Raw genomic sequence first — 230686 nt, 5'->3', positions numbered from 1 at the left:
TTTGGTTTGGCACCTATGCCAATCCCATTTATACCCTGTTGAACGAGCAGGACTTCTCAGGTAAGACCGTTGTTCCTTTCTGTACCTTTGGCACCAGTGGCCTCGAGACCTCAACCGATGCGTTGCGAAAAGCCCTTCCAAAGGCAACGGTTGTCGATGGCTTTGGCTTGCGCAAAGCACGTATTGCTGAGGCCGAGAAAGAAGTCGGCCAGTTCCTGAAGACGAAAAAATATAAGAAAGATTAGAGTTTCACGCTCGATATATCTACCAGTCCGTTGACAATGGCATAGATGGTAAGTCCCGCTGGCGAGTGAATCTGCAGTTTGCGGGCAATGTTGCGTCGATGCGTGATAACCGTATTAACTGAAATAAATAGCCTGTCGGCTATCTCCTTATTCTGTAGGCCCTGCACCACACCGATGATGACCTCCCTCTCTCGGTCGGACAGGGCCTCATTATTGTCTTGTCCTCCCTTAAATACCATTGACGAGATGTTTCTCGACACATCATCCTTCCTCACCAGTCGTTCCAGTCGTTTGATGGCGGGTGTAAAGATGTGGTCCTCCACCTCGGCATGCTGTTTCAGCCACTCCTCGTTGTTATAGATATCATAGAGCGTTGCCGTGAGTTGGTTGTTGTGCAGGTTGTCGGCAGGCAGGTACTTGATAATCATGAGCTTCAACTCGCGCAGCGTCTTGTCCGTTTGGTCATGATGCTTTGAGAACATCTCAACGTTATAGTCGTTCAGCGGACGTCCCTCCAGCAATGACTCCACGTAGGGGAAGAGCGTCTTCTCTTCATATTTCATGTGCCGGCGAATTTCTTGGGCATACTCATTGTATATCTTCATGATAAGCATGCCCAGCGGATCGTTCTCACTGATGCTTTCTTGCAACTCGCGGCGGATAAAGGGCAATTGGAAATCCAAATAATAGGTATGACTGGCTTTCAGATAATGCAGCAGGGTGGGCACACTAATCTGCTCATCATCCTCAAAGTTGGCATAATCGTTAATGGTGAAGTTTACCACCGCCAGAAAGGTGTAGGTATCTACACCATTCATCTCGCAGGTTTCACTGACAGTCTTGTCACCGAAGCCAAGGTTAATGCCAAAAGCGCCCAGTGCCTGCAGCACACTGTAGTTGTCCTTAATCAGCGTTATCATCTTGTCGCTGGGCTCATACATCTTCATGTTCTTCATTGTGCTTACCTATTTATTGTGGTTTAGAACGCTGCAAAAGTACTCGTTTTTCATGAAACGCACAAGAGTCTGCGTGCTATTTCATCATTTTTAGGTATATGTAATACCTACTTTATATGAGTCCTGCTTCCTCACCGAAACACCGCTTGAACTCACTTTCAAAGTTGGGCGTCAGTATGTCCTTGCCCATGGCCTCACGTATCTCTGCCATCGTCCAGAATCGTCCGCCGTCCAATTCCTCCGTCGATGGCCTTACTGGTCCGTCGTATATTGTGCGGTTCACATATACCAACTCGCGCTCGCGCTTACTGTCAAACACATATTTTCCGATGAATTCCGGCGTAAAGTCGGTGATGCCCAACTCCTCGCGCACCTCGCGTCTAAGAGCCTCTTCGGGTGTCTCGCCATAGTCCATATGACCACCAACGGCGGTGTCCCATTTGCCAGGTTGTATATCCTTCCATTCTGGGCGTTTCTGCAGATAGATATCACCAGCCGTATTAAACACGTGCAAGTGTACCACGGGGTGCAGCAGTCTGGAGCCATTATGGCATTCACCTCGTGTGGCAGAGCCAACCACACATCCCTCCTCGTCAACAATCGGGAATTTCTCTTTAAGGTTGTCCATATCGCTTAGTTCATCTTAGTCATATGATACCCCATGCGCTTCAGTTGCACGGCTGCTCCCATCAGGTAGAGCTGATGCAGACAGCTCACAAATCCATTGAAGGCGTCCTTGGTGCCAGGTTCAAAGTGTTGGCGCATCAAGGCGTTATACACACGTGAGGCGCATTCACCTGTCAACTTTTCTAATACGGTATAGTCGATACCCTCCAGTAAAAGCACCTCTTCACGTATATATTCGTCCATGGCATCATAGCCTCGCTTGTCGCGCATATAGCCATAGAGATCTTCAATCTTCGAATAGATCTCCCACTCCGTATCCCACATCTTAGCCACGGCCATGCCCAGATACATCATCCAGCCCAGTGAGGCCGAAGGAAAGTCCTGAAACTCGCGGATGCCGTCGGGAATATAAGCTTTGGCCACCGCCTCCCATTTTTCCTCCACATCAGGACATTCGGGCAGTCGTTCGTCCACCTCTTTGATGCTCTGCAGAAACTGGTGCAGGTCGTGGCGCAGTGTGTCTTCAAAATTCTCCATATTACAAATCTTATTAAATCTACCTGCAAAAGTACTGAAAAACCGAGAATTATTACTATCTTTGCAGCCAATATTACAAAAAAATAAAAAATATCTGGTATGCGAGTAAAGATTGAAACCATGTTGGGTGATATCGTCGTACGTCTTTACGACGAGACCCCTATTCACCGTGATAACTTCTTGAAACTGGCCAAGGAAGGCTATTATGACGGCACCCTGTTCCATCGTGTCATCAAGGATTTTATGATTCAGGGCGGTGATCCTGATTCAAAAGGTGCTCCTGCTGGTAAGATGCTGGGTGTCGGTGGCCCCGACTACACGCTCGAGGCCGAGATCAAGGATGGCATCTTCCATAAGCGCGGCGCCTTGGCTGCTGCCCGTCAGGGTGATGAGGTGAACCCCGAACGTCGCAGTAGTGGCTCACAGTTCTATATCGTTTGGGGACAGGTGTATAACGAAGGTCAGTTACGTCAGTTCTCCAAGCAGTTGCGCATGCAGAAGGTTCAGGATGCGTTCAATACGCTTGCTGCTGCCCATCGTGAAGAGATTATGCAGATGCGTCGCAACAGAAACCGTGAGGGCTTGCAGACTTTGCAGGACAAACTGGTTGCTGAGGCTGAAAATAAGGTTGGTAAGGACGGTCTTTCCGAAGAGCAGTTGACGCTCTATTCCACCATTGGCGGTACACCTCATTTGGATGGCCAGTACACTGTGTTTGGCGAGGTGGAAGAAGGTCTTGATGTGGTAGAGATGATTCAGGGCACAGCTACGGGTCGTGCCGATCGTCCTGTCGACGATATTGAAATGCGAATGACAGTTATTGAATAAGCTATGAAAAAGATATTTGTTTTTGTGCTCTTTGTCGCCTTGCTTTCGTTGTCTGCTCATGCGCAGACCGCTTTAAAGAAGGTCTATAACGAGGAAATCAATCCCATGACACAGATTGATGAGGCTCTGGCTCAAGCCAAGAGTAGTGGCAAGTTTGTGGTCTGTCAGGTGGGAGGCAACTGGTGTCCTTGGTGTCTTCGCTTTGCCGACTTTGTCACCAAAGATACCACCATCAGTCAGGTCATCGACCAGAACTTCGTATATATTCATGTGAACTATAACCCCCGCAAGTCGCAAGATGCCGAGAAGACTGCTCAGACGCAGTCCATGCTTAAGCGCCTCGACAATCCCGCCCGTTTCGGTTTCCCCGTCTTTGTCGTCCTCGATGGTCAGGGAAAAGTTCTTCATATCCAGGACTCCAGTTTCCTGGAGGAAGGCAAGAGCTATAATCAAGCCAAGGTGCTTCGTTTCTTAAAGAACTGGACACCCCAGGCCGTTAAGAAACACTAAGGCCTTATCCCTTCACAAACCCTTTATCATGCCATTTTTTTTCTACAGTGAGTCATCTGTTTCGCGGCAGATGGTTACTCACAGTACCAAGCTTTGGTAGGCACAGTACCAAGCTTTGGTAGGCACGCTACCAGGCTTTGGTAGCCACACTACCAAGCGTTGGTAGTCAGGCTACCAAGCCGTGGTAGCATGGATACTTATTTCCCAATCACATACGTATTAAACGAGTGAGGTTGGGCCGTGATGTTCAGGTACTTGCCTTTGATGTTCACACACAAGTCTGCTTTTTCGTTGGTTAGATTGCCTGCAGTGACGATGAGGCGCTGACCATCGCGGAACACCACCACGGGCGTCTTGCTGAGACTTCTGCCACCATAGGCGATGATCTGGGTGCCAGGACCAACGAACTGACAGAAATGCTTATAGGCATAGTATTCTGCGGTGTAGCGCTTCAGGCGCGTCTTGCTGTCCACCTGGATGAGGGCATTCTGGGTCCATCCCCATGTGGACTGTCCGTTGTCGGTGAGGATGAAGTTCCAGTTGTAATATTCGTCGCAGCCATTGCCCAGGTTGTCGCTGAGCAGGAAGAACGTGTGCTCGCCGGCACGCCAGTCCATGGAGCCGTTGCCACACTCGCTCTCGCTCATCATGAGGCGCAACTTCGGATAGCGCTCTTTGAGTTGTGGCAGGTTCTCGCGGCATTCCCATTGGGTGGCAATGCCTTTGACGTTGGATTGTAGGGTGGGGTCGTCGATGATCTTCTGCACATAGTCCAATCGGTTGGTGTTGAAGGTGCCTATCCACAGTTCTACCTCAGGATGCTGCTGGCGAAGGGTGGGGGCCAGGTATTGATTGTTGAAGCGCAGGGTGCCTTCTGCTGTCCAGGCACAACCGGGGTAGGGGGTATAGCTGTAGGCCTCGTTCTGATACATGACCTTGGTGATGGGCAGGCCCTGTTCGGCATAGAGGTCGATGAAGCGACAGAACATGTTGGCATAGCTCTGCAGATAGCGTGGATCCTGAATGAAGTAGTCTTGTGTGGCCAAACGACGTGGAAAGACACCGTTGCGGTCGCCCATGAGCTTCATCTCGTCGGGGTCCACAGCACCGTCATAGAGCAGATAGTCTTTCTCCTTGGGCTGTTTGTTATACGGACTGCTCAGCACGCAGTAGTCTTGGTTGATCTTCATCCATGCTGGCGGACTCCACGGACTCATGAATAACTGCAGCTGCGGACAGTATTTCTGGGCTGCGCGAGCCAGTGGAATGATATTCTGTTTGTCGCGTTCGATATTGAAGTGCTTCAGACTGAGGTCGCCCACCACATCGTCGCACTGATACCACGAGCGGGCATAGTCGTTGGCGTTCATGGACACGCGGCCATGCGTAAAGTGCAGGTCGCCATCGGGGGCAAAGAGGTTGCGCATCACCTCGTCCTGATCGTCGCGGCTCAGCAGGTTGAAGGCATCCCAGTCCAGCTCGTTGAACGTGGTGCCCCAGGCACGGAACGTGGTTCCGGCTTCGTCGCCGCTGATGGTGGCTACCAATGTGCCGTTGGCCTTCGATGCTAATGTGGCCTTCGACTTTTGCCATGTGGTTTTCTCAGTGGTGGTGTACTTCGTTACGCTTTGTGCTTGAAGTGCCAATGAGCCTGACAGGAGAAAGGATAGAATGATGGTTTGTTTCATGTTTTTTGTTATTGTCGCATTAAATACTCTTAAATCAGTGCACAAAGATACGTAAATTCCTTTTATTTTTAGTACTTTTGCAGAGATTATTTTGATTGTTTATGGAGAATCACTCTTTTGAGACCAATAACGAGATGCTCACCGCATGGGATTTCGTTGAAAACACAGGGCGCAGCATCTTTCTCACAGGTAAGGCTGGAACGGGTAAAACCACCTTTCTAAAGGCTGTCATGGCACAGTCGCGCAAGCGTCCCATTGTAGTGGCGCCTACGGGTGTGGCTGCCATCAATGCCGGTGGTGTCACCATCCATTCGTTCTTTCAGTTGCCTTTCTCGCCCTATGTGCCTGGTGCCAAGATGGAGAGTAAGTTCGACTTCAGTCGTGAGAAGCGAAAGATTATTGCTTCTATTGACCTGCTGATTATCGACGAGATATCCATGGTGCGTGCCGACCTCCTTGATGCGATCGATGCCGTGTTGCGTCGTTTTCGTGACCATAGTCAGCCCTTTGGCGGGGTGCAGTTGATGATGATTGGCGACCTGGCACAGTTGACACCGGTGATGACACCCGAGGACGAACGCATGCTGAAGCCTTATTACGATACGCCCTATTTCTTTGGCTCAAAAGCACTGCAACAGATTGACTATGTAACCATCCAACTGGAACATGTGTATCGCCAGCAGGATGCCTCCTTTATCCAGATCCTGAACGAGGTGCGCGAGGGGCATCCCTCCACGCAGGCTTTGTCGCAGTTGAATGCACGTTGTAAGCCCGCGTTCATTCCCAGTCCCGAGGAACCTTATATCCGCTTGACCACCCACAACAACCTGGCCAACTTCTATAACGAGTCGGAATTGGGGAAACTGCCTGGGCATGCCTTTCGCTATCATGCCGAGGTGCGCGGCACTTTCCCGGATTATGCCTATCCCACGGCCGAGACGCTGGTGCTGAAGAAAGGCGCTCAGGTGATGTTTGTGAAGAACGACCCCTCGGGCAATCACCGTTATTATAATGGTCGCATCGGACGGGTGATGGAGGCTGCCGACGATCGCCTCACAGTGTATTGTGAAGGTGATGATGAGGCGATTGAGGTGGAGCCTCTGGAATGGGAAAACACACGTTATTCGCTGAACGAGAAGACCCGTGAGATAGAAGCCGAGGTGCAGGGCACCTTTAAGCAATTGCCTCTGCGATTGGCGTGGGCTATCACCATCCACAAAAGTCAAGGTCTGACGTTCGACCGTGCCATCATCGATGCTAACCAGAGCTTTGCCCCGGGTCAGGTATATGTGGCTCTGAGTCGCTGTCGTTCGTTAGAGGGGTTGGTGCTGGCCACACCTTTGGAAGAGCGTGCCATCATCAACGACGAGCGTGTGGATAGCTATATTGCCCAGCAGGAGTATGAGGCCGAGCGTAGCATCTGTCAACTGCCGGTGCTGAAACAGGAGTACGAGCGCTATCTGCTCTTCCAACTCTTTGATTTCCGTACGATCTTTGCCCTTCAGGAATCACTGGTACGACTCTTTGCAGAGTTTTTCTATCATAGTCATGCCTCGCTGAAACAGTTGCACGACCAGACCCTGCTGGACTTGCAACAGCGCGTCGTTGCCGTGTCGGCCAAGTGGCAACAGAAAATCCAGTCTATGTCTTTCGAGGACCTGCATGATGTCGACTTCTTGGAACGTGTGAAGCGCAGTGCCGAGTATTTTGCCGACCAACTGCGTGATATTCTGACCAAACCGATTGAACTCACCGCTAAGGTGGAAACAAACAATAAACAGGCTGGCCGTCGTCTCGCGACACTTTTGCCCGACCTACGCCAGGCATGGCTCTCGCGCCGCTATCTGCTCACGAAGATGATGGAACAAGAATTCTCAGTTAGTGCTTATCTGCACGAGAAGCAGATGTCGATGCTGGATGCGCTGGATGAGGATGCGCTGAAAACGAAGCGTGCAAGGAAACCCAAGGCACCGAAGCCCGCCAAGGAACCTAAGCCAAAAACTTGGGAGATTTCTTTGTCTCTATATAAGCAGGGAAAGACCCCAGAGAATATCGCCGCCGAACGCGGTTTAACATTGGGTACGGTGTTTGGTCATCTGAGTCGTTATCTTAAAACAGGTGAGGTGTCGTTGGATGCACTTGTCTTACCAGAACATCAGCAGCTTATCCTGAAAGCCATTCGAAAAATGGGAGTGGACTGTGGTGCCACTCCCATTAAAAATGCCTGTCCGGCTGAGATTACTTTTGATGAGATTCGTTTGATGATGACTGTCTATTGAGCACCGTCAAAATCCCAATCTTCGTAATTTTCATTATCATCAAATTTTCCTTTTAATGGACTACCAGCCAGCAAATAACTTGGATACTTAATCGGCACCACGCACATGGTGGGTTTCTTATATGATTTCTTCATTGCTGTGTCCTCCTATTTGTTAATGATTATTTTTCCATGATGGATATAAATACCCTTCTTTGGTCTGGAGTCGAGTAGGCGACCGTTCATGTCGTAGTAGTGCTCTGTGCCGTCGGCATCGATGGTGCGGATGACAGCGTCGATAGTAGTCGCCTCACCGTCGTCTATGACCATGTTAAGAGCGCGGGCGCCACTATTTGTAGTAGCTTGGAAGTAAGCACGGAAGGGACCAATGTAAGCCTTCGGCTGGTTCTGAGGCACCTTGTGCCACTTGCCGTCGCTTTGCAGCAGGTAGGCGTTAGCATCGTAGAGCGAGCTGTTAGGTATCTCCACCGTGGTGCCCTTGAACTGGAAGCCGCTGATAGCCCCAGGATCACTCGTTGGCGGAGTGGCAATTACAGTTGCTTCGCTAATGCTGAAGTCAAGATCGCGCTCTTCCTTCATCACGACATAATAAGGTGTGTAGGCTGACATCTGCTTGTTGGCCATCTCGGTAAAGGTAACGGTGGTGGTGCCCGACTCTTCATCTATCGTTGAGGGCTCATAGACCTTGGCATTCTCATTGCTTAACGTGAAAGCGTACGGCAGACAGACGGTAATACCCTTAGCGGAATATTCCTCGTCTTCCGTTTGTGCAGTATAGTTGATATAACGCTCGTATCTTACGCCATTGGTAGCTGTTACAGGAACTTTTGGATTAAAGTCAAAACCATCCTCCAAGAAAATGTGGTTGGCGGTGGCGGCAGTCTTAGCTTCGTTCATGATAAACACGTTAGGCTCGTAGGCTTCAGCGGTGTTATCATCTAGCAGATAAATGATGGTATGGTCACTGAGTCCGTAGAATGGGTTGTCAGGGTCGCCACGGTCAACGTTCAAAGGGAGTAGTGTCACATTGCTATCACTTTCCTTGAATAATAAAGTGTTTCGAAAATCTACATATTTAAGGTTGCAGGCTCCGTCAAATAAAGCTTTACCCATATGTGGAGTCAAGAAATTAGAGGAGGTGATACTGGTCAGTCCATTGCAAGATGCGAAACATTTAGGCAATAGATAAACATCACCGTTTATAGCGCTCGCTAAAGGTAACTCTTTTATGACGTAGTTTTCAGGTAACCTATAGTCGCCTGTCTTGCCTGGAGCACAGGCTACAATATAACTGCTATTGTCAACATCCTGTATCAAGACGTTGTCCAAACTCTTGTACCCATTGGTATTCCCGTCTGCCACGGCAATAGTAGTCAGTTTAGGACAATAGGTCAGGAAGTTGCCCTTATGGTTCTTAAACTCCTTGCCGACTTGGAAGCTGGCAAGATTGTCGCAATAGGCAAAGGCATCCTCACCTACAGTTGTCACCGCGGAGGTCATGCTGAAGCTGGTCAGACCATCGCAGTCGTAGAAAGCCTTGTCGCCGATAGTCACTAAGCCAGGAATGTAAACACTGGTCAGGGCGTCGCAGTTCTCGAAGGCACTGTTACCAATGGTTTGAAGGAAGAAACCTGCACTACTGATTGATGTCAACGTGGCATTGTCCTTAAATACTCCTGATACAATACCTATGACCGGTTTTGAATTATAATATTCAGGAATAGTGACTGCCGTGCTACTACCCGTATATCCCACGACTTCACAATTACTATTATCTGCGCCAGCAGGACGATAAACGATACCGTTGCCGTCAATCTCGTCAACGCAATTGGCAAGATACATGTCCTTCAGCGTAGCAGGTATGGGGTAGTCGACGTAGTTGTCGGTGAAGTAGTACCAGTTGTCCGTACCCAGCACGTTTTTCATATTGTCTTGCTTCATGTCATCCGCAAGATAGCCTTGGTTTCCAGACTCTTCCAATGTACCAGATCCTTCTTGAGTACCTATCAGATCTGTACCACCAGAAGCACTCCAATAGCCACAATTTGTGATAGTGCTTTGAGTATTATACTTTGTCTTTCCTACTATATGGCCCTTAATATGAACATTGTTGTTATCCAGAAGATTGGTCTTTGCATAGCAGCGATTGACAGTAACGCTACCTGCACCGCCGACAATACCTCCCATCGTTGAGGACTCTTGTTTACTGTTCCATAGCGACGCAGGATAGGGAGGTGTAAGGGCAGCGCAATCGGTGATGGTTACGTTGTTATCAACATTGCCGACAATACCTCCTATCCATCCCGTGCTTTGTGCCTGTCCATAGAACATACAGCGCTCAATGGTTGCATCTTGTGCGTGTCCGACAATACCACCGACGCTGCCCGAACCGGCAGCAAGATAGTCAGTTCCCGTAACAAGAATATCGCTGAGGTGCGTGTTTGAGTTTGCATAACCAAGCACAGTACCCTGATAGTCTGAACCTGACACAGAAGGATTCTTCAGATGCATGTTATAGATGGTAGCGTTTTGGGCATAGCCAAACAGGCCATTGTACAATTCAGCCCTGTCCACCTTGAGGTTCTTGATGACATGACCACCACCATCGAAGACGCCGTCGAAAGGATGTTCCTTAGTGCCGATAGGCGTCCACTTATCAATGCTTGACATGTCGAGGTCTGCCGTCAGTGTCACCATCTTGTTGTTGCTGCCTTTATACTGGGTGTCACTGTTAACGGCATCGCGGAAATCTTTCAAGTCCTGCAGCGAGGTAATCTCCTGCGGATTATCATTCATTTCGTAGATGCGGGTGAAGGCATCAGACCACCCCACTCGCTCCTGAAATTTGTATGAGGTGTAGTTGCTGGCATAGCCTGTAGGCACATAGAGTATCCTTGTCTTTGCTTCTTTGGCCATGCTTGTCGCCGTGCCTTCATAAGAGAATACATCATCGCGCGACCACACTGGGGCAGTAGTGCTCTTACACACTAAATAGGTCAGGTTGGACAGACCGACAAAAGCACCACGCCCTACCCGCTCCAAGGAAGCAGGCAGTTCGATGGACGTGACTCCGCTACAGCCGATGAAGGCATAATCCTCAATGGCTGTGATGCCCTCTTCGACAACAATCTTCGTAATGCCTGTGCAGAAGCGGAAGGCAAACTTGCCGACAACATTCTTGTCACTATTGGCGTTGGTGACTCTCGGGATGGTCAGCGTGCCTGCCTCATATTGGGGAATTGAGGCATTCTGGCCGTTGCCTATGGTGTAGGTCGTTCCCGACTCTCTGACGGGAACCGTAAATTGCTTACTCCCCACCGTGACATCGTATGCCAAAGCCTGCAATGTTGCGAGGAGGAAAATCTGTATTGCAAATATAACTCGTTTCATCGTTGTTGCTGTTTTCATCATTAATTATTGTATGGCGAATACTGATTGTTTCCATAGTTGAAGAGAGTACGTATGAACTTGATGTCAGGAGAGGTACCCCAAGCATTAAACATAAAGTCTGTACAAGCATCTATATGGTCACTATTGGTACTTCTGTCATCCAGATAAAACGTGACTTTATTGTTGAAGGCATCTCTGGCACTGACACAATTATCATAGGGCACCACCGTGTCATGTAAAGAATGGAACAAACATACAGGATTCTGGGGAATCCAGCCTTTTGTCAGGTTGTTACTCTCCAAGGCACTGATCAGGTCGTTCATTTCCTCATAATCGGGTAATTCTTTGTATTCCGCCAGCTTAGTCATATAATCCCAGCCTCTGGGCGTAAGAACATATTCCAGCTTAGCCCTGCCATCCGACGTAAGCATATCTTTGTATTTTTCATTCTTAGACAAATTCTCAAGGTGCTCTTTCACATCGTCGGTGGTCATCTCTAACGAAGGATATTGCTTGTCGGCAATTATAGTGAGGATACCCGTATCGAGAAACAGCTGCGAGAAGAAGTCGGTGGGCTTATACTTCATCATCAGCGGATTGGTGTCGAGCATGCCCTTGATAATCAGCGCAATGGCAACAGGCATGGTTAATTCGCCAGCTTCGTGACCGGAAACTTTCGACTCTCTCATATAATACCTCAGCGTGGCAACGGGATCGTAGGGGCCATCAGCGCAGACGGAGCCTTTAAAAGGTAACTCTTCGGTAAGGTTGTTCTGCTCGATGAAGCGCTGGACAGCCATCGCTACAGAGCCGCCCTGCGAAGCACCTACAGAAAAATACTTGCCATAGCGGAAAGCATCGGAACGCTGCGCCCACTGGGGTGAAACGCTCTCTTTCTTACCAGTAAACCTGCCCTGCTTAAACAAGGCAATGCCATAGCGGACACCATCTATTACCTGACGGGCGGTAAGTTCCTGATAGAGGTAAGGATGCGGACGATCTTTGGTAACGCCGTAGCCCTCGTAGTCGGGCATGATAAGCACGTTGTAGTATGCGGGGTCATCCTTATCCTTCCTGACTCCCTTACCCCATGAGGCATAATACTGCATCATGTTGACATCCGATTTGAAGAAGCCGTCTTCAGGGTACAAACTCGGACACTCCTTGTTGCTGGTGATGGTGCAATGGCAACCAATGACAATGTTGTTGAAGCGATAGCCATCATTCCAGTTGCTTTCTGTGAAATAGGGAAATGCCATCAGCGACGAGAGTATAATCCTGTTGCCATGCTTGTCGATGGATGGGTAGTTAAAGGTGTAGAGATAGTAGGCCACGCCACTGTAGTAGTCGCCAAAGTCCAGCGAGCTGGAGGCATTGGCACGGTGCATCGCCGAACGACGGGCAACCTTGGCGGCCTCTATCGCCTCCTCAGGCTTGCTACCCAGTTCGTCAACAGGCACGTCTAAGTAATCGACAACGACAGGCGTCTTTTCCATCTGTCCTGTCTCTGAATTCATCATGAGCGAGTCGCGCAGTACTTGGGTGCGCAGCACACCACCTGTTACCACGGCATCGTTAACATTCACGGGCTGATGCAAATCGGCTGTCTCCACATTCTGTGCACTGACAGCTAACATCACAAGCAGTCCCATTGCTGCTAAATTAAATCTTTTCATTTCGATTTCTAAGTATTTGGGTTTTCTATCTGTTTACTTCACTTATGAATCATAGGGGGATACCCGTCATATCAGAGACCTGGTCTCTGATATATTCTTCAGCCTTGTCGATGGCATCCTTTATTGCCTGCTCCCTGGTAGCATCTTTGTCGGGCATGCAGTCTTCCATTAAGAGAATGGTCTTGCCGATGTGCTGGAAGAGTCCGTAGTCTACGTGGTTGCCCCAGTCGCCAAACTCGGTTTCGACGTTGCAGCCGTGACCCTTCAGGTAGTTGGCCATTTCCTCGCCCACATGCCAGTCCATGTATTTGTCGCCGGCAGAGTGCATAATATAGTACTTGGTCTTGGTGCTGGGCTGCCAGTTCTGTCCCTCGCCGCAGAGTGAGTTTTCGCGGAGCTTCTGGGCCAGTTTCTTGCCAACGACAGACTGAGGATTGAGCGCATCGGGCGTCAGAATAAGGTTGACGGGGCAGTCCTTGGCCTTTGCTTCATCACCACCGGCAATGAGCTTGTTGATGTCCCATGTGCCGTAGTCTTTGGAGAGTATCCACTTCTGGATGTTGCTGGCAAGAGGCTCTACAAACACGTCCTTGTAGTCAAAGTCCATGTGGTAAGTCTCCTTGTAAGCCACCACCACGAGTGGGAAAGAACAAGCATAACCAGAGGTGGGGCTGGTAATGTTGCTGATATAAACGCTATGCAAGTCGAAGGGAGCAGCACCTCCCGAGGTCAGGTTCCAATGGAGGTCGGGACGCTTCTCGTCGCAGTAGCGCTGAACGGCGAGTGCCGAGAAACCGCCACTGCTATAGCCCACATTGAAGGTGGGCAGGCCGCTGATGGCATAGCCCTCGTCTTTCAGAATCTGCATGGCGGCATCCCAAGCATCGATGGTCTCAACGCTGGTAATCTCCGGACAGCAGTAGGCCTGTGGCTTGTCCTCGGTGAGTGTCCAGCCATAGAGGTCGGCAGAAACCATAATGAGATTCTGGTATTTGTTCATGTATAGACCGATGTCGTCAAGCTCGTTCTGAGAAGTACGCTCACCATGCTTGGCACATGTAAACTCATTGTAGAGCATCAGACCACGTGGAGCCACATCTTTATTATATACGGCGGGATTCATTGAAATGACGCCTGTCAGTCGCACAGGTGTCTTCAAGTCGGGACCGACGCTGGTATATTCGAACACGATTTGACGGAACTTCAAGTTCAGCGCATCATTGGCAATCATTTTCAATGCGTGACACTCCCGACGATTAACTACTTTCTGGTCTAAGTGGTATGTTCGCCCCGAAATGTGGTCAATATATTCTGAACTGTTATCATTGTTTGAACATGATACTAGAATAAGACAACAGGTGAGGATGGTTGTCAGCATCCTTGCGTTATTTTTGGTCATTGTTAATAGATTATTATAGATTTTTTACAAAATTACATAAAAAATAGGTTGAATGTTTAGATTTTGTGTTAAATGATGTTAAGGCTGTGTGTTATTATATACTACGTATTCTATTCAGTGAGTATTTAATCAGATATTGGTGTTATATTAGTGAGTTAAAAAAGTGAAAATTAACACTCAAAAATTTGGTAGTTTCAGAAAAACTCCGTACCTTTGCACCCGCATTCGACGAAGACGTCAGTGCTAAGCTTTAAGGATCGGGATTTAGCGCAGTTGGTAGCGCACACGTCTGGGGGGCGCGAGGTCGCTGGTTCGAGTCCAGTAATCCCGACCAATTCAAAAAAGACTGAGAGTCATTTGATTCTCAGTCTTTTTTTTGTTTCTTCTTTTATTGTCCTATCAGATCCGTGATTTCTTTTTCTTAGAACGTTAGCGATACGCCGTAGCGGATGCCCCAGTGGGGTGCTGTTGGTAGGTTCTTGTAGGTGAGGCGTTTCACCCATTCCACACGGAAAAACTTGAAGATGTTATGGATACCCACCACCACCTCGGCATAGGGGTGGTTGAAGGTCATCAGGTTGACACCGTCTGGGAAGTACATGAGGCGTGGATTGCCCATGTTCTGGGGCAGGTATGGGTTATTCTTGTCTGACAACTCGCCCCAGAGCATGCGTAGTCCCAGGTACTCGCGCCAGTATAGTTTTTTTGCCAAGGGAATACGGTTAAGGATTTTACCGTTCATGTCCCATGCCAGCATCAGCGACGCATAGCGGTCGTTCAAAAACTCCATGGTGTTGATGAGGCTGAAGGTGCGTGGCTGTTGGATGTACGATGGGTTGGCTGCCGGCATGATCAATAGTGGATAGGGCACCTGGTCCCACTGGATGCCACCCTTGATGTCCACGTCAAACTTACCCCAGCTGTTTAGCCAGAAACGCTTGAAGATATGTGCCTCGGTCAGGTGGAAGTTATAGTCGCCACCCAATACGCCGTTGAAACCTATGGTATGGCGGATGCTGAATACTGGTGCATCGAGGTTGATGACACGGCGGCGCAACTTATTGTTGATATAGGTCTCGCCTGGTGCATAGCGTAGGAAGATAGAAGCCTCGGTGGTGCGCATAAACTCGCCATTGCCAGTCTTGTTGAAAGTGGGCGTATAGGGCTTGTCCATGGTCTGGAACGACATGTTTCCGAAAGCTTCGTTCTCTTCTATCTTTCCGCTGGCAATGACCTTCAGACCCCAGTCCGTCTCGTATTCAAAGGCCGCCTGCTGACGGTTGTACGACATCATCTTGTTTGTCTCGGCCCATTTCATGGCCACGAAGATATTGTCCTTGTCCGACTCCATAAAACGATCGCCCGGCGAGCAGATGTCCTGTGTGGACTGCAAGGTGAGCGTTCGGCGTGGGAACTCGTGAGGCAGATACTTCTTGGCGTTGAGCGAATAGGTCATCTCAGCATTGTAATAGTGGCGATGACTGCTCCATCCGTGGGCGTAATAGCCCGAGAGGAACAGGTGCTTGTTCAGGTTGGCCGTGGTCTTGGCACTGAGTCGGGTGCGCCATCCGTCCACGTAGTTGCGGGTGATGAGGGTGTTTATAGGACAGATGTCCACATAGTTGGGATTACCCGTCTCCATGGAGTTCTCGAGTAATGTCTTGAAACCATAGATAATATATTTAAATCCCTTCATGTTCTCGATGTTGTGCATGAACTTGTTCATGGACCCTTCGCTCTTGCTCAGTTCCACCTGTCGGTATTCGTCCCAGAACTTCTTGTCACGCATCTGTGCGTCGGCCTCAGTGACCTCCGTCTTCTTTCCCTTGAAAATCTTGTTCGGCACCTCGTCGAAGGCGTATTCCGAGAAACGGGTGATACGTGTCACCAGAGCGCTGGCACTGAGAAACTCAAAGAGTTTCAACTCGGTAATCATGTCATCCTGCGTCAGCACCCACTGGCCGTCGGGCAATTTCTCATACTCCTGCATCACCTGCAGGTTCTCCACGAAGTTCACGTTGCTCTGCTTGGGGATGGTCAACTGACAGCGACGCAGGTGGAGTGTCGAGTCCTTGAGGAAATAGAGGTCGCCACGAAATCCCATGTCCTGCATATTGTTGGGCACAAAGGTCAGGTGGATGCAACTGTCCATGCCTATGGCCAGTGTGTCTTCTATATAAAAGCGGTAGAAGCCGATGCCTGCTTCCGACATGGGCGAGGTGAATGGACGCTGAAGGATGCGCACATCATCCTGATAAAGGTCCACGTTAGTGAAGATATCCTTTACCACGATATTGATGATATCACCCGTTTGGAAATAATCGTTAAGTCCCGTTGAGGTCTGTCCTTGTATCACGTTCTTCTCGTCGTGTGGTGAGCGGCGGTAGAACTTCTGCGAGACGGTCTCGTCCACGCTCACTGGCAATACAAGTTTGTTCGTATATGGACTCACTTCCACATGGTCCAGCAGCCAGGGCTTGGTCGAGAAAGGAGGTCTTTCCATTTGGTCGGGCGTCAGGTCGTTCACGGCAACGGTCAGACGCTCGTATTTATTATAGCGGTAATAGTCGTTGTTAGCCAAGTCTGTCTTCTTCTTCGCTGCCACCACACGCCGCATCAGCTCCACCGCAGGGTTCTCCTTTCGGCTGTATCTGCTGCGGCTCGACTTGATGGTGACACCCTCCAGTTGCTTGGTATCTGGCTTCAGTGCGATGTCTAGGTGGCGGCGCGTCCTGCTGTTGATGGCGATGATGCGCGTCTTATATCCCAAAGCACTCACCGTGATGTTCCACCCCTCGTGGCGATCGATGGCATATTTGCCCCACACATCCGCCACAGCTGAGATGTTATGTCCCTTATAGACGATGCTGGCAAAAGAAATAGAATCGCCCGTCTCATCATCAATCACAGCGCCACTGATTTGTGGCTGTTGTGCGCTGACTGTCAAGCAAGCCATCAGCGTGATGATCAGAAGGGCGAATCTTTTAGCCATAAGCCTTGGCTATTATTATGAGGTTACTACTCTAATCTTCGTCATATTCGAAGACACCTCCCAAGTCGGGGTTGTCGCCAAAGTAATCTTCGTCGTCACCTCCGTTGGTGTTCACGTTGTTGTTAATGGCAGGAGCGTTATACTCCTTTCTCATCGGGCCCACACGAAGCAGGAAGTCGTTGAATGAGACCGTGGGAATTACCATGCCGAAGATGCCGATGGCACAGCGTACACCCTCCACGCGGAAGTTGTTGTACAGGCGCATCGTTGAGAACAGCGTGTGGTCGTAGTACTCCATTCTGTTGTACTTGTCGAAGGCAGCCATCATCTCGGCGTCGTTGAAGGCCGTATCGGCCGACGAGAAGATGTAGCTGATGTTGTTCAGCGTCTCGTCAATGCCATCAATATGCAGACTGTCGCTTGCTTGGATACACTGACGGATGTTGTCTCGTGTCTCCTCATACATAGTCTCCTCCGAGGGACAGGTGATGACACCAATGATAAACAAGAAGGCGAGGAACACCAAGCCGATGACGGTGCGTCCCAGGCAACTGTTGACAAACTCAGTAAAAATGGATTCCTTTTTGCGGTATGAGCCGCGGTCTGCTTGATTCATTGTGACTGTGTTTTTAATTAGATTCCGTGAGAAATGAGGTTCATAAACTCTTGGCGCGTTTTGGCCTGCTCAAAGGCACCGCTAAACTCGCTGGTGGTGGTGATGGAGTTTTGTTTCTCTACACCACGCATCTGCATACACATGTGCTTAGCCTCGACCACAACCATCACACCCAGGGGATGGAGTGTCTCTTCTATGCATTGGCGAATCTGCATGGTCATGCGCTCCTGCACCTGCAGGCGATGGCTGAAGATGTCTACCACACGGGCAATCTTCGACAGACCAGTGATGTAGCCATTAGGGATATATGCCACATGTACCTTACCGTACATTGGCAGCAGGTGATGCTCACAGAGTGAGAAGAAGTCAATGTCCTTCACAATCACCATGTGGTTGTAGTCCTCTCTGAAGAGGGCGCCTGTAAGCACCTCGTGTGCATCCATCTCGTAACCGCGTGTAAGCACCTGCATGGCCTTGGCCACGCGCATGGGCGTCTTCTGCAGTCCTTCGCGTTCTGGGTCCTCGCCCAGCAGCTCCAGCACACGCTTATAATGTGAGGCCAACTCGTCGAGGCCTTCTCTGTATTCGGGTTCTGTTGTCATTCTATAATTATTGTGATAGTGTGATTTTTCCTTTGACGATGGTGGCCGCGTCGTAGCCCATCTTGCGCACTTCGAGCATCTTCTCGTGAGCCTCCTCGTAGGTGCGGTAGTTGCCCAGACGGCAGATCCAGCGGGGCGAATAGAAATGCACGTAAACCTCCTCGCCAGGGAACAACTGACGGAGGGCGTTGCCTGCCTGCTCGGCACGCTGGCGGTCGCGACGTGTGTTGCCACCCGCAAAGACCTGAACGCGGTAGCCTGTTGTCTTAATTGTATGCTTAGGCGCCTGACTCACTGAGTCGGGCGTTGTTTCTTTCTGCTCTATGGCAACAGGATGCTGCTTGACCTCATTGCTTGTCTGCTTCACCTCTGTCTTCTGTTGCTTGTCGTCAGCTTTCTGTTGTGGCTGAACGGTCTTCTTTGGTTGTGGCTTTGCCACGGGCTTTACGTCCCTCTTCGTTGTTGTCTCAGGATTACCGTTAACCAGTTCCTCAATAGTCTTGTCCTGATGAATGGTAACGGTGCCTTGTCCCTGCACAGTCTTCTGGATGCGCTGGGTAAAAGTCTGTGCGTCGGCACTGAAAATAATGCCGACACACAGAATAAGGATAGTGATGAAGTGCTTCATCATAAATGCGTTTTTGTTTCTTTATTTGAAGGCGTCGATGATGCCCTTGAAGTCAGCAGCCTTCAGTGAAGCGCCACCAATCAGACCACCGTCGATGTCGGGCTTTGCAAACAGCTCAGGAGCGTTTGAAGCCTTGCAAGAACCACCATAGAGGATAGTGGTATCGTCGGCTACAGCCTGACCATACTTCTCAGCGATGATTGAGCGGATATAAGCGTGGATCTCCTCAGCCTGCTCAGCGGTAGCGGTCTTACCAGTACCGATAGCCCAGATAGGCTCGTAGGCGATAACAATCTTGCGGAAGTCTTCCTCGCTCAGGTTGAATACTGAACCCTCGAGCTCGGCCTTTACAACCTCGTTCTGCTTGCCAGCCTCGCGCTCCTCGAGTGACTCACCGATGCAGAAGATAACCTTCAGATCGTTCTTCTGAGCCAGCAGCACCTTCTCCTTCAGGATCTCTGGAGTCTCCTTGTAGTACTCACGACGCTCAGAGTGACCCAGGATGACATACTGAGCACCAGTGCTCTTTACCATCTCGGCAGAAACCTCACCGGTGAAAGCACCCTTCTCCTTGTCAGCGCAGTTCTCAGCACCCAGACCGATGATGTTCTGGTCGAGGAACTGTGCGATAGAAGCGAGGTGGATGAATGGTGTGCAGATCACTACACCACAGTTAGGCTTCTCAGCCTTCAAAGTCTCATTCAGCTCCTTTGCCAGAGCGATACCATCCTGGAGATTCATGTTCATCTTCCAGTTACCTGCAACAATTTTCTTTCTCATTTTTACTTCTTTTTTGTTGATATAACTAATTAGTTTCTTATGTCTTCTAATCCATTTTGTCCATGCCCACAAACGGTCGGCAATCGTTAGGAGCATCAATGGCAGGACAAACCACAGCAGAATGCGGACGATGCGCTTGCCCACGGTGTCGTCGGGCATCTTGCCCAGTGTCGACTCTTCCAAGGGCTTTTCCAGTTCCTGTTCGTTGGGCAGCAGGTTATGACTCCATTTCTGAATCACCACGCCGTCTTTCAGCAGGATGAGACCGGGGTTGCTGCGGATAACCGTCTTCAACGTTGTTCCGTCGGTCTGACAGAAGGGGTAATCCGCACCCGTGAGGTCGCGCCACAGGTTGATGGCCTTCTCACCGCTGGCGGTAAGTCCGTAGAACGGATAGTCATATTCCTGTGCATACTCATACACCTGGTTAATCAAGTCCAGTTGCGAGTCGTCTGCCTGCTCCAGATAGGGTGCCACCAGCAGGAACGTATATCCTTCGTTGTTCAGCACCTCTTCGGTAATGTCCTCGCCGTTGTCCATCCGTTCGATGAAGAAATCGGCATAGGGCGATTCCTGTCCTTCCATCATCTGCATCCATCCAGTTCTCAGGTCGGTGCCCACATGGTACGGCCGGAAGTCAAACTGTGGTCTGTCGTAGAGACTCCATGCCGAGATGACCAGAGTGAATATCAACGAGTAGTTGACGACAATCCATTGATTCGACTCGCTGACAAATCGCACCATCTTTGTTGGCCATTTCATCACCACGATGGCAGCTGCGAGCAGCACCACGTTCTTCCAGAAAGTCTGCCAGTTGGTCAGTACCACCGCATCGCCAAAGCAACCGCAGTCGCTAATGGGGTTGGTCAGTGCTAACCAGAGTGTCAACGGTGTCATCAGCGCCATGATAATCACCGCAAGATGAGAACAGAGTCTGCGCCTGATGGCGAACAGTAGGAAGATGCCGATGCAGAACTCCGTTGCCGAGATGACCACCGATAGGATCAGTGCGCCAGCGTCGGGCAGCCAGGCTCCCAGGTTCATCGCCTGCAGATAGTCCTCAATCTTGTATTGCGTGCCTATAGGGTCGACAGCCTTGACGAATCCAGAGAGGATAAAGACCGTCGCCAGCACCAGGCGACACAAATTGACGATAGTTTTTTTCATTCTTTCAACTTGATCAGTCCGAAGACTGCGTAGTTGATGATGTCCATATAATTGGCGTCAATACCCTCACTGATAAGGGTCTGTCCGCTCAGATTCTCAATCTCCTTGATACGCTCTATCTTGGTAAGGATGAGGTCGGTATAACTGCTCACACGCATGCCGCGCCACGCCTCGTCATAGTCGTGGTTCTTGCGTTTCATCAGTTCCAGGGCCTCGTGGGCATAGTGGTCGTACAGCGCCATGGCGGCGTCGTTGTCCATATCCACCGTATCGGCAAAGCCCTTTTCCAGTTGTATCAGTCCTACGATGCCGTAGTTGATAAGGGCCACGAACTCAGGGCGGATACCTTCGCCCACCAGCGACTCCTGCTTGATTTCCAGCGAGCGGATGCGCTTGGCCTTGATGAAGAGTTGGTCGGTCAGCGAGGCAGGACGCAAGATGCGCCACGATGCTCCATAGTCGTGCAGTTTCTTTGAGAAAATGTCACGACATTCGGCGATGGCGGCCTCAAACTCAGCATTTGTCTTTTCAAACTTATCCATAATCGGGTGCAAAGTTACGACTTTTTAAGGAGTTAACAGGTTAGGGTGGTGTTAAAAGGAGTTAAAGCTACTGCTCCAACTCCTTTTGTTTCTGACGTATGTACTTGATTTTGGCGCCCAACAAATCCCATTGCACTTTCAGAGAGTCGCGCTTCATGCGTAGCAAGGTCAGGTCGGTCAGTTCCTGCTCTGTGGCCTGCAGTGCTGCTTTATGGGCATCCACCTCTGCCTGTTTTTGCTGGAATTCGACCTTGACGGCCTCTAGTGTTGAGTCAACGATGGCCAGTTCCTGCTGGGCTGCCAGCAGACTGGAATCCTGTTTCTGTTTCAGTGCCGCTTTACGAGCATCAATCTCGTCTCGGCGTGAGTTGCCGCAGGCTGCGGTGAACAGTGTGGCAACTATCAGTGAACTAACAATAAAATATCTTTTCATCCTTTAGAAATTAACTGCAAACGAAGCACCGATGGTGAAGAAGCTCACGTTCTTTTCCTTCTTGTAAACGATGGGATCCATGGGCGCACCGAGCATGTCAAACAGAGAACTGATGTTAGGTGTACCAACCTTGAGGTAGCGCAGTGGGTCGGCCGTCAGTGTATACTCCTTCTTTGAGAAGTCATAGTCGCAGAACAGTCGCCACGAGAAGTTCGACTTATAGCGATAGGTCAGTGACAGACCAGTGCCGAAATTCGTCGAGTTATTACCTCCCAGGGTCAGGTAGTCCCATTCTATGTCATAAGGATTGTTTGTTGAATAGAAGTCCTTGACAATCAGCGACATGTCGTTCTTGTCTGGATCGGCATAACCATCCGAGATATTCATATCGTATGCCATGTTCTTGGTGTCGCCCTGATAGTGAGCATTAATATCCAATTCCTGTGTCATTGATCGTCCGATAAGCAGCTTCGAACCCAGCGCGAAGCGACTGCTCAGTGGCAGATTGAAATACAGACCTACATTGGCCGAGAACTCCGTCAGGTGGTCACTCTCAATGGAATATTCCTCCAGGGTGGTTAGGTTCTGCATCTCGTTCTTGATGGTTTGTGTGGGCATGCTCGAAGCCATGTCAATAATGTCTGCCAGACTGCTTTCCAAGTCTTTGCGATCGCTCTTGGCATCCTCAATGAAGTTACTCCATCCTTTGGCAGTCATGGCACGTACGCGCAGACGACCGCCTATACCCACATATTTGTTAAGGAAGTAAGCACCTTCAATATCCACAACCGAGGCTGTGTGGAAATCCACGTTAAATGCCTCAGAGTCCTCGTCAAAATCGTTATCCCCTGCATATTGCTCGTCGCTGTCATGGAAGGTCAGGTTTTTCAGACCATAGCTCATGCCCATTGAAATGGCAAAGAACGATGGTCTGTCGCTCACACCCTCCAGGTCGCCTCGCAGCAGTCCTTTGTTCTTAAACAGCACGTCGCTCAGCGCGTAGCCCAACTCGGTTGACATGATACCGATGCCGGCGCCCGACATCACATCGCTGATCCAGTGACGGTTGTTCAGAATACGCATGATACCCGTGGCGGTGGCCACACCATAGCCAGCCACAGAATACCAGGGAGAACGGGTCAGTCCATACTCCTTATGCAGCAGGGTAGCACCCACAAACGAGGTGGCTGTATGGCCTGATGGCCATGAGTTGGCTGTCGAACCATCAGGGCGCATCTCCTTGGCAGTGTATTTGATGCCGTTCACAAAGCCGGCCATGATGCCGTATGACATGACTGCCGATGCAAACAAGCGGGGCCAGTCGCTACGACCTTCCACACCACCCAGTTTCAGGCCCACGGTCATGGCTGGACCGAAGAACTGCGTGTAGTCGTCAATGCGTGTCTTAAAGCTGGTGAGCAGTCGGGTGTTGGCATGTGCGTTGCCATAGTCCTGACGGAAGTTTGCTTTATCGCCTTTGATGGCAATGCCAGCCAGGAAGAGGGGCACGCCTGCAAACGACAAATCGTCCATTACCTTATTTGCTTTCACGTTGGGATTTGTCTTCGATGTAAAGAAGTCGAAGTCCATCTTAGTGCTAACAGTCGTATTGTTCAGTTGATAGTCCAGTGGTGTTTTGGTCACTTTCACCAATTCAGGTTTCAGTTCTGGTACTTGCAGTTTCAGTGGCTCTTGGTTCAGGTAGTTTTCTGCACTTCCGCTCACCACGGAAGCGATGAAAGCAATGATTAAAGCTAGATTTTTCATTCCGATAGATTATTATATTTTGGTGGCAAAGATACTAAAAAAAATTAAATAGACGTCGAAGATGCTGTTTTTTTTGTAATTTTGCAGTCCAAATAAGAAGAAAAACAAAGAATGAAGTTATTTTCTGACGAAGAACTGGCCGAGATTCTTGACCAGGATATATTCCACCAGATTAGCGAGGCTGCCGACCGCTTAGGCCTGGAGTGCTATGTTGTGGGCGGTTTCGTTCGCGACATTTTTCTGGAGCGCCCATCCAACGATATCGATGTCGTGGTGGTGGGTAGCGGCATCAGTGTGGCCAAGGAACTCAAACAGATGCTGGGGCGCAAGGCCCACCTCTCTGTATTTAAGAACTTTGGCACTGCTCAGGTGAAATACGTGAGTAGGGCAGCCGACGGTTCCAAGAAAGAAGTCGAGGTGGAGTTCGTTGGCGCCCGCAAGGAGAGTTATAGTCACGACTCGCGCAAGCCCATCGTCGAGAATGGTACGTTGGAAGATGACCAGAACCGTCGCGATTTCACCATTAATGCCATGGCTATCTGTCTGAACAAGGAACGCTTTGGTGAACTGGTCGATCCCTTTAATGGCTTGGCCGACCTTGAGGATGGCATCATTGCCACTCCCTTGGAACCAGGCATCACCTTCAGCGACGACCCCCTGCGCATGATGCGCTGTGTGCGCTTTGCCACCCAGTTGAACTTCCAAATTGAGGACGAGACCTTCGAAGCCCTCGAGCGCATGGCCTCGCGTATCAAGATTGTCAGTGGCGAGCGTATCGAGGTGGAACTCAATAAGATTATCATGTCTCCCCATCCCAGCAAGGGTTTCGTCGACCTTCAGCGCTGTGGCCTGCTCAATATCATCCTGCCAGAGTTGGCAGCCCTTGATATTGTTGAACAGAAGAATGGGCGTGCCCATAAGAACAACTTCTATCATACGCTGGAGGTGTTGGAGAATGTGGTGAAGAGTCAGAAGCAGAAAGGCAACTTCCCACCCTCAGCCTTCAACTCTCAACTCTACCTCCGTTGGGCGGCTTTGCTCCACGATGTAGGTAAGACCAAAACCAAGCGCTGGGACCCTGCCATAGGCTGGACCTTTCACAATCATAATTATGTAGGTGCCAGAATGGTGCAAGACATCTTCCGCCGACTGAAGTTGCCTCTGGGTCCTGAGATGAAGTACGTGCAGAAACTGGTCGATCTCCACATGCGTCCGCAGGTCATTGCCGACAGCGAGGTGACCGACAGTGCCGTGCGCCGTCTGCTGAACGATGCTGGCGATGATATCGACGACCTGATGACCCTTTGCGAGGCCGATATCACCTCGAAGAACGAGACACGCAAAAAGATGTTCCTCGAGAATTTCCGCATGGTCCGCGAAAAATTGGCCGACCTGCAGGAGAAAGACTACAAGCGACTGCTGCAGCCTGTAATCGATGGTAACGAGATTATGGAGCTGTTCCATCTGAAGCCCTCACGCGAGGTGGGCACCCTGAAGCAATGTCTGAAGGATGCCGTGCTCGACAATAAGGTGGAGAACGAGCGTGAGCCCCTGATGCAATTGCTCATGGCCAAGGCCCGTGAGATGGGACTTATTTAATCAGCCGTTTGCGTCGGTTGATAATCACCAATCCTTTATAATGACTGTCCACGTGCTGTCCGTTCAGGTTATAGCGCGTGTTGTCACGATTGGGCATCGGTTTTATGTCCGTCGTATGAATAGTGATAATGTCCGTTGATGTCGTATCCGTCTGGGTCGTATCATCGGGCACTATTTTTTTCATAAAGTCGAACGATGCCAGTCCGTTGTCCACCGCCATGTTGGTGATGGGCTTCGACATCAGATATGTCGAGTCCGTGTTCATGTTGTTCAATTTGGCGGCAGGGGCCGATGTGTTGGTCAGCGCGTTGTTTCCTGCTGCCGAGGGGTAGGGCCATCCCGCCAGGAATGTTGATATATATGTCTGCGGGTTGTTGTTGGCCGCAAAGATAGTGTAGCGCTGGCGCGATGTGGTGTTCACCCAATCGTATAGGAACACCCTTTTGTTGTAGTCCACATGGAAGATGACGATGCCATTGCCAGGCACCTTACTGTCCCATTTTGTCTGCTGACGGTTCTCAATAATGTAATACTCATCCTGATGGCCGTCGTTGCGCACCATATAGGCCATGGGCTCGTCGTTGAGGGCCGGCATGTCGGTGATAGTTGTGTCGGCAGTCAGTTCCTCGGGCGTCAGCCATCCCATGTACATGCGTTCAAAAGCCGAGTAGCCTGTAGGAACGAATCCTTTGCCATTGTAGTTGCCACAGTCCATCAGGTCCCATTCTCCCACATATTTCGCACGGCCATTGTAAAAGTCGGGCAGTCCAAAACAGTGGCTGTATTCATGACAGATAGTGCCGAAGGTACTGCCGTTGACATCGTTCGATAGCTCGTTAACGCAACAGTAGGAATCCACCAGATAGGTCTTGTCGTTATACGAAATACTGATGGGACCGCAGTTCTCGTGCATGCTCATCCACCACTGGTGTGGCCAGATGGAGTTCGTTCCGCCACCGTCATTCAAGCCTTTGCCGGCATAGATGATGAGCAGTTGGTTCATATAGCCATCTCCGTTCCAGTCGTACAGACTCCAGTCAATATCCATTTTCTTCAGACTGTCCATGATGTCCTGTACCAAGTATTTCGAGTTCTCGTCGTCTCTGGCCGTACTGCGATATTTGCTAGCTTTATCCACAGTGATGTAGTGCACGTCGAAGTTGAGGTTCAACTGCCCGTAGCTCTGGTCGCGGAAGTAATCGTGTACAGACCCTTGGAAAGGCTCTTCCTCAAAGTCCTCGGCATTCAACACCTTTTCCCAGTGTTCTATGGTCTCAGCTTCATTGGCAGAAAAAACCGTGTCGCTGAAGGCAGCCAATACCACCAGTTGGTGTCTGTTGCCAATATAGGTGGTGTCTTTCGTCTGTTCATCATCGCTTCCCTCCAAGGCGGCTCGTCGCGTCTCGCTCACATATGCCGGCACACCCTTACTCATCAGTTGTGGGCGGCATCCTCTCTGTGCCATAGCTTGTTGTGCGATGCCCATAAGTAGCAGGCACATCATCCATATTCTTGTACATCGTTTCATTATCATCTGTGTTTTCTCGATGGCAAAGTTACATATTTTTGTTGAGAAACGACCCTCTGTGTATAAAAAATATGGTCGCTCATGCCGATTCGTTGAATAAATCGGGGTGTTGGTTGAAAAAATTAGGCCAATGCCCCGTTTTTTTCTATCTTTGCGCCAAACAAACGAAACGATATAACTTATTATACTACAAAAATTGTTGATGGTGAAGAGGTTATTTTTATTATTGTTGACGATGGTAGGTGGGTTGTCTGTGCAAGCAGGCAACTACACCTACCTCACTTTTCAGACCACCGATGGTGCCAAGGTTTCAGTGCCTGTTGCTTCGCTTGCGATAACCATCAGTGGCAACGCCCTGACAGCTGGAACGCAAACGTTTGTGCTTACCAATCTGAAAACCATGTATTTCTCTGCTGCCAACGAAACCACGGCTATCCAGCAGGTCACTCGTGAGACCTTGGACGAGGCTGTGGCTATTTATGACCTTCAGGGTCATCAGGTGGAGAAGGCACAGATGAAGTCGGGTGTTTATATTGTGAAGACCAAACAGAAAAGCTTTAAGATGATTGTAAAATGAAGAAAAGGTTATATTTAGTTATCGCAACCCTGATGCTGGTGAGCATCGCTATGGGTCAGACGCTCCATGTACGTATGGGCAGCGTCACTTATCTGTTTCCAGCCGACAAGACGGGCGAGATGTCCTATGCCGACGGCCGGACGCTGAGTGTAATGGGCAAGACCTTCGACCTCAGCACCATAAGTACTATGACGGTTGACGATGCGACAGTGAAAGACAATGCCGTTAGTATCACCTTTAGTGGTACTACGGCCACTGTCGTTATTAGCGGTAATATTGCGCCTTATGTCACAGCCACTGTTAATGGCGCCCATGTCAGTATCGAGCAAACCAACACCGACGCCGTTGATGGCGACGAGATTACCTATACCCTGAGTGGCGAGACCGCCAACGGCTCGTTCTCACTCGCAGGTTCCTATAAATGTAGTATCGCGCTCGATGGCCTCACGCTGACCAACTCCAGTGGGGCGGCCATCAGCATTACCAACGGCAAGCGCATCCAGATCAGTGCCAAGAAGAACACGGTCAACACCCTGACCGATGGCTCTAACGGCACGCAAACCGGCTGTATCTATAGCAAAGGACAGATCCAGTTGCAGGGCAATGGCACGCTGAACGTGACAGGTAACACCAAGCATGCCATCAAGAGTGGCGATTATGTGCGTGTAAAAAACCTCACGCTCAACATCACCAAGGCAGTGAAAGACGGCATCTCGTGCAACGAGTACTTCCTCATGGAGAGTGGCATGGTGACCATCAGCGGTGTGGGCGACGAGGGTGTCCAGTGCGAGCTCGACGGCACCACCTCGACAGGTCAGACCACCGACCACGAAGATGAGGACAGTGGTAATATCTATATCGAGGGCGGCACCCTCCAGGTGACCAGCACCAAAGGTGAGGGCATCGAGAGTAAGGGCGAGTTGACCATCAGTGGCGGCAATGTCTGCGTCAATGCCAAGGACGATGCCATCAATGCTGCCAGTCACCTCACCATCACGGACGGCATTGTCTATGCCTGTTCTACAGGCAACGATGGTATTGATGCCAACGGCAACTGTTATATAAAAGGTGGTACCATCTTTGCCATTGGTGCCCGTCAGCCCGAGGTGGCCATTGATGCTAATACTGAGCGCAACTTCAAACTCTATGTCAGTGGCGGCACCATCATTGCCATTGGCGGACTCGAGCGTGGCAGCAGTCTCACGCAGTCGTGCTATCAGGCCTCGTCGTGGAGCAGCAACCGTTGGTATGCGCTGACAGTCGGCTCTCAGACCATTGCCTTCAAGACACCCTCGAGTGGTGGCAGCGGTCTGGTGGTGAGCGGCGCCTCGCAGCCCACGCTGAAGCAGGGCATCACGGTGAGCGATGGTACCCAGATTTTTGGTAGCAATGGCTATGTCGATGCCACTGTCACTGGCGGTTCTAATGTCACACTCTCGGCCTATTCCAATCAGGGCGGTGGTCCTGGCGGTGGCGGCGGCCCTTGGTGGTAAGTGAGTGGTTATGAAATATAATAAAACAGATTCTGTCACGTTATTGATGATGAATAAGCGCATGAATTTGATGAAGCAGTCGCGACAGGAAAATCTGATTTATCTCGCGGTGTGGGGCCTGCTCTTTGCTGCTCCACTCCTCAGTCTCTATGTGCGGACGGTCAGTGATGCCAATGTGGTGTTCAACTGGGCGGAGGTGTTCTTGGTGTGGCGTATGCTGGCCATCTTTCTGCTGCTCTTCCTATTACATAATTTTTTGTTGGCCCCTTTGTTGATTCACGGCCATCGACGCGTGACCTACTTCTCCATTGTAACAATGGTGTTGGCAGCGTTCATCGTTTATCAGTGCAGCACGAAGCCCGACAGACGCATGCCTCTGGGGCATCGCCCACCGCCTCGCATGGAGATGGCTGGCAAGCCTCGTCCGCCGCTCAATCCACGCCATCATAAGGGCTTCCGACGCCAGCTGCCGCCTCCTCTTGTGAACGAGCGCGACATCCTGAGTGTGGTGGTGCTGGTGCTGATGTTTGGTGCCAACCTGGGCATCAAGGGCTATTTCCGCAGTCGCGACGACCGTAAACGACTGGTTGAGCTCGAACACCAGAACCTGGAACAGCAGCTGGCCTATCTGCGCTATCAAGTCAGTCCCCACTTCTTTATGAACACGCTCAACAATATCCACGCCCTGGTGGATATCGACCCAGCTAAGGCGCAGGAAACCATCGTCGAACTGTCAAAGATGATGCGCTATGTGCTCTACGAGGGCGAGAAGACGAACGTGCCCCTGACCAAGGAGATGGCCTTCCTTCGCACCTATATCACCCTGATGCAGTTGCGCTATACCAACAAGGTGAGCATCTCGCTCGACCTGCCTTCCCAGGTGCCCGACCGCTCGTTGCCGCCCCTGCTGCTCATCTCGTTTGTCGAGAATGCGTTTAAGCATGGCGTCAGCTATCAGCGCGAGTCGTTCATCGAGGTCAAGGTCGCCATCGTGAACGATGTGCTCATGTTCTCTTGTCGCAACTCGAAGGCCGACGTGCCCAACGACGAAAAGGGTGGGGTGGGCCTGACCAATGTGCGCAAGCGCCTCAACCTGCTTTATGACCACGACTATTCGCTGAGCATCCGCGACGATGCCGATGTCTATACCGTTGAACTTAATATCCCCCTGTCATGATACGCTGTCTTGCCATCGACGACGAGCCCCTGGCTCTTGGCCAGTTGGTCACCTATATCAGTAAGGTGCCTTTCCTTGAGTTGGCTGCCCAATGCCAGAGTGCCCTGGAGGCGCGCGCCTTCCTCGAGCACGACACGGTGGATGCCATCTTCTGCGACATCAACATGCCCGACCTCAACGGTATGGACTTTGTGAAGTCGCTCACGTGTCCGCCGCTCATCGTCTTCACCACGGCCTATTCCGAATATGCTGTCGAGGGGTTCAAGGTCAATGCCGTCGACTATCTGCTCAAGCCTTTCGGACTGCAGGACTTCCAGCGTTCGGCCAGCCGACTGAAGGAGCGCATCGAGGGTGCCTCCATGGTGAATGAACAAGCGGATGTCATCTATCTCAAGACCGACTATCGCGTGGTCACTGTCCATATTGCTGATATACGCTATATCGAGGGCATGAGCGAGTATCTTAAGGTGTGGGTCGAGGGCGAGCCCAAGCCCATCATCACCCTGCTTTCTATGAAGAAGATGGAGGAGCGCCTGCCGTCGTCGTTCATGCGCATCCATCGCTCTTATATTGTTAACCTCACTAAGATCCAGGAGGTCAACAAGAACCGTGTCATCCTCGATGCCAACACCTATCTTCCTGTTGGCGACCTTTATAAAGAAGCCTTCCAGTCTTATCTCCAGAGTCGCTTCATCCGATAAGACCTTTAGGTCATATCCCCTTAAACGGATATTTTTAGGCATTTCTCTTGCAAATTCACGGAAAGTTTGTATCTTTGCAGCAGATACCTTTATAAATGTTCGATGAAATGAACATCGATACATATATTTATATACTACCCTAAAAACAATAATGTTCGAACAGCTAACGATAGATATCATCCTGTTACTGATGCTGTACTCCGTAGGGGCGACGGCGTCGGCAGGGGCTTGCGTTTACCTGCTATTCAGACGGGGCAATGCGTTCGCACCGAAGGTAAAATCGCCCAGACGACTGCGCCGCTGGACGGCCGCGTTCTTCGGCATCGTGGCGGCGGGCCATTTCTGGTACCTGCCGGCGGACATGGTGGCCGATGACAAGGCGGCCACACTGTGGATGCTCATCGGCGGACTGCTCGACTGTCTGCTCACCCTTCCCGTGGCCATCATCATGCTGCTGTGCATGCTGCAGGACAGGAGGCGGCCGCTCTGGCCCGTTTGGGTGGCTGTGGCGCCGCTGGTGATACTGATGGCGGTGAGCGTGGGCATGCGTAGCTATGCGCTGTTGCCGTGGATGCGTGGCTATCTGCTGCTGATGGGCATCTGTTTCACGGTTTATATGACGCGCGCCGTATGTCAGTACGGCCACTGGCTGCGCGACAACTTTGCCGACCTGGAGCACAAAGAGGTGTGGCAGAGTTTCGTGGTGCTGGCCGTGGTGGTGCTCATGTTTGGCATCTATGCCAGCGGCGATGGTGGCATGGTCTACGAGCTCGTCATCCAGGTGTGCGCCCTGATGATGGTGGCCTACCTCTTGTGGCGTGTTGAGACACTGCAGAGCCTCGAGCAGGATGTTCCCCTGTCCCTCTCGGTGAGCGAGAGGAGTGATGGCCTTGCCAGCGAGACTGTCGATAAAATTGAGTGCTTGCTGCGCGACCACTGCGAGGCCACGCAGCTCTACCTGCAACGTGATCTCACCGTGAGTCAGCTGGCGCAGGTCCTGGGCATCAACCGCTTCTACCTCAGCCAGTATTTTTCGCGCAAGAACACTACCTACAATACCTACATCAACACGCTGCGCATCGCCCACTTCGAGCACCTCTACCACGAGGCCGTCGCTGCCCACCGTCCCGTCTCTGCCAAGTTCCTGGCCGCCCGCTGCGGCTACCGCAGTTACAGCACCTTCAGCTTGGCTTTCAAGCAGCGTACCGGCCAGAGCGTCACGTCGTGGATGCGCCAGATGGGGCGCACCGAGTAGTTTTTGTCGCACCGAGTAGTTTTTGTCGCACCGAGTAGTTTTGGTCGCACAGATTTCACAGATATTGATTCGCCAGCGAATCATGTTTTGCGCAGCTAAATGGTCTGAATAATTTTTCTTCAGAATGAAAAATCTGTGTCATCTGCGTAATCAGTGCGACCTTATATTTTTTTCCGTGTGGCCTCACTGATAGTTTATTTGTCGCTCAGATATCACAGATAACACAGATAATTCTCCTGAAGGAGAAATGTTTGTGGCGGTAGCGTGCCAGAAACCTGTGATATAGACTTCTCCATTCATTATTCGCCTGCGAAAAAAATAATCTGTGTCATCTGCGTAATCAGTGCGACCATTATATTCCCGTGCGGCCTCACTGATTATTTATTTGTCGCACAGATATCACAGATAACACAGATAATTCTCCTGAAGGAGAAATGTTTGTGGCGGTAGCGTGCCAGAGACCTGTGATATAGACTTCTCCATTCATTATTCGCCTGCGAATAAAAAAATCTGTGTAATCTGCGTAATCTGTGCGACATAATTTCTCCGTGTGTAAGAATCAGTTAATCAGGCGAACGATGCCTTCCCGAATGTTGGCGGATGAGAAGTTGACTAACAACCCCACACGCTTATCCATCAGTTTAAGATAGGTAAGCAACTGTTTTGCGTATACCGGTTTCATCTCCTCGACGGACTTCAACTCGACAATCACTTGATTCTCGATGAGTAGATCCAAACGGAGAGCCGTTTTAAGTATATTCCCCTTGTAATGGATGGGTACTTCCATTTGCCGTTCAACTTTCAGACCACGCTGTCGGAGTTCAAAGACCAATGCTTCTTCATATACGGATTCCAAAAGTCCAGGACCTAACGTGTTATAGACATCAAAGATAGCTCCTCGTATCTGATACGTCAATTCATTATCTGTCATATATATGTCTTAGAAGATTCTTTGTAACACTTTACATGTAATAACGTAGAGGCCCTTGTTATATTATTCGCCTGCGAAAAAAATAATCTGTGTCATCTGCGTAATCAGTGCGACCTTATATTTTTTTTCGTGCGGCCTCACTGATTATTTATTTGTCGCACAGATATCACAGATAACACAGATAATTCTCCTGAAGGAGAAGTGTTTGTGGCGGTAGCGTGCCAGAGACCTGTGATATAGACTTCTCCATTCATTATTCGCCTGCGAAAAAAATAATCTGTGTCATCTGCGTAATCAGTGCGACCTTATATTTTTTTCCGTGCGGCCTCACTGATTATTTATTTGTCGCACAGATATCACAGATATCACAGATAATTCTCCTGAAGGAGAAATGTTTGTGGCAGTAGCGTTCCAGAGACCTGAGATACGTGCTGTGACAACCCTTATTCGCCTGCGAATAAAGAAATCTGTGTCATCTGTGAAATCTGTGCGACATAATTTCTCCGTGCGCCATGAGCTCCGCTGAAGACTTTCGAATTTGTCTCATTTCGTGCCACCCCACTTTTGTATTTGTCTCATTTGCTCCCTCCGACTCTCAAAATCTGCAAAAACAGTTTCAAAATCAGCAATACTTTCGCCGGCGTACGAAAAGCTATTGCACGATTGATGAATTCTTTGTAAATTTGCAGCATAACATAATCTAATACCTCAATGTAATCTAATACCTGATGAATATGACAATCATTATGATTTACACATTAGTAGGGGTGGTGACATTGCTCACCATCCTCTGCTGTTGTTTGTATTATGCCCTTAGCAGCCGAGACAACCGGCTGAAGCGCCTCTCGGACGAGAACCGCGATCTGCACGAGGTGATTAACGACATGGAGTCGGAAGATTGAGACCGCAGTCGTTAGATATTTAAGAAAAACGGACTGGACGACATACATATATACGAACCTAATTAATAACATTTTAAAACTTAAAACTTATGAAACAAAAGCGATTACTACTTCTGCTCGTGCTGCTCGCAGCAGTAGCGACGGGCGCAGTGGCGCAGACAGGTATGATAAATGGCTTGTTCTCCGTCAGTCCAACCAAGAGAGTTTATTTCTCGAAGGGCAACTTGCAGTATGATGGTACAAATTGGAAGTTTGCCGAGAATCAGTGGGAAGTTCTTGGTGCAAATGGCACAGGAGCTACCGGAACGGCTACCAACTATCCTATGGACTTCTTCACATGGGGTAACATAGACAGCCCAACTTATAATGGAACTACTTATTACACTGGAAACGCCGACTTGAGCGGCATTACCGACTGGGGCAGCCGCATGGGCTCTGGTTGGTACACACTGAGCAAGGATGAGTGGCTCTATCTCTTCGGAATGGAATCGAGTAATACTGACAAGAGTGGTCATGCCCGTTACCGCAAGTATTTCCGTGCGACGGTGAACGGCCTTCCGGGTATAGTCCTTCTTCCAGATGACCTCAGCGGTATCAGCGACATTCCTGCAGAGTCGAACCGTGGTACGGCATCAAATTTCGCTAAAACTTACACTACTGATGCTTGGTCTGCTATGGAGTCTGCGGGCTGTGTTTTCCTGCCGACTGCCGGCTTCCGGAAAACTGACGCTTCGGTGAGCCATGTCGGTTGGAGCGGCTTCTACTGGGCGAGTACGGCCTATGACGCGGGCAAAGCGTACACCTGGGGCTTCGATAATACCTTTGTAGATCCCGCGGGCAACTTCGATCGGACCTTCGGGTTCGCGGTGCGCCTGGTTATTGATCAGTACTACCTGACGCTGGCCGACGGCACGAAGGATGCCGACAAGTGGACGGTGAAGGTTGGCGAGGGCGAGGCCCAGGCGCTGCCCGTGGGAGGACTCAGCGAGGGCGACGCCGTGACGCTGAAGTACAACGGACGGCTGAAGGTGAAGAAAGTAACCGCCACTACCGACGTGTTGGTGCCCACCGACCTCTCAAAGTTGACAGCTGCCTATACAGCGCAGAATGGCGAGATTCTGACTGGAACGACCAGTCAGGAGATATCGATTGCCGCCGGTGCCACAGTGACGCTGAAGAATGCGACTATCAATTATCGAATCAAATGTTTAGGCACTGCCACCATCATCCTGGCAGATGGTTCTACGAATGCGGTGAATGCGTCTGACACCTATAATGCTGGTATAGTTATTGGTGGTGAAGGCACAACGCTCACCATCGATGCTGAAACCGTCGGTGATGGTAAACTCACCGTTCAGGGTGGATATTATTCTGCCGGTATCGGAACTGGTACTGCATCTACATCCGCTGTGACTGGTGGAAATATTTTGATTAACGGTGGTACGATAACCGCTAATGCCGGCTCATCTTATGGTGCTGGTATTGGCACAGGCTATGCTGACAAAAATAACACATGTGGCGCTATCGCGATTAATGGCGGTACGGTAACCGCTATTGGTGGCGGTTGGGGTCCCGGTATTGGAACGGGATTTGTTAATAAAGCAAACAATACATGTGGCGCTATCACGATTACTGGCGGTACGGTGACCGCTACTGGTGGCAGTCTTGCTGCCGGTATTGGAACGGGACAGGTTCAATATGCAGGTGGAAGCTGTATTTGTGGTAACATCACGATTACTAAGGGTGTTAAAAGCGTTACTGCAAACAAAGGTACTGGCAATGGCACTTTTTATAGTATCGGTATAGGAAAAGTAGCCAGCGGCACTAATTCCTGCGGCACGATTACCATCGGCGGTCAGCAGAAAGATCAGAGTGAGTTTACAGGTGCTACTTACACCTATCCTCCCTCGAACTAACTCGCGCCCCTCTCGCGCATATATAATATATAAGGTATAAACAATATAAAGAATACAATTATGCAAAACATAAAGAAATATTTTATGACGCTCGCACTGCTACTCACGGCAGTCACGGGCGCCTGGGCCGAGGAGAAAATGGTGACAATAAATTATAGCACCATGTCCTCGGGAGCGGTTACAGCTACAGGATTCAATATATTAGAAAATTTTTTATATATAAGTAAAAATCCTGCAACCATCACAACTAGTGAAGGTGTTATCACCAAACTGGTTATCAAGAAATACGACGGTTCATTTGGAGATGCATTCACTGAAGCCAACGTAGGCGTGACGCCAGGCACCATTACCTACGGCTCCGACGAGATTACCGTCACGGACATCAATGCTGAGAGTGTGACACTGTCGAGAAAGGGAACTGATAACTGGTCTACATCCTCTGTTGATGTTTACTACGGCGCTCCCGCCGCTTTCCCCTTCCCCATCACTTGGGACGCTACGAATAAGACGACGGGCTTCAATCAGCCTGCGGGAAATGTGACCATGAACGTGGAGTACTACCCAGTGGCTGAGCTCACCAAGGCTCCTGCGGCAAAGAGCGACATTAAGGCTGCTACTGCCGACGCCATCGTTACTGCTGGCACCGTGGCTATGATTGGCCAGACCGAGAACGCTCAGGGCACGCTGATGTACTACGCTGTGCAGAGCGAGACGGCTCCCGAAGCCCCCGACTACGACAACAAGGGCTGGAGCGACAAAGTACCTACGGCTGCCGACTTCAACCAGGGCAACGTCTATGTATGGTACTACGTGAAGGGTAATGACGGCGACGCTGAATCAACCTTCAACGACGGCGCTATCACGAAGCTTGGCGAGAGTGGCTACGTAACGCTGGCAGCTCCTCCCATCTACGCCATCACGCTGGCCGAGGGCACTGAGGATGTCGGCGAGTGGGTCATCTCGCCCGCCGAGGCCACCAAGGGCCAGACCGTCACCGTCACCTACACCGGCTCACGCAAGGTGAAGAGCGTCAAGGCTGTGAAGAAGGGCGGCGCACCTGACCCGAAGCTCGCTACTCCCCTGACCATCGAGGCTATAACCGCCGGATTTATTAGCGTTTCGAGTCCGAAGGAGGGCATGCAGTTCTCGCTGGACGGCGGTGCCACCAAGAATGCTGTCACCACGGGTCAGATTGTGTTAGCTGCAGGCGACAAGGTGCAGTTCTACGGCAACGGCACCAGCATCACCAGTTATTACGGCACCAAAATTACCGGCAGTGGCAACGGCTTCACCTGCAAGGTGTATGGCAACATCATGAGTCTGGTGGACGAAACGGGATTTGCCACCGCCACGACACTATCGGAGAGTGTAACTTTCTATGGATTATTCTACGGAAACACTACGCTGACCGACGCCAGCGGCCTGCTGCTGCCCGCCACGGAGCTGACACCGGAGTGCTACAATCAGATGTTCAGGAGCTGCACCAGCCTGACCGCTGCGCCCGAGCTGCCCGCCACTGAGCTGGCCGGCCACTGCTACCGCTCTATGTTCATGGGCTGCACCGCCCTGACCACTGCGCCCGTGCTGCCCGCCACGGAGCTGGTCGAGAGGTGCTACTATCAGATGTTCATTAACTGCTCGAAGCTCGCCACCGTTACCTGTCTGGCTACGTCGGGCATCAACGATAATTCCAGCACCACTAACTGGCTTAAAAGCGCCGGCTCGCAAGTTGAGGGTACTAAGACCGTCTATACTGTCAGCACGGCTAACTGGCCAGAAGGAGACACCAGCGGCATCCCCACCGGCTGGACGCGCGTGAAAGTGGACAACTAAAGGACCAAAACGCGCCCCTCTCGCGCGTATATAATATAAAAGGTATAAACAATATAAAGAATACAATTATGCAAAACATAAAGAAATATTTTATGACGCTCGCACTGCTACTGACGGCAGTCACGGGCGCATGGGCACAAAGTTCGCTCAACGTAGTAGAATTCGAGGTGCCCGCAGCGTGGGCAAACGACAATAGCCCAGTGACCGCTGGCGACCTGCCAGGATTCAAGGCCTCAACCTTGGCTGAGGCCGAGAAATGGAAGGGCGCACCCAAAACAGGTAATGCTATGCTCATCTATGCATTCGATGGTAATACAATTAATTTGGTTCAATTCTCAAATGAAGCACCTATTGTTGGTGGATCAAAAGCTGAATGGACGAAAAAACAAGTCTTTGGCTTGAAATTAAATTATAAGTTTTTCATCACCACCGAAATTACCGAGTGGCCCCTGACATCGCAGGACGGCAAGCTGTGGACACTCGCCAAGATGCCCGCCAACGACATCGAGCTGCAGGTGGAGTACTTCGCCGAGAGCAACATCTTCTTAGGTAAGGAGGCTCTGGCCGACAAGGCAAACATCGTCGTGACCGCTGGCGAATTAGGCGTACAGTTCGACGAGGACGGCAAGTCTGCCAACACCGTCACCGAGGGCAGCACCGTTACCACCAAGTACAACGGCACGAAGAAAATCCTCGGCATGAAGGTGGAGAAGAAGGCGAAGGGCAACATCGTTGACCTCTCGACATATTCGGGAACCTCTTATGAGGTGACTGAAGATGTGACTTTCACGGGTACGACAAATAATGAGATATCTATCCTGTACAAAGGCGAGGGCTATGAGGTAACGCTCGACAATGTAAACGCCCCAAAGTGTTTTATAGCCGCTCAGGATGATAATTATACTGTGAATGTAAAGCTGAAGGGCACGAGCAGATTGGCAGGTATATATGATCAAAACGCGGATATAATCATCGGCGAGGCAGCAGCTGGCGGCACTGTGATTTTATTTGATGAATCTCCCCTCGGCGGAAATGGAACAACAATCACTATCAACGGAGGCACGGTGAAGGCTAAAGCCTCTGCTTCTTCTGCTGTATATGACATGCTCGAGGTAAACGGCGGTGCTGTGTATATTGAAGCAGCCGAAGATAGTAAAGCCGTTTCCATCGATGCATCGGGCAGCGTCACCTTATACGGCTGGAACGGCAGCGCATGGGAAACTTATAAAGACCATCGCTACCTGTCGACGGACAACAGCAAGGCTCCAACAGAATGGACTTGGTAACCTCTAGCGCGTATATAATATAAAAGGTATAAACAACATAAAGAAATACAATATATGAAAACAATATCAAGATATATAATGACGCTCGCACTGCTACTCACGGCAGTCACGGGCGCGTGGGCAATCACGGACCCCAACTCCGTCTATTGGGACAAACAAACCTGGTCCGGATGGGAAGAAAACGTAACCACACACACCGTGGGCGACATCACCATCACCGCCACTGGCTCGGGCAAAGTGTATCAAAGTACGACTAGCGGCGAGCCGCTGGCCCTGCAGGCTGGCAACAACGACGCCATCACCTTCACCAGCAATGGCAAGCCCTTCGCCAGCATCGCAATCATAACTGACGACGAACTCAATGTTGCTGGCTGGACTTACAACAGCTCGACAGAGTCATACGAGTGGAGCGGTGGGCCCACCACCAGCGTCACGCTGAGCGGTTGCGACATCAAGGCCGATGTGATTACATTCACCTTCGGCACCGCCGAAGCCCCCATCACCGTCGAGTGGAACGCCTCGACCAAGACCGGCTCCTTCGAGATGCCCGCCTACGACGTGGAGATAGCTCCCATCTACGCCCCTGTGGCTCAGTGGGCCAAAGTCGAGAATGTGGATCAGCTGCCGACAGCCATTGAGGGCATCTTCGCCGGAACTACCGACGCCATCGTCAAGGCCGGTACCGTAGCCATGATGGGCAAGACCGAGAACCCGCAGGGCATCGTGATGTACGCCGTGACGAGCACCAACCAGGCCACGGCTCCCGAGCTCAGCGCCTTCAGTGCCACCGTGCCCACAGCCGAGAACATTGCTGATGAGGGTGCAGACGTCCTGATATGGTACTACATCCAGGGTGCCAACACTCCCGACGGCCAGGAGGCCACTGCCGAGAACACTTTCAACGACTCGGAGATCTGCGCTGAGCCCATCAAGGTCACCGTACTCCCCAACAAGTTCGACATCACCTTCAACGCCGCCAACGCCAACACCATCGAGGCCGGCAAGGCTACCGTGAAAGTGGGTGATGCCGCCGCCACCGTCACCGAGGGCAAGCTCGAGGGCGTGAAGATGGGAACGAAAGTCACCATCAACGCTAAGCAGGGCTACAAGTTCCGCAAGGTGGAGGCGAAGAAGGGAGCGGCGACTCCTTCGCTCAACATCACCAACCCCGAAGTGGGACAGGTCATCGGCAGCGACGGCAAGAACTACGCCTACGCCAGCCTACCCACGGGCGTGACCGCCGTGGCCAAGATTTGCTACGTCAGCGGCAGCAACGGCCTGGCACTGGCGCTGACCGATGAGGGCCAGATGAACTACAGCACGGCCCAGACAACCTGCGCCGCCCACACGCCGGCCTTCACCGGCGGCACGTGGAAGCTGGCCAGCGAGGACGAGTGGAACAGCATGATTTCCGCTGCCGGCAGCTACTCCTCCCTGCGCAAAGGCTTCAGCAGCGTCGGCGGAACGAATATGCAGCGGGAACTCTACTGGTCGTCTACGGAGTACAGTTCCGACCGCATGTGCGTCTACGACTTCAGCGACGGCAATTGGTACGACGACCGTAGGGACCGCGAACGCTACGTTCGCGCCTGCCTCGCGTTCTAACCCCTCTCGCGCGTATATAATATAAAAGGTATAAACAACATAAAGAAATACAATATATGAAAACAATATCAAGATATCTAATGACGCTCGCACTGCTCATCACGGCAGTCGGCGGAGCATGGGCCGAAGAGGTGACCGTCACGTTTACTCAGGCTGACCTCAATGGCTATAGCACTGTTGCCAAGGACGGCGTTACCCTTACGCCAGGCAACGACAGGGTCCATAACTATGATAACTTGTATAACGACGGCAGCACCACCTTCTCTGTTGATAAAGGCAAGTTCACGAAGATTGAAATCGTCAATTGCACCTATGGAGACATTAGTGGTTGGCAAAAGATACAGACCGGTAGCTATCAGCCATATCCAGATATAGATCCTGACTGTTGGGAAGGCATTTATACGCTGACATGGACTGGCGAGGCAGAAAGCGTCGCCTTCACGGCTAGTGTTTACGGTATCCAAAGCATCGTCTTCACCATCGATAAACCCGACGTCGACGTGACCCTCAACGAGGCTAAGACCGAGGCATCGTTCGAGATGCAGACCTTCGACGTGGACGTGGACTACGAGCTGGTACGCGACATGGCTATCAGCATGACCACCAAGGTGGGCGACGGCAACGACGGCTACCGCATCCGACTGAAGAAGAGCGAGCAGAATCCCGGTAAGTTTGAGCCTGCCGATACTGACGTTGCAGGTATGATCGCTATGATTAAGGTGCACGACGCCATTGAGAACCAGGACCTCATGTTCCTCAACCTCGGCGGGTCCGTTGACTGCACCGTCAGCATCTATGCCATCGATGACAATGACCAGCCCGTAGGCAACCCCGTCGCCTTCCAGGACCTCGTGCCCGGACGCTACATTGCCAAGGCTACTGCTGCCACTGGCTCTACCTACGATGGCGAGACCGCCAATTCTAACATCTTCGTGCTCTTCCAGGGATATCCTGTTGAGGTGCCTGCCGGCGAGTTCGCCACCTTCTATAAGGATGAACCGCTCTATGCTGATCCTATTTCTTCTGCCGATGCCGAGCTCTACACTATCAGTAGCATCAACAACGACAAGGCTGTGCTGAGCAGTGCCATCGAGACCGCTCCAAGCAACACGCCGCTGCTGGTCTATAACAACAGTGACGAGGCCAAGACCTTCCTGCTGATTCCTGCCGATGCCGAGCCTAACCTGTCTCTCGACGTCTATGACGGCTTCATCGGCACGCTGACTGCCACCACCATCGCCGCCAGCGATGAGGATCAGACCAACTACGCCTTCAATGGCAAGGCCTTCGTCTATGTGAAGTATGCCATCCCCGTGGCTGCCAACAAGGCATGGCTGAACATCAGCAACTTGAATGCACGTGTTATCAACATCGTCTTCGACGAGACCACGGGCATAACAAATGCTGATCGTACGAAGTCAACGGATGATAGCTGGTACACCATCGATGGCCGCAAGGTTAATGCTCCTACGAAGAAGGGTGTTTACATCCTGAATGGACAAAAGGTGGTTGTTAAGTGAGAATGAAATGAGTTTTTTGAAGGAAAACAATAAGCAACAATGGGTAAGAATTATATCCAACAATGAGAAAAAATAATATCTAATAATGGGAAAGAATAATATTTATTTCTAATTCTTGGGATTAATTATTTCTTATTGTTTCAAATTGTTTTCCAGAAAAAACAAAGAATTCGTTTCCAAGCAGAAAAACAAAATTTAAAGAAACTATGAATATGAAACAAAAGATATTTTCACTGCTCGCGCTACTCACGATTGTGGTGAGTATGAGCGCCATGCAGATTTTCGTCAAGACGCTGACGGGCAAGACCATCACACTCGACGTGGAACCTTCGAACACTATCTTGCAGGTGAAGGGACTGATCAATAATAAGGAAGGTATGCCTGTGGCCGACCAAAGACTTATCTTTGCCGGCAAAGAGCTGGATAACGAAAAAACTCTGGCCGACTACAACATCCAGAAAGAGTCGACACTCCACCTGGTAATGAAAATAACCAGTGGATTCAATCTCAGCGTGAACGATAATGCTCACGGTACTGTAACTTTCAAGGTGGACGATAATGCCGTAACGACTGCCGACGAAGGCGACTTGGTGACAATGACCATCACGCCCAACGAGAACTGGGTTGTGGGTAAAGTTACGGGCGAGTGGATTGCCACTCAGGCACGCGCACCACAACGCCGCACTTCAGGCCTTGGTCTGCTACAGGATGTTGACCTGACCTTTGTTTCTGAGGATGCCGTGACTCGCGCCCAGACCTACACCTTCGAGATGCAGCGCGCCAAGGCCGAGTTTGCAGTGAAGTACAAGAAGATGCTGACCCACGAGGACATCACCATCACGGTGGACGATGCTGTTTACACAGGTCATGCTCTGAATCCTGATGTCGAGGTGAAGGACGGCGAGACCGTTCTGGTGAAAGACAAGGACTATACTGTGACCTTCTTGGGCAACACCGATGCCGGCACTGGCACCGCCACCTTCAAGGGCATCGGCGATAACTATGCTGGCGAGAAGAAGGTAGAGTTTAAGGTGATCAAGGCCGAGGGTCTGGTGCTGTTCTATCCTTCTGAGGTCGAGAAGACCTATGGCGATGCTAACTTCACACTGAAACCCAACACCCGTGGCGACGGCGTGCTGACGTTCGCGTCGGACAAGCCCGAGATTGCTGCTGTTGATGCTGCCACTGGCGAGGTGACCATCAAGAGCGCTGGCAAGGTGACCATTCGTGCCACTATGACCGAGGGCGATAACTACTTTGGCGATACCGACTGGTGCGAGCTGATCATCGCACCCAAGGCGCTGGCCGATGGCATGTTTACCCAGATTTCTTCGCCCGTCTATACGGGTGAGCCTCTCGTGCCCAATGTGGTGATGAAGGATGGCGAGACCCTGATGAAGATGGGCACCGACTATACCCTGGACTTTGAGGACAACGTGAATGCTGGCACTGCTAAGGTGACTGCCACTGGCGTGGGCAACTATCAGGGCACGGCCACGACGACGTTTACCATTGCTCAGGCTGCACTGACGGCTGTTACACTGGAGGCCACCAACTTTGTTTACAACCAGCAGGAGCACGAGGCTAAGGTGACCAGCGTGAAGGCTGGCAACCTGGATGTGCCTGAGGATAGCTACGAGGTAACGGGCAACAAGGCCACGAATGTGGGCACCTATACCGTCACCGTCACTGGTAAGGGCAACTTCAAGGGTACGGCACAGGCACAGTGGAGCATCGTTCCTGATGCTGAGGCTGTGTTCGCACTGACACTCGATCCCACTGAGTTTGTGTACGACGGCACTGAGAAGAAGCCTGCTGTCACTGTGAAGGATGGCGACGCTGTGCTGGTTGAGGGCACCGACTATACCCTGGCTTATGCCAACAACGTGAACGCTGGCACGGCTACCGTGACGGCCACTGGTAAGGGCAACTATAACTGCACCAAGACTGTGGAGTTTTCCATCAAGAAGGCCGACGTCACCATGACGGCGCCTACGGTGAAGTTAGGCTTGATCTACACGGCTCAGGCTCAGACACTGGTTGCTGCCGGCACTGTGCAGGGCGGCGAGATGCAGTATGCACTTGACGGCGAGAACTTTGCTACGGCTCTGCCTCAGGGCACCGATGCCAAGGACTATACCGTATCTTATAAGGTGGTGGGCGACCAGAACCACAACGATGTGGAGGCTCAGACCATCGATGTGACCATTATTCCGGCCACACTGACGGCTGCCACTCTGGTGGAGACTAACCTGGTGTACAACCAGTTGGAGCAGGTGGCTCAGGTGGCCAGCGTAAGTGCAGGCACGCTTACTGTTCCTGAGGGCAGCTACGAGGTGACTGGCAACAAGGCCACGAACGTGGGCAACTACACGGCTATCATCACTGGTAAGGGCAACTTCAAGGGCAGCGTAACGGCTCAGTTCAGCATCGTGGCCGACCAGTCGGTATTGTTCGACCTGACGCTGAATCCTACGGAGTATGTGTACGACGGCACGGAGAAGAGGCCTGAGGTTATTGTGAAGGATGGCGAGACCGTATTGGTTGAGAATACCGACTACACCCTGGCTTATGCCAACAACGTGAACGCTGGTACGGCCACTGTGACCGCTACTGGTAAGGGCAACTACGTGGGCACCAAGACGGCTGAGTTTACCATTAAGAAGGCCGACGTCACCATGACGGCGCCTACGGTGAAGTTGGGCTTGATCTACACGGCTCAGGCTCAGACCCTGATTGCTGCCGGCTCGGCAGAGGGCGGCGAGATGCAGTATGCACTCGACGATGTGAACTATTCGACCACGCTGCCTCAGGGCACTGATGCCAAGGAGTATAGCGTTTACTTCAAGGTGGTGGGCGATCAGAACCACAACGACGTGGAGGCTCAGATCCTGAAGGTGACCATCGCCCAGGCTGAGATTACTGCTGCCACATTGGTGGAGACTAGTCTGGTGTACAACCAGCAGGAGCAGACGGTACAGGTGGCCAGCGTGATGGCCGGCAACCTGGTGGTGCCTGCCGACGGTTACGAGGTAACGGGCAACAAGGCTACGAACGTGGGCTTCTATACGGCTACCATCACTGGTAAGGGCAACTTCAAGGGTGAGGTGACGGCTCAGTATGGCATCGTTCCTGATGCTGAGGCTGTGTTCGCACTGACCCTCGATCCCGCTGAGTTTGTGTACGACGGCACTGAGAAGAAGCCTGCTGTCACTGTGAAGGTGGGCGAGACGGTGCTCGTGGAAGATACTGACTATACACTCGCCTTCGAGAACAACGTGAACGCTGGTACGGCTAAGGTGACTGCTACTGGTAAGGGCAACTACGTGGGCACCAAGACGGCTGAGTTTACCATCAAGAAGGCCGACGTCACCATGACGGCGCCTACGGTGAAGTTAGGCTTGATCTACACGGCTCAGGCTCAGACCCTGATTGCTGCCGGCTCGGCAGAGGGCGGCGAGATGCAGTATGCACTCGACGATGTGAACTATTCGACCACGCTGCCTCAGGGCACTGATGCCAAGGAGTATAGCGTTTACTTCAAGGTGATGGGCGATCAGAACCACAACGATGTGGAGGCTCAGATCCTGAAGGTGACCATCGCCCAGGCTGAGATTACTGCCTTCGAGTTGGCTGCCACTAAGTTCGTTTACAACCAGCAGGAGCAGACGGCTCAGGTGGTAAGCGTGAGCGCTGGCACACTGGTTGTTCCTGAGGAAGGCTATGAGGTAAGTGGCAACAAGGCTACTGAGGTGGGCACCTATACCGTCACCGTGACTGGTAAGGGCAACTTCAAGGGTGAGCTGAAGGCTCAGTTCACCATCGTGGCCGACAAGACTGCACTCGACGCTGCCATCACGGATGCTGCTGACTACTATGAGAGCATCAAGGCCGACTATGCCGACGTTGCTGCCACACTGCTCGAGGTGATCAATGCCGCCAAGGGTGTGCAGGCCGATGAGGCTGCCACACAGAAGGCCGTAGACGATGCTGTCGAGGCACTGAAGAAGGCTGTTCAGGATGCAAAGGATGCTGTTGAGGTGATCACGGGCATTAACAGTGCCAAGGTTGACGCCAACAGCGTATGGTACGACATGAAGGGCCGCAAACTGGAAGGCAAACCCACGAAGAAGGGTGTCTATGTGGTCAACGGTCGTAAGGTTGTAATTAAGTAGAATCCCTGGTACCAAGGGGTTGGTACTCACAGTACCAACCCCTCTGGTATTTTCAGTACCAACCCCTCTGGTACTCTCAGTACCAAGCCTTGGTACTGTCAGTACCAAACCTCGGTAGCCTGGCTACCAAGCTTTGGTAGCGTGCCTACCAAAGGTCGGTAGTGTGGATACCAAAAGGCGGTAGCCTGAATACCAAACGTTGGTAATCAGGCTACCGCTTCTTTGTAACAAAACAATAGTTGTTCAGACGATGCTTAAACCTCTGAGAAATCTATGGCGTCTTTGTAGTGCTCAAACGCCAGATCCTCTTTCTTATAACCATAGCTGTCAAAGAGGTTCAGAATCCATTGCTGCTGTTCGGGCGTGAGCAGTTTATCGCCGCTGTTGTAGCGGTAGAAGGTGCCGTGTCCGCCCAAATAATCCTTTATCTGGTCGCGCAGCGGTGTGTAGTCTTTCTGTTTTACTTCGCTAAACAATGACTTAAAACCATAGGCACCGTTGATTACGCGAATCTCCTTGTAAAGTTTGCACTGGCTGCCCTTCTTGGCCGTGGGATACACAGCATTGCCCCACACCACATCGTCGGGTATGGTCAGTCCTGTCTGGAATCGCAGGCAGTTGTCACGTTTCTCACAATTCTCGTTGAAACAATGATGCCAAGAAAGTGGCGCATCGTCGTAATTTAGTATTAATCCGTTTTTGGTCTTCATATCGACTGCAAAGGTACGAATTTTTCTTTGAATACGCAATTATTTTACCACTGTTTTACGACCATTAATAATATAAAGGCCTGGCTTCAGCTGTTTGTTGGCCACGCGACGGCCGCTGAGGTCGTAGATGCGGGTGGGGGCAGGGCTGTTCGACTTGGTGACATCGGTGATGCCAGTGGTGTCGAAGCTCATGGCCTGGATGTTGATGGTGCCCACCACGAAGTCGGCATTGCGGGCGGCATCGGCATAGAAGGCGATGACGTAGTAGCCCGACTTGGTGATGTCGAACTCGAACGACTGGAGGGTGACGCCTGTAAACTTGTTGGCCACGTTGTTGCCAATGTTGACGTTGGGCGTATAGGTGGTTGAGGCTGTTTCCTCACCCTCGGCTGTTTCGATGGCCACGGTGATGGGCGAGAACGAGGGGCGGTTCCAGTTGCACACCTTATACCTTATTATATAATGGCCGGCATGCAGATAGAGAGAGGAGCGACCTTCGCTGGTGCCAAACTTGGCCCATGCAGCTTTCTCCTTGCCAGTGGCGTTTTGGACGAGCAGGCCATACTGGAAGGCACGTGTGCTGTTTGTGAAACGCAGAAGTCGGGGGCCGCTGGTGGCTGGCAGTCCGCCACCAATGCGCTTGGTGGAGCCATCGCTGGCATACCAGTCTTGTGGCACGGAACCCTCGGTCTTGAAGCGCTGCACCAGCGAGTAGGAGGTCTGTGTGAGGACGTTGTTCACCAGGCAAGAGGAACTGCCAGTACGGCCCTTGCTGTCGGTCACCTCGGCAATGAGGTTGTGCTTGCCACTCTTGGGCTGAATGACTGATGCCTGATAGGGAGCGGCCGTCAGTGAGTCGAGGAACGTCTTGCCATCGTAGAAGGTCACCTTCTTGACGGTGGCGCTCCTAGCCTTGGCCGTGGCAGCGATGCTGATGTCAGGGAATGTGGCTTTGTCCTTGGGTGCCATGCAGAGGTTGGTGGTTTCGCCGGCAGGCTGGGTGAAGTGCGCGTTGGGCTGGTTCAGCGTGAAGCGCTTGCAGAAGTTCCAGATGAGGTGGCGGTTCAGGTCCATGGGCCAGTGGCCGCCATTATTATAAGAATAGAGCCACACCTCGCCACCATTGGGGCCGCCCGTCCATTTCTCCAGGTCGCCGTCGTACCAGGAGCTGCTGATGGGCTTATAGCCTGTGGTCTTTGAGTAGCTGGTATGCTTGTCGTGCTTGGCATAGTTCTCGATATAGGCGTGGATGCCATATTTCTCGTAGCCAAACACATCGTCGCCGTAGGCAATACATTCCAGCAGGTTGACGGGCTTTGAGCAGTTGTTCCAGGGCGACTCAGAGAACTGGATGCCGCTGGTGGGGGCAAAGGCTGCAATCTTGTTCTGCATGTTGGCAATGCAATGGTGAATGAGCATGGAACCCATGGAGAAGCCCGACCAGTAGACACGGTCCTTGTTGATCTCATAGCGTGTGTACATCTCGTCGATGGTCTTGCTCACAAAGAGCTGGTCGCCCGTGCCGCCAGTGTCCCAAGTGCTGCCGTTGCTGCGCAGATAGGCAATGACAAACTTGGCCGTGTCGATCATCTCGTACATCTTGTCGGAGCCATACTGGTATTCCGGGTCCTGGTTCATGCCGTGCGTCACAATGAAGAGAGGTGAGTTGGCGGGCAGACTGTTGGGGGTGAATACCACCATGTTTCTACTCTTGCCGTTGACGGTAATGTCTATGGACTGTTTCTTGTAGGCGCTGACGTGCAACGCAGTTAGGATAACGATAAGTGATAGTAATAATCGTTTCATTGGTAAAAAATAATTTTTTATGGATGAATAACTTGCTTGCTCGCAAAGAGCGAGCGCAAAGGTACGAAAAAAAATTGACTGACCAAAGAAAATGGAAGAGATTATCAACGAAAGACTGTAATTGTAACAGGATTGTAATATCAACGTAATGGGGACGTAACAAGATTGTGATACCTTTGCAGCAAAAATACAAAGGAATGGAATTGATTATTAACATTTTCTCGCTTGTTGGTTCTCTGGCGTTGTTCCTCTTTGGAATGAAGACAATGTCGGAAGGACTTGAAAAGTTTGCAGGCGACCGCCTGCGTAGCATTCTGGCGGCTATGACCAAGAACCGCGTGATGGGTGTGCTGACGGGTATCCTGATTACGGCACTCATCCAGTCGTCGAGTGCCACAACCGTGATGGTTGTAAGTTTTGTGAATGCAGGGTTGATGACGCTGGCACAGTCTATTGGCGTCATCATGGGTGCAAACATCGGAACAACAGTTACAGCATGGATTATATCAGCTGTTGGCTTTAAGGTGAACATCGCTGCCTTTGCTATCCCCTTGTTGGCTATCGGTATGCCATTGATATTCAGTGGCAAGGGTAACCGCAAGAGCATTGGCGAATTCATCTTCGGCTTCTCGTTCCTGTTCATGGGACTTTCATTTCTGCAAGATGCAGCCACAGAGATGAACATCGGCGATATGGTGGCTGGCATGCTGGCGCACGTGCCGCAGGATTCGTTCTTCACCATCATATTGTTTGTGATCGTGGGTGCTTTGGTGACTATGATTGTACAAGCTTCAGCAGCTACGATGGCTATTACTTTGATGCTATTTGGTATGAATATTCCCGGCTTTGGATTTGAACAGGCTGCCGCCTTGGCAATGGGGCAGAATATCGGTACAACCATTACGGCATTTATGGCTTCGCTCACCGCTAACACACAGGCACGCCGTGCCGCACTGGCCCACATGTTCTTCAATGTCTTTGGTGTCGTGGTGTTCCTTATCGTATTCTATCCTGCCTGTAACGCCGTCAGTTGGTTTGTTGATAGCGTGATGGGCGGCGGAAACGATCTCTATAAACTTTCAACCTTCCACACAGCCTTTAATATCATTAATACTCTGTTGCTCATTGGCTTTGTTCATCAGATAGAGTTACTTGTGTGTCGCGTACTGCCGATGAAGGAACAGGACGAGGATTATCGTCTGAAGTTCATTTCTGGTGGTCTGCTCTCTACAGCAGAACTCAGCATTATGGAGGCTCAGAAGGAGATTCAGAATTTTGCCGAACGCTGTCACAGAATGTTTGGTTTTGTTACAGATCTGATGCAGACGGAGGATGAAGTGGTATTCAATAAAACTTTTTCTCGCATTGAGAAATACGAGAATATCACCGATTCGATGGAGATGGAGATAGCGGCCTACCTGAACAAGGTGAGTGAGGGTAGATTGTCGGATGCCTCGAAAGCGCAGATACAAAAGATGTTGCGCCAGATATCCGAACTGGAGAGTATCGGCGACTCGGTGTATAACCTCGGTCGCACTCTGAATCGCCATCGCCTGAATTGTCACGATGATTTTACCGACACCCAACTGCAACATATGCAGACGATGTTGGGGCTTGTAGATGGGGCTCTCACTGAAATGCAGAAGCGTATTGCAGCACCCATTTCCCGTCCGACCACCTCGTACAACATCGAAAACGAGATTAATAACTATCGTACGCAGCTGAAAAATCAGAACCTGCACGATGTTAACTCAGGGCTCTATAGTTATCAGCTCGGCGTTTTCTACGTAGATTTCATCTCGGAATGTGAGAAACTGGGCGACTATGTAATAAACGTTGTTCAGGCAGGAAAAGGACTGAATAACGACTTTGAAGACAGACCTTACAATGGGCAAGGCTAAAACCTTGCGAGTGTAAACCTGATGGTGAGCCCTCCGCCTGGAGTAAGTTGTGCTGTTGTTGTTCCGCCGTGAACAGCAACAGCATTTTTAACGATGGCGAGGCCGAGGCCTGTGCCGCCGAGTTTCCTGCTGCGCCCTTTGTCGATACGGTAGAAACGCTCAAAAAGGTGTTCCAGATGTTTTGGTTCTACGCCTGGGCCGTCGTCGCTCACTTGGAACTCATAGAAATGGCGCCCTTCGTGCTCCACCTCGTTGCAGATGATTGCGATGCGCGAGGCTCCTGTGGCGTAGGCGATAGCGTTGTCAATCAGATTGCGGAAGATACTGTAGATGAGGCTTGCGTCGCCCTGCACTTCCACATGGTTGGGCATCTGTATGGATGGCGTGATGTGCTTTTCGTTCAGTTGCAGCGATGTGTCTTCGAGCACATTCTGTACGATGGCACCGACGTTAACTTGCAGATATGCGCTTCGGCTGTCTGTACGACTGTCGTCCATCTCGTCGAGCTTGGTGAGTGCACTCATGTCAAGCAGTAGTTTGGTCATGCGTTCACTCTGGGCATAGCAGCGTTCCAGAAAGTGTTTTTTCTTGTCTTCGGGCATGTCGGGATGATCCAGAATGCTCTCCAGATAACCGTGAATGCTGGCGGCAGGCGTCTTCAGTTCATGGGCAGCATTCTGAGTGAGTTGGCGCTTGATGCGTACCTTTTCTTCCTCAGAATGACGGAGTTTCCAATAAAGCATAATGATGGTATGACTGATGTCGCCTAATTCGTCGTCAGGCAAACGTCGCTCCAGTTCGTGGTCAAGCTGTTGGCCCTCTTCGGCTTTCATGGCAAACTCTCGCAGATAGCCGATATGGCGACTGATGCGATGGGTGATGTAATAGAGGGCTACACCCAGCAGCAGCGTCAGCACAATGGCATAATACATATAGGTGCTGTCGGCCTGTAACGAGCGTGTCAGCTCGGCAGAGTAGGGCACAGCAGTACGCACGATGACATTGCCGAAGCGGGTAGCAGAGTAAAAGTAGGTTTCGTGGGTGGATTGCGACAGGCGCTTGATGTCGTAGCCGTTGCCATGATGCAATGCCTGCTGTATCTCTGTTCGCTGAAGATGGTTGCCCAGCGAATCCACCTGGGTCTCGTAGCTATCCAGGATTACCAGTCCGTCCTTATCTATGATTGACACACGAAGTCCTTCCATGCTATGCCGTTCTACATAGTCGCGAAACAAACGATTATTAGTTAGACTGTCTTCACCAAGTGTCTGTACCATTTCATAGTTGTACATCTGAAGACGTGAGTGAAGAATGTCAATCTTGTACTCCTTCTCACGCTGGTATTGATACACACTAAAGCAAACAGCAAAGAGCAGGAAAACACCACCGATACTGAACAGCAGATTGCGCTGAAAGGATTTACTTTTCGCCTCCGGCGCAAAATGCTCACGCTCGGCAGAGCTCAAACGAGTTTGGTTCTGCTCTCGCTTAATCTCATCTTTCAAAGCAGTAGCCATAACCTACACGTGTTTTTATTTGTTTGCCATAACGGCCTATCTTCTTACGCAGTCTTGTGATGTTCACGTCTACCGTGCGGTCAAGAACCAGCACATCCTGTGGCCAACAATACTTCAATAAGTCTTCCCGAGAAAACACCTTGTTAGGATGTTGGAGAAAGAAAGATAATAATTCAAATTCCAGCTTAGTGAAATCCAGTTCCTTCCCGTCACATACAACGGTCTTGGCATTCAGATTAATCGTAATTCCTTCGTAAGTCATCGTATTATCTGCAGCAGCAGGAACGGTTTGCTGCAATTGAGTACGTCTGAGCACAGCCTTCACCCTGGCTTTCACTTCCTTCATACTCAGTGGCTTAGCGATATAGTCGTCAGCACCGATATTGAGTCCTTTTACCAGATTGTCCTCACTGTCCAGTGCCGTAATGAAGATAATGGGAATCTGTGTCGTAGCGGGATCGTTCTTTAGTCTGCGCGCCATCTGGAACCCCGACATTTCTCCCATCATAACATCTAGCAGAATAAGCGAATAATCTTGTAGGGGTAGTTCCAGAGCCTCCTCTGCTGAATTGGCTGTAACCACCTCAAAACCTTCATTCTCGAGGTTATATTGCAGTATTTCACAGATATCCTGCTCATCATCTACAACAAGTATCTTCATAATTCTTCTGAATTTCAAGACGCAAAGTTATATACTTTTTCCGAAAAATAGAAAGGATTTATATTACAATGTTATTAAATCTCAACATCGTAGGTGTTTTAACATGATAATTATTGGATTTTTCTCTAATTATGCAAATTCATAATTGCTTCTAAGCATTTTCTAAAAAATAATGGCTAACTTTGCAGGCAGAATGAAACAGAAGCGCAGTTTTATTTGGCTTTGGATAGCACTATTAGCTGTATGCTTGACAGTCTTGCAGAACTGGCAAGAACAAAAAACTGTGTATTCGCAAAGCTTGCCAGAGCGTGCTGAGTCATCGGTCATAACTCCTCAGCAACATCACCATCATGAAGCCACGCTGACTGATGCCTCACAGCTCTATCGTGTCTGCAGTTCACGCCCTCAGCGCATCCTGCCCTCACAAGGCTCTAAAACAGAAAGAACCATCACGCCGCTCGGTAGCTTTGCCCTGCGGCAACATATTGTCAAACAGCTTAATTTCTTTTACGACAGCAGGTGCCGCCAGGAGACGGCTCCATTCTGCATGTCGGCCTCGTGCGACTACTATGTCATCGCACTGAGGCACATCATTCGTTGACGTAGTTGTCTGATTTCACAAGGACACACAAAATCAATTCACTTTATTAATTTATAATTTGTAACAACTATGTCAAGTATCAAACACTTGGAGATGGCTGCTGCCCTTTCCGCATATACGCATATCGAGATTAAGAAATCATTGTTTTCAACCAAGGCCATCTATACGCCTACTCAGAGCCAGGTTAAGGCCTACATACTGGAATATAGCCCCTCTGAGGGAGAGCGTTTGGAGCGCCTGCTGGAGATGCCCTTTGACAAGATGGCTGTTGACATCGTGCAGAAGGGCAAACCCGTGGTTGGAGTTAACGGCAACTTCCGCCTGGAACTCTGTCTGAGCGACGATCATCAGTTCTGTGGCCTTCAGTTGTTCCGCTTTGGCGATTTCAAATACAATCCCGTCTTTGAACCTCGTTTCTATGAAGGCAAGCATGTGCAAATCATTGCACAACTGATTTAGTTTGTGACATACACACAGGATTCAGCAAGTGGGGGCTATCGCTTCAGCGACCCCACTTTGCTGGTTTTTGTAAAATGTAACACAAATGTAATACTTAAAAAAACGTAAATAGATAACCAAAATTTGTTCAGATGGAAAAGAAAAAGGAGTTAGATTTCTCTAACTCCCTTTAGGCGCTTCAGGATGGGCTTGAACCAACGACCCCCTGATTAACAGTCAGGTGCTCTAACCAACTGAGCTACTGAAGCAGTGTGCGTGTCATTTCTGATTTGCGGGTGCAAAGGTACGGCGAAAAATTGAATTACGCAAACTTTTTCGAGAAAAATTTTAGAAAAAAGTGATTTTTTTATAAAAAGTAGGGAAAAAGGATGTGTTTTTGGGGAGAATACGCTAAATTTGCAGTCAAAATAACGAATGGCCGCCAATTTGCGGTGTTTACTAACAAAGACGTATATGAACAGACGTATAAAAACAATATTGATGATGGTGGCCATGCTACCCATGACCCTTTCGGCCCAAGAGAACCACCAGTTGGAGGTAGGCAAGAACCTGGATATCTTCAACTCGCTATACAGTAATCTCGACCTCTTTTATGTGGATACGCTGAACCCCAAGCAGACGATGACGGCAGCCATCAACGGCATGCTGCGCTCGCTGGACCCCTATACCGAGTATTTCCCTGAGGAGGAGACGAAGAACCTGCAGATGATGCTCACGGGTAAGTATGCAGGCATAGGCGCATTAATAAAGTATCACACACGCCTGAAGCATGCCGTGATCGACGAGCCCTATGAGGGCATGCCTGCTGCCGAGGTGGGACTGCACAAGGGCGACATCATCCTGAGCATCGACGATACGACGATGACCGACAAGAACGTGAGCTATGTGAGCTCGCACCTGCGTGGCGATGCCGGCACCAGTTTTGTGCTGAAGGTGAAACGCCCCTCGACAGGCAAGGAAATGAAGTTCAAGATTACGCGCCGCAATATCCAGTTGCCCGTGCTGCCCTACTACGGTATGCGCCCAGGCAACATTGGCTATATCAACCTGAATCAGTTTACTGAGGGATGCGCCAAAGAGGTGCGCCGCGCCTTTATCGACCTGAAGAACCAAGGTGCCAAGGCCCTGATCTTCGACCTGCGCAGCAATGGCGGCGGCAGCGAGATGGAGGCCGTGGATATTGTGAACCTGTGGGTGCCGCAGGAGCAGACGGTGGTAGAGAACAAGGGTAAGGTGCGTCAGGCCAACCGTGTGTATAAGACCCGACTGGAGCCTGTGGACACCGTGATGCCCATGGTGGTGCTGGTGAACGGCGAGACCGCCTCGGCCTCGGAGATTACCAGTGGCGCCCTGCAGGACCTGGATCGTGCAGTTATCTTAGGTACGCGCACGTATGGCAAGGGCTTGGTGCAGGTGCCTATGGACCTGCCCTATAACACGAACGTGAAGATCACTACGGCCCACTATTATATTCCCAGTGGGCGCTGCATCCAGGCTATCAACTATAAGCGCAATGGCAAAGAACGCATTGCCGACTCGCTGACCACGGTGTTTCACACCCGTGGCGGACGTGAGGTGCGCGACGGCGGCGGCATCATGCCCGATGTGGAGGTGAAGAGTGATACGATGCCTAATATCGCCTACTATCTGTCGGCCAGTGGCGTCGACTCGACTGAGGTGATGTTCGACTATGTGGTGGACTATCTGGACCATCATCCCACGATTGCGCCAGCCAAGGACTTCCACCTGACTGAGGCCGACTGGCAGGCGTTCCGTCAGCGTGTCATCGACAGTGGGTTTACTTACGACCCCGTGTCGCAGAAGCAGTTTGACGAGCTGGTGAAGACAGCGAAGTTTGAGGGCTACTATGACGACGCCAAGGAGGCTTTCGACGCACTGGAGAAGAAACTGAAACATAATGTGGCCAGCGACCTGGACAAGCATCGCAAGACCATTCAGCAGGTGCTGGAGTTGGACATCATCGCTGCCTACTACTATCAGAAGGGTTCGCTGGAGGCTGGACTGAACTACGACGGTCAGCTCAGAGAGGCCGAGCGCATACTCAACGACCCTGCTGAATACCAGCGCATTCTTCAACCCGTAAAGCAAAAGAAGTAAACCCCAAGATATGGCAAATGTTCCACAGGAGTTTAACTCCCTCTACTTGAAAGATGTGTCGTTCGTCAACCTGATGACGCGACGCATCTTCAACGTTCTTATAGTGGCCAACCCCTATGATGCGTTTATGCTCGAGGACGACGGTCGCGTGGACGAGAAAATCTTTGATGAGTATACCGAACTGGGCATGCGCTTTCCTCCTATCTTCACCCAGGTGAGTACCATTGAGGAGGCGCGCCGCGTGCTGGACGAGACGAACATCGACCTGGTGATTTGTATGCCTGGTACGGCCGATAACGACGCCTTTACTGTGGCACGCGAGGTGAAGAGCATACAGCCATCGGTGCCCTGCGTGGTGCTGACACCTTTCAGTCATGGTATCACCAAGCGCATGCAGAACGAGGATATGAGTATCTTCGACTATGTGTTCTGCTGGCTGGGCAACACGAACCTTATCCTGTCGATCATTAAGTTGATTGAGGATAAGATGAACATTGAACATGATATTGAGGAGGCTGGCGTGCAGATGATTCTGCTGGTGGAGGATAATATCCGCTTCTACTCGAGTGTGCTGCCTAACCTCTATAATTATATTCTGCAGCAGTCGAAGAATTTTTCGACGGAGGCCCTGAACCCCCATGCTGCCGCCCAGCGTAAGCGTGGACGCCCCAAGGTGGTGCTGGCCACGAACTATGAGGAGGCGATGCAGATTTACGAGAAGTATGCAGAGAATACGCTGGGTGTGATCAGTGATACACGTTTCCCGATGCAGACGCCTGTTGGCCGACTGAGTCATGTGGAGGAGGGCGACCCTGAGGCAGGACTGAAGTTGCTGCGCGCCATCCGTCAGCATGATGAGTATGTGCCCCTGATACTGGAGAGCAGTGAGGTGCAGAACCGCGAGAAGGCGTGGGCCGAGGGTTTTGACTTCCTGGACAAGAACTCGAAGAAGTTTAATGTGGACCTGCGCAAGATGATTGAGGAGCACCTGGGCTTTGGCGACTTCGTGTTCCGTGACCCAGAGACCCACGAGGAGGTGGCACGCGTGAAAACACTGAAGGAACTGCAGGATAATATCTTCAAGATTCCTCACAACTCGCTGATGCACCACATCCGTCGTAACCATATGAGTCGCTGGCTCTGTGCACGAGCCATCTTCCCTGTGTCGCAGTTTCTGAAGCATGTCACATGGCATAAGCTGCAGGATGTGGATGCCCACCGACAGATTATCTTCGACGCTATCGTGCAGTATCGTAGGATGAAGAACATTGGCGTGGTGGCTGTGTTCGACCGACTGAAGTTCGACCGCTATGCCCACTTTGCCCGCATCGGCGAGGGCTCGCTGGGCGGCAAGGGCCGTGGCCTGGCGTTCCTCGATAATATCATCAAGCGCCATCCGGAACTGAACCAGTTTGAGAACGCCACCGTGCAGATTCCTAAGACGGTGGTGCTGTGTACCGACTTCTTCGACCGCTTTATGGACGACAATAACCTGTGGTCGATAGCCTTGAGCGATGCGCCTGACGAGGTGATTCTGCAGCACTTCCTCAAGGCGCAGTTGCCCGATGATCTCATTGAGGACTTCTTCATTTTCTTCGACGCCATCAAGACACCTATCGCCGTGCGCTCGAGCTCGCTGCTGGAGGACTCGCACTATCAGCCGTTTGCGGGTATCTATTCAACCTATATGATTCCCTGGCTCGACGATAAGTACGAGATGCTGCGCATGCTGGCCTGTGCTATCAAGAGTGTGTATGCCAGCGTCTATTATCGCGACTCGAAGGCTTACATGACGGCCACGCAGAACGTTATCGACCAGGAGAAGATGGCGGTGATACTGCAAGAGGTGGTGGGTCATCGCTATGGCGACCTCTACTATCCTACGTTCTCGGGTGTGCTGCGCTCGTTGAACTACTATCCCATTGGCGACGAGACGGCCGAGGAGGGTATTGCCTCGCTGGCTCTGGGACTTGGAAAATATATCGTGGACGGCGGACAGACGCTGCGCGTGAGTCCTTATCACCCACATCAGGTGCTGCAGACCAGCGAGATGGAGACGGCGCTGCGCGATACGCAGACGCGCTTCTATGCACTGGATATGAGTCATGTGGGCGACGACTTCCAGGTGGACGACGGCTTCAACATCAAGAAGATGCGAGTGCGCCAGGCTGATGAGGATGGCTCGCTGACGTATATCGCCTCGACCTACGACCCCATGGACCAGGTGATTCGTGACGGTATCTACGAGGGCGGACGAAAGATTATCTCGTTCTGTGGTGTGCTGCAGCAGGGTGTCTTTCCTTTGCCTGAGCTTCTCCAGATGTCGCAGAAGTTCGGCTCGGACGAGATGCGCCGGCCTGTGGAGATTGAGTTTGCCTGCAACCTGAACGACGACCGTACGGGCGAGTTCTACCTGTTGCAGATCCGTCCTATCGTGGACTCGAAGCAGGTGCTGGACGAAGACCTGCAGCAGATTCCTGACGAGCAGTGTCTGCTGCGCTCGAATAACTCGCTGGGTCATGGTATCTCGGAGGATGTGTTCGATGTGGTGTATGTGAAGACCGACGAGAACTTTACGGCGGCCAACAACCCGATGATTGCCGATGAGATTGAGACCATCAACCGTAAGTTCCTGAACGAGGATAAGAACTATATCCTGATTGGACCAGGACGCTGGGGCTCGAGCGACTACTGGCTGGGTATCCCTGTGAAATGGCCGCATATCTCGGCGGCACGCGTCATCGTGGAGGCTGGACTGAAGAACTATCACGTGGACCCCTCGCAGGGCACGCACTTCTTCCAGAACCTTACCTCGTTTGGTGTGGGCTACTTCACCATCAATACCTATACGGGCGACGGTGTGATGCAAAAAGAAATCCTCGACAGCATGCCTGCTATCGAGGAGACTGAACATGTGCGCCATGTGCGCTTCGAGCGTCCGCTCAAGGTGATGATGGACGGCAAGAAGCAGACGGGCGTGGTGCTATTGCCTACGACTGAGGCGGAATAGGTGTTTACTGTCCGCCGAGTCGTGAGAAATACTCAATGATATCTTCCCACGTCTTGAACGTGTCGGAACCATACTCTAAGAGGGTGGCCATCGTGTCGCCCTCTTTTCTTTTACTGATCAGGTAGTCGCCATAGAGCAGGTCGCGACGATGGGTATAGACGGTGTGGCGCCAGGCGGGCACGTTGATATACTCCTCCAGCCACTGTCCCCATCGGTTTTCTGTTGGGTAGCTGTCTTCGCAAACAAAATACACCTGATAGTGCTCGATGAGGAGTCGGATGGCTTTCTGACTGCTGCTGTTGGGCTTGTTGTAGGCATCGACGAGGGTCTCTATACCTATATATATAATAGGGCGCTGACGGTTCTCCTGTTGGTCGTCGATCCAGCGGATGACGGGTACGACGGCATGCATGAAGGAGCGGTCGTCCATGCGGTGCTCTCCATGGAAATGGGCGGCCTTGGGGTAGCACTCGCGAAACATGTCGAAGGTATCTACCAGATCGTCCTTGTCGCCAAAGAGACCATAGACGCGGTTCTTCTCTTTCTCCAGTTCCTCGTCGCTGAGGCCTTCGAGTCCTGAAAAGCGCTGTTCGCTCACCTGTCGGTATTCCTTTACCAGGGCCTTGTCGACATAGAACTGCTGCACGCCGTCCAGACGTGGGTTCTGAAAGGTCTGCGTGCCTGTCATGCCATGTTGCTGCATGGTGTCGGACAGGCAGAGGGCCGGGTTCATGCAGATGCGGTCGTAGCCGTACAGCTGTTCGGTATACATGCCACCCATCGATGTGCCCAGAATGAGATGGGGCTGCTCTTTGGCGCAAAGTTCTTTCAACAGAGCCTGTGCCTCAGTGGGATGGATGGGAAGGTCGGGTGCAATGACGTTGGCGTTGGGCAGGATGGTGCGCAGGCGTGTCACCGTGCCACTCTGTCCGCTGCTGCCGAATCCGTGAAGATACATCACGGTTTTTCCCTTCATCAACTCAGGGAATTGTTTGACGTATTGGTTTGTTTGTTCCATAATTGACGGCAAAGTTACTTTTTTTTTGCTTCCGGTGCAACAATTAACGTGTTTTTTGCGTCTAACGGATAAAGTAAATAACTAAAAAAGTATGATTATGAAGAAAGTTACTGTTTTGACACTCTGTTCTGTGTTCTTGTTTTGCATGTCGTGTGTGGATATTAAGATGACGAAAGGCAAGTTGCTTGAGGCGAGTAAGACGATTACCGAAAAGGAACTGACGATGTCGTCTTTTGATAAGGTGGACATCGATGTGGTGGGTCATGTGAAGGTGGTGCAGAGTGTGGCTGGCGACTATCGCGTGGTGCTGTCGGCTCCTGAGAACTATATGGATTTCTTTGAATGTGAGGTGAACGACCAGGAGTTGGAGGTGGAATATGATAGTCATATGCCTAACTTCACACTTGAGGATCGTGACATTCATATCACCATCTATACCCCCTCGCTGCGCGAGCTGGAGAACTCAGGCGTTGCCACGGTGGTGGTGGACAGCTTGAAGAGCAGACTGCTGAAGGTGGAAAACTCGGGTGTAGGTGGCATCAAGATGCGTGGTCTGCACACAGAGAAGTTGGCAGTGGACTGCTCTGGCGTGGGTGGCATCACCCTGCATGGCGTGACCACATGGCTTAACCTGGAGTGCTCGGGCGTGGGCAGCATTGATGCCAGCGGCATGAAGGCCCGTCGTGTGAAAGGCGAGGTGAGTGGCGTGGGTGGTATTGAGTGCTATGCGTCTGATACTCTGAAGGCTACGGTGAGCGGTGTTGGCTCACTGAAATATGCTGGTAATCCTAGCGTAAAGAAGCTTAACGAGAGTGGTGTGGGAAAAATTTCTGAGCTATGATGAATATATTTATGCAAAGTGTATAGGTAGTTTTTACACCTAAGGGTGTTTGTTTTAACTTGATATAAATCAATTATTGTTCGAATTATAAGAAAAACGAGCAAAAAAGTTTGTAACTGTAAGCAAAACACCCTATCTTTGCATCGTGTTTTTCATAGTATTAGATTTAAGGTTAACAAAGGTTGGGTCACAGCGGTGACCCTTTTTTATTATCTTTTTTTGTGTTTTTTTAATTTTGGAGTTAGCTTTATATTCAAGAAAACTTCTTAACTTTGCACCAGTTTTATTAAGAATAATATGAGAAAGTATGTAATATTCGTGTTTGTGGCGTTGATGGCATCGGCTGTTTCGGCTCAGAAGAAATGGACGCTTCAGGATTGTCTGGATCATGCCATGCAGAACAATATCACGTTGCAAAAGGCCCGGCTGCAGCAACAATCGGCGGCTGAGGATGTGAAAGGTGCCAAGGGCAATTTGTTGCCCTCGGTCAGTGCGTCGGCTAATCAGAGTCTGGGCTATCGCCCCTGGCAGGATGCTGGAACGACAACGGTGACCAATGGCACAGTGAACACGAAGGTGGACAAGACCTATCACAATGGGTCGTATAACCTGAATGCGCAGTGGACGGTTTGGAATGGTAACAAGAACTACAACAGCCTGAAACTGAATAAGTTGTCTGAGAAACAGGCTGAGTTGCAGGTGGACGAGACGGCCAACAATATCATGGAGCGCATTGCTCAGATCTATGTGCAGATACTCTATCTGGACGAGAGTATCAAGGTAAGTAAGGCCAGCTTGGAAACGAGTAAGAAGAACGAGGAGCGTGGACGCGAGATGCTCGAGGTGGGTAAGATGTCGAAGGCCGACCTGGCCCAGCTCACGGCCCAGCGTGCCACCGATGAATATAATGTGGTGGATGCACAGGCGCAGTTGGCCAACTATAAGTTGCAGCTGAAGCAGTTGCTGGAACTCACTGGCGATGAGTCGTTCGACGTGGTAATCCCTGAGACTACCGATGCGCAGGCACTGAGTGATATTCCCGTGCTTCAGGATGTGTATCAGCAGGCGCTCATCACCCGTCCGGAGATTGAGAGTTCGCGACTGGCCATTGAGAGTAGCGGCCTGAACCTGAAGATATCGAAGGCAGGCTACCTGCCCACGCTTAATATGACTGGCGGCGTCTCTACCAGTACCAACTCTCTGTCGGCCAATGGCTGGGGCAATCAGATGAAGACCAACGTGAACACACAGGCTGGACTGACACTGAGTATTCCCATCTTTGATGCCCGTCAGACGAAGACATCGGTGAACAAGGCGAAAATTCAGCAGCAGCAGGCTCAGTTGGACCTGCAGGATCAGCAGAAGACGCTCTATCAGACCATCGAGGGCTTCTGGCAGGATGCCAACACCAATCAGCAGCGTTTCCGTGCTGCCCTGACCACCGTGGAGAGTGAGCAGATGAGTTATGACTTGCTGGAGGAGAAGTTTAACTTGGGTCTTACGAATATCATTGAACTGATGAACGGCAAGGATAAGTTGCTCAATGCCCAGCAGAACAAACTGCAGTCTAAATATCAGACCATCCTGAACCAGCAGTTGCTGAAGTTCTATCAGGGTGATTTCAAGAAGTAAATAAAAAAGCAAGAGATATGAAAAATAAGAAGATTTGGATTATCGTGGCAGTCGTTGCTGTCATTGGTATCGTCGCTTATCAGTTCCTTTCGGGCGGCAAGAAGGAACAGAAGGTAGAGTTTGAGACCGCCCAGGTGACTAAGGGTAACATACAGACCACCATCACCGCCACCGGCACCATCGAACCTGTGACCAGCGTTACCGTGGGTACGCAGGTCAGCGGTATCGTGTCGAAACTCTATGTGGACTATAACTCGGTGGTGAAGAAGGGACAGGTGATTGCCGAGCTCGACAAGACAAACCTGACCAGTGAGCTGAAGACGGCGCAGGCTAACCTGTCGTCGGCACAGAGTACGCTGAACTACGAACAGACCAACTTTAACCGCTATCAGACCCTATATAATAAAGGTTTGGTGAGTGCTGATGAATATGAGACGGCAAAGCTGTCGTACCTCAAGGCCAAGGAGCAGGTGGTTACCTCTACACAGAGTGTGCAGAAGGCACAGACCAACCTGGGCTATGCCACTATCACCAGTCCTATCGATGGCGTGGTGCTGTCGAAAGCAGTGGAGGAGGGACAGACCGTGGCTGCTTCGTTTAACACCCCTGAGCTCTTTACCATTGCACAGGATTTGACCGACATGCGTGTGATTGCTGATATCGACGAGGCTGACATTGGTGGTGTGAAGGAGGGTCAGCGTGTGACCTTCACTGTGGATGCCTTCCCTGATGATCAGTTTGAGGGACAGGTGACTCAGGTGCGTCAGCAGGCAACCACCGAGAGTAATGTGGTGACCTACGAGGTGGTTATCTCGGCTCCCAACAACGAGCTGAAGTTGAAGCCAGGTCTCACGGCCAACGTCACCATCTTTACACTCGAGAAGAACGATGTGCTCACGGCTCCTGCCAAGGCGTTGCGCTTTATGCCTAACGAGGCTCTGCTTCACGAGGGACAGACGATTGAGGATGTGGAGGCTCCCGTCAAGGTGTGGACCCTCGAGGGTAATGTCTTTAAGGCCCATGCTGTGGAGACAGGAACCACTAATGGTGTTCTCACCGAGATTGTCAGTGGCATCAAGGAGGGTACCGAGGTGTTGGTGGACTTCACCATCAGCGGTGGTGAGGAACCTGCAGGACAGCAGCAGGCACAGAATCCCTTCATGCCGCGTCCACGACAGAACAACCGTCAGCAGCAAGGCGGTGCTAGTCAGCAACCTAAGAAGTAACAGACTCTCCCCCAACCCCTCCCTGCGAGGGAGGGGAGTAGAAAGAAACAACAATATGAATGAAGATAAGAAAGTAGTTATTGAATTGGATAACGTCAAGCGCTATTTCAAGGTGGGCAGCGAGACGGTGAAGGCCCTCCGTGGCGTTTCGTTCAAGATCTACGAGGGCGAGTTCGTTACCATCCAGGGTACCTCTGGCTCGGGTAAGTCGACCCTGCTCAACCAGTTGGGCTGCCTCGATACCCCCACCAGTGGTGAGTATTATCTGGATGGTATCTCTGTGCGTGAGATGTCGAAGACACAGCGCGCCCGTTTGCGTAACCGCAAGATTGGTTTCGTGTTTCAGAACTATAACCTGCTGGCTAAGACCACAGCCATCGAGAACGTGGAGCTGCCTCTGATGTACAACTCGGAGGTGTCGGCTACGGAGCGTCGTGAGCGTGCCATCAAGGCGCTGCAGGACGTAGGCTTGGGCGATCGTCTCTATCATAAGTCGAATCAGATGTCGGGTGGTCAGATGCAGCGCGTGGCTATTGCCCGTGCACTGGTCAACGATCCTGCTGTACTCTTGGCCGATGAGGCCACGGGTAACCTCGACACGCGTACTTCGTTCGAGATGCTGGTGCTCTTCCAGGAACTCTATCGCAAGGGTCACACTATCATCTTCGTGACCCACAACCCTGAGATTGCCGAGTATGCCAGTAGGAACATCAACCTGCGCGACGGTAAGATTCGTGAGGACACGTACAATGAGAATATTAAGTCGGCAGCGGAGGCTTTGGCCGCGCTGCCTGTGCTGAATGATGACTGAGAAGTCTGATGTAAGATGTAAGAAGTAAGAAGATGAATATATTAAACTTATTCAAAGTGAGCCTGAAGGCCGTGGCCAACAATAAGATGCGCTCGTTCCTCTCGATGCTGGGCATCATCATCGGTGTGGCTGCGGTGATCATCATGATGAGCATTGGTCAGGGCTCCAAGGAGAGCATTCGTACTGAGCTGTCTACCATGGGTACCAACTTGCTGACCATCCGTCCTGGTGCTGATATGCGTGGCGGTGTACGTCAGGATCCGTCGGCTATGCAGACCCTGAAGATGGCCGACTATCAGCGCATCATCCGCGAGAAGAAGTTTGTGACGAAGGTGTCACCCGAGGTCACTGCCAGTGGTCAGGCTATCTATGGCAATAACAACACTAACACGTCGATGTATGGCGAGTCTATCGACTACCTCGACATCAAGCAGTGGCCCGTGGAGGAAGGCGATTGCTTCACCGAGGAAGATATTAAGAAGGCTGCCAAGGTGTGTGTGGTGGGTGCCACGGTCGTCAAGGAACTCTTTGGCGAGAGTGTAGACCCTGTGGGCAAGACCATCCGCTTTAAAAGTATTCCCATGCGTATTGTGGGTGTGCTGAAGTCGAAGGGCTACAACTCATGGGGCATGGACCAGGATAACGTCATCGTGGCCCCTTATACCACGGTGATGAAGCGTATTGCTGCCCAGACCTATTTCTCGAGTATCGTGTGCTCGGCCATCACTGAGGAACTGTCGGATGCTGCCATTGAGGAACTTACCCAGATGCTGCGCGATAATCATAAGTTGAAGGCTGAGGCCGTGGATGACTTCACCATCCGTTCTCAGGCCGAGATGATGGAGACCATGTCGTCGACGATGGACACCGTGACCATCATCCTCGTGGTGGCAGCAGCTTTCTCGTTGTTGGTGGCTGGTATCGGCATCATGAACATCATGCTGGTGAGTGTCACTGAGCGTACCAAGGAGATTGGTCTGCGTATGGCCGTAGGTGCCACAGGTCCCGTTATCTCGCTCCAGTTCCTCATTGAGTCGGTGATGATCTCCGTCACGGGTGGTCTCATCGGCGTGATTGTGGGTGTTGGAGCCAGCGAATTCGTGTCGGCCTTCGGCATGCCCAGCAGTGTGCCCGCCTGGTCTATCTATGTGTCGTTCCTGGTGTGCGTGTTCATTGGCGTGCTCTTCGGCTATATCCCTGCCCAGAAAGCAGCCAATATGGACCCCATCGAGGCCATTCGTCACGAGTAATTAATGCAAAGTGTGTTTTGCAAAATCAGATGATGAGTGCGTTGCCATTGCAAATAAACATGAAAAAACGGTAGGGTGGGAGCAATTTCTTCATGCTTCGCTCTTCACTCTTCGCTTTTTTTTGTAACTTTGCGCGCAGTAAAAAACAAACGTTAAATATTTAACTTATAATTATTATGGTAAACTACAAGGATTTGGGTCTCGTAAATACTCGCGAGATGTTTAAGAGAGCAGTAGCCGGTGGCTATGCTATCCCCGCTTTCAACTTCAACACTATGGAGCAGATGCAGGCTATCGTACAGGCTGCCGTTGAGACAAAGTCTCCAGTTATCATGCAGGTTTCTAAGGGCGCTCGCAACTATGCTAACGCTACTATCCTGCGCTACATGGCTGAGGGTGCTGTAGCTTATGCTAAGGAGCTCGGCTGTGAGCATCCTGAGATTGTTCTGCACCTTGACCACGGTGACACCTTCGAGCTCTGTAAGGATTGTATCGACATGGGCTTCTCAAGCGTTATGATTGACGGTTCTTCACTGCCCTACGAGGAGAACATCGCCCTGACCAAGAAGGTTGTTGACTACGCTCACCAGTACGATGTAACTGTTGAGGCTGAGCTCGGTGTGCTCGCTGGTGTTGAGGATGAGGTTGTAGCTGAGGAGTCTCACTACACCAAGCCTGAGGAGGTTATCGACTTCGCTACACGCACAGGTTGCGACTCTCTGGCCATCTCTATCGGTACTTCACACGGTGCTTACAAATTCAAGCCCGAGCAGTGCACACGTGACCCCAAGACTGGTAAGCTCGTTCCTCCCCCACTCGCATTCGACGTTCTGCACGAGATCGAGAAGAAACTTCCTGGATTCCCCATCGTTCTGCACGGATCATCTTCAGTTCCTCAGGACGAGGTTGACACCATCAACAAGTTCGGTGGTAACCTGCCCGACGCTGTAGGTATCCCCGAGGAGCAGCTCCGCGAGGCTTCTAAGAGCGCTGTTTGCAAGATCAACATCGACTCTGACTCTCGTCTGGCTATGACTGCTGCTATCCGTCAGTACCTGGCTGAGCACCCCGATCACTTCGATCCTCGCCAGTACCTGAAGCCCGCTCGTGAGAACATGAAGAAGATGTACATCCACAAGATTGTGAATGTGCTCGGTTCTGACGGCAAACTCGCTCAGTGCTAATTCGTTAGAAAACGATTATAAAAAAATCCCTGCCAATCGGCAGGGATTTTTTTTTGTGTGTTTATCTTTACTTCGTTGGTTGCTCGCAATCTAAGCGGTCGACAGCTCCGGTGATGGGATTCAGCCAGAGATGTGTGGTGTAACGCTTGTTGAAGAGTTCGCCGCTGAGAAGCTCGACGTTGCCGAACTGCGCTGCAGGTTGCTCTGTGGTGAGGATGTTGTTGATGCCCTGGAAGAGCGAGATACGCATGCGGCCTGGGACGTTGACATAGACACCTGCTTCGAATGCCTTCTTCTTGGTCTTGGCAGCAGCCTCCTCGTCGACAGGGGGTACGGTGTTCAGGTCCTCAACGGTGACATAGAAGGGCGCGCCCGAGAGGTCATCGGCGTCTACCAGACCATTGACCTGTGAGAGGCGAAACAGCAACTGACGGTTAAATGGGCCGTCGGGGCAGATGGTGAGTGTATGCTCGGTAGTGTCGCAGTCGTAAGTGCCCTTGAACATGCTTGTCAGGGCTGCGTCCTGCTCGTTCAATTGGTTAAGCATCAGTTGGAGTTGTGCGCCGTCCTTTGGCATGAAGTCGGCCTGTCCCTTGATGAGTAGGTTGCGGTTTTCACGAATGTCATAGATTTCGCGTGCTGTGAGTTCTGCCATCTTGGCTGTGCTGCCAGCAGAGAGGATATCTTGATTCATCAGCTGGCGCGGCTCCATGCGTTTTTTCTTTTTCTGGGGTACAAAGGGCATGGTGGGCTGCTCGGCTTTGGGATCGGCATTGATGGCCAGAAGTCGACCATCTTCTGCCAGCGCCACATTGGCTGCCACTGTCTTCGGGTTGAATTTCAGCGCATAGGCCTTGGTTGAGTCGGCCACACCAACAGGCATCAGTTTGATGTTGATGATGCGGTATTGGGTATTGGCCTCCTGACTAACATTGTTCAAGCGCATGTAGCGTTGGGCATAGGCCGAGAAATCGCCGGGCTTATAAGTGGTCTTCTCTACCAGCAGATTAATGCGGATGGCTGTCTTTGGTAGGAAATAGACGGCTCCCTCAGGGGTAACTCCTGGTTGATATTCTGTAAGTTGCGTCTGGGCGTTTGTTGTTCCGCATAACGCCATGCTAATCAGCATGAAAAATAACTTTCTCATCTTTTATTCGTTACTTTTTTATTTTTTTACCTTTAAAAATGCCTTGGGCAGGAAGCGGATGATGTCGCTGGCAATGAGACTCTCTTCGCCCAACTCGCGTGCAGCCAGGTCGCCTGCCAAGCCATGCAGATAGACTCCTAACAGACATGCCTCGCGCTGCTGATAGCCACGTGCCAGAAGACCAGTGAGAATGCCTGTGAGTACGTCGCCGCTACCGGCTGTGGCCATGCCTGCATTACCAGTGGTGTTGAACGCTACATGGCCATCGGGCATGCAGATGGCTGTGTAATGACCCTTGAGGATGATGTAACCCTGCAGTTTCTCGGCCAGTTGGCGCGCTTTGGTCAGTCGCTCGTAACTGTCGAGGCTTTGTCCCTCCATGCGGTCGAGTTCCTTGGGGTGGGGCGTTAGGATGATGCCTTTGGGCAGTTGCTGCATCCAGGCGTGACGTGTGCCCAGGATGTTAAGTGCGTCGGCATCGGCCACCACTGGACATTGTGCGCGGCGTATCTGCGCAATCATGGCGATGCTGGTCTGCTCGGTGGTGCCAAGACCAGGGCCGATACCCAGTGCCTGATAATCGTCAGTAGCCATAGCTTCTGAGAAGAACGTCTCCTCGCGGTCGGTATGGAGGATGGCCTCAGGTGTTGTCGTCTGCAGAATCTGAACATTGCGCTTGGGTGTGTGTACCGTCACCTTACCTGCTCCTGAACGTATGCAGGCCTGAGTGGCCAAGACGGCTGCGCCAGCCATGCCATAGCTGCCTGCCACCAAAAGTGCATGTCCCATTGTGCCTTTGTGGGCAAAGGGATCGCGTGGCTTGAGAATGGGGTAGATGTCCTTGTCCTCGATGGTGGTGTATTGCGCTTCTATCTTCTCGATGCCCTCCTTACTCAGTCGAATATCGAGTATTTTCAGTTCACCAATGAACTGTTGGTTTTCGGCAAATAGAAACGAGAGTTTTCTTTGTTGTAATGTTAGTGTCAGGGTGGCTTTGATGATGTTGGCACGCACGTTATACGTGTTGTCCTCTGTCATCAAACCCGAAGGAACGTCAATGCTAACTACCTGAGCATTAGACGAGTTGATGTATTTTACCAAAGAAGCAAAACCTCCTGCCAATGGCTTGTTGAGTCCTGATCCAAATAGACCGTCGACCACCAGCATGCCCTTCTCAAGACGGGGCGGATCAAACTCTTGTGTGACCTCAGTGAACAGGGCATTGCCCCTTGTGCTGCAGAGGCGTTCCTTGTTGGCTGCGCAGCCCTCGGACAGATGCCCAGTGATGTTGAAGAGATAGGTCTGTACCTGATAGTTTTGGTCTATGAGCATGCGTGCCACGGCCAAAGCATCGCCACCGTTGTTTCCCGGTCCTGCAAAGACGACCACGGGCACATTGGGTGTCCATCTGTCTGTGATGGCATTCGTGATGGCACGGGATGCTCTCTCCATGAGATCGATAGACTTGATTGGCTCGTGCTCAATGGTATAATTATCGAGTTCTTGTATCTGTGTACGGGTGAAAATTTTCATAACGATGCAAAAATACGAAATAATTGGTAATCTATAGCCTTTTTTGGGATTTTTTTTGTAATTTTGCATCAAAATATCATAATTGTCTATGAGTAGAGTTAAAATACTGGACAAGACGTTTGAGACGTCGATGCCAGAGGCACAAATTAAAGCTCGCGTTAAGGAACTGGCTCAGCAGATTTCTAAAGATATGGAGGGAAAGAATCCCCTGTTCTTGGCAGTACTTAACGGCGCTTTCATCTTCGCTGCCGACTTGATGCGCGAGATGACCATCCCCTGTGAAATTTCATTTGTTAAACTGGCCTCTTATCAGGGCACTATGTCTACTGGTAAGATTAAGGAGGTGCTGGGTATTAACGAGAGTTTGACTGGACGTACGGTAATTATTCTTGAGGATATTGTGGAGAGTGGACTCACTATCCGACAGATGATTGACTCGCTGGGCACCCGCAATCCTGCCTCGGTGCATGTGTGTACACTGTTCTTCAAACCTGAGAAGTTGAAAGAGGATATCAAGTTGGACTATGTGGCCTTCGAGATTCCTAATGACTTCATCCTGGGCTATGGCTTGGACTACGATCAGCAGGGACGTGGACTAAAAGACCTGTATACGCTGGTGGAAGAATGATGAAAGGGGTCCTGATATTAGGAGCGTTTCGAGACAAAAATAAGGAAAAGAGATTAAGGATAACCAAATAAAAATAACTGGATTAAAAATGAAGAATATTGTGATTTTCGGTGCTCCCGGCTCAGGCAAGGGAACCCAGAGCGACAAGTTGATTGAAAAGTATGGACTGAACCATATCTCGACCGGTGACGTGCTGCGTGCAGAGATTAAGAACGGCACTGAGCTGGGTAAGACAGCTAAGCAGTTTATTGACAACGGTCAGCTGATTCCCGATGAGTTGATGGTAAGCATTCTGGCTTCGGTCTATGACTCTTTCGGTCGTGAACATAAGGGTGTCATCTTTGATGGCTTTCCTCGCACCATTCCACAGGCAGAGGCCCTGAAGGCTATGCTCAACGAGCGTGGCGATAAGGTGGCTGCCATGATTGAACTTGATGTGCCTGAGGATGAGCTGATGAAGCGCCTGATCCTGCGTGGACAGCAGAGCGGTCGTGCCGATGATAACGAAGAGACCATCAAGAAACGCCTGGTGGTTTATCACTCTCAGACACAGCCCCTCATTGAGTGGTATGCTAAGGAAGGCTTGCATCATCATATTGACGGCTTGGGTGAACTGGACCGTATCTTTGGTGATATTTGCAACGTAGTAGATAATATCTAGGATATCCTAGGCAACTCTAGGTAGTCCTGGCAAAAATTAAGTATGGAAAGTAACTTCGTAGATTACGTCAAGATTATGTGCCGCTCGGGTAAGGGCGGTAAGGGTAGCATGCATCTGCGTCATGTGAAGTATAACCCTAATGGCGGCCCAGACGGTGGTGACGGAGGAAAGGGTGGTAGCATCATCCTGCGTGGTAACCACAACTACTGGACACTGCTGCATTTGAAATATGAGCGCCATATTTTTGCAGAGCATGGCGGCAACGGTGGACGCGATAAGTGCCACGGTACCGATGGCAAGGACATCTATATCGATGTGCCCTGCGGTACGGTGGTGTATAATGCCGAGACTGGTAAGTATGTGTGTGACGTGACCTACGATGGACAAGAAGTACTATTGCTGAAAGGCGGACGAGGCGGACTGGGTAACTTCCAGTTCCGCTCGGCCACCAATCAGGCACCACGCTATGCGCAGCCAGGCGAGCCTATGCAGGAGATGACCATCATCCTGGAGCTGAAATTGCTGGCCGACGTTGGTTTGGTGGGATTCCCTAATGCTGGTAAATCAACGCTGGTGAGTGCGCTGAGCAACGCCCGTCCGAAGATTGCCAACTATCCCTTTACCACAATGGAGCCTTCGTTGGGCATTGTGGGCTATAGAGATGGAAAGTCGTTTGTGATGGCCGATATCCCCGGTATCATCGAGGGCGCCTCGGAAGGTAAGGGCCTGGGTCTGCGCTTCCTGCGTCATATCGAACGCAACTCGCTGCTGTTGTTCATGGTGCCTGGTGACACTGATGACATCAAACGCGAATATGAGATACTGCTGAATGAGCTGAAGCAGTTTAACCCCGAGATGCTTGACAAACATCGTGTGCTGGCAGTGACGAAGTGTGACTTGCTGGACGAGGAACTCATTGAGATGCTCAAGGAAACATTGCCTAAGGACTTGCCCGTGGTGTTTATCTCGGCAGTGACGGGCTTTGGACTGGAGGAACTGAAAGATGTGCTCTGGCGTGAACTGAATGCTGAGAGTAATAAGTTGCAGGCTATTACCAGTGAGGACTCGCTGGTGCATCGCGACAAGGACATGACGGTCTTTGCCCAGGAACTGGAAGATGAGGGTGAGGACGAGGATATCGAGTATGTTGACGTTGAGGATGTTGACGATCTCGAGGACTTCGAATATGACGAAGACGAAAACGAAGACTAAGATAACTATATATTAAATCTAATTTAAAAAAACATGTTTATGCAGAAGAAACTATTCTTTCTGATGGCCATGCTGCTGACAACAACGTTGTCGGTGGTGGCACAGGTGACTACTGCGAGCATGGCCGGTAAGGTCTCTGTTCAAGATAGTCGAGAAGAAATCATCGGCGCCACGGTGATTGTGCTGCACGAACCTTCGGGTACGCGCTACACCGCAGTGACGAATGTGAATGGACGTTTTGCCATTCAGGGCATGCGTACCGGTGGTCCGTACAATGTGACGGTTTCGTACATCGGTTACCAGTCTAAAACGATGAAGGGCATCACCCTGCAACTGGGTGAGACCTACAACCTTGATGTGTGGCTGTCGGAAAATGCTACCGACCTGAAAGAGGTTGTGGTCAGTGGTCGTGCCTCGAAGTTTGCTGCTGAGAAGACTGGTGCCTCGACCAACATCAGCAATGCTCAGTTGATGTCGATGCCTATGATTAGCCGCAGTATTACCGACATCGCAAGGATCTCTCCTTATTCTGGTGGCGGCATGAGCTTTGCAGGTGCTAACGGTAAGATGAGTAACTTTACTGTGGACGGTGCTAACTTCAATAATAACTTCGGCCTGAACGACGGTCTGCCCGGTGGCGGCAGCCCAATCTCGCTCGATGCTATTGAGGAGGTACAGGTGGTTATCGCTCCTTATGACGTGCGTCAGACCAACTTCATTGGCGGTGGTGTTAATGCTATCACAAAGAGTGGTACGAACACTTTCAAAGGTACTGCCTATACTTACTTCCGCAACGAGCACATGCGTGGTAATAAGATTAATGGTGAGGACTTAGGTGCACGTGCTGAGGACAGAAAGAATGTGTATGGCTTCACACTGGGTGGCCCAATCATTAAGAATAAGTTGTTCTTCTTTGCTAATTACGAATACGAGAAGACACCAGGTCAGGTTATTAAGTATCGTCCTCGTGAGGATGGTGAGGCCGCTGGTGGCGTAGTTTCAAATGTGTTGGCAAGTGACATGAGAAATGTGCATGACTATCTGCTGAATAACTTTGGATACGAGACTGGTTCATGGAACAGCTTCCCTGCCGACCAGACGAACGAGAAGATTCTGGCACGTATTGACTGGAATATCACTGATGCTCATCATCTGGCAGTGCGCTATAACAGCACGAAGGACGTGGGCTATTCTGGTGCTAGCCAGTCGACAGGCGACTACTTCTACAGACACAGTGGTGCCCGTGTGGGCCCGAAGTCGATGATCTTCGCTAACAGTATGTATGGCAATGAGAAGAAGGTGCAGTCTGTTTCTGCAGAATTGAACAGCCGCTTCGGTCAGAAGGCCAACAACCAGTTGCTCTATACCTATACTTATATGAGCGATCCTAAGCGTACCTCTGAATCGGCTCAGTTCCCCTTCATTGATATTATGTACGATTATGATGCTACCTCGACGAACCCTGCTATGGAGCCTTATATCAGTGCGGGCTACGAGCTCTTTACGTGGAAGAACCATGTGGAGAATAAGGTGCACACTGTGACGGATAACTTCACCCTTTATCTGGGAACGCATAAGTTGACCGCTGGCGCCAGCTTTGAGCATCAGTTTGCCGACAACTCGTATATCCGTGAGGGAACAGGTATGTATCGCTTTAAGAACCTGAATGAGTTCCTGGGTGCTGCAGCTCCCGAGTCTGTGGTCTTTACTTATGGATTTAATGGTAATGACAGTCCTACCTCTGCTGTACGTTTCAATCAGTTTGGCATGTATCTGCAGGATGAGTGGAACGTGGTGCCTAACCTGAAGTTGACCTATGGCGTACGCTTTGATAACTTGATGTTTGATGAGCAGGATGTGGAGCGTAACACTGCTATCTATGGTCTTGACTTCAATGGCTATCATATTGACACTGGTAAGTGGCCCAGCAATAATATTCAGATTTCGCCTCGTGTAGGCTTTACATGGGATGTCTTTGGCGATAAGAGTCTGAAGGTGCGTGGTGGTACTGGTGTGTTCACTGGTCGTCTGCCTTTGGTGTTCTTCACCAACCAACCTGGTAATGCCAATATCAATAAGACCACTTACTATGCTGGCTATGACTATAAGAATAAGAAGTTCGTGGATTCAAACGGTCACAGCTCTGACTGGGTGGAGGCTAAGTTGAATGGCTTGGCTGGTCAGTTCAAGGGAGTGAACGATCTGATGCAGTACTTCGAGGTGCCCACCACTAATGAGAACCATATTGCCGGTTCAAAGATTTCGGGTGTATATGATAACTTCAAAATGCCTCAGGTGTGGAAGTCGAGCATCGCTGTTGACTATCAGATGCCTGTATCATTCCCTCTGAGTGTAACGGGTGAGTTTATCTTCAACAAGAATATCAACGCGGTGTACATGAAGAACATCAATGTGAAGGATGCTGATGTTGCTAATTGGGAGCGCTTCTCGGGTGCCGACAACCGTTTGATTTATCCTAAGGAGTATGAGTATTATGTTGGTAAGAATGCCATCATGCTGGATAATACTTCAAAGGGCTATGGTTATACTGCTAACATCACGGTGAACGCTGAGCCTATCCCCAACCTTAATGTGATGGCCGCTTATACACATACAGAGAACAAAGAGGTTTCTAGCTTGCCTGGTAGTGATCCTGTTTCTGCTTGGCAGAATGTTATCTCGGTGGATGGTCCTAACTTCAGTTCACCCATCCGCTCTGCCTTTGTTACCCCCGACCAGGTAACTGCTTCTGTTGGTTACTACATTCCTGTGAAGGTGAAGGGCCTGACTTGGGGTACACACATCAACCTGTTCTATAAGGGCTATAACACCTCGTATAACAGTACGACAAAGTCATACGAGAGTGGTACCACCTTTATGTACTCTAACGATATGAATGGTGATAATTTGGCCTTCGACCTGATGTATATCCCTGCTAATGATAATGAAATTCAACTTGGTAAACTCGATTCAAAGGGTAACTTCATTGAGGATCAGGAGATGCGCGCTGCCTTCTGGGCTTTCGTTGAACAGGATGACTATCTGCGCAGTCATAAGGGTGAATATGCTGAGACCTTCAGCGGTCGTGCTCCCTGGCGTCATCGCTTCGACCTGCGTGTGGCAGAGGACTTCTCATTCCGTATTGGTAAGACCGTTCAGAAGTTCCAGGCTTCTGTGGATATCCTGAACGTGGGTAACCTTTTGAACTCACACTGGGGTAACACCATGAGCAGTGATGTATGTAACAATGGTCGCATCTTGAAGTATGAGGGCCGCGATGCTCAGAATAAGCCTGTCTACTCGATGAACAAGGTGAATGGTAAGTATCCCACACAGACCTACGACACTAACATGTTCTATAGCAACTGCTGGAGTCTGCAGATTGGACTGAAGTACTTCTTCAACTAAGATACGCAGCGAGCGGGGCGATTGCTCCGCTCGCTTTTATTATCTACTAACAACAAATAAAAAGGCTTCAGGCACTTGCCTGAAGCCTTTTTATATTATATATATAATAAGGTGTAATTATTATCTTTTAGTTGTACTTCAAAATCATACCAGGTTTAAGTGTTACGGTCTTCTTGATGCCGTTCAGACTGCACAGGGCAGATACTGATGTACGACGCTTACGAGCGATAGCAGAGAGCGTTTCGCCTTTCTGTACCTTGTGGAAATGTATGTTGCCGCTGTTGCGATTAGAACCAGAACTTTTGCTCTTACCCATGTTAGCCTCTAAATCATCACCACCACGATAAACACCACCGGTGCCACGCAGGCGAGTGGCCAGTGATGACTCCTGGTTGTAAGTAGAACGACGGAACATCCATTGGTCGGCCACAACGTCTTGGTTCTTGAAATCGAACATAATGGCGGGGTTCAGAGCTACACCACAGAGACGGGTCTCGAAATGCAGGTGAGAACCGAAACTCTTACCGGTGTTGCCACCCAAACCGATAGGATCGCCAGCGCGTACCTCCTGGTTCTCGGTTACCAACCATCCTGACAGGTGACCATAGATGGTCTCCAAGCCATTGTTATGGCGGATCACGATGTATTTACCAAAGCCCTTGCGTGCGCCTTCGTTCTTCACAATGCGTACCTTACCGGGGAAGGCGGCACGAATGGTATCGCCGATATAGACCTTGATGTCTAGGCCTTTGTGCTGACGGCCCCAGCGTGAACCGAAGTTCGAGGTTACTACACGACTGGGAGTGGGCATACAGAAATCACGCAGATTAACCAAAAATGAATCGGGCAGTGCAGTTGACAATGCCGTGAATTGGTTGTTCCAGTCTGTATAGAGCTGTGTAGCAGAGGTCTCGTAAATCTCGTCCTCGAGTAGTCGGTGGAGGGCGATAGAGTCGATGGCTTTCATCTTACGGTCGATGGGTGCCTGATTGGCCAGAAGATCCTGACCTGCGGCAGGAATGACTGCAAGTGATGTCATTGCTACGAGTGCTATTCTCTTGATTTTCTTAAGTATCATATTCATTAAGTTTGTTATTTCCTAAATCTTATTTCCTCTCTCTCTTTAACTCATTAGTTCTGAACGCGTCGGGCACCCACATAACGACGGGCGTAGTTCGACTCGCTAGACTTGCTGAGTTTGACGCCAGAACTGGTGCTGGCGTGGATGAAGGTGAAGACATTGCTGATGGGGTCGTAGTCAACCACGATACCCACGTGGCCTACACCTCTTCTTGAGCCTGGACTGGTGAAGAATACCAGGTCGCCAGGTTGCAGATCTTCGCGCTTAATGGGAATATTGCGGGCGTATTGCTCGCGAGAAGATGCACCAATGTTCATGTTGCTCTTCTTGTAGACAAAGCTTGTGAAACCAGAACAGTCAAAGGCATTGGGGCCTTTGCTACCATAGCGATAGCGAGCACCGATATGCTTGTAGGCTTCCTGCATCAGGTTGTCTACCAGCACCTCGTCGTAATTGAAAATCTCGCCATTGTTGGTGTAGAGGAAGTCAAAGTTATCAATTTCCTCGTCCATGCCAATCTCAAAGACCTCCTCGCTGTCGTTAATATCGTTTGAAACAACTTGCAATGAGTCTTTGCTCTGTCCGTAGACGACAGAGGTAAACATGAACAAAATGGAACTTAAAAGAACTTTAATCATCTTCAATTATTTTATCGTTTTGGGTAGGTCCGGTTTTATTGAGTGCAAAGATAACACATATTTATGAGAAAAAAGGTGTATTACGTACATATTTAATAAGAGTTAACATCTTTTTTGACTCGTGAACTCTATGAAATGGCCGACCAATTGATGTTTGTCTTACGTAATTCGCGCAGACGATTCCATAATAATTGATACTTCGGCGACTGGCAAATAGGGTCTTCGTCGATAATCTTTTGAGCCTCATTACGTGCCATCTGAACAATTTGCCCGTCGCGTGCAATGTCCGCAATTTTTAGATCGAAAGCCATGCCGCTTTGCTGGGTTCCCTCTAGGTCGCCAGGGCCGCGTAACTTCAGATCGGCTTCAGCAATACGGAAACCGTCGTTAGTCTCGCACATGATATCGATGCGTTTGCGTGTGTCCTCGCTGAGCTTGTAGGGTGTGACGAGGATACAAAAGCTCTGATCGGCGCCACGGCCTACTCTTCCGCGTAGCTGATGTAGCTGTGATAGCCCAAAACGCTGGGCTTCTAAGATAACCATGACAGAGGCGTTGGGCACATTGACACCCACCTCGATAACGGTGGTGGCAACAAGTATCTGTGTCTCGCCCGAGACGAACTTCTGCATCTCTTCTTCTTTGTCCTTGGCCTTCATTTTGCCATGTACCTTACTCAGTCGGAACTCCGGGAAGGCTTGTCTTAACACCTCAAAGCCTTGTTCAAGATTTTTCAAATCAATTTTCTCGCTTTCCTCGATAAGGGGGAATACGATATACACTTGACGTCCCTCGTTAATCTGTTGGCGGATGCCGTTGTAGAGCGAGGTCATGCGCGTGTCAAAAACATGCGAAGTACGGATGGGTTTGCGACCTGGCGGCAATTCATCGATGACGCTGACGTCGAGATCACCGTAAAGAGTCATGGCCAGTGTGCGTGGAATTGGAGTGGCTGTCATCACCAAAACATGCGGTGGATTGGTGCTTTTGCTCCAGAGTTTGGCGCGCTGGGCCACGCCAAAGCGATGTTGTTCATCGACGACCACCATGCCGAGTCGAGCAAACTGTACTGTGTCCTCGATGACGGCATGCGTGCCTACGAGAATCTGTACGTCGCCCGTGAGCAGACCGTCGAGTATCTCTTGTCGTTTCTTTCCTTTCACGATGCCCGTGAGCAGTTCTACCCTAACTGGCATATCCTTTAGAAAGTCTTTGATGGTCTGGAGATGTTGTTCTGCCAGAATCTCGGTAGGCGCCATGATACAGGCCTGATAGCCGTTGTCCAGAGCAATGAGCATGGTCATTAGGGCTACAAGTGTCTTGCCGCTGCCCACATCGCCTTGTAGTAAGCGGTTCATCTGTCTGCCTGAGCACATGTCCTGACGGATTTCGTGCATCACGCGTTTCTGAGCGCCTGTAAGGGGGAAGGGAAGGTTCTGATGATAGAACGTGTTGAAGGTATTGCCGATGCGGTTGAAAACATAGCCGCGGTACTTGCGGCGTTGGTCGCTGGCGTAGCGAAGTATGTTGAGTTGGACAAAGAAGAGTTCCTCGAACTTCATACGCACACGAGCCCGTTCTAACTCTTTTGTGTCTTGCGGATAATGCAAGTTGCGCAAGGCCTGGTCTCGGTTCATCAGATGGAGTGGGGTGGTGATGAAATCGGGGATGGTCTCTGGTAATGGGTCTTTCAAGACACCAATCAGCGTCTTTGTGAGCTTTTCGATGGCTCGCGAGTTCAACCCACTCTTCTTCATCTTCTCCGTCGTGTTGTAGTAAGGCTGCATGCCCATCGCTGTGAGTTCCACCTTCTCGGCCAGGTCGATATCAGGATGCTGCACCTGTATACGATTGTTGAAGACGCCAGGTCGTCCAAACACTAGATATTCTGTGCCTATCTTGTAGTTTTGCTTGGCATATTTGCCGCCATTGAACCATACCAGGTCCATGATGCCTGTTCCATCGGTGAAATGGGCCACCACACGTTCCTTGCGAGGTCCCATCTCAAAGGTCTCGAAACTTAGAATACGTCCTACAACCTGTACGAACGGCATGTCGCCCGTGAGTTCATGAACCGTATAAACCTTCGAACGGTCCACATATTTATAGGGGTAATACTCCAGCAGGTCACCATAAGTTTCGATGCCCAGTTCCTTACTGAGCATCTTCTTGCGGTTGGGGCCTACGCCCGGCAAGTACATGATATCCTGGTCGAGTATATTCATAATTAGGGGTTAGATGTCTTGGGAGAGTGGTGAGAGGATAGAAGTGCTTCGGCCATGAATAGGTCGAAGGGTGTGGTAATCTTGATGTTCTCGCGATTTCCTTCAACCATTGTTACCTCATGTCCGTAGGCTTCTACTACCGATGCGTCGTCGGTGAAACTCTCAGAGTAGGGCTGCTGGTTGGCTGCCTTGAGCAGTTGAATGTCAAAGCATTGTGGGGTTTGCACCAGACAATAGTCGCTGCGGAGCACATTCTTCTGCGTGGGGATATGGCGCAGGGTCTCGACAACAGGTGTCACAGGGATGACGGCCTGCTTGGTTCGTGCTGTCTCGAAGCAATGGCGAATGACCTCGACGTTGACAAACGGACGCACACCATCGTGCACGCCGACGACGCCTTTGGTGTCTGGAACTAGCGAAAGACCGTTTTGAACGGAATGAAAGCGTGTTTCTCCACCATCAGCAAGTTGGTAGTCCAGCGTGAAGTCGTACTGTTTGCAGAGTTCCTTCCAATAGGCCTGTTGTGCCTTGGGAAGCACAAGAATCATCTGCAAATCCTTGGAGTATTCGTGAAAACGCTCCAGAGTTCGCATCAATACAGGTTTTCCGCCAATAGGCAGAAATTGTTTGGGAATGTCGCCTCCCATACGCAAGCCCTTGCCGCCTGCGACGATGATGATATAATCCATTATGCCATCAAGTGTTTGAATCGCATGCCTTCGGCTATCTTGTCGCTGGTCTCCTTGCTGACGAGCTGTGAAAGCAATTCATAGGCGAGGGGGAAGGCTGCGGCCGGACCTTCAGCGGTGGTAATGTTGCCATCAATGGTGACGAGGTCGGCTGTATAATGGGCTTTGGTGAAGAGTTTCTCGAAGCCTGGATAGCAGGTGGCCTTCTTGCCGTCGAGCGCACCTAACTGAGCCAGCACCACTGCAGGAGCGGCGCAGATAGCTGCTATTTTCTTGCCGGCTTGAACCTGGCTGAGCACGGCTTGGCGTACACCTTCGTGTTCATAGAGGTTAGAAGCACCGGGCATGCCGCCTGGCAGAAAGAGTAGGTCGGCATCGCAGAAGTTACATTCGGCCATCACGGCATCAGCCACGATTTGCACGTTGTGGGCTGCCGTAACAGTCTTACTATTGCCCATGATGCTTACTGTTACCACATCAACACCTCCTCGGCGTAATACGTCGATGGGAATCAATGCCTCAACCTCTTCGAAGCCGTTGGCAAGAAAAACATAAACTTTTGCCATAATTTCAAATTTAATTTGTACTTTTGCAGGCAAAGTTACTAAAACTTTACGAATTCAGAAAGAAAAAGCAGAAATATGTCATCGAAGTCACTCACTTTTGCCCTCTTTGGCAATCTCTATCAGCAGGAGAAATCGGCTGCTATCCATCAGGTGCTGGCGTGCCTGAAGGTGCATGGTGCCCGTGTGGTCATTGATGAGGAATATTACCATTTTATCAATGAGATGTGTGATGTGCGTAGTATTCTGAGTTCTTCGAAATGTCGCTTTACGACGTTCTCGGGTAATGACTTCGAAGCAGATTTTGCCATTTCAATGGGTGGAGATGGTACGTTCCTGAAGACTGCATGCAAGGTGGGCGCAAAACATATACCAATCCTTGGCGTGAACATGGGTCGTTTAGGATTTTTGGCAGACATTGCTCCCGCTGATATTGAGGCTTGTCTGCAGGCCTTACATGATGATGACTATGCCGTGGAGAGTAGGGCGGTGATTCAGGTGCAAGCCGATGGTCAACCCTTGACTGACTGCTCGTGTGCATTGAACGATGTGGCCATCCTGAAACGCGACACGGCTTCGATGATTAGTATTCGTGCTAGCATTAACGGTGAATATCTGACTACCTATCAGGCTGATGGATTGGTGGTGTCAACACCTACTGGTTCAACAGCCTATTCTTTGTCGAATGGCGGTCCGGTGGTTGTTCCTGGTACTGGTGTGCTGGTTATGACAGCCGTGGCTCCGCATTCATTGAACATCCGTCCCATCGTCATTCCAGATACTTCAGAGATTACGCTTGACGTGGTGAGTCGTAGTCACTCGTTCTTAGTAGGTATTGACGGTCGTTCGGAGAAATGCGGCGAGGGCACGCGCATCACCTTGCGTCGTGCGCCCTATAACATCCAGGTGGTGAAGCGAAGTGGTACCCGCTATTTCGCTACGCTGCGCGAAAAGTTGATGTGGGGTGCTGACGTGCGCTAATTATATAAGGTGGAATTGTTAAAACTTTGTTAAAGATAGAAGATTCTCATCAAATTATTTGGTGGGATGGATAAAAACGTCTACTTTTGCAGTGTACTATTCAACTGGTACACTATTACAGAATGTTTTTGAGTTATTAAATGAATAATTAAAAGAGTTATGATCAACGTAAACAACATCAGTTTTAAGTATGCCGGACAGAAGCGTCTGGTATTCGATGACTTCAGCATCCAGTTGGAGGAGAATCGCATCTATGGTCTGCTGGGCAAGAATGGCACAGGCAAGAGCACATTGCTCTACCTACTTTCCGGATTGCTACGCCCTGCTAAGGGTACCGTGAGTTGCGATGGTATCGCAACATACAAGCGCCAGGCCGAGATGCTGAGCGACGTGTTCCTGGTGACGGAGGAGTTTGAGATGCCAGCCATCCGCCTCTCAGAGTATGTGAAGCTCTACAAGCCTTTCTACCCCCACTTCTCTGAGGAGATTCTACAGAACTGCTTGGCCGATTTTGAGTTGACTACCGATGTTCATCTGGGAGAGTTGTCAATGGGCCAGCGTAAGAAGGCCTACATTTCTTTCGCGATGGCTACCAACACTAAGTACCTTTTGATGGACGAGCCAACCAATGGTCTCGACATTCCTTCTAAGTCACAGTTCCGTAAGGTGATTGCCCAGCACATGACAGACGATCGCACGGTAATCATCTCTACCCACCAGGTACACGATGTGGAGCAGTTACTCGACCACGTCCTGATTCTCGACCAGCGCAGCGTATTGCTCAATGCCTCGATGCAGGATATCATGGATCAGTACACCTTTGAGTATCGCACAGCCCAGCAGATGGATGATGATATGCTCTATGCCGAGCCAACACTTCAGGGCAATGCCGTCATTGCTAAGCGCAAGGAAGGTGATGTTGAGACGCAGGTGAACCTTGAACTCCTGTTTAATTATAAGACCCAGGCAAATGTTTAACAGAATAAAAGATAGTAAGAAAATGGAGAACTTTAATATAACAAGATTTGGTCAGGCACTGAAGTGTCACGTCCTCGTTTCGCGTAAATCATGGATTCGCCTATATGGCATCTTTACACTCGTGATGTTTATGGCAAACCTGTTTTGGACACGTTTGCAGGGTATTCCTTATGATGAGATGGTTCAATGCTGGCCTTCGGATATATCTATGCATTACGATAGGAATATTGAGCAGAGTGTTGTGTTTGGTTTTATCTTCTTTTGTATCTCAATGCTTTTCGGTGCCAGTGGCATGTTTGCGCAAATGAAGGATACACGTAAGCGTTCCGCTTATTTGTTGTGGCCTGTGACTAATTTGGAGAAATATGTCATCAGTGTGCTCCTTGCTATATTCCTTGTGGCTTTCATTACTTTCGGTGCGTTTGTTACGGCCGATGCTTTGCGTGTACTTGTGGACTGGGCTACTGGACGTATTATTATTTGGGGAATACCGCATCTCTCTGATCCGTTTAGTGGTATGGCAATATCACCTTGGCAGTTGAGTTTCATGGTCTTCACTCTCGTGCTTCATTTCCACTCTGTCTATATGCTGGGCGGTACGCTGTTCCGTCGCCAACAGTTCCTGTTTACCAGTATTGTGATTCTCGTCTTTTCTATCTCGCTAACATTGATATTAAATCAGATTGACTGGAGTGGTGTAACTTTCGAGCCTTTCAAGGGCAACTTCAATATGGAAACTAGTCAGATGGAATATGTTTTTTATCCTTCTTTCTATGTGTGCCTTGGTATTTCCTGGCTTTTTATAGTCTTCCATTATTGGGCTTCTTATAAGCTGTTTACTCGTATGCAGGTGATTAATAATAAATGGTTGAACGTATGATTTTCAATTCAGATAAACCAATATTCTTGCAGATGGTCGATAGGCTGTGTGACGAGATACTGGCCGACAAGTACAAGGACGACGACCGCATCCCATCGGTGCGAGAGTACGCCGTACTGCTGGAGGTGAACACCAACACCGCCGTGAAGGCCTATGATGAACTGGCTCGCGCTAACATTATATATAATAAGAGAGGATTAGGCTACTTTGTCACCAAAGGGGCAAGGCAACAGATTCTGAAAGAGCGCAAGCAGGTGTTCATGAAAGAGCAGTTGCCAGAGCTCTTCCGACAGATGCAGTTGTTGGGCATAACGTTAGAAGATGTTAAAGAAGCGTATGATCTGCAACAAAACGCATAAGGCGTGCGTCTAACGTTTAGCAGAAAAAAAGTAATATGATACACTTAGAAAACGTAAACAAGACTTATTTCGGTGCTCAGCCCCTGCATGTGCTGAAAGGCATCAACCTCGATATCGAGGCTGGTGAGTTCGTGAGCATCATGGGTGCATCGGGTTCTGGTAAGTCCACCCTGCTCAACATTCTGGGCATCCTGGATAACTATGACTCAGGACTCTACACCTTGAATGGTGTGCGTATCTGGGACCTTTCAGAGCGTAAGGCTGCCGAGTATCGTAACCACATGATTGGTTTTATATTCCAGTCGTTCAATCTTATTTCGTTCAAAAATGCAGTGGAAAATGTGGAGTTGCCACTGTTCTATCAAGGGGTGTCGCGCAAAAAGCGACACACCCTTGCTATGGAATATCTGGAACGTCTGGGACTGAAAGAGTGGGCAGGTCATTATCCCAATGAGCTTTCGGGTGGACAGAAACAGCGCGTGGCCATTGCTCGCGCGCTGATTACGAAACCCCAGATGATTCTCGCCGACGAGCCCACGGGTGCACTCGACTCGAAGACATCGGTCGAGGTGATGCAATTGCTCAAGGACCTCAACGCCCAAGAGCACATCACGCAGGTCATTGTGACCCACGACCCCACAGTGGCTCAGCAAACCAATCGCATTATTCGTATCAAGGATGGAGTTATTGAATGAAATATGGCAGACCGCCCGTCGCAATAAATTGCGCACGGCACTTACTGGCTTCGCAGTGGCATGGGGCATTTTTATGCTCATCGTGCTACTGGGAGCTGGTAATGGACTCATCAATGCCAATATGACACAGATGAATCGCTTCCTGAGCAACTCAATGGTGGTCTATGGTGGTGAAACGTCTATGCCCTATCAAGGTATGAAGGAAGGGCGATGGATTAATCTGAAGGAGCGTGATATCGACATTACTGACGAGGAGTTCAAAACGGTTATCAACGAGGTGGGAGCCCAGTACTTCACTTCTGCCATCATCAGCAATGGACAGCAGTATTTGAGTAGTCAGATTGCTGGTGTCTATCCCAACCATGTCAAGATAGATAAGGTGGAGATGATGGAGGGTCGCTTCATCAACAATATCGACATCCAGCAGAAGCGCAAAGTGCTGGTGATCAGTAACAAGCAGGCCAAGGAGTTGAAGACGCATATAGGCCAGTTTGTGAAGGTGGGCAACTTTGCCTTCCAGATTGTAGGCATCTATAAGGAACAAGAGAACGGACGCGCCAGCATGTTTTCGTCCTATTCTGCCATCAAGAGCATCTATGGTGCAAGAACCGATGATGCTGGCCGCATCGAGTTCACTTTCCAAGGCTTGAAAACGGTGGCGGAGAACGATGCCTTTGAGAAGGGGTATCGTCAACGTCTGAACCTGGCACATCAGGTACATCCTGAGGACGAGAGCGCCATCTACCTGTGGAACCGCTATACACAGAATATGCAGATGCAGGATGGTATCAGCATTATTCGTACGGCCCTTTGGATTGTGGGTCTTTTTACACTGCTCTCTGGCATCGTGGGAGTCTCGAATATCATGCTGATCACGGTGAAGGAACGCACTCACGAGTTTGGTATCCGCAAGGCCATTGGCGCCAAGCCCTGGAGCATCCTGAAGTTGATTATTATCGAGAGTGTGATTATCACCACCATCTTTGGCTATATCGGCATGATTCTCGGCATTGCTGCCAATGAATATATGGATGCCACAATAGGTCATACGAAGGTGGATGCAGGTCTGTTTAAGGCTACGATGTTCCTTGATCCCACCGTAGGACTCGATGTGTGTTTCGAGGCAACGATGGTGATGATTATTGCAGGCACCATCGCTGGATTGATTCCTGCGTTGAAAGCATCAAGAATACGCCCCATAGAGGCATTAAGAGCTGAATGATATGAGATTGGATTTAGATACATATAGAGAGATTCTCGACACGCTGACTCGCAACAAGAGTCGCTCGTTCCTCACGGGTTTCGGCGTATTCTGGGGGGTCTTCATGCTGGTGGCGCTCATTGGTGGCGGACAAGGCATAAAGGAACTGCTGAGCAAGAACTTCGAGGGCTTTGCTACCAATAGTGCTATGGTGTGGGCACAACCTACTACGAAGGCATATAAAGGTTTCCGAAAAGGTCGCATGTGGAATATGGAGTATAAGGATGTTGCCCGCCTGAAGGGTCGCATACCTGAGCTCGATGTGGTGAGTCCAGTTTTATTCTCGAATGGTGGTACTGCCTACTTCGGTGACCGTAAGACGACAGTTGGTATCAATGGGGTGGAGGCCGACTATCAGCGGGTGAGTGAGCCCAAGATGCGCTATGGGCGCTATCTCAACGACATGGATGTGGCTCAGCGTCGCAAGGTCTGTGTCATCCAAAAAAAGACCTATAAAGACCTTTTTCCTGGCGGTGGCGACCCTTGTGGCAGTTTCATCCGTGTGGATTCTGTCTATTATCAGATTGTGGGTGTGGATTACGGTACTGCCGAAGGAATCAACTTTGGAGGCGAGTCGGGCACCACGATGTTGCTGCCCATCTCGCTGATGCAGCAGACCTATAACATGGGACAGAGTGTGCACCTTATTGCATTGACTGGCAAGAAAGGGGTCGTGATGTCAACGATAACAGACCGCATTCGTGAAACGATTGCTCGTGCCCATACCGTTGATCCAACAGATGAACAGGGCGTGATGGTATTCAATACCGAGGTGTTGTTCCAAATGGTCGATGCCCTGTTCCGTGGTGTCAACTTCCTCATCTGGTTGGTGGGCCTCGGCACTCTGCTCGCTGGTGCCATCGGCGTTTCAAACATCATGATGGTCACCGTGCGTGAGCGTACTATAGAGATAGGTATCCGTCGTGCCATCGGCGCCACCCCCAAGATGATTCTCTCGCAGATCATCTCCGAGAGTATTGTGCTGACGATGGTGGCCGGTATGAGTGGTATCCTCTTTGGGGTGCTGATCCTACAGATGATGGAACTGGCGAATACGGAGGACGGTATTCTGGCTGCCCATTTCCAAGTGGGCTTCTGGACTGCCATCTCTGCTGCACTCGCTATTGCGGCAATGGGTGTGCTGGCTGGTCTCGCACCTGCTGCACGAGCCATGAGTATTAAGCCGGTGGACGCTATGCGAGACGAGTAAAAAGTTAAAAGAAAAAAGTAAAAAGATATAGATATGAAAAAGTATTTCAAACTGATTATCGCAGCAATTATTGCTTTGATTTTCATCGGAACATTCGTGTTTCTCTGGCAGAAGAGCCAACCAAAAGAGGTGCAGTACTCTGAGTTTACGACGAGTATGGATAGCATCCGTAAAACCACTATTATCACAGGTAAGATAGAGCCTCGCAACGAGGTGAATATCAAACCTCAGATTTCTGGTATCATTGCTGAGCTCTATAAAGAGCCGGGCCAGTATGTGAATGCAGGTGATATCATTGCCAAGGTGAAGGTGATTCCTGATATGGCACAGTTGTCGAGTGCTGAGAGTCGTGTGCGCTTGTCGAATATTAACCTAAAGCAGGTGGAAACCGACTTTTCTCGCACAAAGAACCTGCACGATCAGAAACTGGTGAGCGACGAGGACTTTGAAAAAGCTCGCCAGCAACTGAAGCAGGCACAAGAGGAAAATGCTGCTGCTGTCGATGCCCTTCAGGTGGTGCGCGATGGCGTGTCGAAGTCGAATGCTTCGGCCTCGTCAACGCTGATCCGTTCAACTATCAGCGGTGTCATCCTTGACATTCCTGTCAAGGTGGGTAATTCGGTGATTAACTCGAACACTTTCAACGATGGTACAACTATAGCCATTGTGGCAAATATGCAGGATCTTATCTTCCGTGGCAATATCGATGAGACGGAAGTGGGACAACTCGCCATAGGTGTCCCTATGAAGATCACTATCGGCGCCCTGCAGGACTTACAGTTTGATGCAACACTGGAGTATATATCGCCCAAGGCAACGGAGAGCAATGGTGCCAACCAGTTTGAGATCAAGGCTGCTGTTACGGTACCTTCAGATGGCAAGATCCGTTCTGGCTATAGTGCTAACGCCGAGATTGTGTTGGATGAAGCCAATGATGTGCTCTGCGTGCCTGAGAGTGCCATCGAGTTTAGTGGTGACTCTACCTTCGTATATATTGTTAAAGGTGAGGGTCAGCAGAAGACCTACGAGCGTCAAGCTGTGGTCACTGGCCTTAGCGATGGCGTGAATATCGAAATTAAGAAGGGCCTGAAGAAGGACCAGAAGGTGCGTGGCCCACAGATTATCACTGATGACGATCAAAATGAATAAGTTTATGTCAATCATTATTTTTATCTTAGTTGTGGTAGCAGCATTGTATGCGCAGCCTGTTAATGCGCAACAGCAGTGGTCGTTGAAGCAGTGCTGTGATTATGCCGTAGAGCATAATATCACGATTAAACAGCAGGAGAACCAGTGTCGCCAGCAGGAGATACAACTCTCTAACGCTAAGAACCAGCGTCTGCCAGATCTTAGTGGAAGTGCAGGCCAGAATTTTTCGTTTGGCCGTGGATTGACGGCGGAGAATACCTATACGAATACCAATACTTCGTCAACATCGTTTTCGCTGGGTACGAGTGTCCCCTTGTTCACAGGTTTCCAGATTCCCAATAATATCAAGTTGAACCAACTGAACCTCCAGGCTGCTACGCAGGATCTGGAGAAGGCAAAGAATGATATTCGTACGCAGGTGGCACAAGCTTATGTGCAGATTCTCTATAACTTAGAAATGGCCGATGTGGCTCATCGTCAGATTAGTATTGATAGTGCACAGGTGGCTCGTTTACAGGCACTCCTCAATATCGGTCGAGCAAGTGAGGCAGAACTTGCCCAACAGAAGGCAACGATGGCACAGAGCCTCTTGACGGCTACACAGGCTGATAATAACCTGCAACTGGCCATCCTTGCCATGACACAGTTGCTGGAATTGCCTACCCCGGAGGGCTTCTCTGTTGTTAGACCAGAGGTAGGTTCTGAAGGTGGAAAAACCATTGTCACCCCTGATGAAATCTATGCAGAAGCTTTAACAACAAAACCCGAAGTTCAGGCTCAGCAATTGCGCCTTCGTGCTACGGAGAACAGCATCAAAATAGCACAGTCAGGTTATTATCCGACGTTGAGTTTTAGTGCAGGACTGGGATCTAACTATTACAAGACCTCTGGTTTTAAGGCTGATGGTTTTGCCAAGCAGATGAAGAATAACTTCAGTCAGTACTTGGGATTTAATCTTAGTATCCCCATTTTCAATCGTTTCCAAACTCGCAATAGTGTCCGTTCTGCCAAGATAGAACGTGAGAACCAAACGCTGCAACTCGATAATACAAAGAAGGCACTTTATAAGGAAATTCAGCAGGTATATTATAATACGGTAGCTGCCAGTCAAAAACTTCAAAGTAGTCGTCAGGCCAGTCAGAGCAGTGAGACGGCCTTTCGTTTGACGCAGGCAAAATATGAGCAGGGTAAGGCTACCATAACGGAGTTTAACGAGGCAAAAAATAACTACTTGAAATCGTCGAGTGACTTGACGCAAGCACGTTATGAATATCTCTATCAGCAGGCGTTGATACTTTTTTATCGTGGACAGGAATTGCACTTCTAATAGTTTAGAAACAACCCCTTTGATGATACCCACCATCATTCTTGTAATAGGAATGGTGGTGGCTTCTTTCGTTCATCAAACGGCGTGCGTACTTGCTGTCTTTGTTGCTTGTTTGGTGCTGGTATGGCTTTTGAGCCGTTGGGAGTTCTTGCAGAGTATCGGTGTCTTGTTGTGTGTATTCCTATTTGGTGTACTGATTGGTCAGCCTAATCGTCAGATGGTTGTGAATAACAATGTGGTGGAGGCTGTTGTGTTCTCAGAACCATCAGAAAAGAATAAGACCATCGCTATGGACTTATTGCTGCCAGACGAAGGGCGACAGGTACGCTGTTATCTGTGGAAGGACGAACGTAGTAAGCAGATAGTATTGGGGCATAGCCTGCTGGTAAAAGGCGCAGACAGAGGATTTGTGCGTAGTACAGACTGGCAGTTCGGTGGTCATGGCTTCTCGAAGTTGTCACGTTCGGAACGCCTTAGGATGTGGTTCCTTGAATTGCGTCATCAGCTGCTTAATCGCTACAAGTCGTTACAAGCCGACGATGATCAATATGCGGTCTTGGCTGCTATGACGTTAGGTGATAAGTCGGCATTAAACAAGGAACTGCGTGAGGTCTATTCTGTGACTGGTGCCTCGCATGTGTTGGCATTGAGTGGTTTGCACATGGGCATCATCTTTCTCTTGCTTTATCGCCTAACATTAGGACGCCGTCATTTTTTGTTGTCACAGGTTGTTATCGTTCTGGGTCTATGGGCATTTGCTTTTCTCACAGGTCTCTCGTCGAGTGTAGTACGTTCTGCCACCATGATAAGCGGCTATGTTCTATTTTCTGTAATGGGACGTCAACGAAATCCTATCAATCTTTTGTGTTTTACTGCAATTATCATGCTTTTGGTTAATCCCCAATCCCTCTACGACATCGGATTCCAATTGTCGTTCACAGCAGTACTCTCTATCTTGTTGTGGCTTCCATTGATAGAACGTTTCCTTCCCGAGAATTATTTTGTAACCCGTCGTTTCCAGCATTTCCTTTATAGTACGTTTAGCATGTCGCTGGCGGCACAGTTAGCGGTTGCGCCACTCATAGCCTATTATTTTGGTCGTTTCTCTACCTATTTCCTTTTAACTAACTTTATTGTGATTCCCGCTGCTACGGTGATTCTTTATGGTGTCTTGTTGGTCGTTGTCTTGCCTATGCTTGGTCCTGTGTTATTATGGGTGGTAGGTATATTGAATAAGGCACTTGAGTGGATGTCTCAAATGCCTTATTCGTGTATCGACGGTCTGCATCCGTCGGTTCTTCAAATATGTCTTTTCTATATTGGCGTTATCAGCCTTTATTGGGCTGTTCGCCGACTTGCTCCTGCTACATCACGTGTAGCCAGCGTAGAATGTCGTTAAGATTGGCAACGACCATAAGTAGGATAAGGATACCAAATCCAACGTATTCAGCTCGTATCATGAAGTTCTCAGAAGGCTTTCTGCGTGTAATCATCTCGTAGAGGAGGAACAACACATGACCTCCGTCCAAAGCAGGAATAGGCAGAATGTTCATGAAAGCCAAGATGATGCTGAGGAAGGCTGTCATCAACCAGAACTGATGCCAGTCCCATGCTGAGGGGAACAAACTGCCGATGGCTCCGAAACCTCCCATCTGTTTGACACCGTCTGAAGAGAAGAGATACTTCATGTCGTTGATATAGCTGCACAGTGTATTCCAACCATATTTGATTCCTGCAGGGAAACTCTCCAGGAAACCATATTCAAGTGTAATTGGCTCGTAAATCTGAACGGGTTGAAAACCTAGTTTCAGGTCCTTTGTCAAGGTGGTGTTCACTGTGTCGATGACTTCTCCTCGCTGGTAAACCAATGAAATGCTCAAGGCATTCAAACTGTCGGTTTCGGTCTTCGCGGAGGCCAATACATCATTAATGCGCGACAACTCGTCGGTAAAGCCATAGAATGAATTTACCTGCTTGTTGTTGGCAGCCAGAATCTTGTCGCCTTTCTGCAAGCCAATAGCCTCAGCAGGTGTGCCGGGGATGACACTGTCAATCTCGGCAGGCACCATCGGACGTACGAAGATGGGTACATTTTGGGCCATGTCAATGAGACTGAGGGTCGATGCCTCATAGGTAAAGAACAGGAACGACTTCTCCTCCTGGGGAATGTTGATGGTTACGGGCTTGCCGTTGCGGAGCACGTTGACCTGCTTGGCATTGCAAATCATGCGATACATGTCGGCACCCACGTTCTTGAATTCTTTTTGGTCGGTCGACATCAAAATGTCACCATCCTGAAAACCAATGGCTTTAGCTTGCTCGTTGAACTCCATTCCCTGTTTCATGCTCTGGAGAGGGATGTAGGTCTCGCCCCAGGTGAAAAGCACCATAGAGTAGATAAATAAAGCTAAGAGAAAATTAACGAGCACACCACCTATCATGATAAGTAAACGCTGCCATGTGGGTTTCGTGCGGAACTCCCAAGGATGAGCTTCCTTAGACAGTTTCTGATTAGTCTCATCAATCATGCCGTCAATAGCACAATAGCCACCCAAAGGTAGCCATCCCAGACCATATTCTGTGCCAACATACTCTTTTGACTCGTTTCCGTCCTCGTCTTTCTTCGTAGGCACCACTTCGGGCTTCATCTTAAACAGACGGCGAACCCAAGTGTCGTAGGTGCTTAGGATGTGGAACTTAGGGTTGAAGAAGAGATAGAATCTGGATACACGCACCTTGAATAGTTTGGCGAAGGTGAAGTGACCCAGCTCGTGGAGCAGCACCAGTAAGCTGATGGCCATCAGGAACTGCAATGTTTTAATCAGAAAAACTTCCATGTTTGTATCTTTTTACCTTTTTACTTTTTTACCATTATAAAAGTTCTGTTGCTATGCGACGTGCCTCAGCATCGGTAGCCAAATAATCCTCGTAGGTAGGCTTTTTGATGAAGGTGGCGCGTTGCATTGTTGCTTCGATAATATCGCCCATCTGCAGGAATCCGCAACGATCCTCGAGAAAAGCACGATTCACAATCTCGTTGGCAGCGTTAACGATACAAGGCATGTTGCCTCCTTGGTTCAGAGCCTCGTAGGCCATTGCCAGACAACGGAATTTTTTCAAGTCGGGTTCGAAGAAATCCAGATGCTGTGCAGCAAATAGGTCTAGTCTCTTACCGCTGAGTGGTAGTCTCTTCGGAAACGAGAAGGCATACTGGATAGGCAGGCGCATGTCGGGCACACCGAGTTGAGCCTTCACGCTGCCATCCATAAACTGTACGGCGCTGTGGACAATACTCTGAGGATGAACCAGTACCTGAATCTGTTTCGCCTCTACCCCAAAGAGCCATTTAGCTTCAATCACCTCAAAGCCTTTATTCATCATTGAGGCAGAGTCGATGGTAATCTTGGCCCCCATATCCCATGTGGGATGACGTAGAGCATCGGCCTTGGTTACATGAGCAATCTCCTCCATCGTCTTCAGGCGGAAAGGACCGCCAGAGGCCGTGAGAAGAATCTTGTCGATAGGATTCTCGTCTTCTCCTACTAACGACTGGAAGATAGCAGAATGCTCACTGTCTACAGGTAGAATGCTGGCTCTGTTTTCGAGTGCCAGTTGACAGATAAGCTCACCTGCCACAACCAATGTCTCTTTGTTGGCCAGACAGATGGTTTTATGGGCCTTGATAGCGTGGATGGTTGGCGAGAGTCCTGCAAAACCCACCATGGCGGTGAGTACCATATCGATGGGACCTGCCTCAACAATCTCATCAAGGGCGCGTGCACCAGCATACACCTTTACGTCTGGCATGTCGCTCATCAGTTGTTTCAGTTCGTCATAGCGTGCCTCGTTGGCAATGACGATAGCGGCAGGCTTAAATTTATGTGCTTGTTCTGCCAGCAGTTCCACTTTATTATTGGCCGTTAGGCAATACACCTCGTAAAGGTCGCTATGTTCCTCAATCACTTCGAGGGCCTGTGTGCCAATACTTCCCGTCGACCCGAGAATAGCTATTTGTTTTTTCATAAATCTAGGATGCCCTCAGGTAGGGCTAAAGAAATCGTTTTGTTGTCTTTGTCAATATCTGTAATAAGTTCCTCGTTGGCAGGAATCAGCATGCCGTTTTCCAGTTCAAAGAGGATGTTGAGCGTGCTCTCATCAACGTTAACGATGGTGCCTACTTTCTTTCCGCTATTTGCTTCGATGATGTTAAAGCCTACAAGGAAGGAGTAGGTAAGCACTTCCTCTTCGTCGTCGGCCTCAGAACGTAAAAAGTAAACATCGCAGTTCGTTAACTCGCGGGCACGGTCCTGTGTATCAATATCCTCAAACTTCACAAGTGCCGTGTTGTCCGAGCGGAAACGATATTCTTCCATGAAGAAAGGCACAAGTATTCCATCAACCTCAAGGATGAGGAAGTCGGCATCCACACGGTCGAACACGTCGTCATCAAAAGTGAAGGTCACCTCACCTTTCACGCCATGTGCTTTACCTATGCGCCCTATTTTGTAAACATCTTCTTTCTTAATCATTTTTGCGGGATTCCAGGAATTTTGAGATGTCCTGATGTGCTTAGCTAATTCTTTCAATTTTTGCACCGAGCGCGTTCAGACGAGCTTCTATATTCTCGTAACCACGATCAATCTGCTCAATATTGTCAATGCGACTGGTGCCCTTGGCGCTCATGGCTGCTATTAGCAGGGCTATTCCTGCACGGATGTCAGGACTTGACATGCGCCCGCCACGCAGTTGCAACTTACGGTCATGACCAACGACCACTGCACGATGAGGGTCACAAAGGATAATCTGTGCACCCATATCGATGAGCTTGTCAACGAAGAACAGACGACTCTCGAACATCTTCTGGTGAACCAATACGGAACCGCGGGCTTGTGTGGCCACGGTGATGAGTACTGACAATAGGTCAGGTGTCAGTCCTGGCCAAGGTGCATCTGCCAGAGTCATGATGGTGCCATCAATAAACGACTGTATCTCGTAGTGAGGCATGTGGGGGATATAAAGATCATCGCCCTCTTCCTTGATGGTGATACCCATGCGACGGAAAGTGTTTGGAATGATGCCCAGGTCTTTGATGGAAACGTTCTTGATGCGAATGCCGTTTCCCACCATAGCAGCCATGCCAATAAACGATCCTACCTCAATCATGTCTGGCAGGATGGTGTGATCTGTACCATTCAGGTGGTCAACACCCTCAATGGTCAAGAGGTTCGATGCAATGCCGCTGATACGAGCTCCCATCTTGTTAAGCATCTTGCATAGTTGCTGCAGATAGGGTTCGCATGCTGCGTTGTAAATAGTGGTTGTGCCCTTGGCCATCACAGCTGCCATGACGATATTGGCCGTACCAGTAACGGATGCCTCGTCAAGAAGCATATAACAACCATTCAGCTGTTGGGCATGTATCTCGTAAACATCGCGTTCTGCCACATGATGGAACTGTGCGCCTAAGCGTTCAAAACCTAAGAAGTGCGTGTCTAATCTGCGGCGTCCAATCTTGTCGCCACCGGGCTTGGCAATCGTTGCCTTTCCCATGCGAGCAAGTAACGGACCAATCATCATGACAGAACCACGCAGTTGGGCACACTTCTGAACAAATTCGTTGCTTTGCAGATAATCCAGGTTCAACTCGTCTGCCTGAAAAGTACATGTAAGTCCAGAAACGCCACAATCCTCAGTGTTTCTGGAATCCTCGGTAACCTTTACACCAACATCCTTGAGTAATTGGATGAGGTTCATTACATCTCTGATTTGCGGAATATTGTGGATTGTCACCTTGTCACTAGTCAATAGTGTAGCACAAATCACCTGCAGGGCTTCGTTCTTTGCGCCCTGAGGTACGATGGTTCCGCTGAGAGGGTGTCCTCCCTCAATGATAAATGCTGCCATATCGTAGAGGTGTTAGAGTTACTTGCGCTTTTTGCCATTGCGCTTAGGCTGAGGCTCCTGCTGGTTAATGCGCTCGAAGATAAAATGCTGAAGGTCCAGCTGTACGGCACCGTCTGTCAAACGGGCCATATCGTCGGCCACCTTTTCATCGTCCATGGAACCGTGTCCCCACTGTACGAGGTCGCGCTTCATCTGGTTGGCGGTCAATCGAATCAGTTCCTCGCGTTCTTCGCCATCAGGCATGTCTTTCAGATGGTCAAGCAACTCGCTTACCAACTTGCCATAGTGACGCAGATGAATGCCACCCTGGGGCAAAGGCATGGGCGCAGGCTTAGCATGGAATTTCTCAGCACCACTTACGTCAAAGGGCCAATCAATGTCCAGGGCTTTGTTGCTCATCAGATAGAGATGATCCCAGAGTGTCTGCTGAAAATCGGCATTCTCGCGCATTTGTGGCACCTTGGTCTCCATCAGTCGTACAATACTCTTGGCACACTGCAAACGTTCTTCTTTTGTTGGCAGTGTGGTGGCGTAATCCACCATCTTTTGTATCTCACGTCCGTATTCGGGCATCAACAGTGATTCCCGTTGGGTGTTGTAGTCCAATCCTTTAATTTCCATCATGGCTTAAATCATTTTTTTAGGCATTTTTGCAACATAGTCCTTGAGATAGAATGGCTCAAAATAGGCCACGTCCTCGGTCTGTCCATTGATGAGGCGACGCTCTGCCAGAGGCTGCATCCACTTGGCCAGAGGTTCAATACCCTCGATAAGGTGAGCGTTGGGGTGGTTGATAGCCGACGTATTGTCGTCGGCTAAGCCGCTTTTTTTGAGGCACTTGGCAGCTCCGTTTCCAAAGAAATATACGGGGCGCTCGTCGAGCCACTCCTTGTAGGTCTCTGCATTGACAATGTCAGCGCCAGTGGGACGAATCTCATGTAGACCACGGTCGTATATGCCTGCATATACCTCCATGCGACGGGCATCAATCATGGGGCATAACAAGGCATTCTCTTCCTTGACAACCTCACGCAATAGCACAGGCACACACAGCAGTTCCAATGTGGGAACGGCAATGAGCTTTAGATTTCTGCCATAGCAGATGCCTTTCGCCATTGACACGCCAATGCGTAATCCCGTGTACGAGCCGGGGCCGCAGCTAACAGCCACTGCATCAAAGGGTATGGCGTGGTTGTCGGTAAACGAGAGAGCCTCATCTACCATCGTTCCCAAACGCTCTGCATGGTTAGGACCGCTATGATCTTCTTGCTGAAAAATGACCTGAGAGTCTTCCGAGACGGCCACCGAGCACACTTGTGTGCTGGTCTCAATATGTAGTATGCACGACATTTTTTTTGTTTTTCTATTATATAATAGGATTGCAAAGGTACGCATTTTTCTGCAAACATCCATTGCATTTTAGAAAATTTATCATTTTGCCTGCTTTATCTCCACTTTTTTGTGTATCTTTGCATCCCGAAAGAAAAAATAAGAAGCAAACAATTATGATACAATCAATGACAGGCTACGGCAAGGTGGTCGTAGTGTTTAAGGACAAGAAAATCAGTGCGGAAATAAAGTCGCTTAACTCAAAACAGCTTGACCTGCAGACACGTATTGCTCCCCTGTATCGTGAAAAGGAGATGGAGATTCGTCAGCTTATAGCTGCTACTCTCGAACGCGGAAAGGTTGACTTCAGTCTCTGGATTGAGAAGGATGCTGGAGTTGATGCAACGCCTGTAAATGCAGCATTGGTAGAGAACTATTATTACCAGTTGAAGGATGTGGCCCAGAAAGTTGGTATTCCTGAGCCGCAGGATTGGATGTACACGCTGACCCGTATGCCCGATGTCCTGACAAAGACCGAGCAGGAGGAACTGACCGATGACGAATGGGCAGCAGCGCGTAAGGCTGTTGAAGGAGCCATCGCAGCACTTGTTGACTTCCGTAAGCAAGAAGGCGCAGCCTTAGAGAAGAAGTTCGGCGAGAAGATTGATAATATTGAACGTTTGCTGGCAGAGATCGAACCTTTCGAGAAGAGTCGTGTAGAGAAGATTCGTCAGCGCATCGTTGACGGACTGCAGCAGATTCCTGGTGTAGACTACGATAAGAACCGTTTGGAACAGGAACTCATCTACTATATTGAGAAACTGGATATCAGTGAAGAGAAACAGCGTCTGACCAATCACTTGAAGTATTTCCGTGAGACAATGCGTGATGGACATGGACAGGGCAAAAAGCTTGGATTCATTGCTCAGGAGATGGGTCGTGAAATCAATACCACTGGTTCAAAATCCAATCAGGCCGAGATGCAGAATATTGTCGTCCAGATGAAGGACGAACTGGAGCAGATTAAGGAACAGGTGCTAAATGCCCTTTAGTTCATAGTTAACAGTTCATAGTTATGAAAGGCAAGATGTTAATCGTTTCTGCTCCCAGTGGCAGTGGTAAGAGCACCATCGTTCAGTGGCTGATGAAGGAGCATCCGGAGTTGAAGCTCTATTTCTCAATCTCCTGCACCAGTCGTGCCCCACGTGGCTCCGAGCAGAATGGGGTGGAATATTTCTTCCTGACGCCAGAGGAATTCAAGGCCAAGATTCAGAACGATGAGTTCTTGGAATATGAGGAGGTTTATCAGGATCGTTTCTATGGCACCCTGAAACAGCAGGTGGAGAACCAGCGTAACCAAGGACAGAATGTGGTGTTCGACGTTGATGTGAAGGGTGGCATCAATATTAAGAAGTATTATGGCGATGAGGCTTTGAGCCTGTTTATCCAACCTCCCTCTGTTGAGGAACTGCGTCGTCGCCTGGAAGGACGCGCCACGGATACGCCAGAAGCCATTGCCGAGCGCTTGGCCAAGGCTGAATATGAGATGACCTTTGCTTCACAGTTTGACCATATCATCGTGAATGATGACTTGGAGACTGCTAAGCAAGAGACTTTGAGAATTGTGAAAGCTTTCTTGAGATGAAACGTATAGGCATCTTTGGTGGCAGTTTTAACCCGATTCACAACGGACACATTGCCTTAGCACAGGCCGTGCTAAGGCAATGTGCGTTAGATGAGGTATGGCTCATGGTGTCGCCACAGAATCCCCTGAAGCGTCATGATGCCGATTTGTTGGACGACCATCTGCGATTGGAGATGGCACAAATAGCCTTGGAGGGCGTCGAGGGCGTGAAAGCTTGCGATTATGAGTTCCGTTTACCCAAGCCCTCTTATACATGGAACACCTTACAGCACCTGAGTAAGGACTATCCTGACTGCACTTTTTCTTTGTTGATAGGCGGCGACAACTGGGCACATTTTCAGCGTTGGCGCAACTGGCAGGAGATTATGGCGCATCATGAGGTGATTGCTTATCCGCGTGATGAATATCCAGGCACCATCGATTTGCCTTTGATTGATTTGAGCAGTACGGAGATACGTCAGCGCCTCAGGAATGGTGAGTCGATTGACGACCTCGTTCCTCAATCCATTATTCCACTCGTGAAGAAGTATTATTGCTAAGCCATTGTCTTAGTGTGACTTCCTCCAAACTAACCATTTCTTGTAGTAGTGCACCAACAGGAAACTGATGCATGGGGGAAGGAAGAACGCAATGCGGTCTGCCAAAGGGTGACTGCTGTTGATGCGTGGCCGTATCTCGTCGTAATAGTCTTTGCGGGCACGCCATTGTCTGGTGTCAACGAAGTTCTCGTACATCTTCAACTGATGCAATGTAAAAAAGTCCTTAAACTCGTCCCATCGTGGCAGAAGCGTCTTTCGTAGCACCTCGTCATACAAACGCTCAACGCCAACCTCCAACCTTCTGTTGTTGGGCAATCCCATGTTATACATATAGATGGGCGTGCCAATAAAATAAACCTTTGGACGCTTCACAAGGCATTTTATCTGCATCATGATATCCTCGCCCGAACGAATCTCTGACGGCGTGTCCATGCATCCTTCAAGTAACTCACGGCGGAAGATGATGCCCCAAAGGACGCATACCCCAAGACGCTTGGCCAGCAGGTCGATGATGATGCCCTTGTCCTCAATCCATCCGCGTCGTCCTGTGTCATAGAGTCGCCCATATTGGTCGTGATAGGTGGCTATCACCTCATCGGCGCCAGTCTCTTCTATCGTCTTGTGCATCACACTCAGAGCCCCAGCCTGTAGTTCGTCGTCAGAATCTACGAACATGATATATCGGCCCCGAGCTTCCTCCAGTCCCCTGCGACGTGCTGCTGTCACACCACCATTCTTCGTGTGGACCACGCGGATGCGCTGGTCTTCACTGGCCATCCTGTCGCAGATGCGGCCTGATGCGTCGGTGCTGCCATCGTCAACGGCAATCACCTCAAAGCTGTTGAAGTCCTGCATCATCAGTTGGCGAAGACATCGTTCCACGTATGCCTCCTTGTTATAGACAGGTATGATGATGGATATTTCCATGCTACTTGCTTGTTTTCTTGAAAAGGAATTTGATGCACTCGTCCATGATCTTCACACGTAGCAGTTTCATGACGCCAACATAGAGTACGGCAGCCATCACAATGCGGAGCGTCAAGAGCAGATAGACGTTGTCAAACTGCATGGTGGCAAAATGCGAGGCCACCATGACGGCACCAGAAATCAAGGCAAAGGGGAGGGTGTCTTTCAGCACATGCACCAGCCTCAGTCCAATCATCCTGTGAGCAAAGAACTGCCACGCCAACAGCCAAACCACGTTGAGAATGGAGTAGGCATAGACCACCATGAGGATGCCCTGCTGATAGGTGGCGAAGATGAGGACAAACTGCAAGACGATCTGCGAGATGTTCAGCCACATGTTCAGGTCGGCACGTCCCTGACTGATAATCAGATTCTTATAGAGCGAATAGAACGGCATGAAGGCACCGCCGATGCAGAGCACGCGCAGCAGGGGCACACAGTCAATCCATTTTTGGCCAATGGTGGCCAGGATAAACTCCTCCGACACCAGCGACAGGCCGAACATGGCAGGGAATGCCAGGAAGGCCGTAAAGCGCATCATCTTGCGAAATACGCGCACCTCGCGACTCTCGTCCTCATTATCTCGAAGGTTCACCAACACAGGCTGTGCCACCTGTTCAATGGTTCCACCCACGGTCTGATAGGCCATCGTGTCCCACTTGAATGCCTGGAAGAAGTTGCCCACCACCTGTGGCGTCCGCGTGAAGAGCTTGCCGAAGACAAACGTCAGGATATGGTTGTTCACGGTGTTGATAATCATCGTGATGAGGATATTCATCGAGAAACGGAACGTCCGACGAATAGGGGTGAAGTCCACCTTGAAGCTGGGGCGCCATTTCACAAACACCCATCTTCCCACCACCAGTACGAAGGCGTTGATCACCTGTTGCCACGCCAAGCTCCAATAGGAATAGCCTTGGAAAGCCAGTATGATGGCCGTGATGCCCGATATGATGAGTGCCGTGACACCGACGATGGTCATCTCGCGTTGCATCATGTTTTTCATCATATAGGCATTGGTCGAGATGCCAAACGACGAGATGAAGAACGCCAGGAAGATGAAACGCGAAAGATCCGTGAGACAAGGCTGCTCAAAGAACCAGGCTATCCAGGGGGCACAGGCAAAGAGCACAAGATAGACGATGGCGCTGACCAGCGTGTTGAACCAGAACACCGCATTATAGTCGTTGCTCGTCGGGGCCTTCATGTTGACGATGGCAGTAGAAAAACCGCTCGACTGCAGGTTGCCTGCGATAGCCGAAAAGATGGCAATCATACCGATGGGCGCCCACTCCTCAGGCGACAACTTACGACCCAGCATGATGCCGATGAGCACGTTGAGCACCTGGATAGTGCCATTGTTCAACGCGCCCCAGAAGAGTCCTTTGGCTGTTTTTTCTTTCAGGTTATCCATGCTGTCGTTGCTTGTCAATCATATCCATCAATCGGTCACTCTCGCCAGTCACCGTTTTCCTACAGAGCATCTTGCCGCTGGCCATGATGCTGTCGTAGTCGGCCTCTGTCAGTATCTTAATCTTCTGCCCATATTCAATATAGGTGAGGGGCGTCAGTTGCTCCAACTTTTTCACGGGTCCTTTGGTCAGCATGCAACTGTCGGCAAATCTTGAGTTGAAGGCCACCGTATGGGCAAAGGTCTCGCTCGGTGCAAAACTGTTGGTGAAATAACGGCGCAGCTCGGGACTCTGGTCATAGGTCTCCAGCAAGTAGGCTGCCAGTTCACCCGTGATGGCAAAATAGTCCGAGCCTTTGTAAAGACTGTATGTCTTGCCGTCAGCCTCGAAAACCAAAGGTTTTTTCAGAAAGGGTTCACAGATCTTTCTCAATGCCACCCTGAACTTACTCTTCAGTGTGCCATAGCGCCATGGCTTGTTGTTCAAGAAACGATAGCGGGTATATTCGTAGGTCTCGCTGTGTGGCAACTCAGCCATACTCATACCCTGCAGGAAGTTCTTCCCTTTGTTTTCCTCCAGATACTGCATCATCCTCTGGTTGCTCCACACAGGATAGTCCTGGGCACTGAGCATAAACAGATAATCGTAGGCCTTCTCAGTGAGGGCAGCCCTGATCATCTCCATTTGGAAGCGCACCTGCGTGAAACTGCCCCACATCACCCTGACGCGGTTCTCAATAAACGTGACGGAACCACTGCGCTGCCCGCATCTCTGCGTGGCTTCGACGAATGGCGTTTGGTCAAAGCTGGCATCAATATGGATGTAGCAGTCGCTGTCTGAAGGCAGACTGTCTATGAGTCGTTGCAGATGTGGCGCATCTGTAAAAGCCGACAGTAAGAAGGCAATTTTCATTTATCTTTTTGCAATTTGCATGCAAATGTAGTACTTTTCTTTTGAATTTCAAAATAATATGTGTACTTTTGCAGCACATATGGATAAAGTTGAGATAAAGAAACCGCGCCTGGAGTGGCTAGACGCGCTCCGAGGTTTTACGATGATTCTTGTTGTGGCCTATCACGTGGCCATCATGGGTTTTGGCGAGTCATGGAAAAATTCTTCCTCTATCCCGTTCCTCATGCTGTTTCGCATGCCGCTGTTCTTCTTCGTCAGCGGCTTCCTGGCCTATAAGGCCTCACAGGTGTGGAACATGCGCAACTTCGGCACACTGGTCGTCAAGAAAATCAGGGTGCAGATAGTGCCCACGGTGTTCTTCTTCCTCTTTGCCACCGCCATCTTCAACAAAGACTTCTTCGTTGGGTTGATGGACAATCTGGGCGCTTCGATGAAGGGCGGCTATTGGTTCACGCTCGTCCTGCTCTACATGTTCCTCATCTATTATCCCTTTGCCTATCTCGACAGCATCATCAAGCGATTCCTGCCAGCAGGGTGGGGCTGGCTTCCCATTGTCGTGTTCTTCCTGCTGTCGCTGTGTGTCTACGAAACCAACTATCTGCCCCAGGAGTTTGAGTGGGCCATGGGCTCTAAGCTGCCCAAGACGCAGGTCACCGATTTCCTCACCTATAGCAGTATGGACCAGCTGCTGCTCTATTTCCCCTTCTTCCTTTATGGCAACATCGTGCATCGTTATTGGGACAAGGCACAACAGGTGATGGACAGCAAGTGGTTCTTCCCCATGCTCACCTTCATCGTCATCTTTGCCGCCATGGATGCCTTGAAGTGGCATATGCTCAAAAGCATTTGGGCCGTCATCCCCTTGACGCTGGCGCGCTTCATGCTGCTCACCATCACCTTCATGTATTTCCGCTGCTATCAGCAGTACTTCACCAAGCTGTCGCCCATTGGCGTCTCGTTGCAGTATATAGGCCGACGCACGCTCGATATCTATCTCATCCACTTCCTCTTCCTGCCCAATCTGCCGCAGGTAGGATCCTATTTCAACGCCCATTCCCATAACTTTGTCATCGACACCACGCTGTCGGTTCTTGTGGGCCTCATTGTCATAGGCTTCTGCTGCATCACGTCAAACATCCTGCGCATCAGTCCTATATTCAAGAAATGGCTGTTTGGTCGCTCTTAGCCTATGAGAAAGATAGAAGACATACACGAGTTGCGCCAGATTCAAATGGGCATTCTGGACCATGTGCATCAGTTTTGCGAGGCACATGACCTGCGATATTTCCTTTCCAGTGGCACGCTGATTGGTGCCGTGCGTCACAAGGGCTATATTCCCTGGGACGACGATATCGACATCTATATGCCGCGCGAGGACTACGAGCAATTCCTCCTGTCCTATCACGACGACAATGGCGTCTATCGCGCCATCAATCCCACCACGGAATCCCATTATTACTATACCTTTGCCAAGGTCGTCGACCAGCGCACGCGCATGGTCGAGACGGAAACCCAGGGCTACGAGATAGGCGTCTATATGGACATCTTCCCTGTCGACTATGTGTCCGACGATCCCCAGGAGCGCAATCGTGTCTTTAAGCAAAAGAAGCTGCTTTATAAGATTCGCCGTTGCAAAATCTCGCAGAGCAATCCCCTGCAGTCGCGCCTGGCCTATTGGGTCTATAAGTGTTGGCCCATGAGTGTGCGCCAGATAGAACGCAAGCTCCGCCGACTCATTGTGCTGACAGAGCCAACCCACACCGTATGCAATATGACCGAGGCAGGCCCCCGTATCAAGGGCTGTTTCCCTGCCGAGGATATCGCAGAGAGCGTCGATATCCTGTTCGAGAATAAGACCTACAAGACCATGGTGGGCTATAAAGATTACCTGCAGCGCACCTATGGCGACTACATGACCCTGCCACCCGTAGAGCAGCGCGTCACGCATCAGTTCGAGGCTTATTGGAAATCTTGAAGAAATCAGGACGAGGCAGTGACCTGTCACTAGTGTTCTGGAATTTTACGAATGAACATAAAGGAGATTGATAACTGTACACCAGCCCTTACGGAACAACTGTTGAGGATATGGGAGAATGCTGTCCGACGGACGCATACATTTCTGCCTGAAGACGAAATCATGCGCATCAAGGGCTATATCCCCGAAATTATTCAAACAGTCGGGCATTTGCTTGTAAGTATGGATGAGGACGAAGTACCCATCGCTTTTATAGGTATTGACAGGCGTAGGATAGAAATGCTGTTCGTTGATGCAGACCGACGTGGGCAGGGCATAGGCAGCCTTCTTGTCCGCTATGCCACCGACCACTTTGGCGCAGACGAGGTAACCGTGAACGAGCAGAACCCGCAAGCCATCGGATTCTATGAACACATGGGCTTTCATACCTATAAGCGTACAGATCTCGATGAACAAGGCTCACCTTATCCTTTGCTGTATATGAATAATAAGTAAATTCCAATTTATGAGCATAATTAACAGACCCAACCCTAACAAGGCTTTCCCAAATCCCAACATCCCAAGCCTCTGCTTCATCAAGAATGTGGTGAAGAATCCACGTATCATTATAGGAGATTACACCTACTATGACGATGTGGATGGTGCAGACCAGTTTGAGAAGCACGTCACGCACTTCTACGATTTTATCGGCGACAAGCTGATAATAGGCAAGTTTTGCGCCATTGCCAAGGGCATTGAATTCGTTATGAATGGCGCCAATCATAGAATGGACGGAGTGACCACATATCCGTTCTATATTATGGGAGGTGACTGGGGCAGCGCAATAGCACCTGTCAAGGATGAGTTGCCGCTTAAGGGAGATACTGTAGTCGGCAATGATGTCTGGATTGGTCAGAATGTGACAGTGATGCCTGGTGTTCATATCGGCGACGGAGCCATTATCGGAACAAACTCTGTAGTTGCCTCTGACATTCCTCCGTATTCTATTGCCGCAGGTAATCCCTGCAGGGTAATCCGCAAGCGTTTCGATGACGAATTTATTGTCTACCTTCAGGAATTGAAATGGTGGGATTGGGACATTGAAAAGATTGAGGCTAACTTTAAGGCCTTATCGAGTGGCGATCTTTCACTGATTAGAACTATTGAAAAATGACCATTGATACCACCAATATGTGCTCGCATCTGCAGAAGAAGCTGTTTGAAGAGGATGGCATCTATCATTCTCTTTGGCTAGCCATGCATGACGACGCAGACCTGACAGCCGTAGAGCAGCGCGTCACGCATCAGTTCGAGGCTTATTGAAAATTTTGAAGAAGAGTTGTTTTTATAGAATTTTATCTCCATATTCATATTTTTTGCGAATTCGGACACAAAAAACGTGCAAATTACTCTTCTTACTATCCTGCTATCAGGACGAGACAGTGACCTATCACTAGTGTTCTGCGTAGCCAGAAATCGATTATAGAACAATATGCAATAGGTTTACCTCGTGGTAAGCCTATTGCATTTGTGCGGTGCTAAAGAATAGCATTATAATGACTTCTTGAACGATTTTTCCCACTCCTGATGGAGTTTGTTCCATTTCTCGCTGTGGGCACCTAGAGCACCTATTTGACGAGGATGAGCCAATGGGAGAATATTTATGGTATGGCCATCAATGGTAGCTGCTGTTGGTTTACCATATCCGTACAGTTCGACGTACTCCTGGAGTGACTTATAAGGAACGTCTGCCACAGAATTCAAGAACTGTGCAATGGGAATATCACCAAGCAGAACCAAAAGACTTGCCTTTGACTCTTTTATCTCTGAAACGATTTCCTTGCATCTCTGAGCGTCGCAGAATACTGTTGGGCGCTTAGGGATGGTCACTTCATTTAATTCGTATTGTTCAATCAGTGGATTATAACGTTCGGTGATAACCTTGACCTGACCTGAGTTTAGGCGTGTCTCGGGAAGAAGATCGCAAAGCCATGCGTCTTTCCTTGTATACCCCAGTGTACCAAGGATATGCTCATCAAGGACTTTTGCGGATGGGCCATTGAGATGACTACCTGCAGGCTCCAATGTACCAACCTCTTCAGGAATAGAAATCTTGCTGATGATTTCTTTTGCCTCGTCGACGTTGCCGTCCCAGAAAATGCGAGGCTCACTTGCCACGGCAAGAGCTGTGCATATTGTTTTGCCATCCTTCTTCCAGCGGGCATGAACGGCACTGGCATATACTCCAAGAACGAAAACCTTTTTGGGCGTGCGGTCTTGCTGAACTAGTGTGTGTACTTGTTGACCAAAGGGATATAAGTATGCCATATTTATATTTTAATAGTTTTTTACTTCAGACTTGAATTCACTTTCGATATCGTAGTCATAGCCACGGTCGGCACGATCCTGCATGATGTAATTTAATCGTTCACGATGACGTTTTTCTCTCTCACAACGTTTTTCTTTGAGGCAGTCTTCCTCCTCGTGATAACGTTTCGTTTCCTCGATGTAAGTACTGCCTTGAAAACCCGTGAAATCAAGCATAATAATTACTGCTTAATTATTAAAGTTTGTTGTTATGAAACTGTGTTGTATGAAATTTTAAATTATACTTAGAATCTTGCTAATTTGAATCTCGTTTTGAATATAGAAAGAACGGTATGATTCTTTATAAATACAGAAATCATTCATGAAATGGGCAAGGTATAAACAGGTGTATTCTAATATTTCAGTCATGAATTTGTATTCATCCTTATTATAATACATTTCCTCAAAATGTTTAACGCCCAAAGAACTAGGATGTGAATGAGCAGAATAATGTGAATATATGTAGCTAACACCAGATAGTTGTAGCCCCATGTTGCCGTTACTAATGTCTAAGGCACAAAAGTCGGTAATGTTGTCACAATGCTCGCAATGTTCAAATTTAAATCCTTTCAGTGTGGGAGATTTATTTTTAATAATTATTTCAATTTTATCAATTGTTGGTTGCGTTAACACGAGTTTTTTCATTTGTTCCCTGATTTTCATTCTTAAAGTTTTGTTTTCTTCTTTGGCAGTTTTCTTTTTTTTTCGACATTCAACGTCCAATTCTTCGTCTGGTATTCGTATGAGATTATTATTCCCTCTTATTGTCCAAATATTAAGCAAGATGTTTCTCTCTACTTCATTTCTTGAAGATACATATATACACCTAAAAAGGAAAAGCAGTTCGTACATACTTCTAAGTACTGGATATATGGTGGATGGGTCTGGAATGATTCCTTTTTGTGTCGGAATAATGGTAATCCCGTTGCTCATTGTCGAAATAGACTTCGCCTTAAATATCATCATACGGTACATGTTTTCTGCTATTAGTTCATCGTATTTAGATGGAACTGTTTGATTAACCTTCCAATCAACATAAATTGTATACATGAGGGAGGATAATTTATTAACAGCATCTCTTAATTGTATGTTTTTATTCGCTTCATCCATAATTGCAACCTATAACTGTATCCATTATTTATATAATTTTAAAGAGAATCATGTTGAGGTTTATTGTTTAAAAACCAACAATTTTTCCAAAATACTTCCAAGGTGCAGAGGCTTTGTAAAGAGAAATAGATTGGACTGGAACATGTAATGTTACCCCACTTTCACCTCCATAAAATGCTAAAGATCCCGTTTTAGGTACTTTAGATGCATAACAATATATAACAGGAATCCTACAATTTGAAAAAGCAGAATTTCCAATCTCATTGATATTCTCAGATAGACTAAGAAATTCTATATTTTTACATGCCATAAACGCTCCATGCCCTATTATAGAGACATTTTCTGGAATTATTACTTTGTTTAAACTTTCACAGCCCGCAAATACATATTGACCTATTGAAGTTATGTCCTCTGGTATAACAATTTCTTTTATTTCTTCTTTATTAATATTAAATAAACGGCTTCCTAGAATTAATGGATTCGATGATGAGTTTGAAAAAGAAAGACGACACCAAGAAGAAACATCTTCAATAACAACTTTGCGTATACTTACGCAGTTTAAAAAGGCATCTTCCCCAATGGATTTTAGAGTCTTAGGTATTTGAACCTCATTTATCTTTCTACATTCGTAAAATGCCTTTTCACCAATCATTTCTAATCCATCGTTAATAACTACCGACTTAAGTTCTCGACAATATTCAAAAGCAGAAGCCTCAATATTCTTGACTTTTGGAATTGTTAATTTTTTTAAATATCTACAGTTATAGAACGCCTCTTGACCAATCGTTTCAAGATTACTTTGAAAAACAACAGACTCAAAATAACAAATCCTGAACGCATTTTTACCAATTTTGATTAGGTTTTTGGGTAATATTAAAGAACCACTAAGTCCACTATTAAAAAAAGCATGATGACTTATTTCCGTTACACTGTTAGGCAAATCAATATTGATTAGTCTAAAACATTTCTCGAATGCCATCTGCCCTATAACCTTTAAGTTTTCTCCTTTAATCTTTACTTTTTCAAGTTTTGTTTTATAGTAAAAAGCGCCATCGCCTATAGTGTCAACAGGATAATCATTATTGTTAAAATGAACGGATTCAGGTATCAAAATACTTTTTATGTCCTCTCTTTCTACTCCTAATACTGTTGCTGTATGTTTATTCTCATTTAAATTATAGATTATACCATCTATTGTCACTTTTATATTTTTAGTGGGCGTAGAAGGCTCTTGCGGGTCATTTCCTGTAGTATCAGGTGGTGTTATTAGCCCTAATTCTAAACTATCTTCATAAGTTAGTATTTTCTCTTTACTTTCGTCTGTCGAATCCTTATCGCATGAGAATGATACTGTTGCAATTAAACCAAAGAATGAAATATAAATCATGCCTTTGACACATCCATGTGACGTGCGCAACGATAAAAAGCTTAGATGAGTTAGTATTTTTTTCATATGATTTTTTTATATGTCTTATCTGATTATAATCTTATGTGATTTTATCAAAAAAATAGGTGATAAATCTTTTTCGCCTATATTTCAGTTGTACGTGAATAATCTATCAATTTTGAATTTAAAATAAGCATAGATAAGAAGTGTATATTCTTTTTCAGCCCATTTCTTTCATTTCCATAATTGTCCGAAGAATCAAAAGTGGAAGTTCAATATAGTGTTCTGTTTTCTAATATTTTTCCATTGGCGTACAGTATTATGTTTTTTCTTGAAACGATCAATAGATGATAGTATATTTATAGTTTATGCTGCAAATATATAAAATAATCTGTTTAAAACCAATAGGAGGAGGAATTTTTTTTGTTTTCGAAGACTTTAGGGGTGTAGAGAGCGGCGACTGGAGAGGTGTGCCAGGCGGGGAATACATCTTCATTTTCACGGATGATAGTGATGAGATCGTAATAACATTGGGGATGGGCTTGAAGGTTGGTCAAGAGCTGGAGCTCATAGGACTGCAGGGAACGGATGACCTGAGATTCGAGGTTGGAAGCGGTGCGGCCCTGAGTGATGACGTGGAACACGCATTACCGTTGGAACCTTTTGAAGACAATCAGTCAAAAATATAGTTAGTACAAAAAAAGTACTAAATCACTTGCTTAATACGAATAAAAGTACTATCTTTGCATCGTTCAGTCGATTAACAAAATAAACGAACACTTACGACTATGGCAGTAATGACATTAAAGGCTACACAGCAAGACACGATGAAAGCTCGTTTGTCTGACATCCTGATGCACGTTTCTTGGGGCGACATCTCCAGAGAATACTTTGGAAAGTCGGGCTCTTGGCTGTATCATAAGTTGAATGGTATAGACGGAAACAAGAAACCAACTGAATTTACCGTAGAAGAGCGCTATCAATTGAAAGGTGCGCTCATTGATCTGTCTGAGCGCATACGTCGTGCAGCAGATGCCATCGAATAATTTTCCGAAATAGGAAAAACAATAGGGGATGCATTTAATAGGGTGCATCCCCTATTTTATTCATAGTCGTCAAATGGCCAACTAAAACTGTTAAAATACGCTGGAACCCTTGGTACCATGGGGATGGTACTCACAGTACCAACCCCTCTGGTATTTTCAGTACCAACCCCCTTGGTACTCTCAGTACCAACGCTTGGTAGCGTCAGTACCAAGCCTTGGTAGGCACAGTACCAAGCTTTGGTAGCCACACTACCAAGCGTTGGTAGTCAGGCTACCAAACGTCGGTAGCATGGATACCAAAATGCGGTAGTGTGAAAGCTTAGTATATAATTCTATTTTATCATCTTCATCCCCCACTCATATATCATGTCGATGGTGGGTGAGGGGATGCCTTTGAAGACCTCAAAATGCGTCCTTTTAAGAAGATTTTCTTCCGAATTGGAACATAAATAGAATATTTTTTGTATCTTTGCTCCGAATCTTTAACTTAAATACGTATTTACTATGGCACTACTAATTAAAAAAGTTGAGAAGCGTTATGGGTATGTTTAGTAATGTGGCTGAGAGCTTCAGCAACAACTTGATAGTGGAGGATCGCTACAGGATGATTCTCGACGGTCTGCAGGTGACGCTGCTGATTACGCTCTGCGCCGCCGTGCTGGGTACGCTGCTCGGCGGACTGGTGTGCTGGATGCGCATGAGCCGCCGCAGGTGGCTGCGGCAGGTGGCATGGGTGTATATAGAACTGATGCGGGGCACGCCGGTGCTGGTGCTGCTCATGCTGATGTACTATGTGGTGATGGCACCAGTGGATGCTACCGGCATCGTGGTGGCCATCGTCACCTTCGCCATGAACACGGCGGCCTACATCAGCGAGATGCTGCGCACCACCATCCAGGGCATCGACCGCGGACAGACGGAGGCGGGACTGGCCTTGGGCTTCACCCCGAGACAGACGTTCCTGAAAATTGTGCTGCCACAGGTGGTCCGTGCGGTGATGCCCGTCTATCAGGGCGAGATCATCAGTCTGCTGAAGGGCACGAGCATCGTGGGCTACATTGCCGTGGCCGACATGACGCGCGCCTCCGACCTGATACGCTCGCGCACGTTCGATGCCTTCTTCCCCCTCATCGTGACGGCCATTATCTATTTCGTGATGGCATGGCTCATCGGAATGCTGCTCCAGTCGTTGGTAGGACGGCAGCGCGTGAAGGCTGCCGTAGCGGGCATGGCGCTGCTGATAGCAGGAACACTGTGCTACGTGCCGACACTCATGGGAGGCGGTTCCTCTTCGGCCAAGACAACCGCCGTCACCGATGTCCCGCTGCCGTTCAAGGCCCTGAAGGGCAAGCGCGTGGCCGTCATCATCGGCAGTGTCCAGGACATTGCCGTCACCGACTGGGCTCCCGAGGCCGACATCCTGCGCTTGACCTCGCAGACCGATATGCTGGCTGCCTTGGAGAACGGCAAGGTGGATGTGGCGGGCAGCGAGAGCCTGACGCTGATATTCTGCAAGGAAATTGCTGCCAAGGTGGACTCTGTAAACGCAGGGATGCAACCAGTTCCGATAGCTGCCTGCTTCCGTTTAGACAATACCGAGTTGCAGCAGGACTTCAACAGTTTCCTGGCCGACATCCGCCGCGACGGCACCTACCAGCAGTTGTACGACCGCTGGCAGCAGGCCGAAGACCCCTCGACTATGGACATCCCCCAGCCGCGCGGCACGGGGCGCACCCTGCGCGTGGCCACCTTTCCCACCATGCCGCCGTTCAACTTCATCAGCCAGGGGAGACCATCGGGCTTAGAGCCTGCCCTGCTGACGGAATGGGCCAACCGGAGGAACTGGAAAGTGGAGTATCTCGTGATGGACTTCGCCGCACAGATGCCTGCCGTACAGGCGGGCAAGGCCGACCTGGCCATGGGAGCCATCAGCATCACCGAGGAGCGGCAGAAACAGGTGCTCTTCTCCGACGGCTATTTCGATTCGCACATCTTGTTCATCACGCGCAAGGGCGAGGCTGGGATACTCACAGAGCAGACCCACCCCCAGCAGACCCTCCCCCAGCCCCTCCCTATGAGGGAGGGGAGTGATTACCTCTGGTACGGTGTGGCTCTCATTATAATAATAGGTGGTGGCGCATGGCTGTTTATCCGTCGCCGACATCGCCCTGCATTACATTCTACTCCCCTCCCTCACAGGGAGGGGCCTATCATCAGCATCACGCACCTGAAGAAGAGCTACGGCAGCCTTGACGTGCTGCACGACATCACCGTGGATATCCGCCAGGGCGAGGTCATCTCCATCATCGGCCCCTCGGGCACGGGCAAGAGCACACTCCTGCGTGCTCTCAACCTGCTCGACCCGCCCACTGGCGGCAGCATCGTCGTCGATGGCGAGGACATCCTTGCTCGGGACTATCCCGCAGACCGCCTGCGCCAGAAGATGGGCATGGTGTTCCAGTCGTTCAACCTCTTCGAGCACAAGACCGTCTTAGAGAACGTCATCTTCGCCCCCTGTCAATTACGCCACGAGCCAGAGGAAACAGCACGCCAGCAGGGACTGGCCCTGCTGCGCAAGGTGGGACTGGCCGAGAAGGCCGACGTCTATCCGTCGAGCCTCTCCGGCGGACAGAAACAGCGTGTGGCCATCGCCCGCGCTCTGGCCATGAAGCCCGACGTCATCCTCTTCGACGAGCCTACGTCGGCCCTCGACCCGACGATGGTGGGCGAGGTGCTCAGCGTTATCCGTCAGTTGGCCAAGGAGGGCATGACGATGCTCATCGTCACCCACGAGATGAAGTTTGCCCACGATGTAAGCACCCGTATCTTCTTCATGCAGGGCGGCTATATCCACGAGGACGGCACGCCCCAACAGATCTTCGAGTCGCCCGTCCACAGCGCCACCAAGGCCTTCATACAGCGCATCCGCAAGGAGGTGTTTGAGATTGACGGCCCTGACTTTGACTTCCTCGGCATGCACTCGGCTGTCAGTGCCTTCTGCCACAAATACGGCATCCCTGAGAAGGAAGAGAAGGCTCAGCAGCTGATCGGCAAGATGCTCGACGGCGCGATGGCACCCTACCGCCCCATCACCGTGCGAATCACGCACAGCGAGCAGTCGCTCGTCACGGCCCTCGACTTCATGGTGGAGAAAATGACTGCCACGCCGCTGAACGATGGCCATCGCAGCGAACTCTCCGGGCAGTGCCGCCAGGTGATAGAGGAAGAGACCAAGCGCGGCTTCCGTGTGAAACTGATTATATAGAAAAGTGAATAGGGGATGCATTCAATAGGGTGCATCCCCTATTTTATCATCTTCATTCCCCACTCATATATCATGTCGATGGTGGGTGAGGCAATGCCTTTTTCGTGGGTCATCCGGTGAACGAAGGCAAGGCCAAAGGGGAAATCCTCTGTGAAATAACGACTGTGGAAGTCGGGGATGAAGCCTCCCTCGACGGGGATCATGGGCGAGGCAATGCCCTTGAAGGCCTCTATGCTGCGCAACTTGCGAGCCAATGAGGGGGCATCGGTGCTCTCGTAATAGTGGAGAACGGTGGCTATGCTGCCTTTGCGTACTGGCAGTTGCTCGAGTAGGGCCTGCAACTCGCGGTCCATATTGATGTAAAGCTGAGCGGCTTCCTCGGTCCATTCTTCGTAGAACATAGGGATGCGATTGTATATGATGCCTTCGTGCCAGTCTTTCCAAAGGGAATAGAGGCGCGAGGGATGCAGCAGGGGATTGCTGTTGCTGAGACTCACCTCGTAGTGGCTGCTGAGAAGATGGATGGGGGTGCGCAGCATGTTGCTCAGGGCATCGCGCAGGGCTTCGGGCTGGCTGCAATGCTCGATGGCCAGCTCAAGACGGTCCTTATAGCCCATGAGGCGGGCTCGATGGCCATAGTCGATGACGCGCGAGATGAAGGGCACACGCTGGAACCCGAAGAGTGTCTGCGAAGGGGGCAGGATGTCCATGGCCTGAAAGAAGAAGCCTGTGCTGCTGACCACCGTTCCTACGGCGGCGTCGGGGTGCAAATATGCTTTTATCTGAAGGAGTGTATCGCGAATGGCATAGCCCGGCAAGCACAACAATATGATTTGTGCATCGCTGACAGCATGTTTGGCATCGCTAAATATGCCGTTTAGGTGGCCTATGTATGTTGTTTCCTCGGGGGCTTCAATGGTTAGCTCGGTGCTCCATCGCTCGGGCTGGCGTGTGAGCAGACTCACCTCGTGACGGCCTTGGGCGGCCACGAAGCCTGCCACCACATGGCCCAGGTTGCCTCCTCCGCAAATGCATATCTTCATTTGGCCAGTTCTTTTAGTCCTTCAACGAGTCGGGTGTTGTCGGCATGGTCGCGCACGGCGATGCGCATGTACTGCTTCGTGGGGTCGAGACCTGACTTCAGACTGCAGTCGCGTGTGAGGATGTTGTGCTGCTTGAGCATATAGATGACAATCTCGCTGGCCTTGTAAGGGGGCAGCACCTCGCAAAGGAAGTAGTTGGCCTGCGAGGGCATCACGTGGAAGAAGGGTATCTGCTTCAGCTGTTCGTAGAAATGGGCTCGCTCGGCCACAAACTTGTCGCAGGCGCGCAGATAGTCTTTTTCGTGTTTGTTGTAGATCTGCATGAAGAACTCGGCAAACGAGTTGAGGTTCCAGATGCTCACCTCTTTCTTGATGCGTGCGATGAGCTCTTTGTTGGCCGAACAGAGGATGCCCAGACGAAGGCCGGGCACACCATAGCTCTTTGAGATGCTTTTCATCACGGCCATGTGGGGATAGGCCTCGAGGATCTCGTCGCTGAGCAGACTGTTGTTGGCATAGTCCTCGCTGAAGTCGACAAACGATTCGTCGACGATGAGACGGATGCCTCGGTCCTCGCACCATTGTGCCAAGCGCAGGATGCCGTTCTTGGGAATGAAGTTGCCCGAGGGATTGTCGGGGTTGATGACCATGAGCTGCTGGATGCCCTTGTCGGCAAAGAACGTCATCAGGTCGTCGGCCGTATAGCGATAGTCGGCATTCTGGGGCACAAAGGTCACCTGACAGTCTTTGTCGTAGCGATTGGGATATTCCTCGAAGGTGGGACGGATGAAGCCGGTCTTGCCCTGCGTGTCCTCCATCAGAATCTTAATCAGCTCGGCAGCACCATTGCCAGGCACGATATAGGGCTCGCTCACGCCAAAGCTCTTGCTGGCAATGAGGGTGTTTACCTTCATGCCCGAGGGATATTCGGTGAGCAGGGTGTCGAAGTTGGCGCGCAGCTCGTCCTTCATGCGCTTGCTGGGGAAATAGGGATTCACCAGATAACAGAAGTCGAGCATCTGGGGGAAACGCCAGAAACCACCGTAGCGACCATAGTACTTGCGCAGCACATCCTTCTCGTCGGCAAAAAGGGCTTCGGCAATGTCGAGGTCCTGCTTGTCGTCGATCTCGTACCATTTCTCGCCTCCAATGGGCATGGCCTTCATGTCGTGGTTGTTGTTGAGCAGCGAGATGATGCGCAGCACGTTCTCGTAGTATTCGTTATTGCCCACGGCCTTGGTGTAGGCATCGAGGAAGGGCACGTATTTCTGCTGTGAGAAGGCTTTCGACAGCTTATAGATATTGACGGTCTTATAATAGGAATCGACCTCGTTATAGTCGAAAGCATCCTTCGATATGAAGTTCACAATGTTCTGATCGTCGTCCAGGCGCACCATGGTGCCATCCATCCATGTCTCGTACTTGGCCACCAGTGCCAGGTTGGGGTAGGGATTGTTGACAATCATGGGGATGATGCGGTCGCTGAAGATGAGGTCGCTCTCGATGAGCAGGGTGTCGTCCTCCTGCAACTTGTCTTTCACCAGGGCCAGCGAGTAGATGTTGTTGGTCTTGTCGTAGATGGGATTCTCGGCAAACTCGATGTTCAGACGACTGAGGTCTGAGGTCTGATGGCTGAGGTCTGATGGCTGAGGGCTGAGGTCTGAGGTCTGATGGCTGATGTATTGCTCCTCAATATAATGGCGGAGCGCCTGACCCTGATAGCCCACCACGATGATGACGCGCTTGAGGTCTTGCTTGGCCAACTGACCTAAAAGACGGTCGATGAGACGGACACCGTTTACGGGCACCATGCACTTGGTGTTGTCTTTTGTATATTCGCCTAATCTGCGACCCATGCCGGCCGCGAGGATGATTGCTTGCATAATGTTGGTGTTATTTAGATTTATAAGTTACGGGCTTGCCGTCGGCCTTGAGTTTGCTGGCCACCTGCTGAGGGGTGAGCTCAACAGGGCCTTTCATAAACTCGGGCACGTTATAGCTTTTAAGAAACTGTCTGTGCAGGTCGGGGTCTTTGGCTGGCAGCTCGAATGGCTTGCTGCCGTGTCCCTCGGCATCGATATGGGCGATGAACGGGCGTGTAAAGACACCGTCGTATCGGCGTGATGAGAAGACCACCCAGCGTCCGTTTGATGACCACGAGTGATAGCTCTCGGTGTCGTCGCTGTTCAACTGGTCCATGGCAAAGACATGGCCGGTCTTGAGGTCCTTCATCCACAAGTCGGCATCATGATGCCAGATGTGAAAGCATCCCCAGTGGCCCAGGGTGAAGAGCAGCCAGCGTCCGTCGGGTGAGATGCGTGGGAAGGTGGCACTCTTGCCTAAGGTGTCGGCACAGAACACCATCTCGCGCTTGCCAAACTGGCGTGTCTTGGCATCGAACGACTTGCGATAGATATTATATCTCACTTCGTTGGCGCGCATGGTGATCTCGCTCCTGTCCACGCTGTCGCTCTGATACACAAAGTGAGCGCTGCAGAAATAAAGCCACTTGCCGTCGGGCGACCATGCGGGGAATATCTCGAGTTCGTTGGGGGCCTGCTCAATGGTGGTCACCTCGTGCTTGTCAACGTCGTAGAGAATCAGGTCACTCTCGCTGTCAAGCACCTCAATCTTCTCGGGTGCTGCGGTGTGGAAAGCCTGCATGGTCATGTTCGTGGAATAGGCAATGAGCTTTTCTGTGGGATGCCAGGCAGGATAGACGCCGGCAGACAGCAGAGAGTCGTGGCGCATGTCTATCTTCTCGATGGTGCCGTCGTAGGCAATCAGTGTGCCACCATGTGTCTGACGGGCATGAAACTGCATGCGGTTGGGGTTGCCTTGCTGATAGCTGTGGCAGTTGACACACTGACCACCGCTCTCTGTGGAGCAAAGCATGTTGTCTGCGAACACCTGCTCGTCGAAGTTCTCCAGGCAGCGCTGGTTCAAGGTGAGCTCCTCATAGGAAACGTATGAGGGCGATATCAGTCGGTAACTGAGCCACGGGTCAATGGGGTCGGCCGAGACGTAGATATTAAACGGCTTGAAACGCACCCATTGGTCTTTGATGCTGGCAAAGATCTCTACGGTGATGGCTCCTCCCTTGGCCTTTTCCAAGAGTCCTTTCCAATCGTCGATGTCAGGTCGGACCTTGGGACCCTCGCAAATGATTTCCTCGTTGGCTGCGCGCAGACGTATCACCGACTTGTCGCTCTGCATCAACAACTCGAAGTTAAGGGGTGCCATGTTTACGGGTACCGTCACCTCCTGATAGTCGGGGTAGATAGGAGCCTCCACCTGACTCTCCTTATATTGGGCGGGTATCTGTGGACTGCTGCATGACATCAGCAGTGCGATGGCGAGGAGGGTATAGAGTACGTTCTTCATTGTTCTACGAGTTTCTGACGGTTGTTGCGATAATAACTCATGGTGAAGTCGGCCAACCGGCGCTGCTCCAAGGTGGCTCCAGGGGTGCTCATGATGTGCTCAATGAGGAAGAGCTCCTGCTGACTCTGATCGGCCGTCAGGAAGTTGTCGTCACGAAGTAAGGGCAGAATATGCTTGAACTCCGGGGCCTGCATCACCAGTTGCGGCGCTTTGATCATGGCTTCCATGCGCATGGCCCATTTCTTGTGGAAGTCGGTCTTCTTCAAAAGGTTGACGTAGCGCTGGGCTGCCACCTCCTCGCCATTCAGAATGGAGCACATGGTCATCAGCTTGAGCTTTTCAATGCTCCAGCCATATTCTACACCGTCCTCCATGCACCAACGATAGCAATAGTTAGGGATGCCATATTGCAGATAAAGCATCTTTCCTGCCGTGTGAACGGTGTGAACGGTGAAAGGCGCCGCAGGGCGCTTGGCTCCGTCACGATAGCCATTGGTGGTCTTGGCACCCTGAACAAACAGGGCCAGGTTGCGCATCATACAGATGAGTCGGGTGGGTTCGCCCTTTACGTTCTTCGCTGTCTTCAATGCCTTGTCCCATTGGCCTGTCTCAATGCTGCGCGTCATGCTGAGCTCGCGATGTAGGTTGTCGTCCTTGTTCCAGAACTTCAGTAGGCCTATGGCCACCACCGCAACGATGGTGATGTTCAGCCACTTCCTGGACTTGATGCTGGGCTTCATGGCCATCAGCACCATACTCGCAAAGAGGATGACATAGGGCAGGTTGTAGGCAAAGAAGCGCTCGCCCTGATGGGCAAACACGGGCAGGCCTGCCCAATAGATATTGACGATGTTTATTTCGGGGTTTCCGCAATAGTAACTGAAGATTGGCCAAAGGAATATCTGGGTGAAGGCTAGGAAAGCGTCTCCCCAAAGACTTTTATGCTCGCGCCACGAGATAATACCCATCAATGCTGTGGCCAACAACGCGTAGAATCCGAAGAATTGATAACCTAGTCCTGCGGCGAAGACAATATAGACTGATGGCAGGTGATGGCGACGTGGTAATGCTCTGTAGCCCCATGTCAATGCTACCGCCACGATGCTGCCCATGGTGGCACAGAACGCATGGCCGGGCAATTTGAGGTAATAGACCCAATAGCCCAGGGTGACGATGGTGAGCACCATGCAGGCCACAGGTATCAGCGCTATCCAGGTGTTCGCCAATCGGAAGGTGCGTTTGCACAGCCACATAAAAAATGCCCAGAGTAGGCACAGAATGCCTGCTCCGAGCATAGGGTAGTAAAAATATTGTGTGAGGTAGCTGCCTATCCATGTCAGCAGTCCGCCTGCCTTCACCATCTGTTGCTCAAAGAAGAGCGGCGTGTGGAGAAACAGGTTCTGGTCTTGCAACGCATATAGATAGTCGCTTTCAAAGACTACCAATGGTACCCACAAGAGTACGATGACAAGGTATGGCCACCACTTTTTCATTATCCTACCTGACTGCCAGGCTTTACGTCCTTTGTTGTGGTTACCACGCTCAGGCTCTCGTCGGCATCAACTGCGCTGAGAATCATGCCCTGACTCTCAATACCCATCATGGTACGGGGGGCGAAGTTGGCCACGAAGAGGATACGCTTGCCAATGAGCTCTTCGGGCTTCTCGTAGAAGGCGGCGATACCCGAGCAGATGGTACGGTCGGTGCCTGAGCCATCGTCGATGGTGAACTGCAGGAGCTTCTTGCTCTTCTTTACCTTCTGACAATCCTTCACGAGGCCCACACGGATGTCGAGCTTCTCAAAGTCGTCGAACGAAACGGTATCCTTGATAGGAGCGGCCTTATAGGCTGCTGCCTGATTGGCTTTCTTGGTTGCCTCCAGTTTGTCGAGCTGCTTCTGGATGACCTCATCCTCAATCTTCTCGAACAGCAACGAAGGCTCGCCCAACTGATGACCAGCCTTCAGCAGGTCGGTGCTGCCCAGCTGCTCCCACTCGAAGCTGTCGATATGCAACATCTCGCGGAGCTTCTTCGAAGAGAATGGCAGGAATGGCTCGAAGGCGATAGCGAGGTTGGCTGTGAGCTGCAAGCAGATGTTCAGAATGGTCTCGCAACGCTTGGGGTCGGTCTTCCAAACCTTCCAGGGCTCGCACTCTGTGATATAACGGTTGCCGATACGAGCCAGGTTCATGGCCTCGAACTGGGCATCGCGGAACTTAAACTGCTCGAGCAGTGCCTCCACCTTGGCCTTGACATCCTTGAACTCCTCAAGGGCCTGTTTATCAACATCCTGCAACTCGCCACAAGCAGGAACGACGCCGTTCCAGTATTTCTTGGTGAGCTGGAGGGCACGGTTCACGAAGTTGCCGTAAACAGCCACGAGCTCGTTGTTATTGCGGTCCTGGAAGTCCTTCCAAGTAAAGTTGTTGTCCTTGGTCTCGGGGGCATTGGCTGTCAGTACATAGCGCAACACATCCTGCTTGCCTGGCATATCAACCAGATACTCGTGGAGCCATACAGCCCAGTTGCGAGAGGTAGAGATCTTGTCGTTCTCAAGGTTCAGAAACTCGTTGGCGGGCACGTTATCGGGCATGATATACTTGCCGTGAGCCTTCATCATGACAGGGAAGATGATGCAGTGGAACACGATATTGTCCTTGCCGATGAAGTGCACCAGACGGGTGTCCTCGTCCTGCCACCACTGTTCCCAGTTGCCCCACTTCTCAGGATTCTTCTCACAGAGTTCCTTGGTGTTTGATACATAGCCGATAGGGGCATCGAACCATACATACAGCACCTTTCCTTCTGCACCCTCTACAGGTACGGGGATACCCCAGTCGAGGTCGCGCGTCATGGCACGTGGCTGCAGGTCCATATCCAACCAACTCTTACACTGGCCATAAACGTTTGAGCGCCACTCCTTATGGCCCTCCAGAATCCACTGCTTCAACCAGTCCTGATACTCGTTCAGAGGCAGGTACCAGTTCTTGGTTTCCTTCAATACGGGCGTAGAACCACTGATGGTTGACTTAGGATTGATCAGCTCTGTAGGACTCAGGTCGCGTCCGCACTTCTCACACTGGTCGCCATAGGCGCCCTCGTTGTGGCAGTAGGGACATTCACCCACAACATAACGATCGGCCAGGAACTGCTTGGCCTCCTCGTCGTAGAGCTGAGCGGTGGTTTTCTCTACCAGTTTGCCCTCGTCGTAGAGCTTCTTGAACCACTCGGCAGCAAACTTATGATGCGTCTCGCTGGTGGTACGGCTATAGACATCGAACGAGATGCCAAACTCCTCGAACGAATCCTTAATCATCTTGTGATAGCGATCTACCACATCCTGAGGTGTGATGCCCTCCTTGCGGGCACGAACAGTGATGGGCACGCCATGCTCATCAGAACCACCAATAAACATCACGTCGCGCTTCTTCAGACGCAGGTAACGTACGTAGATATCGGCTGGTACATAAACACCAGCCAGATGACCAATATGCACACCGCCATTGGCATAGGGCAGGGCAGAGGTCACGGTTATTCTCTTATATTTTTTCTGTTCCATTTTATAATAATGTGTATTTGGGGTGCAAAGTTACAACTTTTTCTCTAAATATAGCGAAGAATATCGCTGAAATGCTCAATTTTTATCAGTCGCTCGTGGTCAATATCATCAAAGTGCTCCAATTGCCACGTTACGTGAAAGGGGATATGGATGGCCCATGCGCCAATGGCCAGTGCTGGCGCGCAGTCGCTTTTCAGCGAGTTGCCAATCATCAACAGTTCCGAAGGGTGAATGCCCTGATGCTCGCACAGGGCGAGAAACTCGCGCTGGGTCTTGTCGGAGGTGATTTCCACATCGTCGAAATATTTTAGCAGACCAGAGCGCTTCAGTTTGTTCTCCTGATCCTGAAGTTCACCTTTGGTGAAGCAGACCAGTTTGAGAGGTGAGAGGTGAGCGGTGAGAGGTGAGAGGCTTGACTCTTGTATTCTGTCTCTCAACTCCTTCAGCGTTTCTTCCACGCCAGGCAGGGGAGTGGCAGGCAGGTGGAGCAGGCGTTTGCAGTCTTGCAGGAGCTCTTCCAGCTGCGTTGTTGACAGGTGGTTGCCGGCTATGCGCATGGCAGTCTCTAAAATACTGATGGTGAATGCCTTACAGCCATAACCAAGGTCGGCCATATTACCCGATTCGGTTTTGAAGAGTTCTTTCTTGGGATCTTCACAATAGGGAGCAATAAGGCGGTATAGGTGATTCTCTACTTCTTCGAAATAGCCTTGACAGTCCCACAGGGTGTCGTCAGCATCGAAAGCAATGACTTTAATCTTTTCTGTCATCATCATTAAATTTTGCTGCAAAGTTACGAAATTATTGGGAATTAATTATTATCTTTGCGCTGAAAATAAAAAGATATGAAATTGAACAGACTGCATCAGGCATACGTTTGGCTCCGCAGGATAAGTCACTGTCGAGGCTTCGGTATTCAGTCGCCCACAGACTATCGCTTTGTGCGCTATGTCGTCAATGAGCACTGGCCCTATTATGCCTATGAGTCGCTGGGGCAAAACGACGACTGGCTGCGCCGTAAGTTGGGCTTGTTATACTTCCGCTTGGCCAACGATCGACAACCCAGTCGGATTGTTGATTGGGTAGGCTTTCACGACTATCTGCAGGAGGGATGCCGAAAGGCCCGTATAGTGGATGAGGCAAAGGCTGTTGAGTTGGCCGTCGTGCCTATCAAGACCGATTTCCATCGCTTGTTCCAAGAGTGTAACGAACGCTCGGTGGTGGTGTTTCAGGACATCTGGCAATACCCGGAATACTGGCACTGTATCGAGCACGACCCGCGTGCAACGGTCACCTTCGACCTTTATTACTGCGGCATCGTACTGTTCGACCCGAAAAGAACCAAACAAAGATACCTAATAAACTTCTAACCTATGAAGATGACAAAGATTTACACCCGTACTGGCGATAAAGGCATGACCAGTCTGGTGGGTGGTGTACGTGTTAAGAAAAACAGTGTGAGGCTGGAGGCCTATGGCACTGTCGACGAACTGAGTTCTCACATCGGACTCCTGGTTGCCATGTTGCCTGCTGACGACGATGAGCGCCCTTTGCTTGTTCGCATACAGAGCAGTCTTTTTAATGTGGGAACCCACTTGGCCACCGACCAACAGCAAACGCCTCTTCCTCCTTCGGGTCAACTGCCCAAAGGTGAGATAGAAAACCTGGAGCATCGTATTGATGAAATCCTGTCTTTGCTACCTGAACCACAGGGGTTTATCCTGCCGGGCGGGACAATGGCAGCGGCTCAGTGTCATGTGTGTCGTACTGTCTGTCGTCGTGCCGAACGTAAAATTTCTGAATTGGCAGAAACAGCTGTTGTTGATGCTGAAATAACGCAATTTGTCAACAGATTAAGCGATTATCTGTACGTTTTGGCGAAAAAAATGAATTTTAACGCAAAACAAGATGAAATAATTTGGAAAAATCCTTGCGGATAAAAATTATTTTACTACTTTTGTGCTCAATTTCAGAAATCAACAAAAAAGTTTAAATATTATGTACTGGACACTTGAATTAGCATCTAAACTAGAAGACGCTCCCTGGCCAGCAACCAAGGAGGAGTTAATCGACTATGCCATCCGTTCTGGAGCTCCCCTCGAAGTGTTGGAGAATCTGCAGGAGATTGAGGATGAGGGTGATATCTACGAGAGTATCGAGGATATCTGGCCCGACTATCCCACGAAAGAGGATTTCTTGTTCAACGAGGACGAGTACTAAAGAGAAAGTGGCACGTAGATGCCACTTTTTTTATGCTGTTCATACTCATTCAGAGTTGTTCTTCCTGTTGCGGTATTCTTTTGCAGTCATGCCAGTAACGCGCTTGAAATAGCGGTAAAAGGATGTAGGTTCGGAGAAACTCATGCTCACAGCGTGCCTGTCCCCGTGTGACCCCAAACTCAAAGAAAATTCGAGCCCACCAAACGATGAGCCCGAATTTTTTTGTATCAATAATTCAAGGGAAGCTTAGTTGCCCTCGTCAACATAGTCTTCGCCAAAGCTTGCATCAAATTCATAATTCGCATCATGGATATCGCCAGGCAGGCTTCCTGCCAGTATCTGGCACTTGTACTGTAACTCTACCACCTTCATGGAAGGTTTCATATATTCTTTCTTTGTCATAGCTGTGTCCTCCATTATTTAATCACTACCTTCTTTCCATTCACGATATACAGACCCTTCGTGGGATTCTCTACGCGGCGACCCTGCAGGTTATAAACTGCGCCGCTTAATTCGTGAGATTCGTTTAATTCGTGTTCGTTAATAGCCGTCGTTCCGTCCTCGTCGATAAACTCGATGGTTGCACCACCGAAGCTCCTCGCGAAATTGCCAGAATCCTCACGTGTGAAGTAGCAACGGCCCGGCTTCAATGCCTTTGTGGTTCTGCCAATCTTACCTACTGCACCTACTACATAGACCTGACTTGCAATTTCAGCACGAAGACCCTCGAATGTGCCAGCAAACTGAGCACCCTCATACTTTGCACTTTTAGCTTCTGCGGTAGCCTCTATGGTTCCGTTTACTGGGCCGTAGAGAGTTGACTCGCCTGCAACAGTTGGGAGCACCTTGAACAGATGTGGCGTGTTGGGCGCTATCATTGACGTGCATGTGAATGTCATTTTGTTTTCGGCGGAACTATAACCTGTAAATACAGCCTGCCTTACGAACACATTACTGGGATTGTTTACAGCGAATGGAAGCACGATGGTTCCGTATGTATCAGGTGTGAAAGTACGCTTGTACTGCGATTCTCCAGCAGAAAACGCCTTGCTGACGTAAATCTCCTGGTTGTTATCAGAAATAACATAGCTTTCACAAGTTGAGCCAACAACGATATTCTGACCTGTTGCATCTGTATTCTTAGCAAAGTATGCAATTCTATTGTCATGAATGTCTGTAGCTACAGAGCCGAGGATGTTAGCATTTGTAAAATCAAAGTTAAGGTATTTGTAATCATCATTAGCAAGGATTTCCTCGACCTTGCCATTATCTACCAATCCTGATACGATACCAACTTTTGAGTCCTCATCTGATGCGGTTGTTGTTGGCAATGGGATGTTAGAACCAATATAGGTAGGAATGAAATTGTCGGTACAATTCAGGTATGTTGTACCCTCTTTCCAGTTGCCTGTTGTTGCATCTATTAATATAACATCAACCGCATTAGGAGCATCAATATAATACAAGCCTTCGTTTATTTGCATATGATAAAGGTCAAAATCTACGCCTTCTTCAAGCAGCTCTGCTCCAGTGTAGACGTATAGACCTCTTGTTCTGGCTTTCTCGCATGCATTCTGATATGTTGCGTATGCGGCCTTTTCTGCATTTGTGTTCTGCCTTATTTTGTAGTACATCTCTGATGGAGGCAGATTATTTCGTTGAGTTCGTGGGTAATTCAGTCTGTTGTCGGTTGCAAAAGAAGAAAGAGTTGTGTTCAGATCTTCATTTGTTAGATCTTCACCAGAAACCACCGCGCGTGAAAAACTTTGCAATTGTGATGGGAGAATAGAATAGTCGTTGATGTCTGATACAGTCAACTTAATGTCTCTGTTGCGGTTTGCAACCCTTGTGTAGGATACATAGTCGATTGATAATGTTGACCCCAATATTATATTCTCCCTGTTGTTCTCGCTGTCTAAACTATTTTGACCTTGCGCTGTAATTGTAACATCAGAGTTTGCGGAGTAGGTGTAAATGATGTTGTTGTCGTCACTATACACGGTTTTTTCTTGTGCTAATGTAATACTTGCACTTGCAGAAAGAACTGCAGCTAAAAGTAAAAGTTTTTTTCTCATTTTTTTAAATGGTTTTATATCTTCTGGTTAAAATTGGCCGCAAAGTTACAATTTTTTTTTAAAATACGTTGCATTATTTTCAAAAAATATGTGTAATCTGATGCTCACAGCGTGCCTGTCCCCGTGTGACGCGCGAAGCACATTAATAATTTAATTGCTAAATAAAACTAAAACTTTATATAAGTGTGAGTCTTTCAGAAGGAAAACGATTAATTTTGCATCACAAAGAAATGTATTGATTGATAATAAAAACGATATTATGGCATTATTCGATCAAATTAGCGAAGACATCAAGTCTGCAATGAAGGCTCGCGACAAGGTGCGTTTGGAAACGCTTCGCAACATTAAGAAAGTGTTCCTTGAAGCAAAAACTGCTCCTGGAGCCAACGATACATTGGCTGATGCTGATGCATTGAAGATTATCTCAAAACTGGCCAAGCAGGGCAAGGAAACTGCAACGACCTACACACAAGCAGGGCGTCAAGACCTGGCTGATGCAGAGTTGGCACAGGTGGATGTACTTGAGAGTTATTTACCGAAACAACTTTCCCAAGAGGAGATAGAGGCAGAGGTGAAGAAGATCATTGCTGAGGTTGGAGCCACAAGTATGAAGGAGATGGGAAAGGTAATGGGCACAGCCAGCAAGCAGTTGGCAGGAAAGGCTGATGGCCGAGTCATCTCTGAGATTGTGAAGAAACTCTTGGCTTAAGGTTCTTTTCAGAAAAACAAGCGGTGTGACTTCAGCTACATCGCTTGCTTTTTTTTCTTTTCTTTTGTTAACCCGTAAAACTAAATATGAAGACAGACATTCAGATTGCTCGCGAAAGTGAGCTGAGACCGATTAGTGACATCGCAGAACAGTTAGGCATAGCACCTGAGAAGGTGGAACCTTACGGACGCTTTATGGCGAAGGTGCCCGTGTCGCTCATCGATGAAGAGAGAGTTAAGAAAAGTCGTTTGATTCTGGTTACCGCCATCAGTCCAACAAAGGTGGGCATTGGCAAGACCACTGTTAGCATTGGTTTGGCCATGGGACTCAGTAAGATTGGAAAGAGGGCTTCTGTGTCGTTGCGCGAACCTTCACTCGGACCTTGTTTCGGTATGAAGGGTGGCGCTGCAGGTGGTGGCTATGCCCAGGTGTTGCCCATGGAGAAGATTAACCTTCATTTCACGGGCGACTTCCATGCTGTGACCTCGGCCCACAACACCATCAGCGCGTTGTTGGACAACTACCTCTATCAGCATCGTAAGGAGGGTTTTTCTCTGCGTGAGGTTTACTGGAAACGTGTGCTGGATGTGAACGACCGTGCGCTGCGTAATGTGGTAACGGGACTTCATGGCGATGGCGTGGTGTCCGAGACGGGCTTTGACATCACACCTGCATCCGAGTTGATGGCAATTCTTTGTCTGGCCACCAGTGAGGACGACCTGCGCCGTCGAATCGAAAATATCCTTCTGGGCATCACCTCCGATGGAAAACCTTTCCGCGTTCGCGATATGGGTGTTGGTGGTGCCATTACCGTTCTGATGCGCGATGCCCTTTCGCCTAATCTGGTGCAGACCACAGAGCAGACGCCCGCCTTTATCCATGGCGGTCCGTTTGCCAATATCGCTCACGGCTGTTCCAGCGTGATGGCCACCAAGATGGCCATGACCTATAGCGACTATGTGGTGACGGAGGCTGGCTTCGGTGCCGATCTGGGTGCCGAGAAGTTCTTTAATATCAAGTGCAGAAAGGCTGGCTTGCAACCCCGCCTGGTGGTCATTGTTGCCACAACGCAGGGCTTGAAGATGCATGGTGGCGTGGCGCTCGACCATATCAAGGAACCCAATGCCGACGGACTCAAAGAGGGTTTGAAGAACCTGAACCGTCATATCGATAATATGCAGGGCTTCGGCCAGCCTGTCATCGTGACGCTGAACCGTTTCGACTCGGATACCGAGGAGGAGATTGAGCTCATCCGTAAGAACTGTGAGGACCGTGGTGTTGGCTTTGCTGTGAACGAGGCTTTCCTGAAAGGTGGCGAAGGTGCTGTGGAGTTGGCGCAGAAGGTGGTTGACACCATCGATCGCATACAGCCTCTGCCCATCAACTTCACCTATCCTGAAACAGATACCATCGAGGGAAAGATTGAGAAGGTATGTAAGCGCATCTATGGTGCTGCCGCTGTGGAGTTCAGTAAGACGGGCGCCAGGAAACTGGAGTCTATCCGCACCATCTTTGCCAACGACAAGGACATCAGTCGTTATCCCATCTGTATTGCCAAGACGCAATATTCGTTCTCGGCCGATTCCACCCGCTATGGTTCTCCCGAGGGCTTTACGATTCGCATCCGTGACGTCATCCTTAACTGTGGCAGCGAGATGATTGTGGCTATTGCTGGCGATATGCTCCGTATGCCTGGCTTGCCTAAGAGTCCGCAGGCCGAGCGCATCACGATTGTGAATGGCGAGATAGAAGGATTGTCGTAAGACAAGATACAATATGATACATCAAGAAAACAGGGATGCACCCACGAGTGGCGTATCCCTGTTTTCAATATATAGAATAGTTTGTTTCTATAGCACTTCTCTTACTTAATCACGACCTTTTTGCCGTTGATCAGGTAGAGACCCTTAGCCAGACCCTCGGTACTCATGTTGCTGCGTACCAGCTGGCCCTTCAGGTTGTAGATGCCAGCGGGAACATTCTCAACGATGCCCTTGTTCATATCGGCAATACCTGTCTGAATCTCGTTCTTACCATAGTAGAACAGGTGGAAGTAGTCGATGAATGGCATCTGACCAGACTTGTTAGGCAACTCCACGCGGAAGCCAATCTTCACGCTGCCCTTCTCCTCAAGCTTGAAGGCAATCTTTGAGTGGAAATAATCGGTACCCTTCAGCATGTCGTCAATCAGTGTGCCATTGCCGTGACGATAGTCGTAATCGTTGGTCATCAGCAACATCTTCTCCAGGGTCAGACCCAGAGCCTCGTCCTCGTAGAAGAAAGGATGAATATCGGCGCTGTCGTTGTTGGCATAGACCTTACACATGGTCAGGTAGTTAGGCAGGTTTTCAGCCTTGTAGTTCTCAATAGAGTAGTTCATGTCCACACGGATAGCTGCATTTACGTCGAGCAGATAGTTACCTGCGGGCAGACCGGCAATGGTCTGACTGAACTCCTGAGTGGTCTCTGAGGGACCAGAGCTACCAAACCACCAGTTTGCGCAGTCGGTACCGCTGGGCAGTACGCCATTCTCTGTCTCGATGGTCCACTCGCTGCCTGGCTCTGAATCGAAGTCGGCGTTCTTGATCATTGAGGTGAAGTCGAACGACTTGCCTTCCTTGGGTGATACACCGCTGGTGTAGAACTTCGTGATAGCCTCGTACAGTTTGCCAGTCAGGATGTCGATCTCCTCCTTGCTGTAGTTAGAAGCAACGGGGTCGGCCAATACAAACTCGGCATCGTCCATATAGATATACAGGTCGGACTCCTCGAAGTCAATACCAGTCATGTCCACTTCCTCGATAGCCTTCTGTGCAGCATTCAGTGCCTCGCGCAGGTTATCCAGACTCTCGCCCAGCACAGCCTTGGCATAGTCTTCCATATACTTCTCCTTGCTGCCTACGAACTGCAGTTCCACCTCGTCCCATGCAATCCAGTTGGCATCGGTGTTCTCGTCGATATAGAGTCCGAAGCTCAGCTCACCGCCAGCCTCAGGCTTGTCAAAACCGATACGATAGATGTTAGCAACACCATCGGCAGTCTGAACGGCAACTTCCTGCTCGCCAAAGCGCAGTGTGACACCGCTGACCTTCACGTCGGGCTGTCCCTGGCGGGTGGCCAGCGCAGCAGCCTTCAGCACGTAGTAACCCTTTGGAAGGTCCAGTCCGTTGGGCAGGGCGTTCACGGTCTGACGTGCATAGTTAGCCTCTCCATAACCATTGGCAGAGTTCACCCAGCACTCCATGAAGGGCTTGCTGAAGTTAGTCACGTTACCGTTGGTGTTAATGTGCAGGGCAGGGTTAGCAGTACCACCGTTCAGCACATCCCATCCGTCCATAGAGCTCATGCCGCCATTGGTAATCACGTTGGCAGGATTAGCATAGCTGGCGTTCTGCACACGGAAGGTGCTTTCAGCCTTGTTCAATTCCTCCAGAGCTGCATCGACAAAGGCCACACCACCCTCGGCATCATCCGAATAGTCGGTGGTAGCATGCTGCAGCTTATCCTTGGCAGCAGAGATGGCCTCCTGGAAGTCAGCCACGCCCTCGGTCATCACGCCCTCGGCAATCAGAGCCTCTGCATTGGCGATGGCGGTCTTCAGGTTGGTGAAGTGCTTGTTATAGTCGTTGAAGGCCTTCAACTCGTTGTCCAGTTTCTCCTTGGCAGCGGTCAGCTCGTCCAAGGTGCCTGTCTCTAAGAGGGCCTCGGCCTCGGTGATGGCTGTCTGCAACTCATTACGATAGAAGGGTGCATCCTCGCTGTTCAGTGCCTCCTTTGCTGTGGTCAGCGCAGTGGCGGTTGCCTCTTTGAGGGCAGCCAACTTCTCGGCATTGACAATGCTGTTATAAGCTTCGGGGTCGCCAATATAATATAAGGTGACGTTATCCCATCCCAGCCAGTTTACGTTGGTGTTCTCGAAACGGAAACCAATGGTGGGAGTCTCGCCTTCAGCCACATCGAAGTCAAGACTGAAAGCAGCACCGTCGTTGTCGGTGAAACCTGTTACACCAACCTCACGAACCACGTCGTTGGCATACAACTGAATACCAACGGCCTCTTCGCAAGTCTCGTCGTACTTCTGATTGTGAGCAAAGATATCGGCAGTCAGACGGTAGTGACCTGCGGGCAGACCCGTTACCACCTGACTCATGTTGCCAGCACCAGCAAGAGGACCGCTGCCAGCGGCTACCCACTGCTCAGCAAAGTTAGTGAAAGAGTAGCCTCCGCGTGTTGTTGAATACGACACACTGCGGCGGTTCTGCTTGAAGTTTGAAACCGTCCAAGAGGTAATAGTCTTTGAGTTGTTGCCGTCCTTGTCGAAGCTGTTGTTCAGCACCTTTTCTGTAGCATCAGCATGACCGTTGGCTTCAACAAACTCGTTGATGACAGCCTGCAGATTCTTCATGGCAGTGATGACATCTGCGTTGGTCTCTAAGGTCGTGATAGACGTTTCTGCGGCAGAGATGGCTTCCAGCAGCGCAGACTGACCTGTGGTGTAGTGGCTACTGGTTGACAGATACTTCGCGTCGTCAATGAGCGACTGGAATGACTTGGTGAAGACGACTTCAGGAGCGGGCTCCTCCTCATCATCACCTTCTTCCTGGGCATAACCACTGGACAGTGAGAACAGGGCCATAGCCATTAATAGTAATTGTTTCTTCATGTTTTTTTTGTTTATAGGTTTTGAGTTTTGTTTTAAATTTCGCTGCAAAGATACAACTTTTTTCCATTCTCAAAACCTTTTCACATGAAATGAAGCAAAAACTATAGGAAGATATCAAAAAGTAATGTTTTATCTATTTTTCTTGTACATCATTGTCTGCGCACATCCGACTCATTGCCAAACAGGTAGCTGTTCTTATAGCCTCCGAAGTCAACAATAATCTTCTCGAACACAATGCCGCCATGCTTGGGATGCAGTGTCAGCGTGTGGGTGTCGCCCTTGCCAACGGGCAGTGTCACCTTGTTCTCTACCACACGGCGTGCGATGGTGGGATAGAACTCACTGTACATATAGGGCTGACGGTCCACCAGATTCTTGTTGAAGTTCACCGTGGCCGACTCGCTGCCGTCCAGGCTAACCGTATATTCGTGGCCGCCACGGTTCATAAAGTCGAGTGTCGACTTCACCACTACGTGAACCGTCACCTCACTGGGATGATCGGCAGGCAGGGAGAACTGATACGTCAGACTGGCATCGCCCGTGCCTTTCGAATAGGGAGTCAGTGCCACGGCACTGCGCGTACGGCCAAAGTCGGGATAGACCGTCCACTGAGTGCCTTCAGCAGCCTTCGCCTCGAAGTAATGCTCGGCCTCCATGGCCACAAAGCCGTTGCTATGAGTGAATGTGAAGCCGCCCACGACCGTGTCCTTCACCTGTGTGGTGGCAGGCAGCATGTCCTGACGGAAGTTGTCGTTCCAACTCCTGTAGCCAATGTGCTTCTGTGTCATCATGCCGTTCCACTTGCCGTTGGCAATCTCTTTGTTGTAGGCCAGACAGAGCAGCGAATCACGCTTGAAGCAGTCCTTCACCTTCTCGGCCCAGATGTTGGCATCGGGGTTCTTGCGCCCTGCCAGATGGCGGTTCATGGCCTGCGCATAATACATGTCGTAGAGGTTGGCAGCCGCCTGGACAGGGAACAGGATGAGTTGCTTATACACGTCGTGACGACTCTCAGGCAAGGTCAGGAAAAGTCGCAAGGCGCGCGCCTCCAGACGTTGATATTCGTCGGCCACCTGTTTCCATTCGCCCGTCTCCACGTTGTAGGTACGAGCGTCCAGCATCTCAGGTGTTACGCGTGCCATATACTGGCAGTTCTGGTTATAGATGGCAGCAGCCTCGTTGGCCCACTGCTCGCCCAACTGCTCAGCAAAGAACTGGCGGGTATGGTCAATGACATTCTGTTGCGTATGCGTCTTGGGGTCCCATGCCATGTCCATGAACAACTGGATGGGATACTCCATCGGCTTCAGGTCGCCCACGTTCAGGATCCACATCTGCTGAATACCGAAATCGTAAGCCAGTGAGAGCTGCTCAAACATCTGCTGTGTCTGGGTGACGTTGAGCCACTTCGTGTTACGTGGAGCACCCACATAGTCCACGTGGTAGTACAGTCCCCAGCCGCCTTTGTGCTGACGCTCTTTCTCGTTGGGCACACGACGCACGTTGCCCCAGTTGTCGTCGCACAGCAGGATGCACACGTCGTCGGGCACGCGCATGCCCTTATCGTAATAATCCAGCACCTCTTTATAAAGCGCCCACACCTGAGGTGTCTCCTTGGCCGGACGGCCCGTCACCTCTTTGATGATGCGTCGCTGGTTCTCCACGATGTTCTCCAGCAGTTTTGTGTCGGCCTCGGCACTCATGGCCTCGTCGCCATCGCCACGCATGGCAATGGTCACAATATCCTCGGTACCCTTCATGCGCTCAATACCCTCGCGGAAGAAGCGGTCCAGCTTCTCCTTGTTTGTCTGGTAGTTCCAGGCGCCCCATTCGCGGCGGTTACGTGCATACTCCTGGTGGTTGCGTGCCATGGGCTCGTGGTGACTCGTACTGATAATCACGCCCATCTCGTCGGCCACCTTCGAGTTCTCTGGGTCGTCGGCATAGAAAGCCCATCCCCACATGGCGGGCCACAGCAGGTTACCTTTCAAGCGAAGAATCAGCTCGAAGACCTTGGCATAGAAGTGATGGTCGCCGTAGTCTGTGCCAAAGGTGTTCTTCACCCAGGAGGTCAGACAGGGTGCCTCGTCGTTGAGGAACAGTCCGCGCCATTTCACGGCAGGCTCCCCATCGGTGTAGACACCATTCTTGATGTAAAGACTCTGATGAACGTCAATAGGCGTATCGGCCCAGTAGTACCAGGGCGATACGCCTATTTGCTGACTTAGCTCATATATGCCATAGATGGCGCCGCGACGGTCGCTGCCCACAATGTTCAACTGACCGTTCTTGGCCTCAATGAAATACATCTCCGTCTTGCCCTTCAACTGCTTGGCATAGGCCTTCGTGGTGGTGGGTGTGCCAACAACGATGGTGGCATCCTTCGCCTCCTTGACAAAGGTCACATCGGCACCACAAACAGCCTTCAGGTCGTTCTGCAGACTTTGGGCAGCAATCATCACGCCACGTTCCTCGTTCGGACTGACATAGATGGTCACCTTGCCGTTGTTGTTAAGTACCCAGTCGCCTTGCTTGAAGTCGACAAATGAATCTGCTGCCTGCATGCCGAGTGAGGCTGCGGCCATAAGTGCTATGCTCAGAAATGCTTTCAGTTTGTTCATGACTTATTAAAATTTATGCAAAGTTAAGCATAAATCCCTGAGTCAGCAAGTCATAAACGTCTCAAAACAGCATTGTGAGACATATACAGAAACAATCGGGACGTATAAAGATGCTCTTACACCAACTTACTGAGGTCCTGCTCGGCAATGAACTTCAGTTTGTTCAGGATAATAGCCTCGCGTGCCTTCTCCCTGTTGTCCGTGCGGAACACCAGAATACCCTTGCCGCCAAGTAGGAAGGTATACATATAGGCAATGCTGATGCCAGCATCACTGAATATCTTCACGGCGTCGGCAGCACGTCCAGGCTCGTCGTCCAGTTCCAGTGCCAGCACATCACTCAGTGCCACAGCCACGCCAGCCTTCTTCAACTCGTCGTAGGCACGCAGTGGCTCACTGCAGATGAGCCGGTAGATGCCATACTCTGCCGTGTCGGCAATGGTCGAGGCAACGATCTGGATCTTAGCCTCTTTCAGTACTTCAAGAACCTTGATCAGAGTGCCCGAGCGGTTCTCAATGAAAATGGAAAGTTGATGGATTGTCATAATATGTCGATTTTTGTTGTTGTTACGTTGTCTTGTTATCACAGTTTTATTGATACACCTTACGCTTGTCAACCACGCGCACGGCCTTGCCCTCGCTCACAGGCAGTGTGCCACGAGGCACCAGCTTTACACGGGGCGTCAGCAGGATCTCGTCCTTCAGGGCACGGGTGATGTCCTTGCTGAGTTGCTGCAGACGGCCATAGTCGTCGGTAAACATCTCGGCCAGCTCCACCTCAACGGTCATGTTGTCGTTGTCCTCGTCGGTGGTCAGCGTGATCAGGTAGTTGTTGCCCAACTCCTTGAACTGCATCAGGATCTTCTCAATCTGGATGGGGAAGATATTGACGCCTCTGAGCACCATCATGTCATCTGAGCGGCCACGCATACGGTCCAGGCGCATATGGTTTCGTCCGCAGGGACAACTGCGTCCCAATACGCGCGTCAAGTCGCGTGTGCGATAGCGCAGCAGCGGCATGGCCTCACGACACAGTGTGGTGAGCACCAACTCGCCAATCTCGCCGTCGGGCACAGGTTCCAAGGTCTCAGGGTCAACAATCTCCACGATATAATAATCCTCCCAGAAGTGCAGACCGTTCTGCTCAGGGCATTCGAAGCCCACGCCAGGACCGCACATCTCACTCATGCCAAACGAGTTGTAGGCCTTCACGCCCATCATGTCCTCGATGCGCTTGCGCTGCTCCTCCGAGTGAGGCTCGGCGCCGATGGCCAGCACCTTCAGTTTGGTGTCGCGCCGAGGGTCAACGCCCTGTTCCTGCATCACCTCATAGAGTCGGGTGACGTATGAGGGCACGGCGTGGATGGCTGTGGTGCCAAAGTCCTTGATGAACTTAATCTGTCGCAGCGAGTTACCTGCTGCTGCAGGTACGGTGAGCATGCCCAACTTCTCGGCACCATACTGGAACCCCAGTCCGCCAGTGAACATGCCGTAGCCCGATGAGTTCTGGAACACATCGTCAGGACGCAGTCCCACCATCCACAGGTTACGAGCCACCTGGTTGGCCCATTCGTCCAGGTCCTTCTTGGTGTGCAGGATCACAGTGGGGTTACCCGTGGTGCCCGATGATGAGTGCAGGCGCACACAGTCTTTTAAGGGCACGCAACTCATGCCGAAGGGGTATGTGTCGCGCAGGTCAGCCTTCGTGGTGAAGGGCAGCTTGCGTACGTCGGCCAGTGTCTGGATGTCGTCGGGCGTGATGCCAGCCTCCTTGAATTTCTTCTGGTAGAACGCGTTGTTCATGCAGTGGCTAACAGTCTCTTTGAGTCGCTCCAGCTGGTACGCCTCAATCTGTTCGCGCGTCATGGTCTCGCGTTCAGGGTTAAAATAATGGCTTTTGTTGTTCATTGCTGAATATTATAGTTTTCGGTTATCTATCACGTGTGCACTCTTACCCTGACTGCGCTCAATGGTGCCAGGCGCCTTGAGTTGTACCTTGGCAGCAATGCTGAGCACGCTCTTCAACTTGGCGGCCAACTTCTTCTCCAGGGCATCCACGGCAGCAGGCGTGTCGAAGGTAGAAGTGAATACCTCCTGGCGCAACTCAGCCTGAACGAGTAGGGTGTCCAGGTTCTTCTCACGGTCCACAATCAGCATGTAGCGTGGTGCAAACTCAGGCAGCGACAGGATAACACTCTCCACCTGCGATGGGAACACGTTGATACCACGGATGATGAGCATGTCGTCGCTTCGACCCTGGATGCGACCCATGCGCACGTTGGTACGACCGCAGTCGCAGGTGCCAGGCAGCAGTGAGCAGAGGTCGCGTGTGCGATAGCGCAGCAGCGGCATACCCTCCTTGGTCAGTGTGGTGAACACCAGCTCGCCCGTCTGTCCAATGGGCAGGGGCTCCAGGGTGGTGGGGTTGATAATCTCAGGATAGAAGTGGTCCTCGTTGATGTGTGAGCCGTTCTGCATCTGACACTCGTAGCTCACGCTGGGACCCATAATCTCTGACAGGCCGTAGATGTTATAGCCTTTCAGTCCCAGCTTATCCTCAATCTCCTTGCGCATCTGCTCTGTCCAGGGCTCAGCACCAAAGGCACCGATACGCAGGCGGATATCCTCCTTGCTGATGCCCAGCTTCTCCATCGTCTCGGCCAGATAGAGGGCGTACGACGGTGTGCAGGCAATACCAGTGATGCCCAGGTCGCGAATCAGCTTCAGGTGTTTCTCCGTGTTACCTGTGCCGGCTGGGATCACGCTGGCACCCAGGTGCTCCACACCATAGTGGGCACCCAATCCGCCCGTAAACAGTCCGTAGCCATAGGCCACCGAGAAGATATCATCGCGCGACACGCCAAAGGCTGTCAGACAGCGCGCCATCGTCTCGCTCCATATACCAATATCCTTGCGCGTATAGCCCACGATGGTAGGTTTACCAGTGGTACCGCTGGAGGCGTGTATACGGATAATCTCACTCTGTGGGGCGGCCTGCAGTCCGAAGGGATAGTTATCGCGCAGGTCTTGCTTGGTGGTAAACGGCAGTTTCGTGATGTCCTCGATGGTTTGAATGTCATCGGGACGAATGTCCATCTCTTGCAACTTGTTGCGATAGAAAGGAACATTGTGGTACACATACTCTACAATCTTGTGCAGGCGTTTGCCTTGTAGCGCGCTCATCTCGTCGCGGCTCATGCACTCTTTGTTAGGATTCCAAATCATGTCTTGAGTTTTAGGGTTGTGTAGTGCAAAAGTACAATATAATTCACGGACGGCCAAAAATTACTCTTGAAACTTTTTGTCTTTTACCTAAATTGTATTATTTTTGCATCAAAATACTTGATATCTATGATTAACAAGCAACTTCTGCAACCAGAGAGCATTGTCGTCATTGGCGGCTCGAATAATGTACATAAACCAGGCGGTGCCGTGGTGCGTAATCTGTTGAGTGGTGGTTATGAGGGCACCCTGCGTATTGTGAATCCCAAAGAGGACGAGGTGCAGGGCATCAAGGCCTTCCACGATGCCAAGGAACTGCCGCCCACGGACCTGGCCATCCTGGTGGTGGCTGCCAAGTTCTGTCCTGACTATGTAGAGTATCTGACCAAGGAGAAAAACGTTCGCGCGTTCATTATTATATCTGCCGGCTTCAGCGAGGAGACCCACGAGGGGGCCCTCCTCGAGCAGCGCATCCTCGACACCTGCGATCAGTATGGCTGTGCCCTGATAGGTCCCAACTGCATCGGCCTGCTCAACCGCTGGCACCATTCTGTCTTCACCAAGCCTATTCCCCATCTGAATCCCAAGGGGGCCGACTTCATCAGCGGCTCTGGCGCTACGGCCGTTTTCATCCTCGAGAGTGCCGTGAGCAAGGGACTCCAGTTCAACAGCGTGTGGTCAATCGGCAATGGCAAGCAGAACGGCATCGAGACCGTGCTGGAGTATATGGACGAGCATTTCGATGCTGAGCGCGACTCGCTGGTGAAGTTGCTGTATATCGAGAATATTGCCGACCCCGATAAACTGTTGTATCACGCCACATCTTTGATCAAGAAGGGCTGTCGCATCGCCGCCATCAAGGCAGGCTCATCGCAGGCAGGCAGTCGTGCGGCCAGCAGTCATACGGGTGCCATCGCCAGTAGCGACTCTGCTGTTGAGGCCCTGTTTCGTAAGGCCGGCATCGTGCGCTGTTTCAGTCGTGAGGAACTGACTACTGTAGGATGTATTTTCATGACTCTCCCCAAGTCCTCCATGCAGAGAGGGCTTGGGGGAGGGTCGTTCGCTATTATCACCCACGCCGGCGGTCCTGGCGTGATGCTCACCGATGCCCTGTCGAAAGGCGGCATGCAGGTGCCTCCCCTTTCTGGTCCTGTGGCCGACGAGTTGAAGGCGCAACTCTATCCTGGCTCGTCAGTGGCTAACCCCATCGATATCCTTGCCACAGGAACGCCAGAGCACCTGGCCATCGCCATCGACTATTGCGAGAAGCGGTTCGACCAGATAGATGCCATCATGGTGATCTTTGGTACGCCAGGCCTGGTGCAACTCTATTCCGCCTACGATGTGCTGCACAAGAAGATCCTGGAGTGTAAAAAGCCTATTTTCCCTGTGTTGCCCAGTGTGAACACTGCTGGTCCTGAGGTGCAGGAGTTCTTGAAGCATGGTCATGTGAACTTCTCTGACGAGGTGACACTGGCCACGGCCCTCACCCAGATCATGAAGACCCCTGCTCCTGCCGAGCAGAACGTGGTGGTGAATGGGGTGGACGTGCCGCAGATAAGACGAATTATCGATGGCATAGAAGAGAATGGTTATATTGTTCCAGAGAAAGTAAATGCCCTCCTTTTAGCTGCCGGCATTCCCACCGTGCCTGAGTTTGTGAGTGACAATAAGGACGAGATCGTGGCCTTTGCCGAGCGTGTGGGCTATCCTGTGGTGGTCAAGGTCGTTGGTCCTGTGCATAAGAGCGATGTGGGTGGCGTGACGCTGAACATACACTCTCAGCAAGTGCTCTTGGCCGAGTTCGACCGTATGATGCAGATTCCTGATGCCACGGCTGTGATGGTTCAGAAGATGATCAAGGGCACGGAACTCTTCATTGGTGCCAAATACGAGCCCCGTTTTGGCCATGTGGTACTCTGCGGACTTGGTGGCATCTTCGTTGAGGTGCTGAAGGATGTGTCGTCTGGCTTGGCACCGCTGTCCTACGAGGAGGCCTATTCCATGATTCGCTCCCTGCGTGGCTATAAAATATTAAAAGGTATGCGAGGGCAGCGTGGCATCAACGAGCGCAAATATGCCGACATCATCGTTCGCCTCTCCACGCTCCTGCGCTTCGCCACAGAAATCAAGGAGATGGACATCAACCCCCTGCTGGCCTGTGGCGACGACATCATCGCCGTGGATGCCAGAATATTGGTAGAAAAATAAAAAACAAAGGTCAGAATTCAAAAGATTCTGACCTTTGTCATATTTCAAACATAAAAAAGTGTTCTTAAATTTGCGAACATCGAAAAACTTTTATACCTTTGCACGCAAATGATAGTAACATTCGAAGAAACATATCTAGAGGAACTCTATACGCAGGGCAAAGCCAATGATAAAAAGCATCGGTTTCAGCCTCAGATTGTCGACAAGTATATCAAGGTGGTCAACCTGATGAAACAGCAGGAGAATGTACTCGGACTAACGAAATACGGTTCTCTTCACTACGAGAAACTGGTTGGTGACAAGAAAGGAATCTCATCTGTAAAGGTTAATGACCAATATCGGATAGAGTTCATAGAAGAAACGGAGGATGGCAAGCAGATTGCAACCATTTGTAGTATAACAGAGTTGTCGAATCACTATAAAAAGAAATAGGAGGGCAGAAACATGATTACAGTAAAAGATAAAGACCCAATGATGATAGCCAACAATTTGAAGCCTTACAAGCCTACACATCCAGGTGAAGTGTTGAAGGACGAATTGGAGTTTCGTGGTATTTCTCAGCGTGGACTGGCTAAAAAGATGGGAATCTCATATTCAGCATTGAATGAGGTGCTGAATGGCAAGCGTGCACTTAACCACGAATTGGCAATGATGATGGAAGCTGCATTGGATGTTGACGCCGCTCCTCTCTTGGCTATGCAGAACGAATATGATATGCTGATGGCCGAGCGCAACGAGTCGTTTATGGAGAAGATAAAGCGTATTCGTCGTATCGCTGCAGTTTTCTGATTTTTTTAGTACTTTTGCAATTGAATTGATTGTAGCAAAAAGTGATGAAGAAATCAGAACTATTCCTGTGCATGGCCGCCCTGCGCTTAGGTGCTCAACTGGGTATGCGCTATTACTTCTAAAAACAAATAAAGGTGCCTTGAAGGGCACCTTTATTTATATATAAGTATTCTTATCGTGGATTGTTCTCTGCGAAAATCTGCATGCGCTCCTCCAGTTGGGCATACTGATGATCCTCGATGAACGAGGTGCAGACACGCAGGCCCTCCTGATGACTGCCAGTGGTGATGAGGCAGATGGCCGACACACCATAGTACATCAGCTCGCGCGCCAACTGTCCGCTGGTCATGCCAGGATAGCCAATGGTGAAATAAAAGCCGTCGGCAATGGGCTTGTCCAGGTCCTTGTCGTAGACAATGTGGAAGTTATGGCGGCAGAAAATCTCCTTCAACTTGTGGGCGCGCTCACCATAAACCTTGATGTCATCGCGGAAACGGTATTCCCCATCGCAGGCAGCACGCATCATGGCCGCCATCGCATATTGAGCCGAATGACTGGTGCCCGAGCTCAAGGCATAGAGCATACGCGTTGAGAAGACTAGTCCGAAGGGCAGTCCCTCGTAGCGCGCGGCCAGGTCAGGGAAGTGACGATGAAACAGCTTGTCGCCGATGCACACCACGCCGATGCGCTCGCCAGCATAGCTGAAGGCCTTCGAGCCAGAGATGAGCAGCATATAATTATCGGTATAGTGAGCCACGCTGGGCTGATAGGGTGCCTCGAAGGGCTTACTCAGGTCCTGACGGAAGTCCATGGCGAAGTAAGCCAGGTCCTCCATGATCACACAGTCGTATTTCGTGGCCAACGTGCCAATGGTCTGCAACTCCTGTTCAGTGAGGCACACCCACGAGGGGTTGTTGGGGTTCGAATAGACGATGGCGCAGATATTGCCTTTCGACAGATAGCTCTCCAACTTCGCACCCAGTTTCTCGCCACGGAAGTCATACACATCGAACGTCTCGTACTTCACCCCCTGCACCTGCAACTGCATCTTCTGCACAGGGAAGCCAGGGTCTATAAAGAGAACGGTGTCCTTGTCCTTGGTGGCCTGCGAGCAGGTGAGGAACGATGCAAACGTGCCCTGCATAGAGCCGCAGACGGGCACGCAACCCTCAGGCGCGATGTCCACGTTGATAAAGGCCTTGACAAAGCGCGAGGCCTGCTTTTTCAGTTCAGGCAGTCCCTGAATGTCAGGGTAGGAGTGGGCGATGCCGTCCTGCAGGGCTTTGATCTGTGCATCCACGCCCACCTTGGCGGCAGGCAGTCCTGGGATGCCCATTTCCATTTTGATATACTCCACGCCGCTCTCTTTCTCGGCCGTGGCAGCCACCTGTTTCACTTCGCGAATAGTAGCTTTGGCAAAGTCCTGAATGCCCATTTTGGCAATCAGTCCGTCAACGATCTCTTTTTTAATAGGAGTAGGCTTCATTGTTCTTTGGTTGTTTTTAGGTTTGCAAAGATACGAATAAATGAGAGAAATACAAAAGGAAAACTTGTTTTTCTTTTTTATTCCCGAGTGCAAGTATCTTCGGCGAAGCCAAAGATACGAATAAATGAGAGAAATACAAAAGAAAACCTCTTTTTCTTTTTATTTCAAAAACAACCCCAACCCCTTCTTACCTTTAAGAAGGGTTTCTTGCGTCCCTTCGGTGGCAAGCGTCGCAAGCGCCGAGGCAACCCACCCCCGGCCCCCTCCCTCTCCAGGGAGGGCTCCAACCGCGACTACCCGTCGCTCTTACATTAAGGTAAGTTGACCTTCGGTCTCCCTCCTCCTCGTAAGGCATAGTTCGAACAAGTTCGACTCTGCTCTTACTTCGTTCGTCGGCTCGGACCATCAAAGGTCCGGCTTGTCTCTTTTTTCGGCTGGCGCTACGTCCGCCTCGCGTTTGTTTTATTGCACATTGTACATTGTTCATTGTACATTGTAAAGAAATAGTGCCGAAAAAAGGGGTTCTGAAAAAATGCAAACTAGAACGGAAAAATGGGTCAAAAACGACCTTTTGAGGGACCCCTATCGATTTTAGGATGCAACGGAGGCTGTTTTACGATGCAACTCATGCTGTTTTACCATGCAAAACAGGCTCCGTTGCAGTGTAACTCAGGCTCCGTTACAACCTAAACGAATATTCGATTGAGTTCTAAATCTTTACACTTTTCGAGTTAATTTTGCAACCCTCTCATTTTTAGCCGTTTACAAACTTTCTCATATTTCGCCTGTACGCACAGAAAAAATTTTTGGCTCAGAATTTTTAAATCTCAGAGGCGCTATTGTAAAGATTGTTCTTTGTAGAATTAATTCGAAAAATATTTTTTCTTAAATGAAAATTTCTCTAATAAATAAAAAATGTGTACTTTTGCATATGGAGTAAGATAAATACTTAACTAAGATGGCGAAGATGCAAGAACTGAAGCCTGTGTTCAAATCGACACCAACCCAGTTTCAAACCACTATCTATGCGAACGTCGAAGAGGAGGATGTTACCAAAGATGACACAAAAGATGGCGCAAAAGAACTGACTGATATTCAGAAGGTTATCCTTGTTGAGCTGCAAGCAGATTCTTCTATTACGACAACGGAATTGGCGCAAAAGATAAACATCAAATTCAGAACTCTTCAAAGATATATCTCACAATTACAGGAAAGTGGTTTCCTCACCCGAAAAGGTGGCCGAAAGGATGGTGAATGGTTGCTGACGGAGTTAGGTCTGCATGTACTAGAGAAGAACCATCAGAAAAGAAAAACAAGAGTTTTAAGATGAAACGGTCGAATATAAAGTGTGTATCTATGAAGATGTTTATGTGTTTTCTTGTAGTAATGTTGTTTAATTCATGTGCTACTCCAACTCATGAACAAGTTTGCTGTGATTATGTCTCAAATGAGACATTAGTTCTTCATTATTATGACAAAAAAGATAATGGAGGAAAATTTTATTTCCTAAGAGAATATGGAGACAAATGTGAATTAATTAAGTATTCATATAAAGTAGATAAAAAGACAGGAAAGATATATTGTGATTCAAGAAGCAGTGAGCAAAAGATGATAGAAGACAAATCGATTCCTCGTAAATGGGATACTGCAACCTCCTTCAGGATGGATAACAAATCCAAAGAGAAGTATTGGAACTACTTCTCAGCTAATTTCCTAAATATGTCAAATGACGATAAGATCGAGGTTTTGGATAAAATTATAAGCAGATGAATATTGAGACAACTCTTTAAAAAGAAGTGATGGCATCAGTTTGAACCTGTAAAGATGAAAATTAGTAATTTTAAAAAGGATTCTGGTTATTCAGTTCTAAGACAATGGTGTGTAACCATTTGCGATTTTTTATTATCCATAAACTCCGAGTTTTCAAATTTAGTATTTGGCAAATATGGCGTAATGGAAGTTATAGGCAATATCGACAAGACACATAACCTTAGAAAGATGAAGGCTTTATATAAAGAAATGAACATCTTGGTCGGAGAAGAAATGTTGTCCCCAAAGCAGATGGATGACCTAAACCAGTTGCTGAAAGAGAAGTTTGGCCATAACATAGCAGATGAGAAGGACAAGGAGACAGAGATTATCCAGAAGATTGTCAAACGAAGCAAGATACGCAACGACCGCGAGTTTGAAATGGTTAAACGTCGTGAGGAAGAGATTTGGGAAGACGACAGTCAGACAGAATATGCAGAAACCTTGCGACGCATGATGGGAGATTATGAAGTACCTGAAGTTTAAGCCATAGATCATGATGACAGGTTCTTGATTCCCCACACTGTATTTTCTCTTTTTCTGGTATTCCTTTGGCTGTCTGCATAATTTTTTTTACCTTTGCATAACCAAATAGAAAACAATAAATGACTACGACATATTTTGATGTGGCAGGACATCGGTTTGCCGTCAGCGGCGAGGAGCGTATCCTTGCGATGATGGATAACTATAAACCATTTGTAACCACTGCCGGCGACACCGTCTTTTCGCTGACGGCTGAGGCTGGCACAGCCCCCGATTACGCAGAGGAACTGCGACAGGAAGAAGAAGGACAGGACATTATCTGTGGCAAGATGCCTGATGGCTGTCCTGTGTTCGAGTTTCGCTGGTGGAACGAGACCGCCGGCTGGCTGGTGTGCGCTGCCGACTATAGTGAGGGCCGACTCGTGATGACGGGCCGTTGCGAAAAGCTGGCCATCGACAATGCGCTGATGGTGCTCTATGCACTGGCCACGGCCAACAAGGGAACGGCCTTGTTTCATGCCTCGACGGTGAGTTACGATGGACGAGCCTATATGTTCCTGGGCAAGAGTGGCACAGGAAAGAGTACGCACGCAGGCCTTTGGCTGAAGCATATTGAAGGCACGGCCCTGGTGAACGATGACAACCCTGTGGTGAGGGTCTTTGACGATGCTGCCGCCAGGGTCTATGGCTCGCCATGGAGTGGAAAGACGCCTTGTTACAGGAATGTGCATTATCCCCTGGGGGGCATCGTGGAACTGAGTCAAGCGCCCTTCAACAAGATGACGCGACTGGGAGCCATTCAGGCCTACGCCGCCCTGATGCCCAGTATCAGTGGCAAGCGATGGGACGAGAAGATAGCCGACGGTCTGCACCAGACGGAGAATGCACTGGCGATGACGGTGCCTATGTGGCACCTGGCCTGTCTGCCCGATGAGGAGGCAGCCTGTGTGTGCTGTGAAACCATTAAGAATGCTCAATGACCGACGAGATTATCATACACGAAGCCATCCGACTGGTGGATGAGGGGGTGAGCGTGACTTTTCCTGTGAAGGGCTATAGCATGCTGCCTTTTATCATTGGCGGCAGGGAGAGCGTGATCCTGCAGAAACCACAAGTCGTCAGGCTGGGTGACGTGGTGCTGGCGTGGGTGGACGACTGTCGCTATGTGGTGCATCGCGTGATTAGCATTGAGGGCGAACGCGTGATACTGATGGGCGATGGCAATATCGTGGGAGTGGAGCATTGCCTGCTTAGCGATGTGAAGGCGCTGGCCACGCATGTGGTCGACGCGAAAGGGCGCAAGCACGATTTGTATGCGCCCTGGCGTCAGAGGGCTTCCAGGTTGTGGTGGCACATGAGACCAGTGAGAAGATATATATTAGCAATATACAGACGATTATTATGAAACTGAAGAAAGGATTTGTGCTGCGCCAGGTGTGTGGCGAGAACGTGGTAGTGGGCGAGGGCCTCGACGCTATTAACTTTGGTAAGTTGCTGTCGCTGAACGAGACGGCCGCATGGCTTTGGTCGCAGGCACAGGAGATGGGCGATTTCACTGTGGAGACACTGGTGAAACGACTCTGTGAGGAATATGACGTGGACAAGGAACAGGCCACGGCCGATGTGAAAGCAATTGTGAAACAGTGGGATGAGCTACATCTCGTGGATATGGCGTAATACGCTGGGTGTTCGCTGGAATGCCGTGGCGCGCATCGTGGTGGGCGTGGTGCAGGTGGCACTGGGTCTGCTGATGGTGTGGCTCAGTAAGCGGTTCATCGACGAGACCATTCGCACAGGCACCACAGACGACCTGCTGCACATGGCGCTGCTCTTGGCGTCTCTAGTGGTGGGCGGCGTGCTGTTGCGACAGGTGGGCTACTGGCTCACGACGACGGCATCGGTGAGGATGACCAATGCCCTGCGCCTGCGCTTGTTTGCTAGTCTGTTTCGCCGTAAGTTGTTCGATAGCAGCGAGTTGCACTCGGGCGACGTAACCTCTCGCCTGTCGAAGGATATAGATACCGTATGTTCTACGGCCGTTGAGACCCTGCCACAGATGACCATCACGATGCTGCAACTCTGTGGCGCGTTTCTGCTGATGCGATGGTTTGATGCGCGACTGGCCTGGCTGTTGCTGGTGCTGACACCACTGACCATCGTGTTTGGTAAGATGATAGCCCGTAAACTGCGCCAGATGACACTGGACATCCGTCAGGATGAGAGTCGCATCCAGATGCAGGTGCAGGAGGGCATGGAATATAATGCCATACTGCGCTCGCTGGGCAGTGAACAGTGGGTGACGGGCCGTCTGGACTCCATGCAGCGGCGCCTGCGAGGAAACGTGATGCGACGCATGCGCTTCTCGCTCATCGCCCGTATTGTGCTGGGCTGCTCTTTCGGCTTGGGTTATCTGCTGGCTTTCGTCTGGGGTGGCATCGGTCTTCGCCACGGCACCATCACCTTTGGCGTGATGACCTCCTTTCTGCAACTGGTAGGCATGATTCAGCACCCCATCCTTCAGTTGCTGAACATGGTGCCTGGTGTGATTCATACCACGGCCAGCATTGACCGACTGAAAGAAATTTCTTGTGAGGAAGCAAAGGGACAGACTCCTGATGCTGGCGCTGAGCAGAAGCGAACAGCCACTGACCATGCGCTGGGCATCTGTTTCGACAATGTGACGTTCCGCTATGCGAAAGGCGACAAGGAGGTGCTGAGTCATTTCTCGCATACGTTTAAGGCAGGCACCAAGACGGCCATTCTGGGCGAGACGGGTATTGGCAAGACAACGTTGTTCAGACTAATACTGGGTTTCATCGAGCCTGTGGAGGGAAAGGTGAAGGTGGGTGGCGAGTTGTGCTTCGTGCCACAGGGCAACACACTGATGAGTGGCACCATCCGCTATAACCTGCAGTTGGCTAAGCCTGAAGCCACTGATGACGAGTTGCGCCAGGTGCTGCACACGGCCTGTGCCGACTTTGTGATGGAACTGCCTGCAGGACTTGATACGGAAATCGTGGAGCGTGGCAGCGGATTGAGTGAGGGACAGGCACAGCGCATTGCCATTGCTCGTGGACTGCTGCATGGGGGCGACGTGCTGCTGCTCGACGAGATTAGTAGTGCGCTGGATGCAGAGACTGAGGAAGAACTGTACAAGCGCCTGTTTGCGGCTTACCCTGAGAAGACGATGCTGTTTATCACCCATCGCACCACTGTGAGCGACATGTGTGACGAGGTGCTGAAACTGGCGTGAAAAGAATAAAAAACATACTTTTTTATAATAAAGAACGCATTTTTTGCGTTATTGATGATGTGTTAAGGCGAAAGCTATGGATATTGACCTTGCTGCTGGCCGCCTCTGTTGAGGTGATGGCGCAGTACGACCCGTCGTTCAGTCATTACTGGACGATGGAGACGGCGTATAACCCTGCCGCTGCCGGTAAGCAGAACAAGATGAACGTGGTGGGCGCCTATAACATGTCGTTGGTGGGATTCGAACATAATCCCAAGACGATGTACCTCTCGGCCGATATGCCCTTCCAACTCTTAGGCATGGTTCATGGCGTGGGCGCGCAACTGGTGAACGATGATATCGGTGTGTTCTCGCATAAGAAGTTCTCAGTGATGTACGCACCCCAGATAAAACTGCTGGGTGGCGTGTTGGGCATTGGCATTCAGCCTGTGATGCTGAGCGAAAACCTGAAGGGCTCGGAACTGGAGTTTAACGATGCAGGCGACATGGTTCTGCCCACGTCGGATGTCACTGGAACGGCCTTCGACCTAAATGCAGGACTGTATTATCAGCATGACTGGTGGTATGTGGGCGCATCGGTGCAGCATCTGTTGGCACCACGTGTTGAAATCGGTGAAACAAACGAGTTGGACATCGATCCTGCGTATTATTTTACGTCTGGATGCAATATTCGCCTGAATAATCCGTTCTTATCAATACAGCCCTCTGTGATGGGACGCACGGATGGGGTGGGCTACAGGGCCGATATCACCACCCGTCTGACCTATAATTATGAGCAACGACTGATGTATGTGGGCGTGGGATATAGTCCTACAAACTCTATCACAGCCTATGTGGGCGGCAAGTTCCATGGTGTGATGCTGGGCTACAGCTATGAGTATAACACCACGGTGCAGAGTCTGGGCAACGGCGGACACGAATTGTTTGTGGGCTATCAGACGGACATCAACTTCACGAAGAAGGGACGTAACCGCCATCAAAGTGTGAGATTATTATAAACGAGCATATGAAGAAACAATTGATGATAGGACTTTGCCTCGCTGTGGCACTCGTGCTGACGAGCTGTTTCGGTGGCAAAGAGACGACCGCTAACGGCGGAGAACTGACCGGTGCCAGCGGAAAGGGTTTCTCGGAACCTGCACCCTATGGCATGGTGCTGATTAAGCGTGGTCACCTGCGTATGGGCTTGGAGGCGCAGGACACACTGTGGGGTAAGCAGACACCTGTGAGAGACATCTCGGTGGAGGGCTTCTGGATGGACGATACGGAGATTACGAACTCTGAGTATCGCCAGTTTGTGAACTATGTGCGCGACTCTATCATCCGTGAGCGTCTGGCCGATCCTAACTATGGCGGCGACGAGAGCTATAAGATTGAGGAGGATAAGGACGGCAACCCTGTGAAGCCTTACCTGAACTGGAAGAAGTCGCTGCCTCGCAAGCCTAACGAGGATGAGTTGCGCGCCATCGAGAGCGTGTATGTCACCAATCCTGTGACAGGTGAGAAAATGTTGGATGCCAGTCAGATGAACTATCGCTACGAGATTTATGACTATACGGCTGCTGCCCTGCGTCGCAACCGCATTAATCCTGCTGAGCGAAATCTGAATACTGATGTCGCTGTGGATCCTGAGGAAAGGGTGATGATCTCTAAGGATACGGCCTTTGTTGACGACGAGGGTCGCATCGTGCGCCAGACCATCAACCGTGAGTTGACTGGTCCTTGGGACTTCCTGAATACGTATATCGTGAATATTTATCCTGATACGACATGCTGGGTGAACGACTTCCCCAATGCTGACAACGAGACGTATATGCGTAACTACTTCTCGAACTCGGCCTATAACGACTATCCCGTGGTGGGTGTGACCTGGGAACAGGCTAATGCCTTCTGCGCCTGGCGCACAGAGTTCCTGCTGAAAGGTCTTGGTCCGGCTGCGCGCTATGTGCAGCGCTATCGCCTGCCGACAGAGGCTGAATGGGAGTTTGCCGCTCGTGGAAAAGAGCAGAACGAGTTCCCTTGGGCCAACGAGGATGTGGCCAGCGGCAAGGGTTGCTTCTATGCAAACTTCAAGCCTGATAATGGTAACTATACCAAGGATGGTAACCTGATTACATCGAAGACGGGTATCTATAGTGCCAACAGCAATGGCCTGTTTGATATGGCAGGTAACGTGGCTGAATGGACTTCAACAATCTATACGGAGGCTGGCGTCGATGCCATGAACGACATCAACCCGCAGTTGAAGTACAACGCTGCACTGGAGGATCCCTATCGTCTGAAGAAGAAGAGTGTGCGTGGCGGTTCGTGGAAAGATCCTGAGAGCTATATCCGCTCGGCTTGGCGCAGCAGTGAGTATCAGAACCAGCCTCGCTCGTATATTGGTTTCCGTTGCGTTCGCTCACTGGCAAATACCAGTAGCGAGAAGGCAAGACCGGTGAAGGCTTCAACAAAGAAAACGCGAAAATAGTAATTGAACCCATAGGACCTCCCAGAAGTACCTTGGCAGTCCTGGAAAAAATTAAATAGCAATGACAACGTATAGCAAATTAAATATTATCTACCGCTTACAGAAGTGGTTGGATAGCGTTCCTGGCCAGACATTCATGAACTATGCCTATAGCTGGGGTGCCTCTATCGTGATTCTTGGTACGCTCTTTAAACTGACCCACCTGCCTGGTGCCAACCTGATGCTGTTCATTGGTATGGGTACCGAGGTGTTCGTGTTCTTCATCGCTGCCTTCGACCGTCCGTTCGACAAAACAGCGGATGGCATGGACCTGCCTACGCATGTGGAGAAAGAGGGTGTTGAGGCTGGCGTCGCTGGCGTGACTGGTGGTGGCACTGTGATTATCGGCGGTGGCGCCGTTGGTGGTGGTGCCGTTGGCGGTGGCGATGACATCGCTGCGAACCTGTCGGCGAATGGCGTGGCTGGTGGCGTTGTTGGTGGTGGCATCATTGGTGGCGTGGTTCAGCAGCCTGAGGTGCCTGAGATTGACGCTGAGGAAATGGAAGAGGCTACGGCTGGCTATGTGGAGCAGTTGAAGAAACTGACTGAGACGCTGCAGAAGGTATCTGACCAGAGCGAGCGCCTGACACGCGACAGTGAGGAGATGGAGAACCTGAACCGCACGCTGACGGGCATCTGTAAGGTATACGAGATGCAGTTGAAGGGTGCCTCACAGCAGATTGGTACTATCGATCAGATCAACGAGCAGAGTAAGCGCATGGCTGAACAGATTGCCGAACTGAACAAGATCTATACACGCATGATTGAGGCGATGACGGTGAACATGCCGAAGGTCGTGAAGAGTGAGGAATAAATTGAAATAAAATGGCAATAAAGAAAAGACCTGTATCTCCGCGCCAGAAGATGATCAACTTGATGTATGTCGTCTTGATGGCTATGCTTGCGCTGAATGTCTCGAACGAGGTGCTCAACGGCTTCTCTATCGTGGAGGAGAGTTTGAAGCGTACCACTGAGAATGCAGCGAAGGAGAACCTGGCAATATATGATGACTTTGATCAGCAGATGAAGGCCAACCCTCAGAAGGTGAAGGAATGGTACGAGAAGGCGCAGCTTGTGAAACTGTCGAGTGATTCTCTCTATAACCTGGCTGCTGAGTTGAAAATGGCCATCGCTCAGGAGGCGGATGGTGCCGATGGCGATCCTGCTAACATCGTGAACAAGGAGGATCTGGAGGCTGCCAATCAGGTAATGCTGGCTCCTGGACGCGGACGCGGCGGCGAGTTGAAGAAGGCGATTGAGCGTTATCGTGAGGGCATCCTCAAGATGGTGGATGACAAGGACCAAAAGCGCCGTATTGCCAGTGACCTGACTACCGAGGTGCCTTCAACAGGACTGGGTAAGAACTGGCAGGAGTATATGTTTGAGTCGATGCCGGCAGCGGCGGCTGTCACCCTGCTGTCGAAACTGCAGAGTGATGTGCGCAACGCCGAGAAGGAGGTGCTGCATAAGTTGGTACAGAACATCGACGTGAAGGATATCCGTGTGAATGCGCTGAACGCTTTTGTGATTCCCAACTCGCAGACCATCGTTCGTGGGGATAAGTTCTCGGCTCATATCGTCATGGCTGCCGTGGACACCACTCAGGTGCCTGAGATTTTTATCGGCAACCAGAAGATGAACCTGCAGGACGGACTCTATGAGACGGTGTGCGGACGTACGGGTGACTTCACCCTGGCGGGTTATATCCAGACAACAAACGGTAATGGCGATCTGATTCGTCGTGACTTCTCGCAGAAATATACGGTGGTGGATCCCAGTGCAACGGTGTCGGCCGACCTGATGAATATGCTGTATGCTGGTTATTCGAACCCCATCAGCATCTCGGTGCCTGGCGTGCCCCTGAATAAGATCTCGGCCACCATGACGAATGGCTCTCTGACACCTGCCGGTCCTGGCCGCTATATTGCGCGTCCATCGAAGATTGGTGAGAATGCGACGATCACGGTGGTGTCAACGAATACTGGACGCCCACAGCAGATGGGACAGTTCTCATTCCGTGTGCGTCGCCTGCCTGACCCATCGCCTTATCTGGAGATGAAGGACGAGAAGGGTAATCTTGTACGCTTTAAGGGCGGTGGCTTGTCAAAGGCCAGTCTGGTGGGCATCGAAGGTATTGGTGCTGCCATTGACGACGGCATATTGGATATCGGCTTCCGTGTGTTGTCGTTCGAGACGGTGTTCCACGATAATATGGGTAATGCCGTTCCTATGGTGAGCGATGGTGCCAAGTTCTCGGCCCGTCAGAAGGATACCTTCCGCAAGTTAACGCGTAACCGTCGTTTCTATATCTCGCGTGTCAAGGCTATTGGCCCCGATAATATTGAGCGTACGCTGCCCACCACAATGGAGATCATTGTAAAGTAGGAAACATCCCTCACTCCTCCCTGCGGAGGGAAGGGCAAGATAAAAATTGAAACTAAGAGTTAAGAGAATATGAAAAGACTATTGTTCTTATTGATGATAACGCTGGCTGCAGGCTCGGTGTCTGCACAGCCAAAGAACTTCCGTTCTCAGCAGAGTAATGCTGCGCAGAAGAAACAACAGCAGCAGAAGACACAGGGTGTGACGGAGCGCATGCGCATCATGTATCCCACGGCATTGGATATGCCTGAGGATGTGGTGTGGCGTCGCGATATCTATCGTGAGATTAACCTCGACGATGAGATGAACTCTGGACTCTATTTCCCTGTTGAGCCTGTGGGTAAGCAGATGAACCTCTTTACCTATATCTTGAAGTTGGCTATCAATGGCTATATCCCTGTGTATGAGTATCGCCTGGATGGCAATGAGGTGTTGGACGAATCTGCCAAACTTGATATGGCTACTCTGTTGAAGAACCATAATATTCTTTTCACGGAAGAGAAAGGAAAGATTCATGTGGACAACAGTGATATCCCATCGGCCGAGGTGAAGAAGTATTTCCTGAAGGAGAGTGCTTATTATGATCAGGCTAACTCGTCGTTCCATATCAAGCCCTTGGCTCTCTGTCCAGTGATGGTTGTTCAGGATGATTTCGCCTTCAGTGATGATGCGGCTGGTACCTCTTATCCGCTGTTCTGGGTGAAGTATTCGGAGGTGGAGCCTTACTTGAGTCGCCAGACGGTGATGACGAGTGACAAGAACAATGCGGCTACGATGACCTTGGACGACTACTTCACACTGAACCGCTATAAGGGAAAAATTTATAAGACTACGAATATGCTGGGCAAGACACTGGCACAGATTGCAGGTAATGACTCTACAAAACTGTCGGCCGAGCAGAAGCGCATCGAGGCTGAGCTGGAGGCTTTCCGCAATAACATCTTTGGTGATAAGGCTAAGCGCGATTCGTTGGATAGTATTGCCAACAACGACCCTAAGCAGGTGAAGGCTGCGGCCAAGCAGAAGAGACAGACTCGTACTAAGACGGTGAAGGCTAAGAGTAGCAGTTCTTCGTCGTCGGGCGGTTCGTCTGCTCCTCGTGTGTCAGTGCGTCGTGAACGGCATTAATGAATGAGAAGTATATGAAGTCTAGGAGGATAAAATTTTTAACTCTCTTGGTGATGATGGCGTGGCTTTGGGCTGTGCCATCATTGTCGCAAGGTGTGGCCTTTGGTGTGAAGGGCGGTATCGACGTGATGAAGATGGAGTTTGATAATGATGTCTTCGATGACTCGAACAGGGGCGGATGGTTCATCGGTCCTACGGTGGCTTTCTCTACCTTGGTTCCTGGTTTGAGCATTGACGTGTCGGCACTCTACGACCAGCGTACGCTGAAGGTGGAAGGCGAGAAACTGGATCAGAAGTCGATTGTTATTCCTGCTAATGCGCGCATGGGGGCCAGTTTGGGTTTCGGCAGCATTTTTATTTGCGGCGGTCCTCAGCTGTCATTTAATGTGGGCGCTTCTTCTTACACATGGGAGGATGTGAAGCAGGAGGCCAAGCAATTCTCCTTGCAGGATACTAAGTTTAGTTTCAATTTAGGTGTTGGCGCCTCTATTGGCGGACAGCTGGAGGTCATGGTGAACTATAATATCCCCATTGGCAGAACGGGTGACTTTACTTGGAGCGAGCTGGACGAGCAGTTGTCGAAGCAGACTCTGAAGAGTGCTAAGAGTACGGCCAATGCCTGGATGTTGTCTGCTTCCTACTATTTTTAATTGATGAATTTCGCTGACGTTATCTTACCTGTGCCGCTCGACGGCTGTTTTACTTATGCCATCCCCACAGAGATGCAAAACAGAGTGGGCGATGGTATGCGTGTCTTAGTGCCTTTCGGAAGGGGTAAGCATTATGTCGGCATCATCTCGAAACTTCATGACCAAAAGCCTCAGGGCTATCAGGTGAAGGCAATTGAGGCCTTGCTGGATGAGCAGCCTGTGCTATTGCCTGGGCAGTTGAAGTTCTGGCACTGGATAGCGGATTATTATATGTCGCCCATCGGCGAGGTGTATAAGGCGGCTCTTCCTGCTGGACTAAAGGCTGAGGAGGGCTATAAGCCACGCACGGAGACCTTTATCCGACTGACAGAGAACTATCGTAATGAGCCTACGCTGCATGTGGCGTTGAACATGCTGGCTCGTGCACCAAAGCAACAGGAGGCGTTTATTGCTTATCTGTCGTTGTCGCGATGGGACACGATAGAGGGGAATGTGTGTCGTGAACCTGTATTGGAGATAACACGCGAAGAGTTGATGAATGTGTCTGAGACGACGTTGACCATCATTAACCAACTGGTGAAACGTGGTCTCCTGGAAACCTATGAGGTGGAGGTGGGGCGTCTGAATCATGGCGGCGAACCTCATCCTGATCGTATTAAGAAGTTGAATGCGGCACAACAAGAGGCATATAACCAGATTATATTCTCTTTCCTTCAGAAACAGGTGACCTTGCTACATGGCGTGACGTCGAGTGGTAAGACGGAGATTTATATTCATCTGATTCAGCGCGAACTGGATGAGCATCGTCAGGTGCTCTTCCTAATGCCTGAGATTGCGCTGACGGTGCAGATGATGCAGCGCCTGCAGCGTGTGTTCGGTAAGCGGCTGGGCATCTATCACTCGAAATACAGTGATGCTGAGCGTGTGGAGATATGGCAGAAGCAACTCTCGAAGAATCCTTATGATGTGATTCTTGGTGCACGTAGTGCTGTGTTCTTGCCTTTCCAGCGCCTGGGACTCGTGATTATTGACGAGGAGCACGAGACATCTTATAAGCAGCAGGACCCCATGCCTCGTTATCATGCGCGTAGTGCGGCTATCATGCTGGGGGCTAAGACCTTGCTTGGTACGGCTACGCCTGCATTGGAGTCGTACTACAATGCCAAAACGGGAAAGTATGGATTGGTGGAACTGAAAGAGCGCTATCAGGGTATTGAACTGCCTGAGATTCAGGTGGTGGATACCCGTGACCTGCAACATCGTAAGATGATGTCGGGACCTTTCTCGCCAATTCTGTTGAAGTATGTGCGTGAGGCGCTGGAGCGTGGAGAACAGGCCATTCTGTTTCAGAACCGTCGTGGATGGGCGCCGATGCTGGAATGTAAACAGTGCGGATGGGTGCCTCGTTGTGAACACTGTGATGTGAGTCTGACGATGCACCGGTCGATGAACCAGTTGACGTGTCATTACTGTGGCATGACGTACCAGATTCCTGCGGTGTGTCCTGCCTGTGGCAGTAAGGAACTGCAGGGGCGTGGCTATGGTACGGAGAAGATTGAGGACCAGATTCGTGATATCTTTCCTGAGGCGCGTGTGGCTCGTATGGACCTTGACACCACACGGACGCGCAATGCTTACGAGCGTCTGATCACGGACTTCTCGGCAGGACGAACGAATCTGCTGATTGGCACGCAGATGATCAGTAAGGGACTAGACTTCGACAAGGTGTCGGTGGTGGGTATCCTCAATGCGGATGCGATGCTTAACCAACCGGATTTCCGTGCTTATGAGCATGCGTTCATGATGATGGCGCAGGTGAGTGGACGCGCAGGACGAAAGGGACGCCGCGGTTTGGTGGTGTTGCAGACAAAGAGTCCGGAACTGCCTTTGATTCAGCAGGTGGTGCGTAATGACTATCAGACTTTCTACCAGAATATGGTGGAGGAACGATTGGCTTTTCATTATCCGCCATATTACCGTTTGATATATGTCTATCTGAAGCACTCGAAGGACGAGGTGGTGAATACGGCCAGCATAGAGCTGGGTACTCGTTTACGCCAATGGTTTGGCGACCGTGTGCTGGGACCTGACAAGCCTAGTGTGGCGCGTGTAAAGACCTTGAGTATTCGTAAGTTGGTGTTGAAACTGGAAGTGGGTATTGACATGCCGCGTGTGCGCAAATATTTAGCGCTTGCCCAACAGCAGATGCTGCAAGACAAGCGCTATGCGTCGCTTCAGGTCTATTATGATGTAGACCCTCAATAATCTTTTTCTTAAATTGGTTTGGTTGCCTGCAACAGCCAATCTTGCTCTTCGGAAGTGAGATATGGCGCTAATCGGTTGTACACCATCCGATGATAATCGTTCAGCCATTGGCGCTCTTCGGGAGAGAGCATCTCAATGATAATGGGGGTGGTGTCGATGGGGCACAGTGTAAGCGACTCAAACTGCAGGAACTGTCCATACTCTGTCTTGATGTATGGGGTGATGAGCAGGGTGTTCTCTATCCTGACGCCAAACTTACCTGCCAGATAGATGCCTGGCTCGTCGGTGACGGTCATACCGGCCAATAATGGAGCCGACTTCCAGTCCATCCTTATCTGATGGGGCCCTTCGTGTACGTTCAGGTATGTGCCAACACCATGGCCTGTGCCATGCAGGTAGTTCAGGCCCTCGCGCCACATGTCCTTGCGGGCCAGAATGTCGAGTTGGGCGCCACTGCTACCGCTGGGGAACTTACACAACTCAATTTGTATATGTCCTTTTAATACCAGGGTGTATATCTTCTTTTGCTCGTCAGTGATAGGGCCTAAGGCGATGGTGCGCGTCACGTCGGTGGTGCCGTCCAGATATTGTGCTCCACTATCTAACAACAGGAAACCTTCGGGTTTGAGGGGTATGTCGGTCTCGGCTGTTGCCTCGTAGTGTACAATGGCACCATGTGCCTGATAACCAGCGATGGTGTCGAACGAGATATCGCGATAGAGCGGCTGCTCGGATCTAAATGCGGTGAGCTTCTGGTCGATGCTCATCTCTGTTTGTCCGCCAGCCTCAACAGCAGGTTTTAGCCAATGCAGGAATTTTATTAGGGCGATGCCGTCTTTCAGCATGGCGCTGCGAAATCCTTCTATCTCTGTGTCGTTCTTGATGGTCTTCATCCGCTTGACGGGTGATTCCTCTTCTACTTTCTCACGACTAACCATCTTATAGAGGGTGTAGTTTACCTCGTCGGGGTCCAAGAGAATGTTGTACTCAAAATAGCCTTTTAAGCCTTTGTCTACGTTTTCGTAATCGTCGGCAGTGATGCCTTCTGACTTCAGATAATCTAATACTTCGGGTGTTAGCTTTTCTCGATGAATGTATAAGGTAACATCCTTTGATGTGATGAGCAGATAACTGACAAATACGGGGTTGCAGTGAACATCGGTGCCGCGCAGGTTCAATGTCCAGGCTATATCGTCGAGCGCTGACATTAGCATACCGTCGGCATGGCGTTCACGCAGAGCCTTACGGATGCGTCTCAGCTTGTCGTGAGTGCTCTCGCCTGCATATTCTAGGGGGTAAAGCTCTACTGCATTCATGGGGATTGGTGGGCGTTGCTGCCATATCTGCGCCAGAGGGTCCAAATTGGTACGGACGGTGATACCGCCTTGTTGGCGCAAGTCGCTAATCAAGGCCTTGACGTCGCTGGCAGAGTTGACCATGCCGTCGATGCCCACCTCCGGACTCTGTGTGTCTTGCAGTTCTTTGCCTAACCATTCGGCAATGGTTGGCGTACCTTCTATCTTCAGTTTCATTAACTGATATTCTGTGCCGGCCAGTTGCTCCTCGGCAGCCAGAAAATAGCGAGAGTCGGTCCACAGCGCAGCTGCATTCATGGTGACCACAGCAGTGCCTGCCGAACCATTGAAGCCGCTAATAAACTCACGTCCCTTCCAGTGGTCAGGCACGTATTCGCCCTGGTGTGGATCGGTACTTGGAAAGATAAAGGCTGACAGATGTTCACGATGCATTAGCGCACGAAGTTGTTCAAGACGTTTTTGTATCATTTTTATTTAAAAGTCACTATCTTTGCTTTGTGCAAAAATAAACATTTTTTTTGAAAAAGTTTTCGTTTTTTTTGGAAAAATAAAAAATAGTCTGTATATTTGCAAAATACTAACTTAAACAAATATCGACTATTGTCCACCAAAGGAGTGGACGTAAAAATCATCAACATGAAAAAAACATTCGTACTTCAACTCTTTTTTTTATTTGCATTAGGAAGCTATGCAGGTACCCCTATTGAAGAAACTATGCAAGAAGAAGTCGGACTTAACTTGAGAAAAATTACCGACGACAATCTGTGCTTGGGACATCTGTATACGGCAAAACCATATTCATTTCAATCTAGTATCATTGGCTGTTCTTCTAAACAGAGATTCTATTGGACTACTTTCCGTCGTATGGATATATCGCCTGACGGCGGTGAGTTAACCTATATCAATATCAGTGATAAGAAAGGCAATGTTATGGTAAAGAAGGCTTCTTCTATTGGTGCTGCTACTCAGCGTACATTCCGAAGCGTTGGCAGCGTGTCATGGGGAAGTGATGATAAATTATACTTTGCTGATTATACCAATGGCAGCAACAGTAAAATCTGTGTTATCAACTCGCATGCAGGCAGTGTTATGCAGCAAATTACAAATGCTGCTAGCGATGATGATCCAATCTTAGCAGCTGATGGAAAGACTCTGTTCTTTACACGTTATGAGGGAAATGGTGGCGCTTCCATCTGGTCATATAATCTAGAGGATGGAACATTAATTTCGTGCGCGAGAGGATATAATCCTTGGCCGGTGGGCAATAGTAGTGAAGAGTTCCTCTGTGTTAGAAACACAGCAAGAGGTCAAAGCGAGATTTGGCTTGTCAACTATGTCAAGGGACAGGAGACTCTGATTCTCAGCGATGAAGAAAGAGGATTTACCAATCCCACTATGTCACCAGACGGCAAATGGATTGTCTGCGAAGGTAACTCGAAATCTAGTGTGTCAAGAAAACAAAATCTTGACCTCTTTGCCGTTCGTATTGATGGAACGCAGTTTACACAACTCACCTATCATCCGGCTATGGATTGTTGTCCAGTATTCTCAAAGGACGGAAAAACTATCTATTTTCTATCCAATCGTTCACAGAAAAAAACAGTTCATTGCAACATCTGGAGCTTGAAATTCCCATTCTAAAACATAACTGACCAAACTAAAAAAACTATGAAGAAAATGTTTTTAATAATTAGCTTTGTTTGCATGCTTTTTGGTAGTCAACAGGCTAAGGCACAGAAATACTATGCTGCGAACTGGTGGAATACACCACCTGAGACATGGCAATTCTTTGCAGGTGCAGACGTCGCATTTCCTAGTGACGAAGGCCTGGGTAATCCTGCATTTGGTATTCATGCTGGTATGATTAAGGATTTTGGCTTCTATGGAAGAATACTCCTTAATGGAACTCGGAAGGATAATGCACATACAGCTTATGATCACCCCATGGATATTGGTTATCATTACATGTTGAAAGATGGTAAAGCTAATCAGGTATTTCAATCTGCTACTGTGGGTGGTATGCTTCGGTTATGGTGCCCCATTTATTTGAATGTTGGCGTAGGAGTAGCAAACAACGAGATTAGCTATGAACTTCGCAATGGTGGTTATGTTATCGCCGGTCCCGATACTGAAGAGTATGCCTTTGGTGGCGAGGCAGGCCTTTCTCTGCGAATAAATAACTTCATGGTTGGTGGTGGGCATATGCGTTTCGGTTCTGCTGGAGCGGTATTCTTCAACCTTTCTTATTGCTTCTAATCACTAAAACGAATACAACTATGAAAAAAATAAATGCCCTTTTCCTATTCCTTATTGTAGGAATAATGATAGGAATGACCAGTTGCTCTGATGTTGACGACGCAAGTGATTATACACTCTATGTATTTCCCACACAGATTACGGCCGGTGACGCTGACGATGTCAAAGCGACCTATGCTTATATTGATTTCGGTACAGACAATGGGAGTACCACCCGTAGCAACTATTGGAGCGACTACCAAGCAAATGTGAAACTATATGTAAGTGAGCAACAGGTTTTTGTTCCTGATACTTTTAGTTACATCTCTGTAAATATTGATAATGTTTATTATAACAAGTGGCATGTAACAAATCTGCAGCCTAATACAACTTATTATTACTGCGAGTATTGCTATGACAATGCTAGACAATACGTCTTAAGTGATTGGAAGCAGTTTACTACGCCCTCAAACGTGGAGATATATGCCTCATGGTATGGAAAAAACGATTCCTATTATATGTTTGATCTAACGATTTATGGTTTTAAAGGATCTCCTAAAGAGATAGGAATGCTATATGGTACCTCGTCAAATTTAACATATAGCAATAATGGTAGCAGGTATTCATATAATACGACACCCACGAATACAGACGGGAAATCTCCTTGGAATCTCTATTTCAATATATTGCGTAGTGGTTTTATATATAACAACTACTCTTACTTCTATTATCGCGCCTATATGATCGATGAAAATTGGAATTATTACTATAGTTCAGTTAGGACTGCGTATCCCTAAGGAGTCGTTTTGATAGATGTGGTTTACAAATGACCACGCGTTATTATTATTTAACGTTATAAAATGCGGAAGTTTTATTTCTACTTCCGCATTTTTTTGTAACTTTGCGGTCAATATTCAAATATAAAAAACATTATAATATTATGGCTTTTTTAACAGACGAGAAATTGGTGATTGTTGGTGCCGGTGGTATGATCGGTTCTAACATGGTACAGAGTGTGTTGATGCTGGGTCTGACCCCCAACATCTGTTTGTATGATATCTATGAGCCCGGTGTTCATGGCGTGTATGATGAGATGTGTCACTGCGCATTCCCTGGCGCAAACATCTCTTACACCGTTGATCCCAAGGAGGCTTTCACTGGTGCTAAGTACATCATCTCTTCAGGTGGCGCTCCCCGTAAGGAGGGTATGACCCGTGAGGATTTGCTGAAGGGTAACTGCCAGATTGCAGCTGACTTCGGTGAGAACATCAAGAAGTACTGCCCCGATGTGAAGCACGTGGTGGTTATCTTCAATCCTGCTGACGTTACCGCTCTGACCGCTCTGATCCACTCTGGTTTGAAGCCCAACCAGCTGACCTCTCTGGCAGCTCTCGACTCTACCCGTCTGCAGCAGCAGCTGGCTCAGGAGTTCGGTGTTCGTCAGGACAAGGTTACTAACGCTTTCACTTACGGTGGTCACGGTGAGCAGATGGCTGTATTCGCTAGCAAGGCTCTTATCGATGGTAAGCCCCTTTCTGAGCTTCCCCTCTCTGACGAGCGTTGGGCTGAGATTAAGCACATGACAACTCAGGGTGGTAGCAACATCATCAAACTGCGTGGTCGCAGTTCTTTCCAGAGCCCCGCTTATCAGGCTGTTAAGATGATCGAGGGCGCTATGGGTGGTGAGCCTTTCAAGTGGCCTGCTGGTTGCTATGTTAACGCTTATGGCTTCAAGAACGTGATGATGGCTATGCCTACCGTTATCGATAAGGACGGTGTTCACTTCACACAGCCCGAGGGTACTGCTGAGGAGATGGCTGCTTTGCAGGCTTCTTACGAGCACCTGCAGAAGATGCGCGACGAGATTATCTCGCTGGGTATCATCCCCGCTGTTGAGGATTGGGGTAAGGACAATGCCAACCTCTAATTGACAACGAACAAAAAAAAGGCCGCGAGTTTTACTTGCGGCCTTTTCTTTTGTTCTTATTCTTATTTCTGTTGTTTGTTCCACTGCTCCTTCTTGGCGTACCAGTCTTTCACGATGAAGAATGCCTTCTTCTTCTCGCCCTTGTCTGAGTAGAGACCCTTACGGTTGTAGTAGTCCTGAATACCGTCAAGCACACGACGTGGTGAACGGAAATCTTTCAGAATCCAGGGCGTGGTGCCTGCCAGACCCTCAATCTTGTCGAGCATAGCGATGTTCTCAATATAGAGGTTCTCCTGGAACTCCTCTGTCCAACGCTGGTTTTTAGCTCCATGATAGCCGGCCTTGGCTCCACCACCAAATTCGCTGATGATAACGGGTTTGTCGTAGGGAATCTCCCACTTCATCTTGGGAGCGTCGTTCACATCGCGATACCAGCCGATATACTGGTTGAAACTTACCACATCAACGTATTTGTTCATGTTGTCCTGCAGACGGTTCACGTAGTTTGATGCACCAGTGACCTCCATAGCCATAGAGATAAGGCGGGTGTCGTCCAAACTGCGGGCATACTGTGATAGACGGCTCAGGAAAGAGTCACGCTCGGCAGAGTGGGGAGTCTCGTTGGCGATAGACCAGATGATGACGTTGGCACGGTTCTGGTCGCGACGAATCATGTCGGTCAACTGACGCTTGGCATTGTTGAAGGTATTGTCGTTCTTCCATGAGATGGTCCAGTAAACTGGAATCTCACTCCATACCAGAATACCGCGACGCTCGGCTTCGCGTACCATAAACTCGTTGTGGGGATAGTGGGCCAGACGGACATAATTGCAGCCTAGGTCCTGTGCCATTGATAGCAGTGTCTTGGCATCATCGAGCGAGTTGCAGCGTCCACCACCGTTAGGCTTCTCCTCATGGATGCTGATGCCATGGAGGAAGATGGGCTTGCCGTTCAGCAAAATCTGCTTGCCGCGTGTTTCAATGGTGCGGAATCCTACTTGGTCCTTCAGTGTCTCACCTCCGATGGTCATCTCTGTGTTGTATAGCTTTGGATTGTTGGGACACCACAGGGTAAGCTTAGACTTCTGAACAGTGAATGTGGTACTGAAACGGCCTTCGGCATCGGTGGTCGCAGTCTGCTTTAATTTCAACTCGGGGATACTGATAACAACCTGCTTTCCTGCCTCCGCCTTGTTCAGGTTTCCTTCCAGCGAGATGGTCTGCTTCTTGTTCTTGGATTGTGTTTTGCAGAGCTCCCACTTGTAGTTCTCAATATAGGTGGGGGTTACGTCGACGAGCATCACGTCGCGGGTGATGCCGCCGTAGTTCCACCAGTCGAAAATCTGTGTGGGCACGTTGTCACGATGGCGTTTGTTGTCTACCTTCACGATAACCACGTTCTCGCCTTCCTTCAACTCGTTGGTTACATCCATGTTGAATGGTGTGAAACCACCGATGTGATGGGCCACATGCTTGGTGTTTACGTAGACGTGCGAGTCATAGTTTACGGCTCCAAAGTAGAGTAATGTGCGACGGCCTTCCTGCTTGTGATAGTTGAATGACTTCTTGAACCACACTGTTCCCTCGTAGAAGAACAACTTCTCGTCTTGCGTGTTCCAATCGCCAGGAATACGCATCTTTGCGGCCTTGTCAAAGTCGTACTCAATCAGGTCCTCCGGACGCTGAGGCTTGGCATTCTGGAAGAATCCCCAGCGACTGACGTTCATACGATAGTCATAGTAACCTTCCTCTTGCACATCAACGATGTAGTTCCAATCGCCGTTGAGCAGTGTGGTTTGGCGTGCATACACGTTGCCCACCAAGGGCACCTCTTCTGCTTGCACTGCAATGACTGTTGCCATCAGTGCAAAAATAGTAGTTAGAATCTTCTTCATAATTGTTTTGGTTTGCAATTACAAAGATATACATAAAATATGAGAATGCCAAGGATACAGATGAAAATGAACGCTTTTTGTTGCTTTTCTCACTTAAATTGTTTACCTTTGTGCCCACTATGGCATTGATAAAGTCTTATAAAGGTCTAACGCCGAAATGGGGGAAAGACTGTTATTTCAGTGAGAACGCCACTATCGTTGGTGATGTGACGATGGGTGACCAGTGCTCTGTGTGGTTCAACGCAGTGGTGAGGGGTGATGTGGCTCCTATTACTATTGGCAATTGTACTAATGTACAGGATGGTTCCTGTGTTCACGTGACGCATGAGACGGGCCCGACCCATATTGGTAACTACGTGACCATTGGTCATAATGTTACTGTACATGCTTGTACAATCCATGATGGCGCTCTTATAGGAATGGGCTCAACGCTCCTTGATGGTTGCGAGATTGGCGAGGGTGCTATTGTGGCTGCTGGTGCTCTGGTGCTTCAGAATACGAAGATTCCGCCTCACGAGATATGGGGTGGCGTGCCGGCGAAATATATTAAGCCTACACGTCCGGGACAGACGGATAATGCCATCCACTATGTGGAATATGCCAAGGAATATATGAAAGAATAACGGGCATATACCTTACAAAGAAACCAATAAACATTAAAGCTATAAAAAGAATGAAAAGACAACTTCTACTTGGTGATGAGGCTATTGCACTGGGTGCGCTTCATGCCGGTCTTTCGGGCGTGTATGCTTATCCAGGTACACCATCGACCGAAATCACGGAGTTTATCCAGGGTAATGCTCTGGCAAAGGAACGCGGCGTTCATAGTCGCTGGTCTACCAACGAGAAAACAGCCATGGAGGCTGCCTTGGGCATGTCGTTTATGGGTAAGCGTGCTTTGGTCTGCATGAAGCACGTGGGTATGAATGTCTGCGCCGATCCGTTTGTTAACAGTGGTATGACAGGTGTTAACGGTGGTGTTGTGGTGCTGGTGGCCGATGACCCATCCATGCATTCTTCGCAGGACGAGCAGGACTCCCGTTTCTATGGTAAGTTTGCGATGGTGCCTATCTTTGAGCCATCCACTCAACAGGAAGCCTACGATATGATGGCTACAGCTTTTGAATACAGCGAGAAGCAATGTCTGCCTGTGTTGATGCGTGTGACCACTCGCATGGCACACAGTCGTGCTGTTGTTGAGTGTGTTGACGAGCCGCGTCAGCAAAACGAGTTGATCTACAATGCGGTGGCTGCTAACTGGGTGTTGCTCCCAGCTAATGCACGTAAGCGCAATGATGTGGTGACAGCCCAACAAGCTTCTCTTGAGGAAGATGCTGCTAATTCACCTTATAATATATATATGGAAGGTCATGACCTTTCACTGGGAATCATTGCCAGTGGTATTGGTTTTAACTATGTGAATGAATGCTTCCCTAACGGTAGTCCTTATCCTATATTGAAGATTTCGCAGTATCCGTTGCCAAAGAAACTTGTTCGCCGATTGATGAGCGAGTGTAAGCAGGTGCTTATAGTAGAGGAAGGACAGCCATTTATTGAGGATATGGTCCGTGGCGTAGGTGATAGTAAGGATATCAAGGGCAAGCTTGATGGTACGTTGCCACGTACGGGAGAGTTGAACCCAGATATCGTGAAGAAGGCATTGGGCATGGAGATTGGGGAGTGTTTCAATCCATGTGCCGATGTGGTACCTCGTCCACCTGCACTCTGTCAGGGTTGTGGTCACCGCGATGTCTATACTGCATTGAACGAAGTGCTGAAGGAATTTGATAATCCTCGTGTCTTTGGCGATATTGGTTGTTATACGCTGGGCTTCTTGCCTCCGTTCCGTGCTATCCATTCATGTGTGGATATGGGTGCGTCGATTACGATGGCAAAGGGCGCTGCCGATGCTGGTCAATGGCCTGCCGTGGCTGTTATCGGCGACTCAACGTTTACGCATAGTGGCATGACAGGTCTGCTGGATGCTATCAATGAGAATGCTGATATTACTGTTATCATCAGTGATAATCTGACTACTGGTATGACGGGTGGTCAGGACTCTGCTGGCACGAATAAGTTTGAGGCCATCTGTCGTGGACTTGGCTTGAGCGATGAGCATCTGAAGGTGGTTGTTCCCCTGCCAAAGAATATGCCTGAGATTACGCAGATTATTCGTGATGAGATTAACTATCATGGCACAAGTGTTATCATTCCGCGCCGTGAGTGCATGCAAACGCTACAGAGACATTTGAAACAGAAAAAAGCACAGGAGGAAAAGAAATGAAAACAGATATCATTTTGTGTGGTGTAGGAGGACAAGGTATCCTTTCTATCGCAACGATTATAGGCGAGGCTGCCATGAACGAGAATCTTTATATTAAACAGGCCGAGGTTCATGGTATGAGTCAGCGTGGCGGCGATGTGCAGTCGAATCTGCGTATATCGTCGGCACCCATTGCCAGTGACTTGATTGCTAAGGGCGGGGCAGACGTGGTTATCTCTATGGAACCGATGGAAGCCCTACGCTATCTGCCATTCTTATCGAAGGATGGATGGATTATCACTAGTAGTGCGCCTTTTAAAAATATACCGAACTATCCTGATATGGATGTTATCAATGGTGACCTGGACAAACTCCCTCATGTCATTAAGATAGATATTGAGCAGATGGCCAAGGATCATGGCGTACCTCGTTCGGCAAATGTCATTTTGCTGGGTGCGGCGCAAAAGGCATTGGGTATTGAGTATAATAAGTTGGAGGACGCTATCCGTCGCGTCTTTGGTCGTAAAGGCGAGGCTATTGTTGAGGCTAATATTAAAGCATTGGCCTTAGGACGTAGTGCTCAGAAATAACTGAATACATCATAAAAGAAATCGCCGTGGCACTGTTGCCGCGGCGATTTCTTTTTATTTGTTCTTTTCGTAGTATTCTACAGCCAGTTTTACATTCTTTTTGATGGCATCGCTCGAGAATGTAGCTCCTGTACGGCCGTCCACCTCAGCGGTCTTGGCTTCCGACACCTTCATGCCGTCCCATTTGTTCTGCAGGTGTTTCTTTGCAGCATTCCAGTATTTGGGCGTTTCCTGGTTAGGCAGGAACTCAATCTTTTCAATCTTGTTCTTACGAATATAAACCTTCAGAGGAGTGGCGTCAATATAGCCTTTCACGTTCTTACCGAGTTCGGTCGTGTTGACAACATAGGCTCCGTTCTCTTTCACCATGATGTTGTCCTTCTTGTTGGCGCTAGTCAGCAGTACAACGACTGCAAAAGCAGCGCAAATCATTGCAATTTTCTTCATGTCTTATTTAGTTGTTAGTTGTGTAACAATATATTCTGATTGGGTGCCGATGCGGAACTTACCGCCCCAGATACCTATGCCCGATGAAACATAGTAATGCGTGTTGCCGCGTCGTAGTTCACCATGTGAGCATTCATAGATGCGGTCGGTAATCCATGAGATAGGCCATACCTGACCGCGATGGGTGTGTCCGCTCAGTTGGAAGTCAATGCCAGCCTCTTCTGCTTGATTCAGGTTATAGGGCTGATGATCCATCACAATGGTGTATTTCGTGTGGTCTGCCTCGTTGAAGGTTTTTTTTGCAGATTGACGATGTGGATTGGTGCGATCGTCGCGACCAATGATACATAAGTCACCTACAACCTCGCAAGTGTCGCGCAACAGATGAATACCTGCATCCTGATAGAACTTCTGAGCCTGTGGCTCGCCAGAGTAATACTCATGGTTACCTAGGCAGGCGTAAACAGGTGCTTCAATACGCTGAAACTCCTCTGCCATGTTCTCTTCGATGAGTGGTCGCATGCTCATATCAATGATGTCGCCTGCGATGAGTACATAGTCAGGCTTCTCACTGTTTATCATGTCAACCCAGCGATGCAGTTCTGCTCTTGTATTGTGGTAGCCTAAGTGCAAATCGCTTAACATCACCAGACGCAGTGGCTTTTTCAACTCCTTCTCTGTAGTGAGCTGCAGTTCCACGCGTTTCTTGTGTCGATAATGTATGTTCCCTGCTAGGAATACCACAAACAGTGCTAAAGTGATGATGATGGTAGTATAAACATTCTGACAAACCCATCCTTTTGGTATGAGTCTGACCAGACGCCCTAAATCAAGCACTAAGAATGTGATGACTAGATAAAGGAGGATAAACAGACTACTATTGCTGATATCGTAAGACAGTCGCGCCAGCCACAATGGCATGCGGTCGATGGTGCGGTTGAAGTTCAGGAATATGAGCAGAAAAGAGAGTATACCCGTGATGATGAGGATAGCCCTGAATAGGCGTGGCAGAGGAACCAATGTCCATACATGCCATCCTACATAGGCAATTGCCAGAAAGGGCAGTATCATGAAAATCATCATCCACATGGCTCTCATCCTGTTATAGTTTGACGTCTGCCAGAATCTGTTTTGTTGCACCAGCCAATTGCTCTACGTAAGCACCAGCCTGCTGTCCTGCTTCCTGCAATTCTTTTTCATCGTTATCGAAACGATTCATCAGTGTGGTGAAATCTTCATACGATGAGATTTCGAAACCTCCCTTGCAAGCTTTTAGTCCTTGTGCCTCTTGGAACTTATCGTTGTTGGGGCCGAAGATAACAGGGACGTCCCAAACAGCTGCTTCCAGAGTGTTGTGGATGCCAACACCGAATCCTCCACCAACATAGGTTACGTCGGCATAACGATAGATGCTGCTAAGTAATCCGAAGCAGTTAACGATGAGAACCTCCGAGTCCTTAACATTCTCGTTTTCTCCGTTGGTGTAACGTGTCACCTTGCGGCCTTCCAGCATCTTCTCTATCTGTTGCAGATGATCTTCACCTATTACGTGTGGCGCAATGACCAATCGCCAGTCACGGTGTTCATTGAAATACTTGATAAATATTTCCTCATCAGGCTGCCAACTGCTACCTGCAATGAATACCTTGTGTCCTTCAGCAAACTGTTCGATGATGGATAGCTGTTTGGCTTGCTCCTTAATCTGTAGTACGCGGTCGAAGCGTGTGTCGCCTGTCACGGTCACGTTGTACAGACCGATTCTTGCTAAAAGTTGCTTGCTAACCTCGTTCTGTACATAGAAATGTGTGAAGCATTTCAAAACCATGCCATATTGACGTCCATACCAGCGGAAGAACACCTGTCCCTCACGGAAAATGCTGCTGACACTGTATACGGGCACATGACGATGTTTCAGTATGTGCAGGTAGTTGTACCAGAACTCATACTTGATAAAAAAGGCCATCTCTGGGCGGATGATGCGCAGGAATCGGCGTGCGTTGCCAATGGTGTCAAGTGGCAGGTAGCAAATAATGTCTGCGCCTTCATAGTTCTTGCGAACCTCATAGCCTGATGGGGAGAAGAATGTGAGCAGGATCTTTATCTCAGGATGCTCACGTTTCAATTGCTCCATTAATGGGCGCCCCTGCTCAAACTCACCGAGTGAGGCTGCGTGGAACCAAACGTATCGGGCGTTAGGGTCCACCTTTTCGCGTAGCACACGGAAGGCATCACGCTCTCCGCGCCACATTTTTCGTACCTTTTCATTGAAGAGGCTGTAAACAGCTACTCCAAGTAGGTAAAGATAGATGAATAATTGATACATTAGCCCAATACTTCAATGGCTTTTCTTGTTCTACGAATTGTTTCTTCCTTGCCCAGGAATGCAGAGATATCGAACATGCCGGGACCTTTTCCTTCACCAACCAAGCACAGGCGCCATGCGTTCATGACATTGCCCAGTTTTAACTCATTCTTCTCAATCCATTCGTGCACAATTTTCTCCTGGTTTTCCAGTGAGAAATCGTCGATACCCTCGAGTATCTCGCACAGCGCGGTCAGCGTTTGTGCAGAGTCTTCCTTCCAGCGCTTCTTGGCAGTTTTTTCGTCATAAGCGGTGGGTGCCTCGAAGAAGAAAGAGCAAAGAGGCCACATCTCCTTAACAAACGATACACGGTCTTTCATCATCTCGCACACCTTGACGATGCGGTCGAACGAGTCCTTCACACCGTGAGAGCGTACCTCAGGCTCCCATAGATGAGCAATCTCCTCGGCACTCTTCTTCAAGATATACTCGTGGTTGAACCAGATGCCCTTCTCGTAGGCGAACTTAGCACCTGCCTTTGAACACTTTGAAATGTCGAAGAGGGGCACTAGCTCGTCCAGCAGGAAGAGCTCCTGCTCTGTGCCGGGGTTCCATCCCAGCAGTGCCAGGAAGTTGATGACGGCTTCGGGGAAGTAGCCCTGCTCACGATAGCCTGTTGAGGTGACGTTGCCTTGCTCGTCTTTCCAGTCAAGTGGGAATACTGGGAATCCCAGACGGTCGCCGTCGCGCTTTGACAACTTGCCCTTGCCGTCTGGCTTTAGCAACAGGGGCAGGTGGGCAAAACGGGGCATGGTGTCCTCCCAACCAAAAGCTTTATAGAGAAGCACATGGAGTGGGGCAGAAGGCAGCCACTCTTCACCACGAATCACGTGGGTGATTTCCATCAAATGGTCGTCGACGATATTGGCCAAGTGATAGGTGGGTAATTCGTCGGCACTCTTGTATAGTACCTTGTCGTCGAGAATGTCGCTCTTAACGCGAACCTCTCCACGGATCATATCGTCCACCAATACCTCTTCGCCGGCGTCAATCTTGATACGTACCACATATTGGTGACCTTCGGCAATCAGCTTGTCAACGTCTTCTTTACTCATCGTCAGAGAGTTACGCATCGTCTGACGTGTCTTGTTGTCATACTGGAAATTCTCAATCTCCTTGCGCTTGGCATCCAACTCCTCGGGGGTGTCGAATGCAATATATGCTTTGCCGTTGTCTAGCAACTGCTGCACGTATTTCTTGTAGATGTCGCGGCGCTCGCTCTGACGGTAAGGACCGTAGTTTCCACCGAAACTCACACCCTCGTCGAATTTGATGCCCAACCAATTGAAAGCCTCAATGATGTAGGCTTCGGCTTGTGGTACAAAGCGGTTCGTGTCGGTATCCTCAATACGGAACACCAGTTCACCACCATGTTGGCGAGCAAATAAATAGTTATACAAGGCGGTACGAACACCACCGATATGAAGGGGCCCTGTGGGGCTGGGTGCAAAGCGCACCCTAACTTTTCTTTCTGTCATGATTCGTTTTTCGATATTTTGCGTGCAAAGGTACGAAATATTTCTCAATAAACAGTGGTCAATTGTCGATTATTTCGTATCTTTGCACCAAATTATATATATGCAATGGGAAAAATCGATTTGAAGAACGATATAACATGGCGCTCTATGGTGGCCCGCGTAGCATTGGTTTTAGGTACCGTGGCCATCATCGTGTGGTTCATGCCGCGTGACAATAAGCCAAACTTTAAAATGGATGTCAACAAAGTGTGGCTTTACAATGACCTGAATGCTCAGTTTGATTTTCCTGTTTATAAGACCGATTCTCTGGTGCAAGCTGAGCGCGCAGAAGTGTTGCGTGATTTTGCCCCTTACTATATTTACCATGAGGATGTGGCCGTTCGCCAGGAAAAACTGTTTGCCGAGCATTTGCAAAAGCATTTTCATGGCTTTGGTTATCATTTCCAGCGGGTGATGACCAGTTGCCTGAGCAAGGTCTATAGCATGGGTATCGTTGATACCAAAGAACCTCTTACGCAGATTGCCGATTCTGCTCAGATGATACGACGCATTGACGACAAGGATGTCACACAAGTTTCTGCCATTCAGGTTTTTACTCCCCGTCAGGCTTACGAGTATATACAGCATGCTCCAGAACTAGTGGTCTATCGTGAAGTACTGAAAGAGATAGACCTGAATAATTTCTTGGAACCCAATCTGACATACGATGAGGACCGTAGCGAATCGGCTCGTCTGGATTTGTTGAATAGTATTCCTTTGGCTGTTGGCGTGGTTCAGAGTGGGCAGAAGATTGTTAGCCAGGGTGAGGTGGTAACGGAGCAGACTTATCAGATACTCTTATCCTATGAGAAGGAGATGGACCGTCGTTCAGAAACCGATTCTGCATTTAATTTCATGCTGATAGGTGAAGCTCTTTTCGTTCTCATGATCATCACGCTGTTCATGATTTACTTGTCTATCTATCGCAAGGATTTCTTTGATCAGATGCGCTATGTGGGAATGCTTTTCACCCTTCTCATTATTGCCACGCTGATGGCGTCGCTACTGGTTAGTCATAGCCTGCTGCATGTCTATATATTGCCTTTTGCCATTGTTCCGATTTTTGTGAGGGTCTTTATGGATTCTCGAACGGCTGTCATGACGCATCTGACGGTTGTGCTAATCTGTGCCAGTATCTTGCAGAAACCGCTGGAGTTTATCACGGTCGAGATGATTGCCGGACTAACGGCAGTGTTCTCGCTGCGTGAATTGTCCAGTCGTTCGCAACTGTTTTGGACGGCCATACTCACCTCGGCGACAGCCATGGTAACAAACTTGGCCATTTTCATGATTCGTCACAATGATTTCTCTCAGATTGACGACAATGAGTATGTTTATCTGGCCATTTGTGGTATCGTCATTTTCTGTAGTTACCCGTTGCTCTATCTCTTCGAGAAATTCTTTGGCTTTATTTCGGATATTACCCTCATCGAACTTAGTGACATGAATAAGGACTTGCTGAGGCGTATGAGCGAGGTGGCACCAGGCACCTTCCAGCATAGCATTCAAGTGGGCAATTTGGCTGCGGAGATTGCACGCAAGATAGGCGGCAATCCTCAATTAGTGCGCACAGGTGCTCTATATCACGATATAGGTAAGATGCAGAATCCTATCTATTTCACAGAGAATCAGTCAGGAGGAATCAGCCCTCACGACACTCTTACGTATATCGAGAGCGCACAAATGATTGTGAGTCACGTAACCGAAGGCCTGAAACTGGCAGATAAGTATAATCTCCCCGTTCAGATTCGTGACCTGATTGCAACACATCATGGTTTGGGTAAAGCCAAATATTTTTATATCAAGTATAAGAATGAGTATCCCGATCAACCTGTCGACGAATTGTTGTTCACCTATCCTGGTCCCAATCCTTTCACGAAGGAACAGGCTATTTTGATGATGGCCGATGGTGTCGAGGCGGCTTCCCGTTCCCTGCCAGACTACACTGAGCAGAGTATTCGCCAGCTGGTGAATAAACTTATAGATGGCATGAATGACGATGGCTATTTCCGTGATTGTCCCATTACTTATCGTGATATACAGTATGCCAAGACTGTGCTCATTGAAAAGCTCAAGACCATTTACCATACACGTATCAGTTATCCTGAAATGAATGAAACTTCCAACGCCAAATAATGTGATTTGCGTTGTGAATTAATTCGATTTGCACACAATTGCCCTCTTTTGTGCAACCGTTCTTTGCACAAATATGGTAACTGTGTGCAATAATTAATATCCGTTAAGTTAACGAAGCTTAAATTATGCACATTCTTTTCTTTTGTGTGCGATAACGAGTGTACCTTTGCAGCCGATTTTTCAAAGTATTGTTAAAAACAGGATATGAAAACAAAAGCAATTCTGGCCGGCATCATGCTGGCAACAGCCGCCACAACAGCTCAGGCTGGTGGCATCTTAACCAACACGAACCAGAGTATTGACTTCCTTCGCAACCCTGCTCGCGATGCGGCTATTGGTCTCGATGGTGTCTACAGTAACCCTGCCGGTGTAGCTTTCATGCCCGAAGGCTTCCATCTTGGTTTCAACTGGCAGTATGCACACCAAACACGTACCATTACTTCTACCAATCCCTATCTGGCACTGGGTAAGAAGAATAATGGTTCAGACACCAAGATTTTCGAGGGCGTCGCTGATGCACCTTTCATCCCTTCACTTCAGGCTGCGTGGAATAAGAACAACTGGAGTTTGCAGTTTAACTTGTCTGTGCCTGGTGGTGGCGGTTCATGCGAATACGCTGATGGTTTGGGTTCTTTCGAGAATACGGTAGGTTCTATTGCCAATCAGCTGAAGCCTCTGGGCGCTACAGGTTATGATATGGACGGCTATATGCAAGGACGTCAGTATTATTTCGGTTTCCAGGTAGGTACGGCTTATAAAGTGAACGAGCATTTGGCTGTTTATGGTGGTATGCGTTTGCTTTATGGTTCTGCGACCTATAAGGCAAAGATTAGCAATATCATGGTTAGACTGGCCAATGACCAGTACGTGAACTTCGGCAGCTTCCTGGAAAGCGCTGCAACGACAGTTGATGCAGGACTGGATCAGGTTAATGCTGGTATGGCTCAATATGAGGCTGCTGGTGCCACCGAACTTCCTCAATATGCCGAATTGGTTGCCAAGAAGGCACAGTTAGAGGGTACGAAAGGTAGTCTGAATGCTTTGCAAAAGTACTCTGAGGGTGTGAATCTACTGTGTAACCAGTCAAGTGTTGGTATTGCACCTGTTGTGGGTATTGACTATAAGATTGGCCAATTTAACTTTGCTGCCAAGTATGAGTTCAAGACCGAGATTCACATGAAGAACGAGTCGACGGTGAACCAGGCCAGCGAGATTGCTGCCGTGAATAAGTTCCGTGATGGTGAGGAGGTTAATGAGGACCAGCCAGCTCAGTTGGCTTTGGGTGCCCAGTGGAGTCCCGTTGATGTTGTTCGTCTGAATGCTGGTTGGCATCATTATTTCGACAAGAGTGCTAACTGGTATAACAATAGTCAGAATCTGCTGGACCACGACTCTAACGAGTTCTTATTGGGTGCAGAGTGGGATATTAACGATCGCGTGACAATCTCACTGGGTGGACAGATCACTCGCTACGGACTTACCGACCAGTATATGAACGATATGTCGTTTGTGGTTAATAGCTATAGCTTGGGATTTGGAGCTAATTTCAAGGTGAGCGACAATGTAATTGTCAAGGGAGGCTATTTCCAGACGAACTATGGTGACTACGACCGTAAGGACTATCCTACGACAGGTGTCAGTGACTCGTTCACTCGTACCAACTACGTGCTGGGTCTGGGATGTGAATTGACTCTCTAAATCTCTTCTAAAGCATAATATTGATAATCGCGAACGATCCGCTGTAAGAAGGCGAGGTCGTTCGCTTCTTTTTTCTCAATATTCAATTTCTGCTGCACTTTCTTAGCTAACAGGTTAAGACGCTGTGCGAAGTCGTCACTGCGAGTGTTAATGGCGCGTGTGATTATGTCTATCTGTTCCAATGCTAAATCAGCGGCCTGGGGATATCTTGGCGTATAATTCTTGGCTAGATAGTCATATTCGTCAAGGCTGATTTGTATTTTCTTGTATTTTTGTTGCTTTATAACCACGGTGCCTGCTGCCAGATCACCTAACCGTTGATTGTCTCGTGTCAGGATCATGATAACCAGTCCGGCAAAACTGGTTAAGGGACCGTCAATCAGATACAACATCCAGCGCATCAGGTAGGAACCCAGACTGGGCGACGTGCCATCTTGTTTTATGACGCGCATCTTCATAACCATCTTGCCAAGGGAACGTCCTTGATTAAAGATTTCGCAGAGTAGGGTGTAGAACATCGGTGGCAGAATGAGCAATACATACATGATCACGGAATCACTCGTCTTCAATGTCGCATCAATCCATAGGAGAAGTACCATGTAGGCAATGATGACCAGCCAATCAATAAGTTGTGCAAAAATGCGGTCGCCTACACTGGCCACTGTAGGTTGAATACGAACATATTGTCCTGTTATGATGCCTGATTCTGCCATATTGTTACGATTTTTGCGACAAAGATACGAAATAATTAACAAAACATGCGGTTAAATCGCAATTATTTACTAATTTTGTCGCAAAATTATTTCTTGCGATGAAAGAAGTCACATTTATCAGGCATAACCTTGACAAATGGCGTGGTTATGAGTCAACGGTAGAGAGTTCTATCTCTACCCCCGATGAATTGGCTGATGCTTATATTGACATCACATCAGACCTTGCTTTCTCGCAAACCCACTATCCCAAGTCGCGCATAACGCTCTATCTGAATAATCTGGCATCGGCCATCCACAATCGGATATATCGTAACAAGCGTGAGCGATGGTCGCGCATAGTCACCTTCTGGACTCAAGAGATGTCACAGATTATTTGGGATGCTCGCAAAGAACTGCTTATTTCGTTCATCATCTTTGTCGTAGCCAGCCTTATAGGTGCTGTCTCTCAGTGGCTCGATCCAGATTTCTCCCGTCTTATCCTTGGCGATGCCTATGTGGATATGACGCTACAGAACATTGAGAAGGGCACGCCGATGGCCGTATATGACAATGATTCCGAGGGCTATATGTTCTTTGCCATTACCACGAATAATATCAGAGTATCGTTTCTGGCTTTCGCCTCAGGACTGCTCACCAGTTTCTTCTCAGGATTTGTGCTGCTCAAGAATGGCATCATGTTTGGTTGCTTCCAGACGTTCTTCGCACAGCACAATCTTTTGGGCGAGAGTGCTTTGGCCATCATGCTGCATGGCACCATTGAGTTGTCGGCTCTCGTCATAGCAGGTGCTGCAGGCATAGCCATGGGCAATGGTTGGCTGTTTCCAGGCACTTACGGTCGTCTCTATTCATTCCGCCGTGGAGCTATGAAGGGACTTAAAATAGTCGTAGGCACGGTGCCCCTGTTCTGTGTGGCAGGCTTTATCGAGAGTTTCTTGACGCGCCATACAGAATACTCCAATGTTTTCCGATTGACCATCATCTCGGCATCGGCCCTCTTTATTGTCTATTATTATATTGTTTTACCATATTTAAGAAATCACAATCATGCAACAGATTCTTCCAAAGATTGAGCTTTATCGTACTCGTAAGTTTACAGAGAAACTGTCAGACACTTTCGGATTCCTGCGTGAGAACTGGAAACCGATGACTAAGTATTTCATCTACATCATGCTGCCCATCAGTATGGTGATGGCCTTCTTTGCTAATCACTTCTGGAACGGCTATATGAGTGTGATTGCAATGATTCAGAATGGTGGTTCTTTTTCTGACGACCGTCTGCTGAAGTTCGGCCTCTCAACACTTGGCACGTTGATCGTAGCTGTTTTTGCTTATATCGTACTCGTGGCATTAATCTATGCCCTGATACGATTGTATGTCTTGCGTGACGACCGACTCAAGAATCTGTCGTTTGCTGAGATCAAACCGCATTTCTTGTTTTGCATGAAGCGCAGCCTTATCATGATGCTGGTGGGTATCCTGCTTGTGGTGGTCATTGGTGCTGTCTTCGTATTGGTGTTCATGGGCATCTCTTCTATCAACAGAATACTTGGTCTGGTGAGTGTTGTGCTGCTTTATGCATTGTTGATTGTCATTGTGCTGCCTATGATGTTGGCCACACCCGCTTATATGCTGGAGGATGACCTGGGCGTGTTCGGCGCTTATTTCAAGGCTTTCCGTTTGGGCTTTGCCACATGGGCTGGCGTTTTCGGCATCACCTTTGTTGTAGGACTTGTCACTGGTGTTGTCCAGACCTTTACCATGTTGCCTTGGTATGCCCTGTCTATGATTAAGATGGTAGTGACCATTGCTGGCAAACAGGATGGTGGCTTCTTCAACTCGTCACTTTACGATTTCATTCAATATCTCACATGCATCATCTCTACTCTGGGTTATTTCGTTTCGGCCATCATCAGTCTGGTGGGCATCACTATCCAGTATGGTCATGCGTGTGATAAGATTGATGGTGTGGGCGTGGCTCGTAACATCGAGAAGTTTGATGAGTTTGATAATATCTAGTAGAATCGAACAAGCAGCCGGTACTACTGGTAATACCAAAATTCATGCCATTAGATTCTCTTCAGATAGATACCCTGCAGCTGTCTGCCTTCCAGCACGACCCGCAGTTTGACTACGACCGTGAGCTCATGGGCGGCAGTCAGAATATGCTGGAATGGCTCATGTCGGTAGTCAACGAATGGATTGCCGAAGCCTTGGGTGCTGTTACAGACCAGGAGTTTACCTATTATCTGCTTGTCGTGCTAGGTGTCGCTGTTCTGGCTCTTGTCGCCTGGTTCTGGTGGTATAAGCGTCCCAAGTTGTTTATGAGGAGCGAGAAGGGTGATGGACTGGATTATGATGTTGAAGAGGATACTATCTATGGTGTCAACTTTGAGGCCGCCATCCGTCATGCGCTGGATGCCCATGACTATCGGCAGGTTGTGCGACTGGTCTATTTGCAGACCCTCAAGTATTTAGAGGACGAAGGAAAGATTGAATGGCAGGCATCTAAAACACCTTCACAGTATGTGCGCCAAATGAATATGCCTGCCTTTACTAAATTGTCGCGCCATTTCATCAACGTGCGTTATGGCAACTTTGAGGCTACATCCGAGGTGTATAATCAGGTGACGATGCTTCAGAGTGAGATTATGAGAGGAGGTGTCGGCGTATGAAGAGTCGCGGCAAGTTTATCATTGGCATCTTGTTAATGCTGGTAGCGGTTCTTGTCATCGAGTATCGCATGCCCCGCCGTTTCATTTGGCAACCCACTTTTAGTCATTCCGACGCTCAGCCTTTTGGTTGCCTAGTGTTCGACAGTGTGATGAAAGCCTCAATGCCAAACGGCTATACGGTGAGTCGCCAAACCTTCTTCCAACTTTATTCCAAAGGTATCCTCACACATCCCAAACACTATAAGGATAGTGTGGTCACCTCACCAAAGTCGCTGGTGATCATCACGAACGAGATACTGGGAAAGGGTGCCCGTGATCACATCCTTCAGATTGTTGACGAGGGAAATACCGTCTTGCTGGCCTCATCATCATTGACCGAGTGGGCCGATACCTTGGGCATCGATTTTCACTGGAACCGAGACTTTCAGTTGGATGCTGTGGCAGGTCAGATGCTTGACAAGGGCAACTTGCAGTGGCAACTTAATCTACCCAAAGATAGTGCATATCAGCATACTAAGTTGTGTCAGTCAGTCTATCCACAGATGATTGAGCGCACCCTCTCAGTTCCTGATAGCGTGCGCCATCAGGATCTGATCATTTATCATGGCATGCGTATGGGCGAGACTGTCAGCGAGCCAGTAGCAGCATCATTCCCCATTGGCAGGGGCGAGCTGATTTTTGTGTCGGCACCGCTGATCATGACAAACTATATGACGCTGAACGGCAATGGATGGGCATTGCAAGGTCGACTGATGGATCGTTTGAAGGCCAATCCAGTTATCCGTATCGAAGCCTATATGAGTGCCACTGCCCAGGAAGAGTCATCACCATTCTATGTGCTACTGCGTGAACCACCGTTGCGGTGGTCATTCTATTTGGCGTTACTTGGCATCCTGCTGTTCTGCGTGTTTACGGCTCGCCGTCGTCAGCGTGCCATTCCCGTTTTGACTAAACCGCAAAACCGCAATCTGGAATTTGTCCAACTTGTTGGCTCGCTATATTGGCAGGAACACTGGAATCCAGGACTGTTGGCCAAGAAACTGGCTTATACGGAAGAGATGATTCGGAGTCAGAAAGCAACACTCTCTGCCGACGATCAGTATTTTATGAACCAGGTAAGAGAGGCTGCCAGTGGCAATTTCATCGTCAGCGACGAGGAACTGAGAATATATATTAAGGAATTAGACAGAATACAACAATCGCTATAAATATGGAAGAACAAAGAACCGATTTAACTGCTTTTGCTGAGCGTATCAACATGTTGCGTCAGCAGATCTCTAACGTAATCGTTGGTCAGGACGAGAATATTGACCTGTTACTTACAGCCGTGCTGGCCAATGGTCATGTGCTGTTGGAAGGTGTGCCTGGTGTGGCCAAAACACTGCTGGCTCGTCTGCTGGCCAAACTTATCGACGCCAAGTTCAGTCGTGTGCAGTTCACGCCCGACCTTATGCCGAGCGACGTGCTGGGTACTAATGTCTTTAACATGAAGACCTCTGACTTCGATTTCCACGCAGGCCCCGTGTTTGCTGATATCGTTCTGGTCGACGAGATTAACCGTGCACCAGCTAAGACCCAGGCAGCTCTGTTCGAGGTGATGGAAGAACGCCAGGTAACCATCGATGGTCAGACTCATGCCATGGGTCAGTTCTATACCATCCTGGCTACACAGAATCCTGTGGAGCAGGAGGGAACCTATAAACTTCCAGAAGCTCAGACCGACCGTTTCATGATGAAGATCACGATGGGCTATCCCTCGCTCGATGAAGAGGTAACCATCTTGGAGCGCCATCATTCAAACCAGCATCTCACTGCACTCGAAGATGTTGCTCCTGTCATCACCAAGGAACAATTGGTTGAACTGCGCCAGATGCTCGAAAAGGTGTTTGTCGATCCTGCGTTGCTTCGCTATATTGCCGCCGTTGTAGCACAGACACGTCAGAGTAAGGCCGTGTTCCTGGGTGCATCGCCTCGTGCTTCAGTTGCCATGTTGCAGGCTTCGAAGGCCTATGCGCTTTTGCAGGGACGCGATTTCGTGACACCTGATGACGTGCGTTTCGTGGCTCCCAGTATTCTGCAGCACCGTATTATCCTCACGGCTGAGGCCGAGATGGAGGGTATCACTCCTATTAAGGCAGTGAAACGTTTGATTGAAAAGGTCGAGGTGCCCAAATAACGCTACACCACATTATTTAAGAATCTGTATAATCCGTTGTCAAAAGATCAGCAGTGTATTTAAGGTTTAGGTTTTATTATCTGCTCATAGCCATCATCCTGATTGTTGCTCTGGGATTCGTGATGCCACCCTTGTTCCTCATCGGTCGCATTCTTGCGTTGTTCTTGTTTGTGGCTGTGTTGGCAGATATCGCATTGCTGTGGAGTAGGCGAGGGGTCGATGCCTATCGCACCTTGTCGCCCCGTTTCTCCAATGGCGACGAGAATCCTGTGAGTATCCGCCTTGAGAGTACCTATCCATTCGCTGTACGTACAGAGGTCATCGACGAGGTGCCTTTTGTCTTCCAGCGACGCGACATCCTGTTTAAGGCTGCCCTCAGAAAAGAGGGCGAGGCAACTATCTCATATATGCTGCGCCCAACGGAGCGTGGTGTCTATGGCTTCGGCCATGTGCGCGTGTTCGTCAGCACAATACTTGGTTTGGTGCAGCGTCGTTTCACCTGTTGTCAGCCACAAGACGTTAAGGTCTATCCGTCGTATCTGATGATGCGCCAGTACGAGTTGCTGGCCATGAGTAGTAACCTCACCGAGATGGGTATCAAGCGTATCCGCCGTGTTGGTCATAACACGGATTTCGACCAGATCAAGGATTATGTTCATGGTGACGACTATCGTACCATCAACTGGCGTGCCACGGCGCGTCGTCATCAGTTGATGGTCAATGTCTATCAGGAGGAACGAGCCCAGCAAGTGTATCAGGTGGTGGATAAAGGTCGCATGATGCAGCAGACGTTTCAGGGAATGACGCTGCTGGATTATGCCATCAATGCATCGTTGGTGCTGAGTTATGTAACCATCAACAAACAAGATAAGGCTGGTCTCATCACCTTTAGTAATCAGTTCGAGACCTTTGTCCAGGCCTCCAGACAGAGTGGACAGATGCAGATACTGCAAGAGGCGCTCTATGCCGAGCATACAGAGTTTGGCGAGACCGACTACTCTGCTCTCCTGGCTGGTCTCTCGCGCCATGTCACCCATCGCTCGCTGCTCATCCTCTATACATCGTTCACATCGATGGCAGCCTTGCGCCGCCAATTGTCTTATCTACGTCAGTTGGCTGTGCGTCACCGGCTCCTTGTGGTGTTCTTCGAGGACGAGGAACTGAAGCAGTTTGCCGCTTCCGACTTTCTTGGAAAGCCAAAGAAGTCAGTCCTGCCCATCCTGTCTCGCTTGTCTGGCACAACAGAGGAAGCCTATCAGCATGTCATCGCCGAGAAGTTTGTCTATGAGCAGCGTCTCATCGTCCAAACGCTACGCCAATATGGCATTCAGGCATTGTTAACCACGCCCAATAATCTGTCGGTTGATGTGATTAACAAATACTTGGAGATGAAGTCACGATAAAGATAAATAAAAAAGCCGCTCACTGTTGAGCGGCTTTCTTGTTTATTTGATAACCTTTTTACCGTTTATGATATATAGTCCTTTTCGTGGACTGGTCACCTTCTGTCCCTTCAGGTCGAAAATGACGTTCTGGTCATGTTCGGTCTGTATGTCAATGATACTGTTGGGGGTGTCGGGCACCTCTACTGTATAATTGTATAGGTCTCTGTAGGCACTGTTCGTGTCGAGATACACGCCCTCACTCTTATAGGTGATTAAGAACCAGTATCTGCCATCTGTCAGTCCTGGCACCTCCATGTTGACGGTGTTGGTGCTGCCTGCTTCAACGAATGCAGGCGCATCCACCTGGAACTGCCAGTGGAACTTATTGTCTTCCGCCCATTTGTAAACGTGAACACGGATGTTGTCGTCATAGTCATACGCCCCGTTGTTTTTAATGTCTACCTGAATCTTCGCCGTGCTGTCTTTGATGGTCTTAGCATAGCTTGCATTGGTTACCTTACCATTGCTGAATTTCAACGAGTGAGGCTTGGCGGCTTCAATCTCGATATCTGTAGAGACGAAAGGCGTGTATACAATGATCCAATTCTGATTCTCATCCTGCATATAGCTCCTTAGGCATAGTTCTATGTGGTTCATACCTACCGAATCAGGCTCGAAAGTCATCTTCAGGGTTTCCGTCATGTTTGGTTCTATCTCAAAATAACGTCCTCCTTTCAGTTGATCATTCACACGCAGGAAGACCATGTTATTAAAGAAAGAGCCGTCGTTTTTGATGGTGAAGTTTACTTCTTCGATGTTGGCCATCTCGTGTTTGCCTATCACTTCGGCTGTTCCACTCAGACTGACAGTGGGATCCTGCAAGGTGAGCGTGCTGCCGTTGACGTTTGCACTGATATAATATATGTCTGATGCTTTGTTCTGATACCATGTGGTTGTGCCCTGCTCACGTGAGATAAGTGTTATCACGTAATCGCCATCGGGCAGGGTCGGCACGTTTACGTTCATGTCGAATGAGTTCCAACCCCAACCATAATGGAGGGTGGTATATCCAGTTTTCTGGCTATACACAAGCTCATTGTCAAGGTCGTAAACACCTACACCAAAATCAAAACTATATCCTTCTTTTACACGGTTCCATAAGCCTGCGTTGATGCTAACGGCGAATTTGCCATTTCTTTTTGTCACCTTGTTGTTCTTGGCATGAATAGATGAGGTTGTCATGATATGTTCTGGTTCAACCACTGTTCCTTCGTTGGGCTTGATGCCAATCGTGGCATCTTGGCTCAAACTATATCCGTCGGAACTGCTGCTGGCGCCAATGCCGCTGTTGTCATGAGGGTCGAGGATGGATAACTGGAAGTAGCCGTCGCAAGAGCTACCCCATCCCCAGTTCACATGGAAGAATCCTTCTTTGTCGTAGCCGTCAATAACGAAAGCGTGTCCACCGCCAGTAGATTGTCCAGAATAAAAAACGGGGCGGTTATTTGCTAGTTCCTCATAGATGGTGTTGTTCCATGCGTTAGCTCGGAAGTCGTCACGATTAATAGTGCTTGCTGTTGCATCGTAATCAAAATAGGTCATGAGAATCTGGCTCATGGTGTTTGTGTAGGCTCCACTTGAACTGCTGGTATAGTCCATCTTAGTTGCCGATCCGCAGACTTTCATCAGTGTTGCCACGGCCTTAATTTCTTCATTACTCTCGTTGCCAGTGTAGTGGTCAAGCATGTGAGCCCAGTCGAGTGTGGTCACGGGCACGGCATTAACCTTAATCTTTTTTGTACTGGTTGTATAGGCAGGGATGGTATCTTTTGTTTGCTCTGGATATTTGTGATAGTAGAGCACCTGTGCCATGGCGGTGGCCACGCAACCAGTCACGCAGTACTTATTGTTGTCTTTAGGACATAGTCTGTTGTAGGGGTCGCCTTGGTTCCATGTCGAGGTAAGCAGTGGAGCCACAGCCTCGTGCTCGTCTAGTTGCGCTGTGACTATGGCAGCCTCAGGGTGCGATTCCAGATAAGCCAGCTGGTCGGCATAGCTTTGCAGCCAAGCCTTCATGTTCTCTGGCATCTGCTCGCAGTCAAAGTTGCCTTGGTTGGCGTAGCCTAGGATGGCAGGTGTACGATCGTCGCTGCTCACAATAACGTAACCGTTCTGCTGTCCTACGTTAAACACATAGTAGTGGTCGTTCACCTCGTTGGGTGTCAAAGTGTTGTTCTGGGTAGCCAGGCGTAGTCCTTTTGTTGGTCTTGCCGTTTGCTTACTTAAAAAGGCCTGTGCTTTTTGCATGGCTTCGTTTACGGTGATGTTGCCTGCTAACGTTATCTGGCAGACAAACAATAAAAGAATAAGGTGAAGTTTCCTCATGATTTTTTTTGTTCTTGGTTTAATCGGCTGCAAAGATAGTACAATTTTTTTAAACTTGCAAGATAGTGACGAGAAAATGGCCCCCGCTGCATGGAGCAACGGGGGCCGTTTTTATAGATAGTGTGATTTGTTACTTAACCACAACCTTCTTGCCATTCATGATGTAGAGACCCTTCTGAGTCTTCATCACCTTCTGACCATTCAGGTTGAAGATACCCTCAGCATTCTGCTCGCTCTTCACGGTCTGGATGCCAGTAGGATAAGGAACAGGGTTCTGATCAGGATTAGGAGTCAGTGTTGCAGCCACATCCTCAGGAACCTCAAACTTCACGTTGTCGAAGATGAACTGAGTAGCAGCCTTGTTCAAAGCTAGGTTGAATGCGATTGACTGGAAGATCTTCAGGAATCCGCCCTCAGCCTGAGTGCCGTCACACTCTGAAGGAATAGCGCCCTCAGCGGTGAAGGTCTGCCAGTCGGTAGTGAAGCTACCGCCGCCGCAGCATGCCCAGTGGATGTACTGACCTGGATTAGCGTGTGACTGAGTCTCGAAGTCACCAGCCTTGTCGGCCTTGTAGTCGAACGATACCTTATACTGAGTGCCAGCAGGCAACTGATAAGGCAGACGGATGAAGAACTGTGTATCCCAGTTGTTAGTAGGACTGTCGGCAGACTGTACCTTCACAGCCTTGCTGCCATCCTTACCAATACCCTCAGTAGCAACAGCTACGTATGGGCCGCCAACACCCTGCTCGGTTACGTAGAAGCACTCCATGCTCTCGCCTTCCATATCGCTGTTAACGATGAGGTTCTTCCACTCCTTAACAGGCTCAGGAATCTGTGCCCATACGCCGAAGTTGTCGAAGCGATATACAGTAGCGGTCTTCTCCTCAGCCAGGTTGAAGGCAATGCTCAACAAGCCCTTACCATTATTACCTGTAGCCATATCGGCTGAAACCTCGATGTCGGTAGAGAAGTGCTGCCATTCAGTGGTGAAGTTCACGTCACCAATACCTGCCCAGTGCTGGTAGTCGCCAGGATTACCATGAGCCTGAGTTGTACCCTTAGCAGCCTTGTTGGCTACGTAGTCGAACTCAACGTGCAGCTTAGATCCCATAGGCAGAGCCTCATTAAACTTGATCCAGAACTGAGTATCCCAAGCCTGTGAAGGATTGTCGGCAGACTTAACCACGATACCGCGGCTATTGTCCTTACCGGCCATTGCAACGATGGTAGAGTTGGTGGTTGCGCCGTTTGCTTCCTTAGAGAAGAAGCTTACAACGCTCTCACCAGCCAGGTTACCATTCTCAATCAGGTTTGTCCAACCCTCAGGAGCAACGGGAGCAGGTGCATCCTCACCAGCCACGCCGAACTGAGCCAGACGGAAGCGGTTGATAGACATCCACTGCTGAGTAGCTTCAGAGATAGCCTTGATTTCCAGAGTGACAGGCTCGTCGTTCTCTTTCTCGAATACTACGAATGCATCGTTCCAACCACGTCCAAATACGCCGTCGTTAACGCCTGCACCAATATGAGGCAGATTTACGGTCTGACCACCAATGGTCATAGTGTATTCTGTCAGGTCAACAGCACCGCGAGCAGTTGCTGTCAGGATATACTTACCTGCAGGAATGTTCACTTCGCGAGTGATGTCAATGTTGGCACCTGCACTTGATGACCAACCACCATCCAGATAAAGAGTAGATGTTACGCCCTCACCATCGGTGTAGCCTTCGTTGCTATTAGTACCAATGTTACCAGTCCAACCTTCTTTCTTCTCAGCGTTGGCATCTGCAATTGCAGCGGTGAAGTCTACAGCACCGTATGTGCCTTCAAGCAGAGCGTTAGATTCAACAGCCTTACGTGCATTATTGAACAAGGTCTGTGCCTTTTCCTTAGCGTCAGCAGCGCTTGTAGCGTTTGCGTTCAGAGCAGCAACGGCAGCAGCAATCTTAGCTTCAGATGCATAGGGGTATGAGCTGAAGTCGATAGCCTTTACGCTTTCTTTTGCATTGATCAGAGCTTCGTAGTCAGCCTTAGCAGCCTTGAAAGCAGTAGTTGCTTCGCTCAAAGCAGTGATGGCAGCCTTGTAGGCCTCTGCTGTTTCTTCTACAGTGGTATAGTCCTCAATTGCCTTGTTCAGAGCGGTCTTCTCAGATCCAGTTACAACAGCATATGCTTCATCGGCAAGAGCTGCCTTAGCAGCAGCCAGTGCTTCCTCGTAAGCAGGCTTGAAAGCCTCGGCAGGAATAGCACCCCAATAGGTCAGACGAGCATTGTCGAATACAGTCCAGTCGGCTGCACTATTTACAGTACGCTTTACGCCGATCTTCAGTGCGTTGCCTTCCAGAAGGATAACCTTACCAGTTGTGTTACCTGTGTAAGCGCCAGTGGCAATTTCGTCAAGAGCAGCTTTGAAGTTAGCAGCACTTGTGGTATTTACGAAGGCTGCCTCAGTGTCGTTGGCATAGATCTTTGTTGTTCCATTTGTGCCATATCCAGCAATTGAGAATTCATAGATACCCTCAGGCAGGTTTGTTATTGTCTGACTAACTTCAAATGTGTTGTTCCAGTACTCACAACCGTAGGTCGTGCGGTTCTCATTATCAGGACCTGCAAAGGTCTCGTTACCACCGCTTCTTGTGTGTGTCCATGCACTGTTGCGCAGGTCGTTACGATTGAAGTTTGCACCCTTAATAAAGAAAGTAGCATCAACGCCATTCTCTGCGGTAGCAGCCTGAAGTGAAGCCAGGTTGGCAGCATCGCGGTCTGCTGCAGAAATCAGAGTCCACTGAGCGGTCTCTGCAGTTGCGTCATTAGCGAATGTTACATTATTGTTCTCGCCAGCAGCGATGAACTTAGTTCCATTGTTAATCGAATAAACACCTTCAGAAATTTCTTCGATAGTCCAACCAAAAGCAGGACCGTCGTTCCAAGGACCGTCGTCAGCAGAACCATTCAGGAAGTTGTTAGCACCACCATTTGAAACTTGTGAGTCAAGAGTGTATTTGCCGTCAGCAAATGCAATAGTATAATCCAAACCTTCTGCAGTCAATGCAGCGTGTGTACCCCAAGCGGCACCAGCTGCCAAATACTTCTGAGCACCCTTATTAAAGATGTAGTATTTACCGTCAGCGAACAAAGGCTTAACGGGAGCTTTGTAAGAAACAAGCTCGTTGTTGTAGTTAAATTCGTAGATAGGATCGCCCTCTTCAGGAACGAATTTCTTCATTGTACCCTTTACGATGACCTCTGCGCCAACCTCTACGTCGTCAACTGAAGTAAAGTCGGCACCTTCAAGTCCTTTACCGCTATAGCACTCGAACTGCTGTCCTTCAGTGCTTCCGTCGGCAGAAATCCAGTAAGTAATGCTCTTGTATTGATCGTTGAAATTGTCAACCTTAGAAACAATACCCTTAACGAAAACAGTCTCGTTCAGGGCATCACCAGCTTCAATCAGGGCAACAGCTTCAGCAACGGTGTAGGCTGTTTCAGCTGTGTTTTCAATGTGTACTGGGCCAACATATTGACCTTGTCCATAAAGAGTAATTTTGCTAATCTGTACAGAACCGTTGCCAGATGCACTTGCATTGTTGATGGTAAGAGTATATGTAGAGCCATTTGCTCCAACTACAGGAATGTTGACATCGCCGGCAACAAATTTGTCTGTGATATCAATTACTTCACCTTCTGTGTTCTCACCTTGAATGGTAAGAGTGGCAGAAGTAACATTTGCTACCTTATCAAGTGTAATGACATAATTGGTTACTACAGCATTGATGGCAGGAGATGCGATAGATGCTACACTTTCAGCATTCTTGCGACCACATTTGATGAAATCCCAACCATTATTATTGTTGTTGAAGTTGGTGATGGTCCATGTCTTTCCATCTTTTGTGGCAGTCCAAGTCTTGTCATATCCACTAACTTTTGTGCTATTGTAGTCAGGACCGAACTGGATGTCGATAGGTAGAACGTCTTCTGTGTTAGCCTTCTCCTTTAGTGTGCCAAATGTCCAATAGATGGGCTCTGCACCAGTAGGAGCAGGATTGATACCAGCGAAATATCCGCCACGTGCCTTGTTCTTCAATGCGAAACCCTTGCCCTCGGTAAATTCGATTTCCCAGATGCCACCATATTGTACATCTGTTCCATACTGTGTACCGTTGTCAAGGACGAAACAACCATTGAAACCACCTTCTGCACCTGAGTTCAGAAGTAAGGGCGTTCTGTTGCCCCAAATAGAGATGCTGCTTCCATCGGCTTTTACAGCCTCAATGGTGTAGCATGACTGAACTTCGGGGTCTGCTTCTCCTGCCAAACTGTGGATCTTCCACAAATAGGAGGCACCCGTTAAGGCTTCAGAGTAGGTGTCATAAGCCAGATTCTGGGCATCTTTGTTGTAGATAGCCTTTCCGTCTGTCTCGTTGACAATCGAGAACAATTGTCCCTCAAGCGCAGCTACGCTTGTAAACTTTTGATCGATTTCATACTCTGCAGCATTCATCACGCCTGCAATGCAAAGCAATGCAAACGTAAAAAACCACTTTGTAAATACTTTCATTTTCAAAATGTTTTTAGTTAGTTAATAATTAAGTGAATATAAAAAAATAGGTTTAATGAATAATCATCGGTAATTGGGTGGCAAAGATACACATTTATTTTATATTGACAAAGAAATGTTTCATTTTTTTTCGTTTTTCGAACTTTTTTGTTGCGTTGCTTTGTTGCTTTCAATTTGAATGTCAAGAAAAACTGCTAAAAAACAGGTCTCTGAAAAAATGCAAACTAGAACGGAAAAAAGGGTCAAAAACGACCTTTCGGAGGACCCCCATCGATTTTAGGTTGCAACGGAGGCTGTTTTACGATGCAACGGAGGCTGTTTTACCATGCAAAACAGGCTGAGTTGCAGTGTAACTCAGGCTCCGTTACACCCTAAACGAATATTCGAACGCTTTCTAAATCTTTACACTTTTCGAGCTATTTTCGTAAGCCTCTCATTTTCAATGATTTACGAACATGCTCATAATTCGCCTGTACGCACAGAAAAAATTTCTGGCTCAGAATTTTTAAATCTCAGAGGCGCTATTGTTAAAACTTATGCCAAAATGATATATATTCTTGTACATTTAGAAAAATCCAGCCCTATTTATAGCCGGTTATAGAAATTTTGTTTCAAAAACGGTGCTCCCGGATAAAAAAATGGGGCGGATCAGAAAAATCCGAGACGCACGTTTTTTCGCCCTTTATATATTATATATAATGGTGTGTGAAGAAAATAGTTTTGATTTAAATCAAGACCGAATAAAAAATGCATGTATTTTTGAAATTTTTCTTGGAAAAGTTTTGGTAGTTCGGAAAATAGTCGTACCTTTGCATCCGCTTTCAGGGAGCAACCCCTGAGACACTGATAAAGAAAGAGTTCTTTGAAAGATTTACATAGACAGAAGTAGTACAAGAAGCGAGCACTTAATTTTTTAGGTGCTTGGGTAATTGAAACAAACCGTTTAATTCTTGAATACTGGATAGTCATTCTGAGTACAGATTATATGACACGTTAATTCGACTTTTGTTGTTTTGATGATGTCAAGAGATACAAATTTACAATGAAGAGTTTGATCCTGGCTCAGGATGAACGCTAGCTACAGGCTTAACACATGCAAGTCGAGGGGCAGCATAATCGAAGCTTGCTTTGATTGATGGCGACCGGCGCACGGGTGAGTAACGCGTATCCAACCTTCCCCTTAGTAGGGCATAGCCCGGCGAAAGTCGGATTAATACCCTATGTTATCCGTTGAGGACATCTGAAGTGGATTAAAGATTTATCGCTAAGGGATGGGGATGCGTCTGATTAGGTTGTTGGCGGGGTAACGGCCCACCAAGCCTACGATCAGTAGGGGTTCTGAGAGGAAGGTCCCCCACATTGGTACTGAGACACGGACCAAACTCCTACGGGAGGCAGCAGTGAGGAATATTGGTCAATGGGCGAGAGCCTGAACCAGCCAAGTAGCGTGCAGGATGACGGCCCTATGGGTTGTAAACTGCTTTTGCATGGGAATAAAGTCGGGGACGTGTCCCCGTTTGTATGTACCATGAGAATAAGGACCGGCTAATTCCGTGCCAGCAGCCGCGGTAATACGGAAGGTCCGGGCGTTATCCGGATTTATTGGGTTTAAAGGGAGCGCAGGCTGCCTGTTAAGCGTGACGTGAAATGCCGCGGCTCAACCGTGGAAGTGCGTCGCGAACTGGCGGGCTTGAGTGTGCACGAGGAAGGCGGAATTCGTGGTGTAGCGGTGAAATGCTTAGATATCACGAAGAACTCCGATTGCGAAGGCAGCCTTCCAGGGCATTACTGACGCTAAGGCTCGAAGGTGCGGGTATCGAACAGGATTAGATACCCTGGTAGTCCGCACGGTAAACGATGGATGCCCGCTGTTGGCGATACAATGTCAGCGGCCAAGCGAAAGCGTTAAGCATCCCACCTGGGGAGTACGCCGGCAACGGTGAAACTCAAAGGAATTGACGGGGGCCCGCACAAGCGGAGGAACATGTGGTTTAATTCGATGATACGCGAGGAACCTTACCCGGGCTTGAACTGCAGCAGACGGATCTAGAGATAGTGACTCCCTTCGGGGCTGCTGTGGAGGTGCTGCATGGTTGTCGTCAGCTCGTGCCGTGAGGTGTCGGCTTAAGTGCCATAACGAGCGCAACCCTTTTCATTAGTTGCCATCAGGTAATGCTGGGCACTCTGGTGATACTGCCACCGTAAGGTGTGAGGAAGGTGGGGATGACGTCAAATCAGCACGGCCCTTACGTCCGGGGCTACACACGTGTTACAATGGGTGGTACAGAGAGTCGGGTGTATGCAAATACATTCTAATCAAGAAAGCCATCCTCAGTTCGGATTGGGGTCTGCAACCCGACCCCATGAAGCTGGATTCGCTAGTAATCGCGCATCAGCCATGGCGCGGTGAATACGTTCCCGGGCCTTGTACACACCGCCCGTCAAGCCATGAAAGCCGGGGGCGCTTGAAGTCCGTGACCGCAAGGATCGGCCTAGAGCGAAACTGGTAATTGGGGCTAAGTCGTAACAAGGTAGCCGTACCGGAAGGTGCGGCTGGAACACCTCCTTTCTGGAGAGGATGACTATCACGACAGACACTAAGTCAGTCGGAAGCAAAAAAGAAGAGGTTTGATTCAACCCTAGCTTCTTTACTACGCACTGTTTATAATATAAGAGAATGTATGAGGCTGGGCAGAGGCACCCCCTCTGACCGACGACAGAGTCCTATAGCTCAGTTGGTTAGAGCGCCACACTGATAATGTGGAGGTCGGCAGTTCAAGTCTGCCTGGGACTACACTCTACTTATCTCCCCTGGGGGATTAGCTCAGTTGGCTAGAGCACCTGCTTTGCAAGCAGGGGGTCAACGGTTCGAATCCGTTATTCTCCACTAGAACCGAAAGAGTAATCGATTAGGTTAAGAGATCTTTGACATATTGACACACAAGACTGTAAGTAAAGACTTATAAGAGTCAAACTGAGTAGATTAATAAATCTCAAAATTACAGCTGAAAGTATGAGCATCTCTTTCCGACGCAAGTCGGGAATGAGGTAGGCGAAAGAAAGTTAGGGCGTCTGGTGGATGCCTTGGCTCTCGGAGGCGATGAAGGACGTGATAAGCTGCGATAAGCCTTGGGTAGGTGCAAATGACCATTGATCCAGGGATTTCCGAATGGGACAACCCAGCCGGCTGAAGGCCGGTTATCATTACAAAGGTAATGAGGCAAACGGGGGGAACTGAAACATCTTAGTACCCCCAGGAAGAGAAAATAAACAATGATTCCCCTAGTAGTGGCGAGCGAACGGGGAAGAGCCCAAACCGCATATGTAGCAATGCATATACGGGGTAGTAGGACCACGTCGTGGTATCCTGATGACGAGCAGAACGGTCTGGAAAGTCCGACCATAGTTGGTGATAGTCCAGTACGCGAAGTCAGAGGGGGCCTAGTGGTATCCTGAGTAACGCGGAGCACGAGGAATTCTGCGCGAATCTGCCGGGACCATCCGGTAAGGCTAAATACTCCCGAGAGACCGATAGCGAACGAGTACCGTGAGGGAAAGGTGAAAAGCACCCCTATGAGGGGAGTGAAATAGTACCTGAAACCAGTCGCCTACAAGCGGTCGGAGCTAGTTTATCTAGTGACGGCGTGCCTTTTGCATAATGAACCTACGAGTTACCATGTCCAGCGAGGTTAAGTTCTTATGGAACGCAACCGCAGTGAAAGCGAGGCTGAACAGGCCGTTTAGTTGGATGGGGTAGACGCGAAACCGAGTGATCTACACATGTCCAGGATGAAGTCCCGGTAACACGGGATGGAGGTCCGCACCGATAAGCGTTGAAAAGCTTCCGGATGAGGTGTGTGTAGGAGTGAAAGGCCAATCAAACTCGGAGATAGCTCGTACTCCCCGAAAGGCATTTAGGTGCCGCGTCGGATGGTCACCGTGAGAGGTAGAGCGACCGATAGGTCAAGAGGGCTTCACCGCCTATCGAGACCTGACGAACTCCGAATGCTCACGGTCTGCAGTCCGGCAGTAAGGGGGCGGGTGCTAAGGTCCGTCCCCGAGAGGAGAAGAATCCAGACCGCCGTCTAAGGTCCCGGAATCCTGTCTGAGTTAGTCTAACGAAGTCTGGCCTCGATGACAGCTAGGATGTTGGCTTGGAAGCAGCCATTCATTCAAAGAGTGCGTAACAGCTCACTAGTCGAGAGGCCGGGCATGGATAATAATCGGGTATAAGGCAGGTACCGAAGGCGCGGGATAGCATTAAAAAGTATCGGTAGGGGAGCATTCCATCGGCGCCGAAGGTGAACGACGACGTTCACTGGAGCTTATGGAAAAGCAAATGTAGGTATAAGTAACGATAAGGGGTGTGAGATTCACCCCCGCCATAAGACTAAGGTTTCCCGGGCGATGTCAATCACCCCGGGGTGAGTCGGGTCCTAAGTTTAAGCCGAAGGGCGAGAGCGATGGCTGACACGGTTAATATTCCGTGACTACCATACGGGGCGACGTGGTGACGGAGCAGTGACACTGCCGCGTGCTGACGGAATAGCGCGTTGAAGCGTGTAGGTGTTGAGGAGTGCAGGCAAATCCACACTCCGAGCCGAACGTGAGAGTATGGAGTCTCCTTCGGGAGAATCCAATAGTGCAGGTAATCAGACTCCCGAGAAAAACCGCTAAGCTTAACCCGTGTGGTACCCGTACCGCAAACGGACACACGTAGTCGGGTAGAATATACTAAGGCGTTGAGAGATTCGTGGCTAAGGAACTAGGCAAACTGACCCTGTAACTTCGGGATAAAGGGTCCTCGTTTCGGCGAGGCGCAGAGAATAGGTCCAGGCAACTGTTTAACAAAAACACAGGGCTGTGCAAACTCGAAAGATGAGGTATACAGCCTGACACCTGCCCGGTGCTGGAAGGTTAAGAGGAGATGTCAGTCTTCGGATGAAGCATTGAATTGAAGCCCCAGTAAACGGCGGCCGTAACTATAACGGTCCTAAGGTAGCGAAATTCCTTGTCGGGTAAGTTCCGACCTGCACGAATGGTGTAATGATCCGGACGCTGTCTCGGCCACGAGCTCAGTGAAATTGTAGTATCGGTGAAGATGCCGATTACCCGCGATGGGACGAAAAGACCCCGTGAACCTTTACTACAGCTTAGCACTGACCTTGGTCATCGGATGTGTAGGATAGGCCGGAGGCTATGAAGTGGGCGCGCCAGCGTTCATGGAGCCGCCGTTGAAATACGGCCCTTCTGCTGCCTGAGGTCTAACTTGTGGATACAAGGACACTGTTTGGTGGGTAGTTTGACTGGGGTGGTCGCCTCCAAAAGCGTAACGGAGGCTTCCAAAGGTGCCCTCGGGCCGATTGGTAACCGGCCTTATAGAGTGTAAAGGCATAAGGGCGCTTGACTGGGAGGGAGACATCCCGAGCAGGAACGAAAGTTGGGCTTAGTGATCCGGTGCAAGTGTATGGAAACTGCATCGCTCAAAGGATAAAAGGTACTCCGGGGATAACAGGCTGATCCCCCCCAAGAGCTCATATCGACGGGGTGGTTTGGCACCTCGATGTCGGCTCGTCACATCCTGGGGCTGGAGAAGGTCCCAAGGGTTGGGCTGTTCGCCCATTAAAGTGGCACGCGAGCTGGGTTCAGAACGTCGTGAGACAGTTCGGTCTCTATCTATCGTGGGCGTAGGAGTCTTGAGTGGATCGGACACTAGTACGAGAGGACCGTGTTTGACTGACCTCCGGTTTACCGGTTGTACCGCCAGGTGCACCGCCGGGTATCCGCGTCGGGATCGGATAAGCGCTGAAAGCATCTAAGTGCGAAGCCGGCCACAAGATGAGGGCTCCATTGAGGGTCGTGGTAGACTACCACGTTGATAGGCAGCAGGTGTAAAGACGGTGACGCCAAAGCCGAGCTGTACTAATTGCCCGAGATCTTTCGCTGTGAAGCGCATATTTTCAACTGTGAGCGGTTTGGTTGAAATAGGTAGTTGCTACAGTTCTTGTGTTGATATGCCAACCTTATACGGATAGGCTTTTCCTAGGCAGTCCTAGGCAATCCCAGTCCAGAGATATTCAGGTGGTTATTGCGGCGGGGTCCCACCTCTTCCCATTCCGAACAGAGAAGTTAAGCCCGCTTGCGCCGATGGTACTGCAATGCAATGCGGGAGAGTAGGAGGCCGCCATCTTTTATAGCACGACCCTGATTCAGAAATGAGTCAGGGTCTTTTTTGTGTTTGTACTTTTCTTCCAGTACTAATATAATGACTGTATCGGGCATATTTCTTTAACAAGTAAGAAAAAATCCATATAAATAGGGATTGCTGTTTTGTTTAGTTATTTGTAATTTTGCACTCGATAATTACACAAATATCTAAACATATATGAAATCTCAATTTTTGTATTTATTGATGTTGCCCGTATGCGCATTCGCAGACGGTACTGTAGAGTTGGCCGATACTTCCGTGGCTCGCCATATGAATGTTGATGAGGTTACGGTTGTAGGTTTTAAACAGGATGCACCAGCCAAAGAGGCTTTGTCTGTTACTTCTCTTTCGGCAGCTAATATCCGTCAGGCAGAGATGACCAGTATTAAGGATCTGGGTTATGTAGTGCCCAACTTCTTTATCCCTGAGTATGGCACGCGTCAGAACTCCCCCGTTTTCGTACGTGGTGTGGGGGCCAAGACAAATGGTCCTACGGTGGGCTTCTATGTAGATGGTGTACCTCACATGGAGCGCTCAGCATTTGATGATGATCTGTTTGATGTAAGTTCACTGGAAGTGCTTCGTGGTCCGCAAGGTACACTCTATGGTCGTAATTGCATCGGTGGTATTATCAATGCCTATACCCGTTCACCATTCGACTATCAGGGCACACGTGTGAAAGTAGGTTATGGCAGTTATAATGATATAGTTGTGAATGCCAGTCATTATAATAAGTTGAATGAAAAGCTGGCTTTTGCTGTTAACGGCAGTTATCATCATAACGATGGATTCTTCCGTAATGCGTATGATGACAGTAAGGTGGATAAGTTCAACGAGGGTTTTCTGCGTGGACGTGTATTCTGGAAACCTGCTGAACATTGGACGTTGATTGCCGACTTGAGTTACAGGAATAGTGATCAGGGTGGTTATCCCTATGCTACATACAATCCGGAGACGAGAAAAACGGGCGATATCAATTATAACCGTTATAGCTCTTATCTGCGTCAGTTGACCACGGCTGGATTCAATGCACGTTATGAAGGCCAGAAGTTTAGCTTTAACAGTCAGACGGCCTATCAGTATATCGACGACAATCAGGGTATTGACCAGGACTTCATGCCGAACGACCTGAACTGGGTTAATCAGCGTGTTCGTCAGAACATCTTTAGTGAGGAACTGACGTTGAAGTCGAAGACCAGTGGTTGTTACCAATGGATGGTGGGCGCTTTCTTCTTTAGTGATAGCTATAAGAAGTCTACTTATATTCATTACATTCCTAAGAACTACTGTATGCCTAATCTATATGATAGTCCTACAAGGGGATTGTCTGTTTATCATCAGTCGTCACTACGCATCATTGGCGGACTGAACGTCAAACTCGGTTTGCGCTTCGACTATGAGCACGCCAAGGAGAATTACGAAGCCTACAAGACTGCTTCGGCATTCGACAGGACCTTGGGTACTCCCATTGATTCTTACGAGAGCAGACTGAACTTCACGCAGTTGACCCCCAAGTTTGCACTTGAATATCTGTTCAATGACGATGAGATGGTTTATGCCTCGGTGGCAAGAGGCTATAAGACGGGTGGCTTTAACTCTGCTTTTACATCGGACGACGAGCGCACTTTTGATCCAGAATATAACTGGAACTATGAGGTGGGCTTCAAAGGCTCAATGCTTGACCATACCCTGCAGGCCGACCTGACTTTGTTCTATGTGGACTGGCGCCATCAGCAGATTGCACAGACCGTGGTGGGCGTAGGTAATATCACCCGTAATGCTGGTCATTCGGACAGTAAGGGTGTTGAACTGGGACTCACAGCCCGTCCTGTTCAGCCACTCACACTGCGCCTGAGTTATGGCTATACTTATGCTCGCTTCCTGGACTATGAGAAAAGTGCTACCGTGAGCTACACAGGAAATATGTTGCCGTTTGTGCCTCGTGAGACGCTCTCGTTCAGAGGTGCCTACACCATTCATCCTTGTTGCTCGGCTATCAACCGCATTGTGCTGAGTGCAGGTGTGAATGGTATGGGGAAGATTTATTGGAATGAGGACAATGCCGTATACCAACCTTTCTATACACTGCTGGATGCTAAGGTTAGTGTGACATCTGGCAGACTGACCTGGGAAGCATGGGGTAAGAACCTGACCAATACCGATTATCTGACCTACTATTTCAAAACGAACACGGGCTATGGACAGCAGGGGCGTCCTCTTACGTTCGGCACTTCATTGATTTATGAATTCTAAGATGGAACAAAATCGCGATATTGTTGTTATTGGTGCTGGACTGACGGGACTCGCCACAGCATTTAACCTGAAGAGAAAGGGACGTGATGTCCTGGTGCTGGAGAAGAAGGACCGCATTGGCGGACAAATCCGTACCTATACAGAGGACGGTTTTACTTTTGAGAGTGGACCTAATACGGGCGTCGTTTCTTTCCCCGAGGTGGCCGAGATGTTTCGCAACCTGGAGGGTAGGTGCCAGATGGAGGTGGCGCGTGAATCGTCAAAGCGCCGACTGATATGGAAAGACGATCGTTTTCATGCCTTGCCATCGGGATTAATACAAGCGATCTCCACGCCTTTGTTCACGCTGAAGGATAAGTTTCGTATTCTTGGTGAGCCATGGCGGAAGAAAGGGGATGATCCTAATGAGTCGGTTGGCGCACTGGCTTGTCGCCGACTGGGCAGATCGTTTTTTGAGTATGCCGTAGACCCGTTTGTATCGGGGGTGTATGCTGGTGATCCTATGAAACTAACAACGCGATTCGCATTGCCGAAGCTTTATAATCTGGAGGCCAACTATGGCAGTTTCGTGCGTGGGGCCTTGGCCAAACGAAAAGAGCCGAAAAGTGAGCGCGACAAATTGGCAACGAAAAAGGTATTCTCTGCCGTTGGCGGACTACAAAAGATGGCCGAGGCATTGGCACAGGGGCTTGATATCGTGACTGGCGTTCCTGATATCATGGTGATGCCTAACGGTAATAAGACGTGGCGTGTGAGTTATCATGGCGGTGCAGAGGTGATCTTCTGCCGTCATGTGATTACTACCGTCGGCGCTTACGCATTGCCCGAACTGTTGCCCTTCGTACCAAAGGGATTGATACTGCCTGTCAGTAGTCTTTACTATGCGCCTGTTATCCAAGTGTGTGTGGGCATTCGTGATACCAAGGGACTGAGCTATCCGGCCTTCGGCGGATTGGTGCCTAGTAAGGAAGAAAAGCCTTTGCTGGGTATCCTGTTCCCGTCGGAGTGCTTCGTGCAAAGGGCTCCTGATGGTGGAGCACTCTATTCTTATTTCATGGGAGGCGCCCGTCATGCCGACTATCTGCAGATGAGCGATGCCGAGATTCGCGAGGTGGTGATAGAGGCTTTCCATTCTATGCTGAAGTACCCCAAGGAACGCGAGCCCGATATGATACGCATCTTCCGCCATAAGCGAGCCATTCCGCAGTATGGCATGGACAGTGGTGCACGTTTAGAGGCTATATCGTATATCGAGCAGCAGTTCCCTGGGTTAATCCTTGCTGGTAACATGCGCGATGGTATCGGCATGGGTAACAGAATATATCAGGCAGCAATGATTGCTGAAAGGGTATAAAGCAATAGGATTTTACCTTTTTACTTTTTTACCTTTATTAGATATATAGAGGCCCTTCTTTACGGGCATCTTGTCGAGTTTACGACCGTCGAGGGTGAACCAGATTTCTTCCTTCTGACTGCTTTCGTTTTCTATCGTCAGGATGCCCGTAAATTCTTCGCTTTCGTCGAGGTTGAGCACGAAGCTGCGTGCCTTTTGACCGTCGTCTGTCGCTACCTGGAAGTGGCAACGGAAACACTTCAGTGCTTTGCCGTTGGCAATGGTGCGTGGGTTCTTCGAGTAGCCCAGTTTATTGCCTGTTGACAGCAGGATAATCTCGTTCTTGTTGCCTTGGTTGTCGCCCGTGGCACCACTCTCTACAATCTCAAAGGGTGAGTACTGACCCACGAAGGTCACCTTTTGGTCGTTGCTCACGATGGCTGTCGGCATGGTACTGGTGATGGTGACACCTGTGAACACAGGATTTACGATATTTTCGCCAGTGGTTTCCCATTTGATGAGATATGGCTTGCCCGCCATGATACTGGTTGCGTTATTGAACTTCAAGGTGAGAAGTCCCTCATCATCGAGGTTTGTGCCGCTGTCTGAGTTATCCAGTTCTTTGATAGTGGCTCCAGCTAGGTCGCTGGCAGCAATCTGCTCGGCCGACAGGGAGAAGGGTAGACACAGTGTGTTCCAGTCGCCGTTCTTTGTCAACGTGCGGTCGGTTAGCGTCACCTCTGCACTCTGATTATAGTTCTCTTCGATGATGTCGATATTCTTCTGGGCCAAGGCAGCATCGTTGTTGGCCAGCTGCAGTGGTACCTGTGTAATGAATGACATGGTCTCTGTCAGGGCAGAAGTTTTGTTCTTGGCTTTGGCTTTTTGGGCTCTAAGAGCGTATTCGTATTCTGTGCCGGGTTCCAGCCCAGTAAGGGTTGTCGATTGTGAGGTAATGCCACCGATGGGTATGTAATCACTTACTTCCTGAGGCTTATAGACCTCGAAGAGATCCATGAAAAGGTAATTTTTATCGCTGGATGTACATTTGATGCAGATATACTTGGTGCCTACAGGGATTTCCTCTTCAAAATGAATCCACTTGTTTTCAATGGTAGATTTCGTCTCGCCGAAGTTAAAGGCATCGATGTCGTCTGTCGTATAGCTATAGCCCACCATGAACGACTCTCTGTATCCTGTGTTATAGTTCTTGTAATAGAACGACAAATAGGTGCCGGCGGTTGCCCTGGCTATTCTGGGCGAGATGAGATACTGAGGACCACTTGCTTGCATTGTATAGAAGGCCAAGCCCGAATTACCATCGCAAGCTGCTATAGGATGAGAGATTCCGCCGGTTTTAGCGTGGCAGTTCTGGAGCTTCCATCCGTCGTATCCTTTCTCAAAGCTCTGAAGCAAGTAGTGTTTTTTGGCAGACTTTCTATATGCCAACTCATAGTAGTCGCCGTAGCCTGTCCATTTGATAGTGGCATCGTTTATGCCCCTATCCACTTCAACATCATCGGGCGTGGGGTTGGCATCGGTGAACACTTTGGCTTGTGTCCAGCTCGTCTTTCTTTTGTCTTCATCTGTGGTGCCCGAGATTCCGTATACCTCAAGCAAATAGTACTTATCACTTTCCAAGCCTTCAATGTAGTAGGGGCTCGTAGCATTATTCACAACCTGCCATTCCGACTTGCAGCCATAGATGCCGACATTGTCGATGACCATGTTAAGCTGGTTATTACATTTGTCGCGGAAGGCGATATAGCCCATCTTGCCCTCGTATGCACTCAGATCGATGCTTACCTCCGTCCATGTGGAGGTGGGATCGCCGGGTGAGGCTAACAGCTGGAACGTCAACGTGTCTTCTTGTGATTTAGCGGTGGTGGAGACGTAAACACTATAATGATCTGGCCATTTCTTATTGGAGCAGAACACCCAGTATTTCAGCTTACCGCCTAATCTGACCTTAGGTGAAATGAGCCAGTTGTCTATGTCATAGCCCACACCATTGCAGTAGCTGTTAGAAATGACACCATATTTACCTTCATAAGAGCCGTTGTTATTACCAGTATTGGGGACAGGCTGCCACTCGGTGAGATCTGTATGATCGCCATGGCTGGCTACCAGCCAGCCATCGAGGCCATTCTCGAAGTCTTCGAAGAACGACATCTCGCCGTAGCGCAACTGATAGCTGTCGCTTTGACCTGACCAGGCAAGTGCAGCAATGTCGGGGGTGGTAAATGTGCCCCTGATGGCGGTTGTTGGGGGGTAATATATGAATTCGGTCTTGGGGAGGAAGTGAGCTTCTCCGGGCTCTTGGCCTATATTATCTGTCTTGAGACCCGTAACGTAATTCGTCTTCTTACCATAGAATTTTTTTACTGTATTCTCTGTTGTCGGTGTGTTCTCAAAGCAAATCAGCAGGTTGCCGCCTTTATAGAGGTAGGGCTTGTTGAACGTAATGAGCAAGCTATTTGGGTCTGTTTCATCTGCTTTCAGGTAATCATAGAATACCAAATCATTGTCGCTAACCGGTTCGAACTCAGTCATGGCGGTGTAGTTCACCTCCTTCATATATATTTTGACTTTGCCTCCTGGCATTTTGCCGCTATTATCGCTCGTGCAAAAGTACATGAGACAATGGATGCCACCGCCTACCATATTCTTCAGTTCAGTAGCGGGGACTACATATTGGCTTCTCGAGTTTTTGTCGAAAGCAGCGCCGTGAAAGGGAACCATTCCTTGTGAATATGTTCCATTTGACACAAGGAGAGTGCTTAATTCATCTTTTGCCTTCATGCCTCCTGCAAACAGGCATAGGAGGAGCATGACGAGGCTGAGTTTTAATTTGATCATCTTTCTCTATATTTTTGGTTTAGAAGTTCCGACTGCAAAGGTATATATTATTGCACAAAACTGTCATAACAAATTATACATACTCATAACAAATCAATATAAACTTCATAACAACTTGTTGTTATAAATATAACAAATTGTACACGACGTGTAAGAACGATGAAAAAAACACCGATTTCGTCGAGTTTTTAGTCTGCTCCCCCAAAAAGCCCACAGGGGAATTCCTGTGGGCCTGGTCATGGTTAATGTCTCGGTTGAGAACTATTTACACATCGTCGTCATCGTCATCAATTCCACCAGGAACTGGGGTGATATCCACATCTTCAGGGGTATTCACGTTTGTCACGCTTCTTTTGCTACCTGCCAGCAGACATCCCTGTTGTTTCAATTCAATTGCCTGAATCTCAGGCTTCGCATATACCTTTTTCATAATCTTGAATATATTATTTTATGGGACTCTAATATTTAATTCCGTTTCTTGATGATGCACCAACAATACCATAGGAACCAGATGGCTCCTATGATGAGGGCTGCGCATAAAACATAAGATAGTACTGTCATTTTCTCCATTGCTTTTTCTTTTGCGTGCAAAGGTACGCATTATTGTACAATCGCTTCATAACAAATTGTACAAGCACATAACAAATGGATGTAAACCTCATAACAACGATGTGTTATAAACATAACAAATTGTACACGGCATGTAATAGAAAAGCCCACAGGAGCAATCCTGTGGGCCTGGTTAGAGAAAGATTATGTTATCGGTCGACATAAGAGTCGTCGAAGTCGTCATCATTTAGGTCAAAGATCTTGTCGGTGCCTTCACCGAGGCCTTTTACCAAGTGCTCTCCTGATTTCGGAGCGCTGCCTGCCAGCAGGCATCCCTGCTGCTGCAATGCCACGACTAGCATCTCGGGTTTGATATATTCTTTTTTCATATCGTTTTTACTTTTTTACTTTTTTACCATTCTGGATATACAGTCCCTTCTTCGCAGGCTGCTTGTCGAACTTGCGACCCTGCAGGTCGTACCAGCCATCAGACATCATATCCCTTCCGTCTGAGATCGATACGATTCCCGTGGTCTCGCCCTCGCCAAAGTCAATCTCGAAGCTACGCGCCTTTTCGTACGAATAAGTCTTGAAGTGACAGCGCAAGGCGTGCAGCGTGCGAGGATTCTTCGAGTAGCCCAACTGATTCTTGGCAGAGAGCAAGATGATCTCGTTGATATTGCCCTCGTTGTCGCCCGTGGCGCCACTCTCCACGATGTTGAAGGGCGAGTACTGACCCACGAAGCTCACGTTGTTGTCGTTGCTCATCACCTCCGTCGGTGTGGTGCTGCTGATGATCACACCCGTGAACACAGGGTCCTTGATGTCGTCACCCTTTGTCTCCCACTTAATGATGTAAGGCGTGCCAGCCGTCAGCACCTCCTTCTCGTCCACGAAGGACAGAGACAGCTTGCCATTGTTCAGCGAGCTCTTCTCGCCATCCATCTTCATCACCGTGGCACCCTCCAGCGGACTGCCTTTCAGTGTCACGTCGAAGGGCAAGCACAGCGTGTTCCAGTCGCCATCCTTATAGAGCATGCGGTCGGCGAGAGTGACGGTGAGTCCGCTCATACCGTTAGCAGCGGCGATGCGGTCGGTGTTGTCCCCGTTGTCGGCGAGGATGAGATTATAGGTAACGTAGAGCGTCTGCTGACCATTGGCATCAGGGCTGATGCCGCTTGCAGCAACAGTCTTCTTGTCATCGCTGTAGAATCCGTCGCTGATGATACCGTCTACCTTCATTGCGCTGATATAAGCGCTGAGTGCATTCGGCGTATTGGTATGGATGTCATATAACTTGTCTCCATCGCTACCCGTAGATGATGAGTAAGAACCAGTGAACATCACCTTGCCGTCGGCAGAGGTCTGTGTCATCTTGGCAACAGCCTCAGCACTGTTGTCGATGGTGACAAGGTTAAATACAGGATTGACGACGAGAATCATCGCAGGTGTTACCGCATTGTCTTTCTCCATCCAACCGCTACCCAGGTAATCGTTGCCCAGCAGCGTTTCGTTATCCAAAGTGCCAACGGCCTCGCCCTGTCCAGTATAGTGGGTGCCATCGTTGAATTCCTCTGTATAGTAGCTGTTTGTGATGTTGGCACCGTTACGTGCAAAGGTAGCACACTCGGTGTTGTTGACTGGGTATTTGCCTTCAGGCAGTTTGGCAGGAGCATAGAGGCTGTTACTGATATTGAGAGTACTATTATTCCAGCCCACGAAGCCACCGCATTTGTTAGTAGGATGATTCTTCTCGGTGGTCATCATACCGTTGAACATACAGTTTTTGATATTGAGCTTACCTGTTGACTTGCCTACGAGTCCGCCATGGGTACCATCGTTGTCGTCCTTGGTTACAGTACTGTGGATTTCCACGCTGGAGACACAGTTCTCGATGGTGTTGTTATAATCCTTAGCAATACCGATTATACCACCGGCATATTTAGCCGTTTCGGTAGTGATAATGCCATCCACTGTCAGATTCTTGATGGTGGCGCCATAGGTAAAGCGGAAGGGAGCGACACCATGGTCTGACTCGGAGGATCCTGCTGTCTTGTCATAATACAAATTGACAGTCAGTTTGTGACCATTGCCGTCGAAGGTGCCTCTGAAGGGAGAATGATAATCGCCCACCATCTTTGAGACTTCAATATCAGCGTCCAGACGCACCAATTTGTCTTTATAGCCTTCATTGCCATAAATCACGCCATTGGCGAAAGTTTTCCAGTCTTCTTCAGTCTTGATAACCAGGTCGGCAGGCTTTTCCCACTTCACGATATAAGGTTTACCAGCCTCGATGGTGGTAGCCTCGGTGAAGTTCAGTGTCATTTCGCCATCTGTCAGGTTGCTCTTGTCAGCATCGAACTCCTTGATGGTAACGCCAGCGAGCGGTGAAGCAGCAATCTGCTTCTCATCCATTGAGAAGGGCAGGCAGATGGTATTCCATTCACCGTCCTTATAAAGTGTGCGCCCGCTGAGGGTTAGGCTGTTCATAATCTTGGTGTCCGCCTGCGCAATAACGCTGGTGTTATCAGTACCATTGTTGGCCAGCTCCATGACGTTCTCTGTGAACGTAGCCGAGACAGAGACGTCCTTGTCAGAGAGGGTAAGAGAATAGACGCCATTCACCGGTTCCAGTACATGGTCGGTGCCATCGTTATAGCTAACGGTACCGATGCTGTAGCCCGGGGCTGGTTCTACGTTCAGGGTGATGGCCTCAGAGCTGCCCTTAACGGCAAAACACTTGTCGGGGACAATCTTACCGTTTTTGATATCCTTATCCACGAAAATGCCATGGCCTACGGCAACTTTGAATTCATATCCATGATAGCTATTATGCCAGCTATTGGAATCAAAGTGAACCTTCATGTTGCTTCCTCCTACGACATCAATATTATTGCGATCACTTCCGCTAAACAGCTTGGTTTCGCTGTCTCCATCGACATCATAGATGGAGAGGGTGTGACCTGATCTTGTATACATTGTTCCTTTCAACCACAGACTGTAGTCCTTAGGAGCTTTCAGTATGAGGGTTCCATTGCAGTTGTCGCTGTATGTATCATTCTTACCGCCATCATCATAGACAGTGAACGACTCTGCACAAGTAGGAATGGTGACAGTTACATCGCCTGTTGTAGGCATGTTTATGAAGTAATTATCGTCAGCCTTCACCTTATTAACATACGTCGGGGTGATGGTAACAGATGAGTTAGGCATGGCAAAGCTTACCTGGTTGGTGGCATTATACCACTTCACATCACCGATGATGCTGACAGGTTGATTGTCGGCATTCATCACAGAGATACCAGTAAGACAGTAGCCGTCTGCGGCCTTGTCCGTCAGGGTAACGATATTGTTTACCTTTGCGTTTGTAACAGAAGCACCGTTTATGGATGCTGTGAGGCTTCCGCCCGTGACGGTATTGATGGCAATATCCTGTTCAACAGATGTGTCAACAATCGTTACGGTAAGGTCGAGTCCCGCTCTTCCATCCCTCCAATCAGATGGTCTGAAATTGATCAGCATAGATCTTCCAGAGATGACGTTAGGACCTACACTGAGGCCGTCATCGAGGCCAGACTCAGCACGTATCTGAGCCAGTAGCGGATCACTGGTGGTGGTACCATTATAGACATCGAGGTAAGAATAATAGCTGGCTGTCATGGTACCTGTCAGCTGGATGGCACAGCCCTCGGGGGCAGTGAGTACAATGGCAGATTTCTTCTTGTCGTGTTTGCCATCCTTGCCTCCGTTGTCGTAAACCTTGAACGACTGTACTCCCACGGGGACAGTGACATTCATCGTCTCATCCGATTTCATATTGATGAAGAGGCCGCCTTCGGCAGTCTTTGCGTTGGTGAACGACGGGGTGACGGTAACGGCAGAGGCGGGCATTCTGAATGAAGCCTGTTTCTTATTCAGGTACCAATAAGTCTCTTCGATGTCAACAGCCTTGTTGTCTGCATCCACCACGCTGATGCCGTTCAGGAGGTAGGTATCATCCAGGGTGGCCGTCAAGGTGACGGTCTCGTTTACGGCTGCCTCTGTGACAGTAGTGTTGTTGGTTGATGCAGCCAAACTACCGCCTGTGGCATCGTTGATGGCAATAGCCTTTTTAGCAGAGATATCAATAAGCGTCACGGTGAGGTTGATGCCTTGAGCGTTTGAGCTGCCGTTAGAATACAAGCAGAACGTCATGCTGCGATTAGAGGTTACTAAGGGAGCAATAGTAACTTCATCATAGGAGTTGGTTCTCTCGAATATCTTAAGGGCATTGCAATCATTGCCGTCATAGATGGAGAATCTGCCAGAGTAATACATTCTTACGGTACCTGTCACCTGAAGCTCATAGCCCTCAGGAGCAATCAGTGTGAGCGTTCCGTCACAGTTATTGCTGTAGTAATTCCTGGGGCCGCCATCGTCGTAGAGCTTGAAGGAGTGTACGCCCTTGGGAATATCAACCGTCTGCACGCCGGTCTGTGGCATCTTGACGAAGAGACCTCCGTCAACTGTCAGGTCGTTGGTGTAGGTGGGAGTAACAGTAACATCGGTGCAAAGCATCTTGAAGGTGGCAGTATTAAACAAAGAACCCTGCCAGTCTATCTTAACGGGCAGATCATAGCTGTCCACCACACTGATATCTGAAAGGAAGTAGCCTTCGGCATTTGTATTTTTCAGTGTAACGGTCTCGTCTAACTTGGCTGTTTCATTACTGCTACCGATGCTTCCACCCTCAGCGGGGTTATTAACGGAAATCTTGTTCTCATCATCGGGACCGACGACCTTCACAGTAAGGTCGATACCGGCATTCGTGCGAGAAGCGTCTTTGTATGCTGAGAGGTTGATGGTCAGGCTTCTGCCAGAACTGATGACGGTATTGCCAATTTTCGCAGGTGTATCGTCCGAATTATCCATCCTTACCAGTCGGGTGTCTTGGTCGCTGGTGCCATCATAAATATACAGGTAGGAGAATGGATAGGTAATTGTAGTACCGGAAACCTCGAGTCTGCAGCCTTCGGGGGCAGTCAGCACAAGGCTGCCGTCGCAGGTGCTGCTGTAGTCGCCATCCTTGCCACCATCGTCATACACCTTGAACGACTTAACGCCAGGGAAGGTGCTAAGGTCGATGGTCTTGGTGCCTGTCTTGGGCAGGTTGACGTAGAGGCCACCATCGGCTGTCAGTGTATTGGTATACGTTGGGGTGACAGTGACGGCAGAGCCCGGCATGGTGAAGGAGGCAGAGGTATTGCCTGTGTACCAGAGCATATCTGTTGTGCTGACGGCATTGTTATAGCTATCCACTACGCTAAGGTCGCTGAGCACGTAACCAGTTGAGGTTTTAGACATCAGCGTGATAACATCGTTCACCTTGGCGGGAGTATTGTTAATTCCCACGCTACCGCCATCGGCAGGTTTCTTAACAGTGACGTCGTTCTCAGCATCGGCCTTGACGACCATCACAGTAAGATCGAGTCCGCTCTTGACACGTGAATCATTAGACCAGAAATAGAGTGTCATGCTCTGACTCTTGGTGGTAACGAGACCGATGCTTGAATAGAGCTCATTCTTCTGGTCAATCAGAGGAGTTCCGTTGACATCCTTGCCATCATAAACGCTCAGGTAGTCAATAGCACTGTACATATCCGCATTACCAGAGAGTTGAAGTACATAGCCATCGGGGGCATTCAGCACAAGGGTGCCGTCGCAGTTATTGCTGTAGTCGCCATTCTTGCCACCATTGTCATAGACCTTGAACGACTGGATGGTTGTGGGGATGTCGATGGTCTTGGAATCTGTTGCAGGCATGTTCACATAGAAATGGCCGGCTGCAGGATAGGTGAAGTCATTGTCGACAGAGATACCTGTGGATTCGTCTACATTGGGATGCCACAAGGCATAGAGTGTTACGTTGGCTCCTGGTGTCTCGGCCAGATTCTTTGCACTCGCACCGTCGGTAAACATCAATTTGCCATCAGCAGATGTTGACCATCCCAGGAAAGCATCGGTGGGATTAGCAGCCGTGTAAGTGTTGGCCGTCAGGTTCTGTGCAATATCGTGAACGAAGGCCTGTGCTGGCATAGCGCTGCCAGAGCCGCCATTGGCATCGAAGCTGACGGTGTAGGGATAGAGTATGACATTATCCATGATAGATCCTGTTACCTGGGTACCTATGGTTATGGTGCCGGTGTTAGGACCTCCGATACAATAATCGCTATTACTACCCTTTGTTGCAGTAATGTTTCCTCCGCTAATGGTGATATCACCACAAGAACCATTTAAAGCACAACCGATGACAGCCGCATAAGGACCTCCCAAGGCTGTGATGTTACCGCTCTCAATTACGATGTTACCACATTTTCCTTCATAAGTTCCGCCGATTGCAGGAGAATAGTAACGACTGCTATTGTCTGCCGTGAGCGAACCGGTACCCTTAATGGTCAGTGTTTTACCTTCGGGGACATAGATGGCAGGATTGCCGTTCTGAAAGGCAGTCAGCGTATTTTCTGTGCCGTCGGCCAGGATAATGGTAGCATCACCCTCGCAGGTGAGGGCAGCCCAAGGACATGAGCTCCAGTCCTTTCCAATAATACTCATTCCGTTGAGTGTCACTGTGGCACCGTCGGCGATGGATATCTTTTTGTAACTACCGAATTTACCGGAGATGACATCGCCATCCACGAATGTGAAGTCTGTGGTGATGTTTGTGAGGTCGCACACAAAGAATTTGACGCTCTGCTCGCCACTATAGTTGCCTTTGCCCAGGAAAGTCAGTGTATAGTTACCCAACTCAGAGACGGTAAGGGGTGACTGGTCGGTAACGTCAGTGCCGTTGATCTTCACAGTGAAGTCCGTACCTTGTGTCAACACATTTTCATTAACATCTTTCAGAGTGAAGTTTAATGTGATTGGCGAACCATAATAACAATAATGATCCTTGATGCCGTCCAAGGTTGCTGTATTCAAGACGTTAGTAGCTGTCTTTCCATAGTAAACATAAGGAGTTTCGCGGACTCCTCCGACAGTACCTCCGACGGGATTGCCCTGATTGTCAAGTTTACAGCCGACGGTGACAATACCGACGGGACTGTCATCATAATCCCAACCTATACTGCATCGTGCATAAGAGCCCCTTGTTGCCGACACACAGTACACATCTTCTGTGATGGTGATATTGCCGCAAGGACTTTTTTTGATAGAACCGATTCCTATGCCATGAATACCTTGACTAGTGGTTGTAACGGTACCGCCACAGATAAGTATGTTGCCGCAAGTACCATGGGTATTGCTACCGATTCCTGCGCCTCCTTCACCACCAAAGGCGGTAACCTCGCCACCACTGATGGTAACATTGCCACATGATCCATTATAAGAAGCACCAATACCCACTCCACCATAAGATGAGGCAGCATAGACGGTACCGTCGGTGATGGTAATGTTACCGCATTTCTGACCGTAACCACCACCAATAGCTGCACTGGTGTTACCACAATTAGCGGTTATCTTTCCGCCCTCGATAACAATGTTACCACAGGCTGTTCCATCAGTACTACCACTTCCGATTGCCGCAGCTGACCAACCACGGATTCTGCTTGTGGAAGCAATCAGCGTACCATTGCCTCGGATAGTCAGGGTATATTCGTCACCAGCATCCGAAGCATTATGAGCAGCCTGGATAGCGGGATAATAATTATAGAATCCAGTAATCGTATTTGTTGTTCCGTCGGCTAGGATAATAGTGGCATCGCCCTCGCAGGTGAGGCCTGCAAACGGATAGTTGCTATTATCAACACCGTTGATAGTAACATTATAGAGCGTCACCGTAGCACCAGCGGCAATAGACAGCTTAACATTGCTGTTGAGCGTACCCGTCAATACCGTTCCGTCTGTAAAGGTTGTGGGAGAGGTAATCTTACTGAGGTCACCAACATTCTCGGCCTCAGCAACAACGAAGTCAAAATTTACTGTATTGTCAGGGACAACACCCGTAATGGCCAGGGTGTAGTTACCCGTTTCCCTTACCTCTGAAACAGTGGAACCGTTCTTCTTGAAGGACTCGGTATAGTCTTTACCCTTGGTCAGAACACTACCATCGGCTGCCTTTACGGTGTAGTCTAACGTAATGGCCGAGCTGGTATATTTATAAAATGTATTGATACCTGTAAAGGTGACAGGTGCATAGTATCGCACATTGTCTGTCGCTGTAATCTGCGCATAAAGATTCTTGTTGAGAACACTGCCGGGGATGACATCGGCAGATGCATACACCCTTGTTCCCGGATTAACGATGGATTTCTCATCAGTCAATGTAGGATCTGCCGTATAATAGCAGTTCTTGAAATCGGATTGGTAAAAATCGAAATTACTATGACGGATAGCCATGGGATGGAATCCGTTAGAAGCTGAGCCTGTGTAGCTGCCCTTGAAAAGATAGTTGTTGATCTTAAGGCAACAGGTATTCGTGCTCCAACCAGCCAAGCCACCCGCATAACCAGTTTTATTATCCATGGTGCCGCTGAATATGACATTCTGCAGATTCACTCCGCTACTATTAATGTAACCAATTACACCACCCATTGTACAGTCACCACTGGAAGCGGGAACACTGACATTGACATCTACCTTACAATTATTAATAGAACAACAATTATAGATGGAGCCGTTACATAAACCGACAAGTCCAGCAGCGTAGGTAGCACCCGTAACGTTACCAGTGACGGTGAGGTTTTTAATCTCACACGAGTTACTATATTCACTACGTGCGATTGTGCGGAAAGGAGCCGTACCCTGATTCTCAGTATCACTGATGTTGACATACAGTGTCTTGCCATTTCCGTCAAATACACCCACAAAAGGGTTTGATTTTGTACCTACGGCTACCGTGACAGAACTGGAACTGTTGTCCCATGAGTCACTGAGTTTGAAGTACTTGTTGAAATAAGTGCTGTTGCTTTTGCTGCTGTTGTTAATCCAACCGGCGAATGTTGTCCAGTCTTCGGCCGTATTGAGTACGTACGGGTCATATTTGTCGCCGCTTCCCGTAATTGTTGCCCACGCCCCTATAGACGTGAACAAGGCAAGGAGCAGCGTCATCGTTGCCCTTGCCAGAAATAAATGTCTTGGTCTTTGCATGTTGTTAATGTTATTATAATATTGATTAATGATTATTTTTGTCTTTCTGGATGATGCACCAGCAGTACCACAGAAACCAGATGGCTCCTACGGCAAGGGCGGCACAAAGAAGATAAGATAATGCTGTCATTGTTATTCGTTTGTTATGTTTGCGGGCGCAAAGTTACGCATTACTGATGGATAGGGGCATAACAAATCGTACAGGCTCATAACAAATGGATGTAAACCTCATTACACCGCGATGTAATGGGTATTACAACGGGGTGTAATGGGGATAACAAATTGTACACAGGGTGTAAGTAAGATGCAAAAAATGCCGATTTCATCGGTGAAATCGGCATTGGTCGTTGGGGTCCTAAGACCTTATCGCTTGGCTTGCTTCTGCTGGGCGCGATAGTAGGCCATGTAGTTAGAGAAGCCGGAAGAGAGGGCGGCCGACTCCTTGGTCTCGTCGGGATGGTCGGCCATGTACTGGTCGTAGTGGGTCAGACGCAGGCCGTTGACATAGCTGGCAAAGGAGGTAAAGCGGCGCTGGAAGGTCATCGACACATAGGTGCGCCCCAGTTGGCAGTGCTCCACCACATCGTCCACCTTGAGGTGGGGGTCGAGATAGGCGCGCTGGCCCTCCACATAGGCACGTATCTCGATTGCGGTCTGCTCGATGAGTTCGTCGATGTGCGCATCCTGTCGGGCCTCCTCTTCATGGTCTTCCTCGTCGTCCTCGGCGGTGGATGGCAGCATGTGCTGGCGGTGCCAGGCGGGCATCACGGTGAGCAGCAGCAGGAGATTGAACACGCCCAGCAGGATGTGCAGCACGGCCATCACCTGGCGCGAGTCGAGGATATAGGCGGGCCAGAGTAGGGGAGTGAGGATGAAGGGATAGATGATGACGATGCAGGCATAGCGCACGGGGAAGTCGTCGGGGTTGGAGTAGTTGGCATCGCGCGACTCGCGTATCCACGTCCACACCTGCCACATGGCCAGGCAGCAGAAGCCCAGCATCAGGATGCTCTCGGTGGTGATGACGTAGTGCCAGAACTCTATGCCCTCGGCATTCATAAACTCGAAGGGCAGCCAGGCGTTGAGCACGGGGATGAGCATCGTGGCGATGACGATGCAGGCGGCCACCCAACTCACAAACTTCCACCTGTTCCACTGCTTCACGGTGCCGGCATAGCAGAGCAGCAGCAGTCCTGTGTAGAAATAGTAGGTGGCGGGGAAGTAGCTCTTCATCAGCGTCCATGCCGCCTCGTTGGTGGGGTCGATGACATAGGGCAGGAGCAGGGTGGCCATGGAATAGACCAGGCACTGCAACTTGCGGTCGGGCCAGATATAGGCTCGCCGATCCTTGGGTGCCTGACAGGTGTGAAACCAGCGCACCACTACAAATGTCCAGCATGTGGTCACATAGAACATGGCCGCCAGACCGTAATAGTAATACTCGCTCATTCGTTTTGTCTTTCTACCTATTAAAGATTTATTGTTTGCAAATCAAGTGACATGTTCTGCTTTGTTGTATTAGTCCAAACGAGTGATGATAGGCATTGTCCACTCGTTGCTGGCTATGCGTTTTACGGGATTGTAAATGCGGAAGATGAGATGGAAATCATCAGCGGGTGCAGGTAACCAGTTGGCTTGGTGGGTAGTGTCGGCCTCGTTAGAGATATAGATGTCGAGTGAACCGTCCGGGTTGCGCTGCCATTGGTCGCGATCGGTGATATTGTATCGGTTTATGGGGTTGTCGTAGAGGAAATTATCCTCGCCGTAGAGGGTGACACTCCAGAAACCGTAGTCATTGGTGTCGGGCCAATTGTCTGGCTCGATGTGCAGACGGTAGTGGTGATTGCCGTTGAGATGCAGTCCTTTTGAGTCGACGTTGGCACGCGGATACACGGCTACACTGACGGGGTTGGCAGCGAGAGCTGCCACAGCAATGAGGGCACGGTAGTAGTACTCGGTGCCGAACTCGGCAATGGGTTCGCCATAGAACTGCCAAGAGCCGTTGGGCTTGATGAACTGCTGACTCTTCGGCATGGTGATGGTAATGATGTTTTTCACGAGGGCTGCCCACAACTGTTGTGCCTGACTGCCGAAGATACTGGCATCGAACTTCAAACCTGGTCCTACGTTGATACGCTTCAGGTCGGCAATCCACTCGGCATCGGCGGCAGCGGGCGGATTGGTCAGCATCAACTCGTTGGCGCGAGCGAAATAGTCGGCCATAGGCATGGTCATAATATAGTCCACGGGAGCTGCGAAGTCGTAGTCGGGATTGTGAACACCCTTGCCTGTGTATTCTTCACCTGTGGTGAGGTAGTCGCTGAGCATATAGGTTCGCATCTCGTTTTGTATGGCATAAACGTTGGGCAGGTCGTCCTCGCCCATGCAGACCGTGCGAAGCAGCATCCATGCGTGGTTGGTTGGACAGGCTATGTGTACCATGTCGGTAGGTACGCTGCCTTCGTAATTTGGGCCAGTGAAGCAATAGTAACCGTAGTCGCCTTTAATGTCGGTGGCCATGGGCGCTGCAATGCAGTTGCTCCATTCATCGAGTATCTGTGCAAGGCAGAATCGGTCAGTGTGTGGGAGACGCAGTACGACGGCATCGCCCGAGAGATCAAGCATCACCTGGGTGTAGTTGGTGTCGACATTGGGTGTCACCACTTCCTTGGTACTGGCATTAGCCAGTCGGCGGGCATGAATCAGTCTGTTGGCGGGTGCCTGCTGAGCAACGGGTTCCTCTACGTTGGTCATTTTAATATAGGTGGCATCCATCAGCATCAGCGGCAGTGTATATACGTAGGCGCGCTCCAGCAGTTGTGCTTTCTCTGCGTCGTTAAGTTCACCCTCGTTGTTGTCGTTGGTGCTGCTGCATCCTGTTCCAATGATGGTAGCGAGCAGAATGAGGACTGTACGCACGAACTTGTGTTCTTTTTGTCTTAACTGTTTCATGTTGTTGCTTGTATTATTGTTTCTTTTGTTTCTTTTTCATCCTGCGCTCTCTCCAGTTGCTGTAGTAATATAGTGTATAGAGAAAGCCTGCCCATAAACCAATATAAATGACAAGGAGGGGGAGGGAAAGCCACAGGGGCATGTCGAGAGCTGATTTCATATGCGCGTTTAAAATTTTGTACGAAGGTACAAAGAATTATTGGGATGATGATGCTTCTTGGATGAGTTGGTGTCTCAAAACAAAGTTTTAAGATAGAAAATGGTGTCTTAAAATATTGTTTTAAGATTATTTTTTGGCGATTTCATCGAGATTTTGTAATTTTGTTGGCGCAATGAATCCAAAATCTTTTGGACTCCATAAACAAAAGAATAGATGATAGGTATTACGGAAATGCAATATGGTGGAATGCTGACGATGGTGCTGTTGGCACTAACGGTGGCATTTCAGGTGCCCAGGCGCAGTATGAGGAATAAAATCTTTGCAAAAGCACGCTGGATGATGGCTGCCGGACTGGCACTAATAGCGGCGCAGTTCCTATTGCAATACATTGGTGGCTATAGGCAGATGGGGGTGACGCAGGCCGTATTCTGGAACCTGCTATTCTTTATGCCGTGCAGCATCAGTATTAACATGGCCATCCTTTTCGTACAAAAGAAAGGACATATTGATAAGAAGAATGTGTGGGGAGGTGTAGCTATGTATCTCATGACGGTTGCCTTGCTGTTTGGCGTTGCATTAACCGATGATACTCCTTTTGAACAGGAGTCTGCCTTGCTGAGAGTTGCTGAATATGTGGGGGCAACATTATTCCTGATAACACAGTCATATTATTTTGTGTCGCTATATAAGGGCTATCGTCGTATGCAGCGAGCGGTGGACGAGTATTATGACCATGAGAGAAACGACCTGTTGGGATGGATGGGACGCAGTGTGAAGTGAACCCCAAAGTTTGGACGGATTAAACAATCGAAGCAGTAAGCATCTTCCTGTATTGTACGGGCGACATGCCATTAAGCCTCAGTTTTATTCTCTCGTTATTATAATATTCCATGTATTCTACCAGGTCTTTGATGAAGGTGTCTGCTGATGTGTACTTTCCAGAATACAGCAGCTCTGACTTCATGAGACCAAAGAAATTCTCCATCATGGCGTTATCCAGACAATTTCCCTTGCGAGACATGCTTTGGATAATGCCATGTTTCTTTAGACTATTCTGGTAGGCTACGTGCTGGTAGTGCCATCCTTGGTCAGAGTGCAATACGACACCCTCAGGCAGCTTTATACGCCTGTACATCTGGTTGAGCATACCGAGTACCATTTCCATGTTTGGCTTCTCTGTGATTGAATATGCAAGAATCTCACCATCGCACATGTCAAGTATAGGTGACAGGTAAATCTTGCGTCCGCCTATCGTCATCTGGGTCACGTCTGTTGCAAGCTTCTGATAAGGTCTTTCAGCTGTAAAATCCCTGTCTATGATATTAGGCGCAGTCTTGCCAACTTCTCCTTTATAGGAGTGAAATTTCACCTTCCTCACCTCGCTCTTCAGTTCCATTTCGTCCATAAGCTTCTTGACTGTCTTGTGATTGATAGGACAGCCATCTTTACGGAGTTCCAGCGTTATACGCCTGTAGCCGTAACGACCTTTGTGCTTATGAAATACGGTGTATATCATATCTTTTACTTCCTTGTACCTGTCTTTCTTCTTGCCGTGCTTGAGGTGATAGTAGAACGTGCTACGCGCCATCTTCTTGAGCTCTAGCAGGACATCTAAGTCCGCATGCTCATTACGCCTTAGTTCTTCGATGGCTTGCGCCCAATCGCTCTGTTTTGGGTTTCTCTTTCCTCGACTAAGGCTCTCACTTTTTTTAGCAGGAGATTCTCCAGTCTTAAGCGTTCGTTCTCCTTGCGAAGACGCTCGTTCTCCTTTTCGTACTCTTCTTTTGGTAGTCGTTTAACCATATGCTCACCAGTTTGGAAATGCCTGGATCGTCGAGATTCCAGTGCTTCAAATCCATTTCGCTCAACCAATTTAACCCAATTGCCAATTATCGAGCTTGACAATTGATATTTGGCTGAAAGCTGGAACAAAGTTAATTCACTTTCCTGATAATCACGAACTATTTTGCATTTTTCTTCATATGAAAGCCTCTTTTTCTTCTTCGGCTTTAATTTTAGACCTTCAATGCCAAGGAGTTTGTAACTCTCTATCCACTCATATAGAATATGATGGCCTAAGTGGAGTCTACGGGACACAGAACGGGCTGACTCGCCTTGGAACACAAACCCAATTGCGGACATCTTTTCTTCTAAACTAAATTCTTTTTTCATTTGAACCTTTCTGTTGTGTCCAACTTTCTGGGTTCACTTCAAGTGTAACGATGTTGGCCTTTATCACGATGTTCGTGCCATTTGCCATATTTCAGGAGGGGTGGTTGCTGACAGCCTTTGCCTGTGCCTTCTTCATCATTATCTATTATTGTGCTAGTTGTTTTCATAATTACGGCATCAGTCAAGACTTACAGCGTGTAGAGGAGGCAGAATTGAGTCAGGAGAACGATGAGACAGAACCCGTGATCAGCGAGGCTGACAGACTGCGTGTGGAGCAGGCAGCTCAGAAATGGGTGGACCAAGGAGGCTATTTGAAGCCAAACCAAACACTGACCACCGTGGCCAACGACATGGATGTGCAGCGTTATATGCTGAAGGCATGGCTGCAGCAGACGGAGTATGGCAAGCTGACGAACTGGTTGAACCGATTGCGTACGGAGGAAGCACGCCGTGTGATGACGGAGCATCCCGATTGGGGTATTGAGTTTGTGGCAGAGCATTGCGGATTAAGTCTTTCCAGTTTCCATCGCGTGTTTCGTCAGTACTCTGGCATGACACCGGCAAAATTTCAGCAGGCGATGAAATTCGGAAAGTAATACAACAAAAAAGGAAAGGCTGTTTAACCTTTCCTTTTTTTGAGCCTCTTGTCGGATTCGAACCAACGACCCCGAGATTACAAATCACGTGCTCTGGCCAACTGAGCTAAAGAGGCGGGTGGGCAAGCGGTCTATATCGCACCGCTACAACCAAGTACCTTTGCTACGTTCCCGTCCTGGAGGATTCCGAGGGAGCTGGTCGTACAGGACTTGCCCGTCTTTCTGTAAAGCGGGTGCAAAGGTACAATAAAAAAGTGAGAAATACAAAGTGAAATGAAAAAAGTTTCAAATTTTAACTATTTTTTGAGACATAGCCCACGTTATATGCGGGAAATTGCGTAAATTTGCAGCAAAATAGTAACTTTTAAAACAGATTATTGCATTGACACCACCGGAATACATTCAGTTAAAGGCTTTTGCTCGTATTGATGGGGCTCTATTGTCGTTACTCTTCGTAGCCGCCTTTGCATGCTATGTTGTAGGATTGAAATCGCCTGTTTATGGTCTTTTGGCATTGTTAACCATTGTGCTGACCCCTGTTTTTGTTGTTGTCAGACTCAAGCGTTTCCGTGATGAGGCCCTGTTGGGCAAAATCTCATTCCGACGTGCCTGGTTCTATGTGGCTCTTATGTTTGGCTATGGCGGTTTACTGTTTGCCTTGGCACAGTATGCTTATTTGGCATATCTGGATCATGGTTATATGCTGATGGTGATTACAGAGATGCTATCCACGGCCGAGACAGCCGAATTGATTAAGCAAATGGGAATGACCGACCAGATTAGTGAGAGTTTGCATGTGTTGCAGAATACACGACCAATTGACTTTGCACTCAATATGCTGGTGACGGTGGTTCTGAGCGGCACGATGCTGGGTATGCCTATAGCCGCTGTTATGCAGAAGAAAGAAAAAGAAATAAAATAAGAATATACAATGGATATATCAGTTGTTATACCTCTTTATAATGAGGAAGAGTCCATTCCTGAGCTATATGCTTGGATTGAGCGAGTGATGAATGAGAATAATTTCTCGTACGAAGTTATCTTTATCAGTGATGGCTCTACCGACAGTTCTTGGGACATTATCTGTGATCTTCAGAAAAAGTCAGCACATGTGAAAGGTATTAAGTTCCGTAGAAACTACGGCAAGAGTCCTGCCCTCTATTGTGGCTTTGAGGAGGCGCAAGGCGATGTGGTTATCACGATGGATGCCGATCTTCAGGATTCGCCCGATGAGATACCCGAGCTCTATAGAATGATTAAGGAGGAAAAGTACGACCTGGTGAGCGGCTATAAGCAGAAACGCTATGACCCTCTGTCAAAGACAATACCTACCAAACTGTTTAATGCAACCGCTCGTGCCGTGAGTGGTATTAAGAACCTGCACGACTTCAACTGCGGTTTGAAAGCCTATCGTTTGGCAGTGGTGAAGAATATTGAGGTGTACGGTGAAATGCACCGCTATATGCCTTATCTGGCTAAAAATGCTGGTTTCGATAAGATTGGCGAGAAGGTGGTTCACCACCAAGCCCGTAAGTATGGCTCGTCGAAGTTTATGGGATGGAACCGTTTTGTTAATGGCTATCTTGATTTGCTGACGCTGTGGTTCCTCAGTACCTTTGGAAAGAAGCCTATGCACGTGTTCGGTTTCCTGGGTACCATTGTGTTCTTCATTGGCTTCTTGTCTGCTTTCCTTATTGGCGCCGACAAGTTATGGTGTTTGGCTAATGGTATTCCTCAGCGTTTGGTAACCGATTCGCCTTTCTTCTACATTGCCCTCACGATGATGTTGATTGGTACGCAGTTGTTCTTGGCTGGATTCCTCGGAGATCTGATTAGCCGTACATCAAACGTCAGAAATGAATATCAGATAGAGACAAAAATATGAGAATGCTAAGACTTCTTCCTCTGGCGGTTGTGGTGCTATTGCAGTTTGCATGCAGTAGCATCGACTGTCCTGTGGATAATGTTGTGGAAGTCAACTATATGGTAAAGGCATTTGATGGCGACAACGAGGTAGCCGACACACTGAAGGATACGCTGAATATCTGGAGCAGGCGCTTTGATGGCACGGATACTCTTCTTTACAATAGTGGCACGGGTGTAAAATCTTTCAGTCTGCCAATGAGTTACACTGAGCCGGAGGACGTGCTGGTGTTCAAGGTGACGGATACCTTGCATGTGACACAGATTGATACGGTTTGGGTGAGTAAAGAGAACATCGCGCATTTCGAATCGGTTGATTGTCCTACTCGCTATTTTCATCAGTTAACTGCTGTTAGAAGCACGCATGTGCGTATTGATACAATCATTATAAATAACCCATCAGTAACCTATGACTCGTCAGTCAAGCATCTGCATATACATTTCAAGGATTAGCATCAGTCTGCTGTTACTGCTTGCAACCGTAAGCACTCAGGCGCAAGGCTTCTTGAAACTTCAGCGCGATACGGTGCCTTTCTTCAGGGGCTTTGCTGTGTCTGCCGATTTGGTGGGCTTGGTACAGATGCAGGTGAGTGACTATGGTCAGTATGAGGGTGCTCTTCGCATCAACTTGCACGACCAGTATTTTCCTGTTCTTGAGTTGGGTGTTGGTCGCGCAAATCATGATTATGATGAAGTTACAGACTTGTCGTATAAAACCAGTGCGCCCTATTTCCGAATTGGTGCTGACGTGAATATTGCGAAAAACAAACATGCTCATAATCGTATCTATGCTGGTGTGCGCTATGGCTATACCAATTATAAGGTTGATATTGACTGCCTGCCTTTCAAAGACCCAGTGTGGAAAACTAATAGCTATTTCCGTATTGATGGTCAGCAATGTTCTCAGCATTGGGCAGAGGTCCTGTTTGGTCTTGACGCCGAGATTGCCGGGCCATTGCATTTAGGGTGGATGGTACGCTATCGCACCCGACTGGCACATGACGAGGGTAATATCGGTAATACCTGGTATGTGCCAGGTTATGGCAAGCAGGATACGTCGAATCTTGGCTTTTCGTTTAATTTTATCTTAGATATTTAGTGATGCGAATGCGTAGGATAGTATTTCTTTTGCTTACCGTGGCATTGTTGATGGGATGTTCTAAGCCCATGCCTTTTCAACGTCATAGCAATTTTGTGTTTGGAACGGTTTATAACATCACCTATCAATATGATAAGGATCTTCAGAAGGAGATTGAGGCGGAGCTGATGAAGGTTGACGCCGAGTTCTCGATGTTCAATAAAGAGTCAACAGTGGCAAGAATAAACCGTGGCGACTCGACAGTGGAGCGTAGTGAGATGTTTAATGAAATCTATCAGTTGGCGCAGACTGTCAGTAATGATACCTATGGCGCGTTTGATATAACGGTGGCTCCGTTGGTAAATGCGTGGGGATTTGGCTTTAAGCACGAACAGCTGCCAACGGCGCAACAAGTTGACAGTCTGATGAGAATCCGAAACCAGATGGACTTCAGTGCCATTGCAAAAGGCTATGGTTGCGATGTGGTGGCTCGTCTTTTGAAATCAAAGGGTATAAATAACTATATGGTTGAGATTGGAGGCGAGGTAGTTGTGAGTGGTCATAATGACAAAGACCAGCTCTGGCATATCGGCGTAAATAAGCCGGTGGACGACTCTACCCATATGGAGAATGAACTGCAAACGGTGCTCAGTATCACTGACCATGCCATGGCAACCAGTGGAAACTATCGGAACTTCTATTATCAGAACGGAAAGAAATATGCCCATACGATAGATCCTCGTACGGGTTATCCTGTGCAGCACAGCTTGTTGTCGGCCACCGTTATTGCCGATAATTGTGCTACTGCCGATGCTTATGCTACCTCGTTTATGGTTCTTGGTGTTGACGGAGCAAAAGAAGTACTTCTTCGCCATCCAGAATTGATGGCCTATCTGATATATGTTGATGAGGACGGACAGATGGCTGTGTGGAGTTCTCCAGCATTGAAAGACTATGAACAATGACCTGCGCCTATATGACAGTCTGCAACAGTTTCCTTTGTTTCAGGGACTAAGTCGGGCGGAGTTGCTTCAATTGGCTGGACAGACGAAATTCGGCTTCTTGAAGTTGCCAGAGGGAAAGACTGTGGTTCGTGAGGATGATACCTGCAATCAACTACTTTTCCTGATTAGCGGTCGGTTGGCTCTGACAACATACAGTGATGATCGCCGCTATTTGGTAGAAGAGCAATTGTCGGCTCCATGGCTTATTCAACCTGAGGCTCTTTTTGGAGCGCATCCTCATTATACCTGTTCAGTATCGACCATGCTGGAATCACACTTCATCACATTGTCTAAAGACGAGGTGATGCGCCTGTTGGATGATTTCCTGATCATTCGTTTAAACTACCTGAACATGATTGCAACTTTGGCGCAACGCCGTGGTCGCTTCCAGTGGCGCCGTTGCTCAGAGAATCTTCGTCAGCGTGTTGTACGTTTCTTTGTTGATCATTGTCAGTATCCGGCAGGCTCAAAACAATTTCGTATATTGATGACCCAGTTGGCCATGGAGGTTGGAGACAGTAGGCTTGATGTTTCGAATGTACTCAATGCCATGCAGAAAGATGAGTTGATTATTCTGCACCGTGGTCGAATAGAGATTCCATCCCTGGAACGCCTGCTGATGTAATCGTTTCCTGAGATGTTTCTTCGAAACAGCTTGTTTGTCTGTTTCACTTCACGTCTTTCTCAAAGTGCTGATAGTCTTTCGTGGTGCGCCAGTTGCCGCCCCATGAAAAGCCATGCTCAATAAAGAGCTGGTAGCATAAATCGCCTTTCTTTATCTTGTATGGTGTCGTTTTACCTGGATTGATATATTGTCGTCCTGCTGCAGGTTGAACAAACAAAGAGCCATCACTACGCTTCTTGACACATGGATTCTGTAAAGGGTTTATGTCAATGGCCATGCCCATAGAGTGCTTTGATAAGCGTTTGCTGCCTGCAATCTTTCGAAAACAGAAGCATGATGTGTTATTGGCTGTCATCGAGCGCTCGTCGTCTGCATGGTAATCGTCAATAAGTTTGATACGCTCAATAGGGTAGTGGGCCTTATACAGTTTTCGGAAGATATCAATCAAATCGTTGGCTATGCGCTTGTTGCAAACAAGTTCACCTTGGTGTTCGCGTCCTTGCGCGTCGAAGTGTTTCACCTTCAGATAGCGTAAGTCCGAACGCTGTAGCGTACAGTCTTTGGGAAACGACCAACCTTGCATGCGTGCGAATACCTCATGGTTCAGGGTGTCTATGCTGAAACCGTCGTCCTGCGCCATGCAGAGGAGACTTTGCAGGCACAGATATGTAATTAGTAACAGACTCTTTTTCATGGGGACAAAGGTAGCATTTTTTTTTGAATTCAACAAGTAGAGAGGGATTTTCCCCCTTAAAATAGGGAAACTCCCATGCGGGTTTAGGGTTTTCCTTTTGCATGAGAAACGGAAAACAGCTACCTTTGCATCATAAGAATAGAAAATACCATAGGTTTGTTTTTAGGTTATTGTTTGCTTTTAGTACTGATAAGGGCGCAACCGATGTGATATCCGGATGCGCCCCTTTTTTTAATGATGATAGGAAATGGTTTGTTTATTTCTTCATCAACTTGACAGTCTTTGTGTTACCTTGTTCGTCTGTCATTCGGACGATATAGCAACCTCCACGTTGTGGATTGACAACAGGTTGACCAGATAAGTTATAGAAAACAACCTTTCGATGACTATTGAACGATTCAATGGTCATGTCGTCGATGCTGTTAAGCAGCGGTTGTTCTACTGTGGTCATATAACTAGATTTATTGTTCTTCTTTCCAATGGTAGGTACGTTCATTACAAACACATCATCGCTGCCGTCAGGATAGCGGCCTACGGTCTCGTTTCCTTGATGCTGGGTATATGTCAGGCAGTCGCTCCACGACTGATCAGCTGCCGTGAGCAAAAGTGTGCCTCCTTCCGCCTCCAACTTAAACTGAGCATGCAACTGACTTACAGGTTCAAGCTTGTCGCACCAGATAACAAGATGACCGAAGGCCGGAATAACGGTCTCGGGGCCCGCAATCTGGTATTTCTGAATCTTTTCCACTCTATCTGTGAGGTACATGCCTGCTACATTTATGGGCTCAGCAGTGTTGTTATAGAGTTCTATCCAGTCGTTGCGCTTGAAGTAATCGTTCACATAGATGTCGTTTGATGCGCTTACCTCGTTGATGCGTACAGGCACATAATTCTCTGCTGTGCGCTCCTCGCTGGTGAGTGGCGTGAAGCAGGCCACCATCTTGACGGAATTGCCGGTTGGCAGACTCATAACGGGTCTTGTGGAAATCTGTGTGCCATTCTTCTTCCAACACTTAAACTTATAGCCTTCGGGAGCTTTTGCTTCGAGCTTTATCAAACTGAAAAGGTAGCCGTTGAAATAGGTATATGGCACTGGGATGTCGTTAACCAGGATGGTAGCTCCTTCTGTGTCGGCACTTAACTCCACGGCCTGCATGGTGGTACTTGACAGTTTCATGGCACTATAATTTTTCAAATGTGTTGCCATGACAGATGCGCGCCCGCTGAGGTTATCCTTGACATAATCGGCAGCCCTCTGGTTGTCGTGCCCGTCGTTGATACCCATCTGTTTCATGAGTTGCGACATATCTTGCACGTTGTCTAACAATTCATCGATAATACTTTCTGCACGATTCTCCTCAAACACACTGCCGCCCATGAGGCAGAACGTGTCGATGAACTTCCTTCGGAATGTGTCGTGTGCCAGTAGGTTGATGAAGAAACGAACAAACTCCTGGTTTTGGTTACCGTTGTTCTTGTATCTCTCGAAATAGGTGAATGGTCCCTCGTCGCCTTGACCTTTACATCTTGCAAAGGCGTAGTCGAGGTCGAAACTTACGAAACGGTAACGTCCGTTGTCTCGACTGCGATAGGCTTTGATGTTGTTGTCTGGCCAATCATCGTTATGCAGATACATGGTGGCAGCCATGTAGTTTATATACTCATCAATATCGAGCAGAGTTGTCAACTCTTCGTAGGCGCCGGCGTTATTGATATTCTTTCCTAGTTCGAAAATCCTATTGATGACACTGTCGTTGCCCTGCTTCATATTAAGGTTCTCGAACATGTCTATCTCATCGTCGTCATACCCCCAGTTGGCATAGACAAACTTGTCGTTATTGCACTCGCGCAGATTCAGTATTCCGCGCAAATCACCGTTGACATATTCGATGACGGGGACATACGACTGTACATCAATGTCGATGCCTGAGCGCTGAAGAATTGTCTCCAAGGCAGGATCTATAAAGCGTGCATTGTTAATCCAAATATCATTTCCGCCATTACGAACCAATATGGCTTTATTGCGGATATATGGCTTTTGTGGGAAGAACGAATAATCAAAACGGTTCTGACCATCAAAGATCTTGTTGGCTTTCAATTTGAACGAACGATAGCGCTGTGAACGAGTCCAACCGCCCGACACACTGATGTTTACGTCTTGATTGAACAGCATTTCGCCATCGGTGCCGATATACGAGAAGTTCACGGGACGGTCCCAGTCCATGTTGTAGTTACGTGGTGTGTCCTGACCATTGCCAGTCTTACCGTTGGTACCGTCGCCTTCGCAGTCAAAGCCAATCTTAGGATCGGTGAAGAATTTCTTATTGCCGACAATTGAGATGATAGGCAGGGTAAACTCGCGATTTGTTTTTATATAGCTACGTGTCACGGGTACACTGGGAAGGTAGCCGTCCTTGAAAAGACGAACGGTAAGGTTTGTCGTCTTTTCAAAGGTAAACAGTCCATCTTTACTTTCCAAGGATTTACCGGCTGGTGAAACATCGCCTCCCTCATTCTCAAAAGATTCCCAGACAACATCATCAATATAGAAGTTGTTAGCCTGTCCCCTCATGATGTTCATATTGAAGGCAATGGTTTGTAACTCGGAATTGGGGTCTGTTTGATTACTGCTGATGGTTCCCTCGCGCACAATCTCCTGCCACTCGTTGGTGACGTTGATGGAATTGCCATCCTCGAACATCTGCCAATAGATATAGCTGCCAGGTGTACGGTGCGCCTGCGCATCGATGCGACATGCCACGTCGGCCTTAATCTTCATGCGGAAACGATATCTGTCGCCTGCCTGCCAGATATGATTCGGTGTATAGACAAAGAACTGCGTATCCCAATCTTCCGACGGATTGGCCACGGCATGAATCTTAATGCCACGTGAGTTGTCGTAGCCTATGCCATCAAGAATGTTTGTCTCCAGCTTACCGTTCTTATCGCCGTCCTTTCCAACAAGACATGTTACGTCCTCGCCTTCGCAGTCGCTGTTCTTCACCCAGTTAATCCATGGAGAATAGTATTCCCACGACATATCGTCAAAATAGTAGTTGTTCTCCTCGGCTACTTCATTCAGGTTGAAGGCAATACACTGCATGCCGCTTTCACCAGCTTGTTCCTGCGTGATGACACCTTCGTAGGAATACTCTTCCCATTGGGTGCCGATATTGTAGTTGTTGTCAAGCATCTGCCAGTGAATATAGGAGCCTGGCTTCTTGTGCGACTGAACAGAAATCCTCGCGTTCTTGTCGGCACGCGCTTTCATGCTGAAGCGATACTTGTCACCAGCTTTTAGTGTGTGGTCATGGGCATAAATAAAGAACTGTGTTTGCCAGGCATTCGCTGGGTTGGCGATAGCATGCACCCTGACACCGCGTGATCCATCATAGCCTACTTCATTGACAATACGTGGCACATCCCCCTCACCATCTCCGTCACGACACACAAAACATGAGGCATCGTCCCCCTCACAGTTGCCGTTGGTCAGCATCTGAACCCAGCGTGATTGCACTCCCTCATCGTTGTCGCTGCTGTCGTCTGCTGGAGCCGGAGCCTCGGGCAGACTGCCATCGGTCGTATACATCAGTCTGGCACCTTCAGGGAAATCTACTTTGACACTTATTGAATTGGTGAAGAGTGTGCTGCCCTGATTGACGGTGGGTGCCGTCAGTCGTTCACTTGCATATGTCGCGGTGGCGTTTGAGGCCTCAGGCGTGGGTGTGGACGTCCATCCCCATGTCTCACCACCATCAGTGATACGGGCATAGGCCGTTCGACTCTTGGCTTCTGGATATGTAAGGCTGGTGACGAGCTGCCCGTTCTTGTCGCTTAGGCATATCGTGCCGCCATCGCAGTCCAACTTAAATGGTGCCTGCGTTGTCTTGATATAGTTGGAACCAAGCCAAACAACTTTGAATCCCTTGGCGGGAATTGAACCAATATCTGTAGGCATTTGCCATAGTTTCAGGTTGTTGGCATCGTTACTTAAATACATTCCCCCCAGGTTTATCGCCTGTTCGGTAGGGTTATATAGTTCAATCCAACTGTCAAAATTTGTAGCAGGACTTATCACTGTACCTGCATTAGAGGCCATCAACTCGTTGATAATAACGATGATGGATAAGATGGTTGACATCATAATATTTATATAATAATAGGTTTGAATATCTTATATAAATACGAGTTTATGACCAATTTCCCGAAAAAAAATATTCCAGACACCTATTGGCATCTGGAATACTTTTATATTAAAAACTTTCTTTTATTGCATGTCGTATACTACCTGCATCAGGCGTTTGCCCAGTGCGTCAGCTTCTTCCATAGTCTGTGCTTCGCTGTATACACGGATAATTGGCTCGGTGTTCGATTTGCGCAGATGAACCCATTTCGTGGGGAAGTCAATCTTTACACCGTCGATGTCATTGACGCTGGCTTCGGTGTCGGCAGCAAACATCTCCTTAACCTTCACGAGAATTGCATCAACATCCGTCTCAGGAGTCAGGTCGATGCGGTTCTTAGCAATCTGATAATCAGGGAATGTCTTGCGCAGCTCGCTAGCCTTCATGCCTTTCTGGGCCAAGCTACTCAGGAATAGGCCTATGCCTACGAGTGCATCACGTCCGTAATGGCTCTCAGGATAGATCACTCCGCCATTGCCTTCACCACCAATCACGGCACCCACTTCCTTCATCTTGGTGGTAACGTTCACCTCGCCTACGGCAGCAGCGGTATATTTGCCGCCATGCTTCTCGGTCACGTCGCGCAGTGCACGAGTAGACGAGAGGTTAGAAACAGTATTACCTTTATCGTGCGACAACACATAGTCGGCTACGCTGACCAGTGTGTATTCCTCGCCAAACATTTTACCATCCTCGCAGATAAATGCCAGACGGTCAACATCGGGGTCAACCACGATGCCAAGGTCGAATCCGCCCTGCTTCATCTTATCCATGATTCCCTGCAGGTTCTTCTCCAGAGGCTCTGGGTTATGGGCAAACTGTCCAGTACACTCGCTGTTCAGAATCTCAAAGTCCACTCCCAATGCCTTAAACAGGTCGGGCAGGATGATGCCGCCTACGCTGTTGATAGTGTCTGCGCATACACGGAACTTACGAGCCTTGATGGCGTCAACATCAACCAAGCGGAGGTCAAGTACCGACTGAATGTGCTGCTGGTTCATGGTGTCGTCCTTAACGACGTGTCCCAGCTTTTCAACGGGAGCATATTCGAAGTCTTCTGCCTCAGCAATAGCCAGTACTTTAGCACCGTCGGCTGCGGTGAGGAACTCACCCTCGCTGTTCAGCAGTTTAAGGGCATTCCATTGTGTGGGATTATGACTGGCAGTAATGATGATACCACCATCGGCCTTGTGCCAGCGGACGGCCAGCTCTGTGGTAGGTGTCGTGGCCAGGCCAATGTCAATCACCTCGTAGCCCATGCCTACCAATGTGCCACAAACAACGTCGCGTACCATTGGTCCAGAGATACGTCCGTCGCGACCAACAACAATCTTCTTGCCACCGATAAATGTGGCGTAAGCAGTTGTGAACTTAACAATGTCCAGTGGGTTCAGAGTGTCTCCTGTATGTCCGCCAATGGTTCCGCGGATGCCAGATATTGATTTTATAAGTGTCATAGATCACTAGTTTTTTGGAATGTTATTTCGTAATAATAGGGGTACACATAGCTCGAGGCAATGGCATGTCCCTGCGTGTGGGGCACAATCAGACGTACAGTTGCAATATGGTCGTCAGCACTACGTGCTCGTCCTACGTTGATGTAGGGGAATGGCGCCATAATACCTGTGGAAACAGAGGCTGAAGAATAGGTCTGGTACATCAAACTGTTCTGTGTGTATGAGGCCGTAAACGTATTACCCGAACGACTGACGTTGATATAGTCTGGATCATATGGCGATTTGTCGTTGTTGATAATAGTATTGTCCATGATGCATTGCTCGTAAAAGCGCATGATGAGCATGGTTGCCTTACCATCAGGAATTGGTGAGCCACAACCTTTATGTACAATCTGCATATAGACGCCGGTATTGTTCAGATAAACAAACTCATTTTTGCTCACGTCGGTCATGTCGCCTTGCTCATGAAACTGACTCTCAGTGATGACAACGATGTTTGAGTCGGCAATAAAATTCCTAATGGCATCGCGTTCTTTCTCTTTCTTCTCGCCATAGGTCTCATAGTCATTGCACGCAACGAATGCACACATACAGCATAGCGCAGCCAATGCAAAAAATAGTTTCTTCATATTTGTCTCTGTTCAATATTTTGCGCAAAGGTACGACTTTTCAATTAAAATAATGGAGTGAATAGTGAATTATTTACTACTACTACACATTAATTAACGTTTCTCGTTTTCCCCTTTTATCCTTTTAACTGCTCTTCAAAGGCCGCAATGGCTTCTTTGGTAATCTTGACAGCCTCTTCCAGTGAGCATTCCAGTCGTCCGCCAGAAGCATTCAGATGACCACCGCCATTAAAGAAACGAGCAGCCACCTCGTTGCAAGGGAAGTCGTCAACCGAACGCAGTGATACCCATATCAGATTCTCTTTCTCCGTATCCTCACGCAACGAGATGCTAAGCTTCAATCCCTTGATTTGCTGAGGAATGTTCACCAGTCCCTCGGCATCGCCCTTGATAAACTGGAAACGCTTCAAGTCGCTACGGCTCAGGGTGAAGTAGGCTGCATGGCGTGGCGCATCGTATACAAGTTTCTCGTAAAGCACATACCCCATCAGGCGGATACGGTTTTCCGAGTAGTTGTGATAGACGTTTCTGTAGATCTTATCTTTGTTAATCTGCTTGGTGAGTAATTGACCGATGATGAAAAAAATATCCGGGTCGGTCGAGTTGAACGTAAAGCCGCCCGTATCGGTCATCATACCGCAATAAACAGGAATGGCAAAATGTTTGCCCGCCTCCTCAAACAGTCCCAACTGCCATGCCAGACGGAACACCAGTTCGCAGGTGGATGAGGCTTTTGGTCGTGAGATGACGAGTGTGGCATCCACATCCGGATCCAAATGGTGGTCAATAAGCACCTTCTTGGCTGGCGAAGCCTTCAGTGCTGGCGCCATGTCTCCTGTACGCTCCAATGTGTTGATGTCCAGACAGATAATTAGGTCGGCATGTTGCAGTGTCCAGTCACATCCCTCCTTGTGCTTATCGTAACGGATAATCTTCTCGCTGTTGGGAAGCCACTGCAGGAAATCAGGATACTGATCGGGAATAATCACCTGTGGCTCTTTGCCCATCATCCTCAGGCACTCGGCAAAACCCAGGCAGGAGCCGATGGCATCACCATCGGGACTTCTGTGACTGACACAGATGATGGTCTCTGAATGATGAACAAGCGTGCGAAGTTGCTCGCACGCTTGTTCGTTAAGTATGTTTTCAAGCATCTGCTTTTTAACTCTTTTGTAGGCAATTATGCTCTTGTGTTAAAAGAGCTTGTTGGGATAAACGCCCTCGTCAACCAGCTTCTGGATGCGAGCTACGGTAGCATCACGGTCGGCAGCATAGGTCACACCGAACCAAACGCTGGTGGTGTCGAGCACCTCACAGGTAGCGGTACCCTCGTTGATGAGCTTGTTTACCATCAAAGGAATAAAGAACTCTGCCTTCAGGTTCTCCATGTTCTTTGGATCGCTCAGGAACTCCTTGAAGTAAGCCTCAGAGTGCTCGAAGTAATCGGGAGTGAAGCCCCACATGTTCATTGACACGGGAACGTTCTCCTCCAGGGGCTGCCATTCGCCCTGTTCATCCTTATACTTGATAGTGCCATCCATGCGCAGGATCTCAGTACGCTCAACCACGTCGGTCAGATGACGCTTGTCGTTGTAAGCACATACGCCACGAGCCACAGAACCGTTCTCGCTCAGGGTGTTGCATACGCGGAAGCCCACCATGGCATACTTGTTCTTAGCGCCCTCGGGCAGGTTACTCAGGTATTTGCCAATCTGCATGAAAGCGTCACGGCCGTAGAAATCATCACAGTTGATGACGCAGAAAGGCTCTTTGATAACGTCCTTACCCATCAGCACGGCATGGTTTGTTCCCCAGGGCTTAACACGACCTTCGGGCACCTTGAAGCCTTCGGGCAGAGCATCGAGTGCCTGGAAGCAGAGCTCGCAGGGAACCTGACCCTCATACTTAGCAAGAATCTGTGTGCGGAACTGCTCTTCGAAGTCCTTACGGATAACCCATACGATTTTGCCGAATCCAGCCTGAATGGCGTCATAGATACTATAGTCCATGATGGTCTCTCCGTTGGGACCCAGACCGTCAAGTTGTTTCAAACCACCGTAGCGGCTACCCATGCCAGCGGCAAGGAGGAAAAGAGTTGGTTTCATTTTAGCTATGTTTTTTAAGTGTTTAATAATTCTGTTGCAAAGTTACTACTTTTAATCGAGAAAGTGCCGTTGTAGCAGGATATTTTGTAAGCGTTCTACATAAATTAACAATTAGAACGGATAGCCTATGGCTAAGTGCAGTGAGTGCATATCCTTAAAGCGAGGAATGTTGAAATATCCCGATTTTCCTGTGTCATAAGGCACGTGCAGGCCAAAGCCCCAGTCCACACGCACTACCAGGAAGTCCAGGTCGTACCTCAGTCCAACACCCGTACCAGTGGCTATCTGTTTCAAGAATGTGGAAGCCTTCAGCGTTGTATTGTCAAACAGCGCCTTTAGGGCATTGACAGTCTGCTCATCATCGTCGTCATCTATCAGGAGGTCCGATTTCTGCTTCTGACTCCACACATTACCTGCATCCAGGAACAGGGCGCCATAGAGACTGCCAAACAGTCGGCGGCGATACTCCAGGTTCATCACCAACTTGATGTCGCCGTTGTGCATCATATACGAGAACTGCTTGTTGTCCTGGAAGCCAGGGAAGGCACCAGGGCCCAGGCTACGCACTGAGAACGCACGGATGCTGTTGGCACCACCCACATAGAAAGCCTCGCTGAATGGTGGTTCCAAAGTGTTGCCATAGCTGTAGATAACGCCAGCGTTGACATGACC

The 230686-nt window shown here is 49.2% G+C and carries 179 protein-coding genes, 5 tRNA genes, 3 rRNA genes and 3 pseudogenes (2 of these 190 cut by a window edge); 106 read left to right on the top strand and 84 right to left on the bottom strand.

Annotated features, from left to right (window positions below):
* Positions 1 to 245, top strand: partial view of a flavodoxin gene (locus M1D30_RS11305; protein ID WP_248504028.1) — the 3' end only. It extends 295 nt beyond the left edge of the window; 245 of the gene's 540 nt are visible here — the last part of the coding sequence; its start codon lies off the left edge, out of view; the stop codon is at positions 243 to 245.
* Here M1D30_RS11305 and M1D30_RS11300 read toward each other — a convergent pair.
* The 3 genes from M1D30_RS11300 to M1D30_RS11290 all read right to left on the bottom strand — a co-directional run bounded on the left by M1D30_RS11300 (position 242) and on the right by M1D30_RS11290 (position 2365).
* The gene (locus M1D30_RS11300) at positions 242 to 1201 is read right to left on the bottom strand and encodes a LuxR C-terminal-related transcriptional regulator (RefSeq protein WP_248504026.1); all 960 of its coding nucleotides are present in this window, start codon (positions 1199 to 1201) and stop codon (positions 242 to 244) included. The genes M1D30_RS11305 and M1D30_RS11300 overlap by 4 nt on opposite strands.
* 112 nt (positions 1202 to 1313) lie before the next feature.
* Complete coding sequence (locus M1D30_RS11295; protein WP_248504025.1) at positions 1314 to 1829, bottom strand: NUDIX domain-containing protein; 516 nt, start codon at positions 1827 to 1829, stop codon at positions 1314 to 1316.
* A gap of 5 nt (positions 1830 to 1834) precedes the next feature.
* Positions 1835 to 2365: a hypothetical protein gene (locus tag M1D30_RS11290; protein ID WP_248504023.1), complete on the bottom strand. Its 531-nt coding sequence runs from the start codon at positions 2363 to 2365 to the stop codon at positions 1835 to 1837.
* Positions 2366 to 2464: 99 nt separating this feature from the next.
* Between M1D30_RS11290 and M1D30_RS11285 the strand changes: the two genes are divergently transcribed.
* Positions 2465 to 3193 (top strand): peptidylprolyl isomerase, encoded by a 729-nt coding sequence (locus M1D30_RS11285; protein WP_248504022.1) that lies wholly within the window; start codon positions 2465 to 2467, stop codon positions 3191 to 3193.
* Between the two features lie 3 nt (positions 3194 to 3196).
* Positions 3197 to 3703, top strand: a complete 507-nt coding sequence (locus M1D30_RS11280) for a thioredoxin family protein (RefSeq protein WP_248504020.1) — start codon at positions 3197 to 3199, stop codon at positions 3701 to 3703.
* Between the two features lie 197 nt (positions 3704 to 3900).
* Here M1D30_RS11280 and M1D30_RS11275 read toward each other — a convergent pair whose 3' ends face one another.
* The gene (locus tag M1D30_RS11275; protein ID WP_248504018.1) at positions 3901 to 5391 is read right to left on the bottom strand and encodes a beta-glycosidase; all 1491 of its coding nucleotides are present in this window, start codon (positions 5389 to 5391) and stop codon (positions 3901 to 3903) included.
* A 101-nt stretch (positions 5392 to 5492) separates the two neighbouring features.
* On the opposite strand from M1D30_RS11275, the gene M1D30_RS11270 reads away from it, so the two are divergent.
* Positions 5493 to 7670 carry a helix-turn-helix domain-containing protein gene (locus tag M1D30_RS11270; RefSeq protein ID WP_248504017.1) on the top strand — a complete coding sequence of 726 codons (2178 nt, stop codon included), beginning with the start codon at positions 5493 to 5495 and terminating at the stop codon, positions 7668 to 7670.
* On the opposite strand, the gene M1D30_RS11265 is transcribed toward M1D30_RS11270, so the two are convergent.
* Genes M1D30_RS11265 through M1D30_RS11250 form a run of 4 tightly spaced genes read right to left on the bottom strand, consistent with a single transcriptional unit; the run spans position 7664 to position 14134 of the window.
* Positions 7664 to 7804 (bottom strand): hypothetical protein, encoded by a 141-nt coding sequence (locus M1D30_RS11265; protein WP_248504016.1) that lies wholly within the window; start codon positions 7802 to 7804, stop codon positions 7664 to 7666. The genes M1D30_RS11270 and M1D30_RS11265 overlap by 7 nt on opposite strands.
* A 12-nt stretch (positions 7805 to 7816) precedes the next feature.
* The gene (locus M1D30_RS11260) at positions 7817 to 11059 is read right to left on the bottom strand and encodes a leucine-rich repeat protein (protein ID WP_248504014.1); all 3243 of its coding nucleotides are present in this window, start codon (positions 11057 to 11059) and stop codon (positions 7817 to 7819) included.
* A gap of 20 nt (positions 11060 to 11079) precedes the next feature.
* Entirely contained in the window at positions 11080 to 12735 is a 1656-nt protein-coding gene (locus M1D30_RS11255; protein ID WP_248504012.1) for a hypothetical protein, read from the bottom strand.
* A gap of 49 nt (positions 12736 to 12784) precedes the next feature.
* On the bottom strand, positions 12785 to 14134 hold the full coding sequence (locus M1D30_RS11250) for a hypothetical protein (RefSeq protein ID WP_248504010.1): 1350 nt from the start codon (positions 14132 to 14134) through the stop codon (positions 12785 to 12787).
* 258 nt (positions 14135 to 14392) lie between these two features.
* On the opposite strand from M1D30_RS11250, the gene M1D30_RS11245 reads away from it, so the two are divergent.
* Positions 14393 to 14468: transfer RNA gene (locus M1D30_RS11245), tRNA-Pro, on the top strand.
* Between the two features lie 87 nt (positions 14469 to 14555).
* Here the strand turns inward: M1D30_RS11245 and M1D30_RS11240 are convergent.
* The 8 genes from M1D30_RS11240 to M1D30_RS11205 form a co-directional block, all read right to left on the bottom strand.
* Complete coding sequence (locus M1D30_RS11240) at positions 14556 to 17126, bottom strand: DUF5686 and carboxypeptidase-like regulatory domain-containing protein (protein ID WP_248504008.1); 2571 nt, start codon at positions 17124 to 17126, stop codon at positions 14556 to 14558.
* A 31-nt stretch (positions 17127 to 17157) separates the two neighbouring features.
* A complete protein-coding gene (locus M1D30_RS11235; protein WP_248504007.1) occupies positions 17158 to 17742 on the bottom strand; it encodes a hypothetical protein in 585 nt (194 codons plus the stop codon).
* 17 nt (positions 17743 to 17759) lie between these two features.
* Complete coding sequence (gene folE / locus M1D30_RS11230) at positions 17760 to 18344, bottom strand: GTP cyclohydrolase I FolE (RefSeq protein WP_248504005.1); 585 nt, start codon at positions 18342 to 18344, stop codon at positions 17760 to 17762.
* Positions 18345 to 18351: 7 nt separating this feature from the next.
* Entirely contained in the window at positions 18352 to 18975 is a 624-nt protein-coding gene (locus M1D30_RS11225) for an SPOR domain-containing protein (protein WP_248504003.1), read from the bottom strand.
* An 18-nt stretch (positions 18976 to 18993) separates the two neighbouring features.
* Complete coding sequence (gene tpiA / locus M1D30_RS11220) at positions 18994 to 20919, bottom strand: triose-phosphate isomerase (protein WP_248504001.1); 1926 nt, start codon at positions 20917 to 20919, stop codon at positions 18994 to 18996.
* Positions 20916 to 21461, bottom strand: coding sequence for a DUF1599 domain-containing protein (locus M1D30_RS11215; protein WP_248504000.1), 546 nt, complete (start codon positions 21459 to 21461; stop codon positions 20916 to 20918). Before M1D30_RS11215 ends, tpiA begins: the two co-directional genes overlap by 4 nt.
* A 67-nt stretch (positions 21462 to 21528) precedes the next feature.
* Entirely contained in the window at positions 21529 to 21894 is a 366-nt protein-coding gene (locus M1D30_RS11210) for a hypothetical protein (protein ID WP_248503998.1), read from the bottom strand.
* A 3-nt stretch (positions 21895 to 21897) separates the two neighbouring features.
* A complete protein-coding gene (locus tag M1D30_RS11205; protein ID WP_248503996.1) occupies positions 21898 to 23661 on the bottom strand; it encodes a phosphatase PAP2 family protein in 1764 nt (587 codons plus the stop codon).
* Positions 23662 to 23772: 111 nt separating this feature from the next.
* Here M1D30_RS11205 and M1D30_RS11200 point away from each other — a divergent pair, with 111 nt between their 5' ends.
* Positions 23773 to 25260 (top strand): CCA tRNA nucleotidyltransferase, encoded by a 1488-nt coding sequence (locus M1D30_RS11200; RefSeq protein ID WP_248503995.1) that lies wholly within the window; start codon positions 23773 to 23775, stop codon positions 25258 to 25260.
* Here the strand turns inward: M1D30_RS11200 and M1D30_RS11195 are convergent.
* The gene (locus M1D30_RS11195; protein ID WP_248503993.1) at positions 25253 to 26788 is read right to left on the bottom strand and encodes a M6 family metalloprotease domain-containing protein; all 1536 of its coding nucleotides are present in this window, start codon (positions 26786 to 26788) and stop codon (positions 25253 to 25255) included. The genes M1D30_RS11200 and M1D30_RS11195 overlap by 8 nt on opposite strands.
* A gap of 202 nt (positions 26789 to 26990) precedes the next feature.
* On the opposite strand from M1D30_RS11195, the gene M1D30_RS11190 reads away from it, so the two are divergent.
* From M1D30_RS11190 to M1D30_RS11170, 5 genes are all read left to right on the top strand, one after another.
* The gene (locus M1D30_RS11190) at positions 26991 to 27365 is read left to right on the top strand and encodes a hypothetical protein (protein WP_248503991.1); all 375 of its coding nucleotides are present in this window, start codon (positions 26991 to 26993) and stop codon (positions 27363 to 27365) included.
* On the top strand, positions 27362 to 28858 hold the full coding sequence (locus M1D30_RS11185) for a carbohydrate-binding domain-containing protein (RefSeq protein ID WP_248503989.1): 1497 nt from the start codon (positions 27362 to 27364) through the stop codon (positions 28856 to 28858). The genes M1D30_RS11190 and M1D30_RS11185 overlap by 4 nt, the downstream gene beginning before the upstream one ends.
* A 10-nt stretch (positions 28859 to 28868) precedes the next feature.
* On the top strand, positions 28869 to 30035 hold the full coding sequence (locus M1D30_RS11180; protein WP_248503987.1) for a sensor histidine kinase: 1167 nt from the start codon (positions 28869 to 28871) through the stop codon (positions 30033 to 30035).
* The gene (locus tag M1D30_RS11175) at positions 30032 to 30736 is read left to right on the top strand and encodes a LytTR family DNA-binding domain-containing protein (RefSeq protein ID WP_248503985.1); all 705 of its coding nucleotides are present in this window, start codon (positions 30032 to 30034) and stop codon (positions 30734 to 30736) included. Before M1D30_RS11180 ends, M1D30_RS11175 begins: the two co-directional genes overlap by 4 nt.
* Positions 30737 to 30887: 151 nt before the next feature.
* A complete protein-coding gene (locus M1D30_RS11170; protein WP_248503984.1) occupies positions 30888 to 31991 on the top strand; it encodes an AraC family transcriptional regulator in 1104 nt (367 codons plus the stop codon).
* A 559-nt stretch (positions 31992 to 32550) separates the two neighbouring features.
* On the opposite strand, the gene M1D30_RS11165 is transcribed toward M1D30_RS11170, so the two are convergent.
* Positions 32551 to 32922, bottom strand: a complete 372-nt coding sequence (locus tag M1D30_RS11165; RefSeq protein ID WP_248503982.1) for a GxxExxY protein — start codon at positions 32920 to 32922, stop codon at positions 32551 to 32553.
* Positions 32923 to 33668: 746 nt separating this feature from the next.
* Between M1D30_RS11165 and M1D30_RS11160 the strand changes: the two genes are divergently transcribed.
* The 7 genes from M1D30_RS11160 to M1D30_RS11130 all read left to right on the top strand — a co-directional run bounded on the left by M1D30_RS11160 (position 33669) and on the right by M1D30_RS11130 (position 46159).
* Positions 33669 to 33824 (top strand): hypothetical protein, encoded by a 156-nt coding sequence (locus tag M1D30_RS11160; protein ID WP_248503980.1) that lies wholly within the window; start codon positions 33669 to 33671, stop codon positions 33822 to 33824.
* Positions 33825 to 33913: 89 nt separating this feature from the next.
* On the top strand, positions 33914 to 35740 hold the full coding sequence (locus M1D30_RS11155) for a hypothetical protein (RefSeq protein ID WP_248503979.1): 1827 nt from the start codon (positions 33914 to 33916) through the stop codon (positions 35738 to 35740).
* 60 nt (positions 35741 to 35800) lie between these two features.
* Positions 35801 to 37573, top strand: coding sequence for a hypothetical protein (locus tag M1D30_RS11150; RefSeq protein ID WP_248503977.1), 1773 nt, complete (start codon positions 35801 to 35803; stop codon positions 37571 to 37573).
* Positions 37574 to 37641: 68 nt separating this feature from the next.
* Complete coding sequence (locus M1D30_RS11145; RefSeq protein WP_248503975.1) at positions 37642 to 38859, top strand: hypothetical protein; 1218 nt, start codon at positions 37642 to 37644, stop codon at positions 38857 to 38859.
* Positions 38860 to 38937: 78 nt separating this feature from the next.
* A complete protein-coding gene (locus M1D30_RS11140; protein WP_248503974.1) occupies positions 38938 to 40464 on the top strand; it encodes a DUF1566 domain-containing protein in 1527 nt (508 codons plus the stop codon).
* Positions 40465 to 40520: 56 nt separating this feature from the next.
* The gene (locus tag M1D30_RS11135; protein ID WP_248503972.1) at positions 40521 to 41984 is read left to right on the top strand and encodes a hypothetical protein; all 1464 of its coding nucleotides are present in this window, start codon (positions 40521 to 40523) and stop codon (positions 41982 to 41984) included.
* Positions 41985 to 42190: 206 nt separating this feature from the next.
* The gene (locus M1D30_RS11130) at positions 42191 to 46159 is read left to right on the top strand and encodes a ubiquitin-like protein (protein WP_248503970.1); all 3969 of its coding nucleotides are present in this window, start codon (positions 42191 to 42193) and stop codon (positions 46157 to 46159) included.
* Between the two features lie 254 nt (positions 46160 to 46413).
* On the opposite strand, the gene M1D30_RS11125 is transcribed toward M1D30_RS11130, so the two are convergent.
* Positions 46414 to 46869, bottom strand: coding sequence for a DUF6078 family protein (locus M1D30_RS11125; protein ID WP_248503968.1), 456 nt, complete (start codon positions 46867 to 46869; stop codon positions 46414 to 46416).
* Between the two features lie 39 nt (positions 46870 to 46908).
* Entirely contained in the window at positions 46909 to 48675 is a 1767-nt protein-coding gene (locus M1D30_RS11120; RefSeq protein ID WP_248503967.1) for an Ig-like domain-containing protein, read from the bottom strand.
* A gap of 197 nt (positions 48676 to 48872) precedes the next feature.
* Between M1D30_RS11120 and M1D30_RS11115 the strand changes: the two genes are divergently transcribed.
* Positions 48873 to 50576, top strand: coding sequence for a Na/Pi cotransporter family protein (locus M1D30_RS11115; RefSeq protein WP_248503965.1), 1704 nt, complete (start codon positions 48873 to 48875; stop codon positions 50574 to 50576).
* Here M1D30_RS11115 and M1D30_RS11110 read toward each other — a convergent pair.
* Both M1D30_RS11110 and M1D30_RS11105 read right to left on the bottom strand, forming a co-directional pair.
* Complete coding sequence (locus M1D30_RS11110; RefSeq protein ID WP_248503964.1) at positions 50573 to 52093, bottom strand: cell wall metabolism sensor histidine kinase WalK; 1521 nt, start codon at positions 52091 to 52093, stop codon at positions 50573 to 50575. The genes M1D30_RS11115 and M1D30_RS11110 overlap by 4 nt on opposite strands.
* A complete protein-coding gene (locus tag M1D30_RS11105; protein ID WP_248503963.1) occupies positions 52071 to 52754 on the bottom strand; it encodes a response regulator in 684 nt (227 codons plus the stop codon). Before M1D30_RS11105 ends, M1D30_RS11110 begins: the two co-directional genes overlap by 23 nt.
* A gap of 172 nt (positions 52755 to 52926) precedes the next feature.
* Here M1D30_RS11105 and M1D30_RS11100 point away from each other — a divergent pair, with 172 nt between their 5' ends.
* Both M1D30_RS11100 and M1D30_RS11095 read left to right on the top strand, forming a co-directional pair.
* A complete protein-coding gene (locus M1D30_RS11100; protein ID WP_248503962.1) occupies positions 52927 to 53355 on the top strand; it encodes a hypothetical protein in 429 nt (142 codons plus the stop codon).
* Between the two features lie 69 nt (positions 53356 to 53424).
* Complete coding sequence (locus tag M1D30_RS11095; RefSeq protein WP_248503960.1) at positions 53425 to 53814, top strand: hypothetical protein; 390 nt, start codon at positions 53425 to 53427, stop codon at positions 53812 to 53814.
* A gap of 174 nt (positions 53815 to 53988) precedes the next feature.
* Here M1D30_RS11095 and M1D30_RS11090 read toward each other — a convergent pair.
* Positions 53989 to 54062: transfer RNA gene (locus M1D30_RS11090), tRNA-Asn, on the bottom strand.
* Between the two features lie 205 nt (positions 54063 to 54267).
* Between M1D30_RS11090 and M1D30_RS11085 the strand changes: the two genes are divergently transcribed.
* Together M1D30_RS11085 and M1D30_RS11080 are read left to right on the top strand one after the other, a co-directional pair.
* Complete coding sequence (locus M1D30_RS11085) at positions 54268 to 55932, top strand: S41 family peptidase (RefSeq protein ID WP_248503958.1); 1665 nt, start codon at positions 54268 to 54270, stop codon at positions 55930 to 55932.
* A gap of 10 nt (positions 55933 to 55942) precedes the next feature.
* Positions 55943 to 58942, top strand: a complete 3000-nt coding sequence (locus M1D30_RS11080; RefSeq protein WP_248503957.1) for a PEP/pyruvate-binding domain-containing protein — start codon at positions 55943 to 55945, stop codon at positions 58940 to 58942.
* Positions 58943 to 58946: 4 nt separating this feature from the next.
* On the opposite strand, the gene M1D30_RS11075 is transcribed toward M1D30_RS11080, so the two are convergent.
* A complete protein-coding gene (locus M1D30_RS11075) occupies positions 58947 to 59960 on the bottom strand; it encodes a YqiA/YcfP family alpha/beta fold hydrolase (RefSeq protein WP_248503955.1) in 1014 nt (337 codons plus the stop codon).
* A 91-nt stretch (positions 59961 to 60051) separates the two neighbouring features.
* Between M1D30_RS11075 and M1D30_RS11070 the strand changes: the two genes are divergently transcribed.
* The 6 genes from M1D30_RS11070 to M1D30_RS11045 all read left to right on the top strand — a co-directional run bounded on the left by M1D30_RS11070 (position 60052) and on the right by M1D30_RS11045 (position 66904).
* Complete coding sequence (locus M1D30_RS11070) at positions 60052 to 60801, top strand: head GIN domain-containing protein (protein WP_248503954.1); 750 nt, start codon at positions 60052 to 60054, stop codon at positions 60799 to 60801.
* Positions 60802 to 61098: 297 nt separating this feature from the next.
* Positions 61099 to 62433 (top strand): TolC family protein, encoded by a 1335-nt coding sequence (locus tag M1D30_RS11065; RefSeq protein WP_248503952.1) that lies wholly within the window; start codon positions 61099 to 61101, stop codon positions 62431 to 62433.
* A gap of 17 nt (positions 62434 to 62450) precedes the next feature.
* Entirely contained in the window at positions 62451 to 63659 is a 1209-nt protein-coding gene (locus M1D30_RS11060) for an efflux RND transporter periplasmic adaptor subunit (RefSeq protein ID WP_248503950.1), read from the top strand.
* A gap of 55 nt (positions 63660 to 63714) precedes the next feature.
* Complete coding sequence (locus M1D30_RS11055; protein WP_248503948.1) at positions 63715 to 64470, top strand: ABC transporter ATP-binding protein; 756 nt, start codon at positions 63715 to 63717, stop codon at positions 64468 to 64470.
* A gap of 32 nt (positions 64471 to 64502) precedes the next feature.
* Positions 64503 to 65720 carry an ABC transporter permease gene (locus M1D30_RS11050; RefSeq protein WP_248503947.1) on the top strand — a complete coding sequence of 406 codons (1218 nt, stop codon included), beginning with the start codon at positions 64503 to 64505 and terminating at the stop codon, positions 65718 to 65720.
* A gap of 176 nt (positions 65721 to 65896) precedes the next feature.
* Positions 65897 to 66904, top strand: coding sequence for a class II fructose-bisphosphate aldolase (locus tag M1D30_RS11045; protein ID WP_248503945.1), 1008 nt, complete (start codon positions 65897 to 65899; stop codon positions 66902 to 66904).
* Positions 66905 to 66971: 67 nt separating this feature from the next.
* Here the strand turns inward: M1D30_RS11045 and M1D30_RS11040 are convergent, their stop codons facing one another.
* Positions 66972 to 68051, bottom strand: coding sequence for a DUF4831 family protein (locus tag M1D30_RS11040; protein ID WP_248503944.1), 1080 nt, complete (start codon positions 68049 to 68051; stop codon positions 66972 to 66974).
* A gap of 18 nt (positions 68052 to 68069) precedes the next feature.
* Positions 68070 to 69584 (bottom strand): NAD(P)H-hydrate dehydratase, encoded by a 1515-nt coding sequence (locus M1D30_RS11035; RefSeq protein WP_248503942.1) that lies wholly within the window; start codon positions 69582 to 69584, stop codon positions 68070 to 68072.
* A gap of 88 nt (positions 69585 to 69672) precedes the next feature.
* Here M1D30_RS11035 and hpt point away from each other — a divergent pair, with 88 nt between their 5' ends.
* From hpt to M1D30_RS11015, 4 genes are all read left to right on the top strand, one after another.
* Positions 69673 to 70212, top strand: coding sequence for a hypoxanthine phosphoribosyltransferase (gene hpt, locus M1D30_RS11030; protein ID WP_248503941.1), 540 nt, complete (start codon positions 69673 to 69675; stop codon positions 70210 to 70212).
* Between the two features lie 88 nt (positions 70213 to 70300).
* The gene (locus M1D30_RS11025) at positions 70301 to 70873 is read left to right on the top strand and encodes an adenylate kinase (protein WP_248503940.1); all 573 of its coding nucleotides are present in this window, start codon (positions 70301 to 70303) and stop codon (positions 70871 to 70873) included.
* 42 nt (positions 70874 to 70915) lie between these two features.
* On the top strand, positions 70916 to 72085 hold the full coding sequence (gene obgE, locus M1D30_RS11020; protein WP_248503933.1) for a GTPase ObgE: 1170 nt from the start codon (positions 70916 to 70918) through the stop codon (positions 72083 to 72085).
* Positions 72086 to 72124: 39 nt separating this feature from the next.
* On the top strand, positions 72125 to 75493 hold the full coding sequence (locus M1D30_RS11015; protein ID WP_248503931.1) for a carboxypeptidase regulatory-like domain-containing protein: 3369 nt from the start codon (positions 72125 to 72127) through the stop codon (positions 75491 to 75493).
* Between the two features lie 127 nt (positions 75494 to 75620).
* On the opposite strand, the gene M1D30_RS11010 is transcribed toward M1D30_RS11015, so the two are convergent.
* From M1D30_RS11010 to M1D30_RS10990, 5 genes are all read right to left on the bottom strand, one after another.
* Positions 75621 to 76571 (bottom strand): peptidoglycan DD-metalloendopeptidase family protein, encoded by a 951-nt coding sequence (locus tag M1D30_RS11010; RefSeq protein ID WP_248503929.1) that lies wholly within the window; start codon positions 76569 to 76571, stop codon positions 75621 to 75623.
* A gap of 53 nt (positions 76572 to 76624) precedes the next feature.
* Positions 76625 to 77212: a C40 family peptidase gene (locus M1D30_RS11005; RefSeq protein WP_248503927.1), complete on the bottom strand. Its 588-nt coding sequence runs from the start codon at positions 77210 to 77212 to the stop codon at positions 76625 to 76627.
* 128 nt (positions 77213 to 77340) lie between these two features.
* The gene (gene recG / locus M1D30_RS11000) at positions 77341 to 79437 is read right to left on the bottom strand and encodes an ATP-dependent DNA helicase RecG (protein ID WP_248503926.1); all 2097 of its coding nucleotides are present in this window, start codon (positions 79435 to 79437) and stop codon (positions 77341 to 77343) included.
* 2 nt (positions 79438 to 79439) lie between these two features.
* Complete coding sequence (locus M1D30_RS10995; protein ID WP_248503924.1) at positions 79440 to 80126, bottom strand: 2-C-methyl-D-erythritol 4-phosphate cytidylyltransferase; 687 nt, start codon at positions 80124 to 80126, stop codon at positions 79440 to 79442.
* Positions 80126 to 80692: a DJ-1 family glyoxalase III gene (locus tag M1D30_RS10990; protein ID WP_248503922.1), complete on the bottom strand. Its 567-nt coding sequence runs from the start codon at positions 80690 to 80692 to the stop codon at positions 80126 to 80128. Before M1D30_RS10990 ends, M1D30_RS10995 begins: the two co-directional genes overlap by 1 nt.
* A 75-nt stretch (positions 80693 to 80767) precedes the next feature.
* On the opposite strand from M1D30_RS10990, the gene M1D30_RS10985 reads away from it, so the two are divergent.
* From M1D30_RS10985 to M1D30_RS10940, 10 genes are all read left to right on the top strand, one after another.
* Complete coding sequence (locus tag M1D30_RS10985) at positions 80768 to 81670, top strand: NAD kinase (protein WP_248503920.1); 903 nt, start codon at positions 80768 to 80770, stop codon at positions 81668 to 81670.
* Positions 81671 to 81829: 159 nt separating this feature from the next.
* A complete protein-coding gene (locus M1D30_RS10980) occupies positions 81830 to 82648 on the top strand; it encodes an ATP-binding cassette domain-containing protein (RefSeq protein ID WP_248503918.1) in 819 nt (272 codons plus the stop codon).
* Positions 82649 to 82670: 22 nt separating this feature from the next.
* Positions 82671 to 83528 carry a hypothetical protein gene (locus tag M1D30_RS10975; RefSeq protein WP_248503916.1) on the top strand — a complete coding sequence of 286 codons (858 nt, stop codon included), beginning with the start codon at positions 82671 to 82673 and terminating at the stop codon, positions 83526 to 83528.
* Entirely contained in the window at positions 83525 to 83887 is a 363-nt protein-coding gene (locus M1D30_RS10970; RefSeq protein WP_248503914.1) for a GntR family transcriptional regulator, read from the top strand. Before M1D30_RS10975 ends, M1D30_RS10970 begins: the two co-directional genes overlap by 4 nt.
* Positions 83888 to 83922: 35 nt before the next feature.
* Positions 83923 to 84582 (top strand): ABC transporter ATP-binding protein, encoded by a 660-nt coding sequence (locus tag M1D30_RS10965; protein ID WP_248503907.1) that lies wholly within the window; start codon positions 83923 to 83925, stop codon positions 84580 to 84582.
* The gene (locus M1D30_RS10960) at positions 84566 to 85804 is read left to right on the top strand and encodes an ABC transporter permease (RefSeq protein WP_248503906.1); all 1239 of its coding nucleotides are present in this window, start codon (positions 84566 to 84568) and stop codon (positions 85802 to 85804) included. The genes M1D30_RS10965 and M1D30_RS10960 overlap by 17 nt, the downstream gene beginning before the upstream one ends.
* 1 nt (position 85805) lies before the next feature.
* Positions 85806 to 87053 carry an ABC transporter permease gene (locus M1D30_RS10955; RefSeq protein WP_248503905.1) on the top strand — a complete coding sequence of 416 codons (1248 nt, stop codon included), beginning with the start codon at positions 85806 to 85808 and terminating at the stop codon, positions 87051 to 87053.
* Between the two features lie 33 nt (positions 87054 to 87086).
* Positions 87087 to 88202, top strand: a complete 1116-nt coding sequence (locus M1D30_RS10950; protein ID WP_248503903.1) for an efflux RND transporter periplasmic adaptor subunit — start codon at positions 87087 to 87089, stop codon at positions 88200 to 88202.
* A gap of 4 nt (positions 88203 to 88206) precedes the next feature.
* The gene (locus tag M1D30_RS10945) at positions 88207 to 89529 is read left to right on the top strand and encodes a TolC family protein (RefSeq protein ID WP_371874087.1); all 1323 of its coding nucleotides are present in this window, start codon (positions 88207 to 88209) and stop codon (positions 89527 to 89529) included.
* A gap of 22 nt (positions 89530 to 89551) precedes the next feature.
* Positions 89552 to 90928 carry a ComEC/Rec2 family competence protein gene (locus tag M1D30_RS10940; RefSeq protein ID WP_248503901.1) on the top strand — a complete coding sequence of 459 codons (1377 nt, stop codon included), beginning with the start codon at positions 89552 to 89554 and terminating at the stop codon, positions 90926 to 90928.
* Here the strand turns inward: M1D30_RS10940 and rseP are convergent.
* From rseP to tsaB, 6 genes are read right to left on the bottom strand one after another with little or no spacing between them, the layout of a single operon-like run.
* Positions 90894 to 92366, bottom strand: coding sequence for an RIP metalloprotease RseP (gene rseP, locus M1D30_RS10935; protein ID WP_248503899.1), 1473 nt, complete (start codon positions 92364 to 92366; stop codon positions 90894 to 90896). The two genes, M1D30_RS10940 and rseP, sit on opposite strands and share 35 nt — an antisense overlap.
* A gap of 34 nt (positions 92367 to 92400) precedes the next feature.
* Entirely contained in the window at positions 92401 to 93552 is a 1152-nt protein-coding gene (locus tag M1D30_RS10930; RefSeq protein ID WP_248503898.1) for a 1-deoxy-D-xylulose-5-phosphate reductoisomerase, read from the bottom strand.
* Positions 93549 to 94058: a ribosome maturation factor RimM gene (rimM, locus tag M1D30_RS10925; RefSeq protein ID WP_248503896.1), complete on the bottom strand. Its 510-nt coding sequence runs from the start codon at positions 94056 to 94058 to the stop codon at positions 93549 to 93551. Before rimM ends, M1D30_RS10930 begins: the two co-directional genes overlap by 4 nt.
* A gap of 40 nt (positions 94059 to 94098) precedes the next feature.
* Entirely contained in the window at positions 94099 to 95433 is a 1335-nt protein-coding gene (gene murA, locus M1D30_RS10920) for a UDP-N-acetylglucosamine 1-carboxyvinyltransferase (protein WP_248503895.1), read from the bottom strand.
* 18 nt (positions 95434 to 95451) lie between these two features.
* Positions 95452 to 96054 carry a DUF4290 domain-containing protein gene (locus M1D30_RS10915; RefSeq protein WP_248507831.1) on the bottom strand — a complete coding sequence of 201 codons (603 nt, stop codon included), beginning with the start codon at positions 96052 to 96054 and terminating at the stop codon, positions 95452 to 95454.
* Positions 96055 to 96060: 6 nt separating this feature from the next.
* A complete protein-coding gene (tsaB, locus tag M1D30_RS10910) occupies positions 96061 to 96783 on the bottom strand; it encodes a tRNA (adenosine(37)-N6)-threonylcarbamoyltransferase complex dimerization subunit type 1 TsaB (RefSeq protein WP_248503894.1) in 723 nt (240 codons plus the stop codon).
* Positions 96784 to 96938: 155 nt separating this feature from the next.
* On the opposite strand from tsaB, the gene M1D30_RS10905 reads away from it, so the two are divergent.
* From M1D30_RS10905 to nadD, 3 genes are read left to right on the top strand one after another with little or no spacing between them, the layout of a single operon-like run.
* The gene (locus tag M1D30_RS10905; protein ID WP_248503893.1) at positions 96939 to 97814 is read left to right on the top strand and encodes a YicC/YloC family endoribonuclease; all 876 of its coding nucleotides are present in this window, start codon (positions 96939 to 96941) and stop codon (positions 97812 to 97814) included.
* A gap of 23 nt (positions 97815 to 97837) precedes the next feature.
* Positions 97838 to 98407 (top strand): guanylate kinase, encoded by a 570-nt coding sequence (gene gmk, locus M1D30_RS10900; protein WP_248503891.1) that lies wholly within the window; start codon positions 97838 to 97840, stop codon positions 98405 to 98407.
* Positions 98404 to 98946: a nicotinate (nicotinamide) nucleotide adenylyltransferase gene (gene nadD / locus M1D30_RS10895; RefSeq protein WP_248503890.1), complete on the top strand. Its 543-nt coding sequence runs from the start codon at positions 98404 to 98406 to the stop codon at positions 98944 to 98946. The genes gmk and nadD overlap by 4 nt, the downstream gene beginning before the upstream one ends.
* A 9-nt stretch (positions 98947 to 98955) precedes the next feature.
* On the opposite strand, the gene M1D30_RS10890 is transcribed toward nadD, so the two are convergent.
* Genes M1D30_RS10890 through M1D30_RS10880 form a run of 3 tightly spaced genes read right to left on the bottom strand, consistent with a single transcriptional unit; the run spans position 98956 to position 102236 of the window.
* Complete coding sequence (locus M1D30_RS10890; protein ID WP_248503888.1) at positions 98956 to 99873, bottom strand: glycosyltransferase family 2 protein; 918 nt, start codon at positions 99871 to 99873, stop codon at positions 98956 to 98958.
* Position 99874: 1 nt separating this feature from the next.
* Positions 99875 to 101326 (bottom strand): lipopolysaccharide biosynthesis protein, encoded by a 1452-nt coding sequence (locus tag M1D30_RS10885; RefSeq protein ID WP_248503887.1) that lies wholly within the window; start codon positions 101324 to 101326, stop codon positions 99875 to 99877.
* Positions 101319 to 102236 carry a beta-1,6-N-acetylglucosaminyltransferase gene (locus M1D30_RS10880; RefSeq protein ID WP_248503886.1) on the bottom strand — a complete coding sequence of 306 codons (918 nt, stop codon included), beginning with the start codon at positions 102234 to 102236 and terminating at the stop codon, positions 101319 to 101321. The genes M1D30_RS10885 and M1D30_RS10880 overlap by 8 nt, the downstream gene beginning before the upstream one ends.
* A gap of 79 nt (positions 102237 to 102315) precedes the next feature.
* Here M1D30_RS10880 and M1D30_RS10875 point away from each other — a divergent pair, with 79 nt between their 5' ends.
* The 5 genes from M1D30_RS10875 to M1D30_RS10855 are packed head-to-tail and all read left to right on the top strand — an operon-like array spanning position 102316 to position 105513.
* Complete coding sequence (locus M1D30_RS10875; protein WP_248503884.1) at positions 102316 to 103422, top strand: acyltransferase family protein; 1107 nt, start codon at positions 102316 to 102318, stop codon at positions 103420 to 103422.
* A 3-nt stretch (positions 103423 to 103425) separates the two neighbouring features.
* The gene (locus tag M1D30_RS10870; RefSeq protein WP_248503882.1) at positions 103426 to 104211 is read left to right on the top strand and encodes a phosphorylcholine transferase LicD; all 786 of its coding nucleotides are present in this window, start codon (positions 103426 to 103428) and stop codon (positions 104209 to 104211) included.
* A 51-nt stretch (positions 104212 to 104262) separates the two neighbouring features.
* Entirely contained in the window at positions 104263 to 104706 is a 444-nt protein-coding gene (locus M1D30_RS10865; RefSeq protein WP_248503881.1) for a GNAT family N-acetyltransferase, read from the top strand.
* Positions 104707 to 104716: 10 nt separating this feature from the next.
* Positions 104717 to 105364 (top strand): Vat family streptogramin A O-acetyltransferase, encoded by a 648-nt coding sequence (locus tag M1D30_RS10860; protein ID WP_371874084.1) that lies wholly within the window; start codon positions 104717 to 104719, stop codon positions 105362 to 105364.
* A complete protein-coding gene (locus tag M1D30_RS10855) occupies positions 105361 to 105513 on the top strand; it encodes a hypothetical protein (RefSeq protein ID WP_248507896.1) in 153 nt (50 codons plus the stop codon). The genes M1D30_RS10860 and M1D30_RS10855 overlap by 4 nt, the downstream gene beginning before the upstream one ends.
* 228 nt (positions 105514 to 105741) lie before the next feature.
* On the opposite strand, the gene M1D30_RS10850 is transcribed toward M1D30_RS10855, so the two are convergent.
* The 5 genes from M1D30_RS10850 to M1D30_RS13835 all read right to left on the bottom strand — a co-directional run bounded on the left by M1D30_RS10850 (position 105742) and on the right by M1D30_RS13835 (position 109698).
* Positions 105742 to 106518, bottom strand: a complete 777-nt coding sequence (locus tag M1D30_RS10850; RefSeq protein WP_248503879.1) for a hypothetical protein — start codon at positions 106516 to 106518, stop codon at positions 105742 to 105744.
* 9 nt (positions 106519 to 106527) lie between these two features.
* Positions 106528 to 106734 (bottom strand): hypothetical protein, encoded by a 207-nt coding sequence (locus tag M1D30_RS10845; protein WP_248503877.1) that lies wholly within the window; start codon positions 106732 to 106734, stop codon positions 106528 to 106530.
* A gap of 57 nt (positions 106735 to 106791) precedes the next feature.
* Positions 106792 to 107667, bottom strand: a complete 876-nt coding sequence (locus tag M1D30_RS10840; protein WP_248503876.1) for a hypothetical protein — start codon at positions 107665 to 107667, stop codon at positions 106792 to 106794.
* 67 nt (positions 107668 to 107734) lie between these two features.
* The gene (locus tag M1D30_RS10835) at positions 107735 to 109120 is read right to left on the bottom strand and encodes a leucine-rich repeat domain-containing protein (protein WP_248503875.1); all 1386 of its coding nucleotides are present in this window, start codon (positions 109118 to 109120) and stop codon (positions 107735 to 107737) included.
* A 329-nt stretch (positions 109121 to 109449) separates the two neighbouring features.
* The gene (locus tag M1D30_RS13835) at positions 109450 to 109698 is read right to left on the bottom strand and encodes a DUF6712 family protein (RefSeq protein ID WP_371874083.1); all 249 of its coding nucleotides are present in this window, start codon (positions 109696 to 109698) and stop codon (positions 109450 to 109452) included.
* 144 nt (positions 109699 to 109842) lie between these two features.
* Between M1D30_RS13835 and M1D30_RS10825 the strand changes: the two genes are divergently transcribed.
* From M1D30_RS10825 to M1D30_RS13760, 3 genes and pseudogenes are all read left to right on the top strand, one after another.
* On the top strand, positions 109843 to 110100 hold the full coding sequence (locus M1D30_RS10825) for a DUF5053 domain-containing protein (RefSeq protein WP_248503872.1): 258 nt from the start codon (positions 109843 to 109845) through the stop codon (positions 110098 to 110100).
* 538 nt (positions 110101 to 110638) lie between these two features.
* Positions 110639 to 111274: pseudogene (locus M1D30_RS13830) on the top strand (amino acid ABC transporter permease); the annotation flags it as partial.
* Positions 111257 to 113026 (top strand): annotated as a pseudogene (locus M1D30_RS13760) (ATP-binding cassette domain-containing protein); the annotation flags it as partial. The pseudogenes M1D30_RS13830 and M1D30_RS13760, both read left to right, overlap by 18 nt.
* A gap of 377 nt (positions 113027 to 113403) precedes the next feature.
* On the opposite strand, the gene M1D30_RS10810 reads toward M1D30_RS13760, so the two are convergent.
* The 6 genes from M1D30_RS10810 to M1D30_RS10785 are packed head-to-tail and all read right to left on the bottom strand — an operon-like array spanning position 113404 to position 122127.
* The gene (locus M1D30_RS10810) at positions 113404 to 114408 is read right to left on the bottom strand and encodes an NAD/NADP-dependent octopine/nopaline dehydrogenase family protein (RefSeq protein WP_248503871.1); all 1005 of its coding nucleotides are present in this window, start codon (positions 114406 to 114408) and stop codon (positions 113404 to 113406) included.
* Positions 114405 to 116291, bottom strand: a complete 1887-nt coding sequence (locus M1D30_RS10805) for an aminotransferase class I/II-fold pyridoxal phosphate-dependent enzyme (RefSeq protein ID WP_248503869.1) — start codon at positions 116289 to 116291, stop codon at positions 114405 to 114407. The genes M1D30_RS10810 and M1D30_RS10805 overlap by 4 nt, the downstream gene beginning before the upstream one ends.
* 10 nt (positions 116292 to 116301) lie before the next feature.
* Complete coding sequence (locus tag M1D30_RS10800; RefSeq protein ID WP_248503867.1) at positions 116302 to 117792, bottom strand: hypothetical protein; 1491 nt, start codon at positions 117790 to 117792, stop codon at positions 116302 to 116304.
* Complete coding sequence (locus tag M1D30_RS10795) at positions 117789 to 119285, bottom strand: DUF6057 family protein (protein WP_248503865.1); 1497 nt, start codon at positions 119283 to 119285, stop codon at positions 117789 to 117791. Before M1D30_RS10795 ends, M1D30_RS10800 begins: the two co-directional genes overlap by 4 nt.
* Positions 119285 to 121351 carry a methionine--tRNA ligase gene (gene metG / locus M1D30_RS10790; protein ID WP_248503864.1) on the bottom strand — a complete coding sequence of 689 codons (2067 nt, stop codon included), beginning with the start codon at positions 121349 to 121351 and terminating at the stop codon, positions 119285 to 119287. The genes M1D30_RS10795 and metG overlap by 1 nt, the downstream gene beginning before the upstream one ends.
* A 44-nt stretch (positions 121352 to 121395) precedes the next feature.
* The gene (locus tag M1D30_RS10785) at positions 121396 to 122127 is read right to left on the bottom strand and encodes an HAD family hydrolase (protein ID WP_248503859.1); all 732 of its coding nucleotides are present in this window, start codon (positions 122125 to 122127) and stop codon (positions 121396 to 121398) included.
* Between the two features lie 69 nt (positions 122128 to 122196).
* Between M1D30_RS10785 and M1D30_RS10780 the strand changes: the two genes are divergently transcribed.
* From M1D30_RS10780 to M1D30_RS10770, 3 genes are read left to right on the top strand one after another with little or no spacing between them, the layout of a single operon-like run.
* Positions 122197 to 122721 (top strand): hypothetical protein, encoded by a 525-nt coding sequence (locus M1D30_RS10780; protein WP_248503857.1) that lies wholly within the window; start codon positions 122197 to 122199, stop codon positions 122719 to 122721.
* Positions 122722 to 122724: 3 nt separating this feature from the next.
* Positions 122725 to 123291 (top strand): cob(I)yrinic acid a,c-diamide adenosyltransferase, encoded by a 567-nt coding sequence (locus tag M1D30_RS10775; RefSeq protein ID WP_248503855.1) that lies wholly within the window; start codon positions 122725 to 122727, stop codon positions 123289 to 123291.
* 58 nt (positions 123292 to 123349) lie between these two features.
* On the top strand, positions 123350 to 123571 hold the full coding sequence (locus tag M1D30_RS10770; RefSeq protein ID WP_248503853.1) for a DUF2795 domain-containing protein: 222 nt from the start codon (positions 123350 to 123352) through the stop codon (positions 123569 to 123571).
* Between the two features lie 246 nt (positions 123572 to 123817).
* On the opposite strand, the gene M1D30_RS10765 is transcribed toward M1D30_RS10770, so the two are convergent.
* Both M1D30_RS10765 and M1D30_RS10760 read right to left on the bottom strand, forming a co-directional pair.
* Positions 123818 to 123973 (bottom strand): hypothetical protein, encoded by a 156-nt coding sequence (locus M1D30_RS10765; RefSeq protein WP_248503852.1) that lies wholly within the window; start codon positions 123971 to 123973, stop codon positions 123818 to 123820.
* 14 nt (positions 123974 to 123987) lie between these two features.
* Positions 123988 to 125646, bottom strand: coding sequence for a hypothetical protein (locus M1D30_RS10760; protein ID WP_248503850.1), 1659 nt, complete (start codon positions 125644 to 125646; stop codon positions 123988 to 123990).
* Positions 125647 to 125905: 259 nt separating this feature from the next.
* Here M1D30_RS10760 and M1D30_RS10755 point away from each other — a divergent pair, with 259 nt between their 5' ends.
* Both M1D30_RS10755 and M1D30_RS10750 read left to right on the top strand, forming a co-directional pair.
* On the top strand, positions 125906 to 126355 hold the full coding sequence (locus M1D30_RS10755) for a GatB/YqeY domain-containing protein (protein WP_248503849.1): 450 nt from the start codon (positions 125906 to 125908) through the stop codon (positions 126353 to 126355).
* Between the two features lie 86 nt (positions 126356 to 126441).
* Entirely contained in the window at positions 126442 to 128118 is a 1677-nt protein-coding gene (locus tag M1D30_RS10750) for a formate--tetrahydrofolate ligase (RefSeq protein ID WP_248503847.1), read from the top strand.
* 101 nt (positions 128119 to 128219) lie between these two features.
* On the opposite strand, the gene M1D30_RS10745 is transcribed toward M1D30_RS10750, so the two are convergent.
* The 5 genes from M1D30_RS10745 to M1D30_RS10725 all read right to left on the bottom strand — a co-directional run bounded on the left by M1D30_RS10745 (position 128220) and on the right by M1D30_RS10725 (position 136864).
* A complete protein-coding gene (locus tag M1D30_RS10745) occupies positions 128220 to 131018 on the bottom strand; it encodes a hypothetical protein (protein WP_248503846.1) in 2799 nt (932 codons plus the stop codon).
* Between the two features lie 149 nt (positions 131019 to 131167).
* Positions 131168 to 133639 (bottom strand): glycosyl hydrolase 115 family protein, encoded by a 2472-nt coding sequence (locus tag M1D30_RS10740; protein ID WP_248503844.1) that lies wholly within the window; start codon positions 133637 to 133639, stop codon positions 131168 to 131170.
* Positions 133640 to 133755: 116 nt separating this feature from the next.
* Positions 133756 to 134184, bottom strand: a complete 429-nt coding sequence (locus tag M1D30_RS10735; protein WP_248503842.1) for an amino acid-binding protein — start codon at positions 134182 to 134184, stop codon at positions 133756 to 133758.
* Between the two features lie 46 nt (positions 134185 to 134230).
* On the bottom strand, positions 134231 to 135547 hold the full coding sequence (locus M1D30_RS10730) for a phenylacetate--CoA ligase family protein (protein ID WP_248503841.1): 1317 nt from the start codon (positions 135545 to 135547) through the stop codon (positions 134231 to 134233).
* Between the two features lie 9 nt (positions 135548 to 135556).
* Entirely contained in the window at positions 135557 to 136864 is a 1308-nt protein-coding gene (locus M1D30_RS10725; protein ID WP_248503839.1) for a phenylacetate--CoA ligase family protein, read from the bottom strand.
* A 126-nt stretch (positions 136865 to 136990) separates the two neighbouring features.
* On the opposite strand from M1D30_RS10725, the gene M1D30_RS10720 reads away from it, so the two are divergent.
* From M1D30_RS10720 to M1D30_RS10710, 3 genes are all read left to right on the top strand, one after another.
* Positions 136991 to 139072, top strand: a complete 2082-nt coding sequence (locus M1D30_RS10720) for an acetate--CoA ligase family protein (protein WP_248503837.1) — start codon at positions 136991 to 136993, stop codon at positions 139070 to 139072.
* Between the two features lie 108 nt (positions 139073 to 139180).
* Complete coding sequence (locus M1D30_RS10715) at positions 139181 to 139504, top strand: type II toxin-antitoxin system RelE/ParE family toxin (protein WP_248503835.1); 324 nt, start codon at positions 139181 to 139183, stop codon at positions 139502 to 139504.
* A 12-nt stretch (positions 139505 to 139516) separates the two neighbouring features.
* Entirely contained in the window at positions 139517 to 139861 is a 345-nt protein-coding gene (locus M1D30_RS10710) for a HigA family addiction module antitoxin (protein WP_248503834.1), read from the top strand.
* Between the two features lie 172 nt (positions 139862 to 140033).
* On the opposite strand, the gene M1D30_RS10705 is transcribed toward M1D30_RS10710, so the two are convergent.
* Positions 140034 to 141347 (bottom strand): pyridoxal phosphate-dependent aminotransferase, encoded by a 1314-nt coding sequence (locus tag M1D30_RS10705; RefSeq protein ID WP_248503832.1) that lies wholly within the window; start codon positions 141345 to 141347, stop codon positions 140034 to 140036.
* Between the two features lie 967 nt (positions 141348 to 142314).
* Here M1D30_RS10705 and M1D30_RS10700 point away from each other — a divergent pair.
* The 14 genes from M1D30_RS10700 to priA all read left to right on the top strand — a co-directional run bounded on the left by M1D30_RS10700 (position 142315) and on the right by priA (position 155826).
* Positions 142315 to 142677, top strand: a complete 363-nt coding sequence (locus M1D30_RS10700; RefSeq protein WP_248503829.1) for a winged helix-turn-helix domain-containing protein — start codon at positions 142315 to 142317, stop codon at positions 142675 to 142677.
* Between the two features lie 26 nt (positions 142678 to 142703).
* The gene (locus tag M1D30_RS10695) at positions 142704 to 143117 is read left to right on the top strand and encodes a hypothetical protein (protein ID WP_248503827.1); all 414 of its coding nucleotides are present in this window, start codon (positions 142704 to 142706) and stop codon (positions 143115 to 143117) included.
* A 291-nt stretch (positions 143118 to 143408) separates the two neighbouring features.
* Entirely contained in the window at positions 143409 to 143642 is a 234-nt protein-coding gene (locus M1D30_RS10690; RefSeq protein ID WP_248503825.1) for a hypothetical protein, read from the top strand.
* A gap of 119 nt (positions 143643 to 143761) precedes the next feature.
* On the top strand, positions 143762 to 144619 hold the full coding sequence (locus M1D30_RS10685) for a hypothetical protein (RefSeq protein ID WP_248503824.1): 858 nt from the start codon (positions 143762 to 143764) through the stop codon (positions 144617 to 144619).
* Entirely contained in the window at positions 144616 to 145044 is a 429-nt protein-coding gene (locus tag M1D30_RS10680) for a S24/S26 family peptidase (RefSeq protein WP_248503822.1), read from the top strand. Before M1D30_RS10685 ends, M1D30_RS10680 begins: the two co-directional genes overlap by 4 nt.
* Positions 145041 to 145316: a PqqD family protein gene (locus M1D30_RS10675; RefSeq protein ID WP_248503820.1), complete on the top strand. Its 276-nt coding sequence runs from the start codon at positions 145041 to 145043 to the stop codon at positions 145314 to 145316. The genes M1D30_RS10680 and M1D30_RS10675 overlap by 4 nt, the downstream gene beginning before the upstream one ends.
* Positions 145288 to 146892 carry an ABC transporter ATP-binding protein gene (locus tag M1D30_RS10670; RefSeq protein WP_248503818.1) on the top strand — a complete coding sequence of 535 codons (1605 nt, stop codon included), beginning with the start codon at positions 145288 to 145290 and terminating at the stop codon, positions 146890 to 146892. Before M1D30_RS10675 ends, M1D30_RS10670 begins: the two co-directional genes overlap by 29 nt.
* A gap of 59 nt (positions 146893 to 146951) precedes the next feature.
* Positions 146952 to 147890 (top strand): type IX secretion system membrane protein PorP/SprF, encoded by a 939-nt coding sequence (locus M1D30_RS10665; RefSeq protein WP_248503817.1) that lies wholly within the window; start codon positions 146952 to 146954, stop codon positions 147888 to 147890.
* 8 nt (positions 147891 to 147898) lie between these two features.
* Positions 147899 to 149362 (top strand): SUMF1/EgtB/PvdO family nonheme iron enzyme, encoded by a 1464-nt coding sequence (locus M1D30_RS10660; protein ID WP_248503815.1) that lies wholly within the window; start codon positions 147899 to 147901, stop codon positions 149360 to 149362.
* Between the two features lie 61 nt (positions 149363 to 149423).
* A complete protein-coding gene (gene gldL, locus M1D30_RS10655) occupies positions 149424 to 150215 on the top strand; it encodes a gliding motility protein GldL (RefSeq protein ID WP_248503807.1) in 792 nt (263 codons plus the stop codon).
* Between the two features lie 11 nt (positions 150216 to 150226).
* Entirely contained in the window at positions 150227 to 151786 is a 1560-nt protein-coding gene (gene gldM, locus M1D30_RS10650; RefSeq protein WP_248503806.1) for a gliding motility protein GldM, read from the top strand.
* 69 nt (positions 151787 to 151855) lie between these two features.
* Entirely contained in the window at positions 151856 to 152911 is a 1056-nt protein-coding gene (gldN, locus tag M1D30_RS10645; RefSeq protein WP_248503804.1) for a gliding motility protein GldN, read from the top strand.
* Positions 152911 to 153561 (top strand): outer membrane beta-barrel protein, encoded by a 651-nt coding sequence (locus M1D30_RS10640; RefSeq protein WP_248503803.1) that lies wholly within the window; start codon positions 152911 to 152913, stop codon positions 153559 to 153561. Before gldN ends, M1D30_RS10640 begins: the two co-directional genes overlap by 1 nt.
* Positions 153562 to 153564: 3 nt before the next feature.
* Positions 153565 to 155826, top strand: coding sequence for a primosomal protein N' (gene priA, locus M1D30_RS10635; protein WP_248503801.1), 2262 nt, complete (start codon positions 153565 to 153567; stop codon positions 155824 to 155826).
* 8 nt (positions 155827 to 155834) lie between these two features.
* Here the strand turns inward: priA and M1D30_RS10630 are convergent, their stop codons facing one another.
* Positions 155835 to 157610 carry an aminopeptidase P family protein gene (locus tag M1D30_RS10630; protein ID WP_248503799.1) on the bottom strand — a complete coding sequence of 592 codons (1776 nt, stop codon included), beginning with the start codon at positions 157608 to 157610 and terminating at the stop codon, positions 155835 to 155837.
* Positions 157611 to 157856: 246 nt separating this feature from the next.
* Here M1D30_RS10630 and M1D30_RS10625 point away from each other — a divergent pair, with 246 nt between their 5' ends.
* The 4 genes from M1D30_RS10625 to M1D30_RS10610 all read left to right on the top strand — a co-directional run bounded on the left by M1D30_RS10625 (position 157857) and on the right by M1D30_RS10610 (position 161304).
* Positions 157857 to 158783 carry a hypothetical protein gene (locus tag M1D30_RS10625; RefSeq protein ID WP_248503798.1) on the top strand — a complete coding sequence of 309 codons (927 nt, stop codon included), beginning with the start codon at positions 157857 to 157859 and terminating at the stop codon, positions 158781 to 158783.
* A 27-nt stretch (positions 158784 to 158810) separates the two neighbouring features.
* Entirely contained in the window at positions 158811 to 159398 is a 588-nt protein-coding gene (locus tag M1D30_RS10620; RefSeq protein WP_248503796.1) for a hypothetical protein, read from the top strand.
* Positions 159399 to 159418: 20 nt separating this feature from the next.
* Positions 159419 to 160174, top strand: coding sequence for a hypothetical protein (locus M1D30_RS10615; RefSeq protein ID WP_248503794.1), 756 nt, complete (start codon positions 159419 to 159421; stop codon positions 160172 to 160174).
* Positions 160175 to 160317: 143 nt separating this feature from the next.
* Positions 160318 to 161304, top strand: a complete 987-nt coding sequence (locus tag M1D30_RS10610) for a malate dehydrogenase (protein WP_248503793.1) — start codon at positions 160318 to 160320, stop codon at positions 161302 to 161304.
* Between the two features lie 62 nt (positions 161305 to 161366).
* On the opposite strand, the gene M1D30_RS10605 is transcribed toward M1D30_RS10610, so the two are convergent.
* Positions 161367 to 163199 carry a glycoside hydrolase family 2 protein gene (locus tag M1D30_RS10605; RefSeq protein WP_248503791.1) on the bottom strand — a complete coding sequence of 611 codons (1833 nt, stop codon included), beginning with the start codon at positions 163197 to 163199 and terminating at the stop codon, positions 161367 to 161369.
* 119 nt (positions 163200 to 163318) lie between these two features.
* Between M1D30_RS10605 and M1D30_RS10600 the strand changes: the two genes are divergently transcribed.
* Genes M1D30_RS10600 through M1D30_RS10590 form a run of 3 tightly spaced genes read left to right on the top strand, consistent with a single transcriptional unit; the run spans position 163319 to position 166052 of the window.
* Positions 163319 to 163822 carry a gamma carbonic anhydrase family protein gene (locus tag M1D30_RS10600; protein ID WP_248503790.1) on the top strand — a complete coding sequence of 168 codons (504 nt, stop codon included), beginning with the start codon at positions 163319 to 163321 and terminating at the stop codon, positions 163820 to 163822.
* Positions 163823 to 163872: 50 nt separating this feature from the next.
* Positions 163873 to 165483 carry a thiamine pyrophosphate-dependent enzyme gene (locus tag M1D30_RS10595; protein WP_248503789.1) on the top strand — a complete coding sequence of 537 codons (1611 nt, stop codon included), beginning with the start codon at positions 163873 to 163875 and terminating at the stop codon, positions 165481 to 165483.
* Positions 165480 to 166052, top strand: coding sequence for an indolepyruvate oxidoreductase subunit beta (locus M1D30_RS10590; RefSeq protein ID WP_248503784.1), 573 nt, complete (start codon positions 165480 to 165482; stop codon positions 166050 to 166052). Before M1D30_RS10595 ends, M1D30_RS10590 begins: the two co-directional genes overlap by 4 nt.
* A 54-nt stretch (positions 166053 to 166106) precedes the next feature.
* Here the strand turns inward: M1D30_RS10590 and M1D30_RS10585 are convergent, their stop codons facing one another.
* The 4 genes from M1D30_RS10585 to gltX are packed head-to-tail and all read right to left on the bottom strand — an operon-like array spanning position 166107 to position 170339.
* Positions 166107 to 166499: an FMN-binding protein gene (locus tag M1D30_RS10585; protein ID WP_248503782.1), complete on the bottom strand. Its 393-nt coding sequence runs from the start codon at positions 166497 to 166499 to the stop codon at positions 166107 to 166109.
* 3 nt (positions 166500 to 166502) lie between these two features.
* Positions 166503 to 167588 (bottom strand): metallophosphoesterase, encoded by a 1086-nt coding sequence (locus M1D30_RS10580; protein WP_371874081.1) that lies wholly within the window; start codon positions 167586 to 167588, stop codon positions 166503 to 166505.
* 13 nt (positions 167589 to 167601) lie between these two features.
* A complete protein-coding gene (locus M1D30_RS10575; protein ID WP_248503781.1) occupies positions 167602 to 168822 on the bottom strand; it encodes a 3-deoxy-D-manno-octulosonic acid transferase in 1221 nt (406 codons plus the stop codon).
* Positions 168822 to 170339: a glutamate--tRNA ligase gene (gene gltX / locus M1D30_RS10570; protein ID WP_248503780.1), complete on the bottom strand. Its 1518-nt coding sequence runs from the start codon at positions 170337 to 170339 to the stop codon at positions 168822 to 168824. The genes M1D30_RS10575 and gltX overlap by 1 nt, the downstream gene beginning before the upstream one ends.
* A 105-nt stretch (positions 170340 to 170444) precedes the next feature.
* On the opposite strand from gltX, the gene M1D30_RS10565 reads away from it, so the two are divergent.
* Both M1D30_RS10565 and M1D30_RS10560 read left to right on the top strand, forming a co-directional pair.
* On the top strand, positions 170445 to 172514 hold the full coding sequence (locus tag M1D30_RS10565; protein ID WP_248503778.1) for an HD family phosphohydrolase: 2070 nt from the start codon (positions 170445 to 170447) through the stop codon (positions 172512 to 172514).
* 204 nt (positions 172515 to 172718) lie between these two features.
* Positions 172719 to 174212 (top strand): OmpP1/FadL family transporter, encoded by a 1494-nt coding sequence (locus M1D30_RS10560; RefSeq protein WP_248503776.1) that lies wholly within the window; start codon positions 172719 to 172721, stop codon positions 174210 to 174212.
* Here M1D30_RS10560 and M1D30_RS10555 read toward each other — a convergent pair.
* A complete protein-coding gene (locus M1D30_RS10555; RefSeq protein WP_248503775.1) occupies positions 174209 to 174925 on the bottom strand; it encodes an RDD family protein in 717 nt (238 codons plus the stop codon). The two genes, M1D30_RS10560 and M1D30_RS10555, sit on opposite strands and share 4 nt — an antisense overlap.
* Positions 174926 to 175023: 98 nt before the next feature.
* Between M1D30_RS10555 and M1D30_RS10550 the strand changes: the two genes are divergently transcribed.
* From M1D30_RS10550 to M1D30_RS10525, 6 genes are read left to right on the top strand one after another with little or no spacing between them, the layout of a single operon-like run.
* Complete coding sequence (locus tag M1D30_RS10550) at positions 175024 to 175995, top strand: stage II sporulation protein M (protein WP_248503773.1); 972 nt, start codon at positions 175024 to 175026, stop codon at positions 175993 to 175995.
* Positions 175970 to 176941, top strand: a complete 972-nt coding sequence (locus tag M1D30_RS10545) for a hypothetical protein (protein ID WP_248503772.1) — start codon at positions 175970 to 175972, stop codon at positions 176939 to 176941. The genes M1D30_RS10550 and M1D30_RS10545 overlap by 26 nt, the downstream gene beginning before the upstream one ends.
* Positions 176942 to 176985: 44 nt before the next feature.
* The gene (locus M1D30_RS10540; protein WP_248503770.1) at positions 176986 to 177597 is read left to right on the top strand and encodes a DUF4129 domain-containing protein; all 612 of its coding nucleotides are present in this window, start codon (positions 176986 to 176988) and stop codon (positions 177595 to 177597) included.
* Positions 177594 to 178805, top strand: coding sequence for a DUF4350 domain-containing protein (locus M1D30_RS10535; protein WP_248503768.1), 1212 nt, complete (start codon positions 177594 to 177596; stop codon positions 178803 to 178805). The genes M1D30_RS10540 and M1D30_RS10535 overlap by 4 nt, the downstream gene beginning before the upstream one ends.
* A 2-nt stretch (positions 178806 to 178807) precedes the next feature.
* The gene (locus tag M1D30_RS10530; RefSeq protein WP_248503767.1) at positions 178808 to 179773 is read left to right on the top strand and encodes a MoxR family ATPase; all 966 of its coding nucleotides are present in this window, start codon (positions 178808 to 178810) and stop codon (positions 179771 to 179773) included.
* A gap of 53 nt (positions 179774 to 179826) precedes the next feature.
* Positions 179827 to 181176: a DUF58 domain-containing protein gene (locus tag M1D30_RS10525; RefSeq protein ID WP_248503765.1), complete on the top strand. Its 1350-nt coding sequence runs from the start codon at positions 179827 to 179829 to the stop codon at positions 181174 to 181176.
* 42 nt (positions 181177 to 181218) lie between these two features.
* Here M1D30_RS10525 and M1D30_RS10520 read toward each other — a convergent pair whose 3' ends face one another.
* A complete protein-coding gene (locus M1D30_RS10520; RefSeq protein WP_248503763.1) occupies positions 181219 to 183543 on the bottom strand; it encodes a C10 family peptidase in 2325 nt (774 codons plus the stop codon).
* Positions 183544 to 183673: 130 nt separating this feature from the next.
* Positions 183674 to 188104, bottom strand: a complete 4431-nt coding sequence (locus tag M1D30_RS10515) for a hypothetical protein (protein WP_248503762.1) — start codon at positions 188102 to 188104, stop codon at positions 183674 to 183676.
* Between the two features lie 1039 nt (positions 188105 to 189143).
* Between M1D30_RS10515 and M1D30_RS10510 the strand changes: the two genes are divergently transcribed.
* The 7 genes from M1D30_RS10510 to hemG all read left to right on the top strand — a co-directional run bounded on the left by M1D30_RS10510 (position 189144) and on the right by hemG (position 197919).
* Positions 189144 to 190673 (top strand): 16S ribosomal RNA (locus tag M1D30_RS10510).
* Positions 190674 to 190824: 151 nt separating this feature from the next.
* A tRNA-Ile gene (locus M1D30_RS10505) sits at positions 190825 to 190898 on the top strand.
* A 19-nt stretch (positions 190899 to 190917) separates the two neighbouring features.
* Positions 190918 to 190991, top strand: a tRNA-Ala gene (locus M1D30_RS10500).
* A gap of 165 nt (positions 190992 to 191156) precedes the next feature.
* Positions 191157 to 194050, top strand: a 23S ribosomal RNA gene (locus tag M1D30_RS10495).
* A gap of 131 nt (positions 194051 to 194181) precedes the next feature.
* Positions 194182 to 194294, top strand: a 5S ribosomal RNA gene (gene rrf / locus M1D30_RS10490).
* The 16S, 23S and 5S rRNA genes sit together here with 2 tRNA genes alongside, the layout of an rRNA operon.
* A gap of 195 nt (positions 194295 to 194489) precedes the next feature.
* Positions 194490 to 196565, top strand: a complete 2076-nt coding sequence (locus M1D30_RS10485) for a TonB-dependent receptor (RefSeq protein ID WP_248503760.1) — start codon at positions 194490 to 194492, stop codon at positions 196563 to 196565.
* Position 196566: 1 nt separating this feature from the next.
* Positions 196567 to 197919, top strand: coding sequence for a protoporphyrinogen oxidase (gene hemG, locus M1D30_RS10480; RefSeq protein WP_248503759.1), 1353 nt, complete (start codon positions 196567 to 196569; stop codon positions 197917 to 197919).
* A 12-nt stretch (positions 197920 to 197931) separates the two neighbouring features.
* Here hemG and M1D30_RS10475 read toward each other — a convergent pair whose 3' ends face one another.
* The 6 genes from M1D30_RS10475 to M1D30_RS10450 form a co-directional block, all read right to left on the bottom strand.
* Complete coding sequence (locus M1D30_RS10475; protein ID WP_248503758.1) at positions 197932 to 200757, bottom strand: choice-of-anchor J domain-containing protein; 2826 nt, start codon at positions 200755 to 200757, stop codon at positions 197932 to 197934.
* Positions 200758 to 201022: 265 nt separating this feature from the next.
* Complete coding sequence (locus M1D30_RS10470; protein WP_248503756.1) at positions 201023 to 201187, bottom strand: hypothetical protein; 165 nt, start codon at positions 201185 to 201187, stop codon at positions 201023 to 201025.
* 328 nt (positions 201188 to 201515) lie between these two features.
* Positions 201516 to 201695 carry a hypothetical protein gene (locus tag M1D30_RS10465; protein ID WP_248503755.1) on the bottom strand — a complete coding sequence of 60 codons (180 nt, stop codon included), beginning with the start codon at positions 201693 to 201695 and terminating at the stop codon, positions 201516 to 201518.
* Between the two features lie 7 nt (positions 201696 to 201702).
* Positions 201703 to 210435, bottom strand: coding sequence for a hypothetical protein (locus M1D30_RS10460; RefSeq protein ID WP_248507894.1), 8733 nt, complete (start codon positions 210433 to 210435; stop codon positions 201703 to 201705).
* Positions 210436 to 210798: 363 nt separating this feature from the next.
* Complete coding sequence (locus M1D30_RS10455) at positions 210799 to 211884, bottom strand: AraC family transcriptional regulator (RefSeq protein WP_248503753.1); 1086 nt, start codon at positions 211882 to 211884, stop codon at positions 210799 to 210801.
* A gap of 69 nt (positions 211885 to 211953) precedes the next feature.
* The gene (locus M1D30_RS10450; RefSeq protein WP_248503752.1) at positions 211954 to 213387 is read right to left on the bottom strand and encodes a DUF1254 domain-containing protein; all 1434 of its coding nucleotides are present in this window, start codon (positions 213385 to 213387) and stop codon (positions 211954 to 211956) included.
* A 373-nt stretch (positions 213388 to 213760) separates the two neighbouring features.
* Here M1D30_RS10450 and M1D30_RS10445 point away from each other — a divergent pair, with 373 nt between their 5' ends.
* Entirely contained in the window at positions 213761 to 214327 is a 567-nt protein-coding gene (locus M1D30_RS10445; RefSeq protein WP_248503751.1) for a hypothetical protein, read from the top strand.
* A gap of 19 nt (positions 214328 to 214346) precedes the next feature.
* Here the strand turns inward: M1D30_RS10445 and M1D30_RS10440 are convergent.
* A pseudogene (locus tag M1D30_RS10440) lies at positions 214347 to 215198 on the bottom strand (IS3 family transposase); the annotation flags it as partial.
* Complete coding sequence (locus M1D30_RS10435; protein WP_371874186.1) at positions 215183 to 215689, bottom strand: helix-turn-helix domain-containing protein; 507 nt, start codon at positions 215687 to 215689, stop codon at positions 215183 to 215185. The pseudogene M1D30_RS10440 and the gene M1D30_RS10435, both read right to left, overlap by 16 nt.
* A gap of 80 nt (positions 215690 to 215769) precedes the next feature.
* Between M1D30_RS10435 and M1D30_RS10430 the strand changes: the two genes are divergently transcribed.
* Positions 215770 to 216315, top strand: coding sequence for a helix-turn-helix domain-containing protein (locus tag M1D30_RS10430; RefSeq protein ID WP_248503747.1), 546 nt, complete (start codon positions 215770 to 215772; stop codon positions 216313 to 216315).
* Between the two features lie 42 nt (positions 216316 to 216357).
* On the opposite strand, the gene M1D30_RS10425 is transcribed toward M1D30_RS10430, so the two are convergent.
* Positions 216358 to 216431, bottom strand: a tRNA-Thr gene (locus M1D30_RS10425).
* A gap of 266 nt (positions 216432 to 216697) precedes the next feature.
* Between M1D30_RS10425 and M1D30_RS10420 the strand changes: the two genes are divergently transcribed.
* From M1D30_RS10420 to M1D30_RS10395, 6 genes are read left to right on the top strand one after another with little or no spacing between them, the layout of a single operon-like run.
* Positions 216698 to 217237, top strand: a complete 540-nt coding sequence (locus tag M1D30_RS10420; protein WP_248503745.1) for a DUF4199 domain-containing protein — start codon at positions 216698 to 216700, stop codon at positions 217235 to 217237.
* A gap of 9 nt (positions 217238 to 217246) precedes the next feature.
* Positions 217247 to 218200, top strand: coding sequence for a glycosyltransferase family 2 protein (locus tag M1D30_RS10415; protein WP_248503744.1), 954 nt, complete (start codon positions 217247 to 217249; stop codon positions 218198 to 218200).
* Between the two features lie 2 nt (positions 218201 to 218202).
* Complete coding sequence (locus tag M1D30_RS10410; protein WP_248503742.1) at positions 218203 to 218691, top strand: DUF6452 family protein; 489 nt, start codon at positions 218203 to 218205, stop codon at positions 218689 to 218691.
* Positions 218648 to 219337 carry a DUF6048 family protein gene (locus M1D30_RS10405; RefSeq protein WP_248503741.1) on the top strand — a complete coding sequence of 230 codons (690 nt, stop codon included), beginning with the start codon at positions 218648 to 218650 and terminating at the stop codon, positions 219335 to 219337. The genes M1D30_RS10410 and M1D30_RS10405 overlap by 44 nt, the downstream gene beginning before the upstream one ends.
* Before the next feature lie 8 nt (positions 219338 to 219345).
* Positions 219346 to 220281 (top strand): FAD:protein FMN transferase, encoded by a 936-nt coding sequence (locus M1D30_RS10400; protein WP_371874080.1) that lies wholly within the window; start codon positions 219346 to 219348, stop codon positions 220279 to 220281.
* The gene (locus tag M1D30_RS10395) at positions 220271 to 220945 is read left to right on the top strand and encodes a Crp/Fnr family transcriptional regulator (RefSeq protein ID WP_248503739.1); all 675 of its coding nucleotides are present in this window, start codon (positions 220271 to 220273) and stop codon (positions 220943 to 220945) included. The genes M1D30_RS10400 and M1D30_RS10395 overlap by 11 nt, the downstream gene beginning before the upstream one ends.
* Before the next feature lie 43 nt (positions 220946 to 220988).
* Here the strand turns inward: M1D30_RS10395 and M1D30_RS10390 are convergent, their stop codons facing one another.
* The 7 genes from M1D30_RS10390 to M1D30_RS10360 form a co-directional block, all read right to left on the bottom strand.
* Positions 220989 to 221639 carry a M15 family metallopeptidase gene (locus M1D30_RS10390; RefSeq protein WP_248503737.1) on the bottom strand — a complete coding sequence of 217 codons (651 nt, stop codon included), beginning with the start codon at positions 221637 to 221639 and terminating at the stop codon, positions 220989 to 220991.
* Positions 221640 to 221895: 256 nt separating this feature from the next.
* A complete protein-coding gene (locus M1D30_RS10385) occupies positions 221896 to 225783 on the bottom strand; it encodes a lamin tail domain-containing protein (RefSeq protein ID WP_248503736.1) in 3888 nt (1295 codons plus the stop codon).
* 123 nt (positions 225784 to 225906) lie between these two features.
* Complete coding sequence (gene glmM, locus M1D30_RS10380) at positions 225907 to 227280, bottom strand: phosphoglucosamine mutase (protein ID WP_248503734.1); 1374 nt, start codon at positions 227278 to 227280, stop codon at positions 225907 to 225909.
* Positions 227277 to 227909: a DUF4827 domain-containing protein gene (locus M1D30_RS10375; protein ID WP_248503732.1), complete on the bottom strand. Its 633-nt coding sequence runs from the start codon at positions 227907 to 227909 to the stop codon at positions 227277 to 227279. The genes glmM and M1D30_RS10375 overlap by 4 nt, the downstream gene beginning before the upstream one ends.
* A 116-nt stretch (positions 227910 to 228025) precedes the next feature.
* Positions 228026 to 229063 carry a bifunctional oligoribonuclease/PAP phosphatase NrnA gene (locus M1D30_RS10370; RefSeq protein WP_248503730.1) on the bottom strand — a complete coding sequence of 346 codons (1038 nt, stop codon included), beginning with the start codon at positions 229061 to 229063 and terminating at the stop codon, positions 228026 to 228028.
* A 39-nt stretch (positions 229064 to 229102) separates the two neighbouring features.
* Positions 229103 to 230014: a nucleotidyltransferase gene (locus M1D30_RS10365; protein WP_248503729.1), complete on the bottom strand. Its 912-nt coding sequence runs from the start codon at positions 230012 to 230014 to the stop codon at positions 229103 to 229105.
* 111 nt (positions 230015 to 230125) lie between these two features.
* Positions 230126 to 230686, bottom strand: the 3' portion of a protein-coding gene (locus M1D30_RS10360; protein WP_248503727.1) for a BamA/TamA family outer membrane protein. 1836 nt of this gene lie beyond the right edge of the window; 561 of the gene's 2397 nt are visible here — the last part of the coding sequence; the start codon falls outside the window, past its right edge; the stop codon is at positions 230126 to 230128.

The organism is Prevotella sp. E15-22 (assembly GCF_023204875.1).
Taxonomy (GTDB): domain Bacteria; phylum Bacteroidota; class Bacteroidia; order Bacteroidales; family Bacteroidaceae; genus Prevotella.
Note: the sequence above shows the minus strand (reverse complement) of the source record. Positions and strands in the feature narration are given on the sequence as shown.

Coding starts and splice junctions, on each gene's coding strand:
- M1D30_RS11300 (WP_248504026.1), bottom strand. CDS start 1,201: ATGAAGAACATGAAGATGTATGAGCCCAGCGACAAGATGATAACGCTG.
- M1D30_RS11295 (WP_248504025.1), bottom strand. CDS start 1,829: ATGGACAACCTTAAAGAGAAATTCCCGATTGTTGACGAGGAGGGATGT.
- M1D30_RS11290 (WP_248504023.1), bottom strand. CDS start 2,365: ATGGAGAATTTTGAAGACACACTGCGCCACGACCTGCACCAGTTTCTG.
- M1D30_RS11285 (WP_248504022.1), top strand. CDS start 2,465: ATGCGAGTAAAGATTGAAACCATGTTGGGTGATATCGTCGTACGTCTT.
- M1D30_RS11280 (WP_248504020.1), top strand. CDS start 3,197: ATGAAAAAGATATTTGTTTTTGTGCTCTTTGTCGCCTTGCTTTCGTTG.
- M1D30_RS11275 (WP_248504018.1), bottom strand. CDS start 5,391: ATGAAACAAACCATCATTCTATCCTTTCTCCTGTCAGGCTCATTGGCA.
- M1D30_RS11270 (WP_248504017.1), top strand. CDS start 5,493: ATGGAGAATCACTCTTTTGAGACCAATAACGAGATGCTCACCGCATGG.
- M1D30_RS11265 (WP_248504016.1), bottom strand. CDS start 7,804: ATGAAGAAATCATATAAGAAACCCACCATGTGCGTGGTGCCGATTAAG.
- M1D30_RS11260 (WP_248504014.1), bottom strand. CDS start 11,059: ATGAAACGAGTTATATTTGCAATACAGATTTTCCTCCTCGCAACATTG.
- M1D30_RS11255 (WP_248504012.1), bottom strand. CDS start 12,735: ATGAAAAGATTTAATTTAGCAGCAATGGGACTGCTTGTGATGTTAGCT.
- M1D30_RS11250 (WP_248504010.1), bottom strand. CDS start 14,134: ATGACCAAAAATAACGCAAGGATGCTGACAACCATCCTCACCTGTTGT.
- M1D30_RS11240 (WP_248504008.1), bottom strand. CDS start 17,126: ATGGCTAAAAGATTCGCCCTTCTGATCATCACGCTGATGGCTTGCTTG.
- M1D30_RS11235 (WP_248504007.1), bottom strand. CDS start 17,742: ATGAATCAAGCAGACCGCGGCTCATACCGCAAAAAGGAATCCATTTTT.
- folE (WP_248504005.1), bottom strand. CDS start 18,344: ATGACAACAGAACCCGAATACAGAGAAGGCCTCGACGAGTTGGCCTCA.
- M1D30_RS11225 (WP_248504003.1), bottom strand. CDS start 18,975: ATGATGAAGCACTTCATCACTATCCTTATTCTGTGTGTCGGCATTATT.
- tpiA (WP_248504001.1), bottom strand. CDS start 20,919: ATGAAAAAAACTATCGTCAATTTGTGTCGCCTGGTGCTGGCGACGGTC.
- M1D30_RS11215 (WP_248504000.1), bottom strand. CDS start 21,461: ATGGATAAGTTTGAAAAGACAAATGCTGAGTTTGAGGCCGCCATCGCC.
- M1D30_RS11210 (WP_248503998.1), bottom strand. CDS start 21,894: ATGAAAAGATATTTTATTGTTAGTTCACTGATAGTTGCCACACTGTTC.
- M1D30_RS11205 (WP_248503996.1), bottom strand. CDS start 23,661: ATGAAAAATCTAGCTTTAATCATTGCTTTCATCGCTTCCGTGGTGAGC.
- M1D30_RS11200 (WP_248503995.1), top strand. CDS start 23,773: ATGAAGTTATTTTCTGACGAAGAACTGGCCGAGATTCTTGACCAGGAT.
- M1D30_RS11195 (WP_248503993.1), bottom strand. CDS start 26,788: ATGAAACGATGTACAAGAATATGGATGATGTGCCTGCTACTTATGGGC.
- M1D30_RS11190 (WP_248503991.1), top strand. CDS start 26,991: ATGGTGAAGAGGTTATTTTTATTATTGTTGACGATGGTAGGTGGGTTG.
- M1D30_RS11185 (WP_248503989.1), top strand. CDS start 27,362: ATGAAGAAAAGGTTATATTTAGTTATCGCAACCCTGATGCTGGTGAGC.
- M1D30_RS11180 (WP_248503987.1), top strand. CDS start 28,869: ATGAAATATAATAAAACAGATTCTGTCACGTTATTGATGATGAATAAG.
- M1D30_RS11175 (WP_248503985.1), top strand. CDS start 30,032: ATGATACGCTGTCTTGCCATCGACGACGAGCCCCTGGCTCTTGGCCAG.
- M1D30_RS11170 (WP_248503984.1), top strand. CDS start 30,888: ATGTTCGAACAGCTAACGATAGATATCATCCTGTTACTGATGCTGTAC.
- M1D30_RS11165 (WP_248503982.1), bottom strand. CDS start 32,922: ATGACAGATAATGAATTGACGTATCAGATACGAGGAGCTATCTTTGAT.
- M1D30_RS11160 (WP_248503980.1), top strand. CDS start 33,669: ATGATTTACACATTAGTAGGGGTGGTGACATTGCTCACCATCCTCTGC.
- M1D30_RS11155 (WP_248503979.1), top strand. CDS start 33,914: ATGAAACAAAAGCGATTACTACTTCTGCTCGTGCTGCTCGCAGCAGTA.
- M1D30_RS11150 (WP_248503977.1), top strand. CDS start 35,801: ATGCAAAACATAAAGAAATATTTTATGACGCTCGCACTGCTACTCACG.
- M1D30_RS11145 (WP_248503975.1), top strand. CDS start 37,642: ATGCAAAACATAAAGAAATATTTTATGACGCTCGCACTGCTACTGACG.
- M1D30_RS11140 (WP_248503974.1), top strand. CDS start 38,938: ATGACGCTCGCACTGCTACTCACGGCAGTCACGGGCGCGTGGGCAATC.
- M1D30_RS11135 (WP_248503972.1), top strand. CDS start 40,521: ATGAAAACAATATCAAGATATCTAATGACGCTCGCACTGCTCATCACG.
- M1D30_RS11130 (WP_248503970.1), top strand. CDS start 42,191: ATGAATATGAAACAAAAGATATTTTCACTGCTCGCGCTACTCACGATT.
- M1D30_RS11125 (WP_248503968.1), bottom strand. CDS start 46,869: ATGAAGACCAAAAACGGATTAATACTAAATTACGACGATGCGCCACTT.
- M1D30_RS11120 (WP_248503967.1), bottom strand. CDS start 48,675: ATGAAACGATTATTACTATCACTTATCGTTATCCTAACTGCGTTGCAC.
- M1D30_RS11115 (WP_248503965.1), top strand. CDS start 48,873: ATGGAATTGATTATTAACATTTTCTCGCTTGTTGGTTCTCTGGCGTTG.
- M1D30_RS11110 (WP_248503964.1), bottom strand. CDS start 52,093: ATGGCTACTGCTTTGAAAGATGAGATTAAGCGAGAGCAGAACCAAACT.
- M1D30_RS11105 (WP_248503963.1), bottom strand. CDS start 52,754: ATGAAGATACTTGTTGTAGATGATGAGCAGGATATCTGTGAAATACTG.
- M1D30_RS11100 (WP_248503962.1), top strand. CDS start 52,927: ATGGCTAACTTTGCAGGCAGAATGAAACAGAAGCGCAGTTTTATTTGG.
- M1D30_RS11095 (WP_248503960.1), top strand. CDS start 53,425: ATGTCAAGTATCAAACACTTGGAGATGGCTGCTGCCCTTTCCGCATAT.
- M1D30_RS11085 (WP_248503958.1), top strand. CDS start 54,268: ATGAACAGACGTATAAAAACAATATTGATGATGGTGGCCATGCTACCC.
- M1D30_RS11080 (WP_248503957.1), top strand. CDS start 55,943: ATGGCAAATGTTCCACAGGAGTTTAACTCCCTCTACTTGAAAGATGTG.
- M1D30_RS11075 (WP_248503955.1), bottom strand. CDS start 59,960: ATGGAACAAACAAACCAATACGTCAAACAATTCCCTGAGTTGATGAAG.
- M1D30_RS11070 (WP_248503954.1), top strand. CDS start 60,052: ATGATTATGAAGAAAGTTACTGTTTTGACACTCTGTTCTGTGTTCTTG.
- M1D30_RS11065 (WP_248503952.1), top strand. CDS start 61,099: ATGAGAAAGTATGTAATATTCGTGTTTGTGGCGTTGATGGCATCGGCT.
- M1D30_RS11060 (WP_248503950.1), top strand. CDS start 62,451: ATGAAAAATAAGAAGATTTGGATTATCGTGGCAGTCGTTGCTGTCATT.
- M1D30_RS11055 (WP_248503948.1), top strand. CDS start 63,715: ATGAATGAAGATAAGAAAGTAGTTATTGAATTGGATAACGTCAAGCGC.
- M1D30_RS11050 (WP_248503947.1), top strand. CDS start 64,503: ATGAATATATTAAACTTATTCAAAGTGAGCCTGAAGGCCGTGGCCAAC.
- M1D30_RS11045 (WP_248503945.1), top strand. CDS start 65,897: ATGGTAAACTACAAGGATTTGGGTCTCGTAAATACTCGCGAGATGTTT.
- M1D30_RS11040 (WP_248503944.1), bottom strand. CDS start 68,051: ATGAGAAAGTTATTTTTCATGCTGATTAGCATGGCGTTATGCGGAACA.
- M1D30_RS11035 (WP_248503942.1), bottom strand. CDS start 69,584: ATGAAAATTTTCACCCGTACACAGATACAAGAACTCGATAATTATACC.
- hpt (WP_248503941.1), top strand. CDS start 69,673: ATGAGTAGAGTTAAAATACTGGACAAGACGTTTGAGACGTCGATGCCA.
- M1D30_RS11025 (WP_248503940.1), top strand. CDS start 70,301: ATGAAGAATATTGTGATTTTCGGTGCTCCCGGCTCAGGCAAGGGAACC.
- obgE (WP_248503933.1), top strand. CDS start 70,916: ATGGAAAGTAACTTCGTAGATTACGTCAAGATTATGTGCCGCTCGGGT.
- M1D30_RS11015 (WP_248503931.1), top strand. CDS start 72,125: ATGCAGAAGAAACTATTCTTTCTGATGGCCATGCTGCTGACAACAACG.
- M1D30_RS11010 (WP_248503929.1), bottom strand. CDS start 76,571: ATGATACTTAAGAAAATCAAGAGAATAGCACTCGTAGCAATGACATCA.
- M1D30_RS11005 (WP_248503927.1), bottom strand. CDS start 77,212: ATGATTAAAGTTCTTTTAAGTTCCATTTTGTTCATGTTTACCTCTGTC.
- recG (WP_248503926.1), bottom strand. CDS start 79,437: ATGAATATACTCGACCAGGATATCATGTACTTGCCGGGCGTAGGCCCC.
- M1D30_RS10995 (WP_248503924.1), bottom strand. CDS start 80,126: ATGGATTATATCATCATCGTCGCAGGCGGCAAGGGCTTGCGTATGGGA.
- M1D30_RS10990 (WP_248503922.1), bottom strand. CDS start 80,692: ATGGCAAAAGTTTATGTTTTTCTTGCCAACGGCTTCGAAGAGGTTGAG.
- M1D30_RS10985 (WP_248503920.1), top strand. CDS start 80,768: ATGTCATCGAAGTCACTCACTTTTGCCCTCTTTGGCAATCTCTATCAG.
- M1D30_RS10980 (WP_248503918.1), top strand. CDS start 81,830: ATGATCAACGTAAACAACATCAGTTTTAAGTATGCCGGACAGAAGCGT.
- M1D30_RS10975 (WP_248503916.1), top strand. CDS start 82,671: ATGGAGAACTTTAATATAACAAGATTTGGTCAGGCACTGAAGTGTCAC.
- M1D30_RS10970 (WP_248503914.1), top strand. CDS start 83,525: ATGATTTTCAATTCAGATAAACCAATATTCTTGCAGATGGTCGATAGG.
- M1D30_RS10965 (WP_248503907.1), top strand. CDS start 83,923: ATGATACACTTAGAAAACGTAAACAAGACTTATTTCGGTGCTCAGCCC.
- M1D30_RS10960 (WP_248503906.1), top strand. CDS start 84,566: ATGGAGTTATTGAATGAAATATGGCAGACCGCCCGTCGCAATAAATTG.
- M1D30_RS10955 (WP_248503905.1), top strand. CDS start 85,806: ATGAGATTGGATTTAGATACATATAGAGAGATTCTCGACACGCTGACT.
- M1D30_RS10950 (WP_248503903.1), top strand. CDS start 87,087: ATGAAAAAGTATTTCAAACTGATTATCGCAGCAATTATTGCTTTGATT.
- M1D30_RS10945 (WP_371874087.1), top strand. CDS start 88,207: ATGTCAATCATTATTTTTATCTTAGTTGTGGTAGCAGCATTGTATGCG.
- M1D30_RS10940 (WP_248503901.1), top strand. CDS start 89,552: ATGATACCCACCATCATTCTTGTAATAGGAATGGTGGTGGCTTCTTTC.
- rseP (WP_248503899.1), bottom strand. CDS start 92,366: ATGGAAGTTTTTCTGATTAAAACATTGCAGTTCCTGATGGCCATCAGC.
- M1D30_RS10930 (WP_248503898.1), bottom strand. CDS start 93,552: ATGAAAAAACAAATAGCTATTCTCGGGTCGACGGGAAGTATTGGCACA.
- rimM (WP_248503896.1), bottom strand. CDS start 94,058: ATGATTAAGAAAGAAGATGTTTACAAAATAGGGCGCATAGGTAAAGCA.
- murA (WP_248503895.1), bottom strand. CDS start 95,433: ATGGCAGCATTTATCATTGAGGGAGGACACCCTCTCAGCGGAACCATC.
- M1D30_RS10915 (WP_248507831.1), bottom strand. CDS start 96,054: ATGGAAATTAAAGGATTGGACTACAACACCCAACGGGAATCACTGTTG.
- tsaB (WP_248503894.1), bottom strand. CDS start 96,783: ATGTCGTGCATACTACATATTGAGACCAGCACACAAGTGTGCTCGGTG.
- M1D30_RS10905 (WP_248503893.1), top strand. CDS start 96,939: ATGATACAATCAATGACAGGCTACGGCAAGGTGGTCGTAGTGTTTAAG.
- gmk (WP_248503891.1), top strand. CDS start 97,838: ATGAAAGGCAAGATGTTAATCGTTTCTGCTCCCAGTGGCAGTGGTAAG.
- nadD (WP_248503890.1), top strand. CDS start 98,404: ATGAAACGTATAGGCATCTTTGGTGGCAGTTTTAACCCGATTCACAAC.
- M1D30_RS10890 (WP_248503888.1), bottom strand. CDS start 99,873: ATGGAAATATCCATCATCATACCTGTCTATAACAAGGAGGCATACGTG.
- M1D30_RS10885 (WP_248503887.1), bottom strand. CDS start 101,326: ATGGATAACCTGAAAGAAAAAACAGCCAAAGGACTCTTCTGGGGCGCG.
- M1D30_RS10880 (WP_248503886.1), bottom strand. CDS start 102,236: ATGAAAATTGCCTTCTTACTGTCGGCTTTTACAGATGCGCCACATCTG.
- M1D30_RS10875 (WP_248503884.1), top strand. CDS start 102,316: ATGGATAAAGTTGAGATAAAGAAACCGCGCCTGGAGTGGCTAGACGCG.
- M1D30_RS10870 (WP_248503882.1), top strand. CDS start 103,426: ATGAGAAAGATAGAAGACATACACGAGTTGCGCCAGATTCAAATGGGC.
- M1D30_RS10865 (WP_248503881.1), top strand. CDS start 104,263: ATGAACATAAAGGAGATTGATAACTGTACACCAGCCCTTACGGAACAA.
- M1D30_RS10860 (WP_371874084.1), top strand. CDS start 104,717: ATGAGCATAATTAACAGACCCAACCCTAACAAGGCTTTCCCAAATCCC.
- M1D30_RS10855 (WP_248507896.1), top strand. CDS start 105,361: ATGACCATTGATACCACCAATATGTGCTCGCATCTGCAGAAGAAGCTG.
- M1D30_RS10850 (WP_248503879.1), bottom strand. CDS start 106,518: ATGGCATACTTATATCCCTTTGGTCAACAAGTACACACACTAGTTCAG.
- M1D30_RS10845 (WP_248503877.1), bottom strand. CDS start 106,734: ATGCTTGATTTCACGGGTTTTCAAGGCAGTACTTACATCGAGGAAACG.
- M1D30_RS10840 (WP_248503876.1), bottom strand. CDS start 107,667: ATGGATGAAGCGAATAAAAACATACAATTAAGAGATGCTGTTAATAAA.
- M1D30_RS10835 (WP_248503875.1), bottom strand. CDS start 109,120: ATGAAAAAAATACTAACTCATCTAAGCTTTTTATCGTTGCGCACGTCA.
- M1D30_RS10825 (WP_248503872.1), top strand. CDS start 109,843: ATGGCAGTAATGACATTAAAGGCTACACAGCAAGACACGATGAAAGCT.
- M1D30_RS10810 (WP_248503871.1), bottom strand. CDS start 114,408: ATGAAGATATGCATTTGCGGAGGAGGCAACCTGGGCCATGTGGTGGCA.
- M1D30_RS10805 (WP_248503869.1), bottom strand. CDS start 116,291: ATGCAAGCAATCATCCTCGCGGCCGGCATGGGTCGCAGATTAGGCGAA.
- M1D30_RS10800 (WP_248503867.1), bottom strand. CDS start 117,792: ATGAAGAACGTACTCTATACCCTCCTCGCCATCGCACTGCTGATGTCA.
- M1D30_RS10795 (WP_248503865.1), bottom strand. CDS start 119,285: ATGAAAAAGTGGTGGCCATACCTTGTCATCGTACTCTTGTGGGTACCA.
- metG (WP_248503864.1), bottom strand. CDS start 121,351: ATGGAACAGAAAAAATATAAGAGAATAACCGTGACCTCTGCCCTGCCC.
- M1D30_RS10785 (WP_248503859.1), bottom strand. CDS start 122,127: ATGATGATGACAGAAAAGATTAAAGTCATTGCTTTCGATGCTGACGAC.
- M1D30_RS10780 (WP_248503857.1), top strand. CDS start 122,197: ATGAAATTGAACAGACTGCATCAGGCATACGTTTGGCTCCGCAGGATA.
- M1D30_RS10775 (WP_248503855.1), top strand. CDS start 122,725: ATGAAGATGACAAAGATTTACACCCGTACTGGCGATAAAGGCATGACC.
- M1D30_RS10770 (WP_248503853.1), top strand. CDS start 123,350: ATGTACTGGACACTTGAATTAGCATCTAAACTAGAAGACGCTCCCTGG.
- M1D30_RS10765 (WP_248503852.1), bottom strand. CDS start 123,973: ATGACAAAGAAAGAATATATGAAACCTTCCATGAAGGTGGTAGAGTTA.
- M1D30_RS10760 (WP_248503850.1), bottom strand. CDS start 125,646: ATGAGAAAAAAACTTTTACTTTTAGCTGCAGTTCTTTCTGCAAGTGCA.
- M1D30_RS10755 (WP_248503849.1), top strand. CDS start 125,906: ATGGCATTATTCGATCAAATTAGCGAAGACATCAAGTCTGCAATGAAG.
- M1D30_RS10750 (WP_248503847.1), top strand. CDS start 126,442: ATGAAGACAGACATTCAGATTGCTCGCGAAAGTGAGCTGAGACCGATT.
- M1D30_RS10745 (WP_248503846.1), bottom strand. CDS start 131,018: ATGAAGAAACAATTACTATTAATGGCTATGGCCCTGTTCTCACTGTCC.
- M1D30_RS10740 (WP_248503844.1), bottom strand. CDS start 133,639: ATGAACAAACTGAAAGCATTTCTGAGCATAGCACTTATGGCCGCAGCC.
- M1D30_RS10735 (WP_248503842.1), bottom strand. CDS start 134,184: ATGACAATCCATCAACTTTCCATTTTCATTGAGAACCGCTCGGGCACT.
- M1D30_RS10730 (WP_248503841.1), bottom strand. CDS start 135,547: ATGAACAACAAAAGCCATTATTTTAACCCTGAACGCGAGACCATGACG.
- M1D30_RS10725 (WP_248503839.1), bottom strand. CDS start 136,864: ATGATTTGGAATCCTAACAAAGAGTGCATGAGCCGCGACGAGATGAGC.
- M1D30_RS10720 (WP_248503837.1), top strand. CDS start 136,991: ATGATTAACAAGCAACTTCTGCAACCAGAGAGCATTGTCGTCATTGGC.
- M1D30_RS10715 (WP_248503835.1), top strand. CDS start 139,181: ATGATAGTAACATTCGAAGAAACATATCTAGAGGAACTCTATACGCAG.
- M1D30_RS10710 (WP_248503834.1), top strand. CDS start 139,517: ATGATTACAGTAAAAGATAAAGACCCAATGATGATAGCCAACAATTTG.
- M1D30_RS10705 (WP_248503832.1), bottom strand. CDS start 141,347: ATGAAGCCTACTCCTATTAAAAAAGAGATCGTTGACGGACTGATTGCC.
- M1D30_RS10700 (WP_248503829.1), top strand. CDS start 142,315: ATGCAAGAACTGAAGCCTGTGTTCAAATCGACACCAACCCAGTTTCAA.
- M1D30_RS10695 (WP_248503827.1), top strand. CDS start 142,704: ATGAAGATGTTTATGTGTTTTCTTGTAGTAATGTTGTTTAATTCATGT.
- M1D30_RS10690 (WP_248503825.1), top strand. CDS start 143,409: ATGGATGACCTAAACCAGTTGCTGAAAGAGAAGTTTGGCCATAACATA.
- M1D30_RS10685 (WP_248503824.1), top strand. CDS start 143,762: ATGACTACGACATATTTTGATGTGGCAGGACATCGGTTTGCCGTCAGC.
- M1D30_RS10680 (WP_248503822.1), top strand. CDS start 144,616: ATGACCGACGAGATTATCATACACGAAGCCATCCGACTGGTGGATGAG.
- M1D30_RS10675 (WP_248503820.1), top strand. CDS start 145,041: ATGAAACTGAAGAAAGGATTTGTGCTGCGCCAGGTGTGTGGCGAGAAC.
- M1D30_RS10670 (WP_248503818.1), top strand. CDS start 145,288: ATGAGCTACATCTCGTGGATATGGCGTAATACGCTGGGTGTTCGCTGG.
- M1D30_RS10660 (WP_248503815.1), top strand. CDS start 147,899: ATGAAGAAACAATTGATGATAGGACTTTGCCTCGCTGTGGCACTCGTG.
- gldL (WP_248503807.1), top strand. CDS start 149,424: ATGACAACGTATAGCAAATTAAATATTATCTACCGCTTACAGAAGTGG.
- gldM (WP_248503806.1), top strand. CDS start 150,227: ATGGCAATAAAGAAAAGACCTGTATCTCCGCGCCAGAAGATGATCAAC.
- gldN (WP_248503804.1), top strand. CDS start 151,856: ATGAAAAGACTATTGTTCTTATTGATGATAACGCTGGCTGCAGGCTCG.
- M1D30_RS10640 (WP_248503803.1), top strand. CDS start 152,911: ATGAATGAGAAGTATATGAAGTCTAGGAGGATAAAATTTTTAACTCTC.
- priA (WP_248503801.1), top strand. CDS start 153,565: ATGAATTTCGCTGACGTTATCTTACCTGTGCCGCTCGACGGCTGTTTT.
- M1D30_RS10630 (WP_248503799.1), bottom strand. CDS start 157,610: ATGATACAAAAACGTCTTGAACAACTTCGTGCGCTAATGCATCGTGAA.
- M1D30_RS10625 (WP_248503798.1), top strand. CDS start 157,857: ATGCAAGAAGAAGTCGGACTTAACTTGAGAAAAATTACCGACGACAAT.
- M1D30_RS10620 (WP_248503796.1), top strand. CDS start 158,811: ATGAAGAAAATGTTTTTAATAATTAGCTTTGTTTGCATGCTTTTTGGT.
- M1D30_RS10615 (WP_248503794.1), top strand. CDS start 159,419: ATGAAAAAAATAAATGCCCTTTTCCTATTCCTTATTGTAGGAATAATG.
- M1D30_RS10610 (WP_248503793.1), top strand. CDS start 160,318: ATGGCTTTTTTAACAGACGAGAAATTGGTGATTGTTGGTGCCGGTGGT.
- M1D30_RS10605 (WP_248503791.1), bottom strand. CDS start 163,199: ATGAAGAAGATTCTAACTACTATTTTTGCACTGATGGCAACAGTCATT.
- M1D30_RS10600 (WP_248503790.1), top strand. CDS start 163,319: ATGGCATTGATAAAGTCTTATAAAGGTCTAACGCCGAAATGGGGGAAA.
- M1D30_RS10595 (WP_248503789.1), top strand. CDS start 163,873: ATGAAAAGACAACTTCTACTTGGTGATGAGGCTATTGCACTGGGTGCG.
- M1D30_RS10590 (WP_248503784.1), top strand. CDS start 165,480: ATGAAAACAGATATCATTTTGTGTGGTGTAGGAGGACAAGGTATCCTT.
- M1D30_RS10585 (WP_248503782.1), bottom strand. CDS start 166,499: ATGAAGAAAATTGCAATGATTTGCGCTGCTTTTGCAGTCGTTGTACTG.
- M1D30_RS10580 (WP_371874081.1), bottom strand. CDS start 167,588: ATGTGGATGATGATTTTCATGATACTGCCCTTTCTGGCAATTGCCTAT.
- M1D30_RS10575 (WP_248503781.1), bottom strand. CDS start 168,822: ATGTATCAATTATTCATCTATCTTTACCTACTTGGAGTAGCTGTTTAC.
- gltX (WP_248503780.1), bottom strand. CDS start 170,339: ATGACAGAAAGAAAAGTTAGGGTGCGCTTTGCACCCAGCCCCACAGGG.
- M1D30_RS10565 (WP_248503778.1), top strand. CDS start 170,445: ATGGGAAAAATCGATTTGAAGAACGATATAACATGGCGCTCTATGGTG.
- M1D30_RS10560 (WP_248503776.1), top strand. CDS start 172,719: ATGAAAACAAAAGCAATTCTGGCCGGCATCATGCTGGCAACAGCCGCC.
- M1D30_RS10555 (WP_248503775.1), bottom strand. CDS start 174,925: ATGGCAGAATCAGGCATCATAACAGGACAATATGTTCGTATTCAACCT.
- M1D30_RS10550 (WP_248503773.1), top strand. CDS start 175,024: ATGAAAGAAGTCACATTTATCAGGCATAACCTTGACAAATGGCGTGGT.
- M1D30_RS10545 (WP_248503772.1), top strand. CDS start 175,970: ATGCAACAGATTCTTCCAAAGATTGAGCTTTATCGTACTCGTAAGTTT.
- M1D30_RS10540 (WP_248503770.1), top strand. CDS start 176,986: ATGCCATTAGATTCTCTTCAGATAGATACCCTGCAGCTGTCTGCCTTC.
- M1D30_RS10535 (WP_248503768.1), top strand. CDS start 177,594: ATGAAGAGTCGCGGCAAGTTTATCATTGGCATCTTGTTAATGCTGGTA.
- M1D30_RS10530 (WP_248503767.1), top strand. CDS start 178,808: ATGGAAGAACAAAGAACCGATTTAACTGCTTTTGCTGAGCGTATCAAC.
- M1D30_RS10520 (WP_248503763.1), bottom strand. CDS start 183,543: ATGAGGAAACTTCACCTTATTCTTTTATTGTTTGTCTGCCAGATAACG.
- M1D30_RS10515 (WP_248503762.1), bottom strand. CDS start 188,104: ATGAAAGTATTTACAAAGTGGTTTTTTACGTTTGCATTGCTTTGCATT.
- M1D30_RS10485 (WP_248503760.1), top strand. CDS start 194,490: ATGAAATCTCAATTTTTGTATTTATTGATGTTGCCCGTATGCGCATTC.
- hemG (WP_248503759.1), top strand. CDS start 196,567: ATGGAACAAAATCGCGATATTGTTGTTATTGGTGCTGGACTGACGGGA.
- M1D30_RS10475 (WP_248503758.1), bottom strand. CDS start 200,757: ATGATCAAATTAAAACTCAGCCTCGTCATGCTCCTCCTATGCCTGTTT.
- M1D30_RS10470 (WP_248503756.1), bottom strand. CDS start 201,187: ATGAAAAAGGTATATGCGAAGCCTGAGATTCAGGCAATTGAATTGAAA.
- M1D30_RS10465 (WP_248503755.1), bottom strand. CDS start 201,695: ATGAAAAAAGAATATATCAAACCCGAGATGCTAGTCGTGGCATTGCAG.
- M1D30_RS10460 (WP_248507894.1), bottom strand. CDS start 210,435: ATGCAAAGACCAAGACATTTATTTCTGGCAAGGGCAACGATGACGCTG.
- M1D30_RS10455 (WP_248503753.1), bottom strand. CDS start 211,884: ATGAGCGAGTATTACTATTACGGTCTGGCGGCCATGTTCTATGTGACC.
- M1D30_RS10450 (WP_248503752.1), bottom strand. CDS start 213,387: ATGAAACAGTTAAGACAAAAAGAACACAAGTTCGTGCGTACAGTCCTC.
- M1D30_RS10445 (WP_248503751.1), top strand. CDS start 213,761: ATGATAGGTATTACGGAAATGCAATATGGTGGAATGCTGACGATGGTG.
- M1D30_RS10435 (WP_371874186.1), bottom strand. CDS start 215,689: ATGTCCGCAATTGGGTTTGTGTTCCAAGGCGAGTCAGCCCGTTCTGTG.
- M1D30_RS10430 (WP_248503747.1), top strand. CDS start 215,770: ATGTTGGCCTTTATCACGATGTTCGTGCCATTTGCCATATTTCAGGAG.
- M1D30_RS10415 (WP_248503744.1), top strand. CDS start 217,247: ATGGATATATCAGTTGTTATACCTCTTTATAATGAGGAAGAGTCCATT.
- M1D30_RS10410 (WP_248503742.1), top strand. CDS start 218,203: ATGCTAAGACTTCTTCCTCTGGCGGTTGTGGTGCTATTGCAGTTTGCA.
- M1D30_RS10405 (WP_248503741.1), top strand. CDS start 218,648: ATGACTCGTCAGTCAAGCATCTGCATATACATTTCAAGGATTAGCATC.
- M1D30_RS10400 (WP_371874080.1), top strand. CDS start 219,346: ATGCGTAGGATAGTATTTCTTTTGCTTACCGTGGCATTGTTGATGGGA.
- M1D30_RS10395 (WP_248503739.1), top strand. CDS start 220,271: ATGAACAATGACCTGCGCCTATATGACAGTCTGCAACAGTTTCCTTTG.
- M1D30_RS10390 (WP_248503737.1), bottom strand. CDS start 221,639: ATGAAAAAGAGTCTGTTACTAATTACATATCTGTGCCTGCAAAGTCTC.
- M1D30_RS10385 (WP_248503736.1), bottom strand. CDS start 225,783: ATGATGTCAACCATCTTATCCATCATCGTTATTATCAACGAGTTGATG.
- glmM (WP_248503734.1), bottom strand. CDS start 227,280: ATGACACTTATAAAATCAATATCTGGCATCCGCGGAACCATTGGCGGA.
- M1D30_RS10375 (WP_248503732.1), bottom strand. CDS start 227,909: ATGAAGAAACTATTTTTTGCATTGGCTGCGCTATGCTGTATGTGTGCA.
- M1D30_RS10370 (WP_248503730.1), bottom strand. CDS start 229,063: ATGCTTGAAAACATACTTAACGAACAAGCGTGCGAGCAACTTCGCACG.
- M1D30_RS10365 (WP_248503729.1), bottom strand. CDS start 230,014: ATGAAACCAACTCTTTTCCTCCTTGCCGCTGGCATGGGTAGCCGCTAC.